Below are 227,647 nucleotides of genomic sequence, written 5' to 3'. Positions count from 1 at the left end.
GCCCCGAGGATTCCCGGGACACCATGTCGTTGCTCACGATGAGCTGCATCACCCCTCGGCATCAGCTTCCTCTAGTAGGAGGCGTTTCGCGCTTCGGCGTGACGTCAATACGGCCTTCTTAGTGCTGATATCCCCCGGATGGGCTACTGGCGCCCACGTCAGGTCAACCGTAACTGACCGTGACGACCAGTAACGGGCCCCAGGTCACCCGATCGAAAGTGGCGGCGACACAATACCTGATAACGCACAGTAGCGTTTTCGGCCTCAAAACCCGCCAAAGCTGAAGATTCAACTACGGATTGTTCGGTATCTGCCACCACAACGGTGTCACCCTCGCGCACGACTTCGCCGTCGAGCACCCGCGCGTTGAACCGTCCCGGCAGCCCGCACCAGCACAGCACCTCCACCTGAACCGGCTGCAGCTCGTCCGCCAGTTCGAACAGACGAGCGGCACCTGGGAACAACCGGCTCCGGAAGTCCGTCGCGATCCCGAAGCAGTACACGTCGATCTCCACCTCGTCGGCCAGCTCCGCCAGCTGGTCGACCTGCCCGGGGGAGAGGAACTGCGCCTCGTCCACCACCACGTAGTCCACGTGCTGCCCGCGCGCCCACTCCTGCCGCACCAGGTCCCGCACGTCGGTGTCCTCGCCGACCTCCACCGCCTGCCGGCTCAACCCGATCCGGCTCGAGATCTGCGGCGCGCCCGAGCGGTCGTGGCGCACCAGCACCAGGCCACGCCGGCCCTGCCGCGCGTGGTTGTGGTCGATCTGCAGCGCCAGGGTCGACTTCCCGCAGTCCATCGGCCCGTAGCAGAACTTCAGCCTGCCCACCGGCGGCGTCCCGCGGCGCGAACCGGCCGCGGGAACCGACGAGAGGGCATCGGTCGGGTCGTTCAACAAGGTCACGACAGTCGACCCTATCGGTGTCTGGACACTCGTCCAGGGACGCCCCCGCGTGACAGCCGAACAGACCACGTCACAGACTCACAGCACCTCCGGCGGGGTGTTGCCCGCCGCCACGATCGCCCGCCGCACCGGCACCAGCCAGACCAGCACCAAACCCACCGCGAAGAAGATCACCAACGCCACGATGGCCAGCCGGAACGACCCCGTCGCCTGCCCGACCCCGGCGAACACCAGCGGCCCCAGCCACGACGTCCCGCGCTCACCCACGACGTAGAGCGAGTAGTACTGCGCGTCCTTGCCCGCCGGGATCATCTGGCTGAACAACGACCGCGACAACGCGTTCGTCCCACCCAGCACCAGCCCGATCCCCACCGCCACCGCCAGGAACTGCAGCATCTGCTTCGGCTGCACGAAGTACGCCCCCGCCAGCACCACCACCCACAGCACCAGGCTGCCCAGGATCGTCCGCTTCGCCCCGATCCGCCGCGCCACCAGCCCGTGCAGCGTCCCACCCAGGTACGCCACGAACTGGATCACCAGGATCGTCACGATCAGCACACTGTTGCCGAAACCCAGCTCGTCCTTGCCGTACTGCGCCGACACCGTCACCACCGTGTTGATCCCGTCGGTGAAGACCAGGTAGCTGCCCAGGAACGCCAGCGTCAACGGAAACGCCTTCGCCGCCCTCACCGTCTGCCACAGCTCCGCGAACCCCGCCCGCAGCACCGACGACCCCGCCACGACGTCGACCGGCGTGTGCCGGCGGGGGAGCGCCCGCACCGCCGGGATCGTGAACGCCGCCCACCACAGCCCCGAGGTCAGGAAGCAGATCTGCACCGCCATGCCCTCGCTCACGCCGAACGCGTCGTGCCCGAGGTAGAACCCCAGCTGCAACGCCAGCGCCAGCCCGCCACCCAGGTACCCGAACGCCCAGCCCTTCGCCGAGATGTCGTCCCGCTCGTCCGGCCCCCCGATGTCCACCAGGAACGAGTAGTAGACCACCAGCGAACCGCCGTACCCGATGTTCGCGAGCACGAACAGCACCACACCCAGCTGCCAGTCCGACCCCGCGAGGAAGAACATCGCCGCCGCGGCCGCCGCCCCCAGGAACGCGAACCCACCCAGGATCCGCCGCTTGTTGTGGCTCCGGTCCGCCACCGCACCCGCGATCGGCAGCACCAGCACCTGCACCACCGTCGCCACCGACAGCAGGTAACCCCACACCGACCCGGCCGGGAAGTGCAGCCCGAACAACGTCACGTCGCAGTTGTGCAGCGTGTCCGCCCTGCCCGCCGCGTCGAGGCACGCGCGGTCCCCATTAAGGGTGAAGTTCGTCTTCGCGTCCGCCGCCGCGATCCCGCTCATCGACAGCGCGCCGAACACCGTCGTCGACGACGAATAGAACGGCGAATTCGCCCAGTCGTAGAAATACCAGCCCCAGCGCTCGCGCTTCGTCGAGCGCGTCCCGGCCAGCGTCATCCACGGCTCCTCATGCTCAAGAACGTCCAGGTCAGCGCGGAGACTACTGGTACTTCGCAACGCGAAGGACCGCGCCCGACCAAACCGTGTCCGCTTTGTCGCTTCGCGCTCATCCGCCACTTCCGGGGCAATCACGGTCCACCCCACCCCGCGTGTCGCGAACCGATGTGAACGGTGTTTCATGTGAGACTGAGGCGCGCAGTGTGTCCCTTGTGGTCAGTGGGACACACTCCTACTGTGCACGCATGATCCAGAACCGGAGACGCACCACCGCGAGAGTCCTGCTCCTCGCCATCGCCGCTTTGGGTCTGCAGCTCACCGTCCCCGCCGTCGCCTCCGCGGACCCCGCGTCGAGCGCCTGGGCCAAGCTGCGCATGTGCGAATCCAGCGGCCGCTACGCCACCAACACCGGCAACGGCTACTACGGCGCCTACCAGTTCGACCTGCCCACCTGGCGCAGCGTCGGCGGCACCGGCCGCCCCGACCAGGCCGCCCCCGCCGAACAGGACTACCGCGCCCTCTACCTCTACCGCATGCGCGGCTGGCAACCCTGGCAGTGCGCCGGCATGCTCAAACTCGCCGGCGACGCCGACGCCCGCAGCAAACGCGTCCCCACCTACGCCGAAGCCGCCTACATCGGCGGGGGAGGACTGCCCGCCCCCGTCCCCGGACCCGGCGGACCCAAGCCCGCCTGGCCCGGCGTCGTCTACCAATACGGCGACTGCGCCACCCCGCTCAAGGCCTTCCAGCTCCGCATGAACGCCTTCGGCTACGGCTTCACCGGCACCGGCTGCTACTACGAAAAGACCCGCACCGCCGTCCTCGACCTCCAACGCGCCAACGGCATCAAGGACAGCGGCCTGCTCGGCCCCAAAACCTGGGACGCCGCCTGGAACGGCAAAGCACCCCGCTGACTCACGGCTCCTGCGACCGCTGCCACGCACCCCGCTCGACCAACACCTCGCGCAACAGATCCGGCCGGTCCGTCACGATCCCGTGCACCCCCAGGTCCAGCAACATCCGCATCTCCGCCGGATCGTCGATGGTCCACGTGTGCACCTCGATACCCGACCGCCCCGCGATCGACACGAACGCCTTGTCCACCACCCGCAGCGCACCCTGCCGCACCGGCACCTGCGCCATCGCCCCCAGCACCAACCGGCCCAGGGGGAGCAGCGGCAGCTTCCCCCGCGCCCACAACGCGAACGCCGACCGCGGCCCCATCGCCGTCACCAGCTTCGGCCCCGCCAGCTTCCGCAACCGCACCAGCCGCGCGTCCGAAAACGCCGCCGCCGCCACCCGGTCGTGCGCCCCCGTCCGCTCCAGCACCGCCACGAACGGCTCCACCGCCCGATCGACCTTCACATCGACGTTGAACCGCGCGTTCGGCAGCTCCTCCAGCACGTCCTCCAACCGCGACAGCGGAGCCTTCCCCCCGACCTTCACACCCTTCAGCTGCGCCCACGTCTGCGCCGCGATCGGCCCCGACCCGTCCGTCGTCCGATCCAGGTTCGCGTCGTGGTGCACCACGACCACCCCGTCCGCCGTCGCGTGCACATCCGTCTCCAGGTACCGGTACCCCTCTTCACACGCCCGCCGGAACGCCGGCAGCGAGTTCTCCAGCCCCTCGAGCTCGCCGAGGTGCCACCCCCGGTGGGCGAACGCACGGGGGATCGGATCGGCCAGGTACGGAAACGACGCCTGCATCCCCCAAGTGTGCCCTTCCGCCATGACCCCGGCATGAGCAACCGGTGGCCAGCTAGGGTCTCCCGGGTGAGGGAAGCCGCCGAACTGACCCAGCTCGAACCCGTCCCCGCCCGCCGCGGCGCCCCGAAGCACTGCGGCTGGTGCGGCCGCCGCCTGCCCGAAGCCGGCAACGTCGGCCGCCGCCGCCGCTACTGCGGCCAGTCCTGCCGCCAACGCGCCTACGAACGCCGCACCGCACTCCAGCGAAGCGGCCTGCCCGAAGACGCCGTCGTCCTCTCCGACACCGAGATCGCGGCCCTGCAGGACCGCCTCTTCCAGCTCAGGTGCGCGGCCGAAGACATCGTCACCGCCGCCGACGACGGCGCCGACCCCCGCGAACTCAGGGGACTGGCCGCCGAGATCGCCCGAGCCGCCAAGGACCTCGAACAACTCCGCTGACCCCGGCCGGTGTGTCGCGACCTCACCCCAACCCATCCAGGGCCCGGTACGTCCGGTTGCTCGCCGCCGCCGCACGCTGCTCACGACCCGTCGCCTCGATGTAGTTCTGGCTCGTCGCCAAGCTCGCGTGCCCCAGCAACGCCATGATCTCCGAAGCCGACGCGCCATCCTCCGCCAACCTCGTCGCGAACGTGTGCCGCAACGCGTGCAGATTCGCCCCCACCGGCACCCGATCGTGCAACCCCGCACCCCGATAACACGACTTCACCAGGTACTCCAGCGCACCCCGCCCGATCGGCTCACCCGACCGATCCAGCAGCAACGGCGAACCAGGGGAGGACCGCGCACTCGGGAACCGCACCCGGCACGACTCCCGGTACCGCTCGATCAGCTCCGCCAGCACCGGCTGCACCGGGATCGACCGATCCCGGCTGCCCTTCCCCTTCACGTGCAACCGCAGCTCACCCGCACGCCCCACCAGCGACCGCCCCGTCAACGCCCGCATCTCCGCCGCCCGCAACCCCGCCACCAGCCCCAGCGCGATCACCAGCACGTCCCGCTCCGGCCACGGATCCCGCGCGCGCCGCGAACCGGCGGCCGCCGCCGACAGCAGCTGCTCCGGGGTTTCCTCACCCCGCAACGGTTTCGGCGTCAACGCCGGCGTCCGCGGCCGCGCCACCGCACCCATCGGATTGCCCTCCAGGAGCCCGTCCGCCACGCAGAACGTCAGGAACTGGTTCCACGTCGACCACGCGCGCAGCACCGAGCTCTTCGCGTGCCCGTCGGCGAAGACGCCGAACACCGCCCGCAGCGCCGGCCCGGTCAGGTCGGCGACGTCGAGGTCCTCGGCCGGGCGGCCGTGCTCGGAAACCAGGAGAGTGGTGATCCCGGCGAGGTCCCGGCGGTAGGCGTCGGTGGTGTGCGGAGAGTCCTTGCGGGGCCGGCGGGCCGCGAAGAAGGCTTGCTGGGCCTCGGAAACCTTCATGTGGATCTTGTACCGCACACCATCGACAGTTTCGGGCGCCGGGTCACTCTCCCGGTTTCATGCATAATGGCAATTATGCATGAAATGTCGGTTTAGCCCGGAACGGCTTCCCGGGGGATCTCAGGGGCCCTCGAAGACGATTTCGACCCCTGAACCGCCCCTCGGCACGCACGGCGGGGATGCGCACATATGTTCGAGAGGCTGTCGGCTGCCTCAGGGGGCCGAGCCGTCCAGGGAGATCGACTGAGTCCGCCGCGTCAGCGTCGCCGACCCCGAGCGGTCCGGCCGGAAACCTGAGGAGAAGCCGTCCTGGCGAACCGAACGCGTCTGCCGGGATTCCCGCCTTCGGCACCCCTCCCGGCTCGTCGCCGCAGCGTGTCCCTAAGTGCCGATAATGTACATTATGTCAAGTAGCCTCAGTGCCAGTCGCTGATCATCACGTCCCGCGGTGCCGGGGCGCCCTCCCCGGTCTCCAGCAGCTGCTTGAGGCTCATCAGGTAGCTGGCCCACTTCGTGCTGCAGTGGTGCATGAACTCGCCGGCCTCGCGCCAGTCTTCGTGCTTGAACAAGACGATCGTGTGATCCGCGCGCTGGTCGATGTCCCAGCGGATCGTCGTGCCGATCCATTCGGGCGGGCCGTCGACGACCTCCCAGCGGACGAGCCGACCCGGGTCGAGCTCGGTGACCTTCATGTCGAACCCGCCGGGGATGAAACGGAACGCGATGACGCCGCCGAGTTCGGTGTCCCCCACGGTTTTCTCGGTCCACCAGGCGGAGAGGCCGTCGAGGGTGGTGAGTGCTTCGTAGACCTTCTCGGGTGAGGACTTTTCGATGCCGATGCGGTGCAGGATGTCCATTTTCTAGTTCTTCTTCCGTTCGATGGTTTCGGCGATGCGCTTGATGCGCTGGAGGCGGGCGTCCCAGGTCTTGCCGACGTCGGCGAGCTGGGCGGCGGCGCGGGCGAGCTGGGTTTCGTCGACGTGGAACTGTTTTTCGCGTCCTTCGGGCCGGGCGTGGACGAGGCCGGCGCGGTCGAGGACGGCGAGGTGCTTGGCGACGGCTTGGCGGGTGACCGGGAGGTGTTCGCTGAGGCTGGTGGCCGTTCCCCCGCCTTCGCTGAGGAGCAGGTCGAGCATGCGGCGGCGGGTGGGGTCGCCGATGGCGGACCAGAGGTCGTCGTCGACGGCGGTGGTCACCGGGTGGCTCCCGCCTTGGCGGCGGTGGCGGGGATGCGGGGCAGGAAGTGGTCCCAGCCGCTGACGTGGTCGGCGTATTCGGCGGCGATCTTGGCTTCGTCCCAGCCGCGTTCGCGGAAGCCGGTTTCGGTCATGCGCAGGCGGGTGCCGGTGGCGGTGGGTTCGAGTTCGAAGACGACGAGGAAGGAGTTGCCTTCGGTGGCGGTCTCCCCCTCGGCGTGGGTCCAGCGGAAGGAGAAGAGTTTGGGTGGGATGGCGTCGACGACGGTGAAGCCGACTCGGGCGTCGCCGAAGCTGATGTGGCCCGCTCCCCCGGGTTCGACGGGGTAGTCGGCTTCGTCGGGCCACCAGTCGCGGACGTGTTCGGGGTTGCTGACGACGTTGAAGACGGTGTCGGGGGTGGCGTCGATGTGGATTTCGCGTTCGAGTGTTCCGTGGTCCATGGTGCTCCTCGTGCAACGTTTGGTTGCTTGTTACGGTAGCCGGAGCGGCGGCGATGCGCAACCATCGGTTGCTTGTAGGTCTTTCTGCACCCAGGCGACGTCGCGCCACGCGCCGTGTTTCCAGCCGACGCGGCGGTAGACGCCGGCGGGCTCGAAGCCGAGTGCGCGGTGCAGGCCGGCGCTGGCGTCGTTCGGGAGGGTCATGCCGGCGAAGGCGCGGCAGAATCCCTTGTGTCGCAGGCGTTCGAACAGGGTTTCGTAGAGGGCGCGGCCGCCGCCGGTGCGGTGGCGGCCGCGTTCGAGGTAGATGCTGGTTTCGCAGGACCACTGGTAGGCGGCGCGTTCGGCGAAGGGGTGGGCGTAGGCGAAGCCGGCGACGTGGCCGTCGTCTTCGAGGACGATCCAGGCGTGCGCGTGGGCGATGCGGCGGGCCATCTCGGCGGCGGAGGGTGGTTCGGTTTCGAAGGAGATGACGGTGTCGGTGACGTAGGGCGCGTAGACGGCGGCGCACGCGGCGGCGTCGGTGGGGAGGGCGTCTCGAATCATGGCTCAGATGGTAGCCAGATTGGGTCGTATAGTATCCAGGTTTATGACCGATCCCCTGACTCTGCGCTTGGCTGCCACTGTTCACGCGGCTCGGACGTCCCGAGGTCTGTCGGTGGCGGTGCTCGCGGAGCAGTCCGGTGTTTCGCGCGCGATGATCGGCAAGATCGAGCGGGGTGACGTGCAGCCGACGGCCGCGTTGCTGGCGAAGCTGTCGGCCGCGCTGGGCCTGACGTTGTCGGAGCTGATCGCGCGGGCGGAGGGCGACGAGCGGCGGCTGGTGCGGGCGGCGGAGCAGCCGGTGTGGGTGGACCCGGATTCGGGGTACCGGCGGCGGGCGGTCTCCCCCGCGGGCGGGCGTCCGCTGGAGCTGGTGGAGGTCGAGCTGCCGCCGGGTGCGGAGGTGCCGTTGGCGGCGGGGACGTATGCGTTCCTGCACCAGCAGATCTGGGTGCTGGCGGGGCACCTGCGGTTCCACGAGGACGCGGTGGTGCACGAGCTGGCCGCCGGGGACTGCCTGCAGCTGGGGCCGGCGGCGGACTGCGTGTTCGCGAACCCGGGGCCGCTCCCCTGCCGGTACCTGGTGGCGCTGGTGAAGCGGTGATCCGGAGTGTTCAGGGCGACGCTGCAGTAGCGAGAATGGCCGGCGTGGAGCGGGTGCTGGTGCTGGGCTGCGGCGGTTCGGGGAAGTCGGTGTTCGCGCGGCGGCTGGGGGTGCGGACGGGGTTGCCGGTGGTGGAGCTGGACGCGGTGTTCTGGGAGCCGGGCTTGGCGGGGCTGTCGCGGCCGGAGTGGGTGGCGCGGCAGCGGGAGCTGGTCGTGGGTCCGAAGTGGATCCTGGACGGTGACCTCGGGCCGTACGACGCGCTCGAGGTGCGCTTGGCGGCGGCGGACACCGTGGTGTTGCTGAACCTGTCGCCGGTGCGGTGTGCGTGGCGGGCATGGCGGCGGGGCCGGGAGCGGTGGGACTTCTGGTGGTGGGTGCTGACCTACCGGTGGCGGCACCTGCCGAGGGTGCGGCGGGCGTTGACGGAGTCCGGTGTGGAGGTTGTCGAGCTGCGGTCGCCGCGGGCGGTGCGCGAGTTTCTCAGCGCAGCTTGAGCGCGGCGACGGACGAGTCGAGCCACGCCTCCAGGAACCGTTCCGGCTTCAGGTCTCCCGGGGTGTGGCCGATGAGCACGTCGAGGATCGGGTAGTACGTCAACGACGCGACCAGGACCGCGGCGGTCGCCTCGGGGTCGGGCACCGCCGCTCGTCCGGAGTCGCGCAGGGTGGTGATCCACTCCGTCCCCCGCCGGGACGCGGAGGGCCTCGCGGGGGTCCTCCGGCAAGCGGGCGTCGGCGGTTTCGGCGGTGCGGGCGGTCAGGCGCGCGAGGTTGTCGTGCACGGCCGCTTCCAGGACCGCCGCTGTGGGATCCGGGTGGCGCGGCGGATCGCGTTCGGGTTCGCCGCTCCCCTGCGGCCGCTGCTCGAACCGCTGCTGCGGCGGAAGCTGCCGGCCGACGTCGAGGCCGAGGTCCGGGGCGCGAAGCGGCTGCTGGAGCGTTGACTGAAGCAATGAATCAGTGCTTCACTTCTTGACGTGCCCTACCGCCGCACCCCGAAGGTGCAGGAACGCCTCGACGCCCAGCGCGCGACGATCGTCGCCGCCGCGACCGAACAGCTGGCCGAACACGGCTACGGCGGCTGCTCCGTCGCCGCGGTGGCCGAGCGCGCCGGCGTCGCCGTCGGGAGCGTCTACCGGCACTTCCCCACCAAAGCCGACCTGGTCGTGCACGTGTTCCGGCAGGTCGTGACGCGGGAAGTCGACGCGGTCCGGGCGGTGTCCGCGCAGCCCGGCGAGCCCGCCGAGCGGGTGCTGGCGGTGTTCGAGACCTTCGCCCAGCGCGCGCTTAAGGCCCCGAGGCAGGCCTACGCCCTGCTCGCCGAGCCGGTCGACGCGCTGATCGACGCCGAGCGGCTGGAGTTCCGGCGCGCGTTCACCGAGGTCGTCGCCGAGCACGTCGCGGCCGGTGTCCGGGACGGCTCGCTGCCGCCGCAGGACGGCCGGCTCACCGCCGCCGCGCTGGTCGGCGCGGCCGCCGAAGTTCTCATCGGCCCGTTGACCAGCGGCAACGCCGGTGACGTCGCCGAGCTCCGCACGTTCGTCGTCCGCGCTCTAGGAGGTTCCGATGCCCGCCACGCATGAGGTCACCAACCAGGTCCCGCCGCTGGCCGGCCACGACGTCGCCGACGACCCGGCGCTGGTGGCCGGGCTGGAGCGCGCCGGGGCCGGCTGGGCGGCGGAGGAGCTGCACGAGCTGGGCCGGCTGGCCGGGAGCGAGCGGGCCCAGGAGTGGGGCCGGCTGGTCAACGAGAACGAGCCGGTGCTGCGCACCCACGACCGGTACGGCAACCGGATCGACGAGGTGGAGTTCCACCCGCACTGGCACGACCTGATGACCGTCGCGGTGTCGCACGGGCTGCACGGGACGGCGTGGCAGGACCCGCGCGAGGGCGTGCACGCGGCGCGCGCGGCGAAGTTCTACGTGTGGGGGCAGGTCGAGGCGGGGCACAGCTGCCCGATTTCGATGACTTACGCGGCGGTCCCGGCGCTGCGGGCCAACGCGGAGCTGGCCGCGCGGTACGAGCCGCTGCTGGCGGCGACCGTGTACGACTTCGGGCTGCGCGAGCCGAGCACCAAGCGTGGCCTGATCGCAGGCATGTCGATGACGGAGAAGCAGGGCGGGTCCGACGTCCGGGCCAACACGACCACCGCGACGCCGAACGCGGACGGCAGCCATTCCCTCGTCGGGCACAAGTGGTTCACCTCGGCGCCGATGTCGGACATGTTCCTGACGCTGGCCCAGGCGCCCGGCGGGCTCTCGTGCTTCCTGCTCCCCCGCGTCCTGCCCGACGGCTCGCGCAACCCGATCCGGCTGCAGCGGCTGAAGGACAAGCTGGGCAACCGGTCGAACGCGTCGTCGGAGATCGAGTACGACCACGCGGTGGGCTGGCTGGTCGGCGAGGAGGGCCGCGGGGTCCGCACGATCATCGAGATGGTCAACAACACCCGGCTGGACTGCACGCTCGGCAGCGCGTCCGGGATGCGGCTGGGCGCGGTCCGCGCGGTCCACCACGCGACGCACCGGTACGCGTTCGGCAAGGCGCTGGTCGACCAGCCGCTGATGGCGAACGTGCTCGCGGATCTCGTGGTCGAGTCCGAAGCGGCGACGACGGTGGCGATGCGGCTGGCCGCGGCGGGCGACCGGCGCGGCGACGCGCAGGAGCAGGCGTTCCGGCGGCTCGGCCTGGCGGTGTCGAAGTACTGGGTGTGCAAGCGGGCGCCGATGCACGCGGCCGAAGCGCTGGAGTGCTTCGGTGGCAACGGGTACGTCGAGGAGTCGGGGATGCCGCGGCTCTACCGCGAGGCGCCGCTGTCGTCGATCTGGGAGGGATCGGGCAACGTCGCGGCGCTGGACGCGTTGCGGGCCATGGGCAAGCAGCCGGAGTCGGTCGCGGCGTTCTTCGCCGAGGTCGAGCAGGCGGCCGGCGGGGACGCGCGGCTGGACGACGCCGTGGACCGCGTCCGCAAGGAGCTGACCGACCTCGACGGCATCGAGTACCGGGCGCGGCGGGTGGTCGAGGCGATGGCGCTGGTGCTGCAGGGGTCGCTGCTGGTGCGCCACGGCCACCCGGCGGTCGCGGACGCGTTCTGCGCGACGCGGTTCGGCGGCGACTGGGGCCTCGCGTTCGGCACGCTGCCGGCCGGGGTGGACACGGCCGCGATCATCGAGCGCGCCGCGGTGCGTTAGCGGCCGAGCGCGTCCAGGGCTCCGGCGACCGCGGCGGCCCGCAGGTCCTCGACCGGGGCGTCGGGGAACTGCATGCAGACGTCCTGCAAGCCGCCCAGCGCGAGGACCGCGCGGGCGGCCTGCTCGAGCGTGGGCTCCGGGCCGCAGATGAGGTCGGTGAGCCGTTTGCGCCAGCCCAGCACGCGGTCGATCAGGCCGAGGTCGGCCAGCGTCGGCATCTCGGCCAGCAGCATGATGACCGGCGCGCGGTGGCGGTAGTTGAAGTCGAAGAACCCCTCGATCAGCTCCCGCACCGGAAGGTCGCCGCGGGCCTCGACGTCGAGGAGGAACTTCTCGCCGTCGTCGAGCAGTGGCTGGATGATGCTGCGGACGAGGTCGTCGCGGGACGGGAAGTGGTAGTAGAGCGCGGGTTTGGTGATGCCCAGCCGGTCGGCGATGTCCTGGAGGCTGGTGCGCTGGACGCCTTGGGTCGCGAAGAGGTCGCGGGCGGCGTCGAGGATGCGCTGTTTGGTGTCGGAGGTTTTCGGCACGGGTCACAGCATAACTGACTTAACGATAGGTAAGGAGCTGTGGTACACCTTACCTACCGTTAAGTCAGGGAGGTTTCTCGTGGGGATTCTCGTCTCGGGGGCCAGCATCGCGGGTCCGGTGCTGGCGTACTGGCTCACCCGCCACGGCTTCGACGTCACCGTCGTCGAGCGCGCCCCGGTGCTGCGCAAGACCGGCGGCCACGCCGTCGACCTGTTCCGGCCGGCCGTGGAGATCACCGAAAAGATGGGCGTACTGGGGCGCGTCGAAGCCCTCAAGACCGGCACCACCCGCATGACGCTGCACCGGGAAGGCACCCGCCGGCCGGCCCGGGTGGACCTGGCGAAGATCTACCGCGCCACCTCCGACCGGCACGTCGAGGTCATGCGCGACGACCTCAGCGAGATCTACTACGACGCCGGCCGCGACGACGTCGAGTACCTCTTCGGCGACTCGATCACCGCCATCTCCCCCGACGGCGAGGTCACCTTCGAACACGCCGCGCCGCGGAAGTTCGACCTCGTCGTCGGCGCCGACGGGCTGCACTCCCACGTCCGGCGGCTGACCTTCGGCGAAGAGGCCGGGCTGACGAAGTTCATCGGCGCCTACCTGGCCGTGCTGTCCCTGCCCGACACGCTCGGCCTCGGCGACGGCGAGACCGTCATCCACCTCGGTGCCGGACGCACCGCCGGGTTCTACAGCGCCCGCCACCTCGACGAAGCTCGCGCGGTGTTCCTGTTCCGCCGCGACGAACAGCTCGACTACCACCACCGGGACGTCCCGCGGCAGAAGGAACTCCTGAGTCAGGCCTACGCCGGGATGCACCCGCAGGTCGACGGCTGGCTGGCCGAACTCGACGGCCCGGGCCCGTTCTACTTCGACTCCATCACCCAGCTGCAGCTGCGGACGTGGTCACGCGGGCGCGTCACGCTCGTCGGCGACGCCGGCTACTGCCCGGGCCCGGCGGTCGGCGGCAGCACCAGCCTCGCGGTCCTCGGCGCCTACGTCCTGGCCGGCGAGCTGGCCGCGGCCGGCGGCGACCACACCCGTGCCTTTCCCGCCTACGAACGGGAAATGGGCGAGCTGGTCGACAAGAGCCGCGCGTTCGCCGTCGGCGCCGCGAAGAGCCTGATCCCCGCCACCCGCGCGGGGGTGTGGGCCCTGGCCCGCGGCGGCCAGCTGATCTCCGCGCTGCCGGCCCGCGTGACGACGGCGCTGGCGAAGCTCAACACCGGCGGCGTCCGGATGCACGACTCGATGCGGGTCAAGGACTACGCGGTCACGCCCGTGGGCTGAGCCCGTCGGCGAGGATCTCGATCATCCGCTGGTTGTAGGCCAGGTCCTCGCCGCGCACCGGCTGGCAGAGCAGGGCCACGGCGTGCAGGAGGTCTTTCGCGCTGACGTCGGCGCGCACCTCCCCCGCCGCGGCCGCCGCGGCGAGCAGGGCGGCCAGCACCGGCTCCATCCGTTCCATGAAGTAGCCCGGCAGGGCGTCGAAGGCCGGGTCGCCCGAGTGCAGTGCCGTGGCCAGCCCGCGCTTGGCGCCGACCAGCTCGGTGTAGCGCCGCAGCCACTCCCGCAGCGCCGCCCCGGGCGCGTGCGCGGCGCCGAGCACCGGCCCCGCGTCGGCCAGCACGTCGATCTCGCGCTGCAGCACGGCCGCGACCAGGTCCGCGCGCTGCGGGAAGTGCCGGTAGAGCGTGCCGACACCGAGCCCGGCCAGGTCGGTGATCTCCTTCGCCGGCGCGTCCACGCCCGAGGTGGCGAACACGCGTTTCGCCGCCTCGAGCAGCGCATCGACGTTGCGTTGCGCGTCGGCCCGCCGCCGGCGCGGCGTGCTGCTCTCGGTCACTGTCTCCTCCGGGTAGCTAAGCGGAAAGGGTTTCCGTATAGTTGCGGAAAAGCTTTCCGCTTAGCTACGAGCGTACTCCCGAGGAGTCCCCATGCAGTACCGCACCCTGGGCCGGACCGGCATCCAGGTCAGCCCCTACGCCCTGGGCACCCTGATGTTCGCCACCTCCATCGGCAACGCCGACCCCACCGACTCCGCCCGCGTCCTGCACAAAGCCCTCGACGCCGGCATCAACTTCGTCGACACCGCCGACGCCTACGGCGACTCCGAGGAAATCGTCGGCAAGGCACTGGAAGGCCGCCGCGACGACGTCGTGCTCGCCACCAAGTTCGGCCGCCCGACCGGGCAGGACCCCAACCACCAGGGCGCGTCCCGGCGCTGGATCGTCACCGCCGTGGAGCACTCCCTGCGCCGCCTGCGCACCGACCACATCGACCTCTACCAGCTGCACCGCCCCGACCCCGCCACCCCCGTCGACGAAACGCTCGCCGCGCTGACCGACCTCCTGCACAGCGGGAAGGTCCGCGCGATCGGCGCGTCCGGGACCCCCGCCGCCGGCATCGTCGAAGCCCAGTGGGCCGCGGCCCGGCACGGCCTGACCGCCTTCCACACCGAGCAGCCGGTCTACTCCCTGCTCAACCGCGGCATCGAACGCGAGCTCCTGCCCGCCACCCAGCACTACGGGATGGGCACCCTCGTCTGGGGCCCGCTCGGCCAGGGACTGCTCACCGGCCGCCCGCACGACCAGCTGCGCCGCGCCGGCCTGGTGCGCCACCTCGAGGACGAGAACCGGCTCGCCGCCGCCGGGAAGTTCGCCGCCCTCGCCGCGGAAGCCGGCCTGCCCCCGACCCACCTCGCGATGGCGTTCACCATCGCCCACCCCGGCGTGACGAGCGCGCTCCTGGGTGCCCGCACGATGGCCCACCTCGACGACCTGCTGGCCGGCGTGGACGTCACCCTCTCCGACGACTTGCTCGACCGGATCGACGAGATCGTCCCGCCCGGCACCGACATCGGCGTCCTCGACCAGACCTTCCAGCCCCCGGCACTGCGGCGCCCGGACCTGCGCCGCCGGCCGCTCGGCGACCGCGCGGCCGCGTGAACCGCTAGGAGCGGAACGGCTCGGCCGCCTGCCGGATCCGCCCCACGTACCGCTCCCACCACGCCGCGTCGCCGATGTCGTCGTGGTCGCCGCCGCCGCGGCCGTCGATCAGCTCCCGGACGATGTCGGCGTGACCGGCGTGGTGGGCCGTCTCCGCGGTCGTGCGCACCAGCAGCGAACCGAACGTCGTCTCCCGGCGGTCCGCCGGCCACCACGGCACCGACGCCGGCGCGTCCAGCGGCAGCAGCTCGAGCGTCTCGTCGGTGTGCCGCCACGCCGTGCGGTACAGCCCGACCAGCTCCTCGCGGGACTCCTCCGCCGTGGCCCACATGTCGGCGCCGTCCCAGATCGAGCCGTCCTCGACCCACGGCAGCCGGACCGGGGCCGGGCGGCCCACGCAGTCGCCGAGCGTGCCCAGCTCGATCCCGGCCAGGTGCTTGACCAGGCCCAGCAGGTTGGTCCCCGTCGGCGTCACCGGACGGCGGATGTCGTACTCGCTCAACCCGGACAACGACGCGAGCACGTTCTCGCGGTTTTCCTGGAGGTAGCGGTGCAGATCGGCGGCAAGGGCGTCCATGCGCGCACGCTAGCGCCGGGCACCGACGGAAACCGGGCGGGCGCGCGGGAAGGCGGCCCCGCGCGCCCGCACCCCCAGTGGGCCCCGGCGGAAAGCCCGCCGTAGCGGACAGGAGACAACGAGGATCACGCTGGATACCGCGTAACCCCACGAAAATCCCTGGCTTGACGCGGGCTCGATCCGTGAAGAAGCGTCAGCCGATCAGCAGCCCCGGATCGGCTTCCGGCGGACCCGAAGGCCACCACTCGCCGTCCTCGCGCCGGTACGGGTGCCAGCGGCCCGCCCGGTCCAGGCGCAGCTGCACCTCCCCGGCCGTGCACCGGTTGCGCTCGAACACCGGCTCCTCGTCGACGAGCGCCGCCCGGGCCGCCGCGAGCGCCGCCTTCGGCGGGTTCCACGCCGAATCCAGGACTTCGAGACCGGCCCGTCCGCCGTGCGTCCAGGCCGCCACCGCCCGCTCGAACTCACGCCCCTCGCCCAGCCGCGAAGCCGCCGACGGGAACCGCGCGGCCAGCCGGACGGTGTCCAGCCGCCGTCCCGGCCAGGGCTCGCCCGCCAGCACCGCCCGGGCCTGCGCGGAGGCGTGCGCGGCCAGCAACGCGAACGCCTCCGCGGGCACGCCCGGCGCGGCCGGGATCGACGGCGCCCCCGACGGGGCGAACTCCGCCAGGTCCGGCAGCACCCCCGGCGTCCGGTCCCCGACGACCAGCTCCGCCCGTGGCGCCGTGCGGCTCTCCAGCTCTTCCCGGATCTCCCGTTCGCCCTTGCCCCGCATCAGCAGCAACACGAACGGGTCCGCGTCCAGCAGCCACGACGCCTGGAACGACAAGGCCGCCGCGTGCCGGCACGGCAGCTCCCAGCCGGGGCAGTCGCACTCCGGATCCAGGTCCCCGATGTCCGGCAGCAGGTGGACCCCGGCGTCGTCGGCCGCCGTCACCAGGTCGCGGGGCATGTCCCGGTCCAGCAGCGCCGCCAGGTGCCCGGCACGGGAGGCCACCCGGTCCAGGAACCGCGTCCAGTCCGCTTCCGACAGCACCGCCAGCCGCAGCTCGGTGCGGAACGGGCCGCCGTCGGCGTCGTCGACCACCGCCGCGATCCGGCCCGGGCTCACCGTGATCGGCCCGACCAGCCCGGCCGCGGCGTACTTGCGCCCGGCCTTGAGCTGACGCAGGTCCAGGGCGGTGTCCTCCATCGCGCGCACCCACGCCCGCCCCCACCACGTCCGGGCCAGCCGGCCGCCCGCGCCGAACGCCGGGAAACCGCGTACGTCGTCGCTCATCCGCGGCTCCTCAGCTCGACGAGCTCCGCGAGCTCGGTGTCGGTCAGTTCCGTCAACGCCGCCTCACCGCCGGCCAGCACCGCCTCGGCCAGCGCCCGCTTCTCCCGCAGCATCGCCGCGATCCGGTCCTCCACGGTGCCCTCGGCCACCAGCCGGTGCACCTGGACCGGGCGCGTCTGCCCGATCCGGTAGGCCCGGTCGGTCGCCTGGTCCTCGACCGCCGGGTTCCACCAGCGGTCGAAGTGCACGACGTGGTCGGCGCGCGTCAGGTTCAGCCCCGTCCCGGCCGCCTTGAGCGACAACAGGAACACCGGCACCGCGCCGTCCTGGAACCGCTGGACGAGTTCGTCGCGACGGGCGACCGGGGTGCCGCCGTGCAGCAGCTGCGTCCCGATCCCGCGCGCGGCCAGGTGCTGCTCCAGCAGCCGGGCCATGGCGACGTACTGGGTGAACACCAGCACCGCGCCGCCCTCGGCGAGGATCGTCTCGAGGAGCTCGTCGAGCAGTTCGAGCTTGCCCGACCGGCCGCCGGGCTCCTTGAGGTACTGCGCCGGGTGGTTGCAGATCTGCTTGAGCGCGGTCAGCAGCTTGACGATCCGGCCGCGCCGGGCCATGCCGTCGCTCGCGGCGATATCGGCCATCATCTCCCGCACCACCGCCTCGTAGAGCGCCACCTGCTCCGCGCTCAGCGCCACCGGCCGGTCGGTCTCGGTCTTCGCCGGCAGCTCCGGCGCGATCCCGGGGTCGGATTTGCGGCGCCGCAACAGGAACGGCCGCAGCAGCCGCGACAGCCGCTCGGCCGCGGCCGGGTCCCCGGCTTCGATCGGTTTCGCCCAGCGCGCCCGGAATTCCGACAGCGATCCCAGCAGGCCCGGCGCGGACCAGTCGAGGACCGCCCACAGCTCCGAGAGCGTGTTCTCCACCGGCGTGCCGGTCAGCGCCACCCGCGCGGCCGCGGGCACCAGCCGCAGCGCCTTCGCCGTCTCCGACCGGTGGTTCTTGACGTGCTGGGCCTCGTCGGCGACCAGCAGCCCCCACGAGATCCCGGCCAGTGGCGCGGGATCGGCGCGCAGCGTGCCGTAGGTCGTGAGCACGAACCCGTCGACGTCCTCGAGCGAGCGGGCGGTGCCGTGGAAGCGCCGCACCGGCACGCCCGGGGCGAACCGGCGGATCTCGCGTTCCCAGTTGCCCAGCAGCGACGCCGGGCACACCACCAGCGTCGCCCCCGATGCCCGGTGCAGGTGCAGCGCGATCAGCGTGACCGTCTTGCCCAGCCCCATGTCGTCGGCGAGGCAGCCGCCGAGACCCAGGCCGGTGACGGTGGCCAGCCACTGCAGCCCGCGCAGCTGGTAGTCCCGCAGTGTCGCGGCCAGCCCGGCCGGCGGCACCTGGGGCTCCGGCGGCGCCGAGAGCCGGTCGCGCAACCGCGCCAGCCAGCCCTCGGTGACGACCTCGACGTGCTCGCCGTCGACCTCCGTCGTCCCGGTCAGCACCGCACCGAGCGCGTCGACCGGTGTCAGCGGCTTGAGCGTCCGGTCCCGCGCCTTCGCCGCCAACGCCGGGTCGACCAGCACCCAGCGGTCCCGCAGCCGCACCACCGGGCGGCGGGCCTCGGCGAGCGCGTCGAGTTCCGCCTCGGTCAGCACCTCCCCACCCAGCGCGAGCTGCCAGTCGAAGGCCAGCGCCCGGCCGCCGCCGAAGAACGACGGCAAGTCGCCCGGGGTGTCCCCGGCGGTGACCACCGCTCGCGCGGTCAGCGAGCCGGCGAGCTCGGCCGGCCAGTGCACGTCGATGCCGACCGCCGCCAGCCGCGGCGCCGCGGTCGCGACCAGCTCGGTCACGTCGTCCCCGCCCAGCACCAGCTCATCGGGCACGGCCGAGGTCAGCAACGGGCTCAACGCCGGCCACACCTGCGCGCCGCGCCGCAGCGCCAGCACGACGTCGATGCGGGCCCGCGGCCCGAACCGGCCCGTCTCCCACAGCCGCGCCGCGTCGGCGACCTCGCCCGGTTCGGCCAGGCTGTGCACCTGCACGACGGCGTGGAAGCGGCCGGTGTCGAACCCGTCCGGCGCCTCGACGCGCAGCGACACCCGGATGCCCGAGTCGAGCCCGGCCGCCAGCTCGTCCGCCCAGTCCCGCAAGGACTCCGCCCGCTGTGGGGCGATGGCGGCGAACAACCGTGTCCCGGCCGCCTTCGCCGCGGCCGGCGTGCGGGGCAGGGTGTCGGCGACGGCGTCGAGGAACGCCCGCAGCAGCGGTCCCGGCGCGCGTTCGTCCACCGGCATCGCGGCCGCGAGGTCCCGCAGCCAGGCCGCTTCCGCCGGCTCCAGGGGGCCGACGCGCCAGGCGTCGTGCCCCGCGTCGGTCACCCCCGGCAGCAGCCGCCCGGCGGCGACCAGCCGCAGCGCCGCTTTCGCCGCGGTCGCCCAGAACAGCACGGACGGATCGGGGTCCGCGGTGGCGAGCAGTTCCCGCAGACCGTCCGCAATGGACAGTTCCCGGTCGTCGAGCACCAGGCGACCCGCTCGCGGCGGTTCACCCGGCAGGAAATCGGCGTTCAGTTCCCCAGCCTCCCGTATCGGCGGACCGACAGCGGCACGAACACCGCGAGCAGCACCAGCGGCCACGCCACCGCCATCAGCACCGCATGCGTGCTCACCCAGGACGTCCCGGCCGCGCCCGGGTTGCCGAACAGCACCCGCGCCGCCGTCACCGTGGAAGACAACGGGTTCCACTCGGCCACGGTTCCCAGCCACACCGGCATGGTCGCGGTCGCCACGAACGCGCTGGAGAGGAACCCGAACGGGAACTCCAGCGTCTGCGCAAGCGTCACCATCGCCGGATCGGTGGTCAGCAGGCCCAGGTAGACGCCGGCCCACACCAGGGCCGTGCGCAGCAGGAGCAGCAACCCGAACGCCGCGAACGTCTCGGCCAGGCTGCCGTGGGGCTGCCAGCCGACGGCGAACCCGCAGCCCAGCAGCACCGCCAGGGCGAGCACCGCGTTCACCAGGTCCGCCGCGACCCGGCCGGTGAGGACCGCCGAGGGCGCCATCGGCAGCGACCGGAACCGGTCGGTGACGCCCTTGGTGGCGTCGTCGAGCACGGCGATCATCGTCCCCGACAGGCCGAAGGCCATGGTCATCGCGAACATCCCCGGCATCAGGAACTCGCGGTAGGAGCCACCGCCGGGCACGGTCATCCCGCCGCCGAGCAGGTAGGCGAAGATCAGCACCATCAAGATCGGGAACGCCACCACCGTGGCCAGCCGCGCCGGGCGCCGGGCCAGCTGCGCGAGGTAGCGGCCGGTCAGCGTCCAGCCGTCTTCGAGGGCCCACCTCATCGCGTCACCTTTCCGGTCAGCTCCAGGAACACTTCGTCGAGCGTCGGGTGCCGCAGCGCGACGTCGGCGACCGCCAGTTCGGTCGCCGCCAGCTCGCGCACGAGGTCGGTCAGCATCGCCGGTTCCGCCGGTGCGCTGACCCGCAGCTCCTCGGTGACCGGCTCGGCGCCGGTGACCCGGGCCAGCAACGCCGTCGCGGCGTCCACTTTGTCCGGATCGGTGAGGGTCAGCTCGATCCGGGTCGCGCCGAGGGAGCCCTTCAGCTCGGCGGGGGTGCCTTCGGCGATCACGCGGCCGTGTTCGACCAGCGAGATGCGGTCGGCCAGCCGGTCGGCCTCCTCCAGGTACTGCGTGGTGAGCAGCACGGTGGTGCCGTCGGCGACCAGGGACCGCACCGCGCGCCAGACCTCGGTGCGGCTGCGCGGGTCCAGCCCGGTCGTCGGCTCGTCGAGGAACAGCACCCGCGGGGCGGCCAGCAGCGACGCGGCCAGGTCGAGGCGTCGCCGCATCCCGCCGGAGTACGCCGACACCGGCTTCGCGCCGGTGCCGGCCAGGTCGAAGCGCTCGAGCAGGTCGTCCGCGCGGCGCCTGGCCTCGCGACGGCCGAGGTGGTGCAGCCGGCCGAACAGGATCAGGTTCTGGCGTCCGGACAGGATCTCGTCGACCGCGGCCTGCTGGCCGACCAGCCCGATCGAGGCGCGCACTCGCGCCGATTCGGTGGCGACGTCGAAGCCGGCCACGCGCGCGGTGCCCCCGTCGTGACGCAGCAGGGTGGACAGCACGCGCACGGCCGTGGTCTTGCCGGCGCCGTTGGGTCCCAGCAGGCCGTGCAGCGACCCGGCCGGGACGGAGAGATCGAACCCATCGAGGGCGTACGCATCGCCGTAGCGCCTGCGAAGTCCCTCGGCGTGGATCTGCGGAGTCATCGAGCCCCTTAACTCTGTACCATGTACGAAGAAAAGCGTAGCACAACTCTGTACGGCGTACGAGAATCCGGTGGGCAGAATGAGCGGCGTGAGCACCGAGGACAACGGAGACGGCGACCCGCGACGGGCGATCGAGCTGCTCTGGGGCGTGCCGGGACCCCCGCGCCGCGGCCCGAAACCCAAGCTGACCACGGCCGACGTCGTCGGGGCGGCCATCGCGCTGGCCGACGCCGACACCATCGACGCCGTCACCATCCGCCGCGTCGCCGAGCAGCTCGGCGTCTCCCCCATGTCCCTCTACACCTACGTGCCGGGCCGCGCCGAGCTGCTGGACCTGATGATCGACCACGCCCACGGCGAGCTGCCCGTCCCCGACCCCGCGCTCGGCTGGCGCGCCGCGCTGACCGCGATCGCCGAGGACCAGTGGGCGCTGTTCCACCGCCACCCGTGGCTGCTGCAGGTCACCACCAGCCGCTCGGCGCTGGGCCCGCACAGCTTCGCCAAGTACGAACGCGAACTGCGCGCGGTCGAGGGCATCGGCCTCGACGACGTCGAGATGGACGCCGCCGTCGCCCTCGTCACCGGCCTGGTGCGGACCACCGCGCGCAGCTCGCTCGACGCCGCCCGCCTGGTCCGCACCAGCGGCCTGACCGACGCTCAGTGGTGGGAGCGCGCCGCGCCGGTGCTGGCCGGCATCCCGGCGGCCGCCGCCGAGCACTACCCCCTGGCCTCGCGCGTCGGCCAGGCCGCGGGCGAAGCCCACAACGCCGCCGAAGACCCCGCTTACACCTTCCGCTTCGGCCTCGCCCGCGTCCTCGACGGCATCGAAACGCTGATCACCGCCCGGTCGCAGCGCGCGTCAGAGCGTCAGGAGTAACTTCGCGGGCCGCCACGTCCCGCCGTCCGGCGCCCGCGGCACGTCACCGGCCAGGGCCAGATCCGGGAACCGCCGGAACAGTGCCGAAAGCGCCACCTCCGTCTCCACCCGCGCGATCGACGCGCCCAGGCAGAAGTGCGGGCCGTGGGAGAACCCGAGCTGAGCCGGCCCGGAGCGCGTCACGTCCAGGCGGTCCGCGTCGGCGAACACCCGCGGGTCGCGATCGGCACCCACCATCGCCGCGGTCACCCGCTCGCCTTCGCGGATCAGCTGCCCGTCGATCTCGACGTCTTCCCGGGCGAACCGCGGCGTGGTCAGCAGCTGCGGGCTGCAGAAGCGCATCAGCTCCTCGACCGCGCCCGGCCACCACCCGGGGTCCGCGCGCAGCAGGTCCAGCTGGTCCGGGTGCCGCAGCAGCGCTTCGACGGCGTTGGCGATCAGGTTCACCGGCGTCTGCCCGGCCAGCACGAGGTGCCAGACGAGCGTGACCAGCTCGGTGTCGGTGAGCCGGTCGCCGTCCTGGGCGTGGACGAGGTCGCCGATGAGGTCGTCACCCGGTTCCGCCCGGCTGCGCGCCACCGCCTCCTTCGCGCCCTCGATGATCGCCGGGATCGCGGCCGCGAAGTCCGGACCGGCCCCGCCCGCGACCGCGGCGCCGTACTCCCGCCAGCGCGGCCGGTCGACCTCGGCGATCCCCGCCATTTCGCAGATGACGTCCATCGGCAATGGCCGGGCGAAGTGCGGGATCAGGTCGACGACGCCGTCCTCGGCGTGCCCGGGCAGCTCGTCGAGCAGCCGCTCGGTGAGCGCCGCCAGCCGCGGGCGCAGCTGCGCCGCGCGCTTCGGGGTGAATGCCGGCGCGACCAGCCGGCGCAGCCTCAGGTGCTCGGGCCCGTCCTGCTCGGCCATGGTCCGCATGTACTCGAGGCAGTGCTCGGGGATGCCCGGCGGGCGCATGAAGCTCTCGGAACGGACCTCGAAGCGCGGGTCGGCCAGCATCGCGCGGGCCTCGCGGTAGCGGGTCAGGGCCCAGAACGGCCCGAAGCCGGGGATGACGAGCCGGGCCAGTGCACTCACTTCGCGGGCCTGGTCGTAGGCGGTGAACGGGTCAGTCAGGACCTTGAAGTCGGTCAGGTCGATCTCGGGGGTCATCCACCACTCCAGATGTTGATATCAGATGTTCTAATCATCTCAGTGGTCACGGTATCTTGGCTCGCGACGCCACGGCAAGGAGGACGATGGTCAGGCTCAGCAGGGCGGAGACCCAGGAACGCAACCGCGCGAAGGTCCTCGCCGCCGCCCGCGACGAGTTCGCCCGGCGCGGCTTCCGCGAGGCGAAGATCGACGTCATCGCCGACCGCGCCGAGCTCACCCGCGGCGCGGTCTACTCCAACTTCCCCGGCAAACGGGCCCTGTACTTCGCCGTCCTGGCCGACCTCGCCGAACGCGCACCCCGGCCCGCCACCCCACCGGCCGAACCCACCGCCGCCGACGCCCTCGCCGCGTTCTCCCGCGCGTGGGTCGCCCGCCTGCCCCTGGCCACCGACGCCGACAGCGGCGACGCCCGCCTCGGCCGCGACCTGGTGCCCGAAATCCTCGCCGACGAGCACACCCGCCGGCCGTTCGCGCAGCTCATGCGCGTCGACGCGATCCTGCTCGGGCTCGCCCTGGAACGGCTCCGCCCGGGCCGGCGGCTCGTGCGCGTCGCTGAAGCCGCGTTGACCACGCTGCACGGCGCGACCCAGCTCGCCGCGGCCGCACCCGGCTTCGGCGAGCCGTTCCACATCGTCACCGCCTGCACCGCGCTGCTCGACCTGGACCTCGACGACGACTGGCCGGCGACCCCGCCCATCACCCCCCAGGCCCGGCCCGCCGACGAGCCCTGGACCCCGCCGGCCGCGACCGACCTGCTGACCGGCGAGGTGTTCCGACCCGGCGACGGCGTCGTCACGGTCCTGGGCCTGCACCGCGCCGCCGCCTTCGAAGAAGCCGTCCGCACCGGCGCCGACGTCACCGCCGTGCTCGTCACCAGCGACCCCGCCGAGCTCGCGCCCCTGGCCCGGCTCGCCGTCGCCGACCTGCGCGGCTGCCTCGACCAGGCCGTCGCGCCCCCGGCCCGGCCCCGCCTGCGGCTGGTTTGCGACGCGGCGGGCGAACTGGCCGCGGCCGCGGGCGTCACCGCGGTCAGCGACGCCACAGAAACCGCGGTCCGAGTCGAGAGCGGCCGCATCGTCGCGCGCGCCGAAGGTTTCGGCGCCTGCCACGCCGCGGCGGTCGGTTCCGGACCCGGCCGTTCGTCGGGTGGGTGACCCGGCGCGAAGGAGGCACGGTGGACGTCGAGACCGCGCTCGCGGAAGCGTTCCGCGAGGAGTGGGGCCAGGTCGTGGCCACGCTCATCCGGATCACCGGCGACTGGGACCTCGCCGAAGAGTGCGCGCAGGACGCGTTCGCCCTCGCCCTGCGGACCTGGCCCCGCGACGGCGCCCCGGACCGGCCCGGCGCGTGGCTGACCACCGCCGCCCGCAACCGCGCCACCGACCGGCTGCGCCGCGACACCGTCGGCGCCGCCAAGCTGCGGGAGGCCGCCCTCATGCATGTCCCTGACGAGCCGGACCCGGATGACTCCGGCGTCACCGACGACCGGCTGCGGCTGATCTTCACCTGCTGCCACCCGGCGCTGGCCACCGAAGCCCAGGTCGCCCTCGCCCTGCGCACGCTGGCCGGCCTCTCCACCGCCGAGATCGCCCGCGCGTTCCTCGTCCCCGAAGCCACCATGTCCCAGCGGCTCGTGCGGGTGAAACGCAAGATTCGCAACGCCGGGATCCCCTACCGCGTCCCGCCCGCGCACCTGCTGCCCGAACGCACCGCCGCCGTCCTCAGCGTGCTGTACCTGACGTTCAACGAGGGCTACTCCGCCAGCGCCGGCCCCGACCTGCTGCGCCCCGACCTCGCCGCCGAGGCCGTCCGACTCGCCCGCGTCCTGGCCGGGCTGATGCCCGACGAACCCGAGGTCCTCGGCTTGCTCGCGCTGATGCTGCTGCAGCACGCCCGCCGCGCCACCCGCGCCGGCGCCGACGGCGAGCTCGTCCCGCTCGAGGAACAGGACCGCACCCGCTGGGACACCGGCGAAATCACCGAAGGCACCCGGCTGCTGGAGACCGCGCTGCGCCGGCGGCAACCCGGGCCGTACCAGGTCCAGGCCGCCATCGCCGCCTGCCACGCCACCGCCGCCCGGCCCGCCGACACCGACTGGGCCCAGATCGCGGGCCTCTACGGCGAACTGCGCAAGTTCGTCCCCAGCGCCGTCGTCGAGCTCAACCGGGCCGTCGCGGTCGGCATGGCCGACGGCCCGCTCGCCGGGCTCGCCCTGCTCGACGAGCTCGACCTGGCCGGCTACCACCTGCTGCCCGCCACCCGCGCCGATTTCCTCCGCCGCCTGGGCCGGACCGCCGAAGCCGCCGAGTGGTACGCGAAAGCCCGCGACCTCGCGCCCACCGACGCCGAACGCGCCTACCTCACACGACGGATTTCGGAGGTGGTGTCGGTCCCGGGCGAGCCCGTTCGTCGGTCGGGCGAACCACGATCTCCGGAGGAACGCCCATGACCACCCTCGCCGCCCCCGGCGCCACGCTCACCTACGACGTCACCGGCCGCGGACCGGTGCTGCTGCTGGTCCCCGGCGGCCCCGCCGACGCCGCGGTGTTCACCGCGATCCGGCCGCAGCTGGCCGAAGACCACACCGTCGTCACGTTCGACCCGCGCGGCCTCGGCCGCAGCCCGCTCGACGGCGAACCCACCGGTGACACGATCCGCGAACACGCCGAGGACGTGCACCGCCTGCTCACCGAAGTCGGGCCCGCGGACGTGTTCGCCAACAGCGGCGGCGCCATCACCATGCTCGACCACGTCGTGCGCCACCCCGGCGACGTCCGCACGGTCGTCCTGCACGAACCGCCCGTCACCCGTTACGCGCCCGCCGGTGCCCTCGACGGACCCGACATCCCCGCGCTGTTCCGCGACCAGGGCCTCGCCCCGGCCTTCGCCGCGTTCATGACCACCCTCGGCATCGACCCCGCACCGCCGCTCGACCCACGCGCCGAAGGCAACTTCGCCTACTTCTTCGGCCGGCTGATGCCCGCCACCGGCGCCTACGACCCCGACCTCGACGCGCTGCGGGCGACGTCCGCGCGGCTCGTCGTCGCCGTCGGCGAGAAGTCCGGCGGGCAGCTCGCCCACGAAACCGGCCTCGGGCTGGCCGCCGACCTCGACCTGAAGCCGGAACTGTTCCCGGGCGACCACGGCGGCTTCATCGCCGAACCGGACGCCTTCGCCGCGCGGCTGCGCGAAGTACTGGAAGGACGCTGAAGTGCGGTACCTGCTCCTGATCGCCGGCGACGAAACCGCCGAAGAACACCAGTACGACGGGTGCGACGGCTGGGGCGAAGACCTCGCCCGCCGCGGCAAGATCCACGGCGGCGGCGGCCTGCGCCCACCGTCGGAGGCCACCACGATCCGCGTCCGTGACGGGGAAGTGCTGCTCACCGACGGCCCCTTCGCCGAAGCCAAGGAACAGATCGGCGGCTACGTCGTCCTCGAGTGCGACGACCTCGACGAAGCCCTGGAGATCGCGGCGAAGCACCCGGCAGCGACCTACGGCAGTATCGAGGTCCGACCCGTTTTCGTCCCGGAGGAGCCCTGATGCCGTCCATAGTGGACCGGCCGGCCCAGTCCTACGTCGCCGAGCGCGCCACCCTCGGCCTCGAGGAGTTCCCGCGCATCGCCGACCGGCTGCCACCCCTGATCGGCACCCTCGCCGGACACGGGATCGTCCCGGCCGGGGCGCCGTTCTTCCGCTACCGCGTCCTGCACCCCGGCATGCGGTTCACCGTCGAGGCCGGCGTCCCGATCGAGGGCGGCTTCACCCCCGAGGAGCCGGCGTTCCTCGGGGAGGTCCTGGCCGGGAAGTACGTCCTGGACACCTACGTCGGCGCCCCCGACGGCCTGGTGGCCGCGACCGAAGCGGTCCTGACCTGGGGCGCCGCCGAGGGCGTCACGTGGGACGTCACCGAAGGACCCGACGGGCAGGAGTGGGGCGGGCGGCTGGAAGTGCTGCGCACCAACCCCCTCGAAGTGCCCGACCCCACCCAGTGGGTCACCGACCTGCTCTTCCGCCTGGCGGACTGATCAGCGGCGGGTGAGCACGGCCGCGACCAGGCAGCCGAAGCCGGCCGTGCTCACCACCGCCCGCAGCACGTTCCAGCGCACCCACACCGCCTCGAAGTTCGCGCGCACCGCCGCGTAGTCGTCGCCACCGGACTCCAGCGCGTTGTTCAGCGGGATGTTCACCACCGCGGTGATCACGATCATCGCCACCAGGCACGCGAACCCGGCGATCACCCACGGCCGCGGCCCGGGATTGAGGAAGATCGCCACCCCCGCCAGCAGCGGGGCGCCCAGGAACGTCAGCATGAAGACCGGGTTGACGATCGCGACGTTGATCCCGCGCATCGCCTCCACGAACGTCTTGTCGTCGCCGCGCCCGATCCCCGGCAGCACCGAGCACGCGTAGGCGTAGAACAGCCCCGCGATCAACCCGGCCGCGACCAGCGCGGCCACCAGCACCACTGTGGACATCGGCCTCTCCTTCCCCGTCACCGGGCCCAGACCCCGGTCGCCGCCGCGTCCCGCGCGAAATCCGTGAAGTCCGTCGCCGGCCGCCCCAGCACCCGCTCGACGTCCGAGGTCACCGACTCGTTGCGGCCGTCGAGCACCCGCGCGAACAGTTCGGTCAGCGCCCCGGCTTCTTCTTCCGGGACGCCGTACTCGACCGCCGCGGCCGCGTACTCCTCGGCGGAAACCGGAACATAGCGGACATCCCGCCCCGACGCGGCCGCGATTTCCGAGGCCGCGTCGGCGAAGCTCAGCAGCCGCGGCCCGGTCAGCTCGTACAGCTGTCCCGTGTGGCCGGGTTCGGTCAGCACCTTCACCGCGACGTCGGCGATGTCGCGGACGTCCACGAACGGCTCGGTCACCGTACCCGCCGGCAACGCGATCTCGCCGCCGCGCACCGCGTCGAGCAGGAAGTGCTCACTGAAGTTCTGCGCGAACCAGCTGCACCGCAGGACCGTCCAGCCGGTCCCCGCCCCGGCCACGATCCGCTCGCACGCCTCGGCCTCCGGTTCGCCGCGGCCCGACAGCAGCACCAGGTGCCCGACGCCGTGCGCCACGGCCAGTTCGGCGAACGCCCGGATGTCGGCGGCCGCCTCGGGCACCACCAGGTCGGGGTAGTAGGTCAGGTAGACGGCGTCGACGTCCTTCAGCGCCGCCACCCAGGTCTCGCGATCGCTCCAGTCGAACGGCGGGGCCCCGCGCCGCGACGTGATCCGCACGCCCGCGCCGCGCTCCCGCAGCCGGTCCGCCACGCGGCGCCCGGTCTTGCCGGTGCCGCCCACCACCAGGAAGTTCGTTGTCATGTCCCTGAGTCAACCGGGCCGTGGTGAGACTCTCCATAGTTCACAGGCTCGATCGCATGTTCCAGCGTCTACACTGGCCGCCATGGATCCGCTCGCCGCACTCCTGGACGGCCCGCGCGCGCACGGCGCGTTCCTGCTCCGCTCGGTGCTGACCCCGCCGTGGTCGCTGCGCATCGAGGACCGGGCGCCGCTGACGGTGGTGTCGGTCGTGCGCGGCGAGGCGTGGATCGTCCCGGACGCCGGCGAGGCCGTCCTGCTGGGCGAAGGCGACGTCGCGATCGCCCGCGGCCCGGACCCGTACCTGGTCGCCGACCAGCCGTCGACACCGCCGCAGGCGCTGATCCTGCCCGGCCAGGAGTGCCGCACCCCCGACGGCGGCCACCTCACCGACTACGCCGACCTGGGCGTGCGCACGTGGGGCACCGGCGGGCCGGTCGTGCTGCTCACCGGCACCTACGGGATGGCCGGGGAGATCAGCAAGAAGCTGCTGGCCGCGTTGCCGGCGCTGATCGTCCTGCGGGCCGCGGACTGGCCGACGCCGCTGGTCGGGCTGCTGGCCGGGGAGATCGGCCGGGACGTGCCCGGGCAGGAAGCCGTCCTGGACCGGCTGCTCGACGTGCTGCTGATCGCGGCGCTGCGCGCGTGGTTCGACCGGCCCGACACGAGCGCGCCCGCCTGGTACCGCGCCCACGACGACCCGGTCGTCGGGCAGGCACTGCGGCTGCTGCAGCACCAGCCGACCGAGCCGTGGACGGTCGCGAAGCTCGCCGCGAACACCGGCGTGTCCCGGGCCGCGCTGGCCCGCCGCTTCGCCACGACGGTCGGGGAGACCCCGATGGCCTACCTGACAGGCTGGCGCCTGGCGTTGGCGGCGGATCTGCTGCGCCAGCAACCGGAGTCGACGATCGCCTCGGTCGCCCGCCAGGTCGGCTACGGCAGCGCGTTCACGTTGAGCGCGGCGTTCAAGCGCGAGTTCGGCGTCAGCCCGCAGGGGTACCGGACGGCGTGAGCGGCACGGAACTGTGCTCGTGGACGATCTTCCAGCCGTCCTCGCCGCGGCGAAAACCGATGGTGGCACGCACGGCCATGTCCACCTCGGTGCCGTCGGTCATCGTGCCGCGCACCTGGAACACGAAGTGCGCGAACCCGGCATCGCCGCCGGCGACCACTTCGAGATCCCGGATCCGCAGGTCGATCGCGGTCCGGTAGCCGCCGAACCACGCGCGCAGCCGGTTCCGTTCGACGTCCCGGCCGGTGTCGCGCAGCGGGCCGAGCGCGTCGAACAGCGTGACGTCCTCGGCGTACTGGGCCACCAGCGTCTCGACGTCCTTCGCCGCCACCGCGGCGACCCGGGATTCGACGAGCGCCGTGAGTGCCGCGGTCATCGCAGAGCCTCGCCCAGCCGGTCGAGCCAGTCGCCGGTGCCCTGCTCGCGCCAGGCCGGTTCTTCGGCGCCGTCGAGGAACGTGCCCTGCTCGGTGAGGACCAGCCGGGCGCCCTCGCCGTCTTCGGCGAGCTCGACCGTCGTGATCGAGACCGTGGCCAGGGCCTTGCCGCCGCTGAGCGTCGTCGAATAGACGATGCGCTGTTCCGGCACGATGTCGTGGTAGGTCGAGGTGACGGCCAGGGCGGTGCCGTCCGGGCCGGTGGCGCCGACGGTCTCGACCCCGCCGACGCGGAAGTCCAGCTCGTGGGTTCCGTCGGGGACGAACCAGCGCGCCTTCGCGGCCGCGTCCGCCCACGCGGCGAACACGCGGGACGGCGGGACGGGGTAGGTGCGTTCCAGCGTGAAGGTGGCGTGCGTGACGGTCATGTCGTGCTCCCTTCCGAGGGGTCCGAGGGCTCGGCGAGGAAGTCGCCGAGCCGGTCGAGCCTGCTCTCCCACGTCGTGCGCTGACGTCCCAGCCAGTGCTCGCCGGCGCGCAGCATCTCCGGTTCGATCCGGCAGGTCCGGACGCGGCCGGCCTTCTCCGACCGCACGATCCCGGCGGCTTCGAGCACCTGCAGGTGCTGCACCACGGCGGCGAGCGACATGGTCAGCGGCTCGGCGAGCTCGCTGACCGATGCCGGCCCGCGCACGAGCCGCTCCACCAGCGCCCGCCGCGTCCGGTCGCCCAGGGCGCGGAACACCAGGTCCAGCTCATGGTCAAGCATGTACTTAAGTTACGACCGTGCAAGGCCAATAGTCAAGTAACTACTTGAGCATTACCGTGACGTCCTCGGGCAGCTCCAGTCCCGGTGTCTCGCGCAGCACGGCCAACGCCCTGGTCAACGCACGTTCCGCGGTGTCGGCCCGCCCGGCGGTGACGCGCAGTTCGGCGCCGAGGTTCGTGGTGGTCTCGTGCATCGACCGGACGGTCTGCTCGTGCGCGGCCTGCAGTTCGGCCAGACGCTCGTCGAACCGGGCGCGCAGACCCTCGGCCGCCATGCGCGCCTGGTCCTGGGCGGCCGCGTGGGCAGTAGCTGCCTTGGTCAGCTCTTCGTGCGCCGTGTCGAGCCGCGCGGTGGCGGCGTCCGCACGCGACTCGGCCGCCTCGAGCCGGCCCGCCATCGTCTCGGCGCGGCTCTCCGCGGCCCGGCCGCGGCCGCGTTCCTCGTCCAGAGCGGTCCGGGTGGCCGCGAGTTCGGCGGTCACCGTCGCGATCGTCCCGGCGCGCTCGCCGGCCAGCTCGACGGCGGCGTCGGCCCGCTCGGTGACCCGCGCCAGTTCGTCCCGCACGGCGGACAGCTGCCCCTCGGCGCGCTGCTGTTCGTGGAGCGCTTCGCGCTGGGCGCCGCGGGCCGCGTCGCGCTCTCGGATGGCCGCGGACTTCTCCTTCTCGGCCGCCGTTGCGGCAGCGGAGGCTTCCTGTGCGATCTCGCGGGCCTGCGCGGCGTCAGCTTCGGCGAGCCCGCGCTGACGGCGGTGCTCGTCGGCCTCGGTCAAGGCGGCGTCGCGTTCGGCGAGGGCGGTCGCGGTGGTGGCCTCCAGCTGGTGGCGCAGGGTCGTGAGTGTCTCGACGAGGCCGCGGGCGGGGTCGAGGACCCGGTCGACCTGCCCGGCGAGCGCGGTGACGGCGGTGTCGTCCAGCTCGGTGTCGCTCTCCCGCAGGGACTCGGCGTCGGACAGGACCGCCTCGGCGTCCCGGCAGGACAGGTTCCGCCTGCCCCAGGTCTTCCCGTCCTGGCAGAACCGCGCCCGGCTCCCCCGCCCCACCGCCGGCGGCAGCGGCGCCCCGCAGCGCCGGTACTCGCAAATCCGCAGCTGACCTGCCTCTTCCGTCATGATCGGGAGCATATCAAACCTTCTAATCAGGACTAGATTGAGCTGTTTCGAAACAGAAGATTGCCGAGTGACCATCTGGGTTTGGATAAGGTCACATATCCGAACCCAGACGAGCGGATCGAGCGGAAGCCGGATCTGGTAGTAACGGAGGCCCCGTTCTCGACGAGTCAGGAACCGATGAGCGCACAGGAGTTCGGCGACGACGACTTGGTTCCGCTCCAGACGATCGACGGCGTCTCCTACGCCGTCGCGCTGACCGAACAACCGTGGGATCTCCCGGTCGACGCGCTGGCGATCTCCGTGGGGGCCGGCTACGGCAGCCTCGGCGACGCAGTGCAGGACGCGTTCCCCGGCGCCGGCTGGGAGCTGGTCGACCTGGACTCGGTCACCCCCGCACAACCCATCACGATGGACCTGCCCGCCCGCACCGGTCGCCCGCGGCTGCGCCTGGCTGTTCTCGCCACCCCCCACGACAAGGGCAGGCGCAACGACCCGACGCCGAGCGCGATCACGACCGCAACGACGACCGCCATCACGGCCGCGGCCGGCGTGGGCGCGACGGCCATCGCCGTCCCGCTGTTCGCCACCGGGCGCCTCGGAGTGCCTGCGTCCGTCGCCGCTCGCGCGGTCATCGAGGGTGCGCTGGCCGCGAAGTCCGGCATCCGCGAGGTCGTCTTCTTCTCCGACTACTCCCTCAACGTCGACGCGATCCGGAAGCAGTGGGCCGCCGATGTCCCGGGAGCCGCAGCTTTCCCGGCGCCGGGAACCACCGCACCCGAGCCGGCCCCGGTCCCCCGCGTGCCGGTGTTCTCGGAGAAGGAGCTGGCCGGCGGCGTCGCCCGGGACTTGGTCGACCCGAACGAAAGCATCGCGCTGACCGAGGACCACCTCGGCGTCAGCCCGTACGTCTCCATGCTGGCCACCGTCATCGCCGCCAAGGACACGCCGCTTCCGTTGTCGATCGGCGTCTTCGGCGAGTGGGGTTCCGGCAAGAGCTTCTTCATGGGCATGCTGCGCGGCCAGGTCAAATCCCTCGAGGGCACGCCGGGCCACTGCGCGAAGATCGCCCAGGTCGGGTTCAACGCCTGGCACTACGCCGACGCTAACCTCTGGGCCAGTCTCGGCGACGAGATCTTCCGCCAGCTCGCCGAACCCGCCCGCCGCCCCGGCGAACGGGACGAAGAGCACGAGGCCCGGCTGCGCGAAGGCGCCCGGCTGCGCGAGCAGCTCGCCGCCGAGCTGGAACAGCGCAAGCAGCTGACCGCGGTGACCGAGCGCGCCCAGGCCGAAGCCGCCGCGCTGAAACACCGGATCGGCGAAGCCGAACACGCCCGCAAGGTCCGGGCCGGCGACCTGCTGCGCGCGCTGCGGAAGTCACGCACCTTCCACGAGGAGTACGACGGGCTGTGGCGCAAGCTCGGCGTCGGCGACCTGGCCGACCAGGGCAAGCTCCTGGCCGACGAGATGCGCGGCGCGCACGGCGAAACCGAGGCGCTGGCCCGGATCGCCCGCTACCGCCACGGCCGTGCCGCACTGGTCACCGCCGCGGTCGTCCTGGCGGCGGGTGCGGCGATCACGGCCTTCGTGCCCGATGTGAAGGCGTGGCTGACCGGCGTCGGCGTCGTGTTCGCCGGCCTGGCCGCGACCGGGCTGGCACTGGTGGGCGCGGCCCGCGCCGGGCTGCGCCGGCTGCGGGTGCTCGCCGAAGACCTGCGCGGCGGGCTGGACGAAGGTGCCCAGCAGGAGCTTCTCGCGCTGCGCAAGGCCGACGCCGAGCAGCAGATCGCCGAACAGCAACTGGCGGAGGTCGTCACCCGGATCGGGGAGCTGGGCCGTCAGCTCACCGAACTGACCCCGGGACGGCGGCTGTACGCCTTCCTCGCCGAGCGGTCCCGCGGCGAGGACTACCGGGGCAACCTCGGCCTGATCTCCACCATCCGCAAGGACTTCGAAAAGCTCGTCGCGCTGATGACCGCGCCGGTGGCCGAAGGCGAGGAGGCCACCCGGCCGCTGGACCGGATCGTGCTCTACATCGACGACCTCGACCGGTGCAGCCCGCAGCAGGTCGTCGACGTGCTGCAGGCGGTGCACCTGCTGCTCGCGTTCGACCTGTTCGTGGTGGTCGTCGGGGTCGACCCGCGGTGGCTGCTGCGCTCGCTGAGCACGCACTACGACCGGCTGATCGAAGCCGATGCCGTCGTGCGCGCGGACGGCTGGCACGTGACGCCCGAGGACTACCTGGAGAAGATCCTCAACATCCCGCTGGTGCTGCCGCGGATGCCGGCGGGCAGCCTGCAGCGGCTGCTGTGGTCGATGACCGACACCCCGGCCGCCGCCGACCCCGGAGAGCGCAAGCCGGCCGAGCCGGCACACGACGTCGAGACCGGCGTCGTGGCCAATGCTCCGGTGCCGGCCATCCCGGTCGAGCCCGGCTCGCAGGTGGCCGCGCAGCTGGCCCCGGGACGGCCCGCCGAGGTCCCGCGGCCGCTGACCGATCCGGAGATCACCCTGCTGTCGAAGCTGGACCGGCTGGTCGACACGCCCCGGGACGCGAAGCGCCTGATCAACCTCTACCGCATGCTCCGCGCCACGCGCGATCTCTCCGACGCCTCGACGTTCCTCGCCGGCGAATACGAGGCCGTGGTCGTGCTGCTGGGAACGTGCACCGCGCACGGCCGCCTGCTCGGCCGCTTCGCCGACGCGCTGCTGCGGGCCGCGCCGGAAACGCCGTGGAGCGACTTCGTCGGCCGGCTGCGGCCGGTGGAGCGCGAGGAGCGCTGGGTGAGCGAGGCCGTGGGCCGGATCCCCACCGACGAGGCCGCGCAGTGGGAGCACCTGCACGGCAGCCTGGACGAGCTGACCACCGCTGTCACGCTGCCCGACGTCCGCGTGTTCCAGAGGTGGGTGCCGCGGGTCCGCCGGTTCTCCTACGTGCTTTCACCGGGCGCCCGCTGAGGCTCGCTTCCGTTCCAGCAGCGCCCGCTCGGCGGCGTTGCCGGTCAGCTCGATCGCCTGGGTGTAGGCCGCGATCGCCTGGTCGTGGCGGCCCAGCCGGTCCAGCAGGTCCGCGCGGATGGCGTGGAACAGCGGGAACCGCGCCAGGTCCAGCTCGTCCACCAGGGCCAGCGCCGGGGCGGGACCGTCGACCTCGGCGACCGCCACCGCGCGGTTCAACGCCACCACCGGCGTCGGTGTGAGCGCCAGCAGCTGGTCGTAGAGCGCCTTGACCTGGGACCAGTCCGTCGGCGCGTCGCTGTGGACGGCTTGGATGGCCGCCTGGATCTGGTACGGGCCCGGTTGGTCGCGGCGCAGGCACCGGCGGACGATCCCCTGGCCCTCGGCGATCAGGTCGCCGTCCCAGCGGGACCGGTCCTGATCGGCCAGCAGGACCACCTCACCGGACGCGGTCGTGCGCGTCGCGCGGCGGGCGTCGATCAGCAGCATCAGCGCGAGCAGGCCCCAGGCCTCCGGCTCGTCGGGCATCAGGCCGGCCAGGACGCGGGCGAGGCGGATCGCCTCGCGGCACAGGTCGTCGCGGACCAGGTCCGGCCCCGCGCTGGCCGTGTAACCCTCGTTGAAGATCAGGTACAGCACGGCGAGCACCGCCGACAGCCGCGCGGGCAGGTCGGCGTCCTGCGGGACGCGGTAGGGGATGCCGGCGTCGCGGATCTTGTTCTTCGCCCGGACGATCCGCTGGGCCATCGTGGGTTCGGCGACCAGGAACGCGCCGGCGATCTCGGCGGTGGTCAGGCCGCCGAGCAGCCGCAGGGTCAGCGCGACCTGGGTGGGGCGGGCGAGCGCGGGGTGGCAGCAGGTGAAGATCAACCGGAGCCGGTCGTCGGGCACGGCGCCCTCCTCGACGGGCTCGGCTGTGTCGTCCGAAAGAGTGGCGTGCAAGAGGGCGGCTTGGGCGTGTTTGTCGTCCCGCGCGGCCTCGCGGCGCAGCCGGTCGATGGCGCGGTTGCGGGCGGTGGTGATGATCCAGCCCGCCGGGCTGGGCGGGACTCCGGCGTCCGGCCATCGCCGGACGGCCTCGGCGAAGGCGTCCTGCACGGCTTCCTCGGCGATGTCGATGCTCCCGAAAACCCGCACGAGCACCGACACGGCACGGCCGTATTCCGCGGCGAAGACGTCCTCGACGCTCATCCGGCGAACGGCCGCACCTCGACCGGCAGCGGCGCGACGGCGTCGGCGAGCCGGCTGCCCCAGGCGAGCGCCGCGTCCAGGTCGGGCGCGGTGATGATCGTGAAGCCGCCGAGGTGTTCCTTGCCTTCGGTGAAGGGGCCGTCGGTGATGAGGGTGTCACCGTCGCCGGCGCGCAGCACGGTGGCGCTGGACGGCGGGTGCAGCCCGCCGGCGAACACCCAGGCCCCCGCGGCCTTGAGGTCGGCGTTCAGAGCATCGAGCTTCTTGACGACGCCGTCGAGGACGTCGGGGGGCGGGGTGGGGCCGTCGGGTTGGTAGATGCTGAGCAGGTACTGCTTCACGTCGGCTTCCTTTCGCGGTTTTGCCCTTCATACGAACGCCGCGCGGCCGGATCGACAACGTTCGCGAAGAATGATCCCGTAACCTCGGCGCGTGCCCGAGCTGGAACCGGTGACCGCCGCCCTGAGTCCGCAGGACCGGCTCGCGCTGCTCGATCAGGCCGCCGCGCGGCACGTCGATGAGCAGCGGCCGCCCAACACGCTCAAGGCCTACGCCCAGGACTGGCAGGTCTGGCAGGACTACACCGCCGAGGCCGGGATTCCGCCGCTGTCGGCGTCGATCGGCGCGCTCACCGGGTTCGTCGTCTGGCTCGAACGCGGGCGGACGCTGCGGCCGGCCGAACGCGCCGTGCCCGAGGTGGCGGAGCTGGCCGCCCCGGCGGCGCCGTCGACGATCGAACGGCGGCTCACCGGTGCGCTCGCCGGGCTGCGTCACCACAAAGTCGTCGTCGACCCCGAAGCGAGCCGCGCCGCGTGGCGGGCGCTGAAGGGCTACCGGCAGCGGCTGGCCCGCGAAGGCATCCAGCGCGGCCGCGGCAAGGCCACCATGGTCACCCTCACCGACCTGCGGGCGATGTCGCGGGCCTGCCCGGACACCCTGGCCGGCGCCCGCGACCGGGCGATGCTGCTGATCGGGTTCCCGATCGCCGCCCGGTGCTCGGACCTGGCGAACCTGCTGGTCACCGACGTCGAGCCGGTCGAGGGCCGGGGGCTGGCGGTGACCGTGCGGCACGGCAAGAGCACCGGCGACATGGTCGTCCCGCGGCGCGAGAGCCCCGACACCGATCCGGTGCGGGCGTGGCACGCGTGGCGCTCGGGCGCCGGGATCGCCGACGGCCCCGCGTTCCGCCGGGTCGACCGGCACGGCAACGTCGGCCTGCCGGCGCTGAGCACCACCGGCGTCAACCAGATCCTCACCCGGGCGGGCGTCCGCGCGGGCCTGCCGTACCCGGTGACCGGGCACTCGCTGCGGTCCGGGTTCGCCACCGAGGCGCGCCGGGCCGGCGCCGACGACCTCGCGATCGCCGACCAGGGCCGGTGGGTGCGCGGCAGCCGCGCGCTGTACGAGTACATCCGCCGCGTCGACCAGTGGGACGACAACGCCGCGGGCGTGCTCGACCTCTGAGTCACGGCGTCCGCGTCGCGCCGACGACCTCGCCGTCGAGGCGGGCGAGCCAGCTGCCGCAGACGCAGCGCACGTAGTCGAGCCGGTGGGTGGCGGGCCGGGCCGCGGTCGCCGGCAGTTCGGCGAGCGGCCAGCCGCAGCGGGGGCAACGGTTTCCGTCCATGCCCCGATCGTGCTGTAATGGCTTTGTGCACTTCAACCCTTACGGCGGCCCGGCCGCGCTCGTGGCCGCCGACCTGGTGAACGCGGGGTCCGCGAGCGAGCTGCTGGACGGGATGGTCCGCAACGGCATGGCCATCCGGGCGCTCACCGACGACGAGGCGACGCGGATCGCGGGGTGGGCCGGCCGGCTGCGGCCGGTGTTCGCCGCGGTCGCGGAAGACCGCCCGGAGCTGGTCAACGACCTGCTGGCCGAAGCGGCGTGCCGCCCGTACATCACCACCCACGACGGCAAGCCACCCCACCTGCACTACTCGGCCGCGGACGCCGGTCCGGTGGGCCGGGTCCGCGCGTACACCGCGGGCGGGTTGGCGCACCTGGTGTGCGAAGCCCCGGACCGCTTGGGCATCTGCGGGCGAGAGGGGTGTGAAACGGCGTATGTCGACACCTCCCGCAACGGCCGGCGGCGGTTTTGCTCGACCCGCTGCGCGACCCGGGTGCACGTCGCCGATCACCGGGCCCGGCAGGTCAGCGCCTGACGGCCCGCCAGCCCAGGACGGTCGGCGTGGGCGAGCCGCCCTCGGCGAACCGCTCGAACACCAGCCCCGCGTCGAGGACGGCGTGGAGCAGCGCGGGCAGCGGCCGGTGGGTGGCGCCGACCTTGTCCCGCAGACCGCGATCGGTCCAGGACTTCGTGGTCCGGCCGGTCTCCCGGTAGCCGGGCCGCAGGACGACGGCCCGCTCGTCGGCGCGGTCGGCGAACCCGCCGCAGAAGCACGGATGCACTCCGATGTGGACGAACACCCCGCCTGGTGCCAGCACGCGCGCCGCCTCACGCAGCACCGCCGGGTAGTCGGGCATATCGGTGTGCACCATGACCGACACGACGGTGGGCAGCGATCCAGTGGCGATCGGGAGAGCTTCGGCGTCGCCGCGCACGACCGGCAGCCGGGGCGACGCGTGGCGCAGCATGCCGGCGGAAAGGTCGACGCCGAGCGGCGTCCGGCCGAGGTCCCGGATCCGGCCGGCGTGGGCGCCGGTGCCGCAGCCCAGCTCGAGGCACGGCCCGGAGCCGGGCCCGAGGAGGTCCCGCAGCACGAGGCCGATCTCCAGAGGATCGTCGCGCCAGCCGGGGAGGAACGTCGTCTCGTACCAGTCGGCGATCGCGTCGTAGCCCGTCACCTTTCCCGTCTACCGGCCGCGGCCGGCGGGGCGCCAGGGATTCCGCCCCGGGCGGAAAGCGCGCCACAGGCGCCCGCTTAGACTGCGGACATGAGCAAGCGCTTAGTGGCCATGGGGGACTCGTTCACCGAAGGCGTCGGAGACGACGACCCGGCCGCCCCCAACGGAGTCCGCGGCTGGGCCGACCGCGTCGCCGAGCAGCTCGCCGCGCGCGAGCCCGATTTCCGGTACGCCAACCTCGCCATCCGGGGCAAGCTGCTCCCGCAGGTGCTCGCCGAACAGCTCGAAGCGGGGCTCGCCATGGACCCCGACCTCGTCTCCCTCTACGCCGGCGGCAACGACCTCATGCGCCCCAAGGTCGACATCGACGCCCTGCTCGTCGGCTACGAGACCGCCATCGCCCGGGTTCGCGCCACCGGCGCGCGGCTGATCCTGTTCACCGGGGTCGACGGCGTCGAGGACCCGCTGTTCCGCGCGATCCGCGGCCGCGTGGCGATCTACAACGAGCTCGTCCGCGGCATCGCCGCCCGGCACGGCGCCCTGCTGGTCGACCTCTGGTCGATGCGGCAGCTGTGTGACCGCCGCTTCTGGGCGCCGGACCGGCTGCACCTCAACGCGCTCGGCCACACCGAGGTCGCGATCGAGGTTCTGCGCGTGCTCGGCGTCGAACACCCGCTGGTCAACCCCGAGCTCGCGCCGCGTGAGGTGCTCAGCCCGGCCGCGCGCCGCAGCCAGAACCTGCAGTGGGCGAAGGAGCACGCGCTGCCGTGGGTGCGGCGACGCGTGCGAGGCGAGTCGTCCGGGGACACCATGGCCCCCAAGCGACCGGCGCTGGAGCCGGTCGGCTCAGCGCCGCTCCCCCGCTGACGGGCGGAGGCCGTCGAAGAGGATCGTCACGGCCCGGTCGCGCAGCCGCGCGTCCGGGCCCGCGTACTCGGCGGCCTTCGCCACGCCGATGATGATCGTGATCAGCTCCCCGGTGACCAGGTCTTCGCGGACCGCGCCCGCGGCCTGCGCCCGCGACAGCAGCACCCCGAGGGCGCCGAGCAGCCGGCCGCCGATCCCGGACTTCTCCTTCGGCACGGTGACCCCGGCGGCGGTGAGGGCCTCGAAGTAGGCGTTCTTCGCGCTGGACATCTCGATCCAGCCGGCGAGGAAGGTGAAGAACGCCGCCCCCGGGTCGGCGGAGTCGGCCGCCACGACGGCTTCGGCCTCGTCGGCGAAGCGGTGCAGGCGGGCGATCAGCACGGCCTCGAGGAGGGCTTCCTTCGTCGGGAAGTGCCGGAACACCGTGCCGATGCCGACGCCGGCCGCGCGGGCGACCTCTTCGGTGGGCGCCCCGGTGCCCTTGGCGGCGAAGACGCTCTCGGCCGCTTCCAGCACGCGCGCCCGGTTGCGCCGGGCGTCGGCGCGCAGCGGTTTCGACTCGGTCGGCTCAGCGGCGGCGGGGGTCACCACCCGATCGTACTGCGCAGTTTGTCACCGATCCGACTACAGCTACGGCCGATGACTTTCGCGGTAACGGCTCCGTATTGCTCGGCGGGCGGCCTACTTCCGGTCGGATCGGTGACGGGTGTCGTCGTCGAGGGTGTCCAGCAACCGGGCCAGCGCGCGCGGCACGTGCGAACGCCAGCCGCCACCCATGATGCGGCGGGAGACGCGCTGGAACTCGTCGTCGGGGTCGAAGCCTTCGTGGCTCAGGAAGAGCCGGGTGCCGGTGCCCTCCGGTTCCAGCCGCCAGGTGACCGTCCACTGCGGACCCCAGCGGATGCTCAGCTTGCGCTCGGGCTCGACCTCCAGCACCTCGCACGCCACCGGCCCGCCGGCGAACCCGGCCGCCGGCACCGGCTCGGCCAAGAGCTGGAATTTGTGGCCCACCAACGGTTTGATGTCGTTGGGCATGTTGATCCAGCGCTCCAGCAGGTCCGGTTCGGTGAGCGCGCGCCAGACCTTGCGGGCGGGGTGGGCGAGGAACTGGTCGACGTGGATCGCGGTCGGGTCGTCGCCGGTCACAGGTCCTCCTCGTCGAGCAGGTCGCGCAGGTTCGTGAGCTTGCTCCGCCAGAAGCGCTCGTAGGGCGTGAGCCAGTCGGCGACTTCTTCGAGCGGGGCCGCGTCCAGCCGGTAGACGCGGTTGCGGCCCTGCCGCTGCTCGCTGACCAGGCCCGCCTCCCGAAGCACCCGAAGGTGTTCCGAGAGGCTGGGCCGGGCCATGTCGAACCGCTCGGCGATCGACCCCGCGGCCATCGGGCCGTCCAGCAGCAGCCGCAGGACCTCCCGCCGCGCCGGGCTGGCCAGCGCGGCGAAGACGTCGTCGTTGACCGGCATCAGTTCGGGACGTTGCCGAAGTCCGACGGCTGGAGCAGGCCGAGCGTGTGCCCGTCGAGGTCCGTGAACGACGTCGCCCGCCCCCACGGCCGCTCCTGCGGGTCGTCGACCTCGACACCGGCCGCCCGCAACGCGGCGACGTCGGCGTCGAGGCCGGTGGTCTGCAGCTGGAAGTGCCGCGGACCCGGCTCGATCCCGGTGACCTGCTGGTCGGTCAGCACCACGCCCGTCTGCGCGCCCTTCGGGGCGACCATCACGAACCGGCCGCCTTCGGGCGTGCGGCGGTCGACGAGCGCGTCGAAGCCGAGCTTGCCGACGTAGAAGTCGCGCGCGCGGGCGTGGTCGGCGACGGGCAGGGTCAGGAACTGCACGTGGGTGATCGTCATGGCGCCGACAATACGTAGGAGATCTCCTACATGTCAACGGCGGCGCCGAACCACCGCTCGAGCGCCGCCCGCAACGCCTTCCGCTCGGCGTCATCGGGCTCCGCGGAACCCGACGCCCAGGCGACGTAGCCGTCGGGCCGGATCAGCAACGCGGTCGCGTCCACCTCGGCCTGGCCGCTGACGAGGTCGACGCGCTCGGTCCAGCCGCGCAGCTCCTCGCCGAGCGAGCCGGTGAAGTCCAGCAGCAGTGGCCGGGCGGTCCGGGTCAGCTCGGCCAGCCGGGTGCCGTCGGCCAGGACGAGGTCCGGGGCCCACCGGCCGTCGAGCGGGTGGTCGGTGCCCGGTTCGTAGCGGACGTCGGCGCCGGACATCAGGTCGGCGACGTGCTGGACCGTGCTCGGCAGCCGCAGCAGTTCGCCGAACAGTTCCCGCAGCGCCGTGACGTCGCGGCCGGGCGCGATCAGCGCGGACTGGGCCTGGGTGTGCATGACGACGCGCTCGGCGACCGGGCGGCGTTCGCTCTCGTAGGTGTCGAGCAGGCCGGCGGGTGCCCAGCCGTGCAGTTCGGCGGCGAGCTTCCAGCCGAGGCCGACGGCGTCCTGCAGGCCGAGGTTCAGGCCGGGCCCGCCGATGGCGGAGTGGACGTGCGCGGCGTCGCCGACCAGCAGCACGCGGCCGTCGCGGAACCGGTCGGCCAGCCGTGTGTTGCGCCCGCGCAGCCGCCGCAGCAGGTGCGGCCCGTCGCCCTCCGGCGGCCCGATCGGCAGCGCGAAGCCGAGCACGCGCTCGATGCTCGCGCGCTGGTCCTCGAGCGTCATCGCGGGCTCGTCGGCGGGTTCTTCGGCGTCGGTCCACTCCACCGTCGTCACGAGCGGCCCGGTCGGGAACGGCGCGTAGACGAAGAGCCCGGTTTCGGTGCGGTAGTGGAAGAACGGCGGGATGACGCCGTGACCAGGCACCTTCAGCCCACCGGACGCGGGGTCGACGAACTCGGCGGGAACGGTCGCGTTCGCGGTGAGCGACAGTGTGCGGTCCTCGGTGACGCCGGGGAAGCCGATGCCGGCCAGCTTGCGGGTGATGCTGCGCCCGCCGTCGGCACCGACGACGTAGCGGGTGGTGAGCCGGCCCGGACCGTCCGGACCGGTGAGGTCGAGCGTGACGGCGTCGGCGTCCTGGACCAGGCCGGTCACCTCGTGGCCGCGGCGGATTTCGACGCCCAGTTCGGCGGCGCGGTCGGCGAGCATCGCCGCGACGCGCCGCTGCGGCACGCCGAGGATGTGCAGCGAGTTGCGTTCGGGCAGCGTCAGGTCCAGGCGCATCGCCCCGAAGACGAACGCGGGGGCGGGCGGCCCGATCGGGCCGGCGAGGCGGTCGTGCAGGCCGCGGCGGTCGAGCAGGCGCACGACCTGGCCGACCAGGCCGTTGGCCCGGTTCTCCTCGGTCGGCTCGGGCAGCCGTTCCAGCACGAGCGGGCGGATGCCGGCGAGGGCCAGTTCGCAGGCGAGCATCAGGCCGTTGGGCCCGGCGCCCGCGATGACGACGTCTTCCATGGCGGAACTCCTTGCGGTGAAAGGGCATGACGAAGAAACCCGGCGACCCTGCCGGGTGTGGAGCGGTGGGGATCAGCGCGGTTCGGGCAGGCCGGCGGCGAGCCGGCCGAAGACGTCGCGCAGGAGCTCTTCCATCGACTGCGGCCGGCCGGACAGGAGCCACTGCTGCGTGACGGTGTTGAGCGCGGCGCCGACGACGCCCGCGACGAGCCGCGGGTAGACGTCCTTGGCCGCGTCGGTGCCGGTGCGTTCGGCGACGACGAGCGCGATTTCGGTTTCGGCCGCCGCGCCCGCCTTCTGGAACTCGCCCTGCAGTGCGGGTTCCGCGACCATCAGCCGCAGGCCTTCGACCCACGACCGCTCCGGCGGCCGCCCTTCGGTCACCGGCTCGCCGAGCGCGAACCCGGTGAGCGCGGCTTCGGTGATGGCCGTCCAGATCGGCTCGCCGCCGGGACGCTGCCGCAGCGCCTCGGCGATGGCGCGCGCCCGGTCGTGGTGCCGGGCGACGATGGCTTCGCCCTTGCTGCCGAAGTAGTTGCTGAACGTCCGGGTGGAAACCCCGGCCTCGGCGGCGATGTCTTCGATCCGGACGTTGTCGAAGCCGCGTTCCACCGTGAGCCGGATGGCCGCCCAGCTCAGCGCGATGCGCGTCTCCTGCTTCTTGCGCTCACGCAGGCCTTTGGCGTCCATGGGTTCAGCGTAGCGGAACTTGCCGAATCTGCAAAGTTGCAGATTCGGCAAGCAGTGGTGCCGTTCATCGCCGACCGGACGAAGTAGCGGTCATCGATCGCCGAAACCGTCGACGGGCGTCACACTGTTGTGTGACATCAGTCACCGGAGGTGTTGCGAGATGGTCTTGGGCGACAACGGAGTCACTCACAAGGTGGAACCGGACAGCAAGTCCGGGAAGGTGCAGGTACGGCGTGCGGCGCTCGCGAGCGCGATCGGCACGACCATCGAGTGGTACGACTTCTTCCTCTACAACACCGCGGCGGCGCTGGTCTTCCCGCACCTGTTCTTCCCCGCGTCGAGTGCCTACGCGGGCGCCATGCAGTCCTTCGCGACCTACGCGGTCGGGTTCGCCGCCCGCCCGGTCGGCGCCGCGATCTTCGGGCACTGGGGCGACCGGATCGGCCGCAAGGCCACGCTGATCGTCACGCTGCTGCTGATGGGCATCTCCTCCGGCATCGTCGGGATGCTGCCCGGGACCTCGGCCATCGGGTTCGCCGCGCCGCTGCTGCTGGTGCTGCTGCGGCTGATCCAGGGCATCGCGATCGGCGGCGAGTGGAGCGGGTCGGTGCTGCTCGCGATGGAGTGGGGCGACCAGAAGAAACGCGGGCTGCTGGGCAGTTTCGCGCAGATCGGCGTCCCGGTCGGGCTGGTGCTCGGCACGGGCGGGATGACGCTGCTGTCGGCGACCCTCTCCCCCGCCGCGTTCGACTCCTGGGGCTGGCGGATCCCGTTCCTGCTCAGCCTGGTGCTCGTCGCGGTCGGGCTGGTGATCCGGCTGAAGATCCTCGAGACGCCGATGTTCGCGAAGCTGATCGAGAACCGGCAAACCGCGCGGACGCCGGTGCTCGACGCGATCCGCCACCACTGGCGCGAAATCCTGCTCTCGGCGGGCGTGCGTTTCAGCGAGCAGATGCCGTTCTACCTGTTCACCAGCTACGTGCTGGTCTACGTCGTGTCGCGGCACGAGTTCAGCAAGACGTTCGTGCTCAACGCGGTCCTCGTCGGCGCCGCGTGCGAACTCGCGTTGATCCCGTTCTTTTCGGCGCTGTCCGACCGCGTCGGCCGCAAGCGGGTGTACCTGGCGGGTGCGGTGTTCACCGGCGTGATCGCGTTCCCGTACTTCACGATCCTGGCGCACGGCAACCACGCGCTGGTGTTCGTGGCGGTCGTCGTGTCGTTCATCCCGCACGCGCTGCAGTACGGGCCGCAGGCGGCGTTGATCGGCGAGAGCTTCCCGACGCACCTGCGTTACGGCGGCGCGGGGCTGGGCTACCAGCTGGCATCGGTGTTCGCGGGCGGGCCGGCGCCGCTGCTGGCGACGTGGCTGCTGCACACGACCGGCACGCCGTACTCGATCTCGGGCTACATCATCCTGTCGGCGGTCGTCACGATCGTGTGCGTGATCTTCCTGCGGGACCGCTCGAAGGCCGACATCGACGACGTGACCGTCTACCAGCGCTGATCGCTCCTCGTTGGCCACCGGCCAGCGCCCCAATGTGGCCTTCGGTGCGTCAGACACAACCAAGGCCACATTGGGGCGCTCTCGACGCGTGAGCAAAAGCGGCGCTGAACGCGGTGAAGGCCTCCTTGCCGGGCGAAAACGCCGGTAAGGAGGCCTTCACGTACTGCGTCAGCGGCGCGGGCCGCCGAACGGGGGCTGCTGCGGGAACGGGCCGCTGCCCGGGTTCTGCGGGCCGCCGAACTGGCCCGGCGGCGGGGACTGCGGCGGTGGGCCCTGGTACTGGCCGCCCTGGGGCGGTCCGGCCGGCTGCTGCGGCTGCGGGAGCGGCTGGCCGCTCTGCGGGGTCGGCGGGTTCTGCAGCGGCTGCGGCTGCTGCGGGGCCGGCGCGACCTCGGTACCGCGGTCCTCGTCCGCCTCGAGTTCGGGCTGCTGCTGCACCGGGCGCGGGATCGACGGCCGCGCGGGCGGGGCCGACGGCGTCCCGAGGGCCGGGACCTCCTGGCGCGCCACGGCTTCCGCGGCCGCGACGGCTTCGGCGACCTTCGGGTCGCTCTTCGTCTCGAACCAGCTGGCGACCTCTTCGTCCTCGAGGTCGACCTTGTCCGGCACGGTGTCGTCCTTGGGCGGCTCGTAGCGGAACACGCCGTCGTCGCCGGGGGCGCCGAGCGCGCGGGCGAAGCCTTCGAGGGCCTTGCCGTAGTCGCTCGGGATCATCCACACCTTGTTCGCGTCGCCCTGCGCCATCTGCGGCAGCGTCTGCAGGTACTGGTAGGCCAGCACCTCCGGCGTCGGGCGGCCGGCCTTGATCGCGGCGAACACCTTCTCGATCGCCTTCGCCTGGCCCTGCGCCTGCAGGTACCGCGCGGCGCGCTCACCCTGGGCCCGCAGGATCCGGGACTGCCGCTCGGCCTCGGCCGCGAGGATGGTGGCCTGGCGAGCACCTTCGGCCGACAGGATCTGGCTCTGCTTCTGGCCTTCCGCGGTCTTGATCGCGGACTCCCGCTGACCTTCCGCGGTGAGGATCATGGCGCGCTTCTCACGATCGGCGCGCATCTGCTTCTCCATCGAATCCTGGATGGAGGGCGGCGGGTCGATCGCCTTGAGCTCGACGCGGCCGACGCGGATGCCCCAGCGGCCGGTCGCCTCGTCGAGCACGCCGCGCAGCTGCGTGTTGATCGAGTCGCGCGAGGTCAGCGTCTGCTCGAGGCTCATGCCACCGACCACGTTGCGCAGCGTGGTGGTGGTCAGCTGCTCGACACCGACGATGTAGTTGGAGATCTCGTACACCGCGGCGCGGGAGTCGGTGACCTGGAAGTACACGACGGTGTCGATCGACACCGTCAGGTTGTCCTCGGTGATCACCGGCTGCGGCGGGAACGAGACGACCTGCTCGCGCAGGTCGATCCGGGCGCGCACCTTGTCCAGGAACGGCACCAGGAAGGTCAGGCCGGGCGAGGCCACCGTGCGGAACCGGCCCAGCCGCTCGATGACCGCCGACTGCGCCTGCGGCACGACCATGATCGCCTTGGCTACCGTGATGATCACGAAGAGAGCCAGTAAGACGACCACGACGATCGCTACTGTGGTGGTCAAGAGATCTTCCCCTTACCTAGTACCATTCTTGCGCGGTTGACGGTGGTCCGGGCGCCGCGGGCGGGCTCACCTCGAGCTTGAGCTCCTTCGCGGCGATGCCCCAGCGGCCGGTGGTGTCGTGCAGGACCGTCCACACTGTACGGTGCAGGTCCCCCGGTGCGGTGATGGCGCGCTCGCCGGTGGTCAGGCTCGCCTCCTGCCGCAACGCGGTGGTGGTCAGCTGTTCGATCGCGAACGCCGGGTTGCCGATTTCGTAGGTCGCCAGCCGCGGGTCGGTGACGGCGAAGACGACTTCGAAGCCGATGAGGATTTCGCGGCCGTCGCCGGTTTCGACCGGTCGCGGCGGCGCCGAAAGGATCTGGTCGCCGAGGTCGACGCGGGCGCGGACCCGGTCGGCGAACGGCACGACGAAGTGGCGGCCGGGGCCGAGCACGGTGCGGAAGCGCCCACCGCGTTCGATCACCGCGGCCCGGCCTTCGGGGACGGTGACGAGGCCGAGGCTCACGGCTCGGCCGACACGACGGCGGTGGCGCCGGCGATCTCGACGACGGTGACCGCCGTGCCGGGCTGGATCGGCGGGTGGTGCTCGGAGAGGCTGCGGGCCGACCAGACGTCGCCGGCCAGCTTCACCTGCCCGGCCTCGTAGTCCACTGTGGACACGACGACCGCGCGGGCGCCGATCAGGGCCTCGATGCCGGTGCGGTGCCCGGTGCCGGCCAGGAAGCGCCGCTTGAGCGCGGGACGGACCAGCACGAGCATGCCGACGGAGGCGACGGCGAACACGGCGACGTCGATGAAGATGTTCCCGGTGAGCACGTCGGCTCCGGCGCCGAACAGCGCGCCGACGCCCAGCATGATCAGCACGAAGTCGCCGGAGAGGACTTCCGCGATCATCAGGGCGATGCCGACGACCAACCAGACCACTGCCCATGCCATGGCTTCATGCTCTCAGATCGCGCCGGTTCGCACCGGGACAGTGACGGGACGTGACCTTCGCGTGACCTTGGACAATTCGGACATTCAGCCCTCTTCCGTCGGCTCGGTGACGAAGTCGATGAGCCGTTCCACGGCCCCGATGAGCGGGGTCTCGAGGTCGCGGAAACTGCTCACTCCGCTCAGGACACGTTGCCAGCCCTCGTAAGGTTGCCCCCAGCCGAGCGCGTCGCAGATCCCCTGCTTCCACTCGGTGCCGCGCGGGATCTTCGGCCACGCCCTGATCCCGACGGCGGCGGGCCGCACGGCTTCCCAGACGTCGATGTAGGGGTGGCCGGTGACCAGCACGTTCTCGTCGTGGACGGCTTCGACGAGCCGGGACTCCTTGCTGCCGGGGACGAGGTGGTCGACGAGGACGCCGAGGCGGCGGCCGGGTCCGGTGCCGAACTCGGCGATCCGGTCGGCCAGGACGTCGACGCCGTCGAGGGGTTCCACGACGACACCCTCGACGCGCAGGTCGTGGCCCCAGACGCGTTCGACCAGCTCGGCGTCGTGCTTGCCCTCCACCCAGATGCGCGAGTCGCGGGCGACGCGGGCCTTCAGGCCTTGGACGCGGACCGAGCCCGACGCCGAGACCTGCCGGGCCGGCGCCTTGTCCGGGGCCCTGAACGGCACCAGCGTGACCGGCTTGCCCTCCAGCAGGAACCCGGCGGGGGCGAGCGGGAAGACGCGGTGGCGGCCCTTGGCGTCCTCGAGCACGACGTTCCCGTACTCGATCTTCACCACCGCGCCGCAGTAGCCGCTGGCCGGGTCCTCGACGACCAGGCCGGGTTCGGCCGGGACTTCGGGCACCTTCTTGCGGCGCGGGCCGGCGAGCACGTCGTCATACGAGTGGGAGCGCACGACCAGGCAACCTAGTGGTGATCGGTACCCGGACGGGTCATGCCACGCCGGTCAGCGCGCCATCTCCAGCAGGGCATCGGTGAACGGCGTGTGCTCGCGACGGCGCAGCGGCGGGTGGGCGGCCAGCGGTGCCAGGGCGGCGCACCACGCCAGGGCTCGTTCGCTGTCGAGGCCGGGCAGGTGCGGGCGGAGTGCCTCGATGCCGTCCTCGAGCGTGCCGCCGGCGGCCAAGGGCAGGTAGAGCCAGTCCGCGAGGTCGAAGGCGGGGTCGCCGACACTCGGGCGCGGGTCGATCGCGACCGCGCCACGGCCGGGGCCGGCGTCGAGGACGTTGCCCGGGTGCAGATCGCCGTGCACGACCGCGACCGGCCCCGCCGAGGCCAGGGCGAGGGCCCGGCTCCGGGCCCTCGCGAGAAGCTCGGGAGTCAGGTGCTCCTCGGCCGGCGAACCCGGGACGGTGCGCTCGGTGATGTCGTACATGAACGTCACGCGCTCGGTCAGCGGCGGCAGGTCGGACGGGGGTGCGACCGCGTGCAGCTCGGTGAGCAGCGCACCGAGCTCCGGCCACGGAACCGGGCGGCCGCGCAGTTCGGTGCCGGGCACCAGGCCTTCGAGCAGGATCGCGCCGGCTTCGAGGTCGGTGCCGAGGACCTGCACCGCCCGTCGGCAGCCGGCCCAGGCCCGCAAACCGGCGAACTCCAGCCGGGCCACCTCCGGGTCCGGGGTCAGCTTCAAAACCCGCAGGTCGCCGCCGGGGCCGGTGCACAGCAGCGTGCGGCCGGTGTTGCCCGGCCGGGCCTCGCGGACGGTCAGCTGCCACTTCGCGCTCAGCCGGGCGACCAGGTCCGGCAGGGCGTCGCACCACGGTTCGGCCAGCTCGGCGCCGAAGCGGTCGGTCAGCCGCGCGCGGGTGGCGTCGTCGACTAGAACAGCGGCCACGGGATGGCGCGCCAGTCGTCACCGGGCTCGGGGAAGATGCCTTCGGCGAGCAGCAGGTCGGTGCGCTCGGCCAGGGCCCGGACCTCGAACTTGGTGATGTGCTCCGAGAGCGTCTTGCCGAGGCCGCCGTCGAGTTCCGAGCGCAGCTTGCGCAGCTTCTCGACGGTGTCCGGCGGCACCGGCTCGCCGATCCAGCCCCACAGGACGGTCCGCAGCTTCGGGTCGGTGTGCAGGCAGATGCCGTGGTCGACGCCGTAGACGCGGCCGTCGACGCCGGGCAGCAGGTGCCCGCCCTTGCGGTCGGTGTTGTTGACGACGATGTCGAGCACGGCGAGGTCGCGCAGCCCGGGGTGGTCGGCGTGGACCAGCACCGCGGGCTCGCCGAGCCGGTCGTGGGCGTGCAGGACCGGGCGCCAGCCGTCGGGGACTTCGTCGGGCGGGAGGACTTCGACGAGGTCGTCCTCGGTCGTCTCGATCCACAGCTGGACCATGCCGGGGCCGAACGGGCCGTCGCGCAGCACGGTCGGCGGGATCGCGCCGATGCCGGCGGTGTCGCTGATGATCGCGGTCGCGACCTCGCGCCCGGCCAGGGTGCCGTCGGGGAAGTCCCACAGCGGCCGCTCCCCCGACACCGGCTTGTACACGACCCGGCCGGTGACGCCGTCGAGCTCGATGGCGCAGAAGAGCGTGACGTTGGAGGCGTCGACCAGTCGGCCTTCGACGTCGATGCGGCCGTGGGTGACCAGCTCGCGGGACGCCGGGTCGGCCGGATCGGGGGTCGTGGCCATGGTCAGTCTTCGTCCGCCTCGGTCTCGCGCCGGTAGCCGTTCTGCCGGGGGCAGATGTGCCCGTTCGGGTCGAGCGGCTCCCCGCACAGCGGGCAGGGCTTGCGGCCGGCGTTGACGACGCGGTCGGCTCGCTCGGCGAAGGCGCGGGCGGCGGCCGGGCTGAGGAAGACGCGGACGGCGTCCGGGCCCTCCTCGGTGTCGTCCAGCACGACCGTTTCGTCGACCTCGCCCTCGGTGATGGCGAGCAACTCGATGACGACGGCGCTGCTGTCGGCGTCCCAGCCCAGGCCCATGGTGCCGACGCGGAACTCCTCCTCGACCGGCACGGTGAGGGGGTCGAGGTCGACGAGGTCGTCCGGGGCGTCGTCGGGGACGTCGGCACCGAAGCGGCTGGCGACCTCTTCCAGCAGCGAGCCGAGGCGCTCCGCGAGGACGACGACCTGCTGCTTTTCGATGGTGACGCTGATGGTGCGCACGTCCTCGGAAGCCTGGAGGTAGAACGTGCGATCGCCGGGCTCGCCGACGGTGCCGGCGACGAACCGATCCGGCTGGCGGAAGACGTGGATTACGCGAGACATAGCACTGTCGACCCTAGGCCACGGCCGCATGATCGGCATCCGCCGCCCCACCTTCGCGGGCCGCTAGCCTCTGGGGGTGTCTCGGATCTCGCCGTACGGAACCTGGTCCTCGCCCATCACCGCCGCCGAGGTGGCCGCCGCCGGTGGCGGCCCGCAGTGGCTCGACGTCGTCGGGGACGAGGTGTGGTGGGCCGAGGCGCGGCCCGGTGAGCAGGGGCGGGTCGCCCTGGTGAAGGCCGGTCCGGGCGGCACGGAAGATGTGCTGCCGGCGCCGTGGAACGTGCGCAACCGGCTGCACGAGTACGGCGGGCGGCCGTGGGTGGTCGCCGGCGGTGTGGTGGTCTTCACGCACTGGGCCGATCAGCGCGTTTACGCCGTGGGCGAAACCGGTGTCGTGCCGGTCACGCCGGAGCCCGCGGAGCCCCAGGGAGTGCGTTACGGCGACCTCGTGGCCGGGCGGCCCGGCGAGGTGTGGGCGGTGCGGGAGCGCGCTGTGGGGCCGCGTCCGACCGACATCGCGCGGGAGCTGGTGGCGATCGCCGTCGACGGCGGCGGGGAACGGGTGCTGGCCGCGAGCCACCACTTCCTGACCGCGCCGAAGCTCGCGCCGGACGGGCGGCACGCGGCGTGGTTCGGCTGGGACCACCCGGCGATGCCGTGGGACGGGACCGAGCTGTGCGTGGCACCCGTGGCCGAGGACGGGTCCTTCGGGCCGCACCGCGTGCTGGCCGGCGGTCCGGACGTCTCGGTGTGCCAGGTCGAGTGGGAGACGCCGTCGACGGTGCTGGCGCTGCTGGACCCGGACGGCTGGTGGAACCTGCACCGCGTCGGCCTCGACGGCTCGGTGGTGAACCTGGCGCCGGTGGAGCGCGAGGTCGGCGGACCGCTGTGGAAGACGGGGTCGCGCTGGTTCGCGCCGCTCGGCGGCGGCCGGCACGCGGTGCTGGTGTCGGGGCGCCTCGCCGTCCTCGACGAGGCGGACGGTTCGGTGACCCCGGTCGCGGAGGAGCTGACGGCGTGGTCGTCGACGAGCCTCGCGGCGCTCGGCGACGCGGTCGCCGGGGTGGCGGGCGGCCCGGTCCGGGAGCCGGCGGTGGTGCGGGTGGCCCTCGACGGCCGCGTCACCGACCTGACGCCGCAGCCGGAGCTGCCCTCGGCCTACCTGCCGGTGCCGCAGGAGCGGGTGTTCACGACCGCCGACGGGGAGGCCGTGCCGGTGGTGCTGTACCTGCCGGCGAACCCGGACTTCGAGGCGCCGTCGGGCGAGCGGCCGCCGCTTCTGGTGCACGTCCACGGCGGGCCGACCGGGCAGTTCCTGCCGGCGCTGGACCTGGAGCCGGCGTACTTCACCAGCCGGGGCATCGCGGTGGCGGCGGTGAACTACGGCGGGTCGACCGGTTTCGGGCGCGCCTACCGGGAGCGGCTGCGGGAGCAGTGGGGCGTGGTCGACGTCGCCGACTGCGCCGCGGTGGCCGAGGCGCTGGTGGCGGCCGGGCTGGCCGACGGCGACCGGCTGGCGATCCGCGGCGGCAGCGCGGGCGGGTTCACCGCGGCGGCGTCGCTCACGACGACGAAGACCTACCGGGCGGGCACGGTGATGTTCCCGGTGCTGGACCTGGCGGGCTGGACCGGTACCGAGGGCGACACGCACGACTTCGAGTCGCGGTACCTCGACGGGCTCGTCGGGCCGCTGCCGGCGGCGCGGCAGCGGTACGTCGAGCGGTCGCCGCTGGCGAACTCGGCGTCGCTGGCCGGGCCGGTGCTGTTCCAGCAGGGGCTGGAGGACCGGATCTGCCCGCCGGAGCAGGCGGACCGGTTCGTCGCCGGGCTGGAAGGACGCGGGATCCCGTACGCCTACCAGCGGTTCCCCGGGGAGCAGCACGGGTTCCGGCAGGCCGCGACGATCGTGGCGGCGCTGGAGGCGGAGCTGTCGTTCTACGGCCAGGTGCTCGGCTTCGAGACGCCGGGTGTCGCGAAGCTGGAGCTGTCGCGATGAGGCCGCCACGGTTGCGGGCCGGTGACACGGTGGCGCTGGTGGCGCCGGCCGGGCCGGTGCCGGCGGACCTGCTGGAGAAGGCGATCCCGGTGCTGCGCGGCTGGGGTGTCGAGCTGCGCATCGGGCCGTGTGTGCGTGCCGCGCCCGGATCGCCGCCCTATCTGTCCGGTTCGGACGCCGCGCGGGCGGCGGAGTTCACCGAGGCGTGGCTGGACCCGGGCGTGCGCTGCGTGCTGGCCGCGCGCGGTGGCTACGGCGTGCAGCGGATGCTGGACCTGGTCGACTGGGCCGCGTTGGGAGAGGCGGGCCCGAAGGTGCTGGCCGGGTCGTCGGACGTCACGGCGTTGCACCGGGCGGTGAACGTCCATTTGGGACTGTCCACTTTGTTCTCCCCGATGCCGGCGAGCGTGCTGTTCGACGACTTCGCGGTCGAGCACCTGCGGCGGTCGCTGTTCGAGCCCGAGCTGAACGTGGTGGTGCGCGGCGGTGCGGCGCTGGTGCCGGGCCGGGCGTCGGGGGTGCTGACGGGCGGGAACCTGTCGCTGCTGGCTGGGGGGATCGGGACGCCGGAGCAGGGCTCGGCGCGGGACGCGGTGGTGCTGCTGGAGGACGTCACGGAGAGCGTGTACCGGTTGGACCGGATGCTGACGCAGCTGCTGCGCGCCGGCTGGTTCGAAGGCGTCCGCGGGATCGTGCTGGGGTCGTGGGCGGCGTGCGGGGATCCGGCGGAGGTGCGGGCGTTGCTGCTGGACCGGCTGGGGCCGTTGGGGGTGCCGGTGGTGGAGGAGTTCGGGTTCGGGCACGTGGCGTCGTCGCCGACGTTGCCGCTGGGGGTGCCGGTGACGCTGGACGCGGACCTGGGGACGTTGACGTTCGACTCCCCCGCGCTGACGTGACTCCGGACGAGGCGCGTTCCCGGTTCGCGGCGGCGCGGGTGGCCCGGCTGGCGACGGTGTCGGCGGCCGGGGTGCCGCACCTGGTGCCGGTGACGTTCGCGGTGCGGGGTGATCAGGTGGTGTTCGCGGTGGACCACAAGCCGAAGTCGTCCGTGGCGCTGCGACGGCTGGCGAACATCGCGGAGAACCCGGCGGTGTGCTTCCTGGCCGACGGGTACGCCGAGGACTGGTCGCGGCTGTGGTGGACGCGGGCGGACGGCACGGCTCGGGTGCTGGCGCCGGGTGCCGAGCCGGTGTCGTGGCTGGTGGAGAAGTACGCGCAGTACCGGAAGCGGCCGCCGGAGCACGCGGTCGTGGTGACGCGAGTGCACAAGTGGAGCGGCTGGACGGGTTCCTAGTCGCGGAGGAACTTCTCCGGGCGGCGCCACGCGTCGATGATGCCCAGCGGGTCCGGGCGCAGCAGGGACGCCGCCGAGTACAGGCTCGCCACCACGACCAGGGCGATGAACCACCAGTCGTACAGGGCCTGCTCGCCCGTCGGGTAGTACACCAGCGTCACGAACACCGACACCGCCACCACCAGCGCGAGGTGCCGCGGCTGCCACTTGAACGCCGACAGGAGCACGAAACCCCAGGTCAGGTACCACGGCAGGGTCGGCGGCATGAGGATCGCGACCGCCAGCAGGGAGATGCCGGCGCGGTAGACCGCCTCGGTGCCGCCGCCGCGGGCGAGCCACCACTGGCGGACGCCGAAGACGATCAGGACCAGCATGCCCGCCGCGCGGGCGACCGTCACGAACGGGGACACCTGGACGTCCACGACGATGTGGACCAGGTTGTAGAACACCTCGCCGATGCCGGTGGGGATGTTCAGCCAGTTCGCGATCAGCTGCGGGGCTTTGAGGCCGGACCACCAGCCCATGTTCAGCGAGCCCAGCGAGATCCACGTGCCCGCGACGAACACCGGCAGGAACAGGCCCACCGAGGCCGCGCCGGCGCGCAGGAAGTTGCGGACCTTCGATTCGCCTTCGAGGTGGTTGGCCCACATCCAGACGATGAACGGCAGCGCGATCGCCGCCGTCGGCTTGATCAGCATGCCGATCGTGACCAGGACGACCGCGACGACGTGCCTGCGTTCCAGGGCGGCCAGGACGCCGATGGTGAGGAACGCGAGCATCATCAGGTCGTTGTGCGGGCCGCCGAAGAGGTGGATCACCATCATCGGGCTGGCCACCGCGAGCCACAGCGCGACCGGGAGCTTGCCGCCGAGGTGCTTGACCAGCCGCGGGAGCGCCCACAGCGTCCCGGCCAGGCCCACCAGCAGCACGACGCGCATGAGGATGACGCCGAGGATCATGTTGTCGCCGGTGGTCGCGACGACGCCCTTGGAGATGAGCAGGAACAGCGGCCCGTACGGCGCGGGCGTGGTCTGCCAGAGCGGGTGGACGTTCTGCACGACGTTCGGCAGGACGTCGAGCTCGGCGGGTCCGTTGGCGTACGGGTCGAGCCCGTAGAGCAGCTGGGCGCCCTGGCCGAGGTAGGAGAAGACGTCGCGGGTGAACAGCGGCGGCGAGATGAGCAGCGGCGCCATCCAGCACCCGGCGGCGACCAGGATGGGGCGGCTGCCGATGCGCCCGGCCAGCACGTAGCGGCCGAGGCGGACCCAGGCCCACACGACGAGGCCGAAGCCGACGTAAAGGACGGCGTTGGCGAGCATGCGCCCGTGGCCGTAGCGGATCCACGACAGCGGGCCGTGGCCGAGCACGGGGTCCTTGATCAGGATGCCGCCGGCGCCGAACGCGGCCAGCATGAGCAGGGTGCTGCCGACCGTGCCCATGGCGATCGTGCGGTACGGGAATCGCGAGGGCACGCGCAGCCGCTCGGCCAGCCCGGCCGAGGGCGTCTGGGTGGGGTCGGTGGTGGTCGCCATTTCCGTTCGGAGATTACACACCGCGCTCGCGCGGAGTTCCCGCAGTGTCAGGTTTCGCCGGTCCGCTCCCGGCGCCGGGTGTCTTGAACGACTCATTCAGGTCTTCGGAGGTCCTGAATGAGTCATTCAAGACCTCGGCACTAGCCAACCCTGGCCGCCAAGCCGAGCGGAGCCGGCCCAGTCGAGCCGGGCCGAACGTCATGAACGAGTCGTTTATGAGGCCAGGCGTCATGAACGACTCGTTCATGACGTCGCCGTCGCCCCTGGACGTCCGCGGCAGGGGCTGGGTCAGGTTTCGACGGTGCGGCGCTGGGCGGTGCCGCCGGGGAGGGCGGCCAGCAGGGACTTCGTGTACTCGTGCTGCGGGTCGAGCAGGACCTGTTCCACCGTCCCGGTTTCGACGAGCTCGCCGCGGTACATCACGGCGACGCGGTCGGCGATGTTCCAGGCCAGGCCCAGGTCGTGGGTGATCACCAGGGCCGCGAGGCCGAGTTCGCGCCGCAGCCGCAGCAGCAGCCCGAGGATCTCCCCGCGCACGGACGCGTCCAGCGACGCGACCGGCTCGTCGGCCACCACCACCGATGGCTCCAGGGCCAGGGCGCCGGCGATGACGACGCGCTGGCGCTGGCCGCCGGAGAGCTGGTGCGGGAGCCGGTCGGCGTACTTCTCCGCCGGCCGCAGCTCCGCGGCCTCCAGGGCCCGGTGGACGACCGCGCGCTCGTCGGCGAGCTTGTGGATCCGCGGCCCCTCGGCGACGGCTTCGTACACCGTGTGGGCCGGGTTCAGCGCGCTCGTCGGGTCCTGCAGCACGAGCTGGACCTGACGGCGGTAGGCCTTGAGCCCGGCGCCGCCGGAGGGGACCGGCTTGCCGTCGTAGCGGACCACGCCGGAGTCGGGTTGCTGCAGGCCGAGCAGCGTGCGGGCCAGCGTCGTCTTGCCGGAGCCGGACTGGCCGACCAGGGCGACGATCTCGTCGCGCGACACCGTGAGGTCGACGCCGGCGACGGCGTTGATCCGCTTGCCGGTGCGGTCGCGGAAGGACACGCGCAGGTTCTCCGCCGCCAGCAGCGGCTCCCCCGCCACCCGTTCCGCGGGCTCCGGAGGCAGCGGGTTGCTGGTGGCCGGGGCGAAGCGCGACACCGGGTCGCCGACCGTCGGGAACGCCGCGGCCAGCGCGCGGGTGTGTTCGTGCTGCGGGGAGCCCATCACCTCGGCGCTGGGGCCTTCCTCGACGATCCGCCCGTCGTACATCACCGCGATGCGCCGGCAGGTGGCGGCGAGGACGGACAGGTCGTGGCTGATCATGATCAGCCCGATGTCCTGCTCGGCGACCAGCCGCGACAGCAGGTCGAGGACCTGGGCCTGGACGATGACGTCCAGCGCCGTGGTGGGCTCGTCGGCGATGATCAGCCGGGGCGAGCAGGCCAGGGCCATGGCGATCATGACGCGCTGCTTCTGCCCGCCGGACAGTTCGTGGGGGTAGGCGCCGGCGCGGCTCGTGGGCAGGTCGACCTGGGTGAGCAGCTCGGCGACGCGGGCGTCGACCTGGGCGTCGGTGAGCGCCTTCCCGTCCGCGGGCGGGTGCAGCCGCAGTGGCTCGGCGATTTGCTCGCCGATCCTGCGGACCGGGTTGAGCGCGTGCATGGCGCCCTGGAAGACCACCGACGCCTCGGCCCAGCGGACCGCGCGCAGGCGGCCCCACTTCATGGCGGTGACGTCTTCACCGTCGAGGACGATCTCGCCGGTGATCTTGGCCGTGCGCGGCAGCAGGCGCAGCACGCTCATCGCGACGGTGGACTTGCCCGAGCCGGATTCGCCGGCGACGCCGAGGGTGCCGCCGGGGTCGAGGGTGAGGTCGACGCCGCGGACGGCGGGCACGTCCTGCTCGCCCACCGCGTAGGTGACGTTGAGGTCCTTGAGCTGCAGCAGCGGGGTGGTCACTTCTTCAACCTCGGGTTGAACACGGTCTCCAGGCCCCGGCCGACCAGGGTGAAGAAGAGGACGACGAGCACGATCGCGATGCCCGGCGGGAGCACGTTCCACCAGGCGCCGCGGCTGATGGCGCCGTTGTTGAGCGCGCTCTCGAGCACCAGGCCCCAGGTGACGGAGTTGGGGTCGCCGACGCCGAGGAACGACAGGGTCGCGTCGGCGATGACGGCGTTGCCGACCACCAGCGTCGTGTTGGCCAGCACCAGCGGCATCACGCCGGGCAGGACGTGCTTGCCGATGACGTGCAGGTGACCGCCGCCGAGGGCGTGGGCGCGCTCGATGTAGGGGCGGCTTTCGATGGTGAGGGTCTGGGCGCGGACCAGCCGGGCGGTGCTGGGCCACGCGGTGAAGCCGATCGCGATGATGATCGTGCCGATGCCCTTGGGCAGCACCGCCGAGAGCGCGATCGCGAGGATCAGCGACGGCAGGACCAGGAAGAAGTCGGTGAACCGCAGCAGCGTCGCCGACACCCAGCCGCCGAAGTGCGCGGCGGCGATGCCGATCAGGGTGCCGATGACGACCGACAGCAGCGCCGCGGAGAACCCGACGAGCAGGGAGATCCGGGTGCCCCAGACGGTCATCAGCAGCACCGAGCGGCCGAAGTTGTCGGTGCCGAGCCAGAAGTCGCCGGTGGGCGGGCTGAGCGGCTCGCCGGTGGCCTTGGTGACGTCGAGGCCGCTCTGGTCGCTGATCAGCGGCAGCAGCAGGGCGACGACGACGGTGGCGCCGAGCAGGATCAGGCCGGCGAGCGCGGCGCGCTGGGCGGCGAACTCGCGCCAGGTCCGGGCGAGGGACGCGCGCCGGCGGTGCCAGGCGATCTGCCGGGGTGTCTCGGCGGTGGTCATGACGTACGCACCCTCGGGTCGAGCACGCGGTAGAGCAGTTCCGCGAGCAGGTTCATCAGCACCACGGCGCTGGCCAGCACGGTGAACACGCCCTGGAGCACCGGCAGGTCGGGGCCGTGGAGGGCGTCGTAGGTCAGCTGGCCGAGCCCGGGCCAGCTGAACACGGCCTCGACGGTGACCGCGCCGGCGACGACCTGGCCGAACTGCATGAACACCAGCGTCGTGGTGGGCAGCAGGGCGTTGGGGACGGCGTGGCGCTTGCGGACGAGGTCGTCGCGCAGGCCCTTGGCGCGGGCGGTGGTGAGGTAGTCGGCGTTCATCTCCCCGAGCAGCGACGAGCGCATGATGAGCATGTACTGGGCGTAGAACACCGCCAGCAGCGTCACGCACGGCAGCACCAGGTGGTGCAGCACGTCGAGGGTCTGGGACAGGACGTCGGGCGCGGCGTCCGGGGAGTGCATGCCGCGGCTGGGGAACAGGCCGTTGGTGACGACCAGCAGCATCAGGCCGAGCCAGAACTGCGGGACCGACCAGAGGGTCAGCGCGATCCCGGTCTGGGCGCGGTCGAAGAAGCTGTCGCGGCGCCAGGCGGCGCGGATGCCCAGCCACAGGCCGATGATCACGGCCAGCACGGTGGCGCTGCCGACGAGCAGGATGGTCGGCCAGAGCCGTTCGCCGATCATGTCGGCGACCGGGCGGCCGTTGTTGAGCAGCCGGGATTCGCCGAGGTCGCCGTGCAGCAGGTTCCAGAAGTAGGTGCCGAACTGGACGAGGACGGGCTTGTCGACGCCCATCTTCTCGCGCAGCTCGGCGATCTGCTGGGGGCTGGTGACGCGGTCGCGGGTCATCGCCGCGACCGGGTCGCCCGGCAGCATCCGGAACAGGAAGAAGAACAGCACGATCACCAGCAGCACGCTGATGACGGCTTCGATCACCTTACGCAGCACGAACCGGGCGGTGCCGGTCCCGCCGCGGTGCTCGTCGGGGTCGACGAGCACCGCGGCTTGTTCAGGGGCGGTCATGCTTACTCGCGGTCCTCGGAGGTCTTGTTGCGGCGGCTGATGATCACACCGCCGACGACGATGATCACCACGACGATCGCGCCGACGACGATCCACACGACGGTCCCGCTGCTGCCGGAGTCGGCTGTGGCGGTGTCACTGCCGGCGGGGGTGGCGCCGTAGACGCCCCAGTAGCCGGTCTGCTCGAGGATCGCGCCCTTGGGCTGCGGCTGGGTGGTGAAGGCGGAGAACTTGTCGGAGCGGTAGGCCTCGAGCGCGTTCTGGTAGTCCAGCACGATCGTCGGGAACTGGCTGTAGAGCCGGGCCTGGGCCTGCTTGACGTAGTCCGCGCGCTTGGCGTCGTCGGTCTCGGTCAGCTGCTTCTTGTACAGCTCGTCGTACTGCGGGTCGCAGAAGAACGTGTCGGTGCTGCCGCCCTTGCCGTCCGGCGCCGGCCGCGCACCGCAGGTGTGCAGCGAGAGCGCGTAGTCCGGGTCGGGGTTGGTGCCGTAGCCGCCGATGGCGAGGTCGTACTTGCCGACGGCGGTGCGGTCGGACAGCTCGTCGTCGGAGACGAGGTCCTGCTTGACGGTGATGCCGATGTCCTTGAGCCAGCCGGTGACGTATTGGGCGACGCCCTGGTCGTAGCTGCGGTTGGAGTGGCCGGTCAGGCGCAGTTCCAGCTTGGCGCCGCCGGGGGCGGTGCGGACGCCGTCGGGGCCCTTCTTGTAACCGGCCTGCTCGAGGGTGTTGTTGGCGGCGGCGAGGTCGAACTTGACCTTCTCGCTGTCGCTGGGGTCCCAGTGGTAGTCGGCGTAGACGGCGGGCACGACGCCGCCGCCGACCTGGCCGAGGCCCTTGAGGACCTTGTCGACGATCGCCTGGGTGTCCACCGCCTGGGTGATGGCCTTGCGGACGTTGATGTCCTTGAGGACCGGGTTGCCGTCACCGATCGGGTTGTTCGCGTTGTCGGTGACGCCGAAGTTGAGCGACAGCTCGTCGTAGCGGCGGCCGGGCGCGGCGTTGGTGGTGATGCCGTCCTGGCCCTGCAGCGCGGCGAACTGGTTGGGGTTGAGCCGGTTGATGACGTCGACTTCGCCCTGCTTGAGCGCGTTGACCGCGGCCTCGGTGTCCTTGAACTGCAGCAGCTGCAGTTCGTCGATCTTCGGGGCGCCGCGCCAGTAGTCCTTGTTGGCCTTGAGCTTGACGTACTCGTTGGGCTTGAACTCGGTGACCTGGAACGGGCCGTCGGAGACGCCGGCGATCTTGAGGTCGTCGGTCTCGGCGGCCTTGAGGTCCTTGACCGGCTCCCAGATGTGCTGCGGCACGATCGGGACGTCGAGCAGGTTCATGTTGACCTGCACGGTCTTGGTCTTGACGACCAGGGTGGTGTCGTCGGGCGCGGTGACCGTCTCGAAGTTGGCGACGTAGTTGCCGTTGGCGGTGCGGGCGTTCTCGTCGGTGAGCATCCGGTTGAACGTGTAGGCCGCGTCCTTGGCGGTCACCGGCTGCCCGTCGCTCCACTTGACGCCGCTGCGGATCTTGAACGTCCAGGTCAGCTTGTCCGGCGACGGCGTCCAGGACTCCGCGAGCGCGGGCGAGGCCTCGGCCTTCGCGGCGTCGGGGACGGTGAGGAACTCGTAGGTGAACCGGCCGATCTGCGTGGACGCGGCGAGCACGGCGGTGAACGGGTTCAGGTGGTCGATGCCGGTGGTCAGCGCGACCCGCAGCACCTTGCCCTGCTGGGCCTGGGCGGGCACGGCGAGCGGGATGCCCGCCAGTGCCGCGGCCGCGACGACCGCGCCGACGCGGCCGAACCGGCCGATTCTGCGTGGGAAATGCACCAAAAACCACCCCATCGTTCTCGCTGTGAGCCTCCCCAAGGACGAGAAGTAACCACATACCGCCACAACCGCGCAATATGTTGCCGCTGCGGCAGGTGTCCGATCGTTATCGATCGCTTTCGGTGACACGGTGTGATCGGGGAGCCGCGTCCGGGGCCGGGGCGGCCTGGCTAGAGTGCCGGGCATGCGCATCCTGATCTCGGCGGACATGGAGGGCGCCACCGGCGTCACCTGGACCGACGACGTCGTGCCCGGTTCGCCGCAGTGGGACCGCTTCCGGCGGCTGTTCACCGGCGACGTCAACGCCGTGCTGGCCGGGCTGTTCGAGGCCGGGGCCGCGGACGTACTGGTCAACGAGGCGCACTCGGCGCAGCGGAACCTGCTGCTGGAGGACCTCGATCCACGGGCGCGGATGCTGACCGGGCGGCACAAGCCGCTGTCGATGATGCAGGGGATCGATTCCGGTGTGGACGGTGTGGCGTTCCTGGGCTACCACGCCGGTGCCGGGTTCGACGGGGTGCTCTCCCACACCTACCTGGAGAACCAGATCACCGGGGTGTGGCTGGACGACGTCCCGGCGAGCGAGGGCCGGCTGAACGCGGCGATGGCCGCGGAGTACGGCGTCCCTGTCCTGCTCGTTTCGGGTGACGACGAAACGTGTGACGACGCCCGTGATTACGCTCCGGAGGCGGAGCTGGTCCAGGTGAAGGAGTGCGTGAGCCGGTACGCGGCGATCTGCCTGCCGCCCGCGCGCACGGCGGACCTGCTGACCGGCGCGGCGGCCGACGCGATGGCGCGCGCCGGGCGTGAAGAGCGGCGGGTCGGGGCGCACCGGATCGAGGTGGAGTTCGACGCGAGCCACCTGGCGCAGGCGACGGCGGTGATCCCGACGGTGGAGCAGATCGGGACGCGGCGGGTCGGGTTCGACGCGCCGGACATGACCGAGGCGATGAAGTGCTTCAAGGTCGTCACGGCGATCGCGGCGGGGGCGGTGCAGGGCATCTATGGCTGACGTCGTCGAGCTGTGCGCGGACCTGATCCGGTTCGACACGACCAACCGCGGGAACAACGACGCCAACCCGGAGCGGCCGGCCGCCGAGTACGTGGCCGCGTTCCTGGACGGCCTCGGCATCCCGTCGCGGATCCTGGAGGCAGCACCCGGACGGGCTTCGGTGATCGCGCGGGTGCCGGGGACCGACCCGTCGCTGCCGGCGCTGCTGGTGCAGGGGCACCTGGACGTCGTCCCGGCGGACGCGGCGGACTGGTCGGTGGACCCGTTCGCCGGCGAGGTCCGCGACGGCTGCCTGTGGGGCCGCGGCGCGACCGACATGAAGGACTTCGTGGCGATGGTGCTCGCGGCGCTGGCCGGCGGGGTGCGGCCGCGGCGTGAGCTGGTGCTGGCGTTCGTGGCCGACGAGGAGGACCGCGGCGAGTGGGGCGCGCACTGGCTGGTGGCCCACCATCCTTCGTTGTTCGAAGGCTGCGTGGCGGCGATCAGCGAGTCGGGCGGCTACACCTACCACGTCCCGGCGGCCGACGGCCGTGACGTGCACCTGTACCCGGTCGGGACGGCCGAGCGCGGCACGGCGCACCTGCGCCTGACCGCCCGCGGCCGCGCGGGGCACGGATCGCGGCCCAACGACGAGAACGCCGTCACCCGGTTGGTGGGGGCGTTGCACCGGATCGCGGCGCACCGCTGGCCGGTGTCGCTGACCCCGGCGGTGCGGGCGTTCCTGGAACGGACCGGCGACGCGCTGGGCGTACCGGTGGATCTGTCCACTTCGGACGGAGTGGACGCGGCGGTGGCGGCGCTCGGGCCGGCGGGGTCGCTGGTGCTGCCGACGGTCCGCAACAGCACGACCCCGACGATGCTGGACGCGGGCTACAAGGTGAACGTGATCCCGTCGACGGCTTCGGCGCAGGTGGACGTGCGTGTGCTGCCGGGGACCGAGGAGTCGTTGTTCCTTGCTTTGGACGAGCTGCTCGGCGAGGGGGTGACGCGGGAGTTCGTGGCACACCAGCCGCCGGTGCAGGCGCCGGTGGATTCGCCGTGGTTCTCGGCGATGGCTTCGGCGTTGCGGGCGGAGGATCCCGAGGCCGTGGTGGTGCCGTACTGCCTCGGGGGCGGCACGGACGCGAAGGCGTTCGCGCAGCTGGGGATCGCGAACTACGGGTTCGCACCGCTGTGGCTGCCGAAGGGCTTCCCGTACCGCGCGATGGCGCACGGGGTGGATGAGCGGGTCCCGGTGGAGGGCCTGCACTTCGGGACGCGGGTGCTGTCCCGGTTCCTGGCTACCGCGTGAACTCGGCCCAGTAACGGGCCCCGTCGCGAATCGTCTCCAGGCTCAGCAGCTTCACGCCGTCCTGGGCCACCGACTCGATCTCCGCTCGGCTGAACGGCCACGGCGGGCTCACCCACGTCGCCATGTCGAAGTGCTCCTCCGCCACCTCCGAGACCAGCATCGTCCCCTCCGGTGCCAGAAAGCCCGCCAGGGACGTCAGCGCCGCCGAGCGGAAGGTGCGGGGCATCGCCTGGACGTTCATGATCTCCACCACCAGGTCGAACGCCTGATGCCACTCCCCCGGCGGCTTCAGCAGGTCCGCCACCACGTACTCCACCGCCGACTCCGGGAAGCGCGCGCGGGCAGCCTCGACCGCCGTCGGGGCGACGTCGAAGCCCGTCACCGCCCAACCCTGCGAGGCCAGCAGCTCCGAGTCGTCGCCCAGGGCGCTGCCCACCACCAGAGCCCGGCGGCCCTCGCCGGGCTCCACCCAGTCGGCCAGGTCGGCGTTGGGCGCGCCGCGGGTCCACGGGACCTCGGCCTCGCCGCGGGCGGCGGCGGTGTAGAGCTCGTCGAACCAGCGGGTCGGGCTGCCCTCGGCGAGGGAAGCGCGGGAGAGCACACGGTCGGCGGGTTCCGGCGTCGTCATGGTCGCGACCTTAGCGGCGGCGCCGGACCCGCGTGACCGCTTTACCGCGCTACCGGGCCCGGGATCGCGTACAGGTACTCGCCGGCCCAGTGGACGACGTCCCGGACCGGCGAGGCGGGCGGTGCCGGGCGGAAGTTGGCGGCGTCGTCGACGCTGCCGGTGCCGTCGTAGACCGCTCGCCGCGGGTAGGCGAACACCGGCCGTGTCCGGGTGACGTTCCCGTCGGCGTCCCGGCCGGTCGCGGTCACCACCGTGGGTGTGGTGCCGCGTTCGACCCAGGCGACCAGCTGCTGGAGCGGGTCGAACTCGGTCAGCGTGGTGCCGCCGCCGCAGTGGTAGAGCGACGGGACCATGAACAGCCGGACCCAGTCCTGGGCGTGGCCGCCGGTGAGCCGCTGGTAGTAGTCGAGCGTGCCGGCCGGCGGGATGGCCTCGTCGGCCCAGCCGTGCCACAGCACGAGCTTGCCGCCGCGCCGGTGGAACGCCGACAGGTCGAGGCTCAGCGCGTCGTAGCGGACGCCGACCGGGGTGAGCCGGTCGAATTCGCGCCGGGTGAAGGCGAAGGTGTCCACCGTCGAGGCCGGCGCGCCGATCGGGTAACCGAGGTAGCGCAGGTAGTTGTCGGCGAGGCTGCGGGCGAAGGCGAACCCGCCGGTCTCGGGTGTCGCGATGATCCAGCCGGCCCAGGACAGCTCGGAGCCGGGCTGCTGGCCGCCGGGGTAGAGCAGCGTCCCGTGGGCGTCGGTCGGCGGCGAGTACAGCTTGCGGACGACGGCGACCTGGGCCGGGGTGAGGCAGGACGGCGTGTCGGCGCCGGCGCAGGTCAGCGTCGCCGGGTCGAAGCGGCAGGCACGCGGGTCGTCGAGCTGGCCGTCGGTGAGCCCGTCGAGCCGGTCGCAGGCGGCGAGCACCGCGTTGTGCAGCGCGGGCAGCTTGGCGGCGGTGAGGACGGGGCTGCCGTCGGCGGCGGTGTTGGCTCGCGCGAGCCACGTCTGGTACTCCCCGAGCAGCGGTCCCCAGTAGTTCGCGGGGGCTCCGGCGTCGATGCCGTCGAAGTCCGCCGGGTAGCGCTGGGCCAGCAGCAGGCCTTCGCGGCCGCCGTCGGAGCAGCCGGTGAAGTAGGACTTGCGCGGCGGGGAGCCGTAGAACGCCTGGATGATCGCCTTCGACGCGCGGGAGACGACGTGGGGTGCGCGGAACTCGAAGTCGTCGCGCGCGGCCTGGTCGTGCGCGCCCCAGCTGCCGTCGTCGACGACGGTGGGGGTCGTGCCGACGTGCCCGCCGTCGGTGGCCGCGACGGCGACGTCGCCGCCGTGGGGCAGGCCGCAGTCGGCGAAGGCGGGCGGGGTGATCACGCCGCAGAAGCCGCCGCAGCCGTACTGCAGGTAGCGCCCGGCGTAGGTCTTGGTGGGCAGCCGCAGTTCGAACCGCACGGCCGGTTCGACGTATCCCCGCACGCCGCAGTATTCGGGGTCGGTGGCGGTCGCGGGGACGACGGCGGCCGACGTGACGTGCGTGGTGGCGCCCGGGAGGGCGAACCCGCGGACGAGGTCGCCGCAGGCGGTGATCGGCCGGACGGGTGATTCCGGCTCGGGGTTGGCCGCGGCCACCGCGGCGCACCCGGTGGTAGCGAGCAGGAGAGTCGTGAGTGCGGTGAAGATCCGGACTGGTCTCATGGGTTCGGTGTCCCCTCGGTTGTCCAGTTCTGGCCAGGTTTGCCGACCGGTCTTGACATCGATGTCACCCGCGCGTTTCGCTCTCTGGGCGCCGCCGGTCCCCGTCCGTCGGTCCCCAGTTCACCCTCCAGAGCTTGGAGCAACGATGCCCCGAAGCGCCAGACCGCCGGTCGCTTTCCTGGTGACCGCCGCCGTGGTCGCCGCCGGCCTGGTCGCCCTCCCCGCCACGGCGTCCGCCGCCGAAGAAGCCCTTCCCGCGGATTTCTCGTCCTCCTTCGAGCCCGGTGACGTCCAGCCGACCTGGACCGACACCGTGGACACCGACGCGGCGGGCAAGCCGCGGGCGTCCGGTGTGAACGGCGCGAACGGCACCGCGATCCCGGGCGACATCCGCGGCAAGGTCACCGAGACCAGCGCCAGCAGCGAGAACACCGACGGCGGCGAGGTCGTCGCGAACCTCGTCGACGGCACCACCGACACGAAGTGGCTGTCCTGGGACCCCACGGCGTGGGCGCAGCTGAACCTGTCCGAGGCCACCTCGATCACGCACTACGCGATCTCTTCGGCCAACGACTTCGACGAGCGCGACCCCAAGGACTGGACGCTGCAGGGCTCGAACGACGCGAGCTCGTGGACCGACCTGGACAAGCAGACCGACCAGGCGTTCACCGCGCGGTTCCAGCAGAAGGACTATAAGCTGGCCGCGCCGAGCGCGGCGTACAAGTACTACCGGCTCGACGTCACGCGCAACAACGGCGGCCCGATCCTGCAGCTGTCGGAGCTGCTGCTGGCCAACGACGACCCGGCACCGCCGCCGCTGCCGAACATGCGCAGCTTCACCGACTCCGGTCCGACCAGCGGGTACACGAACAAGAACCGCGTCGGCTTCACCGGGCTCAAGGCGTTCCGCTACTCCGGCACGCAGACCGCCGCGCACGGCTGGTCGTACAACAAGATCTTCGACGTGAACGTGCCGGTCGTGGCCTCGACCGAGCTGTCCTACAAGGTCCAGCCGCAGTTCATCACCGGCGACCTGAAGTACCCGAGCACCAACGTCGCGATCGACCTGGCCTTCACCGACGGCACGTACCTGCGCGACCTGGGTGCGACCGACCAGTACGGCTTCCCGCTGACGCCGGAGGGCCAGGGCGCCTCGAAGGTGCTCTACGCCAACCAGTGGAACCTGGTGCGCTCGGCGATCGGGCAGGTCGCCAAGGGCAAGACGATCGACCGGATCCTGGTCGGCTACGACAACCCGAACGGCGCGGGCTCGCTGCAGGGCTGGCTGGACGACGTGAAGGTGTCGGCGACCCCGACCCCGCCCGCGAGCACCCGCCCGAGTGACAACGTGGTCACGACCCGGGGCACGATGGCCAACAGCACCTTCTCCCGCGGCAACAACTTCCCGGCCACGGCGGTGCCGCACGGGTTCAACTTCTGGACCCCGGTCACCGACGCCGGGTCGGGCAGCTGGCTCTACAACTACAGCACCCAGAACAACGCGCAGAACCTCCCGCAGCTGCAGGCGTTCAGCGTGAGCCACGAGCCGAGCCCGTGGATGGGTGACCGGCAGGCGTTCCAGGTGATGCCGTCCGCGGCCGCCGGGGTGCCCGACGCCAACCGCGACAAGCGCGCGCTGCCGTTCAAGCACAGCGACGAGGTCGCGCGGGCGCACTACTACGGCGTCCAGTTCGAGAACGGGATCAAGACCGAGATCGCGCCGACCGACCACGCGGCGATGATGAAGTTCTCCTTCCCGGGCGCGGACTCGAGCCTGATCTTCGACAGCGTCAACAACTCCGCCGGGCTCACGCTCGACACCGCGGCGGGCACGCTCTCGGGCTACACCGAGACCAACGTGTACGCCGGCGCGGGCCGGATGTTCGTCTACGCGACGTTCGACAAGCCGGTCACCGCGGGCGGCAAGCTCACCGGGCAGGGCCGCGACAACGTCACCGGCTACCTGCGGTTCGACGCCGGCGCCGACAAGACCGTGAACATGCGGATCGCGACGTCGCTGATCAGCGTCGACCAGGCGAAGAAGAACCTCGCGCAGGAAATCGCCCCCGCCGCGACGTTCGACACCGTGCGCGACGCCGCCCAGAAGGCGTGGGACGACCAGCTCAAGGTGATCGAGGTCGAGGGCGCGTCGAAGGACCAGCTCACGACGCTCTACTCGAACCTCTACCGGCTGTTCCTCTACCCGAACACCCAGGCGGAGAACACCGGCACCGCCGACAAGCCCGCGTACAAGTACGCGAGCCCCGTGTCGCCGAAGACCGGCGCGGACACCGCGACCCAGACCGGGTCGAAGGTGGTCGACGGCCAGATGTACGTCAACAACGGCTTCTGGGACACCTACCGCACGACCTGGCCGGCGTACTCGCTGCTCACCCCCGACATGGCCGGGAAGATGGTCGACGGGTTCGTGCAGCAGTACCGCGACGGCGGCTGGATCGCGCGCTGGTCCTCCCCCGGCTACGCGGACCTGATGACCGGCACCAGTTCCGACGTCGCGTTCGCCGACGCCTACCTCAAGGGCGTCCGCAACTTCGACGTCAAGTCGGCCTACGACGCGGCGATCAAGAACGCCACGGTCACGCCGCCGAACTCGGCGGTCGGGCGCAAGGGCCTGGACCAGGGCATCTTCCTCGGCTACACGCCCAACACCGCCAGCGAGGGCTTCTCGTGGGCGATCGAGGGTTACGTCAACGACTTCGGCATCGCGAACCTGTCGAAGAAGCTGGCCGAGGAAGCCGCGCCGAACGACCCGCGCAAGGCGGAGTACCAGGAGAACTACGAGTACTTCACCAGCCGCGCCCAGCAGTACGTGAACCTGTTCGACCCGAGCGTCGGGTTCTTCCAGGGCAAGGACGCGAACGGCAAGTTCACCAAGACCAAGGACCAGTACGACCCGCGCTCGTGGGGCGGCGACTACACCGAGACCGACGGCTGGGGCATGGCGTTCACCGTGCCGCAGGACGGCAAGGGCCTGGCTAACCTCTACGGCGGGCAGGCGGGTCTGGCGAACAAGCTGGACCAGTTCTTCGCCGACCAGGAGACCGCCACCTTCCCCGGTTCCTACGGGGGCGTGATCCACGAGATGCGGGAGGCGCGGGACGTGCGGATGGGCCAGTACGGCCATTCCAACCAGCCGGCGCACCACCTGCTCTACATGTACGACTACGCGGGTCAGCCGTCGAAGACGCAGGCGAAGGTCCGTGAAGCCCTCTCGCGGCTCTACAACGGCGCCGAGATCGGCCAGGGCTACGCGGGCGACGAGGACAACGGCGAGATGTCCGCGTGGTACATCTTCAGCGCGCTGGGCTTCTACCCGCTGCAGATGGGCAGCCCGAACTACGCGATCGGGTCGCCGCTGTTCAAGAAGGCCACCATCCACCTGGCCGGCGGCAAGAACCTGGTGATCAACGCGCCGAAGAACAGCGCGAAGAACGTCTACGTCCAGGGCGTGAAGGTCAACGGCAAGGCGTACTCCTCGACGTCGCTGCCGCAGGACCTGATCGCGCGCGGCGGGACGATCGACTTCGACATGGGCCCGAACCCCTCCAAGTGGGGCACCGGCCCGAACGACGCGCCGAAGTCGATCACCACGGGTGACGCGGTGGCCACGCCGCTGCACGACGAGACCGGCGCGGGCAAGGGCACGCTGTCCACTTCGGACGGTTCGAACGGCTCGGCGCTGCTCGACAACACCTCGCGTACCCAGGCCGCCGTCACCGGGGCCCTGCAGTACCAGCTGAACAACACCGACGAGGCCGTCACGCACTACACGCTGACGTCCCAGACCGGTGCGGGTGACCCGAAGAGCTGGACGCTGAAGGGCTCCTACGACGGCAAGACCTGGGCGGTGGCCGACCAGCAGACGAACCAGGCGTTCAGCTGGCGGCAGCAGACCCGCGCGTTCAAGGTGGCCAACCCGGCGCACTACGCCTACTACAAGCTCGAAGTCACCGCGACCAGCACCGGCGCCCCGGCGCAGGTGGCCGAGTTCGAGCTGCTGGGCAAGCCGGACGCCTCCTGCACTCGCACCATCACGGGTACTTCGAACGGCCCGCTCACGGTCTCGTCCGGCACGGTGTGCCTGCAGGACGCGACGGTGTCGGGTCCGGTGACGGTTGCCCCGGGCGCGTCGCTGGTGGTGCGCGGCGGTTCGGTCAACGGCCCGCTGTCGGCGACCGGCGCCGGCCAGGTCGTGCTGAACCGCACGAAGATCGGCGGACCGGTGGCGATCACCGGGACGACCGGCACGGTGTCGATCGAGCTGACGACCGTCGGTGGCCCGGTCGCGCTGACCGGCAACCACGGGCCGGTGCTCACCGCGAGCACGATCGGCGGCCCGCTGGCGTGCGCGGCCAACTCGCCGGTGCCGACGGACTACGACCTGCCGAACACCGTCCGCGGCCCGGCCGCGGGGCAGTGCGCGAAGATCTAGTCCCGTAGTGCCCTGGATGCCCTCCCCGCCGGTCCGGTGGGGAGGGCATCCTCGCGTCATGGAGTTCTTCTGCTACCACCGCGACCGGCCGGGCTCGGCGGCCCTGCGCCGGGAGCTGCTCGAGGAGCACTGGTCCTACATGGACCGGTTCCCGGGGATGATCGCGCGCGGCCCGACGTTCGACGGTGACCGGCCGACGGGCAGTGTGCACGTGCTCGAGTTGCCGGACCCGGCGGCCGCGCGGGCGTTCGCGTTCGAGGAGCCCGGCTACCAGGCCGGGGTGTACCGGGACGTGCTGCTGCGCCGGTGGCGCGACGAACTGGGGCGGACGATGTGGGAGTTCCCGGGTGGCCGGGAAGGTGGGGAGCGGTGGCTGGTGCTCGGGTTCGGGTCGGGCTCGCCGGTCGAGGTCGAGGGGGCGCGGGACGAGCTGATCGCGTGCGGGCCGCTGCTGTCGGACGACGGTGAGGCTTGGCTGGGGACGGCGGTGCTGTTGCGGGCGCCGGACGCGGTGGCCGCGCGGGAGGTGCTTGCGCCGGGGAGGTATGCCGGGGTCGAGGTGCATCGCTGGCAGTTCGGCGGGCGGCCGGACTGAGCGGTCACGGGTTCGCGTGGTCCCCGAGGGGCGGCACTTTCACGTGAAAGTGCCGCCCCTCGGACGCGGTCAGCCGGCGCGGGTTGGCGTGGCGAGGGCCTGCGGTGCTGCAGGCGGCAGCTCGGCCCCAGCCGGTGGCCGTGGTTCGGCCGGCTGCGCTCGGCCCCGGCCCGAGCGCGGTGAGCCGGCGCGGGTTGGCGTCGCCGGGGATGTGGTGCTGCGGCGCCAGCCCGGCCGTCGCGCTCGGCCCCAGCCTCGGCCCGAGCGCGGTCAGCCAGCGCGGATTGGTGTGGTCGAGGTGACCGCGGTTCGGCCTGCCGCCCGAGCGCAGCCGGCCGTCGCGAGTTGCCGTAGTGGGGTGTGCGGCGGTTCTGGCTGCCGCCCGGCCTCGACCCCGGCGCAGTCAGCCGGCGCGGGTTGCCATGGTCGAGGCGTGCGGCGCGGGTTCTCGTGACCAGATCCGACCGACCGGCCGCTCGCAGCCGTGCCGAGTGCGACCCGGTCCCGTGCTCAGAACCGCCGCAGCCGGGCCAGCGTTGTGCACAGCGCCGGGGCGAAGGCATCCACATCCGACTCGAACCCGCGGTGTCCCCCCGGGAACCGCGCGTACCGGCACGCCAAATGCTCCGCCTGGATCCGCGCCGACCGCTCCAGGCACGTGTCCCTGCTGGCCTCGCCCGCCGCCGTGACCACCGGGATTCCCGTGCGGCGGACCGCGTCGAGGTCCGGGGTGTGCAGGACCACCGCCGGGAACTCGCGCGCCAGGAACGCCGCCGCCGAGGGTCGGTCCGGGAACTCGGCCGACGTCAGCCCCGCCAACGCCAGCGCCGCCTCCAGCCCGATCCGCTCGTGCGCCTCGCGGACCTCGCGGGCCAGCGCCAGCCACTTCGGCGCGTCCGGGAGCAACGTGATCGCCGGGGCCTCGTGGACCACCAGCTCGGTCACCGCGTCCGGGAGCTGGGCCGCCAGCTCGAACGCCACCGAACCGCCGCCGCCCTGGCCGAACACCGCCGCTCGCGGGGCCGCCGCGTGGATCACCGCCGCCGCGTCGCGGGCCTGCTGGCCCAGGTCGAAGTCGGCGTCCGGGCCGCGACGGTCGTAGGTGAGCACCGCGTACGTGCCGGCCAGCCGCCGCGCGAGTGCCGCGTAGCGGGCGCCGGAGCCGCCGCGGCCGGGGATCAGCAGCAGGAGCGGCCCGTCGCCCCGCAGCTCGTAGCGCAGCTCGGCGCCCTCGTTCCGGACGGTGTGCGTGCTCACCGTGGCCTCCTCCCCCGCGTCGAGCACACGCTACGCCGTTCGGCCGATACGGTGGGCGCATGCCCGACGCCGTGTTCTTCTCGTCCTTCGAAACCGGTGATCCGCAGCCGGCGGACGCCGCTCTGACGGTCGACAGCGGACCGGACCGCTCCCCCACGGCCAAGCCCGGCGTCGGCTTCACCGGGGTCAGGGCCCTGCGCTACACCGCACGCCCCCGCAGCGTCCTGTTCGAGCTCGACGCGCCCGTCACCGAGCGCACCGAGCTGTCCTATGTGGTCTTCCCCCGCTCCGATGGCGACATCCCGGCATACCACGCCACCCGGGTCAGCCTCGACGTCGAATTCGCCGACGGCACCACCGCCGGGTTCGACCCGGTCGACGACAAGACGCTGTGGGTGGACCAGTGGAACGCCGTCCGCCGTCCGCTCGGGGCGTTCGCCGGGCGCCGGCTCACCCGGATCGTGCTGCGCACCGACGCGCCCGGGGAGATCACCGGCTGGCTCGACGACGTCCGCGTCGCCGAGCCAGCCGATCCGCCGCGCGATCCCGTCGACTGCGTCCGCACGACCCGCGGTACGCACTCCAGCGGCGAGTTCTCCCGCGGCAACAACTTCCCGGCCACGGCGGTGCCGCACGGGTTCAACTTCTGGACCCCGGTGACCGACGCGGGTGTCACCAACTGGATCTACTCATACCACCGCCACAACGACGAGGAGAACCGCCCGGCACTGCAGGCGTTCGCGCTGTCGCACCAGCCGAGCCCGTGGATGGGCGACCGGCACACCTTCCACGTCATGCCGGGCACCGGCCCGGTCGAACGCGATCGCCGCAAGCGCGCGCTGGCGTTCTCCCACGACGACGAGACCGACTCACCGCACCACTACGGCGTCCGGTTCGCCAACGGCATGACCGCCGACCTGGCGCCGACGTCGCACGCGGCGATCCTGCGGTTCACGTTCCCGGACAAGCACGGCTGGCTGCTGTTCGACAACGTCCGCAACCGCGGCCGCCTGCGGATCGACGCCGACACCGGCGAGATCAGCGGGTACACCCGGGTCCGCAGCCGCCTCTCGGCCGGCGCGCGCCGGATGTTCGTCTACGGCGTCACCGACGCCCCGGCGACGCGCGGGGCGAAGGTCCGCGTGCCTCCGTGGCGGCGGGTGTCGGGCTACTTCGAGTTCGACGGTCCCGACGCGACGCTGCGGATCGCGACGTCGCTGATCAGCCTGGCCCAGGCCAAGCGCAACCTCGAGCTGGAGATCCCGGCCGGGACGACGTTCGAGCAGGTCCGCGACCAGGCGCGGGCGCGGTGGCAGGAGCAGCTGGGCCGGGTCGAGGTCGAAGGCGCCACCGAGGACCAGCGCACCACGCTCTACTCCAACCTCTACCGGCTGTTCCTCTACCCGAACGCCGCGCACGAGAACACCCCGAAGGGCGTCCGGCACGCGAGCCCTGTGGTGCGGCGGCGGTGGCCGAGCACCCGGCGGCGCACCGGCGCGAAGGTCGTCGACGGCGAAATGTACGTCAACAACGGCTTCTGGGACACCTACCGCACCACCTGGCCCGCGTACGCGCTGTTCACCCCGGAGCACTGCGGCCGGATGGTGGACGGGTTCGTCCAGCAGTACCGCGAAGGCGGCTGGATCTCCCGCTGGTCCTCGCCGGGTTACGCGGACCTGATGACCGGCACCAGTTCGGACGTCGCGTTCGCCGACGCCTACCTCAAGGGCGTCCGCAACTTCGACGTCGAGGCCGCCTACGACGCCGCGCTGAAGAACGCCACCGTCACCGCGCCGCACCGCTCGGTCGGCCGCAAGGGTCTCGAGGAGTCGATCTTCCTCGGGTACACGCCGGTGTCCGTCCACGAAGGACTGTCCTGGGCCCTGGAAGGGTGCATCAACGACTTCGGCCTCGCCAACCTCGCCGCGGAGCTTTCACGTGAAAGCTCCGGAGAGCGGGCGCGGATGTACGCCGAACACGCCGCCTACTTCCGCGAGCGCGCCAAGCACTACGTCCACCACTTCGACCCGGTGATCGGCTTCTTCCAGGGCCGCCACCGCGACGGCCGCCGCAAGTTCGGTCCCGAAGGCTACGACCCGGCCGCGTGGGGCGGCGACTTCGTCGAGACCAACGCCTGGAACACCGCCTTCACCGCGCCCCACGACGGCCCCGGCCTCGCCGCGCTGCACGGCGGCAACGCCGGCCTCGAAGCGAAGCTCGACGAAGTCTCCGCGACCCCCGAGACCGGCCGCCGCCCCGGCGCGTACGGCGGCCTCATCCACGAGATGACCGAGGCCCGCGACGTCCGCCTGGGCCAGTACGGTCACTCCAACCAGCCCTCGCACCACATCCCCTACCTCTACAACCTCGCCGGCGCGCCCGCGAAGGCCCAGCGCGTCGTGCGGGAAGTGCTGCGCCGGCTCTACCTGGGCAGCGAGATCGGCCAGGGCTACCCCGGCGACGAGGACAACGGCGAGATGTCCGCCTGGTGGGTGTTCAGCGCCCTCGGCTTCTACCCCCTGGCCGTCGGCAGCCCGCGCTACGCGATCGGCTCGCCGCTGTTCGAGAAGGCGACCGTGCACCTGGGCGAAGGCCGCAAGCTCGTCGTCCACGCCCCCGGCAACACCGACGACACCGTCTACGTCCGCGGCCTGACCGTCGACGGCGAACCGCACGACACGACGTCCATCGCCCACGCCACCCTCGCCGCCGGCGCCGAACTCGTCTTCGACCTCACGACCGAACCCACCGGCTGGGGTGCCCCGCCGCCCCCCGCCGACCCCCCGGCCCCGATCTCCGACGTTACCGGCACCGCCACCAGCGAGGACGCCAAGAACCTCGGCGCGCTCTTCGACGACACCACCCGCACCCAGGTCACCTTCTCGAGCGCCACGCCGTCGGTCGAGTTCACCGTCACCGGCGAACCCCGGGAGGTCACGATGTACACGCTCACCTCCGGCACCCGCCGCGGCGACCCCAGCGCGTGGATCCTCGAAGGCTCCGACGACGGCACCCACTGGACCACCCTGGACGAACGCACCGGCGAACTGTTCCGCTGGCGCCGCCAGACCCGCCCGTTCACCCTCGCCGCCCCGGCGGCCTGCCCGCACTACCGGCTGCGGATCACCGCCACCCGCGGCGGCCGCACCACCCTCGCCCAGTGGGAGCTGCTCGCCCGATGAACCACTTCCGCACCGCCGCGCTCGACCGGCTGGCCGCGGCCGACCCCGGCCTGGTCCGGCTGCGGCTGGCCGGCTCCGCCGTCCTCGGCATCGTCCTGGCCGTGGCCGCGCTGCTGCCCACGCACGTCCCGCTCACCGTGATGCTGGTCGGCGCCATCGCGGCGATGATGACGGCGTTCACCGTCAACGACGCCACCCCCGGCGGCCAGGCCGTCACCCTGGTGCTGGCGTTCCTCACCGGGGCCGCGTCGATCACCGTCGCCAGCCTCAGCTCCGCGCTGCCGCCGATGGACAGCGTCGTGTTCGTCCTGCTGATCTTCGTCGCGGTCTACGCCCAGCGCTTCGGCGCCCGCGGCACCGCGCTCGGGTCGATCGGGTTCTTCCTGTTCTTCTTCCCGATGTTCCTGCAGGCCCACCTCGCCCAGGTGCCACAGCTGCTGATGGCCCTCGCCGTCGGCGTCCTCGCCAACGCCGTCGTCCGGTTCGTCCTGCTGCGCCACAACGCCGAAGCGGAGTTCCTGCGCGTGCGCCGCGCCTTCCGCGCCCGCCTCGCCGCGGTCGTGCGCGCCACCGAGGCGCACCTCGCCGTCAACGGCAGCGAGCGCACCCGCAAACAGCTCCGCCACGCACTGGCCCGGCTCCACGAGTGCGTCCTGCTCATCGAGGACGCCGCCCCCGACGTCGTCGACGCCCGTGCCGCCGACCGGCTGCGCCGCCGCGCCATCGAAGTCGAGCTCGCCGTCCAGTGGCTCGCCATCACCGTCCAGCGCACCTGCTCCGACGAACTCACCACCGACGTCCGCGACGACCTCATCGCCCGCCTCGCCCGCTTCCGCGCCCTGATGGAACGCGACCCGCGCGAACTCCCGCTGATCAGCCAGACCGGCGAATACAGCCGGATGCTCGTCGAAGGCAGCCGCATCGACTCTCACGCCGCCCCCGGCGACGGCGTCCGCAAAGCACTGGCCGAGCTCGCCCTGGCCGACGACCGCGCCCAGCGCGCCGCGGCACCCGAGTCCACAGTGGACCCGCTCGACGACGAAGACGACGACGAGCCGACCCCGGCCTTTGCCTACGACAACCGCACCCGCAGCGCCATCCAGGCCGTCGTCGGCGGCGGCCTCGCCGTGCTCGGCGGCGAACTCGTCTCCCACCAGCGCTGGTACTGGGCCGTGCTCACCGTCTTCGTCGTGTTCATCGGCGCCTCCAGCGCCGGCGCCACCTTCGTCAAGGGCGTCCGCCGCCTCGGCGGCACCCTCATCGGCATCGTCGGCGGCGTCCTGCTCGCGCTGCTGGTCGGCGGCAACACCCCGGCCACGCTCTCGCTGATCCTGGTCTGCGTCTTCGGGATGGTCTACACCGCCCGCGTCTCCCAGGTCGTGATGGCCTTCTTCATCACCAGCATGCTCGGCCTGCTCTACAGCCTGCTCGGCACGTTCAGCCTCGCCGTGCTCTGGATCCGCGTCGCCGAAACCGCGGTCGGCGCCGCCGCCGGCATCCTCGCCGCCGTCGTCATCGTCCCCGTCCGCACCCGCGCGGTCATGCTCGACGACATCGTCGCCGTCCTCGACGAACTGGCGGAGTTCCTCGAGCACAGCCGCGACCTGCTCGCCGGCGAAGAGAACGTCAACATCATCGAACTCTCCCGCGACCTCGACCGCGCCGTCGAACAGGTCCGCACCACCGTCGAACCGCTCACCCACCCGGTCAACCTCCGCAGCGCCCGCCGCGACTACGGCTGGCACGTCCTCACCACCCTGGAAACCATCGCCTTCCGCGCCCGCCACGTCGCCGCCCGCGCCCAGCCCGGAATGCTCGCCGGCCCCGACACCGACCGCCTCCGCCAGTTCACCGGCCGGCTCCTGGCCAACATCGACGTCCTGCGCAAAGCACTCGACGCGCCGGGTGGCCCCACACCCGGCACGCTCGTGCGCGACGACGGCACCCCGGTCTCCGACCGCGTCGAGCAGGCCGAAACCCGCGCCGTCCTCTCCAGCCTCAGCCACCTCGACGAAGCACTCGTCTCCCTCGGCCGCGTCTTCGACCTCCAGGCCACCGACCCCCGCGCCCCCGCGAAGAAGTGACCACCGGGGCGGCGCGGGTGCGCGCCGCCCCGGTTCACCGCGATCAGGTCACGGGCACTGCAGCCACGCGAAGTGGTACACCGTGGTGATGCTGCCGTCGGTCGAGTCCATCGTGACGTAGCTCGTCGTCTTCTTCGGATCCGACGTCCCGGCCGCGGCCCGCAATTCCGTGTTGATGTTCAAATTGCGTTCCTCACCACACGGCTTGAACACGATCGCGCCGACTTCCGTCGAATCGGTGAAATGCCAGTCGTCTTCGAACGGCCCCGCCAGCGGATGCTGGATGTACGCCGTCGGCGAATTGCCCTGGAAATAGTAGTTGGCTCTTTCCAGACCGGTCGCGCCGCGTTCCAGGTGGGCGAATCCGCGGTAGTCGGCCTGCGCGATTCCGTAGGTGAACCCCTGCGGGACGTGCACGCGCAGGCCGATCTGGCAGTTCTTCCGCGCGTCCAGCGGGCCGGCACCGACCCCGACCAGCGCCGTGTAAGCGCTGTAGGTCACGGTGAACGCCGTGTTGTCCTGCGAAACCGCCACCGCCGACGTGTTCGGCGGACAGCCCGTGCCGATGGCGTTCACGACGTCGATGACGATTTTGTCAGGCGGCGGAGGAGTGTTCCACGAATGCGGGGTGACCACAGAGGACAGCGCCACAACGGCAGCAACTACCGCAGAAAGCATCGGAATCCTTCCCAATACATTCTAATTGGGGACGGGGGCGCCGACCATGGTAGCGAATGGATCATGGTCCGAAACCCCGCTGAACGGAGCAACACGCAGTAGCCGTCCCGCCACGCGGTATACCGATAATTTCGAGCCGTCATTTAGCGGGCCACGGATAAAAGGGACCGGAAAACGATTTCGCGCCTCCGGACCGCCGCCCGCCGTCCGCGATCACCCCGCGACGTCCGGGCTTGATCGTTTCACTCCGCGAGCAGGCCCCCGACCCGCCCCAGCGTCGCGACGTCCGCCGCCCGCCACGGCCCGGCTGTGATCACGACCGCGTGCCCGATCCCCCACTCCGCGAACTCCGCGCACCGCCGCGCGAACGACTCCGCGGACTCCCCCGGCGCCAGGCGCGTGCTGATCGTCTTCTCGATCTCCCCGTACGGCCGCCCGGCCGCCTCGCAGTGTCGCGCGAGGACAGCCAGCTTGTGCCGCACGGTCTTCCCGCCGTCCGGGATGTCGAACACGTTGCACGCGTCGGCGTACTCCGCCACGAGCCGCAGGGTCTTGCGCTCACCCGCCCCGCCGATCAGCACCCGCGGGCGCCGCACCGGCCGCGGGTTCCCGATCGGACGGTCGAGGCGGTAGTGCCTGCCCTCGAACGCCGAGGAGTCGCCGTCCCACATCCGCCGCGCCAGCCGGAGTGTTTCCTCCATCCGCTCGAAGCGCTCGCCCACCGGCGGGAACGGCAGGCCCATCGCCCGCGCCTCGCCGTCGTGGTGCCCGGTCCCGATGCCGAACCGGGCCCGTCCGCCGGAGAGGACGTCGAGGGTCGTGACCGCCTTGATCAGCAGCGCCGGCGGCCGGAACGTCACCGCCGACACCATCGTGCCCAGCCCGATCCGGCTGGTGCGCGCGGCCAGGAACCCCAGCGTCGTGTACGCCTCCAGCATCGCCGAATCCGGCGTGCTGTTCGGGTCGGCCTGCAGCAGGTGGTCGGGCACCCACAGCGTGTCGAGCCCGGCGTCTTCGGCGGCCACCGCGACACCCGCCAGCTCTTCGGTCGGTTTGTCCGGCCACGAGAAGTCCGTGACCCCGATGCTCAGCCGCACGGCTACCCCCTCGTCAGCAGTTCCAGGTTGTGGCCGTCCGGGTCTTCGAAGTAGACGCCGCGGCCGCCGTTCAGGGTGTTGAGCTCACCGGCCCGCTCGTGGAACGGGTCCGCCCAATACGCGACGCCGGCCCGCTCGATCCGCGCCAGCGCGGCGTCGAAGTCGTCGTCACCGACCAGGAACGCGTAGTGCTGGCTCGTCACGCGCTCCACCCGCAGGTAGTCCAGCGTGACGCCGTTCGCGAGCCGGACCGGCACGAACGGCCCGGCGACCGGCTCGGTGCGCAGGCCCAGAATCCCGGCGAGGAACTCCGCCGACTTCTCCCGGTCGGTGGCACACACGATCGTGTGGTTCAGTTCGACGCTCATCGGTCGCCCCGTTCCGGCGTGAACGGCGGCGGGCCGCCGATCGGGCTGAGGTGGATGCCAGCCAGGCGCCACCGGTCGCTCTCGCGGACCAGGACGTGGGTGGCGCGGAACCTGCCGTTCGCCGGGTTGCCCTGGTGGGTCGCGAGCTGCTCGTGGACGCCGATCGCGACGGCGGTACCGCCGAAGTCGCGGACCTCGACGTCGGTCCAGGTCAGCTTTTCGGTGACCAGCCCGCCGCCGCGGTAGCGCCCCAGCCACCGGTCGCGGTCCAGGACGAAGCCGAGCGGGCCGACCAGGCGGAAGCCGTCGGTGACCAGGCCGGCCAGGACCTCGGTGTCCCCGCGCTCTTCCGCGGCCGCCCAGACCCGGCCGAACTCGCGGATCTCCTCTTCGGTGCTCATCGGGTTCCCCTTCCGGTTCGATGAGCGCAACGTTAGATGTCTAATGATTAGATGTCAAACGCTTAGACTTCTGCGGTAAGGTGCCCACCGTGCCAGCACCAGCCACCACCCCCATCGGCGTCGTCCTCGCCCGCACCGCCAAAACCGCCGGCCGCGCCTTCGACCAGGCCCTCGCCACCGCCGGCGGCTCCCAGCCCGTCTGGCAGATCCTCATCTCCCTCAAGACCAGACCGGTCGCCAACCAGCGCGAACTCGCCGACGCCGTCGGCATCCAAGGCGCCACCCTCACCCACCACCTCAACGGCATGGAAACCGCCGGCCTCGTCACCCGCCGCCGCGACCCGGAAAACCGCCGCGTCCACCTGGTCACCCTCACCCCGGAAGGCGAACAGCTCTTCCTGCGACTCGCCACCGCCTCCATCGCCCACGACGAACGCATGCGAAAAGGCCTCTCCGACACCGAGATCACCCAGCTCGCCGACCTCCTGCACCGGCTCGCCGCCAACGTCTCCGATACCTGATCGATCCAGCGAGAGTGACTGGACGCACCCGACCGGCGACCACGAGGAGGGATAGGCTCCAAGGCACTAGCCAAAGTCGTCTCAAGCTGGAGTACCGCAATGACCCAAGCCCCTGTCAACGTGACCGTCACCGGCGCCGCCGGCCAGATCGGCTACGCGCTGCTCTTCCGCATCGCGTCCGGTCAGCTCCTCGGCCAGGACGTCCCGGTGAAGCTGCGGCTCCTCGAGATCCCGCAGGCGGTCAAGGCGGCCGAGGGCACCGCCATGGAGCTCGACGACGGCGCCTTCCCGCTCCTGTCCGGCATCGACATCTTCGACGACCCCAAGCAGGCCTTCGAAGGCACCAACATCGCCCTCCTCGTCGGCGCCCGCCCCCGCAGCAAGGGCATGGAGCGCGGCGACCTCCTCGAAGCCAACGGCGGCATCTTCAAGCCCCAGGGCGAAGCCATCAACGCCGGCGCCGCCGACGACATCAAGGTCCTCGTCGTCGGCAACCCCGCCAACACCAACGCCCTCATCGCGAAGTCGCACGCCCCCGACGTGCCCGCCGACCGCTTCACCGCGATGACCCGCCTCGACCACAACCGCGCCCTCGCCCAGCTCTCCAAGAAGCTCGGCGTCCCCGTCACCGAACTCAAGAAGCTCGCCATCTGGGGCAACCACTCCGCCACCCAGTACCCCTCGGTCCAGCACGCCGAGGTCGGCGGCAAGGCCGTCGAGGTCGACCAGGCCTGGCTCGAGAGCGACTTCATCCCCACCGTCGCCAAGCGCGGCGCCGCCATCATCGAAGCCCGCGGCCTCTCCTCCGCCGCCTCGGCCGCCTCCGCCGCCATCGACCACGTCTACACCTGGGTCAACGGCACCCCCGCCGGCGACTGGACCTCCGCCGGCGTCGTCTCCGACGGCTCCTACGGCGTCGCCGAAGGCATCATCTCCTCCTTCCCGGTCACCGCGAAGAACGGCAAGTACGAAATCGTCCAGGGCCTCGAGATCGACGACTTCTCCCGCGCCCGCATCGACGCCTCCGTCGCCGAGCTCGTCGAAGAGCGCGACACCGTGCAGAAGCTCGGCCTCATCTGAGCCACACCACGACCAAGGGCCGCCGTCCACACCGGACGGCGGCCCTTTCGCGTGATCGCCCGCAGCGAACTCCGCACGCTCACAGCGAAACCCCCACCGCCGACCCACCCCACGGCCCTACCGTCAGCCCCATGACCCTTCTCGCCGCACCCGACATGCAGGCCCCGAGCACCGCCCCCGAAGACTCGGTCTACCAGCAGCTCCTGCGCGACCGCATCGTCTTCCTCGGCTCCGAGGTCAACGACGACGTCGCCAACCGCATCATCGCCCAGCTCCTCCTGCTCGCCGCCGACGACCCGGCGAAGGACATCACCTTCTACATCAACTCCCCCGGCGGCTCGGTCTCCGCCGGCATGGCCATCTACGACACCATGCAGCTCGTCAAACCCGACGTCGCCACCTACGGCCTCGGCTTCGTCGCCTCCATGGGCCAGTTCCTGCTCTCCTCCGGCACCCCCGGAAAGCGCTACCTCCTGCCCAACACCCGCATCGTCATGCACCAGCCCTCCGCCGGCATCAGCGGCGCCGCCACCGACATCGCCATCCAGGCCGAAGTCTTCGGCAAGATGAAGCGCCGCATCGCCGAAATCACCGCCCGCCAGACCGGCCAGAGCGTCGAACGCATCACCACCGACGCCGACCGCGACCGCTGGTTCGACGCCGACGAAGCCCTTTCCTACGGCTTCGTCGACCACATCGTCGCCGCCGGCTGACACGCCCCTGGCGGGGGATGCCAGCCCGCTGTGCGTTCCCCGCCAGCCGCCCCCGCCACCCTCGACCGCATGACGATCACCTTGAAACCCCACAGCACCGTGCTCTTCGCCGGCGACTCCATCACCACCCTCTGGCGACCGGAAGGCGAAGACCGCTGCGGCTACCCCCTGCTCGTCGCCGGCGAATGGTGCTTCCGCCACCCCGATCGCCCCATCACCTGGATCGACACCGCCGACGCCGGCCACACCGTGACCGACCTCGAAGCCCGCTGGCGGACCGACGTCCTCGACGCCCACCCCGACGTCGTCTCGATCCTCGTCGGCGTCAACGACAACGGACGCCACACCTTCGACCCACACCGCAGCGAAGTCTCCACGGACGAGTTCGCGGCGGGCTACGACCGCCTGCTCGCACCCCTCGCCGAAGCCGGCGCGGAGCTGATCCTCATCGAACCGTTCCTCCTGCCGGTCGAAGGGGTCACCGAAGCCGGGGACATCCGCATCGACGCCGACGTGCGCCGCGACTGGCGAGCCGGCCTCGACCCCAAGATCCAGGTCGTCCGGCACCTCGCGGCCGAATACGGCGCCCACCTGATCACCGCCGACCGCATGTTCGCCGAACTCTCCGCGGAAACCGGACCGGAACACTGGTCCGCGGACGGCGTGCATCCGACCCCGGCCGGCCACTGCGCCCTCGCGGAAGCCTGGCTCGGCCTGGTCTCCTAGCCGCAGCGGGACTCGCCCCGGGTGCCCGCGCGGGCACCCGGGGCGAGCGATCAGCAGTGACTCGTCAGCCGCATGCTCTGGATCCGGTCGAACCACGCCGGGTCGAACGACCCTGCGTCGAACCACCACGTCCACTGGTTCTTCACCGTGCCCCGCACGAACTTCGGGTCACCCCCGTGCGTGATCGGGCCCAGCACGAAACCGTTCACATCCGTGGCGACCGGCCACATCAGCCACGCGTCGTCGCTGTCGCTGCTGATGATCACCGCCTCGAACGACGCACTGCCGTTCCGGTTCAACGTCCACTTGGCCTGGTCCATCGTGCAGTCGCCCGCCGTGATGCGACCCCAGGTGAACCAGCAGGAACCGGCGCCGGTGCAGGTCGCCTCCGTGGTCGCCGCCGTCTGCGTCCCGGCCGAAGCCTGCCCCACGAACAGGCTGCTCAACGCCAGCACGAACAAGGCCACGACGACCGAAACCCGACGTGATCCGTTCATCGAATCTCCCTCCCCGAGAATTGCCGAAGCCCCAAGTTAGCTCCGCGCTGCTGGCGGGAGAGGTCACGGACGTGCGGTCCCGGGGGAAGCCGATCCCGTCCGTCCTAGCGTGTTTTCGGGCGGACGGAACGACTGCGGCCCGATCTTTTCCAAGATCGGGCCGCAGTATAGGTCGTTATACAGCTAGAAGGATCAGACTCCGGTGAGGCCGCGGCGGGTCAGGAGCGGGTCGATCTCGGGGTCGCGGCCGCGGAAGGCCCGGAAGGCGTCCATCGGGTCGATGCTGCCGCCTCGGCCCAGGAGGGTGCGGCGGAAGTGGTCGCCGTTCTCACGGGTCAGTCCCCCGCTCTCCCGGAACCACTGGACGGTGTCGGCGTCGAGGACTTCGCTCCAGATGTAGGAGTAGTACCCGGCGCTGTAGCCGCCGCTGAAGATGTGGGCGAAGTACGTGGTGCGGTAGCGCGGCGGGATGGCGTCGACCGCGACGCCCGCCTTGACGAGGGCGTCGGTCTCGAACCGCTGGACCTCCGCCACGCGGTCGTCGACGCCGAGGCGGTGCCAGGCCTGGTCGAGCAGGGACGCCGCCAGGTATTCGGTGGTGGAGAAGCCTTCGCCGTACTGCTGGGAAGCGAGGAGCTTGTCGACCTGCTCCTGAGGCAGGGCCTCCCCCGTCTCGTGGTGCTTGGCGTAGTGGGCCAGCACCTCCGGCCACAGCATCCACATCTCGTTGACCTGGGACGGGTATTCGACGAAGTCGCGGGGCACGTTGGTGCCGGAGAACGTCGGGTAGCGGACCGCCGAGACGAGGGCGTGCAGCGCGTGGCCGAACTCGTGGAACGCCGTGACGACCTCGTCGAAGGTGAGCAGGGTCGGCTCCCCCGCCGGCGGCTTGCCGACGTTGAGGACGTTGACCACGACCGTCTTGCGGTCCAGCAGCTGCGACTGGTCGACGAAGGTGTTCATCCACGCGCCGCCCCGCTTGGCGTCGCGGGCGTAGAGGTCGAGCAGGTACAGGCCGAGCGGCGTGCCGTCGGCGTCGAACACCTCGAAGGTCCGGACCTCCGGGTGGTACTTCGGCAGGTCGGTCCGCTCGGTGAAGGTGAGCCCGTAGAGCTTGGTGGCGGCGAAGAAGACGCCGTCGAGGTAGACGCGGTCGGCCTCGAAGTACGGGCGCAGCGCCTCGGTGTCGACGTCGAAGCGTTCGCGGCGGACCTGGGCGGCGTAATACGGCCAGTCCGACGGACGCAGCGTCGCGCCCGGGACGTCGGACTCCAGCAGCCGCTGCAGTTCCGCGGCTTCGGTGCGGGCGTTCGCGACGGCGGCGGGCGCGAGCCGCTCCAGCAGGCCGGCCGCGGCCTCGGCGGTTTTGGCCGTTTCGTCGGCGATGACGTACGCCGCGTGGTTCGGGTAGCCGAGCAGCACGGCCCGTTCCGCCCGCAGGTGCGCGATCTCCGCGACGAGCGCATTGTTGTCGAAGTCGTTGCCGCGGTTGCCCCGCGCCATCGACGCCGCGTGGATCCGCGCGCGGACGTCGCGGTCGCTCAGGGTCTCCAGCGGCGACGCCTGGCTCGTCGGCAGCGTCAGCGGGATGACGTACTTGCCGTCCTCACCGCGGGCGGAGGCCGCTTCGGCCGCGGTGGCGATCGCGCCGTCGCCGAACCCGGCCAGCTCGGCGCGGTCGTCGATGACGACGGCCAGTTCGTTGGTGTCCTTGAGCAGGTTCTGCTGGAACTTCGTCTGCAGCGTGGACAGCTGCGCGTTCAGCTCGCGCAGGCGGGCCTGCTCGGCCTCGCCCAGCCCGGCGCCCGCGCGGCTGAAGTCGAGGTGCCGGCGTTCGAGCAGCCGCCGCGACTCCCCGTCCAGGCCGAGCTCGTCGCGCTTCGCGTGCAGGGCGTCGATGCGGGCGAACAGCTTCGGGTTCAGGTGGATCGCGTCGTGGTGGGCGGCCAGCTTCGGCGCGAACTCCGCCTGGGTCGCCTGGATCTCGTCGGTGCTGTTGGAGCCGGAAAGGTTGTAGAACACGCTCGCCACGCGGCTCAGCAGCTCACCGGCGCGCTCGAGGGCGACGACGGTGTTCTCGAACGTCGGCTCGGCGTCCTGCGCCGCGATCTGCTCGATCTCCGCCGCATGCTCGGCCAGGCCCGCCTCGAACGCCGGCCGGTAGTGCTCGTCGGCGATCCGGTCGAAGGGCGGCAGGGCGTAGGGCAGCTCACTGGGTGCGGCGAACGGGTTGTCCGGCGAAATCATCGGGGCAGGCTCCTGGTGGGGGTACAACACTCGGTCCCGCCACCCTACGTGGTCCGCCGGTGCCGATGTCAGCGCTTTCCGGAGGTGGCCAAGCTCACCGGCCGGTGGTACCGCCCACGACGGCGTCGCTGCCCGAAGCGGCCTTCTTGCCCCGCTTCGGCTTCGGCTCGGGCGGCACGATCCCGCGCAGGTCGCCGCCGTGGTCGTTGACCCGCGTGACGAACGGCCGCGTCTCGGTGTAGCGCACCACCGAGATCGACGCCGGGTCGACGACGATCCGCTGGAAGGCGTCGAGGTGCTGGCCGAGGGCGTCGGCGAGGATGGACTTGATCACGTCGCCGTGGCTGCACAGCAGCCAGACGGCGTGGTCCCCGTGCTCGGCGGCGATCCGCCGGTCGTGCGCGCGGACCGCGGCGACCGACCGCGCCTGCATCGCCGCGAGCCCTTCGCCACCGGGGAAGACCGCGGCGGAGGCGTGCGCCTGCACGACCCGCCAGAGCGGCTCCTTGGCGAGGTGCTTGAGCTCCTTGCCGGTCCAGTCGCCGTAGTCCACTTCGGACAGCCCGGGCTCGACGACCTTGTCCAGACCGCGCGCGGCGGCCAGCGGGCCGACGGTCTGCTTGCACCGCAGCATGGGCGAGACGACGAGCCCCGAAAGGGGCACGCCGTCCAGCCGCTCGACCAGCTTTTCCGCCTGGGCGCGGCCGGTGTCGTCGAGGTTCACCTTGGGCGAACGCCCGGCGAGGATGCCGGACCCGTTGGCCGTCGACTTGCCGTGCCTCAGCAGAATGACCGTACTCACGACGCCCAGCCTACGTGGCCGCGATCAATGGCCGACCGGGCCCGCGTTCGGGTCCAGCACGCCGGTGAAGATCAGCACGAACAGCAGCACGCCGAGGACCAGCCGGTAGATCACGAACGGCACGAAGCTGCGCTTCTTGATGTAGGCCATCAGCCACGCGATCACCGCGTAGCCGACGCCGAACGCGACCAGCGTCGCCAGGATCGTCGGGCCCCACTGGGCCGGGACTTCGCCCGAGCCGATGTCCTTGAGCTTGTACACGCCCGACCCGAACACCGCCGGCAGCGCCAGCAGGAACGAGTACTCCGCGGCCTCCGCGCGGGTGTAGCCCAGCAGCAGGCCCGCGCTGGTCGTGCCGCCCGAGCGGGAGACGCCCGGGATCAGCGCCAGCGCCTGCGCGAAACCGAAGCCGAGGCCGTGCGGCACCGTCAGGTGGTCCAGCGTCCGCTCCTGCTTCCCGACGCGGTCGGCGTAGAGCAGGATCAGGCCGAACACGATGAGCACGGTCGCGGTGATCCGCAGGTCGCGGAACGCGCTGTCGATCTGGTCCTGCAGCAGCAGGCCGAGCACCACGATCGGCAGCGACCCGACGATGATCAGCCAGCCGAGCCGGGCGTCCGGGTCGCGGCGCCAGTCCGGCTTGTACAGCGAGAAGAACCAGGCGCGCAGGATCTTCCCGATCTTCGGGCCGAAGTAGATGATCACCGCCAGCTCGGTGCCGATCTGGGTGACGGCGGTGAACGCCGCGCCCGGGTCGTCCCAGCCGACGAGCGCCGCGACGATCCGCAGGTGCGCGCTCGAAGAGATCGGCAGGAACTCGGTCAGGCCCTGGACCAGGCCCAGGACCAAGGCTTCGAACCAGCCCACGTCAGGCCACCCCCGCCAGCTCGAGTGCCTCGACGGCGGTGGTCAGCGCGCCGGCCGGGTCGGGGGTGAACGGCGACACCGACAGGGTCGTCACGCCGGCCTCGGCGAATTCGGTCATCTTCTCCGCGATCCGTTCCTTCGGGCCCAGCAGCGACGTCGCGTCGAGGAACTCCAGCGGCACCGCCGCCATCGCCCCGGCGCGGTCGCCGGCCAGGTATTTCTCCTGCACGTCGGCGGCTTCGGCTTCGAAGCCCATCCGGGCCGCCAGCCGGTTGTAGAAGTTCTTCTCCCGGCTGCCCATGCCGCCGAGGTAGAGCGCCGCGTACCCGCGGACGGCGTCCGCGCACACCTTCCAGTCCTCGCCCGGGACGAGCGGCACGGTGGGGACGACGTCGAAACCGTCGAGCGTCCGGCCGGCCCGCTCGGCGCCGGCCCGCAGCTGAGCCAGCTGCTCCCCCGCGTGCGCCGGCGAGAAGAACACCGGCAGCCAGCCGTCGGCGATCTCCCCGGTCAGCTCCAGGTTCTTCGGGCCGATCGCGGCCAGGTAGAGCGGGATGTGCTTGCGCGCGGGCCGGACGGTCAGCCGCAGCGCCTTGCCGGGGCCGTCCGGCAGCGGCAGCGTGAAGTGCTCGCCCTCGAACTTCAGCCGTTCACGCCGCAACGCCGAACGCACGATCGACGCGTACTCGCGGGTGCGGCCCAGCGGCGAAGCGAACCGCACGCCGTGCCAGCCCTCGGACACCTGCGGGCCGGACACGCCCAGGCCGAGCCGGAACCGGCCGCCCGAGAGCGTGTCGAGGGTCGCGGCGGTCATCGCGGTCATCGCCGGCGTCCGGGCCGGGATCTGCAGCACGGCGGCACCGACGTCGATCCGCGTGGTCTGAGCGGCGATCCAGGTCAGCACGGTCACGGCGTCCGAGCCGTACGCCTCCGCCGCCCACACGACGGCGTAGCCCAGTTCGTCCGCTTGTTTCGCCAGGGCCAGGTTCGCGGGGTCGTTCCCCGCTCCCCAGTAGCCGAGATTCAGTCCGAGTCGCACGGGGCCAGACCCTAACGGGGGCCCTCGGGCGCGACACGACTCACCTTGGTCATGTTCGGACCAGGCTGCCCACTAGGCTCGGCGGTCGTGGAAAAGCGACTGCTCGGCCGGTCGGGACTGCGCGTCTCGCGGATGGCGCTCGGCACCATGACCTGGGGTGGCGACACCGACGCGGAAGAGGCCGCCAGCCAGCTGGTCACCTTCGTGGACGCCGGCGGCACCCTGGTGGACACGGCCGACATCTACGGCGAGGGCGAGAGCGAGCGGGTGCTCGGCTCACTGCTCGGCGACCTCGTGCCCCGCGACGACGTCGTCCTCGCGACGAAGGCGGTCGCCCGGCGCACCGACGGCCCCTTCGGCGGCGGCGCCTCCCGCGGCGCCCTGCTCAGCGCGCTCGAAGGCTCGCTCAAGCGGCTCGGCACCGACCACATCGACCTCTGGCAGCTGCACGCCTGGGACACCTGCGTGCCGATCGCCGAGACCCTCGCCGCCCTCGAGTACGCCGTGACCAGCGGCAAGGCCCGGTACGTCGGCGTCTCGAACTACGCGGGCTGGCAGCTCGCGACGGCCGCCGCCGGCGCCGCCGCGGTCGCCCCGATCGTCTCCACCCAGGTCGAGTACTCGCTCCTGGAACGCGGGGTGGACCGCGAGGTCGTCCCCGCCGCCGAGCACCACGGCATCGGGCTGCTGCCCTGGGCGCCCCTGGGCCGCGGCGTGCTGACCGGCAAGTACCGCACCGGCACGCCCGCCGACTCGCGCGGCGCGAACAGCGCGTACGCCGGTTACGTCGAGCACCACCGCACCGACCGGGCCGCCCGGATCGTGCAGGCGGTGGCCACCGCGGCCGACGGGCTCGGCACGTCGCCGCTGGCCGTGGCGCTGGCCTGGGTCCGCGACCGGCCCGGCGTCGTCGCCCCGGTCGTCGGCGCCCGGGACACCGGCCAGCTCACCGGCTCGCTGACGGCGGAGGACATCACCCTCCCACCCGCGATCCGCTCGGCGCTCGACGACGTCAGCGCCATCGAGGCCGGCTACCCGGAGCGCTGGCCGCATTAGGTGTCTGTTGGGTGACATGCGCGTGACGGCAAGACGATCGTGGAGGATGCTGGTGTTGACCGCCCGTCGAGGGACACCTGGAGGCAGCAACGTGCGTCGGTTCGCCGCCGTGTCGTGGATCACGATCCCGCTCGCCGGTGCCCTGGTGCTCTCCGGCTGCTCGTCGGCCAAGACCGACAACAGCGACGAGCTGCAGATCGTCGCGAACCCCGTGGCGGCCAAGCCGGCGGTCTCCCCCGCCGTGACCGTGAAGCCCGCCGGTCAGGTGCTCGCTTCCGGAGCGGTGTCGGCGCTGGCCGTCGCCGAGGGAACCCTCGTCGTCGCTCTCGCTCAACCGCCGTCTTTGCAGCTGTACGACCTGAACGCGCTCGCGTCCGCCCCGGTGAATATGCCGTTATACGGCAAAGCGGAGAAGCTGACCGTGGCGCCGGGGCGGGTCGAGATCGCGGAGCCGGCGCAGGGGGTGGTGCAGCAGCTGTCGCTGCCGGACCGGAAGCTCACGGAGACGAAGACGGGCGGGCAGCCGGCGTCGAGCATCGTCTACGGCGCCGACCGGCTGGTCGCAATGGGGGCGGCGAAGGACATCCAGGTGCTGCCGGCGACGGGACCGGCGCGGACGATCGGCGGGCAGCTCTACAGCGCCGACGACGTCGTGGACACCGGCAAGGGGGTCGTGGTGCTGGACCGGCTGCGGACCGCGGTGTTCTCGGTCGACGTCGCCGCCGGAACGGTCGGCGAGGGTCTGCGCGCGGGCGACGGCGCCGCGAACGCGGTGGCGGACTCCTACGGGCGGGTGCTGGTGACGGACGCGCGCGCGGGCGCGTTGATCGCGTTCACCGCTTCGCCGTTGATCATGCGGCAGCGCTACCCGGTGCCGGGCGGCGTGTACGGGATCGCCTACGACGCGCAGCGGAGCCTGGCCTGGGTGACGCTCACCGAACGCAACGAGGTGGTGGGGTTCGACGTCCGCGGCGGCGAGCCCGTCGAGAAGTACCGGTTCCCCACCGTGCGCCAGCCGGACTCGGTCGGGGTGGACGAAAAGAGCGGCCGGGTGGTCATCGGCTCGGCCGCCGGAGAAGGGACCCAGGTGATCCAGCCATGACGACGGTCAGCGAGGCGGTGGTCGAAGGGGATTGGGAGTATCGCCGCCTGCACCTCCCCCCGGGCGTGTCCCGGCGCGCGGCGGCGATCCAGCTCTCCATCCACGCGGAGTTCGCGGGCTGGGAACTGCGCACGGTCCGGCTCTACGCCGACGGCACGCGCAGGGTCTGGTTGCGCCGCAAGAAGACGAAGGAAAGCCTCCCGGGCGCGCTCCCGACCTAGTCGAAGACGCGGGTCAGCCAGTCGCTCCAGGTCTTCTCCTCGGTCTCGGCGTCCGCGCCCGGGGTGAAGACGTGGTGGGACGCGACCAGCGGGCCGTGGAAGCCCTTGATGAACCGGAGCATCGCGTCCGCCGTCCGGATGCCGACCGTCTGGTCGTTGGCCGCGTAGACGACGCCGTCGAGGGCGCGGTCGCCCTCGGCGGGCCGTGACGACAGCCCCAGCGCCGTGCCGAGCCGGGCCCAGGCGGCGGGCCAGTCCCCCACCGGCGGCCCGAACGCCGTCACCGGGACCGCCGCGCGCCCGGCGAAGTGCGTCACGTACTCGACGAGCGTGCGGAAGAACAGCTCGTTGCCCGTGGTCATCGCCTCGAACTCGTCCTCCCAGTCGTCGCCGGGCAGGAAGCCGCTGGTGACGCAGCGGAGCACCGTGCTCCCGCCGGCCCGGCCCTCGATGAGGAACTCATACGCGATCTTCCGCCCGTCCGGCGCGGGATCGCTGCCGTAGACGAGCTTTTCCAGGGGGTCCCACTCCCGGATCCGGTACTCCGGCTTGTACCCGCCGAACGCGCCGCGGACCACGCCGCCGGTGCCGCCCTCGACCTCGTTGCGGCCCATGAACCACGAGTCGATGCCCGGGCCGGTCGCGATGGCGTCCCACACCTGCTCCGGCGTCGCGTCGACCTCGGCGACGTCGGTCGCTTCGAACTCATGCCCCACTGGCGGTCTCCTCCGGGACGCTCGGGTGGACGGCGACGACCACCCGGTGCGGGCGGCCCTTTTCGGCCGTTTCGTCGTGGTACTTGCCGACCAGGGTCGTGACGGCGGTGGCGAGCTCCTCGGCGAACGCCGCGCGGTCGGCCGCGGAGGCGAACCGGACCTCGCCGTCGAGCGCGAAGGTCGCGACGCGCCGCTCGGCCTTGGCCGCGCCGGTGATCAGCACGCCGACGTCACGCACCAGCCGGCCGGCGACGGCGAGCAGCCACCGGGCCGAAAGCCGGTCCGGCGACTGGGCCGGATCCGGCTGCACGGCGGCCAAGGCGGCCGGCGAGATCACGTACGACGACGCCGTCGCCCGCATCATCCGCTCGGTGACGTTGCCCTTGCGCCGCTCTTCGACCAGCTCCACCAGCCCGTGCGCTTCCAGCGCCCGCAGGTGGTAGTTGACCTTCTGACGCGGCAGGTCGACACGCGCGGCCAGCATCGTCGCCGACGCCGGCTCCGCCAGTTCGGCCAGCAGCCGGGCGCGGATCGGGTCCAGCGACACCTCGGCCGCGGCCGGGTCTTCGATCACCGCCACGGAGAACATACGCCCAGCATCCAGCCGAACAAAGAACTTGTCAAGAACTCTCGTCTTGTCGGTAACCGGCGTTGACCAGCGCGACCACCCGCGGCAGCACCTGCGCCGCGGCCTCCAGCGGCACGACGTGGCCGACGCCGGGCAGCACCACCGCCGTCCCGTCGTCGAGGCCGCCGACCCACTCCTCGACGTCGGACGCGCGGACGATCCGGTCCCGCTCCCCCACGATCGCCGTCACCGGCAGGCCGCTGACCTGGGCCAACGCCGCGTCCCGGGCGTAGGCGTCCAGCGCCGGGCGGAACAGCGACACGGTGTGCGGCCAGTTGCCGCGGATCATCTTCACGGTCAGCTCGACCAGCTCCGGGTCCGGGTCGTCGCCGAAGAGCCACCACCGCAGGCCCGCGCTGACCGCCCGGCTCGTGTGCTCACGCACCACCCCGAACAGCTTCGAGCCGAGCACCGCTTCGAGGTCGCGGGCCAGCTTGCCCAGCGCGTTCGGCCAGGCCGCCGAGACCTCGGTGGCGAGCGTCCCCGACGACGTCGCCAGCAGCACCAGCCCTGACACGCGCGCTTCGAACAACGCCGGGTGCCGCTGGGACAGCGACATGATCGCCAGGCCGCCCATGTCGTGCCCCACCAGGACCACCCGGCCCGCCGGGACTTCGCGCTCGAGGAGCTCCGCGAGGTCGTCGCCGAGCTGCGCCATCGTCGCGGTACCGCGCCGCGCCCGCCCCGACCCGCCGTGGCCGCGCTGGTCGTAGGTCACCACGGCCACCGGCCCCTCGGCGGCGTCCGGCACCAGCGGCGCGACCCGGCCCCAGCTGCACTGGTCGAGCGCGTAGCCGTGGACGAACACCACGGTGACCGGCGCGGCCGGGTCGCCCCTGCGCACCACCTGCAGGGACGTGCCGTCGGCGAGTGCGAACGCGGTCATCAGCTGGTGCGCAGGAACCGGTCCAGCACGCGGGTGCCGAACTTCAGCGCCTCGACCGGGACGCGCTCGTCGACGCCGTGGAACAGCGCCGAGAAGTCGAGGTCGGCCGGCAGCTTGAGCGGCGCGAAGCCGAAGTTGCGGATGCCCAGTTCCTGGAAGGACTTCGCGTCCGTACCGCCGGAAAGCATGTACGGCAACGTCTTCGCACCCGGGTCCTCGGCGAGCACCGCGGCGGTCATGGCGTCGACGAGAGCGCCGTCGAACGTCGTCTCGACCGGCGGGAGCTCCATCCACTCCTTCTCGATGTCCGGCCCGAGCAGCTCGTCGAGCTCGCGGTCGAACGCCTCCAGACGACCCGGCAGGATCCGGCAGTCCACGGCGGCTTCGGCGACCGACGGGATGACGTTCGACTTGTACCCGGCGGTGAGCATCGTCGGGTTCGCGGTGTCGCGCAGGGTCGCGCCGATCATCCGGGAGATGTTGCCCAGCTTGGCGACCGAGCCCTCGAGGTCGTCCTCGGGGAAGTCCCAGCCGGTGATCTCGGTGACGCCGGCGAGGAACTCCTTCACGGAGTCGGTGAGCACCAGCGGGAAGCGGTGGTTGCCGAGCTTGGCGACGGCCTCGGACAGCTTCGTCACGGCGTTGTCGCGGTGGATCATCGAGCCGTGGCCCGCCGTGCCGCGCACGCGCAGCTTCATCCAGCGGATGCCCTTTTCGGCCGTCTCGATCAGGTACGCGCGGACGTCGTCCTTGAGCGTGATCGAGAACCCGCCGACCTCGCTGATCGCCTCGGTGACACCCTCGAACAGCTCGGGGCGGTGCTCGACGAGCCACTGGGCGCCGTACTTGCCGCCGGCCTCTTCGTCGGCGAGGAAGGCGAAGACGAGGTCACGCGGCGGCACGACGTTGTTCAGCTTGTAATGCCGGGCCAGCGCGAGCGCCATGCCGCACATGTCCTTCATGTCGACCGCGCCGCGACCCCAGACGTAGTCGTCCTGGACCGCGCCGGAGAAGGGGTGGACCGACCACTCCGAAGCGTCGGCGGGGACAGCGTCGAGGTGGCCGTGGATGAGCAGCCCGCCCCGGGACCGGTCGGCGCCTTCCAGCCGCACGATGACGTTGTGCCGGTTCTTCCCACCCGACTCGACGTAGGTGATCTCGTAGCCGGCGTCGGTCAGCTTCTCCGCCACGTACTCCGCCGCCGCCCGCTCGCCGACCAGCGTGTCGGGATCGCCGGTGTTGGTCGTGTCGATGCGGATGAGCTCGCTGGTCAGCGTGACGGCCTCGGCCGCGGCGGCTTCGATCAGGTTCGGTTCGGTCACCGGCCATTCCTATCATTCGCGGGGCCGATACCGCTGGCCGCGCGCCTGGTGGGGCCGGCGCCGGTCACACCGCCAGTTCGAAGTCGCTCACGTACCAGGCGCCGTCCTTTTTCGTGAGTTTCAAGGTCAGCCGGAACGAGCTGGTGTCCCCGGACGAGCCGACGAGCTCGAGCTCGCGCAGCGACTTGCCGCCGATCTTGATCGAGGTGTCCGGCGCGGTCGCGGTGTCCCCGGTCACCTCGACACGCTCGGTTTCCACCGCCGCGCCGGTGTCGACGCCCGGCTTCGCCCAGGCCTCGTGCAGCTTCCCGAGCGTCTTCACGGCCTTGCCGTCGCTCGCGCACAGCTTTTCCGGATCCGGCGTGCCCGCCGCGCTCGATCGGCAGGCCGCGGCGTAGTCCTCCTTCAGGATCTGCGTGACCCAGCCGGTCACCGCCGCTTCCGGGGTCCGTGCGGCACTCGCGGCGACCTCACCGGCCGACGTGACCGCCGACGAGAGCGCCGCGGGAGCCGGCACCCCGGTCCCCACGGTTTCCGCGGTGCAGGCGGCCGGGCCCAGCAGCAGCGTCGCGCTCGCCGCGGCGAGCAGTCCCGTGCGGGCCACGCGCCCCGCACCTGCGGTTCTCCGGGTTCCCACGCGCGCGCTCCTGTCCGCCGTCGATGCGCGGACAGGCTAGTACCCCGGCGGGATCAGCCGCGGTCGAGGGCCGAGACCACTTCGGACACCGGACGCAGGTGCTGGTTGAGGATCCGCAGCGCCTCCTCGGCGTCGTGCGCGTCCAGGGCCGCCACCAGGGCGCGGTGCTCGGCGTCGATCACCGGCAGCCGCTCGGGCCGGGCCTCCAGGGCCCGCACCGCGACCCGCTGCTGGCGCGAGCGCAGCGTGTCGTACAGCTCGGTCAGCACCGAATTGCCCGCCGCCCGCACGATCGCTCGGTGGAACGAACGGTCCAGGCCGGACACCGCGAACCAGTCGCGGGCCTTCCCGGCGCGGTCCATCTCCTCGATCAGCCCGGCCATCTCCGCGGGCGCGCCCGCCCGGGCCGCGCAGACCTCGCCGATCGCGTGCCCCTCGATCAGCCGGCGGCTCTGGTAGACCTCCGCCAGCTCGCGCGCGGTGACCGTGCGGACCTGCGCGCCCTTGCGGGGCAGCAGGCTGATGAAGCGCTCGGCCTCCAGGCGGTGGAACGCCTCGCGGACCGGTGTCCGGGACACCCCGACCACGCCGGACACCCACTGCTCGTCCAGGAACCGGCCGCCTTCGAGATCGCCCGCGATGATCCCGTCGCGCAGCCAGGCGTACACGCGGTCCCGCGCCGGCCCGGCCGGTGCACTGGTCGTCATGCGTCTCCCCTCGTAGGCCGCCAGCTTAGCGTCTGGACCGACAGATATCCATCGTGTATACACGGTGCACACAACGACCGGAGCTACCGTCGTGAGTGCGCAGGAGGTTCCCCGATGTCCTCAGTCCCCGCCGACCGGCGCTACGCCGTCTGGCTCTCCGATCCCTCGCATCCCGCGGCCGAGATCGCCCGCGGGATCGGCTACGGCGCCGCCGTCCTCGACATCGAGCACGGCGCGTTCGACCTGGCCGACCTCGAGCGGTTCGTCCCGTTCCTGCGCGCCCTCGGCCTGGAGGTGCTCGCCAAGGTCCTCGGCCCGGAGCGCGGCCCGATCCAGCAGGCCCTCGACTTCGGCGCCGACGCCGTGGTCATCCCGCACGTCGAGAACGCGGCGCACGCCAAGGCCGTCACGGCGTTCGCGAAGTTCCCGCCGCTGGGCGACCGCAGCTTCGCCGGCGGGCGCACCACCGGCTACCGCGGCTTCACCGACGAGTGGGTCACCGCCCAGGACCGCGGCACCCGCTGCCTGCCGATGATCGAGGACGCCGGCGCGCTCGAGGACGTCGCCGAGATCCTCGCACTGGACACAGTGGACGGTGTCTTCGTCGGGCCGTCCGATCTCTCGCTGCGCCGCGAACGCGGGGCGTACACGCGGGAAGAAGGCGACTTCGCCGATCTGAAGCGCGTCGCCGACGCGGCCCGGGCAGCCGGGAAGCCGTGGGTGCTGCCCGCGTGGAGCCGCGAGGAGAAGGAGTTCGCGCTCACCCACGGCGCCGGCCAGCTCGCGCTGACCATGCAGCACGGCGCGCTCATCGCCGGCCTGACCGCGGCCTTCGAGGAGACCACGTCCCTCGCGAAGCAGGCGCGATGACGACCGCGGAGAAGACGAAGACCCGCACCGCGGGCCGGACCCGGTGGACAATCGCCGGCGTGCTCGGTGTCGGGTCGTTCGTCAACTACGTCGACCGCGTCAACCTGTCCATCGCCGGGCCCGAGATGATGCGGGAGTTCCACCTCAGCGCGGCCCAGCTCGGTGTCGTCGCCTCGGCGTTCCTCTGGACGTACGCGGTGCTGCAGCTGCCGATCGGCGCGATCCTCGACCGGATCGGCGTCCGCTGGGTCAACCGCGCGGCCGCCGCCCTGTGGGCGATCGCGTCGTTCCTGACGGCGTCGGCGGGCGGGCTCGGCCTGCTCCTGGTCTCGCGGCTGGTGCTCGGTTTCGGTGAGGCACCCACGATCCCGGCGGGCTGGAAGGCGATCGGCCAGTGGTTCCCGCGCTCCGAGCGCGGCCGCGCGACCGCGGTCTTCGACGGCTGCGCCAAGATCTCCAACGTCCTCGGCATCCCGGTGATGGCGTTCCTCGTGACGGTGTTCAGCTGGCACGCGGCCTTCGTCTTCACCGGCATCCTCAGCCTCGGCTACCTGCTCGTGTGGTGGCTGCTCTACCTGACGCCGAAGCAGGCCCTCGAACGCGGCCGGCTGTCGCCCGAGGAGTTCGCGTACCTGCGCGAGGGCGGCGCGGACGACGAAGACGCGCCCAGGCCCAGTTCCCTCGCCGGCCTCGGCCACCTGCTGCGCCGCCGCAAGACGTGGGGCCTCGCGCTCGGGTACGCGTCCTACACCTACGCCTACTACGTGCTGCTGACCTGGCTCCCGGGCTACCTGGAGAAGCAGTTCGGCGTGAAGCTGCTGGCCGGCGGCTTCTACACGATGATCCCGTGGCTGGTCGCGGTGCTCGCGCAGTTCCTCGTCGGCGGCATCGTGCTGGACCGGCTGATCGCCCGCAGCGGCGACGAGACCAAGGCACGGCGGATCGTGCTGGTCGTCAGCATGCTGGTCTCGCTGTCGGTCGCCGGCGCCGCCTACGCCGGATCCGTCGCGGTGGCCCTGGTGTTCCTGTCGATCGGCGCCGCCGGGCTCGCCGTGTCGGTGCCCGCCGGGTCCAGCATCGTCGCGGTCATCGCGCCGGAGGGCTGCTCCGGCACCCTCGGCGGGCTGGTCAACTTCGTCGCCAACATGATCGGCATCGCCGCGCCGATCGTGACGGGCGCCGTCGTCGACGTCACCGGCTCGTTCGCCGGCGCGTTCCTGGTCACCGGCGTGGTGCTGCTCGCCGGGATCTTCTGCTACACGGTCGTGCTCGGCAAGCTCGACCGCATGCCCGCCGCTCCCCGGAAGGAAACCGCATGACGCACGTGGCACTGGCGCAGTACGCGCCCGGCGACGACAAAGCCGCCAACCTGACGCTGATCACGAAACTGGTCGGCGACGCGGCCGACCGCGGCGCGCGGGTGGTCGTGCTGCCCGAGTACGCGATGTTCACCGTCCCGGCGATGGACCGGCGGTTCGTCGACTCCGCCGAGGCGCTCGACGGCGAGTTCGTGACGGGCCTGCTCTCGCTGGCCGCCGCCCGGGGCGTCACGATCGTCGGCGGCATGAACGAACGCCTCGACGGATCGCGGATCTCCAACACGCTCGTCGCGGCCGGTCCGGACGGGGTGGCCGCGCGCTACCGCAAGATCCACCTCTACGACGCGTTCGGCTTCCGCGAGTCCGACGTCGTCCGCGCGGGCGAGCTCACCGACCCGGAGACGTTCGAGGTCGACGGCCTCCGGTTCGGGCTGCAGACCTGTTACGACCTGCGCTTTCCCGAGGTCACGCGGCGGCTGGCGGACGCGGGCGCCGACGTCGTGCTCCTGCCGGCCGAGTGGGTGCCCGGGCCGCTGAAGGAGTACCACTGGAGCACGCTGATCCGCGCCCGCGCGATCGAGAACACGCTGTACGTCGCCGCGGCGGGCCAGGCCGCGCCGACGGGATCGGGCACCAGCATGCTCGTGGACCCGATGGGCGTGGTCGTCACGTCGCTCGGCGAGCAGACGGGAGTCGCCGTCGGCGAGGTGTCCGCCGAGCGGATCGCCGAGGTGCGGGCGAAGAACCCGGCGCTGGAGCTGCGGCGGTTCTCGGTGGTGCCGCGCTGACGGTCAGGCGACGGTCGCGATCGTCTCGCCCGGCACCGGCGGGCACGGCAGCAAGCGGTGCGGCGGCTCCCCCGTCCCCGGCTCGACCAGGGACGCCAGCAGCCGCACCGCCGCGCGGCCCAGCGCCCGCCTCGGCACCTCGAACCCGCTGACCACCGGCCCCGGCGCTCCGCCCGGCGGCCGTCCCAGCACCGCCAGCGAGATGTCCCCCGGTACGGAAATCCCCGCCGCGCGCAAAGCCCGGTGAGCCGCGTCGAACACCGCGAACGTGTCGGTCTCCTCCACCACCAGCGCCGTGACGCCGTCGGCCAGCCAGCCCGCGATCGTCGCCGGGGCGAGGTCCGTACCGTCGGTGCGGGTCACGGCCAGGGACACTCCCGCGTCGGCCGCCGCACCCCGCACCCCGCGTTCGCGGTCGCCCGACGAAGGGGCCTCGTCCGGCTCGCGCAGGTACCGGACGCGGCGGTGCCCCGCCCGCGCCAGCCGCGTGATCACCTCCGCCGACGCCGACACGTAGTCCGCGCCCACGTGCGGGATGCGGCCGCCCATCTCGGTCCGCCGTCCGATGTAGACGATCGGGAAACCCGCGTGCAGCAGGCCGGCGAGCGCGTCCACCGGGACGTGCCGGCCGAGGAACAGGCAGCCGTCGGCGAGGCGGGTGCGGCGGATCCGGTCGGGTGCCGCGCTCGACGCCGTGAACATGATCAGGTCCTTGCCGAGCGCGGCCGCCTCGGCCTCGACGCCGGCCAGGATCGGGTAGTACCCGTCGGCGACGTCCGGGAACGCGGGCGTGAACGCGTACACGCCGAGCAGGTCGTTGCGCGCGGAGGTCAACCGCGAAGACACCGGGTCGGGCAGGTACCCCAGCCGCTCGGCCGCCTCCAGCACGCGCAGCCGCGTCCGCTCCGAGAGCCGGACCCCGGCGCGGTTGCCGCCCAGCACCACCGACACCGTCGCCTGCGAAACCCCCGCCACGCGCGCGATGTCGGCCTGCCGGACCTTGCCCATCGCCACCTCGCTCGGAGTCTGCCGATCCGATCCAGCCTGCGACCGCCCTCGGCGGGGAGTCAACGGTTTTGCCCGAAACTGCAGCAAACCTGTCCCGACCGTACTAATACGTATTACTCCCTTGCTCCGGCCCGTCCGGCCGTGACACCGTCGCCGCCACACCGGACCCCGAAGGAGCGGTCATGACCCTCACCCGACGCGGCCTGCTGGCCGGCGCCGCCGCGCTCGGCGCGGGCGCACTGCTGCCCACGACCGCCACCGCGGCCCCCGCCGGCTTCCCGGACTACCGCTACCAGCGGCTCGCCCTCGTCAAGAGCAAGCTGCGCTACAACCCGACCGGCGAGCTGATCTTCCCCTGCGTCCGCGGCACGAAGGGCCGCATCCCGAACGCGCTCGCCGCGTACTACCTCTACTACGCGCCCCACGACGCCCCGGGCGGGATCTGCCTGGCGTACGCGAACTCCCTCGACGAGGAGTTCACCGAGTACGCGGGCAACCCGATCATCAAGAACTCCTGGCCCGGCGAGTACTCCGTCAGCCACGTCTCCTCGCCGCACGCTCTGTGGAACGACGACGTCAACCGGATCTACCTCTACTTCCACGGCGAGAACACCGTCACCCGGCTGGCCAGCTCCGCCGACGGCATCCACTTCACCTACGAAAAGGAAGTCCTCTCGACGCGGCTGCAGCCCGCCGGCACCACCGAGACGTCCTACGCCCGGGTCTTCCGCCAGGACCTGCCGGCGAAGAACGCCCGGTACGTCATGGTGTTCATGCTCAACAACACGACCAACCACCGCGACATCGGCTGGGGCTGGTCGCCCGACGCGCTGAACTGGACGTTCTCGCAGACGCCGCTCGTGCGCCACACCGACGTCGGCGCGAACGACATCGGCGGCCCGCACCTGCTGTACCGCAACAACAGCACTTACGTCGTCTACAACACCGACATCGCACACGGCGGGAAGCTGATGATCACCGAGGTCGGCAACGACTTCTCGAAGCGCAACCACCTCGGCGTCTTCCACACGCCGCTCGCAGGCGCGCCGGACAACGGGCGGTCCGCGGCGCCCAGCTTCGGCACCTACCAGGGCCGCGAGTACATGATCTACGAGGCCGGCGAGCGGCTCGCCGGGAACATCGCGATCGCCCGGGCGGTCTGACCCGGGTGGCAGGATGCGGCCATGCGCTCCCTGCCCCTCGACGGCGTCACCGTCGTGTCCTGCGAACAGGCCGTCGCCGCGCCCCTGGCCACCCGGCACCTCGCCGACCTCGGGGCCCGGGTGGTCAAGGTCGAGCGGCCGGGCACGGGCGACTTCGCCCGCGCCTATGACGAAACCGTGCACGGCCAGTCCAGCCACTTCGTCTGGCTGAACCGGTCCAAGGAGAGCGTCACGCTCGACCTCAAGAGCGACGCCGCGGCGCCGGTGATGGCGGCCTTGCTCGACCGCGCCGACGTGTTCGTGCAGAACTTCGCCCCCGGCGTCACGGACCGGCTCGGGCTCGGGGCGGCGGCGATCCGCGCGTCGCGGCCCCGGCTGATCACGTGCTCGGTGTCGGGCTACGGCTCGAGCGGGCCGTACCGTGACGCGAAGGCGTACGACCTGCTCATCCAGTCCGAAGCCGGCCTGGTGTCGGTGACGGGGACGGAGAGCGAGCCGGCCAAGAGCGGCATCCCGGCCGCGGACATCGGCGCCGGGATGTACGCGTTCTCCGGCATCCTGTCCGCGCTCTACGACCGGGAACGCACCGGTCGGGGCACCGAGCTGGAGATCAGCCTGTTCGACTCGCTGGTCGAGTGGATGGGCTTCCCGCTCTACTACGCCGGCTACGGCGGCACGCCCCCGCCGCGCACCGGGACGAGCCACCCGGCGATCGCGCCCTACGGCACCTTCGCCGCGGGCGACGGGACCGAAGTCGTGCTGGCGGTGCAGAACGAACGCGAGTGGGCGGCGTTCTGCGAGCACGCCGTCGAACGGCCGGCATGGGTCACCGACGAGCGGTACGCCACCGGCAGCGCCCGCGTCGCCCACCGGCCGGAGCTGGAACGCGAGATCGACGCGATCTTCGCGCGGCTGACCGGCGCTGAACTGGAGGCGCGGCTGCGCCGGGGCCGGATCGCGCACGCGCGCCGCCGCGACCTGCCGGACGTCCTGGCGCACCCGCAGCTCACCGCGCGCGACCGGTTCGCCGAGGTGGCGACGCCGGGCGGGCCGGTCCGGGCCACGCTGCCGCCGATCACCGTCGCGGGCCGGGCGCCGCGGATGGATCCGGTGCCGGCGCTGGGCGAGCACACCGACGCGGTGCTCGCGGAATGCGGGTTCGACGCGGCGGAACTGCGCCGCCGGGGGGTCGTGTAAATCGGGTGATCTTGCCGGCGGCGTTCTGCGAGAATGGCCGGCATGACCGCCTTTCCCTTGGCGCCCAAGCCGATCCACGTGCCCGGCACGGTCCTCGACGACCTGCGCGCCCGGCTCGCGCTCACCCGCGCGCCGGTGGACGAGGGCAACGAGGACTGGTCCTACGGCGTCCCGGCCGGCTACCTCGGCGAGCTGGTCGCCTACTGGCGTGACGGCTTCGACTGGCGCAAAGCCGAGGCCGCCATCAACGCCTACGAGCACCACGAAGTGACCGTCGACGGGGTCCCGGTGCACTTCCTGCGCAAGCCCGGCCGCGGCCCGCGTCCCATCCCGCTGATCCTGACCCACGGCTGGCCGTGGACGTTCTGGCACTGGTCGAAGGTGATCGACCCCCTGGCCGACCCGGCCGCGTCCGGCGGCGACCCCGCCGACGCGTTCGACGTCATCGTGCCGTCGCTGCCCGGGTTCGGGTTCCCCGGCCCGCTGACCGGCTTCCCGGACGTCAACTTCTGGAAGGTGTCCGACCTCTGGCACACGCTGATGACCGAGACGCTGGGCTACGCGAAGTACGCGGCCGCGGGCTGCGACATCGGCGGGATCGTCACCAGCCAGCTCGGCCACAAGTACGCCGGCGAGCTGTACGGCATCCACATCGGCTCGGGGCTGCCGCTCGACTTCTTCACCGGTCCCCGGGCCTGGAGCTTCACCCGCAACCGGCCCCTCACCGACGACCAGCCCGCCGACGTCCGCGCCCGGATCGTCGAGCTGGACCACCGGTCGGCGGCCCACCTCACGGTGCACATGCTCGACGGCGCCACCCTGGCGCACGGGCTCAGCGACTCCCCCGCCGGCCTGCTCGCGTGGCTGCTGGAGCGCTGGACGGCGTGGAGCGACAACGGCGGTGACGTCGAGTCCGTCTTCACGAAGGACGACCTGCTCACCCACGCCACGATCTACTGGGCGACCAACTCGATCGCCACGTCGATGCGCTACTACGCCAACGCCAACCGCTACCCGTGGACGCCGTCCCACGACCGCACGCCGCGGGTGGAAGCGCCGACGGGCCTCACGTTCGTCACGTACGAGAACCCGCCCGGCATCCACACGGCCGACGAGCGGGTCCGGGCGTTCGAGAACGGCCCGCAGGCGGCGTGGTTCAACCACGTCAACGTCACCGCGCACGACCGCGGCGGGCACTTCATCCCGTGGGAGAACCCGAACGCCTGGGTGGACGACTTGCGCCGCACCTTCGGCGGCCGACGCCCCTAGGACGCCCCGGCCTCGAGGCCCGTCAGGTCGCACAGGTGGATGCGGGCACCGCGGAACCGGTGCTTTCCGGACCTGCCTCAGTCCCCGAGGATCCGGCGGGCGCGGGCGAGCACCGGCTTGTCCACCATGGACCCGTCCACAGTGGACACCGACTCCCCCGCCGTCACGACCCGGCGAGCCCACTCCAGTTCGGCCTCCGTCGGCGCGAACCCGGCCCGGACCGGCTCGACTTGACGCGGGTGGATGCACAACTTCCCGCCGAAGCCCAGCCGGCGGGCGTACCGGACGTCGGCCGCGAGCCGCTCGTCGTCGCGCAAGTCGGTCGTGACGCCGTCCACCGGTGGGGCCAGCCCGGCCGCCGCCGACGCGATCACCAGCCGCGAACGCGCGTAGGCGAACGGCTCCGGGTCCTCGGGGGCGACGCCGAGCTCCGCGGCCAGGTCGACGCTGCCGAACGCCAGCCGCGTCACCGACGGGACGGCGGCCAGCTCTCCCGCGCTCTCGACGCCCCGCGCGGTCTCGACGAGCGCCACGACCTCGCGGAAGCCGGCGAGCACGCCGGGCGCTTCGGCTTTCGGCACGACCACCGGGACGCCGCGCGCGGTCACCAGGGTGGCGTCGGCCTCGAACCACGGCGTGCCGGGGGCGTTGATCCGGACCGCCGCCCGGCCGGTCTCCAGCCAGGACGCGACCGCCGCGCGGGCGGTGTCCTTGTCCGCCGGGGCGACGGCGTCTTCGAGGTCCAGGATCACCACGTCGGCGCCGCTCGCCACGGCCTTGCCGAAGCGGTCGGGCCGGTCACCGGGCACGAAGAGGTAAGTGGTCGCGGGCACGCACCTCAGCCTAATAAGGGATCGCCGCGCCGCGGAGTGCGCGTTCACCCCATGCGGCGACGGTCCCCTCAGGACGAACGTGGAGTCCATCGGAAGACCTACGTGAGGAAGCGACCATGCGCGGCGACTGGATCTACGACTGGGTACGGGTGGAAATGGAGTACCGGGCCGGGCCGCCCCAGCCCGTCCGGCGGCGGCGCGAAGCACCTCGCCACTGGACGGCGCTGTGGGCGGGCCTGTTCTCGCCCCGGCGGGTGGAGGTGCGCCACAGCTCCGCGGCGAACTGCTAGGCGTGCGCGGCGAGGAACCGCTTCAGCGCCGGGTTGACCGCCTCGGCGTGCGTGTAGCTCAGGAAGTGGGCACCGCCGTCGACGACGACCAGGGGCTCGGCCGCGGGCAGCGCGTCCGCCAGTTCCGCCGCCCGCTCGACCGGGTAGGCGAGGTCGGCCGAGCCGTGCAGCACCAGCGCCGGGCACGCGATCTCCCCGGCCCGCGAGAGCACCTCGTCGCGGTCCACGAGCGCGCCCATCGTCAGCGTCAGCTGCGCCGGAGGCACCGACGCCCACCGCTTCTCGTCCGCCGAGGCGTCGAAGTCGCCGAAACAGATCCGGGCAACGCCGGACAGCACCTCCGGCGGCGCTCCTCCGCTGACCCACGCGTCGAGCACCGCGCGGTACCCGGCGGCGACGGCGGGGTCCTCCGCGGCCGCCGACGTGCCGAGCACCGCGATCGCGGACACCCGCGACGGCGCCAGCAGCGCCATCCGCAGCGCGACGAACCCGCCCTGGCTGGTCCCGACCACCGCCGCGCGCTCGACGCCGAGGTGGTCCAGCACACCGAGGACGTCGCGGGCGACGTCCCCGTAGTCGAACGGCCCGGTGGCGGGCGTGCCGCCGTGGCCGCGCTCGTCGACCGTGACGCAGCGGAAGCCGTCGAGGGCCGCGAGCTGCGGGGCGAACATGCCGCCGTCCATGAGGAAGCTGTGCAGCAGCACGACCACCGGCCCGGCACCGCCGTGATCGGTGTGAGCGGGAAGCGTCATCGATCCTCCGAGAGTCTCAGCCGGCGAACCGGCCCACCGCCACGAACGCCGCCAGCACCAGCAGCACGACGTTCATCGGCAGCGCCTTGGTCTCCTTGCGCCGTGCGTGCACGATGATCGCACCGATCTGGATCACCGCCAGTCCGGTGGCGGCCAGCGGCGTCAGCACCGGGGCGATGCCGAGCGCCCACGGCAGGATCAACCCGAGCGCGCCGAGGATCTCGACGGCGCCGATCGCCTTCACGCCCGCGTTGGAGAAGTCCGCAGTCCAGCCCATGTTCGGGTTTTCCAGCAGCTTCTCCCGTGGCGTCGCGAGCTTCATGCCGCCGGCGGCGAGGTACAGGGCGGCGAGCAGACCCGCCACGACCCACAGGACGACGTTCACGGTGAACCTCCGGTCCGAAGAAAGTGATTGAACACTACATCAGTTTCCGGAGGTTACGCCTCAACTTGGCTGGACCGTGACCGACTGCCCCGGCCGCAGGGTGATCGCGCGGCGCCAGGAACCGGCCCGCACCTCCGTCCGGGTCCCGCCGACACTGCGGACCACGGCCCGCGTCACCTTCCCGTCGCGCCACGCCAGGTCGACTTCGAAGCCGCCGCGGGCGCCGATGCCGGTCACCCGGCCCGACCGCGCCCACGCCGACGGCAGCGCCGGCAGCAGCTCCAGCACGCCCGGCCGCGAGTAGACGAGCATCTCGGCCATCGCCGCCGGCGCGCCGAGGTTCGCGTCGATCTGGAAGATCGTGTAGCTGCCCTGGCTGTACATGTCGAAGAAGTTCGGCGCGGTGCCGTTGCCGTTGGCGACCGACGGCCGCAGGACCGTGAGCAGCAGCTGGTACGCCTTGTCGGCGTCCTTGAGCCGCGCCCAGCACGCCGAGCGCCACGCGGTCGCCCAGCCGTAGCTGTCCATCCCGCGCGCGACCAGCAGCGCGCGGACGCCGTCGAGCAGTTCCGGCGGCGCCGTGTCGGCGGCGATCCGGTCGCCGGGGAAGAAGCCGATCAGCGGGGACAGGTGGCGGTGCGTCGTCTCGCCGAGGTTGTCCGGCGACATCCACTCTTCCAGCCAGCCGGTCGTCGGGCTCACCTTCGGCAGGTAGAGCTTCTTCTGCAGTCCCGCGATCCGGTCGCCGTACGCGCGGTCGCGCCCGAGGACCACGACGGCTTCGCGGTAGTGCTCGAACAGGTCCCAGACGATCTCCTGCGAGTAGGTGTTGCCGCGGGTGTCCTGCGGGCCGTGTTCGGGCGACCAGTCGTGGTCGTCGACGAGCACCTCGCGGCCGTCGACGGTCATCGGGACCAGGCGCGCTTCCCAGAACTCGGCCGCGCCCTTGAGCAGCGGGTAGATCCGCGCGAGGTAGGCCTTGTCCTGCGTGAACGCGTAGTGGTCCCACAGCGAGTTGCACAGCCACGCGTTGCCGCCGGGGTGCCACCACCAGCCGGAGCCGCCGTAGATGTTCGTCGAGAACGCGATCGCCCAGCCGGCGATCCTGCCGCTGGTGTTGCGGAACCGGTTGCGCGGGTCGTTGAACAGCCGTTTCGTGCTGTCCGTCCACACGGGAAGCTGCGCGAGGCAGTAGTCGGCCAGGGCAGTGAAGCTCCCGGGCAGCGCCGCGCGGTCGGCCAGCCAGTAGTTCATCTGCAGGTTGATGTCGGTGTGGTAGTCGCTCATCCAGTCGGGCGTGTTGTTGTTCTGCCACAACCCCTGCAGGCCCATCGGCAGCCCGTCGCGCGAGCCGGTGATCGTGAGGTACCGCCCGAACTGCAGGTAGCTCGCTTCCAGCTCGGGGTCCGGGGTCGCCGGGTCGTCGTGCCGGGCCAGCAGCCGCGACCACGTGTCGAGCGCGCGCTTCGCCGGCGGCGACTGCCCGAGGTCGACGGTCATCCGGTCGTAGAGCCGCCGGTAGTCGGCGACGTGGGTGGCCAGCAGCGCGCCGCCGCCGGCGCGCTGGGCCTTCGACGCCTTCTGCTTCGCGAGCGCCAGCGGGTCGAGGGACGCGTCGAGGAACTCGCGTGCCGCGTCGGGCACGTAGTTGGTGCCGCCGCTGAAGACGATGACCACGTCCCGGCTGCCGCTGAACGTGGTGCCGCCGGCCACCGTGCACCCGTACTTCAAGCCGTTGGCGAAGGTGCCGGTGAACGCGGCCGGGCCGGCCGTGGTTTCGCCGCGGGTGGGCTCCAGCGTGACCGAGCCGGTGACGGGCCCGCCGCTGAGCCGGATCACCACGACGTCGTCCGGGTGGCTCGCGAAGTACTCGCGGCGGTACCGCACGCCCTGGTGCCGGTAGGTGATCACGACGACGCCGTTGCTGAGGTCGAGCGTGCGGCGGTAGTCCGTGACGCCGGTGTGCGCGGGGACCGAGATCCGCAGCTTCGCCAGCAGACCGAGGGTGCCGAACTTCTCGCGTTCGTAGGGGAACTGGCCGTCGTCTTCGAGGACGTCGTTGGCGCCGCCGGTCCACAGCGACGCGTCGGCGAGGTAGAGGAAGTCGGCGGCCGGGTCACCGCCAACGAGGGCACCGATCCGACCATTGCCGATCGGCAGGCCCTGCTCGATGATCTTGTCCTCGGCTGCCGGAGCCGGGTACCACAACGTCGTCGCCCGCGTGTCCGGCACGAGGTCGGCGGCGGCCGGGCGCAGGACCTCAGCACTGGCGGCAAAAGCAGGAACGCCACTGAAGGCGAGCCCGGCGCCGACCGCGCCACCGAGCTTGAAGAAGGTACGGCGAGAGGGAGGGTTCGACATGTCGGATCCGTTCGGCGTTGAAGGCGGGACCGGCGTGCAGCCCGCCAAACATATGACCTATCCGGATCCGAGGTCAAGATTCTTCGTAATTAATCCGATTACATATGAGCGAGGTACTCCGCGAAGGTGATCTTGCCGTCACGGTGTTCCGGCGCCAGGTGACCGCCGTCGGCGTAGGCCCGGAACGTCTCCCCCGGCACCGTCAGCGGAACGATCCGGCGGAACCGCCCGCTCGCCTCACCGACCGCCTGGGCCAGCTCCGTCGCCGTCAGGATCTCCGGCCCGCCGAAGTCGGACACCCGGCCGGCCGGGTCCTCCTGGGCCAGCGACGCCAGCCGGCGGGCGACGTCCCGGACGTCCACCGGCTGGAACGAGATCCGCGGCACGGGCACCACCGGCAGCCGGGTCGCGCCCGCGAGGAGCTTCCGGACCAGGCCGTGGAACTGCGTCGCCCGCTGGAGCGTGTACGGCAGGCCCGAAGACGCGATGAGCTCTTCGGCCTCGTGCTTGGCCTGGTAGTAGCCGAGCGGCACGCGGTCGACGCCGACGATCGAGACGTAGACCAGGTGCTCGACACCCGCCCAGCGCGCCGCTTCGACCAGCGTGGCGGCCAGCGCCGCCTCGCGCCCGAAGTAGTCGGTGGCGCAGTGGACCACGACGTCGACGCCGGCCACGGCGCTGTCGATGCCGCGTCCGGTGCGCAGGTCACCCCGCACGACGTCCGGTCCGGCCCGCCTGCTCAGCACCCGGACCTCCTCGCCCGCCGCCCGCAGCCGCGCCACGACCGCCGACCCGAGCTGCCCGGTGCCACCGGTGACCAGGATCCGCACGTCGACCACCTCCGGCGTCATCCTGACACGGCGGTGCCCGCCGGGAAACGCCTTCCCGGCGGGCACCTGTGCTCCCCCGCTAGTTGCGGACGATGGTGAAGGTGGACGTCGTGTTGCGGATGTCCTGGTCGTTGTCGCTCAGCGTCAGCCCGGTGAAGGTCGCCGAGCCGACGGCCGGGCCCTGGCCCGGTTCCGGCAGCTCGTTGGCCCAGATCCCGATCCCCGACTTGGCGTCGAACTGGTCACCGCTGCGGTGGGCGCCGGTGATCGACACGTTCGTCAGCACGGTGTCCTCGACCGGGTGCTCCGGCGTGGTGCCGTCGTACTTGGTCTGGAACATGATGCCGCTGTAGGTCGGGCTCTGGATATCCACATCGGACACCCGGATGCCGCGGAACTCCTTGGACGCGGAGAACATCCAGATCGCCGGGAACGTCTGCTGGCCCCAGAAGTGGCCGCCGTCCCGGACGAGCGAGGCGTTCTGGACCGTCGTCGGCTGCGGCCCGAACCCGAGGAACGGGTAGCCGAAGTCGAGCGAGCTGATCGTGATCGCCGAGTACGTCAGCGTGTCCGCGATGTAGAGGTTCCGGAAGGTGTTGTTGTACCCGCCGTAGACCGCCAGCCCGGCCGCGCGCCACGGAGTGAGCGAAGTCAGGTTCTCGAACACGTTGTCGTACTGGTTGCCCTGGTTGATGTCCGTGGCGGTGAACAGCGCGAAGCTGTCGTCACCGGTGGACCGGGCCTCGTTGTTGGTGACGTGGTTGCCGGTGCTCCCGTTCGTGAGGTTGACGCCGTCGGCGAAGGTGTCGCGGATCCGGGAGTTCTTGATCGTGGTGTTGTCCACGTTCGTGCCCCAGACCATGACCACCTGGTGCTCGACCCAGATGTTGTCGATCGTCAGGTTCGAGACGTTCGTCAGGTTGAACACCTTGCCGGGCCCGTCGATGCGCGAGGTGTAGTTGCCGAACACGGCGAACCCGCTGAACGTCGACCCGTTCGCGCTCGACTGCACGTCGATGCCGATGTCGCTGTTCTCCTGGCCCGAAGGCGCGGAGAACTTCGTGAACCACGGCCCGGCGCCGGTGACCGTGACGGCCTTGCCGTAGACGTTCAGCTTGCTCGACAGCGCGTAGTTCCCGGCCGGCAGGTAGACGCCGGTGAGCGTCGTGTCCTGGCGGACCTTGTCGAGGGCGCTCTGCACGTCCTGCTGCGTGAACCCGGTGGGCACCGCGAAGTGCGCCGGGTCGGGGTTCGCGACCGCGGTGGCCTGCTCGAAGTTCACGAAGTCGATCGCGTAGTTCGTGCTGTTGGCCGCGTCCTTCTGCAGCTTGATCTTGTGCCCGGCAGGCACGGTCGTGCCGAGCATCATGCTGGCCTCGTCGTAGATGTGGCGCGGCCCGGCGCCCGGCGAGTTGCCCGGACCGGTTTCGGCGCCGTAGAGCCACGCGTAGTGCGAGGTCAGGTCGATGGCCTTGAGGAACGTGCCGTCGACGTAGACGTTCAGCGTGGAGTTGATCCCGCCGCCACCGGCCGAGTCCGGGATGGAGAACCGGGTGACGAGCGTGTTGGTGGACGCGCGGGTGGTGAACTCCACCGACGAGCCGGTCGAGTTCAGTGTCACGGCCTTGCGGCCCGACGCCTCGCCCGCGAGGTCGCCGATCGTGCGGTTCGGCCCGACCACGGACGCGCCGCCGGCGACGACACCGTCTTCGGCTTCGTACATGTCGTAGGGCATGTTCGCGCCGCGGCCGACGAACAGCGCCTGCGTGCTGGTGTTGTTGGCCTGCTTCACCGGCAGCTCGTTGGGGTCGTTCGCGACGACCGTCTTGACGGTGTACTTGCCGTTGGCCGCGGTCCAGGTGCCGACGGTCACCGGTGCGGCGGTGGCTCCGGCGGCGAGGGCGCCCGTGTAGGTGCCGCTGAGCGTCTTGACGACGGTGCCGTTCTGGTCGGCGATCGTCACGGTGATGCCGTGGGCTCCCGCGGCCGAGGCCACCGTGCCCTGGTTGCGCAGGGTCGTGGTGAACGTGACCGTGTTGCCCGCGGACGGGTTGCCCGGCGACCACGCCGTGGCCGCGACGAGGTCGGAGCTCTGCACCGGGCTGACGACCAGGGCCGTCGAGCTCGTGTAGGAGTTGTTGGCCTCGTTCTGCTCGATGACGGCGTTGGCCTCGTCGACCTTGGCGGTCAGCTGGTAGCTGCCCGCGTCGCGGGTGCCGATGTTCGCCGACACGGTCGTCGAAGCGCCGGCGGCGAGCGCGCCGACGTTCGCGGTGCCGACCTTGGTGGTGCCCAGGTAGAGGTTGACGTTCGTCGCGCCCGAGGCCGCGGTCCCGGCGTTGCGAACGGTCGCCGACGCGGTGATCGCGTCGGTCTCGACGGGGTTCTGCGGCGACCAGGACACGCCCGAGACGGTCAGATCGGGGTTCGGCGCGGGGACGCCGAAGACCTGGAACTCCGCGGCCTGCCCGCCGCCGGCACCCGAGTTCGCGGTGACGCGCAGGCGGACGTCGGCGGCCCGGCCGCTCAGCGGGATGGTCACGGTGTTCCCGGTGGCCGGGCTGAAGCTGTAGGTCTGCGCGGCCGACAGCGTCGTGAACGCGGTGCCGCTCTGGTCACGGCCTTCGACCGCGATCGTCTGGGTGCGCGGCCCCCAGGAAGCGTCGGGGTTGAGCTTGACGACCACCTGGTTCAGGTCGGCGTTGGAGCCGAGTGCGACGGTCAGCAGGTTCGGGTAGGTGCCCCCGCCGCCTTCCCAGTAGGTGCTGGTCGAGTTGTCGTTGGCGTTGGCCGCGACGAAGGTGAACTCCGTCGAGGACGCCGTGATCGGCTTGCCCACCGCGAGGTTCGTCCCGGCCTGGGTGCCGGTGCGGGTCACGGTGTTGCTGTTCCCCGACTGGTTGCCGGCGGCGTCCTTCGCCCGCACGTAGTACGCGACGGTCGTCCCGTCCGGCTGGTTGTCGGTGTAGGTCAGGACGTTCCCGCCGACGCTGCCGCGGAGCTGGCCGTTGGCGTAGACGTCGTAGCCGGCGACCCCGGTGTTGTCGGTCGAGGCCGACCAGGTCAGCCGGATCTGGCCGCTCGCCGGTTGCGTGTAGGCGAGGTTGCCCGGCGCGGACGGCGGCTGGGTGTCCCCGCCGGCCGGGCCGTGCACCTCGAACTCCGACAGCTGTGCGGCGGGCCAGCCGGTGTTGGCCGTGACGTTCAGCCGGACGTACCGGGTGCTGCCGGTGACGTCCACGGTGACCGTGTTGCCGGTGGCGGGGTCGAAGCGGTAGCCGGCCGAGGCCTTCAGGTCGCTGAAGCTGGTGCCGTTCGTGCTGCCTTGGACGCTGAAGGTCTCGGTGCGGGCCTCCCAGTTCGACGGCAGCTTCAGCACCAGCTGGGCGACGTTGGTGGTCGCGCCGAGGTCGGCCTGGACCCACTGCGGGAGCTGGTTGTTCGTGCTTTCCCAGTAGGAGGCCTGGTTGCCGTCGCCGACGTTGGACACGGGGTAGCCGGCGAGCTGACTGCTCGCGGTGTAGGTCGCGGAGGCCGCCTCGGCGGCGACAGCGGCGGGCGCGGGCGCCGCGGCCGGGGCGGCGCTCGCGGCCACCGCGGGGGTGGCGAGCAGGAGGGACAGGGCGGCGTAGGTCGCCGCGCGCGACAGAAGTCGCTTCGTTCTCATGGGTTTCCTCTGATCCGGGGAGGAGGGAGACACGTCGAGCACGCACATCCCGGCGCGGGGACGTGCGGGAACCGGGGAACGGGGGCACGCGCGGACCGGGGTCCGGGGGCGCGCGCGGGCAGCACGGAACAGCCGTCATGGGCACCTCTTCGTCGAGGGCTGGGCGGAATCTTCCTGACGTCTGCTGTGATTTCTCGTGCTGTTGTCAGGTTCTTGCACTGATTCGTTCAAGAGTTACCGTGACGGGGGTCTCAAGTCAACGCCCGCCCACGAAAAAGGCCTCCTCGCGGGGGATGCGAGGAGGCCTTGGTGGCGTCGATCAGGAGTGGACGGCGCCCAGCCGGATCGCGTGCGTGCCCGAAGCGTTGACCGGCTCGCCGCAGTGCGCGCAGACGGTCGCCGGTGCCAGCACCTCGCCGCACGCGTGGCGCCAGAGCGTGGGCGGTTCGCCCTGGTGGACGTACTTGTCACCCCAGGCCATCAGGCCGAGCAGGATCGGCTGCAGCGCCCGGCCGGCCTCCGTCGGGTAGTACTCGAAGCGCGGCGGGTGGTCCTCGTACCGGCGCTTTTCCAGCACGCCGGCGTCGACGAGCTTGCGCAGCCGCGCGGCCAGGATGTCGCGGCTGGCGCCGGTGTTCTCGGCGATCCGGTTGAACCGCCGCTCCCCCAGCATGATCTCCCGCAGCGCGAGCAGGCTCCACCGTTCGCCGACGACCTCGAGGGCCTCGGCCACCGAGCATTCGCGGCCACGCCGGGTCATGCCACCTCCCTGGGGTTGAAAATCCAACCTAGCACTTCAGTCGCGTGTGACTTGAAGTACAGGTGAGTTGTGTAATCCAACTTACTCGGCGTATACCGAAACCATCCCCGATCTGCGAGGAGGCAGACACGATGACGGACGCGGTGATCGTCGACGCGGTACGGACCCCCATCGGCAAGGGCAAGCCGAACGGAACCCTCGCCGGGGTGCACCCGGTCGACCTGCACGCCCACGCACTCCGCTCGCTGGTCGAGCGCACCGGCGTCGACCCGGCCCGGATCGACGACGTGATCAGCGGCGCCGTCGGCCAGATCGGCGAGCAGAGCATGAACACCGCCCGCTGGGCCGCGCTCGCCGCGGGCCTGCCCGAGTCGGTCCCGGCGGTCACCGTCGACCGCCAGTGCGGCAGCAGCCAGCAGGCCGTCCACTTCGCCGCCCAAGGTGTCATCGCCGGCGCGTACGACGTCGTGATCGCCTCCGGCGTCGAGTCGATGAGCCGGGTGCCGATGGGCAGCCAGGTGGCCGGGCGCGACCCGTTCGGGACGCAGGTCGCCGCCCGCTACCCCGACGGCCTGGTGCCGCAGGGCATCAGCGCGGAGCTGATCGCCGCGAAGTGGGGCTTCAGCCGGGCCCAGCTGGACGAGTTCTCCGCGGAAAGCCACCAGCGGGCCGCTCGCGCCTGGGCGGACGGGAAGTTCGCCGGCGAGGTCGCGCCGCTCAAGGCACCCGGGCCGGACGGCGTGCTGCTCGACGTCACGACCGACGAAACCGTGCGGCCGTCGACGACGCCGGAGATCCTGGCCGGGCTGAAGCCGGCGTTCCGCGCCGACGTCTGGGAGCAGCGGTTCCCGGACCTCGGCTGGCACGTCACGGCCGGGAACTCGTCGCCGATCAACGACGGCGCCGCCGGTCTGCTGCTGACCAGCGCCGAGACGGCGAAGGCGCTCGGGCTGCGGCCGCGGGCGCGGATCCACAGCTTCGCGGTCGCCGGCGACGACCCGCTGTACATGCTCACCGGCGTCATCCCGGCGACGCGCAAGGTGCTCGCCCGGGCCGGGCTTTCGGTGGGCGACATCGACGCGTTCGAGGTCAACGAGGCGTTCGCCAGCGTGGTGCTCGCCTGGCAGGCCGAGCTCGGGGCGGACCTGGCGAAGGTCAACGTCAACGGCGGCGCGATCGCCCTCGGCCACCCGCTCGGCGGCAGCGGCGCCCGGCTGATGACGACGCTGCTGTCGGTCCTGGAGCAGACCGGCGGCCGCTACGGCCTGCAGACGATGTGCGAGGCGGGCGGCCTCGCCAACGCGACGATCATCGAGCGCCTGGACTGACGGGCCAGGTACGCCCGCAGCGCCGCCACGGCTCCCCCGGGATCCGCGGCGGCGACCGGGAACACCTCGTCGTAGCCGAGCGCCAGCAGTTCCGCGCGCGAGCCCCGGAAGCGGCCGCCGAGCACCACCGGCAGGCCGGCGAGCGCGGGGTCCGCGCGCACGCGGCGAAGCACGTCCGCCCCCGACGCGCCGAGCACAGTGGACAGCACCAGGCAGTCCGGGCGCTCCCGGCGGCAGGCGTCGAGCACCTCCGCCGCCACGCGCACCGTGTGGCCTTCGCGTTCGAGGACCACCTGCAACGCGACGAGGCTCCACGCGTCCGCGTCCAAACCCGACAGCACGACTTTCACCCCGGGCAGAGCCGCGAGCCCGCCCGGGAAATACGTCAGTCGGGTTCGGGCGGTTCCTCGACACCGTCGCGGTCGGCCCACTCCAGCAGCGGGTCCAGGGAAAACACGGCCTTGTCGATGTCGGCGTGGAGGTCGCCGAGCTCGGCGAACCGCGCGGGGACCGTGGCGATGGTGAAGTCGCCCGGCTCGGCGTCGTCGACCTCGTCCCAGCGGATCGGCGTCGACACCGTGCCTTCCGGGTTGCCGCGGACCGAGTAGGCGCTGGCGATCGTGTGGTCGCGGGCGTTCTGGTTGTAGTCGACGAAGAGCGTGCGCGGGTCGCGGTCCTTGCGCCACCAGGTGGTGGTGACGTCGTCGGGTGCCCGGCGTTCGACCTCGCGGGCGAAGGCCAGCGCCGCGCGGCGGACGTCGGAGAAGCCCCACCGGGGTTCGATGCGGACGTAGACGTGCAGGCCGCGGCCGCCGGAGGTCTTGGGCCAGCCGACCGCGCCGAGCTCGTCGAGGACCTCGTGCGCGACGTGCGCGACCCGCCGGACGCGGTCGTAGCCGCAGTCGGGCATCGGGTCGAGGTCGATGCGCCACTCGTCCGGCTTTTCGGTGTCGGCGCGCCGGGAGTTCCACGGGTGGAACTCCACTGTGGACATCTGCACCGCCCAGGCGACGTGCGCCAGCTCGGTGACGCACAGCTCGTCGGCGTGCCGGTTGTAGCGCGGGAAGGTCACCCGGACGGTCTCCAGCCACGGCGGCGCGCCGTTCGGGACACGCTTCTGGTGGACCTTCTCCCCCGCCACACCGGACGGGAAGCGGTGCAGCATGCACGGCCGTTCGCGCAGGGCGTTGACGATGCCGTCGCCCACCGAGAGGTAGTAGTTGACCAGGTCGAGCTTGGTCTCGCCGCGGGCCGGGAAGTAGACCCGGTCCGGGTTCGAGACGCGGACCGTGTGCGGCCCGACTTCCAGCTCGATCGCCGCCGACTTCTGCGCCATACCGAGACGCTAGCCCAAAACCGCCGTTACCGTGGGCCCATGAGCCTGCCGCCCGACGGTCACGTGCACACCGAATGGTCGTGGGACACGGTCACCGGGTCGATGGCCGGGTCGTGCGAGCGGGCGCTGGAGCTGGGGCTGCCGTCGGTGGCGTTCACCGAGCACGCGGACCTGACGCCGTGGCTGATCCCCGAGCCGGTCCGGCCGCTGCTGCCGGACCACTTCCGGGTCCGGCTGCGGCCCGACGGCGTGCTCGAGCCGCCGGACCTCGACGTCGCGGGTTACCTGGCGAGCGTCGAGGAGTGCCGGTCGCGGTTTCCTTCGCTGCGGATCCTCTCCGGGGTGGAGCTGAGCGAGCCGCACTGGCACCGCCCGCGCGCCGACGCGCTGCTGGCCGCCCACGACTTCGACCGGGTGCTGGGCTCGGTGCACTCCCTGCCCGGACAGCACGGTCACCACCAAGAGGTCACGGTGTTGTCCGACCGGCCGCCGGGCAACCTCTTGCGGGCCTACTTGACGGAGGTGCTCGGCCTGGTCGAGTCGACGGCGGACTTCGCGGTGCTCGCGCACATCGACTACGCGCTGAGGTCTTGGCCGGCCGAAGGTCCACCGTTCGCGGCGGCGGAGTTCGAAGAGGAGTTCCGGGTGGTGCTGCGCGCGCTGGCCTCGAGCGGGCGCGCGCTGGAGGTCAACACGAAGGTGCCGCTGCCGGGCGAGGTGGTGCGCTGGTGGTTCGAGGAGGGCGGCGAGGCGGTCGCCTTCGGCAGCGACGCGCACGAACCGGGCCTGGTCGGCCACGGCTTCGCGAAGGCGGCGGCCCTGGTGGAGGCGTGCGGCTTCCGCCCGGGCCGCACCCCGCACGACTTCTGGCGCCGCTGAACGTCACGGCCGCAGCTTTCACGTGAAAGCTACGCCTAGCGCGGCGGTGGTCACGCCAGGGCGTGCCGGCCGTGGGCGCGGGACTCCGCGCTCTGGTCCAGCAACCTCGCCGCGACCCGGCCGATCGCCGCGTCCAGCTCCGCCCGGTTGCCCGTTCCCCAGTCGCCGAGGCGGTCGGCCAGCCAGTCGTGCCACGCTCCGGCCACCTTCGCGAACTCCGCGCGGCCCGCCGGGGTCAGCTCCCAGCCGTCGCGGGCGTAACGCAGGTGGCCGGTCAGCTCCAGCCGGTTGAACGCCGGTTCCAGCACCGGCGCCGGCACGCCGAAGTACTCGCCGATCGCGCGCAACGTCGCCGGCTCGCCGCGGCGTTCGCGCAGGTGGACCTGCAGGAGACACCAGATGCCGCCCTCGTCGAGCTCGGTTCCGGCCCGCGAAACGATCGCCGGGGCGACCTTGCGGCGCTCGCGGAAGAACAGCGTCGCGACCGCGCGCTCCAGCTCGCGGTCGTCCGTGCGGGCCTCCGGCATCGCGAAGCCGTCGCCGAGGTCCGGGGCCGCCGCGCGGGCCGTGTCGCGCAGCGGGACCTCCTTGAGGAAGAACGCCAGTACGAACGCCACCAGCCCGACCGGCGCCGCCGCGAGGAACACCACGTGCAGGGAGTCGCTGTAGGCCTTGATCACCGGCGCGGACACCGCGTCCGGCAACGCGTGCAACGCGGTGGGCACCTGGATCGCCCGGGGATCGACGCCCGGCGGCAACGAGGCGACCGCCCCGGCCAGGTTCGGGGTCAGCTGGTTCGCGTACACCGTGCCGAAGATCGCCGCGCCGAACGAGCTGCCGATCGAGCGCAGGAACGTCACCCCGGACGTCGCGACGCCCAGGTCCGCGTAGTCGACGGTGTTCTGCACCGCGATCGTCAGCACCTGCATGCCGAGCCCGATCCCCAGCCCGAGCACCGCCATGTACGCCGACGCCTCCCAGAAGCCGGTGTCGGTGTCGAGCCGCGAAAGCAAGTACAGCCCGATCGTCATGCCCGCGGCGCCGGCCAGCGGGAAGATCTTGTACCGGCCGGTCCGGCTCACGGCGTTGCCCGCGGCGATCGACGCGACGAGCAGCGCCAGCACCATCGGCAGCAGCCGGACCCCGGACGTCGTCGCCGACGTGCCCTGGACGTACTGCATGTACGTGGGCAGGTAGGACAAAGCACCCAGCATCGCGAACCCGACGACGAAGCTCATGATCCCGCCTACGGTGAACACCGGGTTGCGGAACAGCCGCATCGGCAGCATCGGTTCCTTCGCCCGCAGCTCCACGAAGACGAACGCGGCCAGCAGCACCACCGACCCGATCGCCATCCCGATGATCGTCGGCGAGCCCCACGCGTACTGCGTGCCACCCCAGCTCGTGACGAGCGTGAGCCCGGTGGCGGCGAGGCCGATGAGCAGGATGCCCGCGTAGTCGATCACCGGCTTGACCGCCGCGCGCGCGTTCGGCATCGCCGACGACGCCACGACCAGCACGACGACGACCAGCGGGATGTTCACGTAGAACGCCCAGCGCCACGACAGGTGGTCGACGAAGAACCCGCCCAGCATCGGGCCCGCCACGGTCACCACGCCGAACACCGAGCCGAGCACGCCCTGGTACTTGCCGCGCTCGCGCAGCGGGACGACGTCGGCGATCAACGCCGTCGCGGTGACCATCAGCCCGCCGCCGCCGAGGCCCTGCACCGCGCGCCAGACGATCAGCCAGACCATGCTGTCGGCGAACCCGGCGCAGAACGACCCGATGCCGAACACGATCACCGACAGCTGGAACATCAGCTTGCGGCCGAACAGGTCGCCGAGCTTGCCGACGACGACGGTCATGATCGTCTCGGCCAGCAGGTAGGACGTCACCACCCAGGACAGGTGCCCGGCGCCGCCCAGGTCGCCGACGATGGTGGGCAGCGCGGTGCCGACGATGGTCTGGTCCAGCGCGGCCAGCAGCATGCCCAGCAGCACGGCGCCGAACACGGCGTTGACCCGGGCTTTGCTCAGCGGCGCGGGTCCCGGCTCGTGGGCGACCTCCGCGGTGGCCGTCATCTCCCACCCTCCTCGCTCGGCCTCCGAGGCTAGTGCGAGCCGTCCACTGTGGATAGCCACCCGTTCCGGTGGTTCCGGCCGGTCAAAGGGTCCAGCGGTCCCGCGGCGGCGATTCGAGGACGAGCTCGCCGGCGACCGCCGCGGCGATCTCCTCCGGCGTCCAGACGTCCTGGTGCAGCACCGGACGGATGATCGCGGGCTGGCGGACGGCGTGCAGGTGCCCGTCCGCCAGCCGCAGCACCTGCCCGGTGACGCCGGCGGAGAGGTCGCTGAGCAGGTAGGTGACCAGCGGCGCCACCCGTTCGGGCGGGTGCGCGTCCGGGTTCCCGTTCGGGTCGGCGGCCATCAGCCGGGTCCAGGCGATCGGGCTGACGGCGTTGACGCGCACCCCGCGGCCGGCCAGGTCGGCCGCCCACGAGTACGTCATCGACGCGACCGCGCCCTTCGACGCCGAGTACGCGGCGGCCCCGCGCTGCCCGATCATGGATCCGGACGTCACGTTGACGATGACACCGTTGCCCTGGGCAACCATCACCCCGGCGGCCGCCGTGCCGCAGTGGAGCGGGCCGAGGACGTTGGTCTCGACCAGCGCCCGGGTCCGCTCGGCGTCGTCGTCCTCCCAGGGCCGCGCGTGGTAGCCGACGGCGGCGTTGTTGACGAGCCCGTCGACCTTCCCGAACCGGTTGTGGCACAGGCTGATCAGCGCGCGGGCGTAGCCGGCGTCGGCCACCGAGCCGACACTGGCGACGGCCGTGCCGCCGTCCCCCTCGATCGCGGCGACGGTCTCGTGCGCCGGTTCCGCGTCGATGTCGTTGACCACGACGGCGGCCCCCGCCCCGGCGGCGTGCCGGGCGAACGCCCGTCCGAGTCCACGCCCGGCCCCGGTGATCACGACCGCGCGTCCGTCCAGGATGCCCATGCTCCTCAGTGTGGCCCAGCCGCCCGGCTCACGCCTCCCTGGCGAGCCGCACTTCGAACGGCCGGAAACCCTGCGCCCGGTAGAAAGCCAGCGCGCCTTCGTTCGCCGCGTACGCCTGCACGGCCAGTTCGTTCGCGCCGCGTTTCCGGGCCCACGACACGAATGCGGAAACCAGTGCCTCCCCCACGCCCCGGCGCCGGCATTCCGCCGCGACCCGCATGCTTTCCAGCACCGCCCGCACCGCGTCCGGGCGCAACGGGCTGACCGGGAGCAGCCGCCCGATCAGGTGGCCCGCGGCCACGCCGTCCGCGTGGGCCAGCAGGCACAGCGCCTCGTCGTCCGCGACGAGGTCCTGGTAGTAGGGCGCGCCTTCACGGTCCGGCCAGCCGAGGTCCATGCGCGGGTCGTGGCTCCCGGCGTCTTCGGCGAACAACGCGGCGGCCGAGGCGACGAGAGCGGGAACGTCTTCGGTGACATCGACGGAAACAGTCATACCCAGCACGGTAACCGCGTGTTTTTTCAGAGTAAATGACAATCTTCAGGGCTGTAAATGGGCCAGGCTTTCCAGCGCGAGCTGTTCCAGATGCCCCGCCGCGGCGGCGCTTCCGCCCGCGGCGTGGAAGGACGCCGCCACCGTCTCCGCCGCCCGCCGGTACGCGGGCTCGGTGAGCACCTCCCCGACCGCCGCCGCGACGCGCCCGGCGTCGGCGCGGCCGAACCGCAGCCGGACGCCCGCGCCCGCGGTCACCACCTGGGCGGCCACGATGGGCTGGTCGTCGCGGATCGGGGCGACCACCAGCGGCAGGCCGTGCCACAACGCTTCGCACACGGTGTTGTGGCCCGCGTGGCAGAGCACCGCGTCCACCCTCGACAGCAGTGCCAGCTGCGGAACCCGGGGCAGCACGAGGACGTTCGGCGGCACCGGTCCGAGCACCTCGCCGGGATCGACGAGCACCGCCCGCGCGTCGAGGCCGGCGAACGCCTCCGCCGCGGTCGCCAGGAACCGGCCGCCCGCTTCGGTGTTCGCCGTGCCCAGCGAGACCAGCACCGTCTGGCGGAGCGGGTCGAGCCACTCCCACGGGAAGTCCGTTGTGGACGGACGCTCCCCGAGCGCCGGCCCGACGAGCCGGACCCGCGGCGGGAGCGTGGCCGCGCCGAGCAGCTCGCGGGTGGTGAACGCGAGGACGCCGTGCGGGGAGAACCGCGGGTCGGCCGAACCGCGGCCGCCGGCGATCCGCGACCGCAGTTCGCGCAGCAGCGAACCGACCCAGTCGGCGACCTTCGGCATGCCCGCGAGGGGATCGACCAGTTCGGCCGACGTCGTCGCCGAGGTCACCCACGGCAGGCCGCGGGCGTCGGCCAGCAGCCCGCCGGCCAGTGCCTGCTGGTCGGCGACCACGACGTGCGGGGCGAACGCGTCGATCGCCGCGGCGACGCCGGGGGCCATCGCGTCGGCCAGCGGGACGAGGAAGTCCTCCCAGAGGAACCGCAGCGCGGCCGGGCCCTTGAGCTCCGCCGGGCGCGCGGGGGCCCCGGCGGGCAGGCCGCAGGAGAAGACGAGCGCAGCCGGGCCGGCCAGCTGCCAGAGCAGCTCCTCGTGCCCGGCCCAGGCGACCTCGTGCCCGCGCGCGGCGAGCTCGGCCGCGACGCCGGCGGCCGGGTTGACGTGCCCGACGAGCGGCGGGACGACGAACAGGAACCGGGCCACTACCGCGTCCGCGCCGGAACGCGCGAGGTGTCGCGGACCCAGCCGAAGATCAGCTCGATCACTTCGGCGGTGCGCTCGACCAGCACCGAGTGGCCCTGATCGGGCAGCACGACGCAGCGGCAGCGGTCCAGGTGCGTCTCGAAGTGCGGCACCTGCTCGGAGAGGCCGGAGTCGCCGCCGAAAATGGCGAACACGGGGCAGCGCACGGCCGAGAGGTCGGCGGCGATCGTCGCGCTGCGCGGGATGTCCTCGGCGATCGTGGTGGTCTGGAGGATCTTGTTCGCCGCCTTGGACAGCCGCGCGGTGTGCGCGCCGTGGTTGTCGGCGATCCAGCCGATCACCTCGTCGATCGCCAGCCGGGTCTTCGCGTCGGCGAGGCCGTCGGCCATGTGCCGCGTCCACTCTTCCGTCGGCGGTTCGCCTTCGAGGACGACGACGCTCGCCACCCGGTCCGGCCGGGCCGCGGCCAGCCCGAACGCGACCGACGCGCCGAAGGAGTTGCCGACGACGTGCACCGGCCGCGTCACCTCGCACGCGTCGAGGACCGCGACGAGGTCGCCGACGAACTCCTCCAGACGGTAACCGGACTTCGGCCGGGTCGTCCGGCCGTGCCCGCGCAGGTCGTACATCAGCACGTCCAGGCCGCGCTCGGCGAACGCCGGGCCGAGCGTGAAGTAGTAGCTGGCGAGGCTGTCGGTGAGCAGGCCGTGCACGCACACCACCAGCGGTGCGTCGCCGTCCAGCGGCACCTCGGGGCCGAGCCGCTGGACGTGGACGTCCAGCTCGCCGGCGCGGACCTTGCTCACGCCGTCGCCCGCAGCGAAGCGACGATGTGGCGGACGAGCTCGCCGACGGTCAGCGCGATGATCTCGTCGAGGTCGCGCTCGGCGATGAAGGTCGCGAAGTTGACGCGCTCGCCGTAGTGCTCGCGCAGCTGCCCGGACAACGCCACCAGGTCGACGCTCTCCAGCTCGAGGTCGTCGTGGAACGTCGTGTCCATCGTGATTTCCGCGTCGTCCAAGCCGTACTCTTCCAGCAGCTCTCGCAGCATGCCGGCCAGCCGGGTGAGCACGGTGGCCTCGTCGGTGCCCGTGGTCTCGATGCTCATTCCGCGGTCTCCTTCGTCTCTTCGGTCCAGGCCACGACGTAGCGGCGCGGCGGGTGCACGACGTCGGCGCAGCGCACGAGGTGGTGGCGCCCGGCGGCCCGCACCGTGAGCTCGTCCGGCTCGGCGGCGATGACCTCGAAGTCGCGGGGCTCGCCACGCAGGCCGGTGCCAAGCAGCTTCGCGACGGCCTCCTTCGCGGTCCAGAAGCGGGCGAACCAGCGCTCGGGATCACCGGGCAGGCTCGCGAACAACGCCAGCTCGCCCGTGCCGAGTGCGGCGTCCACAGTGGACTCGCGACGCGCGCCGACCTCTTCGACGTCGATGCCGCACGGGCCGGGCCGGGCGATCGCCACGCCGGCTTCCGCGCGGTGGGCCACGGAGATCGTCAGTGGCGGCAGCTCCCGGCCGTAGGCGCCGGTCACGTGCGGACGGCCGCCCTCGTCGTTGAAGATCCGCAGCTCGGCCGGGAACATCTCGCGTTCGCCGCGGGCCCAGAGGAACTGCCGGACGGCGTCCTTCGCCGCGATCCGGCCGAGCAGCCACTGGCGGCGCCCGCGCGGCGGGCGGCTCTCGTAGGCGTCGCGCTCGGCACCGGCGAGGTAGTTGCGCATGATCAGCTCACGCGTGGCGAGGTCCGGCCACTCTTCGCGGACGAAGGCCCAGCCACCCGGCTGCTCGATCGACAACGTCGAGCGCTCCGGGGTCCGGTCGGCCTGGCGGATGTGCGGGGTGCTGTCGAACCGGCGGTCGCGCCAGCCGGTGAACTCGGCCCAGACCTGTCCCTTGTGGACGAGCTGCATGTCGGCGTCGAGGAACTCCCCGGTCAGCCCGGTGATCTTGACCAGGCAGTCCAGGCGCTCCCCCGGCGCCGGGTGCGGGCCGTGGAACCGGATCTCGCGCATGCCGACCGGGAAGACGGTGGTCCGCTCGCGCAACCGGGACATGATCCAGTAGCCGAGGACCTGGCCGACGTTGTCCAGCAGCGCGCCGGGCGCGGCGGGGGTCGTCAGGACGGCCCGGACGTGCCGCTCGCCGACGGCCGTCAGCTCGGAGACGCCCTGGAAGCGCGGGCCGTGGAACATCCAGCGTTCGTCGTACAGCTGCGCCGCCTTCGTTTCCGGTTCCTGCTCGTCCGACGCCGGGAACGTCCAGGGTGCGGGTGCGTTCGCCGGGTACTCCGGGGCGAGTTCGACGGTGGCCTGGGAATAGCCGTCGAAGGCCGCGAGCACGCGGTCGGGACCGAGCGGGCGGACGCGCACGCCGACGGTGACCGCCGGCACGGCCGTGATCCACTGCGTCAACCGGACGTCGTGCACCGCGACCGCCCGGCGGCCGGGCGCGGCCTGCTCGGCGAAGCCCATCAGGTGGTCGATCACGGTGGTCGCCGGCACGACCGGCCAGCGGTCCCCCGGCTCGGCTTGCGGCGGCTGCTTGAAGAAGCAGTGGTCGAGCAGGTACGGCATCGCCTCGACCGACACGGTGAGCGTGGTGTCCAGCTCGGCCGGTGGCGGAGCTTTCACGTGAAAGCTCCGCCCTGGGACGGCACTTTCACGTGAAAGTGCCGTCTCGGGGCGGCCGGCGAGCAGCGTGGACGCGAGGTCGGCGGTGTCGGCGAGCAGAGCCGCGAACTCCGCGGCCAGCGGGCCCTTGCCGGCGAGGTCGTCCACAATGGACTTGTGCGCCGCCGGCAGCACGATCCGGGCGCGGGCGGCGCCGTCCAGGGAGATCAGCCGGCCACCGAGGTCCAGTTTGACGGCCTTGTGCGGGGCCTGGCGGTCGCCGGGCAGCCGCGCGAAGTCGAGGTCGAGACCGTCGGCCCACAACGCCGTCGCGACGCGGCGCAGCTGGGCGAGCCCGGGCCGGTGCGCGGAATGCGCGGCCACGACCAGGTGCTCCTCGCCGTGCAGGGTATCGCCGACCAGCGAGCCGAGCTGGCCCGCGCCGACCTGCACGAACGCCCGGACCCCGGCCGCGTGCAGTGCGCGCACGAGCGGCCGGAACCGGACCGGCTCCAGCAGGTGCCGCACGAACAGCTCGCGGATCCCCGCCTCGGTGGCCGGGTACTCCGACACCGTGGTCGCCGACCACAGCGGCACCCGCGGCGGGTGCAGGGTGAACCGCGCCGCCGCCTCGCGGATCGGGCCGAGGTAGGGGCGCAGCATCGGCGTGTGGAACCCGGACCGGAACGGCAGCACCTGGGCCACGATCCCGGCGTCGCGGAACCGCGTCACGAGGGTTTCGACCGCCGCCGCGGGGCCGCAGATCATGGCCTGGTTGGGCGAGTTGTCGTGGGAGAGCATGACGTCGGCGCGTCCGGCCAGCTCCTCCAGCACGCGCGGCGCGGGCGCGCCGATCGCGGCGAACGCGAGGCCGGGGACGACGAGCGCGTCCGGGTCGAATCCGGCCAAGAACGCGTCGACCTCTTCTTCGGCGTACACGCCGGCGACGGCCATCGCCGTCCACTCGCCCAGGCTGTGGCCGGCGACGGCGTCCGGGGTGACGCCCAGCCGGCCGAGCGCGGAGCCCAGCAGCCGGCCCAGCTCGAACACCGCGGTGCCCTGGCGCCCGACGTCACCGACTTCGACGTCGTCGTGGTCCCACGGCAGGCCGAAGTGCCGAGCGACGTCGCCGCAGTTCAGCGCCAGTTCCGACTCCAGGCCGGGGAAGACGAAGGCCAGCTTGCCGCCGCCCGGCCCGAGCAGCGGGCGGTCGGCGAACCAGACGTCGTTGCGGCCGCGCCACGGCTTCCCGCGGCCGACCGCCTTGCGGGCCAGCGCCAGGCGCTTTTCGGTCGGGTCGACGACGCCGAGCCGGACCGGCCCGTCGCAGGTCCCCCGCGTTCCGGACCGGTCCAGCAGGTCGCGCAGTTCGTCGACGCTGCGGGCCGCGAGCCGCAGCACGCGTTCGGGCTCCCGGACGACGACCGGTGTGGCGCGCCCGGGTGCCTGTTCGAGGACGACGTGGGCGTTGATCCCGCCGAACCCGAACGCGTTGACCGCGGCCCGGCGCACCGGCGCGGTCCAGTCCCTCGCTGTGTCCAAAGTGGAGAAGCGGGTCCGGGCGAGCGCGGGGTGCGGGTCGTCGCAGTGCAGCGTGGGCAGCAGGACGCCGTGGTGCACGGCCAGCGCCGCCTTGACCAGCCCGGCGATCCCGGCGGCGGGCATCGTGTGCCCGATCATCGACTTGACCGAGCCGAGGACCGCCGCCCCCTCGGGGCCGAAAACCTCGGCCAGGGTGGCGAGTTCGGCCGCGTCGCCGGCCGGGGTCGCGGTCCCGTGGGCCTCCAGGAGCCCCACCGAGTCCGGTTCGGCAGGGTCGAGCCCGGCCGCGGCCCACGCCTGGCGGACCGCGCGGACCTGGCCGCCGGAGTCCGGGTTGGCCAAGCTGGCGGTCCGGCCGTCGGAGGCGACGCCGGTGCCGCTGATCACGGCGTACACGCGGTCGCCGTCACGCTCGGCGTCGGCCAGGCGCTTGAGCACGACGACACCGGTGCCCTCGCCGATGAGCACGCCGTCGGCGTCGCGGTGGAACGGCCGGATGCGCTCGGACGGCGAGAGCGCGCCGAGCTGGGTGAACACGCTCCAGAACGTGATGTCGTGGCAGTGGTGCACCCCGCCGGCGAGCACGGCGTCGCAGCGGCCGGACGCGAGTTCGCGCACCGCGTGGTCGACGGCGATGAGCGAGGACGCGCAGGCGGCGTCCACTGTGTACGCCGGACCGCGCAGGTCGAGGCGGTTGGCCAGCCGGGACGCCGCGAGGTTGGGCACGAGCCCGATCGCGGACTCCGGCGCCTCCGGGCCGAGCTGGTCGGTGAAGGCCTGGCGGACCGCATCGAGCCGGTCTTCGCCGAGTTCCGGCAGGAGTTCGCCGAGCGTGCGGACGAGCTGGCTCGCGGTCCGGACGCGCTGGTCGAGCCGGACGAGCCCGGGTGTCAGGTAGCCGCCGCGGCCGAGGACGACCCCGATCTTCGCGCGGTCCGCCGGCAGCCGGTCCGGGCCGCCGGCGTCCGCGACCGCCTGCGCCGCGACCCGCAGCGCGATCAGCTGGTCGGGTTCGGTGGCGGGCACCGAGTTCGGCATGATCCCGAAGCCGGCGACGTCCACTTCGGCCAGTTCGTCGACGAACCCGCCGCGGCGGCAGTAGACGCGGTCGGCGCGGCGCTCGTCCGGTGCATAGTGCAGGCTGTCCCACTTCTGGGGCGGGACTTCGGTGATCGCGTCGACGCCGCCGACGAGGTTGCGCCAGTACGTCGCGAGGTCCGGGGCGCCGGGCAGCAGCACCGACATCCCGACGATGGCGACGCGCACGTCCGTCACCACCCCGAGGCGGTGTGGACGACGGCGGCGACGTCCTGGCGGCCCCAGGCGAGCTCGCGCAGCAGGCCGAGGGTGCCTTCCTCGGGGTCGATCAGCTCGATGCCGCGGCGGGCGTAGTCGCGCATCAGCTCGGGGGTCACCATGCCGTCGTGGTCGCCGGTCGGCGCCCACGGTCCCCAGTGGACGGTCACGGCCCGCCCGGCGGGCCACCGTCGGCCGAGGGCTTCGAGGGCGTCGTTGGCGGCCGCGTAGTCCGATTGGCCGCGGTTGCCGAGCGTCGCGGCGATGCTGCCGAAGAGCACGACGAACTTGGGTTCGTCGGGCAGGTCGGCGGTGGCGTCGAGGAGGGTCCGGGCACCGTCCACTTTGGTGCCGTAGACGCGGGCGAACGATTCGGCTGTCTTGTCGGCGACGAGCTTGTCTTCGATGACGCCGGCGGCGTAGACGATGCCGTCGAGGCGGCCGTACTCGGCGTGGATCTCCTTGACGGCGCGGTGCACGGCTTCGGCGTCGAGCATGTCGACGGACTGGTAGCGCACCGCGCTGCCACGTTCCGCCAGTTGTTTCAGGGTCGTGCGGACTTCGCGTTCGCTCTCGATGCGGCGGATCTCCCCTTCGATCTCGCGCGGGTTGCGCATGCCGCTCTCGATCAGGGCCGCGCGGAGATCCGCGACTCCGGCGAAGGCATCTTCGCCGGCCGGGACGGGGGTCCGGCCGAGGAGTTCGACGCGGCAGCGGGTCGCGTCGGCGAGGGTGGTGGCGAAACGGGCGGTGATGCCCTTGGCGCCGCCGACGAGCAGGACGACGGAGCCGGCGTCCAGTCCGATGGCGGCCGCTTCGGCCGCGCCGTCGCCGGCCGGGCCCGCGCCGCTGCTGCCGAGGAGGCCGAGGGTCTGTTCGGTGGGTTCGAGTCCGCGCCGCGTTCCGTTCCTGAGGACCACCGGCTCGCGGTCCACGGTGGACAGCTCGGCGACGAGCTGTGCGGGGTCGGCGTGTTCGACGACCCGGGCGAGGGTGCCGGGGTACTCGCGCGAGACGCTGCGGTAGAAGCCGCGCAGCCCTTCGGCGGGGCCGGCGGTGAGCAGCCAGCGAGGATTTTCGCCGAGGATCGCTTGGTAGAGGGGGAAGGCGGCGGGCAAGACGGGATCACCGTCGGGAAGGTGGAGGTAGCCGTCGAAGCCGGGCAGGACATCGCGGCCGACTTCGGCTTCGGCGCCGTGGGCGGTGAGTTCGGCGCGGACGGCTTCGGCCCGGGACCCGGAGCCGAGCACGAGGAACCGGCTCCCGGCGATGTCGAGGGTGGTCGCGGGAGCGAGGTCCACCTCGGTCATGAGGTACCGCTTCGGCGCGACGATCACCGGCTGCGGTCCGGAGTCGCTCACCAGCGGCTCACCAGCCTCCGCGGCTTCGAACATCTCCGCGATCGCCGCGGCCGTGCGTGCCTTGGCGAGTTCCTCCACGTCACCCGCGCCAAGGCGAACCGTCAGCTCACCGGCGATCTCGGCCCGCTTGATCGAGTCGATGCTCAGGTCGGCTTCCAAGTCGAGGTCCGGCTCGATCATCTCGACCGGATAACCGGTCCGGTTCTCGATCACCTCGACCACGGTCTCCAAGACCGAGCGCCCCAATGTGGCCTTCGGTGCGTCAGACGCACCCAATGTGGCCTTCGGTGCGTCTGACGCAACCAAGGCCACATTGGGGCGCTGGGCGGCGACCAGGTCCGCGATCGCCGCCGCCGTGCGGGCCTTGGCGAACTCCTCGACGTCGCCGCCGGTCAAGCCCAGCCGGGACGCCAGTTCGCCCGCGATCTCCGCGCGCTTGATCGAGTCCACGCTCAGGTCGGCCTCCAGGTCGAGGTCCGGCTCGATCATCTCCACCGGGTACCCCGTCCGCTCCCCGATCACCGCGACGATCGTCTCCAGCACCGGCCGCTCGGCGAGCACCGGCACCGCCTCGATGACCGGCACTGGCGCCGACACGACAGCCGGCGCCTCACTGCCGAAGTACCCGAGCAGCACGTCCCGTTGAGCCGCGATCATCTCCCGGCTCGTCCGCAGGAAGTCGGCGACCATGTCTTCCGAAGGGGAGACAGCCGAAGACCCGAGCGAAACACGCGAAGCCGGACGCAGCGCCCCCGCCGGAATGACACCGTCGGCCGTGCGCAGGAGATGGCCGTCGACCGTCCACCCGGGACGCTTCGGGCGCGGCACGGAAGCCGCGTCCACCGCGTCGCGGCCGCGGAACAGCCAGTCCGTCTCGACGCCGGCCCCGGCCACCGCCAGCTGCGCCAACGCGCCCAGGAAGCCCGGCAGGCCACGGCGGCCCGGCTGTTCGAACCCGACCGTCCGGTGGGGCCGGTCGCCGAGGATCGCCTCGACCTGCCCGGCCAGCACCACACCCGGCCCGGCCTCGACGAACACCCGTGCGCCGGCCGCGTACATCGCCTCGATCTGCTCGACGAACCGGACCGGCGACCCCACCTGCGCGGCCAGCTCGCCCCGGATCTCGTCCGGGGAGTCCGGGTACGGTTCCGCGGTCCGATTCGCATACACCGGGACGGCCGGCCGCACGACGCCGATCGCGTCGAGGTCGCGCCCGAACGTCTCGCCCGCCGCCGCCACCAGCGGGCTGTGGAACGCGCACGCGACCGGAAGCCGTTTGGCGCTGAACCCCGCCGCGCGCAGCTGTGCGACCGCGGCTTCGACCTCCGCTGTGGCGCCGGAGATGACCGTCTGCGAAGGCGAATTGTGGTTGGCCAGCACGACATTGGACCCGGCGAGCACCGAGTCCACAGAGGACGCCGGCGCCGATACGGCCGCCATCGCGCCCGGGTCGTCCGCCGGGATGGCGGCGAGGATGGCCGCCGCCCGGGTATGGCTGGCGTTCAGCAGCGCCTCCGGCGTCAACGCGCCCGCCGCGGCCAGCGCCGTCAGTTCGCCGTAGCTGTGGCCGCCGAGCATCGCGGGCCGGATCCCGGCGCGGGTGAGCAGCCGGAACGCGGCCAGCCCGGTGAGGCCGAGCGCGGGCTGGGCGACGCGCGTGTCGGTGACGCGGTCGGCGAAGGCCTGCCGCGCCGGCTCGCCGAACACCGCCGGGCCGAACACGACATCGGCGGTCGGCGGGTCCAGCCGCAGGTACCGTTGCAGCTCGGGGAACGCGACGAACAACTCGGCGAACATGCCCGGCCGCTGGCTGCCCTGGCCGGGGAACAGGACCGCAACCTCGCCGGGTTCGCCGGAGCCGGCGCGGTACACGCCCGGGACGTCCTGACCCGCGAGCGCGGACCGCAGCAGCCCGGTCAGCTCGTCCACAGTGGACGCCACGACCGCGAGCCGGACCGGCCGGCCCTGGGCCCGCAGCGTCGCGGACAACGCGAGGTCCCGCAGCCGCCACGGCTGCGCTCCCGCCGGGACGTCCGAAGCGAGCGCCAGCAGGTCGCGGGCCGCCGCGTCCGTACCGAACACGAACAGCTCGGCCGGCCACTCGTCCGCCGACAGCGCGGGCGGGACGCTGTCGTGGGCGCCGAGCACGACGTGGAAGTTGGTGCCGCCGAAGCCGAACGCGCTCACCCCGGCGAGCCGCTCGGCGGGTGGCGCGGCCCACGGCTGCGCGGCCGTCTGGAACACGAACGGGCTGGTCGAGGCGTCCCACGCGGGGTTCGGCGCGGACAGGTGCAGCGTCGGCGGCTTGACGCCGGTGTGCAGGGCCAGCGCGGTCTTGATCAGCCCGGCCAGCCCGGCCGCGCACTTGGTGTGCCCGATCTGCGACTTCACCGACCCGATCGTGCAGCCGCCCGGCGCGGCGCCGGCCTCGGTGAACACCTTCGTCAGCGTGCCGAGTTCGGTCCGGTCGCCGACGACGGTCCCGGTGCCGTGCGCCTCGACCAGCCCGACGCGCGCGGGCGACACGCCGGCGTTGCGGTACGCCCGGGTCAGCGCCGTGTGCTGGCCTTCCGGCCGGGGTGCGGTGAGCCCGAGGGCGCGGCCGTCGGACGCGGCCCCGACGCCCTTGATCACGGCGTAGACGCGGTCGCCGTCGCGTTCGGCGTCGGCGAGCCGTTTCAGCGCGACGCATGCGACGCCTTCGCCGAGCGCGATGCCGTCGGCGGCGCTGTCGAACGTCGCCGAGCGCCCGGTCGGCGAGAGGGCGTGCGCCGAGGCGAACAGCAGGTAGTCGTTGATGCCGTTGTGCAGGTCCGCGCCGCCGCACAGCACGAGGTCGCTCGTGCCGGCCGTCAGCTCCTTGCAGGCGACGTCGACGGCGGTCAGCGAGGACGCGCACGCGGCGTCCACGGTGTAGTTCGCGCCGCCGAGGTCGAGCCGGTTGGCGATCCGGCCGGCGATGACGTTGGCCAGCACGCCCGGGAAGGAGTCCTCGGTGATCCGCGGGAGCTGATCGTCCAAAGCGGACGGCAGTTCGCCCACATAGGACGGCAGGACCGTCCGCAGCGACATCGCGTTCGACAGGTCGCTGCCCGCCTCGGCGCCGAACACGACCGACGTCCGGGCCCGGTCGAACGGGCGGTCCTCGTAGCCGGCGTCCACGAGCGCGCGGTGCGCGGCCTCCAGGGCCAGCAGCTGCACGGGTTCGATGCTGGCCAGCGATGACGGCGGGATGCCGTACTTCAGCGGGTCGAAGCCGATCTCGGGCAGGAACCCGCCCCAGCGCGACGGCGTCCGCTCGCCCTGGCCCTCGGGGTCGTAGTAGAGCGAGGTGTCCCAGCGCTGCGGCGGGACCTCGGTGACCGCGTCCGCGCCGGCCAGGACGTTCGCCCAGAACGCCGCCAGGTCCGGGGCCTGCGGGAACATGCAGGCCATCCCGACGATCGCGATGTCGAGCGGCGCGGGCGCCGGGGGTTCCGGCGTCTCGACGGCGAAGGCGGCCGCTCGCTCGCGCAGGACGGCGTTCGCGCCTTCGCCGACCGCGTGGTGCAGGTCGGCGATCGTCGTGACGGCCGAGCGCAGCACGGCGACCTCGCCCGCCATGAACATGCCTTCGGCGAGCTGCCGGTCCTCGCCGACGTCCCGCAGTTCGGTGCCGACGCGCTCGATGCCCTTGCTGGCCAGGCGAAGCCGGCCGACGTTGAGCTGCTCCAGCCGTTCCCAGGCGTCCCGGCTCGGCACGCCCCGCTCGGCGAGCCCGGCCTTGATTGCCGCGTACTCCTCGGTGAACGGGCTGCGGACGCAGCGGGTGGCGTGGCCCGGCGCGGTCTCCAGGAGGTCGGTGTGCTCGGCGCGGAGCAGGCTGCGCTGGAACAGCGGGAGCACGGCGCCGGCGTCGACGGCCTCGCGGGTGAAGAGGTAGGCGGTGCCCATCAGCACGCCGACTGCCGCACCGCGGGCGGCCACCGGCGCGGCGAGGGCGGCGACCATCGCGGCCGAGCGCTCGTCGTGGATCCCGCCCGCGAAGAGCAGTTGCAGTTCGCCGGCCGCGGCGAAGTCCGCGAGCACGCCGAGCTGCGTCTCCCACAGCGGGAAGCTGGTGCGGGGCCCGACGTGACCCCCGCACTCCGAGCCTTCGAAGACGAACTTGCGTGCCCCCGCTTCGAGGAACTGCTTCAGCAAGCCTGGCGACGGCACGTGGAGGAACGTCGAGATCCCGGCCTCTTCCAAAGCCGCGGCCTGCGCGGGGCGGCCGCCGGCGATGATGGCGTGCGTGGGCCGCAGCTCGCGGATCACTTCGAGCTGCGCGGCTTTGACGTCTTCGGCGGCGAAGCCGAGGACGCCGACGCCCCAGGGCGCGGCACCGACGGCTTCGCGCGTCCGTTCCAGGACCTCGCGGGTCTGGTCCGGACCGGACAACGCCAGCGCGATGAACGGCAAGGCCCCGCCGGCGGCGACCGCGGCGGCGAACGCGGGCTGGTCGCTGACGCGGGTCATCGGTCCCTGCGCGACCGGCAGCGCCGTGCCGAACGCGCGGCTGCCCGCGCTGCCGGGTCCGAGCACCGGGACCTCGGCGCGCAAGGCGTCGCCGATGGCGCCGGCCAGGCCGCGCACGGCCGCGGTCACGGTGCCCCACCGGTCGCGGAACCGGGTGGCGAGGAAGACGTCCTGGCCGGCTTCGACCGGCTCGGCGCCGTGCCGCGCGAGGCGGCGGACGCCGTCGACGAGCGTGGTCTCGGAACCGTCCAAGCCGGTGAGCGCACGGGTGAGCGCCGACGGCAGTTCGGCCTCGGGCAGGAGCGCGAGCTGCGTGTCGACGACGACTCCGGCGGCACCACCCGCGATCGCCGCGGCCGCGGTGTGCGGGCCGATCCCGCCCGCCGCCCAGACGGGCGCGTCGAAGCTCACGATGAGGGCTTGGAGCAGCACGAACGTGCTCAGCTCGCCGGTCCGGCCACCGCATTCGTGGCCGCGCGCGATCAGGCCGTGGGCCCCGCCCTCGACGGCTCGGGCGGCCGACGCGCGGCTGGTCACCTCGGCCAGCACCCGGCGGCCCGGGAAGTCCCGCGCGGTGTCCGGGGAGTCTTCGGTCAGCAGCACGGTGGTCGCGGCTTCGGGCAGTTCGGCGACCGGGCCGGTCAGCCGGACGCCGTAATCCGGGACGCCCCACTCGGTCAGCAGCGCGAGTTCGTCCGCGGCGGCCGCGCCGCCGGTCAGGTCGAGGACGCCGAGCCCGCCGCCACGCGCGGCGGCGGCGACCGCGCGTGCCGACGGCCACCGCACGGGAGACACGGCGACGATCAGGTCGGCCGATCCGCGGTCGGCTTTCGGGACACGCATGGGAACTCCCGCTCAGCACGAAAGGGTGATGGCAACGGGGAGTACTTAAGCGGGTTCGCACCGCCGCCGTCAACAACCCACCGCGATTTCGTCGTGCTGGTTCAGAAAATTCGGGATGGACCAGCCGGAAGTCGCAAGAATTTAACGCCGCCGTCACGTTCCGCGGCCCGACCTGCGGACCGCCTGCCACACACCACCAGATGGGGCAAGCGTTCTCACCCGGCGGACGCAATGCGACTGACCACACCGGACCACGACGTCCGGCGGTCCTGCCGAATTCCGGTCAGCGCAGAAAGCTTCGTGTCGGTAAAAACCGCCACGACGAACGAACCGTACCGCAATCCGGAATCCACGGAATTCCGTATTGACCGGCCGCTATTCTCCCGGCATTTTTACCCACAGCCGAAAGCAGTGCCCATCCCCGGCGCGATTCGCGTCGCCGGAACCGGGAGTCCACTGTGGATCCCCGGATGTCCCGGGTTCGTCGTGCTCACGCGACCTCGCTCGCGCCGGGCGCGTGCCGGCCGCACCGGCCCCGACCAGCACGACTCCGGGTATTCGGCCGGACACCATCGGTACCTTCACTCCTCCGCTCCGCACCTCTCGACAAGAATTTTCCACTCTCCGGTGACAGATTTTCCTTGAAGAAAGCTGAAAGCGTTTCGCATACTCATGAGTAACGGTGGACGGATCGTCTATACTTGGACGCACTGTCAAGCATGGAGGTGGTCGTGGAGCACTGGTACACCGACGAACGATCGGGGACGCGCTACCCGGCCGACCCGCGGCGGTGGCGCGGGGACGACGGCGCGCCCCTGACCGTCGCCCCGCTGCCCGGCCTCACCCCCGGCGACGTCGATGGGAGCGTCCGGTCGCTCTGGCGGTACCGGGCCGCGCTGCCCGGTGACCTGCGTCCGGTCTCCCTCGGCGAAGGCTGCACGCCGCTGGTCCCGCGGCCGTGGGGCGACGGTGACCTGCGGTTCAAGCTCGAGTGGTTCAGCCCGACCGGCAGCTTCAAGGACCGTGGGTCCAGCGTGATGATCTCGGCGCTCGCCGGCGCCGGGGTCACGGAACTGCTGGAGGACAGCTCCGGCAACGGCGGCTCGTCGGTCGCGGCCTACAGCGCCGCCGCCGGGATCGCGGCCACCGTGCTCGCCCCCGAAGGGACGTCGGCGGCGAAGGTCCTGCAGACCCGCGCATACGGCGCCGGCGTCGAACTGGTCCCCGGCACGCGCGACGACACCGCGGCCGAGGCCGTCCGCCGCTCCGCGCACACCACCTACGCCAGCCACAACTGGCACCCCTTCTTCCTGCAGGGCATCAAGACGCTGGCGTACGAACTGTGGGAGGACCTGGGCTTCCGCGCGCCGGACGCCGTCGTGACGGTGGCCGGCGCCGGCAGCATCGTGCTGGGCTGCGACCTGGGCTTCGGGGAGCTGCTCGCCGCCGGGTCGATCACCCGCCGGCCGCGCCTGCTGGTCGCCCAGCCGCAGAACTGCTCCCCGATCGACGCCGCCTTCCACGACCGGCAGCCGCCGCCGTTCGCCCCGACCGTCGCCGAGGGGACCGCCATCCGGCAGCCGGTTCGCCTCCCGGAGGTCGTCGCGGCGATCCGCCGGTCGGGCGGGGACACGGTCGCGATCGGGGAGGACGGCATCGCCGCCGCGGCGCGCAGGCTGGCGTCCCTGGGCCTCTACGCGGAACCGACCAGCGCGACCGCCGCCGCGGCCGTCGACGTCTTCCGCGAACGCGGCGCCATCCGGCCCGGCGAGACGACCGTCGTCGTCCTCACCGGGTCCGGGCTGAAGGCGCCCGCCGCGCTGCGGGAGCTGATCGGATGACCGAGGACGAGCTGCTGCTGCGCGAGGCCGAGAAGATCGCCCAGGCCGTGGGCCGGATGTTCCCGGGGCTGTGCGAGGTCGTGCTGCACGACCTGCGCGACCCGGCCCACGCCGTGCGCGCGATCGAGGGCGGCCTGTCCGGGCGGGCGGTCGGCGACCCGGCGACCGAACTCGGCCTGGCCCGGATCGCCGACGCCGCTTTCCCGGACGTGCTGCAGAACTACCCGAACCGCTTCCCCGACGGGCGGCCGGCGAAGAGCACGTCGATCGGCATCCGCAACTCGGGCGGGGAGTACGTCGCGGCGTTGTGCCTCAACCTCGACGTCTCCCTGCTCGGTTCCGCGGCCCGCGCCCTGACGCGGCTGGCCCGCACCGACGAGCCGGCCCCGCTGACCGAGTCGCTGCGGGCCCGCACCGGCGACGAGCTGCGCGCCCTGGTCGAGGACTACGCGACCGAACGCGGCCACACCCCGCGCAGCCTGCCGGCGACCGCGAAGAAGGACCTCGTCCGGACGCTGAAAGAACGCGGGTTCCTCGAGCTGAAGAACGCGGTGCCGGCGCTGACCGACCTGCTCGGGATCTCCCGGGCCAGCGTCTACAACTACTTGCGCTGAGCGGCGGGTTCGCGCCGCTTCGACACGAACCACCAGCCCACCGCGAGGACCACGGCCAGCACCGGGATCGAGTAGAACGCGATCTTCTCCGCGCCGTCGGAGAAGCCCATCAGGACGACCACCAGCACCAGGAACGCCAGCGTCGCCCAGCCCGAGTACGGCGCCCACGGCATCCGGTACGACGGGCGTTCCAGCTCACCGCGCAGCGCGGCCTGGCGCAGGCGCAGCTGGCAGAACACGAGCGTCGCCCACGTCGTGATCACGCCGAGGGAGGCGATCGCGATGGCGATGTCGAAGGCGTCCTTGGGCACCAGGTAGTTCAGCACCACGCCGAGCAGGTAGGCGACCGAGGTGAACAGGATGCCGCCGTAGGGCACGTGGCGGCTGCTCATCCGGCTGACAAACGAGGGCGCCTCGCCCTTCTCGGCCAGCGAACGCAGGATCCGGCCGGTCGAGTAGAGCCCGGAGTTGACGCTGGACAGGGCCGCGGTCAGCACGACGGCGTTCATGACGTCGCCGATGCCCGGGATGCCGAGGCGGCTGAACACCGTCACGAACGGGCTCTCGTCGCCGTTGTAGAACGGCCAGGGCAGCAGCATCGCCAGCATCAGCACCGAGCCGACGTAGAACACGCCGATCCGCCACACCACGCCGTTGATCGCCTTCGGCAGCACCTTGCGGGCGTCCTTGGTCTCCCCGGCCGCGATGCCGACGACCTCGATCGCTGAGTAGGCGAAGATGACCGCCTGCAGCGTCATCAGCGCGATGCCGATGCCCGCCGGGAAGAATCCACTGTGGTCGGTCAGGTTGTGCACGCCGGCCGGGGTGCCGCCGATGTCCGCGCTGGTGAAGACGAGGCCGAGCGCGGTGATCAGGAAGACGACGATGGCCAGCACCTTGACCACCGAGAACCAGAACTCCAGCTCCCCGAACAGCTTGACGCTCAACAGGTTCACCGCGAGCAGCACGCCGAGGGCGATCAGCGCGGTGATCCACTGCGGCACGTCCGGCAGCCACTTGTGGACGTAGATCGCGACCGCCGTGATCTCCGCGATCCCGGTCATCGCCCAGTTCACCCAGTACATCCAGCCCGACACGAACCCGGCCCACGGGCCGATGAACTTGCGCGCGTAGGTGACGAAGCTGCCGGAGCTTGGCTCGTGCAGGACGAGCTCGCCGAGCGCGCGCATCACGAAGTAGGCGGCCACCCCGCAGATCGCGTAGGACAGGACCAGCGACGGGCCGACCTGGTGCAGCTTGCCGCCGGCGCCGAGGAAGAGCCCGACGCCGATCGCGCCGCCGATGGCGATCATCTGCACTTGGCGGTTGCCCAGTGCTTTCGAGTAGCTTTCACCTTTTTCGGTGAGGAGCGAGGAATCCATGGTTGCCAAACGCTAGAGGTTGTGCGGCAAGTCACCAAGCAGGCTAAGGAAGACTTAAGGTGTGCCGGAGATCACCGCCCACTTTCGTTGGTGGTGACCAGTTTCGATTTGACAGGGCCGGTGTTCGGCACGCCGGGCGCGGCTTCTAAGCTGCGGGCCGTGGACCTCGCGGCGCTGCTGGACCGGATCGCCGGCGACGTCGCGCCCGAGGTCGGCCGCGGCGCCGTCGCGGACTACATCCCCGCCCTGGCGCGGATCGAGCCGCGCACGTTCGGCATGGCAGTGGCCGAAGTGGACGGTTCCCTGCACGGCACCGGTGACTGGCGGCGGCCGTTCTCGGTGCAGAGCATGTCCAAGGTGTTCACCCTCGCCCTGGTCCTGTCCCGCGGTGACAGCGTGTGGACGCGGGTCGGGCGCGAGCCGTCCGGCGACCCGTTCAACTCGCTGGTGCAGCTGGAACACGAGGACGGCATCCCGCGCAACCCGTTCATCAACGCGGGCGCGCTCGTGGTGACCGACGAGCTGGCCCGCCACGGCGACGCGGCCGGCGCGCTGCTCGCCTTCCTGCGCGAGGAGAGCGGACGGCCGGACATCGACGTCGACCCGGAAGTGGCCGCGTCGGAGGCCGGGCACGCCGACCGCAACCGCGCGCTCTCCTACTTCATGGCGTCCTACGGCAACATGCGCCACCCGGTGCCGTCGGTGCTCGACCAGTACGTCCGGCAGTGTTCGATCGCGATGAGCTGCGCGGACGTCGCGCGCTCGGCGCTGTTCCTCGCCCGGCACGGCATCCGCAACGACGGCACGCGGCTGCTGGACCTGAGCGCGGCGAAGCGGATCAACGCGGTGATGCTGACGTGCGGCACCTACGACGCGGCGGGCGAGTTCGCCTACCGGGTCGGGCTGCCGGGCAAGAGCGGGGTCGGCGGCGGCATCCTGGCGATCGTCCCGGGCCGGTGCGCGGTCTGCGTGTGGAGCCCCGGCCTGGACGCGCGCGGCAACTCGGTGGCGGGCGTGTCCGCGCTGGACCGTTTCACCACGCTGACCGGCTGGTCGATCTTCTAGCGCCCCGCCCCGGCGGGCATACTCGACGGATGTCCACGAGCAGCACGGAACCCCGGCGGGTGACGATCCACGACGTCGCCCGCTCGGCCGGGGTGTCGCGGCAGACCGTGTCGCGCGCGCTGAACGACAAGGCCGAGATCGACGGCTCGACCAAGCAGCGCGTCCTCGACGCCGCCCGCGAGCTGGGGTACCGGCCGAGCCGGTTCGCCCGCGGCCTGGTCCGGCCGGACACCACCACCATCGGCCTGGTCGTGCCGGACCTGCTCAACCCCTTCTTCACCGAGGTCGCCTCCGGGGCGCTGGCGGCCGCCCGGGCGCGCGGCCGGCACGTCGTCGTCTACGACACCGCCGGCGACGCCGAGCAGGAGCTCGCGACCCTGCGGGTCATCGGCAGCCAGGTCGACGCCGTGGTCGGCTACTTCAGCCGGTCCGAGGACGACCTCGACCGGTTCACCCCCGGCGTCCCGGTGGTGCTGATCGGCCGCGAGCCGCGCCTGCCGCGGTTCAGCGGCATCTCGATCGACGGCGAGGACGGCGTCCGCGAGGCCGTCGCCCACCTCGCCGGCCGCGGGCACCGGCGGATCGCGATGCTCGACGACGACGGTCCCGGACCCAGCGTCCGGCAGCTGTGGTTCCGGCGGGCCGCCGCCGAGCACGGCATCGCGATCGCACCCGGGTGGATAGCGTCTGCCGCCCAGACCGTCGATGGCGGCGGCGCGGCGCTGGCCGGCCTGCTGGCCGCCCACCCCGACGTCACCGCGGTGTTCGCCTTCAACGACGTGATCGCCATCGGTGCCCTGCGCGAAGCCCGCCGGTTCGGCCTGCGCGTCCCGGCCGACCTCGCGGTGATCGGCTTCGACGGGCTCGCCCTGGGCACCCTCGTCGACCCGGAGCTCTCCAGCGTCGCCCTCGACACGCGCGCGCTCGGCGCGCTGGCCGTCGACCAGGCGTCGCGGCTCGTGACCGGTACCGCGCCGCTGGAGCCCGGCGAACTGGTCGTCCGCGCCCGGCTCCACCTGCGGGAATCCGCCTGATCGCTTGACACGCCGGTCCGGCGGTCCGCACACTTCGACCGTTCCCGTGAACGTTCACGGGAACGCTCACGGGAGGTGTCATGGCGTACGTCGAAGACCCGGGACCGGGCTACGGCTCAGTGGCTCCGCGCGCGGCCTTCGGCTCCGACGCGCCGGCGCTGTCGTTGACCGGCGCTTGGCGGTTCCGGCTGTCGCCGAGCCTCGCCGCCGCTCCCCCGGACGTCGCCGATCCCGACTTCGACGACTCCGGGTGGGACGAGCTGCCGGTGCCGTCGCTGTGGCAGCTGCACGGGCACGGCCGGCCCGCCTACACGAACGTGCACTACCCGTTCCCGGTCGACCCGCCGCACGTGCCGTCGGAGAACCCGACCGGCGACCACCGGCTGCGGTTCGACCTGCCCGCCGCCTGGCCGGCCGGCTCGGCCCTGCTGCGCTTCGACGGGATCGACTCCTGCGGCCGGATCTGGCTGAACGGCACCGAGCTCGGCGTCACGAAGGGCAGCCGGCTGCCGGCGGAGTTCGAGGTCGGGCCGCTGCTGCGGCCGGACGGCAACGTCCTCGTGGTGCGCGTGCACCAGTGGTCGGCCGGCAGCTACCTCGAAGACCAGGACATGTGGTGGCTGTCCGGGATCTTCCGGGCCGTGACGTTGCTGGCGCGACCGGCCGGCGGCATCGGCGACTACTGGCTCCACGCGGACTACGACCACACGACCGGACTGGGCACCGTCCGGGTCGAAACCGGCCCGGACGTCCTGCTGGACATCCCGTCGCTGGGCGTCGCCGGGCACCCGGCCGGGGAGCCCCTGGACCTGCCCGTCGAGCCGTGGAGCGCCGAGACACCCCGCCTCTACGACGGCACGCTGTCCACTGTGGCCGAACGCGTGCCCGTCCGGATCGGGTTCCGGACCGTGACGATCGAAGACGGGCAGCTCAAGGTCAACGGGCGGCGCCTCCTGCTGCGCGGGGTGAACCGGCACGAGCACGACCCGCGCACCGGGCGGGCCGTGTCGCGGGAGACCGCGCTGGCCGACGTCCTGCTCATGAAGCGCCACCACGTCAACGCCGTCCGGACCAGCCACTACCCGCCCGATCCCGCGTTCCTCGAGCTGTGCGACGAGTACGGCCTGTGGGTCATCGACGAATGCGACCTGGAGACGCACGGTTTCGGGCCGCTCGGCTGGGACCGCAATCCGAGTTCCGAGCCGATGTGGATGGACGCCTACCTCGACCGGATGCGCCGCACGGTGGAGCGGGACAAGAACCGGCCCAGCGTGATCCTCTGGTCGCTGGGCAACGAAAGCCACACCGGCGACAACCTGGCACGGATGGCGGACTGGGTGCGCGAACGCGATCCGGGCCGGCCGGTGCACTACGAAGGCGACCACGACTGCTCCTATGTGGACGTCCACAGCCGCATGTACGCGACACCGTCCGAAGTGGAGCGGATCGGGCTTGGCGAGGATGACGACCAGCGTCGCCGCGTTCTGCCGTTCATCCTGTGCGAGTACGCGCACGCGATGGGCAACGGTCCGGGCGGGCTGCTCGAATACCGCGAGCTGTTCGAGCGGTACCCGAACTGCCAGGGCGGGTTCGTGTGGGAGTGGATCGACCACGGCCTGGCCGCGCCGGGCCACTTCGCCTACGGCGGCGACTTCGGCGAGACCATCCACGACGGCAACTTCGTCATCGACGGCCTGCTCTTCCCGGACCGGACGCCGTCGCCGGGGCTGACGGAGTTCGCGAAGATCATCGAGCCCGTCCGGATCGACCCCGGTCCGGACGGCATCCGGGTTGCCAACCACTACGACTTCGTGGACACCGGGCACCTGACGTTCACGTGGGTCCTGGAAGACGAGGGAATCGCCGTCGCCCAAGGTGTTCTCGACGTGCCTGTAGTCCATTCCGGACAGAGCGTCTCGGTTCCGCTGCCGTCGTGGCCGCCGACTCGCGGCGAGTCCTGGCTGACGGTCTCGGCGTCGCTGTCCTCCGGAACGTCTTGGGCGCCCGCCGGGCACGTCGTCGGCTGGGGCCAGCTGCCGGTTTCGCCCGCGCCGGCCCGGCCCGCTCCGGTCGTGCGGGGTCCGGTGTTCCGCACGACCGGCCGGCTCATCCTCGGTGCCGGCGAGTTCGATGCGGTAACGGGCACACTGACGACGCTCGGCGATCACCCGGTGCGGGGGCCGCGGCTGGACGTCTGGCGCGCCACGACGGACAACGACCGCGGTTCGTCGCCCGGGCCGTCCGAAGCGTCGCAGTGGCGGGCGGCGGGCCTGCACCGGATGCAGCACCGGGTGATCGAGGTGGACGCCGACGGCGACGAACTGCTGGTGCGCACCCGCGTCGCGCCGCCGGCCCAGCCGTTCGGCCTGTTCGCGGACTACACGTGGACGGCGTTCGACGGCGGCCTGCAGCTGCGCGTCGACGTGACCCCCGACGGCGAATTCCCGGGCACGCTCCCCCGCCTCGGCCTGACGATGGCGGTCCCGGGCACGTTCGGCTCGGCCGAGTGGTTCGGCGGCGGCCCCGGCGAGGCCTACCCGGACAGCCGCCAGGCGGTGCGCATCGGGCGGTTCTCGAGCAGTGTCGACGGCCTGCAAACGCCGTACGTGTACCCGCAGGAGAACGGCAACCGGACGGACGTGCGCTGGGCCCGCCTGACGAACCCGGCCGGAACCGGCATCCGCGTCGACGGCGACCCGGCGTTCGACTTCACGGCCCGCCGCTGGACGGCGGCGGCGTTGGAGACGGCCCGGCACACCGACGAGCTGGAGTCGGGGTCGCTGGTGCACGTGACGCTGGACGCGGCCCAGCACGGCCTCGGCACGGCGGCCTGCGGGCCCGGCGTGCTGCCGGCGTACCGGCTGGTGCCGCGGAAGACGTCGTTCACGCTGCTTTTCCGGCCCGTGGCGAGTGGTGTCGCAAATTGAGACCCCGGGACGCTCCCGGATGCGGTGTCGTTGAGGTTCGACCGCCGACAGGAGCGTCCCGGATGACCCCTTCCACGACGACCCCCACCAGCGCCCGGCAGCTCGCGACCCCGGGTGCGCTGGGGCTGGCCGATCTCGTCGCGCTCTTCGACGACCTGCAGTTCACCCTCGAGTGCTGCGAACGGCTCGTCGCCGAGCTGGCCCGGCCGCGCGTCGACGCGGTGCTCGTCGAGGCGCTCTGGGTGTCCGCGCTCAACTCCTACGCCCGCTGCTTCCGCACCGGGGACCGCGGTCTGCACCTGACGGTGGACGACGTCAAGGCCACCGGCGTGCCGGGCGAGGTCGCCGAGTGGCACGCGCTGCTGGGCCGGATCCGCGACTTCTCGATCGACGGGCCGGTCAACCCGCGCGAGGCCTACTCGGTCGGCGTCTCACAATCCTCGTCCGGTGAGGCTTCGGGGGTGGTCATCACGTCGGCCGCGCGGCCGCTGGTGGACGACGTCACGGTGAAGCAGACCGGCCGGCTGGCTTTCGAGCTGAGCCGGCTGGTGGACGAGCGGATCAAGGAACACCAGCAGACGGTGTTCGCGGCGGCGTCGAAGCTGACGTCGGCCCAGCTTGCGGCTCTGCCGGCGATCGCGGTCACGTCTCAATAAGTCTCACTAATCTGCGTCTCATTATTCCGCGCCCGGCAGGTGCCGGTAGATCGTCGCCCGGGAGACGCCGAGCGCCGTCGCGATGTCGGCCGGGGCGTGGCCCGCGTCGTAGAGGCGGCGGGCCGCTTCGATCGTCTCCGGGCTCATCACCGGCGGCCGGCCGCGGCGGCCGCGCGGCCTCGCCTCGGGCTCCGCCACCGCGTACAGCCGGTCGACGCCGTCGAGGACCGCCGCGCGCAGTTCGTCCGCCGGCGCGTCGGCGAACAGCACCACCGGGTCGCTGAGCATCGCGATCGCCTGCGCCGCGCGGACCCGGCCCGGCAGGTCCGCGTCCGGGCCCGCCACCAGGTAGTTCGCCTTGAGCATGCCGTCACGGAAGCGGTCGAACACCGCCTTCGACGCGGTGAGCCCCAGGTCGCGCAGGTTCATCCGGAGCAGGTAGCGGTGGCTCAGCCACACGTCGAGGACCCCCTCGATCGCGGCGGCGCGCGGGTCCGCGGCGTCGGCGGCCTTGGTCATGGCCGTTTCGAGGTCGTCCAGCAGCGGCTCGGCCAGCGCCGTCACGATGTCGGCCTTGCCCGGGAAGTGGTACAGCACCGCGGTTTTCGTGACGCCGACGCGTTCGGCCAGCTCCCGCACCGACACCGCGTGGAAGCCGCGCTCGGAGAACTCCTCGAGCGCGGCGCGCAGGATCCGGGCGCGGGTGTCGTCGGTCATCGCCCGAGCCTAGCGGCTTGCCTGACCGTTGGACAGGAGCGTACGGTCGTAACTGACCGATGGTCAGGACTTCGATGGGGGTTTCACCATGACCGAGCAGACCGCACTGATTTCCGGCGCGGGTGTCGCCGGGCCGACGCTGGCGTACTGGCTGGCCCGAGCCGGCTTCCGGCCGACCGTCGTCGAACGCGCCGCCGGGCTGCGCTCCAGCGGCAGCCCCGTGGACGTGCGCGGGCCGGCCGCGCGCGTCGCCGACCGGATGGGCATCACCGCGAAGCTGCGCGAGGCGAGCACCGCCGTGACGTCGCTGAAGTTCGTCGACGACGCCGGGCGCCGGACGGGCCGCGTCGCGATGGGTGGCGACGCCGGCATCGAGCTGCCGCGCACCGATCTCGCGGCGATCCTGCACGAAGCCGCGCGCGAGGACGCGGAGTTCGTCTTCCACGACTCGATCACCGAGCTGAGCCAGGACGAGGGCGGCGTCGACGTCACGTTCGAGCGCGGCGCTCCCCGGCGTTTCGACCTGGTGATCGGCGCGGACGGCCTGCACTCGGGCGTGCGGCGGCTGGCGTTCGGGCCGGAGCACGCGTTCGTCGAGCACATGGGCGTCTACGTCGCGACGCTCCCGCTGGCCGAGCCGCCCGCCGACCGCACCGAGCTGGTGATGTACAACTCGCCGGGCCGGGCGGTGGCGGTCCACCCGTCGCGCGGCCGCGGGATCGCCGCCTTCATGTTCCGCGGCGCCGCCATGCCGGGGTTCGACCACCGGGACGCGGCGCTGCACAAGCGGATGCTCGCCGAGGCGTACGCCGGCGCCGGCTGGCGCGTGCCGGAGCTGCTGGAGCGCGTGCGCGAGGCCGATGACCTGTACCTGGACTCGGTGAGCCGGGTGCGGATGGCCGAATGGTCGTCCGGGCGGATCGCGCTGGCGGGGGACGCGGCGTCGTGCGTGTCGTTGTTCGGCGACGGCTCGACACTGGCGATGGCCGGCGCGTACACCCTGGCGGAGGAGCTGGGCCGGACTCCGGGCGCCGCGGCCGCGGCGTTCGGCCGGTACGAGGCGGCGCACCGGAAGCTGGTGGAACCCAAGCAGCGCAACGTCTCCACGGCGGCGGCGCTGCTGATCCCGGCCACCCGGGGCGGGTTGGCGGTCCGCAACTTCGGCACGCGCCTGCTGCCGCTCGTCCGGCGGCTGACGCCTGCTTGACAGCGGGTTTGCCTAACCGCTATCTATTGAGCCGTGCAAGACGTGGTGCTGGCACTGCTGGCCAAGGAGCCGTCGCACGGTTACGACCTGCGGCGGCGGCTGGTGTCGGCGCTCGGACCGGTGGGGGAATCGCTGAACGTGGGGCAGATCTACGTGACGCTCGCCCGGCTCGAGAAGGCCGGCTTGGTCGTCCAGGAGCGCGAGGACGTGCCGGTCCGCGGCCCGCGGCGCAAGGTGTACGCGCTGACCGCGGCCGGGCAGGAGCGGGTCGTCGCGTGGATGGCCGAAGGCGCCGGACCCAAGGCGGACGTCACGGAGTTCCACCTGAAGCTGGTGGCCGCGGCGGAGTCGGGGCTGGCGGATCCGGTGGCCCTGGTGGACGCCCGCCGGCGCGAGCTGATGCGCAGCTTGGCCGACGCGCAACAAGAGGCGCTCGCCCAGGAAGCGGACTCGGAAGCCGGGCTGCTCCTGGAGGGCATCACGTTGCGGTGGCAGGCCGAGCTGCGCTGGCTGGAAGCGTGCGAGCGGACGTGGTCCGCCCGCGGGAAAGGCGGGAAGGCATGACGGGAGACGGCCGGCGGCTCGGGGACTCGCGGCGACGACGAACGATCGGGACACCGCGGTCGCCGGCCGAAAAGCCCGTGCTGCAGGCGATCGGGCTCTCCCGGACCTACGGCCGCGGCGAAACCCTCGTCCGCGCGGTCGACGGCATCGACCTCGACGTCTCCGCCGGGCAAACCCTCGCCGTCACCGGGCCGAGCGGCTGCGGGAAGTCGACGCTGCTCCAGCTGCTCGGCGGGCTCGACCGGCCCACCCGCGGCCAGGTCCGCCTCGGCGGCCGCCGGATCGACGACCTCGGGGAACGGTCGCTCGCCCGGCTGCGGCGGCGGGCCACCGGGTTCGTCTTCCAGGACTTCCAGCTCATGGACGAACTGACCGCCGCGGAGAACGTCGAGCTGCCCGCCCTGCTCGCCGGCGCCTCGCCGCGCACCGCCCGGGCCCGGGCCACCGCGCTGCTGGACCGGGTCGGGCTCGACGGCCGCGGCCGCCACCTGCCGTCGGAACTCTCCGGGGGCCAGCGGCAGCGGGTGGCCGTCGCCCGGGCGCTGGTCAACGAGCCCCTCGTCGTGCTGGCCGACGAGCCCACCGGGAACCTCGACAGCGCCGCGACCCGCGACATCCTCCGCCTCTTCGACGAGCTTCGCGCCGCCGGTCAGACCTTGGTCGTGGTCACCCACGACGAGCGCGTCGCCGCCACCGCCGACCGCGTCGTCTCGCTGCGCGACGGATCGCTCGTCGACGACACGCGGCTCGACGGCGCGACGGCCCCGCTCGGCGCGCTGCTGAGCTGGGAAGGCTGACCCCGTGGGACGTCTGCTGCTCGTGTGGCGCCTGGCCGCGCGCGACCTGCGCCGCCGGCCCGGCGAGGCCGCGCTGTTCCTGGTCGCCGTCACCGCCGCCACCGGCGCGCTCACCCTCGGCCTGGCCGCCGGCACCGCCGTGACGACCGGGTACGAGAACACCCGCGCGGCCACCGCCGGTCCCGACATCACCGCCATCACGACGGCCGCCGATCCGTCCGTCGTCGCCCGGCGGATCGCGGCCACCCCCGGCGTCGCCGCGCAAGCCGATCCGGTGTTCGCCTTCGACGCCGTCGTCCGGATCCACGGACGCGACGCGCACACCTCCATCGAGGGCCGGGAGAACCAGCCCTCCACTGTGGACCGTCCACTCGTGACCGACGGCTCCTGGGTGCGCCCCGGCGGCGCGGTGATCGAACGCGGCTTCGCGGACGTCTACGGCGTGCACGTCGGCGACAGCATCACCTTCCGCGACCACGCCTACCCGGTGGTCGGCGTCGCGATCAGCGCCGCGACCCCCGTCTACCCGTGGAGCGACTGGGCGCAAGGAGCCGGGCCGACCGATCGGGGCGGCCGCCTCTGGCTCACCACCGCCGACGCCCACGCCGCGGTGGGCGACGCGGAAGCCGTCCACCTCATCCACCTCAAGCTCACCGACCCGGACCGCACCGTCGACTGGCGCGAAACCGACTTCACCGACCGAGGGGCCGCCTGGGTCAACACGCACGACTGGCAGACCGTGCTGCAGGGCGACCGGAACATGATCAAGGACACCCAGCCCACCCTGGTCATCGGCGGCTGGCTGCTGGCCGCGGCCGCGATCGTCACCCTCGCCGCGCTCGCCGCCGTGCGCGCCGGGCGCGACCGGCGGCGGGCCGGGTTGCTCAAGGCCGTCGGGGCCGGCCCGCGGACCGTCGCGACCGCGCTGCTGGTGCAGTACCTGCTGCCGACCACCATCGCCACCGCGCTCGGGCTGACCGCCGGGACGCTCGCCGCCCCCGCGCTGGCCAATCCCAGCGCCGGGCTGCTGGTGACGACCCGGCCGCCGAGCGCCGGCACCGTCGTCGCCGTGCTCCTCCTCGGCGCGCTGGTGGTCCTGACCGGGACACTCGGGCCCGTCCTGCGGGCCGCCCGCACGAGCACGGTGCAGGCCCTGGCCGAGCCGGTCACGCACCACCCGCGGCTGACCGCGGTGACGGCGTACCTGCCGACGTCGCTCCTGCTCGGCGTCCGGCTGATCGCCCGCCGGCCCGGCCGCGCCGCCCTGACCGCGCTCGGCACGACCGCCATCAGCGTGACGGTCTCCGCGCTGCTCGCCTTCCGCACCACCGTCGCCCACGGCACGAGCACCGGCCTGACCGATCCCGCCATGGCGGTGATCAACGCCCGGATCGGCCAGGTCGCCCTCGGCGTCACCTTCGCGCTGGCCGCGCTTTCCACGCTCAACGCGGTGTTCGTCGGCTGGAGCAGCGCGGTCCAGGCCCGCCGGGCGCTGGCCGTCAGCCGCACCCTCGGCGCCACGCCCGGTCAGGTCGTCGCCGCGCTGTGCACCGCCCAGCTCCTGCCCGCCGTCCTCGCGGTGCTCACGGGAATCTGGGGCGGGACCGCGCTGTACGGCTTCCTCAACCCCAAGTTCGTCGCTCCCCCGGTGTCGTGGCAGCTGCTCGCCGCCCTCGGCGTGCTGCTGGCGGTCGGTCTGCTCACCGCGTTGCCTGCTTGGATCCACACCCGCCGCCCGGCCGGGCGCGCCCTCGGCTGAGCGTCACGCGCGCAGCATCGGCGGGTACAGCAGCTCCGCCTTCCCCCGCCGGTACAGCTGGGCCGGCCGGCCGCCGTCCCGCGTGGTGGTGCGGCCGGTCGGCTCCAGCAGCCCCTCGGCGCCGGTGACCTTGCGGTGGAAGTTGCGCGGGTCCAGCCGCGTGTCCCAGACCAGTTCGTACACCCGCCGCAGCTCCGCGACCGTGAACTCCGGCGCGCAGAACGCCGTGGCCAGCGGTGAATACTCCAGCTTCGCGCGGGCGCGCTCGACCCCGTCGGCCAGGATCCGGTCGTGGTCGAACGCCAGCCTCTCGCGGGTCAACGTCCGCACCGGCGTCCAGCGTGCTTCCGCCGCGTCCGTGCCCGCGCTCGGTGTCGGCAGGTCCGGCGCCAATGCCAGGTAAGCGACGGTGACCACGCGCATCCGCGGGTCCCGGTCCGGGGCGCCGTAGCCGGCGAGCTGTTCGATGTGGACGGTCCCCGGCGCCAGCCCCGTCTCCTCCGCCAGCTCGCGGCGCGCCGCGTCCGACAGGTCCTCGTCCTCGCGGACGAACCCGCCGGGCAGCGCCCACTCCCCCTGGTACGGCTCGATGCCCCGGCGCACCACCAGGGCGCACAGCTCGTCCTCGGTCAGGGTGAGCACGACGAGATCCACGGTGACGGCGAACGGCGGGTGACCCATGCCACGACTCTAATCGTCATCTTGACGATTAGCCACCCGGCCGCATATCGTCACCTCGACGATAAGAGGAGGGCTCATGGCCGACATCGACCGCCGCTTCGGGTTCCGCCACCTGCGCGGCGCCCCGACCGTCCACATCCGCCACTACCGCCGCGGCAAGCTCGCGCACGACGGCGTCGGGCTGTCGTTCTGGTACCGGCCGCTGACGGCGGTCGTCTCGGAGGTCCCCGTCGACGACCGCGAGCTGCCGCTGCTGTTCCACGCCCGCACTGCCGACTTCCAGGACGTCACCGTCCAGCTCGCGCTGACCTTCCGGATCGAGAACCCCGAGCTGGCAGCGCAGCGCATCGACTTCTCCATCGACCCCGACACCGGGCGCTGGAGAAGCGACCCCTTGGCGCAGATCAGCGGGCTGCTCACCGAGAACGTCCAGCAGTACGCCGTGGAGGTGCTGACCCGCATCGACCTGACGACCGCGCTGGCCGACGGCGTCCAAGCGGTCCGCGACCGGATCCGCGCCGGGCTCGCCGAGGAGGACACCCGGCTCGCGCAGACCGGCTCGGCCGTCGTCGACGTCCGCGTCGTCGCCATCCGGGCCGAGCCGGAGGTCGAAAAGGCCCTGCAGACGACCGCGCGGGAGAAGGTCCAGCAGGAAGCCGACCGGGCGACCTTCGAACGCCGGGCGCTCGCCGTCGAACGCGAACGCGCGATCAGCGAAAACGAGCTGCAGAACCAGATCGAGCTGGCTCGTCGCGAGGAGCAGCTGCTGACCCAGCGTGGCGCGAACGCCCGTCGCCAGGCCGAAGAGGCCGCGGCGGCGAGCCGGATCGAGACCGAGGCGCAGGCCTCGCGCAAGGAGCGCCTGACGCTCGTGGAAGCCGACGGCAAGCGCGCGCTGGGCGAGGCGGAAGCGGCCGGGGAAGCCGCGCGGCTGGCCGCGTACCGCGATCTGCCCGAGGCCGTCCTGACCGGGCTGGCGCTGAAGGAGCTGGCGGGCAACCTGCCGCAGATCGACAGCCTGACGATCACGCCGGACCTGCTCGCGCCGCTGCTGACGAAGCTGGGCGTGCGGTCGTGAGCCTCGCCCCGCGCGTGGTGCTGGTGCACCGGCGCACCGAGCTGGCCGAACTCCTCGCCCGGCACGGCACGCGCGGCCAGGCCGAGTTCTTCCTGCGCACGCGCGGGCGCGACCTGGCCGAGGTGACCGAGGCGGACGCCGCCGTGCGCGCGGCGCTCGCCGCGGCGTCGGCGGCGATCCCGCTGGACTGGCGCCGCGGCGAGGTCGAACGGGCGGACCTCGACCGGTTCCTGTTCACCCCGGAGGACGTCGTCGTGGTGGTCGGCCAGGACGGGCTCGTCGCGAACGTGGCCAAGTACCTCGACGGCCAGCCGGTGATCGGGATCGCGCCGGGCGCGCCCGGGGTGCTGGTGCGGCACCCGCCGGCGGCGGTCGCGGACCTGGTGCGCTCCACCGGCGACGTCGAGCACCGCACGATGGCCGAGCTCACCGCCGACGACGGCCAGCGGCTGCTCGCGCTCAACGAGATCTACCTGGGGCACGCCGGGCACCAGACGGCCCGCTACCGGCTGGGGGTCGGTGGCGGGCCGGCGGAACGCCAGGCGTCGTCGGGCATCCTCGTCGGGACGGGCACCGGCGCGACCGGCTGGTGCGGGTCGGTCTGGCGCGAACGCGGGAGCGCGCTGCACCTGCCCGCACCCGGCGAGGCCCGGCTCGTCTGGTTCGTGCGCGAGGCCTGGCCGTCGCCGACGACCGGAACCACGTGCACCGAAGGGGAATTGACGCGGGCGCCGCTGACGGTCGAAGTCGAATCCGACCGCCTGGTCGCGTTCGGCGACGGCCTCGAAACCGACGCCGTCGCCCTCACCCGCGGCCAGACGGCGACCTTCGTCCCGGCGGCGAAGACCGTCCGCCTGGTGCGGTGACCGCCGGTCCGGCACACCGAGGGGGCGTGCCGGGCCGGCCGGTCGATCAGGTGCCGTAGCGGGTCTTGACGATCGACGGCGTGTCGAGGTTGTGGCCCGCGTCCATGCTCTGCGCGAGCCGCAGGTACTGGCCCTCGGCCCACATCAGCGGACCCGCGCTGCCCGTCGGGCGGCCCAGGCCGAAGCAGCCGGCGTCGGCGCGGTCCCAGACCTGCTCGGGCACGAAGTACCCGTCGTTGGCCGAGTCCGCCATGGACTTCAGGTAGACCGCGGCCGAGCGGCCGTTGGCCAGTTCGTACTGCCCCCGCTCCCCCGACAGCACCGGCCAGAGCCGGCCGAACCGCTGACTACCTCCCGCGGGCCAGCCGGTGCAGTTCGCGGTGCTCTCGCCGTAGTTGTCGTGCGGGTAGCGGTGGAAGTAGACGTCCCCGTTCGGCAGCCTCACCTGCATCGGCGAGTTGCCGTCGGACGCGGCGGCCGTCGGCGCGACCGAGTTCGCGATCGTCGCGTCGCCCGCCGGGCGGATGCCGAGCCGCACGAGGTCGAGGAACCCGAAGTCGGTGACGTCGTGCTCGTAGAAGCACCCTTCGTCGAAGCAGATCGTCGCACCGTCGTCGGGGTTCCCGGCGCGGTCGAGGCGTTCGTAGTACGTGTGCCCGCCCCAGTAGCCCGACGTCGTGACCGTCCAGCCGGCCAGGGAGTTGCGCCACGAGTCCGCTGTGGACTCCCACGTGGTCGCGCTCGCCGTGTCGCCGTTGGCCCGCGCGATCGCACCCGCCGCGACGAGCCCCGCGATCTCGGCGGCCACCGACGACGGTGACTTGCCGTACTGCTCCTCCCACCGCTCGGTCGTGTCCGGGCCGGTCGAGACGATGTGGTTCGCCGTGGTCTTGACCTTGGCGTAGGTCGAGGCGTCGGTCACGCCCGTCAGCCAGGCGAGCAGGATCGCGTCGGCGTCCTGGTCGAGCTGTTCGCAGCAGCCGAGCTGTTGCGCGCTCGCGCCGCTCACCCCGGACACCGGGCTGTAGCGGGGAAACGATCCCGCCGGGTACGTCGTGCCGTCGCCCGCCGTGGGGCTGCCGATCCACTGGGAGTTCCAGAGGAACTGGGCCATCCGCTTCGCCTGGGCGTTGTCGCCGGCGGCGAGGAGACCCGTTGCCTGCTGGTAGAGGTCGCGGCCCCAGACCCGGTGGTAGCCGTCGTTGATGTGGTCGCCGTTCGTGTAGTCGCCCCAGGGGGTGGCCAGGCCCGCGACGCTCGCGCCGGGGTGCTGCTTGTCTTCCGCCGTCTTCAGGGCCATTGCCGCCACGTAGTAGGCGCGCCGCCGTTGCGTGTCGCCGGAGACGCTGGCCGGGGCGGGTTTCAGGCTGTTCACATAGGAGTTCCAGCCGCTGCGGTAGGAGGTCGAGATGGCGGTGAAGCCGGTGCCCAGGGAGCCACTCGCGTTGGACGTCGCCGATGCCGTCGTGCTGCCGTAGCCGAGGGCGACCGTGAACGTCGTGTCCGTTCCGACCGGAATCTGTCCACACTGGACCACGTTGCCCGCGCCGGAGATGTTGTCGTACTGGTTGTTCAGGGACTTGTCCGCGCGCAGGTCGGTCAGGCAGTCGCTCGCCGCGCCCGTGTAACCGTTGTCGTGCGCGGTGAACCCTGTCGAGACTCGCAGGGCTTGTACGACCGCCGTCGCTGTGCCGCCGAACAGGGTTTCGGTTCCGCTTGCGACGAGCCCGGTGCCGTCCCACCACGCGTTGTCGTTCGACCCTCCGCCCGCCATCGACGGGTTGGCCAGGAGGTACAGCCGGTAGCTCCCGCCGTCCAGGGATTGGAAACGCGTATTCGTGACCAGTGTGGCTCGGGCCGGGTCGGTTACGTAGTCCGTGGTGATCCGGTACTTTCCGCTCTTCGCGGTGTTCGTGACCGTGTACTGGAGGGCCTTCTCGTCGGGCATCGTCACCACGTGGTTCGTCGCGTCCCGCTCGAGGTCCACGAATGTGCTGCCGTCGGTGACGATGTACTGCATGTCCTGCATGTTCGGGACGTCGGCTCGGGGGTAGAACACCTCGGACGTCACTCCGTTGGCCACTGTGAACCACACCGGGCTGGCCGTCGTCGTTGCCGTCCCCAACGCCGACTTGTTGCCCGTTGCCCAGGATGCCCCTCCGCCGCAGCAGTCCGTTGCCGTGCCCGTTGCCTGGGCTGTTCCAGGGGATGTGCCGGTGAGCAGGATTGCTGCTGCTGCGCAGGCCAGGGCCGGTTTCCACCTGATCATTCGGGGCCTCCGACGGCTTTGTCGTGGATATGTTGTGGGCGGCAACATATTGGGTCACGCCGGAGTGACAAGCAATGTCCGATGGGACTGGATCGATGCAGCCCTGCTGCGGATGGAGTAGCTTTTTGCGGACCGCTGTCGCGGTCTTTGCTCCGCAACCCCGAAGCGCCATTGTGACTACGGCCGGCAACACCGCGTCAAGGCGGGAAAGATGCCTTGACCCGGTGCTGCCGGCCGTGTTCTGGCTTCGGATCGGGGTTGCCGGGGGGCCTGGGTTTCGATGGTGCCCGGGTTCTCGACTGGCCCTCGCCTTAGGCGTTCGCTATGCGGTCCAGCCATTCCGCCATCAGCACTCGTTCTGCCTGGGTCAGCGCTTCCGCGCCGTCCAGACCTGCTCGGAGGGCTATTGCTCGCTCTGGCAGGCCTGAGCCTGGCGACTCCTCTGTGCCCGTCAGGATTCGGGCCATTACCGTCTCTCGGGCCGTTGGTGACAGCTCTTCGTCGCGTTCTTGCTCCGGCGTTGCGATCAACGACAGCACCACGCCCATTCCCGTTGCGTGCACCAGTCTTGCCGCTCGCTCGACGCTCACCCTCAGCCTGCCCGCCGTCGCCACTCGCTCGACTATTCCTCGCAGCATTGCCTCTGCCTCGCGCGCTGCCGGAGACGTTCGGCCTGGGCGGGCGTCTCCGTACATCAGCACGTAGAACTCCGGCCTCGACAGCCCGAACTCGATGTGCAAGTCCCAACCACGGCGGAGGTCCTCGACCGCGTCGCCCGTTGACCCCAAGGCTCGCTTGCTCGTCAGGTACTCGTCGAACCCGTACGCCGCCACCGCGTCCAGCAGGCCGTCCTTGTCCCCGAACAACCGGTACAGCGCCGGTGGCTGGACGCCCGCCGCCGCGCTCACCGCGCGCGTCGACAGACCGTCGCGCCCCTCGGCCACCAGCAAAGCCGCTGCCGCTTCGAGGATGCGCTCCCTCGTGTCCGCCGCCGTCTTCGTTGCCATGGTTACGATGGTAACAACTTTTCAGTATCGGTTGTTCACGTGGTCTACGGCGATGCGGTGGGCGAGGCGGCGCAGCATGGGTGCCGCCTCCGCCATGCACCGCGCCGGGTCGGGTTCCAGGTCCGTCAGCGCGTACGCCGCCGAGATGCCCGCCGCGTGCAACTGCGGCGATGGCAGCCGGCAGCGTCCGGACACCGCGATGCACGGGATGCCCTTCGCCGCCGCCGCTCTCGCCACCCCGGCCGGGGCCTTGCCGGACAGTGTCTGCTCGTCCAGGGACCCTTCTCCGGTGATCACCAGCGACGCACCGGTCAACGCCGCGTCGAAGCCGAGCAGGTCCAGCAGCAGCTCGATGCCCGGCCTCATCGTGGCGCCGAGTACCGCCATCGCGGCGAAACCCACTCCCCCGGCCGCGCCCGCGCCGGGCCGGGACGCGAAGTCCGGGCCGGCGATCGACGCCCAGTGCCGCAACGCCGCGTCCAGCGTCTCGACGTCCTCGGAGGACGCTCCTTTCTGGGGCCCGTAGACGAAAGCCGCTCCGCGCGGGCCGTAGAGCGGATTGTCCACGTCGCTCGCCAGCTCGATGTCCACTTCGAACAGCTCCGCCCGGTCCAGCAGAGCGAGGCCCGCAAGCGCCGCGCCGCCGAACGGGAGGTCACGCCCGGCGCGGTCGAAGAGCCGGGCTCCCAGCGCGGTCAGCATGCCCGCGCCGCCGTCCGTGCAGGCGCTGCCGCCCACCCCCAGCACGATGCGCCGGCACCCCGCCCGGACGGCCGCCGCGATGACGTCGCCGGTGCCCGCGCTCGTCGCCGTCAGCGGGGCCGGGGCGCCCGGCAGGCGGTGCAGCCCGGACGCCTCGGCCAGCTCCACCACCGCCGTGTCGCCGCGGACCGCGTACGACGCCGTCACCGGCGCTCCCGTCGGGCCGCGCGCCGGGACCCGCACGCGCTCGTACCCGGCGGCGACGGCCGCGTCGACCGTGCCGTCGCCGCCGTCGGCCACCGGCAGCTGCTGCACCGCCACGCCGGGGTGGACGTCGGCGAGGCCGGAAGCCACCGCCGACGCCACCTCGGCCGCGGTCAGCGACCCCTTGAACTTGTCCGGCGCGACCAGGATCTTCACGCGCTCGCCTTGTACGCCCGCCAGTCGCCGACCTCGGTGATGTCGCGCAGGGCGACGTGCGAGGTGTACGGCCGCCGCAGCAGCATCGCGAACGCCGAACTGCCGTCCGTCAGCTCCACCACCCCCAGCTCCAGCTCGTGCGGCTCGGACGGCAGCACCTTGTCCCGCAGGTCGTCCAGCGAGACGTCGTAGACCTCACCGGTCACCTCGGCACCGCCGTGCGAGACCGGGTACAGCGCCGGGCACTGGTCGCCGACGGCGTAGAACCGGTACTTCGGGGCCGTGCGCGCGGCGCCCACGAACGGCGAGCCGTCGAGGAGGTGGTGCAGCGGTTCGCCGCGCATGGCGCCGCCGTTGAAGAACATCAGGGCCACGGGATTCTCCTTAGCGGAAGAGGGCTTCGACGCCGTCGACGGCGAAGTACACCGCGAACACCAGCGCCAGCAGGGACAGCAGCCAGCCGGCCTCGCGCCACTTGCCGCGGCCGATCTTGATCAGCACGAACGCGATCAGGCCGGCGCCGACGCCGTTGGTGATCGAATACGTGAACGGGATCAGGGCCGCGGTGAGGAACACCGGGATCGTGTAGTCCGGGTCGTTCCACGGGATGTGGCGGCACTGCGCCACCATCATGCCGCCGATGACCACCAGCGCGGGCGCCGCCGCCTGGGCCGGGACGACCCCGGCGAGAGGCGTGAACAACAGCGTCCCGGCGAACAGCAGCCCGGTGACGACGCTCGCCAGCCCGGTCCGGGCACCTTCGCCGACGCCGGCCGCGGACTCCAGGAACACCGTGTTCGGCGACGAGCCGGTGACGCCGCCCGCGATCGCGCCCGCGCCGTCGACCAGCAGGATCCGGCCCATCCGCGGGACCTTGCCGTTCTTCGACAGCCCGGCCTCGTCCGAGACGCTGGTGATCGTGCCCATCGCGTCGAAGAACCCGGACAGCACCAGCGTGAACAGGAAGACCGTGGCCGCGAGCGCGCCCGCCGAAGCGAACCCGCCGAACAGGTCGATGTGGCCGAAGAGCCCGAAGTCCGGGGCGGCGACCACGTGGTCGGGCAGGGCCGGGGTGGTCAGGCCCCAGCCGCCGACGCCGAACGCTTCGTGCAGCACGACCGCGAGCACCGTCGCCACGCCGATGCTGATCAGCACCGCGCCCGGGACCTTGCGGGCCATCAGCACGATCATCAGCAGCAGCCCGAAGCAGAACACGACGATCGGCCAGCCGTGCAGGTGCCCGGCCGCCCCGAGGCGCACCGGGACCGTGGTCTGCGCCGAGTCCGGCATCCGGGTCACGAACCCGGCACTCACCAGTCCGACCAGGGCGATGTAGAGCCCGATCCCGACGGTGATCGCCATCTTGAGCGGCCGCGGGATCGCGTTCATGATCCGCTCGCGGACACCGCTCACGGCCATCAGCACGATGCAGACACCTTCGAGCACGACCAGCCCGAACGCCTGCGCCCACGTCATCGACGGGGCCATCTGGAACGCGACGATGCCGTTGATGCCGAGCCCGGCGGCCAGCGCGAGGGGCGCGTTGCCGACGAGTCCCATGAGGACGGTCATCACGGCGGCCGCCAGCGCCGTCGCGGTGGTCACCTGCGCCGCGGAGAGCCGGGCGCCGGTGATGTCGGCGGAAGCGCCGAGGATGAGCGGGTTGAGCAGCACGATGTAGGCCATCGCGACGAACGTCGTGACGCCGCCGCGGACTTCACGGCCGACCGTGCTCTGCCGGGTCCGCAGCTCGAACAGCTTGTCGAGCAGCGATCGGCGTTGTTCGGGTACTTCTTCGACTACTGGGGTGGGAACTTCGGTCTGGGTCATGCGTCCTGCCCTTGCCGGTGGGTGTGCTCGGCCAGGCCAAGGCACCACACCGTGCCTGGGCGAGCGGGACGTTCGATTCGGTTTGCTCCGGTCAGCTGGCCTTGTGGGTCAGTAGTCGGTGCGGTCGGCCTTGTCGAGCCAAGCCGCGAAGGGGGCGAAACCGTCCTTTGCGGACAGTCGCGTCACGGGGACCGTCCAGGTGTCGCGCGGGCGGTCGAACAGTTCGTAGAAGGCGCGGTCGTCGAAGCCGGCCTTGGCGGCGTCGTCGCGGTCGGCGGCGAAGAGGACCTTGTCCACCCGCGCCCACAGCGCCGAGGACAAGCACATCGGGCACGGCTCGCAGCTGGAGACGAGCACGCACCCGTCGAGCTTGAACGTGCCGAGCGCCTGACACGCCGCGCGGATGGCGACGACTTCGGCGTGCGCGGTCGGGTCGAGGTTCGCGGTGACGCGGTTGACGCCGGTCGCGATGATCTCGCCGTCCTTGACGATCAGCGCGCCGAACGGGCCGCCGCCGTTCGCGACGTTGGTCTCCGCGATGCGGACAGCTTCGTCGAGCCAGTCTCGCTCGACGGAAATCGACGTGGTCATCTCAGACTCCAGTGATGTGCTCGGGGCGGATCGGGACGCGCGGCAGCTCGAGGCCGGTGGCCGCGCGGATGGCGTTGGCGACCGCCGGGGTCGCCGAGATCGTGGGTGGTTCGCCGACGCCGCGGACGCCATAGGGCGCGTGCGGGTCGGGCCGCTCGATGACGTCGACCTGCATCGGCGGCATGTCGAGGATGGTCGGGATGAGGTAGTCCGTGAACGACGGGTTCCGGACTTTTCCGTCCTTGACCAGGATCTCCTCCATCACGGCGAGGCCGAGGCCCTGTGCCGAGCCGCCCTGGATCTGGGCGACGACGGCGTCGGGGTTCATGGCCTTGCCGACGTCCTGGGCGCAGTCCAGCTGGACGACCTTGACCAGGCCGAGGTCGAGGTCGACGTCGACCACCGCGCGGTGGGCGGAGAAGCCGTACTGGACGTGGGCGTCGCCCTGGCCGGTCTCCGGGTCCAGGGGGTAGGTCGGCCGGTGGTGGAACTCGCGGGTCTCCTCGATCGCGGTGTCCCCCAGCAGTTCGGCCAGGTCCGCGACGACTTCGCCGTCGGCCGCGACGACCTTCCCGCCCACCAGGGACATGCCCTCGGCGGGCACCCCGAGCCGGGCGTAGACGGCCTCGGCGACCGCGCGGCAGGCGTTGCGGACCGCGCCGCCGGTGACGTAGGTCTGGCGCGACGCCGAGCTGGAGCCGGCGTCGCCGACGCTCGTGTCGGCCGGGTGCACGCTCACCCGGGTCAGGCCCAGTTCGGTGCGGGCGATCTGCTGCTGCAGGGTGACGAGTCCCTGGCCGACCTCGGCCGCCGCGGTGTGCACCATCGCCACCGCCTCGCCGCCGAGCACCTCCAGGCGCACGCGAGCGGTCGAATAATCGTCGAGGCCCTCCGCATAGGAGATGTTCTTGATCGTGACGCCGTAGCCGACGCCGCGGACAACGCCCTCGCCGTGGGTGGTGTTGGACGCGCCACCCGGCAGCTCACGGATGTCGCGTTCGCCCGCCGGCTCGGGCGGCAGCGGCAGGTCGCGGACCCGCTGGACCAGCTCGGCCACGGGTGCCGGGAAGTCGACGACCTGCCCGGTGACCACAGTGGACCCTTCGCTGAGCGCGTTGCGGATCCGCAGTTCCGCCGGGTCCATGCCCAGCGCGGCCGCGAGTTTGTCCATTTGGGACTCGTAGGCGTAGGTCGGCTGGACCGCGCCCAGGCCGCGCATCGCACCGCAGGTCGGGTTGTTGGTGTAGACGCCCCAGCCCTCGATGTGCGCGTTCGGCACGTCGTAGGGGCCGACGCTGAGCGTGGTGCCGTTGCCGACCACGACCGGGGTCTTCGACGCGTACGCGCCGCCATCGAAGTACATCCGCGCCTTGACGTACACGAGTTTGCCGTCGCGGGTCGCGCCGTGCTCGTAGTACATCTTCGCCGGGTGGCGGTGGACGTGCCCGAAGAACGACTCCAGCCGGTTGTAGCTCATCTTCACCGGGCGGCCGGTGCGCAGCGCGAGCATGCACGAGTGGATCTGCATCGACAGGTCCTCGCGGCCGCCGAACGCGCCGCCGACGCCGGACAGCGTCAGCCGCACCTTCTCCAACGGCAGCCCCAGAGCTTTCGCGGTCTGACGCTGGTCGACGTGCAGCCACTGGGTGGCCAGGTAGAGGTCGACGCCGCCGTCCTCGGCCGGCACCGCGAGCCCGGATTCGGGCCCGAGGAACGCCTGGTCCTGCATGCCGATCTCGTAGACGCCCGACACGACGACGTCCGCGGTCGCCGCCGGGTCGCCCTTGACGATCCGCTGGTGGCGGACCAGGTTCCCGTCCGCGTGCAGCTTCGGCAGCGTGTCGTCGTGCGCGGCCCGCTCGGGGTCGGTGATCGGCTCGAGGACGTCGTACTCGACGACGATCTCCTTGAGCGCCTGCCGCGCGATCTCCGGGTGGTCGGCGGCCAGGATGGCGATCGGCTCGCCCTGGTAGCGGACCAGGTCCGCGGCCAGCGCCGGCGTGTCCTGGTACTTGAGGCCGTAGACGTTCTCGCCGGGGACGTCCTCGTGCGTGAGCACCGCGTGCACACCCGGCTGGGCCAGCGCGCGGGAGACGTCGAGGCGGACGATCCGGGCGTGCGGGTGCGGGCTGCGCAGCGTGGCGCCCCACAGCATGTCCTCGTGCCACAGGTCCGACGAGTAGGCGAACTCGCCGCGCACCTTGAGCGTCCCGTCCGGGCGCAGCGGGCTCTCGCCGATGCCGCCGGCGATCGTGTCGTGCAGCTCCTGCGGCGAGCGGGCCGGGGCGCTCATCGGACGGCCTTCTTCGCGGCCGCGTCACGGACCGCGTCGAGGATCTTCTCGTAGCCGGTGCACCGGCAGAGGTTCCCCGCCAGGGCCTCGCGGATCTCGACGTCGCTGGGATCCGGGACGCGCTCGATCAGGTCGTGCGCCGCGACCAGCAGACCGGGCGTGCAGAACCCGCACTGGACGGCGCCGCGCTCGACGAACGACTCCTGCACCGGGTCCAGATCGTCTCCGGAAGCGAGTCCTTCGACCGTGACGACCTCGCGGCCCTCGGCCTGCCCGGCCGCGACCAGGCACGCACAGGCCGGGACGCCGTCGAGGTAGACCGTGCACGAGCCGCATTCGCCCTGCTCGCAGGCGTTCTTCGAGCCCGGCAGGCCGAGCCGCTCGCGCAGCACGTAGAGCAGGCTTTCGCCTTCCCAGACGTTGTCCGCCCGGCGGTGCTCGCCGTTGACGGTGACGTTCACGCGCACTTCGCGCTCCCTCCGCAGTAGTCGGTCCAGGCCCAGGTCAGCGTCCTTCGCGCCATGACCCCCAGGGCATGGCGCCGGTAGGCGGCGCTGCCCCGGACGTCGTCGATCGGCGCGGCGGCCGCGGCGACCAGGTCACCGAAACGGCGCTTCACCGAGTCGGTCACCGGCCGGCGCGACTCCCAGTCCAGCTCGCCGGCCAGGAACTCCTCGGCGTCCAGCGCACGGCGAGGCGTGGGCGCGGCCGAGCCGACGCCGGTGCCGACACGCCGCTGCTCCGGGTGCAGCGCGAGGCCGAAGGCGGCGACCGCGATGACCATGGCGTTGCGGGTGCCGATCTTGCTGAACTGCTGCGGCCCGGTGGCCGGCGCCAGCAGCACGGCCGTGATCAGCTCGTCCGGCTCCAGGACGTTCCGCTTGACCCCGGTGTAGAAGTCCTTCGCCGCCACGATCCGCGTGCCGCGCACCGACGCGATTTCGACCTCCGCGTCCGCCGCGAGCAACGCCGGGTGCGAATCGCCCGCAGGCGAAGCTGCGCCCAAATTGCCCCCCACGGAACCGCGGTTGCGGATCTGCGGGGACCCCACGGTCCGCGCGGCCATCGCGAGGCCGGGCAACCGTGTGCCCAGTTCGGCGATGATCCGGGTGTAGGGCACGGCCGCGCCGATCCGGATCCGGCCGCCGTCGGTGCCGTGCTCGTGGAGCTCGGCGACGCGGCCGAGGTCGAGCAGGGACTCCGGACGGCGGTGGTCGAAGTTGATCTCGACCATCACGTCCGTGCCGCCGGCGATCGGGACCGCACCGGGGTTCGCGGCACGCGCGGCGAGCGCGTCGGCCAGCGAGGCGGGTCGGAGGAATTCCACTGTGGACGTCCTTTCGGGGCTGCTTCGTGAAGAAGTACACACGCTCGGGTGTGGCCGGGACCACGGCAAAACCCCTGAAAGACGGGTGAATTTACGGCCGTCGTTTGTACTTTCCGACAACAGCTCGATCCAGGGCGTGGAAAGGCCGCCGTGCGAGGTCAGGGGCTCGCACGGCGGCCTGGGTCACGCGGGTACTACGCGGGTTCGAACTCCTTGACGGCGTCGAGCGCGGCACCCATGGCGGCGTTGCCCTCGCGTTCGATCATGATCTCCACCAGGACCGGCCGGCTGGTGCGCTCGGCCTCCTTGCGGGCCCATTCGAGGGACGTCCGGATCTCCCCGGGTTCGAGCACGCGGGTGCCCGAACAGCCGTAGGCCTCCATGATCTTGACGTTGTCCGTGCCGTTCGAGTCGTAGTGGATGTCGACCTCGAAGTTCATGTCGTACCCGGTCTCGGCCTGGCGGATCAGGCCGAGGTACTCGTTGTTGAGCATGATCAGCACGAACCCGACGTCGTACTGGGCGGCGACCGCCAGCTCCTCGACGAGGAACTGGAACGAGTAGTCGCCGACCACGCCGACGACTTCGGCTTCGGGCCGCGCCTTCTTGACCCCGATCGCGGCCGGGATCTCCCAGCCGAGCGGGCCGGCCTGGCCGCACACCTGGTAGTGGCGCGGCTTGTGCGCCTTCTGGAACTGGCCCGACCAGATCTGGTAGAGCCCGATCGCCGTGACGAAGTACGTGTCCTCGCCGAAGGTTTCGTTGATCTCCTTGAAGACGCGGGGCGCCTTGATCGGCAGGGTGTCGAAGTCCTCCTTGCGGGGAAGCGCTTCCTTCAGCTCCGCGATCCGGCCGACCCACTCACGCCGCTGCTCCGGCGAGCGCCGCTCCAGCGCCGCCAGCAGCGCGTCGAGGAACTCCCGCGTGTCGGAGACGATCCCGAGGTCGGGCCCGAACACCTTGCCCAGCTGCGTCGGTTCGATGTCGACGTGGATGAACTTGCGGTCGCCGCGGTAGACCGACAGCTCGCCGGTGTGCCGGTCGCCGAAGCGCGCGCCCAGCGCCAGCACCAGGTCGGCCTCCAGGAAGGCCGCGTTCGCCCAGCGCTGCGACGTCTGGATGCCGGCCATCCCGGCGAACAGCTCGTGGTCCTCGGGAAAGGATCCCTTGCCCATCAACGTCACCTGGACCGGGACGTCGAGGCGTTCGGCCGCGGCCCGGAGCTGCTCGCTCGCCTCGCCGAGGACCACGCCACCACCGGCCAGGATCAGCGGGCGCTCGGCGGCCAGCAGCATGTCGAGGGCCCGCTCGACCCGCGCGGACGCGGGCTTCACGGCCGTCACCGGCAGCGGCGAATCGATCGACGAGTCCCATTCGATGTCCTGCTTCTGGACGTCGATCGGGAGGTCGATGAGCACCGGGCCCGGGCGGCCCGAGCGGGCGATCCGGAAGGCCTCGCGGAAGATCCACGGCAGCTGCGCGGCTTCCTTGACCTGCACGGCCCACTTCGTCACGGGCTTGGCGATCTCGACGATGTCGACGGCCTGGAACGCTTCCTGGTGCAGCTTGGTCGTGGCCGCCTGGCCGGTGATGCAGATCATCGGGATCGAGTCCGCGTGCGCGGTGTAGAGCCCGGTGATCATGTTGGTCCCGGCCGGACCGGACGTGCCGATGGCGACGCCGACGTTGCCGTTCGTCCTCGCCCAGCCGTCGGCCATGTGTGTCGCGCCCTCTTCGTGGCGGACGATCAGGTGCTGGATCGCCCGGCCTTGTAGGGCGTTATACAGCGGGAGGATCGCGGCGCCGGGGCAGCCGAAGACGGTGTCGACGCCTTCGCTCTCCAGGACGTCGACGACCGCCTGCATCGCGGGGATTCTGGGCATGTCACACCTCCGCCGGGACGCGGCCCGACAACTGTTCGGCGACCTTCAGCAAGGCCGAGTGGTCCAGGGAGCCGTACCCCATGGCGCGGCCGGCGGCGACGAGCTGGGCGACCAGCCCGGTCAGCGGCAGCGCGACGTCGGCCTGCCGGGCGGCGGCCAGCGCGATCCCCATGTCCTTGTGGTGCAGGTCGATCCGGAAGCCGGGCGCGAACTCCCGCTCCACCATGGACTTGCGCTTGAGCTCGAGGATCCGGCTGCCGGCGAGGCCGCCGGCGAGCACGTCCAGGCCGACGGCGGCGTCCACACCGGACGCTTCGAGCAGCACGATCGCCTCGGCGACCAGGCCGTAGATGCCGCCCACGACGAGCTGGTTGGCGGCCTTCACGACCTGCCCGGCCCCGTGCGGGCCGACGTGCACGACGGTCTTGCCGAGCGCGTCGAACACCGGCTTCGCGGCCTCGAAGTCCTCTTCGGACCCACCGACCATGATGGACAGCGACGCCTGCTCGGCGCCGGCCTGCCCACCCGACACGGGTGCGTCGAGGACGCGGATCTTCTTGTCCCGCGCGGCTTCGGCGACGGCGATCGACGTCTCGGGCCGGATGGTGCTCATGTCGATCAGGAGCGCGCCGGGCTCGGCGGCGTCCAGGACCCCGCCCGCGGCCAGCACGACCTCCTCGACCTGCGGGTGGTTCGGCAGCATCGTGATGACGACGTCCGCCCCGGCCACCGCGTCGGCGACCCCCGACGCGGCGCGCCCGCCGGCGGCCTGGAGCTTCTCGCCTGCCGCCGCGTGGACGTCGTAGCCGCTGACGTCGTGCCCGGCCGCGACCAGGTGCGCGGCCATCGGGGCGCCCATCACGCCCAGTCCGATGAATCCCAGTTTCATGCTCGTCCCCTTCGGGTTTTCGGCAGCCAGGCCAGCGACGTGGAGGTGTCGGGTTCCGGGACGTACTCGATCCCGACGAACCCGTCGTAACCCGCGTTCTGCAGCCTCGCGAGGTGTCCTTCGATGTCCAGCTCGCCCGTGCCGGGCTGGTGGCGGCCGGGTGCGTCGGCGATCTGCACGTGCCCGATCCGGGAGAGGTGCTTCGCGGCCAGCGCGTCCAGGTCATCGCCGTTGACTGCCAGGTGGTACAGGTCGGCCAGCAGCCGCACGTTGCCGCGCCCGAGGTCGTCGAGCACGGCCACGGCGTCCGCGGCGGTCTTGAGCGGGTAGCGGTCCGCGCCGGAGAGCGGTTCGAGGACCAGCTGCGCGCCGATCTTCGCGGCGGCCTCGGCGGCGTTCGCGAGGTTGACCAGCGCCAGGTCGTCCTGCTTGGCGGGGTCTTCGCCGTCGAGCCGGTTGCCGTAGAGCGCGTTGAAGCTGCGGCAGCCAGTGCGTTCGGCGATCCCGAGGGCGACGACGAGGCTGTCGGCGAACTCGGTCTCGCGGCCGATCCACGACACCAGGCCGCGCTCCCCCGCCGCCATGTCGCCGGCGTAGAAGTTCAGCCCGCGCAACCGGACGCCGTCCAGGCTCTCGACGAACGCGTCGACCTCGTCGCGCCCGGGGACCGCGGAGTCGAACGGCCACCAGTACTCGACGTCGGTGAACCCGGCCTCCCGCGCGGCGGCGGCCCGCTCGAGCAGCGGTACCTCCTTGAACAGGATCGACAGGTTGGCGGCGTACGGCAGGGAGTGCCCCTCTTCTGGCATCGCGACCTCGAATTTCGCTATCCGGAATTTTTCTTTCGCATATCGAGAATAGCTGCTGACCTGCGCCGAGGTCAACGGCTCACGCCGGCCCCGCTCGTTACGCTCCTTCCGGACCACAGGGGGAAGACCATGACCGGAGCACGCGCCCGGATCGTCGAGAAGCTCGATCGCGCCGCCGCCGACCCGCGGCTGCGCGACTTGTTCGGCGCCGGCCACCACCGCTTCCGGCTGAACCCGGCCCTGCCGGCGGACGAAATCGCGACCTTCGAGGCGGAGCACGACATCCGCCTGCCCGAGAGCTACCGCACGTTCCTGCTCGAGGTCGGCGACGGCGGCGCGGGCCCGGGTTACGGACTGCTCCGGCTCGCCGACGCTTACGCGGAAGTGTCCGACTCGTTCCGCGGCCACCTCCGCACCCCGAGCCCGTTCAGCCCGGGCCAGTGGTACGAGAACGACTGGTGGGACGGCTTCTGGGGCCCTGGTGACGAACCCGACCCGGTCCAGGGCACGCTCGCGGTCGTCCACCACGGCTGCACCGGTTACACGCACCTCGTCGTGTCCGGCCCTGGCCGCGGGCGGCTGGTCAGGCTCGACCTCAACGGCGTTCCCGCCCCCTACGTCCTGGAGGACGAGGACTTCCTCGCCTGGTACCACCGCTGGCTCGACGAGCTGCTCGCCGGGTGTTCCGTGACGGAGTTCGGATACAAGATTCCCGGTGACGAAAGCACTTTGCTCGCCGTGCTCAGCGGCGACCCGGACCCGCGACGGAGGGCCAAGGCCGCGCATTCGGTCGCGTACCTGCCCTCGACCGGCCGCGAGACCGCCGTGGCGTTCGCCGCCGCGGCCGCCGACCCGGACGGCCGGGTCCGCGCGGCGGCGCTCGCGGCCGCGAGGGCCGCGAAGGTGGCGGTGGCCCCGGCGGCCCGCGTGGCCCTGACCGACCACGAACCCACCGTCCGCGCCGAGGCGATCGGCGTACTCGCCGCCCTCGGCACCCCGGATCTCGCGGACCGCGCCCGCGAGCTGCTCGCCGACCCCGATCGCGAGGTGCTCTGGCAGACGATGCGCGCCTTGACCGCCTCCGGGAAACTGCTCGGCGCGGACCTGGCGCCCCTGCTCACCCGGCCCGATCCGAACACCCGCACGTCCGCCGTCTGGCACCTCATCGAAGCCGGCGGCGAGGTGACCCCGCTCCTGGAGTCGGCGCTCGACGACGAGGACTCCCGGGTCCGGATCCACGCCGTCCAGGCCGCCCATCGCCGGGACGAACGTTCACTGCTGCGGGCGTTGCGCGGCCGCAAGGCCGTCGAGGAGCACCCCACCGTGCTCGTCAACCTCGACCGCGTGATCGCGGCGTGGTCCTAGCGGTTCTGGACGTGCTGCCAGCCGAAGCGGCCCTTGATGCAGAGGTTCCCGTGGGTGACCGAGCTGTCGTGCGGTGAGGTCACCTTGACGATCTCGTTGTCCTGGACGTGCAGCGTCAGATTGCAGCCCACCCCGCAGAACGTGCACACCGTCGTCGTCTCGGTCTGGCGGGACTCGTCCCACGTGCCGTCCTCGCGCTTGTCGTGCTCGCGCTTGAAGCTGAGCGCCCCGGTCGGGCAGACCTCGACGCAGTTGCCGCAGTACACGCACGCGCTGTCGGGCAACGGGTTCGAGAACTCCGTCGAGATCCGGGCGTCGAACCCCCGGCCGGCCACGCTGATCGCGAACGAGTTCTGCCACTGGTCGCCGCACGCGTCGACGCACTTGTAGCAGAGGATGCACTTCTCGTAGTCGCGGACGTACAGCTCATTGTCCACAATGGCCGGTTGGGCGACCGTCGCCGCGTCCGGGCCGAACCGCGACGGGTCGGCGCCGGCCTCGGCGATCCACTCGGCGACCTTCGGAGTGGTCGACAGGTCCGTCGCCGACGCCAGGAGCTCCAGGACCACCTTGCGGCTCGTGCGCGTCCGCTCCGAATCGGTGTGCACCACCATCCCCGGCTCGGCCTTGCGGGAGCACGACGGCACCAGCGTCCGGGAGCCCTCGACCTCCACCATGCAGACGCGGCAGGCGTTCGCCGGTTCCAGGGTGTCGCCGTAGCACAGCGTCGGGATCTCCTTGCCCGCCGCCGTGCACGCGTCGAGGATCGTCGAGCCTTCGGGCACACGAACCGTCGAGCCGTCCACGGTGAACTCGACCAGTCGACGAGGGATCCCGATGTCCACTGTGGTCATGGCTCCTCCACTGGGAAGCGTGTGTCGTCGCTGGTCACTGCAGTGCTCCCAACCGGTCGATGGCGGACTCGATGGCGTTCCAGGCGGTCTGACCGAGCCCGCAGATCGACGAGTCGCGCATGACCCCGCCCACCTCGCGCAGCAACGGCCGCTCCTCCGAACCGGCCGCCAGCACGCGCCGGATCGCCTCCTCCTGCCGCACGGTCCCGATCCGGCACGGGACGCACTGCCCGCACGACTCGTCGCGGAAGAACTCCGCGATCCGCAGCAGGAACCCGCCGAGGTCGGCCAGGTCGTCCAGCACCAGGACGACCCCGGACCCCAGCGTCGTCTTCGCCGCCCGCGCGTCTTCGAAGGTCAGCGGCAGGTCCAGCTCGTCCGGCCGGACGAACCCGCCGGCCGCGCCGCCCAGCAGGATCGCCCGCAGCGAGCGGCCCTCGGGTACTCCCCCGGCCAGCGCGAGCAACTCGCGCAATGACGTACCGAACGGCACCTCGTAGACGCCCGGCCGTTCGACGTTGCCGGACAGGCAGAACAGCTTCGGTCCGGCCGAGGCCTCCGTGCCGAGGGAGCGGTAGGCGACCGCGCCCTCGGTGAGGATCAGCGGCACGTTCACCAAGGTCTCGACGTTGTTCACCACCGTCGGCTTGCCGAACAGCCCCTGCTCGACCGGGAACGGCGGCTTCGTGCGGGGCTCGCCGCGGAAGCCCTCGATCGAGTTGAAGATCGCGGTTTCCTCGCCGCAGATGTACGCGCCCGCGCCGCGCCGGATCTCGATGTCGAACGAGAACCCCTCGTGGCCCATGATGTCCACGCCGAGGAAGCCGCGCTCACGAGCCACGTCGATCGCGTTGCGCAGCAACCGCAACGCGCGCGGGTACTCCCCGCGCAGGTAGACGTACCCCTGCCGGGCGCCGATGGCGAACGCGGCGATCGTCATGGACTCGACCAGCGCGAACGGGTCGCCTTCGAGCAGCACGCGGTCCTTGAACGTGCCGGGCTCGCTCTCGTCGGCGTTGCAGACGAGGTAGTGCGGGCCGGCGGGCTGCGCGGCCGTCGCCGCCCACTTGCGCCCGGTCGGGAACGCCGCGCCACCGCGGCCGAGCAGGCCGGAGTCGGTGACCTCGCGGATCACCGCCGCCTGGCCCATGCGCAGGGCGTTGCGCAGTGCGGCGTAGCCACCGGCCGCGCGGTAGCCGTCCAAACTGGACGGATCGACCACGCCGACCCGGCGCAGCAGCCGCAGTCCGTCCCGCTGGTGGATCACCGGCGGCGCACCGTCCGAAGCGGACGGTGCACGCTGGGCGGCCAGCACCGCCGAGGCGCCGGTCGCCGGGGCGAGCAGCTCGGTGGTGGCCGGGTCGCCGGCCTGGAACGTCAGCGCCGCGGGGGCTCGTTCGCAGACGCCGAGGCACGGGCTGCGCAGCCACGTGACCCCGCCGCGCGCCTTCCCCGCGGCGCCGACGTGCTCGGTGAGGACGTCGCACACCGTGTCCGCGCCCTTGAGCCGGCACGCCAGGTCGGTGCACACGTGCACGACGCGTTCCGGCCGCTCCTCCAGCGCGAACAGCGAGTAGAAGCTGGCCACGCCGTAGGCCTCGGCCGGGGGCACGTGCAGTGCCTCGCAGATGAGGTTGAGGGCGCCCTGGCTGATCCAGCCGATCCGGTCGTTGACCGCGTGCAGCGCGGGCAGCAGCTGGTCGCGGCCGCCGCCCTCGAAGCCGGCGACCGCCGCCCGTTCTTCACGCGACGCGACGGCGTCGAGGAGCTTGAGGTCCACTTCAGACCTCCGCCGTGAGCTTCTCGACGCGGATGGCCGCGGCCTTGTACTCGGCGGTCCCGGCGATCGGGCAGGTCGCTTCGATGGTGATGACGTTGACGTCGACCTCGTCCGGGAAGTGGAAGGTCATGAACGCCAGCCCCGGCTTCAGCCCGGTGTCGAGCCGCACCGGCGCGACGATTTCGCCGCGCCGGGACGTGATGCGAACGAGGTCGTCCGGGGCGACGCCGAGCGACCGCGCGTCCTCCGGGCAGAGGTCGAGTGTCTCGCCCTGCCGCAGCGGCGACGGGAACCCGCCGGACTGGACGCCGGTGTTGTAGGAGTCCAGGCGCCGGCCGGTGGTGAGCCGGATGGGGAACTCTTCGGTGAGCAGGTCGACCGGCGGGCTGTGCTCGATCACCGTGAACGGCGCCGGGCGGCCGCGCTCGGCCGGGTCCTCGGCCCACAGGCGGCCGTGCAGGAACGTCGGTTCGAGCGTGTCCTCGGTGTAGCACGGCCACTGGATGCCGCCGAGCTCTTCCAGCCGCGCGTATGACATCCCGGCGTGCATCGGGGACAGCGACCGCAGCTCGTCCCAGACCTCCTGGCCGCCGGTGTAGTGCCAGTCGTGGCCGAGCCGGCGGGCCAGCTCCGACAGCAGCTCGATGTCGTCGCGCGCGCCGTCGGGCGGTTCGAGGGCGCGGCGGACGCGCTGGACGCGGCGTTCGGAGTTGGTGAACGTGCCGTCGCTCTCGCACCAGGCCGCCGACGCGGGCAGCACGACGTCGGCCAGCTGCGCGGTCTTGGTGAGGAAGATGTCCTGCACCACCAGGTGGTCCACGTTGGACAGGCGTTTGACCGTGTGCTCGCAGTCCGCTTCGGACTGGACCGGGTTCTCGCCGATGATGTACACGCAGGTCAGGTCGCCGCGTTCCATCGCGTCGAGCATCTGGGTGAGGTTGAGGCCCTTGTGCGGCGGGATCGACGAGCCCCACGCGGTGTCGAACTTCGCCCGGACGCCCGCGTCGAGGATGTCCTGGAAGCCCGGCATCCGGTCCGGGATGGCGCCCATGTCGCCGCCGCCCTGGACGTTGTTCTGCCCGCGCAACGGGTTCAGACCGGCGCCGTAGCGGCCGACCTGCCCCGCCAGCAGCGCGAGGTTGATCAGCGCGAGGACGTTGTCGGTGCCGTTGTGGTGCTCGGTGATGCCGAGGGTCCACGACAGCTGGCCGCGGTCGGCGCGGGCATACGTGTGGGCGAGCTCCTTGATCAGCTCGGCCGGCACACCGGTCGTCTTCTCGGCGACCTCCAGGGTCCACGGCTCGACCGACGCGGCGAATTCCGCGAAGCCCTCGGTGGCGCGCTCGATGAACGTCGTGTTGGCGAGTCCGGAGTGGATGATCTCGCGGGCGATCGCGTGGGCCAGCGGGATGTCGGTGCCGACTTCGAGCTGCAACTGCCGGTGCGCCCACCGGGCGGTGCTCGTCTGCCGCGGGTCGACGACGAAGAGCTTCGCTCCCTTGTGGACGGCCTTGAGCACGTGCTGGAAGAAGATCGGGTGCGCCTCACGGGGGTTGCCGCCCCAGATGACGATGACGTCGGCGTCCTCGATCTCCGCGTACGACGACGTCCCGCCGCCGCTGTCGAACACCCGCGCCAGCCCGGCGACGCTCGGCGCGTGGCAGGTGCGGTTGCACGAGTCGACGTTGTTCGTGCCGATCACCGCGCGGGTGAACTTCTGGGCGACGAAGTTCATCTCGTTGGTCGCGCGGGCGCACGAGAACATCCCGAACGCCTCGGGCCCCTTGCTCTCGAGGGTCCGGCGGATCCCGGCGGCGGCCCGGTCGAGGGCCTCTTCCCAAGTCGCCGGGCGCAGCACGCCGGAGTCGCGCACCAGGGGCTGGGTGAGCCGGACGTACGGCTCGGTGTTCCTGCGCTTCACGGGCACCTCCGGTTCAGTGCGCCCCGACGGGGACGGGCGGGTTGCTGGTGTGGTCGAGCAGCGAGATGGCGGCGTGGACGTGCCGCAGCGCCGGCGCGGGCACGCCGGTGAGGCCGGCCAGCTCCACGACCGCGCCGATGATCGCGTCGATCTCCAGGGGCTTGCCGGCTTCGAGGTCCTGCAGCATCGACGTCTTGTGGTGCCCGACGCGCCAGGCGCCGTCGATGCGCTTCTCGACCGAGACGCCCGGGTCGCTGCCCGCCGCGCGGGCGATCTCCAGGGTCTCGGTCATCATCGTGGCGACGAGCGCGCGCGTGTCGTCGTGCTCGCACATCTGGGCCATGGTCGCCCGGGTCAGCGCCGAAAGCGGGTTGAAGGCGACGTTGCCCATCAGCTTGATCCAGATGTCGTCGCGCAGCCGGGGTTCGACCGGGGCCTTGAGCCCGCCGGCGATCATCGCCGCGCTGAGCACCTTGCAGCGCGCCGAGATCTCGCCGTCCGGCTCGCCGAGGGAGAACCGCGTGCCTTCCAGGTGCCGGATCACGCCCGGTTCCTCGATGACCGTGGAGCAGTAGACGACGCAGCCGATCGCGCGCCGCAGCTCGAGCACGGCGGTCACCGAGCCACCCGGGTCGACGGTCTCGACCCGGTGGTCTTCGAGCGGGTGTCCCTGCAGGCCGTGGAAGTACCACCACGGGATGCCGTTCTGCGCCGCCACGACCGCGGTGTCCGGTCCGAGCAGCGGGGCGAGCAGCGGGGCGCACGAAGCGTAGGAGTTGGCTTTGAGTCCCAGGAACACGAAGTCGACGGGACCGACTTCGGCCGGGTCGTCCGTGACGTGCGGGTGGGCGGTGAAGTCGCCGCGGGGGCTGAGCACGCGGACGCCGTGCTCGCGCATCGCGGCGAGGTGGGCGCGCCGGGCGATCAGGTGCACCTCGGTCCCGCCGCGGTGCAGCGCGGCCCCGACGTAGGCACCGATCGCCCCGGCCCCGAGAACAGCCACCTTCATGATGTGCCTCCGAGTTCGGTCCAGCGCGTGATTGCATACAGTATCCTGGATCCGGTCTGGAAACCAGGTTTTCGAGGCCGGAGCCGCCGTGAATCTCCCGACAGGGTGAGGTTCTGGGATTTTGCATACCAAAACCTGTATCCTGAGCTCAGATCGTCGCGTTCCTCTCCCTATCGAGGTGTCCCGTGAGCCAGCCCGCTTCTCCCCTCCCCGACCGCGGCCCGACCGGTCGCCGCACGGCCAAGGGCTCGCTCAGCTCGACCGCCGCCAAGCGCGTCGAACGGCCCGCGCCGCTGCGGCAGGTCGTCTACGAGGCCCTCGCCGAGCTGATCATCAACCGCACCCTCGAACCCGGGCAGCACCTGGTCGAAGCCGATCTGGCCGAGTACCTCGGCGTGAGCCGGCAGCCGGTGCGCGAAGCCCTGCAGCGCCTGCAGAGCGAAGGCTGGGTCGACCTCCGGCCCGCCCAGGGCGCGTTCGTGCACCTGCCGACCGACGAGGAGGCCGACCAGCTGCTGAGCGTCCGCAGCGTGCTGGAGACGCATTCGGCGAAGCTCGCCGCCGGCAACGCGACGGCCGACGACGTCGTACGGCTCTGGGAGCTGCAGAAGGCGGGCATCACGGCCCTGCGGGCCGAGGACACCGAGGGCCTGGTCGCGGCCAACGCCGCCCTCCACGCGTTTATCACGCAGCTGTCGGGGAACGCCGTGCTGGCGGAGCTGATCGGCCTCGTCGACCGCCGGGTCCGCTGGTACTACACGCCGATCGCCCGCCCGCGCGGGAAGGACGCGTGGAACGAGCACGACGAGCTGATCAATGCGATTTCGCGCGGGAACGCCGAAGCCGCGGAAGAGATCATGGCCAGGCACACCGAACGGACCCGCCAGGCCTACCACGAACGTCCGGAGGCTCCCCGATCCTGATGGCAGCAGGACCGGGGAGCGGGTAACCGGACTAGCCGCCCGCCGCGGCGGAAGGCCGCGCCACCAGCTCGGTTTCGGCGAGCTGGTGGCGTGTCCGGCCGGGCTGGCGCAGGAACAGCGTCAGCACCGCGGACAGGAGCGCGATGCACCCGGCGAGGATGTACGCGCCGGTGTAGCCCCACGCGCTGATGACGCCCGCGGCGAGCCCGCCGCCGCCGACGCCACCGACCAGTTTCGCGCTGTAGACCAGGCCGTAGTTCGACGCGTTGTTGTTCTCGCCGAAGTAGTCCGGCACGAGCGCGGCGAACAGCGGGTAGAACGCACCGCCGCCGAACCCGGTCAGGAACGCGAACACCATGAACAGCACCAGGTTGTGCGTGTTCCCGGCGTACAGCACGCCGAACTGCGCACCGGCCGCGATCACCAGCACCAGGGTCAGCGTCTGCTTGCGCCCGATCTTGTCCGACGCCCAGCCGACGACCGCGCGGCCGGTGCCGTTCACGATGGCCAGCACACCGGCCGAGGAAGCCGCGACGAACGCGCCGAAGTGGCTCTCCTTGGCGAACGGCACCTGGAAGTTGATGCCGAACAGCGACACCCCGCCGATGATCACCAGGCACACCCACATCAGCGGGAGCATGCCGGTGCGGATCGCCTCCATCGGCGTGAACTGCCGGACTGCCGGCGGGTTCTTGGCGAGCGTCTTCACGCCGACCTTGCCCTTGGCCCAGGTCAGCGGGTCGACCTCCTTCGGCCACCAGCTCTTCGGCGGGTCCTTGAACAGGAACCCGCAGACGCCGACGACGATCAGCATGTACAGGCCGATGCCGTCGAGCACCCCGGTGACGTTCTCGTGGCCGAGGAACGCGCTGAAGAGGTAGATGAACGGCACCGAGCCGTAGGCGAAGCCGCCGTTCACGAACCCGGTCCGCGCGCCGCGCTTCTCCGGGTACCACTTGCCGACCATGTTGATGCAGGTCGCGTACACGAGCCCGGCGCCGGTGCCGCCGAGGACGGAGTACCCGATGAACGCCAGCGTCAGGTTCCCGCTGTGCGCGATGGTGAAGTAGCCGATACCGCTGCAGACGGCACCGATCAGCATCGCCGTCTTGGCCGAGACGAGGTTCTTCTCCCTCAGCCGGCCCGCCGGGAAGGCCACCCCGGCCTGGAACACCGCCCAGATGCTCGCCAGCCAGAACGCGTCCGAGAGCGTCCAGCCGTACTTCTCTTCGAGGGTGCCTTCGACGGCGCCCCAGCCGTACTCGAACACGCTGACCGCCATCATGGCGATCCAGGGCAGCCAGACCATCCAGCTGCGTGAGCGCCCCATGATGTCCTGCGGCGACTCGCCTACCCGGTAAACTCTCCCGTTCTCGTCAGTGATCTCCTGGTATGTGGCTGCGGTCATGAAAGTTCTCCTTCGTCACCGTTGACTCAGGTTCGGCAGCAGGTTCGCGGCTCGCGCCCAGCGGTACTTCGCACCGAGCACCGCCACGGGCTTCTCGGTGGTGTAGGGGTACGCGACGACGCCGCGGTCGTACAAGTAGTCGCTCGCCTCCTCGACTTCGACGTCGCCGGACAGCGACGCGACAACAGGCTTGTGGATCCCTTTCGCGCGGTATTCCTCTACCACCTCCGCGACCAGTTCGGCGAACACCATCGGCGGGGTGACGATGGTGTGCCAGTAGCCCAGGATCAGGGCGTGGACGCGGTCGTCCTCGAGGCCCAGCGCGATCGTGTTGCGGTAGGTCGAGGGCGGCTCGCCGCCGGTGATGTCGACGGGGTTGCCGGCCGCGCCGAACGGCGGGATGAACGCCCGGAAGGCCGTGTCGAGGTCCGGCGGGATCTCCATCAGGCTCAGCCCGTTGTCGACGCAGGCGTCCGACAGCAGCACGCCGGACCCGCCGGCGCCGGTGATGATGACGACGTTCTCGCCCTTCGGCGTCGGCAGCAGCGGGATGCCGCGGGCGTACTCGAGCATGTCGTTCAGCCCGGGCGCCCGGATCACCCCGCTCTGGCGGAGGATGTCGTCGTAGACCTTGTCGTCGCCGGCCAGCGCGCCGGTGTGCGAGCTGGCCGCCTTGGCACCCTGCGACGTCCGGCCGGCCTTCAGGACCACCACCGGCTTGTGCTGCGAGACCCGCTTCGCCGTTTCCGCGAACGACCGGCCGTCCTTGAGGTCTTCGAGGTGCATCGCGACGAGCTGGGTGTTGTCGTCCTGCTCGAAGAAGGTGAGCAGGTCGTCCTCGTCGATGTCGGCCTTGTTGCCCACGCCGACGATCGAGGACACGCCCATCCTCGCCGAGCGGCTGAACCCGAGGATCGCCATCCCGATGCCGCCGCTCTGCGACGACAGAGCCACCCCGCCTTTGACGTCGTACGGCGTGCAGAACGTCGCCGAAAGGTTCTCCGGCGTGTAGTAGTAGCCGTAGATGTTCGGCCCGAGGATGCGGACGCCGTGCTTGCGCGCGATCGCCACGACCTCGTCCTGCAGCTCGATGTTGCCGGTCTCGCCGAAGCCGGAGGGAATGAGGATGGCGCCGGCCACGCCCTTCCGGCCGACCTCCTCCAGCGCCGCGGGGACGAACTTCGCCGGGATGGCGAAGACCGCGACGTCGACGTCGCCGGGAACGTCGGTGATGCTCGCGTAGGCCTTGCGGTCGAGGATCTCGGCGGCCTTCGGGTTGATCGGGTGGATCTCCCCCGCGTACCCGCCGTTGACCAGGTTCTTCATCACCGAGTTGCCGATCTTGCCGGCCTCGGCCGACGCGCCGATCACCGCGATCGACGCCGGCTTCATGATCCGGTTCATCGAGGCGAGGATCTCCTCCTGGGTGAACCGGACCGGCTCCTTCGCCGCGTCGGGGTCGACCAGGATCCGCACGTCGACCGCGGTGGCCCCGTGCGGGGTCGCGAGCACCGGGTTCAGGTCCACTTCGGACAGCTGGGGGAAGTCGGCGACGAGCTCCCCCAGCCCGGTGATCACGGCCGCCAGGGCGTCCCGGTCGACCGGGTCCGCGCCGCGGACCCCGCGCAGGATCTCGGCGGCCTGGATGCCGTCGATCATGGAGAGCGCTTCCCCGGTCGACGTCGGCGCGAGCCGGAAGGTGACGTCCTTGAGCACCTCCACCAGGACACCGCCCAGCCCGAACGCGACGACCTTGCCGAAGGTCCGATCGGTGACCGAGCCGATGATCACTTCCTGCCCTTCGGTGAGCATCTGCTGCACCTGGACACCGACGATCCGCGCGTCGGCGTGGTACGCCTTCGCGTTCTCGACGATCTTCGCGAAGCCCGCCCGCACCGCTTCGGCGTCCCGCAGGCCGACGAGCACGCCACCGGCCTCGGTCTTGTGCAGGATGTCCGGTGACACGATCTTGAGCACCACCGGCAGCCCGATGGCTTCCGCGTGCGTCACGGCTTCTTCGGCCGTGGTCGCCAGCCGCTCGGCGGGTGTCGGGATGCCGTAGGCCTCGCAGACCGCACGCCCCTCGGGCGCGGTCAGCGAGGACCGTCCTTCGGCCGCCGCCTCGGCGAGGACCTTTTCGACCGCCGCGCGATCCCCCACTCAGATCACCCCCGCGGCGCGGAACTTGTCCAGCTCGGCCTCGCTGTAGCCGAGTTCGGCCAGCACCTCGTCGTTGTGCTCGCCCAGCAGCGGCGAGCGTTCGATCTCGACCGGCGAGTCCGACAGCTTCAGCGGGCAGCCGACGGTCTTGAAGCTGCCGCGTTCCGGGTGCGCCACCTCGACGACCGAGCCGAGGTCGGCCAGCGTCTCGTCCTCGATCAGTTCCTTCGTGGACAGGATCGGGCCGCACGGGATGTTGTGGGCGTTCAGCTTCTCCATCACCTCCCACTTCGTGTGCTTCTCGGTCCACTCCTCGACGAGGGCGAACATCTTGTCCAGTTTGGACAACCGGACTTCCGGCGTGGCCCAGGCCGGGTCCTCGGCCAGCTCCTCCTTGCCGATCAGCCGCGCGAGCGGCGCCCACCCGGGTGGCTGGACGATCACGTAGATGAAGTCGTTCGGCCCGCCGGGCGCGCACTTGACCGCCCAGCCGGGCTGGCCGCCGCCGGAAGCGTTGCCCGAGCGCGGGACCTCGTCGCCGAACTGGTCGTTCGGGTATTCGCCGAGCGGCCCGTGCGCCAGGCGCTGCTGGTCGCGCAGCTTGACCCGGCAGAGGTTGAGCACGGCGTCCTGCATGGCGACCTGGACGCGCTGGCCGCGGCCGGTGGAGGTCCGCTGGAACAGCGCGGCGAGGATGGCGGCCACCAGGTGGATGCCGGTGCCCGAGTCGCCGATCTGCGCGCCGGTCGCGGTCGGCGGTCCCTCTTCGAAGCCGGTGGTGCTCATCGCGCCGCCCATGGCCTGCGCGATCACCTCGTAGGCCTTGAAGTCGGCGTAGCGGCCGGGCCCGAACCCCTTGATGGAGGCGTAGATCAGCCGCGGGTTCAGCGCCGAGAGCTTCTCCCACGGGTAGCCGAAGCGGTCGACGACGCCCGGGCCGAAGTTCTCGACCAGGATGTCCACTCCGGACACGAGCCGTTCGAAGACTTCCTTGCCTTCGTCGCTCTTCATGTTGAGCGTGATGCTGCGCTTGTTGGAGTTCAGCATCGTGAAGTAGAGGCTGTCGACGCCGGGGAGGTCACGCAGCTGCCCGCGCGTGATGTCGCCCCGGCCGGGGGTCTCCAGCTTGATGACGTCCGCGCCGAGCCAGGCGAGCAGCTGCGTCGACGACGGACCGGACTGCACGTGCGTCATGTCGAGGACGCGGACGCCCTCCAGTGCCTTACCCATGCCTTGGCCTCCGCTCACTTGTACATGGTCTGGTTCATGGTTCCGGGGGCGTACACGTCGGGGTCGACCCAGACGTTGATCAGCGACGGCTTGCCGGACTCCCGGGCCCGCAGCAGCGCCGGCCCGATGTCGGCCGGGTCGCGGACCTCTTCGCCGTACCCGCCGAGCATCCGCGCGAACTCGTCGTAGCGGACGTCGCCGAGGGTGTTGCCGATGCGCTCGCGCGGCAGGCCGTACTTCGCCGCCTGGCCGTAGCGGATCTGGTTCATCGAGGAGTTGTTGCCGACGATCCCCACGAACGGCAGGTCGAACCGCACCAGCGTCTCGAAGTCCCAGCCGGTGAGGCTGAAGGCGCCGTCGCCGAAGAGCGCGACGACTTCCTTGTCCGGACGCGCGTGCTTGGCGGCCATGACGAACGGGATGCCGACGCCGAGTGTCCCGAGTGGACCCGGGTCCATCCAGTGCCCGGGCGACTTGGGCTGCACGACCTGGCCGGAGAAGGTGACGATGTCGCCGCCGTCGCCGATGTAGATCGAGTCCTCGGTGAGGAACTCGTTGATCTCGTGGACCAGCCGGTACGGGTGGATCGGGCTCGCGTCGGAGTGCTGCAGCGGCAGCCGCTTCTGCTTCGCCTTCTCCTCCACGGCCTGGAGTTCTTCCAGCCAGGCCTTGCGGCCGACGGCCCCGTTGTCGGTGCGGCCGGACGCGGCCTCGGCGACGGCGGCCAGGACCTGGCCGGCGTCGCCGACGATGCCGAGGTCGACGTCGCGGTTCTTGCCGACCGTGCGGTAGTCGAGGTCGATCTGGACGACGGTGGCGTCCTTCGACAGCCGCTTGCCGTAGCCCATCCGGAAGTCGAACGGGGTGCCGACGATGACGATGACGTCGGCGTTGTCGAAGGCGTAGCGGCGCGAGAGCTGGAAGTGGTGCGGGTCGCCCGGCGGCAGCGTGCCGCGGCCGGCGCCGTTCATGTACGCCGGGATGTTGAGCGTGCGCACCAGGTCGACGGCCGGCTCGGTGGCCCGCGTGGTCCAGACCTGGCTGCCGAGCAGGATGGCCGGCTTCTTCGCGTGCACCAGCAGGTCGGCGAGCTTCTCGACGTCGGCGGGGTCGCCGGCGTTCCTCGTGGACGCGCGGTAGCGGCCGGCTTCGGGGATGCGGGCCTGCTCCAGGGGTACGCGCGCGTCGAGGACGTCGCGCGGGATCTCCAGGAACGACGGACCGGGCGCGCCCGCGTACGCCTCGCGGAACGCCATCGAGACGAGGTCGGCGACGCGCGCGGTGTGCGGCACGGTGGCGGCGAACTTGGTGATCGGCGTCATCATGTCCACGTGCGGGAGGTCCTGCAGGGACCCCATCTTGTGCTGGGTCAGCGCACCCTGGCCGCCGATGAGCAGCATCGGGCTTTCCGCGCGCAACGCGTTCGCGACCCCGGTGACGGCGTCGGTGGTGCCGGGTCCGGCGGTGACCACCGCGCAGCCGGGCTTGCCGGTGATCCGCGCGTAGCCGTCGGCCGCGTGCGCGGCGACCTGCTCGTGCCGGACGTCGATGACCTGGATGCCTTCGTCGACGCAGCCGTCATAGATGTCGATGATGTGGCCGCCGCAGAGGGTGAAGATCGTGTCGACCCCTTCGGCCTTCAGCGCCTTCGCCACGAGGTGGCCGCCCGAGATTTCGGCGGGCGCGGGCTCGGCGCCGTTCGTCGCCGCGGCACTCTCCCCCGCGGTGGTGCCGGTCATTGTCAGCGCCATTGCTCAACTCCTCTGGTCCGCCGCCGGATCTCTCTTGTCCGGCGGTGCGTACTCCCGTCCGCTCGTCGCCGTTCCCGGCGTCCGTCGAGGTCAGCGACCTCTTCGCGGCAGACTGTAGATTGCATACCGTATGGGGTAGGCATATAGTCACTCCTCAAGCAGCCCGTGTCCAGGGCCATCCGCAGGGTTTTTCCCGGGCCTCGATCCCGCCCCCGCGGAGCACCACTCCACGCCCTTCGCCCTGCCCCGCCGCGGAAAGGACGCCCCCGCATGGACCTCTTCGAACACGAAGCACGCGATCTCTTCGAGAAGCACGGTGTGCCCGTCCCCCGCGGCCGGGTCGCCGCCGACCCCGCGTCGGCCCGCTCCGCCGCGGCGGACCTCGGCGGCCCGGTCGTGATCAAGGCCCAGGTGAAGACCGGCGGCCGCGGCAAAGCGGGCGGTGTCCGCGTGGTGCGGACGGCCGACGACGCCGAGCAGGCTGCCGACGACATCCTCGGCATGGACATCAAGGGCCACACCGTGCACCGGGTCCTGGTGACCGAAGCCAGCGAGATCGCCGAGGAGTACTACCTGTCCTTCCTGCTCGACCGCGCCGGGCGCACGTTCCTCGCGATGGCGTCGACCGAAGGCGGCATGGAGATCGAGGAGGTCGCGGCGACCCGGCCGGACGCCCTCGTCCGCGTTCCGGTCGACCCCCTGGCCGGGGTGGACGCGGTGGCCGTCGCCGCCGCGTTCCCCGCCGACGTCCGCGGCGAGGTCGCCGGCGTCGTCGAGAAGCTGTGGGACGTGTTCGTCGCCGAAGACTGCACGTTGGTCGAGGTGAATCCCCTGGCCAGCACGTCGACCGGGATCGTCGCGCTGGACGGCAAGATCACACTCGACGACAACGCGTTCTTCCGCCGTTCCGCGGCGTTCGACGACACCGCGGACGGCGACCCCCTGGAACGGGAAGCCCGGTCGAAGGGCCTCAACTACGTCAAGCTCGACGGCGACATCGGCGTGATCGGCAACGGCGCCGGCCTGGTCATGTCCACTTTGGACGTCGTGGCGGCGGCCGCCGCGGAAGCCGGCGCGCGCGGCCCGGCGAACTTCCTCGACATCGGCGGCGGCGCGTCGGCGCAGGTGATGGTCGACGGGCTGACCGTGATCCTCGGCGACCCCCAGGTGAGCAGCGTGTTCGTCAACGTCTTCGGCGGCATCACCGCGTGCGACGCCGTCGCGACCGGGATCGTGCGGTCACTGGAGGTCCTGGGTGCCCGCGCCACCAAGCCCCTGGTGGTCCGGCTCGACGGCAACAACGTCACCGAAGGCCGGCGGATCCTCGCCGACGCCGCCCACCCCCTGGTCACCGTGGTGGCCACCATGGACGACGCCGCCCGCGAGGCGGCGAAGCTCGCGATCGCGGAGGTCTGAGCCGTGGCCATCTTCCTGGACGAGAACAGCCGGATCGTCGTCTCCGGCATCACCGGTTCCGAAGGCGCCAAGCACACGCGCCGGATGCTGGCGGCCGGCACGAACGTCGTCGGCGGCGTCAACCCGCGCAAAGCCGGGCAGCAGGTGGAGATCGCCGGTCGTTCGCTGCCGGTGTTCGACAGTGTCGCGGAGTCGATGGCGGCCACCGGCGCGGATGTCTGCGTGTTGTTCGTGCCCCCGCCGTTCGTCGCCGACGCGGTGATCGAAGCCGTCGACGCGGGCATCGGGCTGGCGGTGGTGATCACCGAGGGCGTCCCGGTGCACGACACCGCGCGGCTGTGGTCCCACGCCGTCGCCGCGGGTGGGCGCACCCGGATCATCGGGCCGAACTGCCCGGGCATCATCTCCCCCGGCAAGTCCAACGCGGGCATCATCCCGGCCGACATCACCGGCCCGGGGCGGATCGGGCTGGTGTCCAAGTCCGGCACGCTGACCTACCAGCTCATGCACGAGCTGCGCGACATCGGGTTCTCCACCTGCGTCGGCATCGGCGGCGACCCGATCATCGGCACCACGCACATCGACGCCGTCGAAGCGTTCGAAAAGGACCCGGAGACGGATCTGATCGTGCTGATCGGCGAAATCGGCGGCGACGCGGAGGAGCGGGCCGCCGAGTTCGTGAAGGCGAACGTGTCCAAGCCGGTCGTCGGATACGTCGCCGGCTTCACGGCCCCGGAGGGCAAGACGATGGGCCACGCGGGCGCGATCGTCTCCGGCTCGGCGGGCACGGCGTCGGCGAAGAAGGAAGCCCTCGAAGCGGCGGGCATCCGCGTCGGGCGCACCCCGAGCGAGACGGCGGCGCTGGTCCGCGAGGTACTCGGATGACCTCGGCGGTCGCGCGGCGGCTGCGGGCGTCCCCGTTCCCGCGGCACACCGGCGAGGTGCCGTGATGGAGCTGCGGCAGCTGGCGGTGGTGGTGGCGGTCGCGGAGGAAGGCGGGTTCACCGCCGCCGCGCACCGGCTGCGGACGGTCCAGTCGACGGTGTCCACAGTGGTCCGCGCACTCGAGCGCGACCTGGGGGCACCGTTGTTCCACCGCACGACGCACCGGGTGGAGCTGACGCCCGCCGGCGAGGCGTTCCTGCCCGCCGCGCGGGCGGCCCTGGAAGCGGCCGCCCGCGCGCGGGCGGCCGTGTCCCCGGTGAACGGACAAGTGCGGCTGGGGGTTTGCCCGGGGTTGCTGGCGGACTGGCACCGGGTCCTGGCCACGTTGCGGCACGTGCACCCGGGGCTGGCGGTGGAGGTCCGGCAGGTCGCCGCCTGCGATGGACCGGGGGCGGTCGCGGAGTCTACTGTGGACGCGGTGCTGACGGCGGACGCGGACGGGGCTCTGGATACGGCGGCCCGCCCGAGCGATCCGGCGCCGAACAGCTTCGCAGCCGCCGGATCGGCCACGCCCGGCCTCGCCGAGGCGGATCCCGCAGCCATCTCCGGCTTCGCTTCGTGCGCCGGCCCTTTCGCGCCGGGGCTGGCCGTCACCCCGCTGCCCGGCGAAGAACTCGTCCTCGCCACCGCGCCCGGCGGGTCTCCCTCGGCGCCCGCCGATCTGTCCGAACTGTCCCTCGTGGACTTCCCGGCCGGCTGGGCGATCCGCGAGGCCGTCGACCGCGCCTTCCCCCGCCGCCGGCTCTCCCTAGAGGTCGACGACCTCGCCGTGGCCGCCGGGTTGCTGCGGGCCGGGCTCGCCGCCTGCGTGCTGCCCGCCTCGGCCGCCGCGCGGTTCCCCGATCTCACCGTCCGGCGGTTCGACCGGCCGCCGGCGTGGCAGCTCGGTGTCGTGCACCGCGGCGACGTCTCCCCCGCCGTCGCCGCGTTGCTCGCTCAGCTAGGCTGAAGGCCCAGCCGGTCGGGTCGCGTGTAGACGTTCATCGACGTGCCCCGCAGGAACCCCACCAGGGTCAGTCCCAGCTCGGCCGCCAGGTCCACCGCCAGCGACGACGGCGCGGACACCGCCGCCAGCAACGGGATCCCGGCCATCACCGCCTTCTGCACCAGCTCGAACGACGCCCGCCCGCTGACCATCAGGGCCGTCCCCGACAGCGGCAGCCTGCCGTCGCGGGTCGCCCAGCCGACCACCTTGTCCACCGCGTTGTGCCGGCCGACGTCCTCGCGCAGGCACAGCAGCTTGCCGTCGGCGTCGAACAGCCCCGCCGCGTGCAGCCCGCCGGTGCGGTCGAAGACCCGTTGCGCCGCACGGAGCTCGTCCGGCAGCCCGGCCAGCGTCGCCGGATCGGTGCCGAACGGGTCCTCGGCCACCGGCCACGTCACCGTGGTCCGGACCGCGTCCAAGCTCGCCTTGCCGCACAGCCCGCACGAGGACGTCGTGTAGAAGTTGCGCTCCACCGACGCGTCCGGTGGCGCGACGCCCGGGGCCAGCACGACGTCCAGGATGTTGTACGTGTTGCTTCCGTCGGCCGTGGCGCCCGCGCAGTAGCGGATCGAGTGGATGTCCGCCGCGTCGCGCACCACACCTTCGCCGACCAGGAAGCCGGCGGCGAGGTCGAAGTCGTCACCGGGCGTGCGCATGGTGATGGACAGCGCTTTCCCGGCCACCCGGATCTCGAGGGGTTCTTCGACGGTCAGCGTGTCCGGCCGCGTGGTGTGCACGCCGTCGTGGACGCGCAGCACGCGGCGCCGGCTCGTCATCCGCCCCACGTCAGGCCGCCGGCAGCAGCGACTTGGGCCGGCCCGGCTGGGTCAGCCGCCCGGAGAGCACCGCGCCGGCCAGGCTCAGCACGCCCGCCGCGGCGAAGGCGGCGAGGAACCCGTGCGACGTCACGACGAGCGCGGCGAGCCCGATCCCGACCACCGCCCCGACGGCCTTGGCCGAGTACAGGATCCCGAAGTTCTGCGCGGCCGACTCCTCGCCGAAGTACTCGCGCACGAGGCCGACCAGCAGCGTGTAGCAGCAGCCGTTGCCGAGCCCGGCGAGCGCGACGCCCAGCAGCAGCCCGACGGCGTGCCGGTGTTCGCCCGAATAGAAGAGGACGAACTGGGCGACACCGCCGGCGAGCAGCGCGAACCGGAGGATCCGGTGCCGGCCGAGCCGGTCGGCGAGCCGGCCGATGAGCACCCGGCCGCTGCCGGTCGCCGCGGCGAGCAGCGCGAGCGCGGCCGCGGCGAGGCCGGGTCCGCTGCGCTCGGCGACGAACGTCGCGAGGTAGGCGAGGTCGAACAGCAGCACCGCGGCCGCGAGCACGACGACCAGGTACAGCGCGAGGGTCGTCCCGCACCGGAACAGCTCCGCGGGCCGGTAGTGCCGGACGGCGGGGCGCCGGTTGTGGGCCCGGTCGAGGGCCCACGTGCGCGGTTCGGGTGTCGCGGGCCACCAGTGCCGCGGCGGGTACCGCAGCAGCAGGGCGCAGCCGGCGATCACGACGAAGACGACGGCCGCGGTGCCGTCGAGCAGCGCCGGCCGCGCCGCCGGCAGGGCGGCGGCGAGCACGACGAAGGGGACGCTGCCGTAGGCGAACGCGCCGCTCACGACACCCGCGCTGGGGCCGGTGCGGTCCGGGAACCAGGCCAGCACCGCGCCGACGCAGGTCGCGTAGACCACGCCGGTGCCGAGGCCGCCGAGGACGGAGTAGCCGAGGAAGACGGTGAGCAGGCTGGTCGCGTGGCCGAGCGTCACCAGCCCGGCGGCGCACAGCACGGCGCCGGCGGCCATCGCCGCAGGCGCGGGGAGCAGGCCGCGTTCGCGCAGCCACGCGGTCGGGAAAGCGGCCCCGGCCTGGCAGATCGCCCACACCGCGAGCGAGAGCACGATGGCGCCGAACGTCCAGCCGTGCGTCCCGGCCAGCACGGGGACGAGCGCGCCGAAGCCGTACTGCTGCACCCCGGCGGCCAGCATCGCCGCGGCGGCCAGCCAGGTGACCCACGTCCGCGGCCGGCCGAGCAGCTCGCGGTCGGACTCGCCGACGCGGTACCGCCGTCCGTAGACGTCCTGGAGCTCGCGGACCTCGGCCATGGTGACCGCCTCCTCGGAACCCTCGACTGAAGATTGTATGCAGTATGGAGTAGTCTGAGTGTGCGCTTGCCGGAGTCGAATGTCCAGGGGAAAGCGCTTCGCGGCGAGAGGGGCCGGGCGCAAGGCGGCCCGGTGGCCATCGAGGGAGGAGGCGGCCACCGGGCCGTGCTCCGGCGCGGTACCGGCCGCGCGCGGAGCACTGACAGTCTGGCGATCGGAGCCACCCTCCGACAAGCGTTACCGGCCGGGAAATGTCCGCGTGCCGCGGCTTTTTAGCGCCGGGGCAACGGCGCGTGACCTCCGGCTACCGAGTGGTCCGGGTTCCTGTGGAGATCCACACGCGACAAAGGGAGGCCGACGCGCCGGGCGGACCGGCTACGAGGGCTGCGGGCGAGGGTCGAACCACCTCGGCCCGCGTGGGAAATACGGTTGGCGCAGCAGCGCGGGCAACATGATCGGCACCGCACAGGCGGCTGAGTGGAAAGCACGGTCGACACCAGCGGCGGCCGCGCGGGAACAATGTCGGCGCCGCAGCAGCGCGGGCAACACGGTCAGCACCGCACCGGCGGCTCGACGGGAAACACGGTCAGCGCCAGCGGCGGCCGCACGGGAACACCGTCGGCGCCGCAGCAGCGCGGGCAACACGGCCAGCACCACACCGTCAACGGGGCAAAAACCCCGCAGCCTCCGACCCAGCTCGCGCGCCGGAGCTCCCCCTGCTCCGGGCGCGCGAAACCGACCTGTCGAACCTCCCCCGGCCCGCCCGCCTTCACGACCGCGGCGAAACCGTGAGGACTTTCCTTGTCCGGCAAGCGATCCCGGCGTCAGGCCTTCTTGCGCGCCGCGCGCTTGCGGGCCGGCTTGGTCTCCACCGGCTCCGCCTCCGCGGCCTGCTCGGCCTCGAAGCCCGCGATGATCTCGCTCGACAGGCGGCCGCGCTCGGCGACCTCGTAGCCGTTCGCCTGCGCCCACTCGCGGATCTGGCGGTTGCGCTCGCGGTCCGTCCCCGAGCCCGCCGAGCCCGACAGCGACTGGCCGGTCGCGAGGCGCACCTTGCGGCCGCCGGTGCGCCGCGCCGCGCCGACGTAACGGGCGAGTTCGTCACGGAGCGCGGAAGCGTTGTCCTCGGACAGGTCGATCTCGTACGTCACCCCGTCGAGGCTGAAGGGGACGGTCTGCGAAGCTTCGCTCCCGTCGAGGTCGTCCACCATCTCGACGTGCACCCGTTGCGCCATGGTTCGTCGTTCCTCATCTTCTCCAGAACACGGTCGGACAGACCCTAACCTGTCGAATCCCGTCCGGCACGCGCGACACCCGTGAAGCGTCCACAATGGCCGCCGGGGCGACCGCGTCGCCCTCGTCCAGGGTGACCGCAACCGAGCCGAAATGCGCGTGATCTTGTCGAAGATTTGTTTTTGTGATATGCTTGGAATCAAATCGGTACCGTGGACGCATGACCACCGCCGACTTTCCCGGTATTGCTCCCCGCGTCAGCCGCACCGCCTTCACCGCGGCCGCCGCGCGCGCGGCACATTTGCTCGTCGACGCCGAGCCCGTCATCTTCTCCGACACCCTGGCCGCGACGCTCCTCGGCGACCACGCCGACGAACTCCTGGCCTATCACCACGTCCACGGCACGCATCCCGTCCTGGCCGGCGCCCGCGCCCAAGCGGTGTGCCGCGCCCGGTTCACCGAAGACCGGCTCACCCGCGGCAATTCCGGTATAGACCAGTATGTGATTCTCGGCGCCGGGCTGGATTCGTTCGCCTATCGCAGCGTACCCGGACGATTCCGGGTGTTCGAGGTCGACCGGGCGGCGACCCAGGCCGTCAAACGGGAACTGCTCGAACGCGCCGGCGTCACCGTGCCCGCTTCGGTCACCTTCGTCCCGGTCGACTTCGAAGCCGATCCGCTCCGGGAACGGCTCGTCCAGAGTGGACTCGACCCGTTTCGCCCCGTGTTCGTCAGCTGGCTCGGTGTCACCGTGTACCTGACCCGGAAGGCGATTCTCGCCACATTGACGGATCTCGGCGGTTTCGCCCCGGGATCGGAAATCGCGACCGATCACCTGCTTCCCCCGGAACTGCGGGACGCGGCCGGAAACGCCTACGCCGAAGCCGTCGCCCCGGTCGCCGCGGAACAGGGCGAGCCGTGGCGCACGTTCCTCTCCCCCGCCGAGATGGCCGATCTCCTGCGCCAGGCCGGTTTCGAAGCCGTCGAACTGGCCGGTCAGCGCGAGAGCGTGGCGCCGGAGCTGTGGAACCGCACCGACGCGCTGCGCCCCGCCGCGCTTTCCGCGCTGGCCCACGGCCGCATTCGCTGATCCGTCCGGAAAGGCCGCCGCCGGGAGCTGACGGGATTCCCGCCGTCAATCCGGCAGCAGTGGCACTTCGAGGTCGTCCGGGCGGCCGAGCAGGATCGCCCGGGTGACCGCCGCCTTGCCGAAGCGGTCACGGACCGCGTCCAGCGCGGTGTCGAGCTGCGTGGCCCGCTGGCGCTCGAACGGCAGCGCCAGCTGGAACGGGTCCTCGTCAGCCAGGTTGGACAGCGCGGCCCCGAGCAGCGTGAGGCCGCGGTCGGCGATCATCGGCAACGCGGCCACGAGCAGTTCCCGCGCCGCGGCGAGCAGCACGCCGGTGCCCGCCGTCGGGTCGGTGAGCGTGTGCGAGCGGGTCACCCGCGTGAAATCGGCGAAGCGCAGGCGGATCGTCACCGTCCGGCAGACGCGGCGGGCGGCGCGCAGCCGGCGGGCGATGCGGTCGATCAGCGCCACGAGCACGACGTCGAGCTCCGCCGGGGTCCGTCGGCCGCGCCCGAGGGCCCGCTGGGCGCCGATCGACCGGCGCCGCCGGCCGATCTCGACGCGGCGCGGATCCCGGTTGTGCGCCAGGTCGTGCAGGTGCCCGCCGGCCGCCCGGCCAAGCATGCTCACCAGGTCGACGGGTTCCGACGCGGCCAGCTGACCGACCGTCGTGATGCCCCGCGCGCGCAGCTTCTCGGTGGTGACCTTGCCGACGCCCCACAGCGCGCCGACCGGCAGCGGGTGCAGGAACTCCAGCTCCGCGTCGTGCGGGACGACGAGCAGGCCGTCCGGCTTGGCGACCCGGCTGGCGACCTTGGCGAGGAACTTCGTCCGCGCAACCCCTACCGTGATCGGCAGCCCGGCGCGCTCGGCGACGGAAGCGCGCAGCCGTTCGGCGATGTCACGGGGCCGTCCGCCGATCCTCGTCAACCCCCCGACGTCGAGGAAGGCTTCGTCGATCGAGAGGCCTTCGACCCACGGCGTGGTGTCGTGGAAGACGTCGAAGACGACCTTGCTCGCGGCCGAATACGCCGACATCCGCGGCGGCACGACGACGGCGTGCGGGCACAGCCGCCGGGCCTGCGCGCCCCCCATCGCGGTGCGCACGCCGTAGGCCTTGGCCTCGTAACTCGCGGCCAGGACGACCCCGCCGCCGACGATGACCGGGCGACCCTTCAGCGCCGGGTCGTCGCGCTGTTCCACCGACGCGTAGAACGAGTCGAGGTCGGCGTGCAGGATCGGCCCCTCGGCGACGGTCATAGAACATATGTTCGCATAAAGCGGGGCCAAAGTCCGCACGTCCGCCCGCCGCGGAACCCCTGCCGCCGGGCGAAACTGAGCGTTTTCCCGGTTGTCGCCGCTCTGTTGCCCCGGTCACACTCGACGGATCGATTCACCCGACCTCTGGGGGCGACATGTCCGAGAAGTGCCGATGCGGCGACCACCACGCGTGGGCCAGCCCGAATCCCGACGACCGTCCGTCCGCGGCGCGCCAGCCGCTGCTGGCGTCGACGCTGGTGGGCGAGGACCGCGACGAAGACGCCGGCCGCCTCGACCCGACCGACCGCGTGACGTGCCGCACGCACCGCCGCTGGCTGCACGACTGCGTCGCCTCCCCGGTGCACACGAACCCGGCGATCGGCTACCGCTGGTGCCGCCGCTGCGACCACCAGGCGCTGGTCGCGGTGGACGAGCTGACCGGCGAGGTGACGATCCACTGCGGGCTCTGCGGCCGCAGCCCGCGCAGCCGCGCGAACCTGGAGCTGGTCGAGCTGTGCCGGCGGAGCTTGGCGCTGGCCCGCTCGGGACGGTTCCGGGAGTCCGCCGCCGCGTGACGGCGGTGGCCGGTTCCCGAAGACCACCCCGCCCGGCTGCCATGATGCGGAGGTGCCCGAAACCGGAACCACCGCACTGGTGATCCTGCTGCCCGCCGCCGAACCCGCGCTCGCCGCCGCCCGGCGGATCGACCCCGGCTTGGTACGGCCCGGCCTGCCGGCTCACGTGACCGCGCTGTACCCGTTCCTTCCCGATGCCTCGCTGAACGACGAGGTCCTCGCGGCAGTCCGGTCGCTGGCCGCCGGAGTTTCGCCGGTGTCCGTCGAGCTGTCCGAGATCCTGGTCGCACCCGGGTTCTCAGCCCTTCCGGCTCCGTCGCTCCAGGGGATCACCGATGCGGTCTGCGCCCGGTGGCCGGACGTTCCGCCCTACCGCGGGCGCTTCGGGCACCGACCGCCGGCCCACGTCACGGTGGCGATGGGCGGCGACGACGAGACCCTCGCGAGGGTGGCCGACGAAGTCCGGCCGCTGCTGCCGGTGACCGGCCGGGCCGAAGCCCTGCAGCTGGTCGCGTTGACCGAACACGGCTGGGAGCCGCGGCTGGAAGCGCCCTTCGGCGGCTGAGCGGCTGAGCGGCTGAGCGGTCACCCCACGGCACCGTCCAGCTTCCGGTACGCCCCGGCGATCGCCCGCAACCGCGCGACGTCGGCGGCGAACGGCTCGGCCTGCGCGGCCGGCGGTTCCTCCTCCCCCGGCTCGTCCGGGAGGTCACGCACCAGCCGCGCCGCCGCCGGGGCCGGCAGCTCCGGCGTCACGCCCGCCAGGATCAGCCCGTCGTTCGTCTCGCTCATCGCCGTCAGCAGCCGCTCGCGGCGGGACGGCCCGCCCGGGTCGATGCGGACGATCTCCGGGAACCGCCGGGTCAAATGCGCCCGCAACGGCCGAAGCAGGCGAAGCGTCTTCGTGTCGCGGCGGCCGGCCACCAGGCCCGGCACCGACGGGATCGTCAGCCCGACGACGATCAGCAGCACCGAGACCGCCGGGAAGCCCACGTCGAGCGTGCACGGCAGCGTCGAGAACGGGCCGCGGCACAACGCCTTCACCGGGTGGTCGGCCTGCAGGGCCCCGATCGTCGCGACGACCTTGCCCGCGAGGTAGGCGACCGCGAACGCCGACGCCAGCAGCAACAGCGTGAGCCCGGCGCGCAGCGCGCCGCCGCTCGCGCGGATCGTCACCGCCGACACCACACCGATGTCGATGACCGCAAAGCCGAGGTAGACCGTGTACACGAAGACGTACACGACCAGCGTCGGGTGCGTGCGGTACAGCTCGTCGAACACGCCGATGCCGCGCGGCAGATCCGGCGTGCTGAAGAACATGACGGTCAGCAGGACGAGCGCGACGCCCAGCGCGACCAGCCGGAGCCGGGCGCCGCGGTCGCGGGTTCCGCTGATCTCCGCGACCGTCAGCCCGATGCCGTAGGCCGCGACCATCGTCGCGAGGTTCGACAGCAGCCGGCCGAGGCTCGGGTAGAGCTCGCTTTCGAAGAGCTGAGCCCGGTTGGAGAGGAAGCAGAACGCCGCGCCCAGCGCGATGAGCGAGACGGCCAGCCCGGTTCCCGCGCCGGTGCGCCGGGCGCGGATCGCGCGCCAGATCCCGACCGCCAACGCGAAGAGCCCGACCCCGACGAACAGAATGTCGATCACGAGACGGCACTATCCCAGGAGTGCCGCCAGCCGCCTAGCCTGCTCCGCCGCGCGGCCGGACGCGCCCGGCTGGACGGCGGGCGGCTCGCTCGTCGCGGCGCTCAGCACCAGCACCGCGATCAGCTCGGCTTCGTACTCGTCGGTGCCGGTCGTCACGCGCGTGAGCAGGTGGGACAACGCCTGCGGCGCCAGGTCCGGGGCCAGCCGCGCCGCTTCGGACTCCGACATCTGGCAGGTCCCCGTGTGCGCGCACAGCATGTGGGCGAGCTCGTGGGCGATGATGTGGTCCTGGTGCAGCGCCGAGGTGTGCTCGACGTACGCGATCAGGTCGTAGCCCGGGCGGGCCTGCCACGCGCCGGACGGGCGGCCGGGCCGGTACTCGACCGGGACGAGGTCGATCTCGCGACCGCGCCAGGTCTCGAGGCGGTCGACCCACGCGTTCATCGACCACGGCCGCGGCACCGGAACGGCGGTGAGCAGCGTGCGCACCCGTTCGCGGGCGCCGGCCCGCAGGACGGTCAAGCCGCGCTCGTCGATGGGTCCTCCCCGGTCACCGGGCGCCAGCCGGGTGCACCGGGGCGCGATCACGGACGAGGTCATCGTAGCCGACCGCGCGCGGTCACTCCGGCTTCCGGCGCCGGCCCTCGCGGTGCCGGGTTTCGTCGTAGCCGGCCAGCTGGTCGAGCAGCGCCGTCACGGTTTCGCGGTCGCGCGGCGAGAGCCGCATGGCGCGCTGCGCCAGGTTGCGCGCCTCGCTGTCGCGCCACGCGACGACGTCCTCGACCTGGCGGTCGACCTGACCGGCGACCTCGTCGTCGAAGAAGTACGTCACCGGCACGCCGAAGAACTGGGCGAGGGCCTGGATGTGCGACCGCTTGGGGTCCTTGCGCGCGCCGACGGCGAGCTGCTGGACGTGGGTCGCCGACATCGTCACGCCGGTCTGCTCGGCGACGCCGTGCGCGATCTCCCGGTAGGAGTACGGCTTGCGGTCCGGCGGGTGCACGGTCGCGATCAAGTGCGCCAGCCGTTCCGCGAAACTGCGCTCGTCGCTCACCACACACCACCTTCGGCCAGGAAACGTGACAACCATCAGCCTAGCTGTCCTGAAAACTTGACACAGACTGTCCCGTAAAGACTACGATACCCCTGTTCGGTGTTTCGAAAACAGGACATCGGATCCCGGGGTGGCACGGCGGCCGCGGGGTGCCGTCACGTGGTCGCTGGGGGTGGCCACGCGCCCCACCCTGTCCCGCCGCGCCACCCTGCTCGGTTCACGCCCATGGCCGTCGCCAGTTTCGCCAGGTCTTCGCGCAGCGCGGGCACGGCGTCGCCGGTGACGCAGCCGGTGGAGAACTCAGCCGCGCCTCGACGGCGCCCGCCTGCGGGAGCGGGCCCACCAGCTTGAGGTGGAGGTCGGCGGCGCCGGGTCCGGGCCGAGGGCGAGGTCGTTGATCCGGTCGCAGGGCCATTCGGTGAAGTCGCGGGCGGCGCCCGGCAGCAGCGCGAAGCCCGACAACCCCGCGGTGAGCCGGGTGATCGCCGCCGACGTCGGTCCGGGCGGGAAGGGACCGCGGTCCAGGGACTGGTCGAGCAGCTGCAGCCCGAACCAGGTCCCGAAGAACAGCCATACCCCGAGCGCGAAGGCGAGGAATCCGCCGCCGGCGCCGAGGCGCGGCGCGGCGGGATCGACGCCGTACCGGACTTCGAGGTCGGGGACCTTGTCGCGCACGACGGCGAGGAAGGTCTCGGCGGATCGGTAGTCGCGCCAGCGGGTGCGCACGCGGCCTTGGCCGGCGCGGAACTCGACGACCTCGCGATCGAAGTCACCGGACGGCCGAAGCGCGACGATCAGCCCGACCACCGGCGACGTCGGGATCCAGAAGGCGAGCCAGAACGGCTTGGCCGACACGGCCCCGCGCCGGACGTCGGTGATCTCGCGGTAGTCGATCCACGGCCGGCCAGGCACGGCCGAGCAGCCAGGCGATGACGGCGACGAGGACGTCGAGCGCCACGCCGATCCAGAAGTAGGGCCGCTCGGGTGCGACGGTGATGCCGTAGCCGTGCCAGCCGGCGAAGGCGAGCGCGACGACGACGAGCACCCACGTCCAGCGCCGGGCGCGGGAGAGCGGGACCACCCGGGTCGTCGTGTCCACCATGGCCGGAGCGTAGGGGACGGCTGAACGGGCGCGGTTCGGCGAAAGTACCGCCGCAGCAAGGAGTCCGGCCGATGACGGTCGCGGCGCGCGTTGGGTCCGCGGGTCCGCGGGTCCGCGGGCGAAGAGATCGCGCACCTGGCTCGCCCGACGGTCTCAGGCTCGTGGGGCGGCTCCTTTCCGCTCCCCCGCCAGCAGCCGCCGCAGGGCGGCCGGGGTCGCTCCCGTGTGTTCACGCACTGTCCGCGTCAGATGGGCTTGGTCCGCGAAGCCCAGCTCCACCGCGAGCGCCGCCAGCTCCCGCTCCCCCGCCTCCAACCGATCCAGCGCGCGACCGACGCGGAGCCGGTTGCGGTAGCGCGTCAGCGAAACGCCGACCGCACGCGGGAAAGCCCGGCTCAGCCGGTACGGCGACACCTCCAGCAGTTCCGCCAGCGGAAACAGCCCCACGGCCGCGGGCACGTCCGCGGCGAGCGCCTCCCGGGCGCGCGTCACCAGCGCGGCGTCGTCGCCCCGGCCGCCGGAGGCGGGCGTCGGACCCTCGGCCGCCTGGGTGATCGCGCGGCCCACCAGCTCCACCATCGCCTCCGCCAGCGCGTAGTCCGGGTCGGCCGCCGACGCCACCACCCGGCGGTGGGCCAGGTCGAGCCGCGCGTCGACGTACACCGCCGGCCGGGCCGGCCCGGAGCCCGCCAGCTCGTGCCAGCGGCGCGCGCCGAACGTCACCGAGGTGCACACGTCTCCGCCCGCCGGGTGGGCGAACCGCTCCTCGTCCCCCGGCGCGGCGAGGTACCCCACCGCCGCGTCGGAGTCCGCCACGACTCCGCGCGCGTGACGGCGGAACCGGCCGCGCCGGACGAGCACCATCCGGTGGCCGTCCGCCACCTCCGGCGGGGACCAGCCCGGGTGGTCCTCCGCGCACTTCACGACGCTCACCGCGTACCCCGGGCGGGCCGCGACTTCCACTGCCTCCAGCACGATGCGGACGCTACGCCGGGGGTCCGACAGTTTCCGCAAGGATCTTCAAGACCGGCGACGCCTCACCCGGAAAGGTGACGGCAGAACGAAAGGAGTCGGGAAATGCCCGCGGAACTCACCACGATCGTCCTCGACTGCGCCGACCCGGCCGCGCTCGCCGCCTTCTACGCCAAGGCCCTCGGCCTCGAGGTGACCTACTCCGGCGACGACACCGTCCAGCTCGGGATCCTCGGTTTCCAGCGCGTCGCCGGCTACCGGGGCCCGTCCTGGCCGGACGACGCCAAGCACGCCCACCTCGACCTCCGCGTCGGCGACCTCGCGAGCGCCGTCACGGAGTTCGAGGCGCTCGGCGCCACCAAGCCGGAGTTCCAGCCCGGTGGCGCCGACTGGGTCGTGCTCGCCGACCCCGAAGGTCACCTCTTCTGCCTGATCCCGGGGTGACTCACCGGCGGTAGACGCCGAACTCGTAGAGCGAGTAGCCGTACGCGGTGCCGCGCTGGGTCGCCGACACCCGGACGTACCGGGCGGTGCCGGCGATCGCGAGGTCGTCGGCGCCGCCGTCGCCCGACGTCGTCGAGTACACCGGCCGCCAGTTCGCCGCGTCGTCGCTGACCTGGATCTCGTAGGCCTTCCCGAACGCGGACTCCCAGATCAGCTGGACGTGGTCGAACGCCTGCCGGATGCCCAGATCCACCTGCAGCCACTGCGGATCGGCCCACGCGCTCGCCCAGCGCGTCGCGGAGTTGCCGTCCGTCGCGGCTTGCGGCGGGTAGGGCGCGCCGGGGCCGTCGGCCTGGTAGGTCGACGCCGTGGTCGCCTTGCCGAGGGCCAGGTTCGTGCCCGGCACCGGCGGGGCGACCACGCGCAGCGAGCGCGTCTCGATGCCGACGTTGCCGTGGCCGTCCCGGGCGTAGAGGTAGATCTTCCAGACGCCCAGCTGCTGCGGCGCGGTGACGGTGAACGTGCCGCTCCCGGTGAACTGCGCGGGGATGAGGCCGGCGGCGTTGTTGATGTACTTGCTGTTGTAGCCCATGGTGTAGGTGATCGGGTCGCCGTCCGGATCGGACACGTTCGCCGTGAGGGTGAACGTCGAGCCGGCCGGGACGTCGGTGACGCGGCTGAGGTTCATCGACGAGATCACCGGCGGCTGGTTGCCACTCGTCTGTCCACTGTAGAGCTTGCGGACGGCGTACCAGGAGAGCCGCTTCTCGTTGCCCGTGGTGATGTTGAACCAGACGCCGCCGAAGTCGCCTTCGGTGCCGTAGTGGAACAGCGTCGCGCCGAGCGCCACGCCGGGGTGGCCGAGCACGCAGTTCCAGGCGTTGACGTACCCGTCGCGCTTCTGCTGGTCGGTCGGTTCCGCGGGCACGCCGTTGACGTCGTTCGGCACCTCCCACTCGCCGGCCGGGCCGGTTTCGGTGATGATGTACGGCTTCGTGTAGCCGCCCGCGAGCCAGTCCTGCTTCACCTGGCAGACCTGGGCGTAGGAGTTGACGGAGTAGAGGTCGAGGCTCGGCGCGTACGCCTTGTAGTACGGCCACGCGCCGGTCCAGGCGTCGGTCGAGGTGACCGGGTGGTTCGCGTCGATGGCGTGGATCGCCTGTGCGGTTTGGTCGACGAAGCGCGTGTAGGCGATCCGGTTCTGCTCCAGCTGCGTGCCGGAGTAGCAGTTCTGCATCCCGAGGATCGACTCGTTGCCGACGTTCCACATCAGCACGCCGGGGTTCGCCTTGTAGGCGGTCACCCACTTCTGGATCTCGGCGAGCATCGTGTTCTTGTAGTTCGTGTCGGTGGTGTAGTCGACGCAGCCGCCGCTGCCCGGGCCGCCGCCGGGTTGCAGCCAGAAGCCGGCGACGACCTTGATGCCGTTGGCCGCGGCGGCGTCGAACAGCGGCTGGCTGCTGCCGTCCGTGCCCCAGGTGCGGACGGTGTTGACGCCGATCGAGTGCAGTTCCGGCATCCGCGTGCCCGCTTCGCTCACCGGCGGGCCCCACGTCAGCCCCTTCACGGTCCACGGCGCGCCGTCGACGCTCAGCTGCCAGTTGCCTTGACCGCCGGTCACCTTCGTGACCCCGGGGCCGCCCGGCGTCGAGGTGCCCGGGGTGCCGCTGACCTGGAACTCCCACAGCGAGTAGCCGTAGCCGCCGACGCGGTGGGTGCCGTGGAAGCGCACGTACCGGCCGTGGCCGGTGACGGCGAGGTTCTGGGTGCCGCCGGTCGCCGTCGTCGTGCTGTAAACGGTCCGCCAGCTGCCGGCGTCGTCCGAAACCTGGATCTCGTAGGCGGTCGCGTAGGCGGCTTCCCAGTTCAGCGTCACCTGGCTGATGTCCGCGGGCGCGCCGAGGTCGACCTGCAGCCACTGCGGGTCGCTCCAGGCGCTCGCCCAGCGGGTGCCGGTGTCGCCGTCGACGGCCGCGGACGCCGGGGTTCCCGCGCCTTCGCTGCTCGACGCGGTCGCGGGTCTGCCCTGGGAAAGCAGGGTGGCCGCGTGGGCCGGGGACGGGCCGGCGAGCAGGCCCAGCACGAGCAGGGCCACCAGCGCCGGGACGGCACGGAGGAGCGACGGTCGGTCCACGATGACTCCCGTACGACAAGGGGAACGGAGAGGGAGAGCGCTCTCCGGCGCGATCGATGGTTCGGCACGAGCCCCCGCGTTGTCAAGATTCGCCTGCGAACTCGACAATGACTGTCCGGCGGCCGATCCGGGTGCTCCTTGACAGGGCCGTGGCCTGGTGCGCATGCTGTGGGAGAGCGCTCTCCCATCCTTGGCACCTCACCGTGGAGGACCCTTGGCACCGAAAATCGCGCTCCTCGCCTGCACCGCCGCCACCGTGCTGGCAGGCGCCTTCCTGACCACGGCCACCTGGTCGCCCGCCGGAGCGGACGACCTGGTGACCCACCACGAGTTCCAGGTCAACTGCTCCCCCAGCCACCACCAGCCGGACGACCCGATCGTCTTCCCCGGGCTGCCCGGCGCGTCGCACGACCACACGTTCCTCGGCAACAAGACCACCAACGCCGCCACGACCCTGCAATCGCTGCAGAACGCGGGCGTCGGCAACACCACGTGCCTCGCGCCGGACGACCTCTCGGCGTACTGGTTCCCGACGGTCTACAACGGGAACCAGGTGGTGCTGCCGAACTTCGCGCAGGTCGTCTACTACAAGTCCGGCATCCTCGACTACACGAAGGTCGTGCCGTTCCCGCCCGGCCTGCGGTACGTCGCCGGCAGCGTCACCGCGACGCAGGACGAGTTCCAGCACGCACCCGGCGCGATCGAGGGCTGGGAGTGCGGGGACAGCTTCCACAACTGGGACGTCCCCGTGCACTGCGTCGAGGGCAGCCAGCTCAACATCCGCTACCAGGCGCCGAGCTGCTGGGACGGCGTCCACCTGGACTCGGCCGACCACAAGAGCCACATGGCGTACCCGGACCGGGCGACGCTGACGTGCCCGGGCGACCACCCGGTGCCGGTGCCGATGCTCGAGTTCAAGATGGCGTTCCCGGTCAGCGGCGACATGTCCGGCGTGCACCTGGCCAGCGGACGCGGGTACTCGTGGCACTACGACTTCTTCAACGCGTGGGACCCGCCGACGCTGGACGCCCTGGTGAAGCACTGCATCAACGGCGGCCTGCAGTGCGACCCGCGCGGGTTCGACCTCTACAAGCCGGACCGCGGCACGGTGCTCGGGCCGAACTACCGGCTGCCCGGCCGTCCGTGAGACGGCCGCTCCTGGGGGCGGCGGTGGTGGCGCTGATCATGGGCGGTTGCGCCACCACCGGCCCGGGTCCCGCCCCCGCCGCCTCGCCCTTCAACCCGACCGACGTGGCGTGGCTGCAGCTGGTCGTGCCGATGACCGAGAACGCGCTGGCGGCCGCCCGGCTGGCGCCCGGTCACGCGGCGAGCCCGGCGGTGCGCGCGGCCGCGGACGCGGTCGCCGCGCCGGCGGAACGGCTGTTGACGCGGTTGAAGTCGACGCGCGACCGGGCCGGGCTCCCGGCAGCAGATGTCCACAGTGGACACAAGATGCCGGGGATGGTCACGGCGGCGGATCTGGTGGCGTTGCGCACCGGGAGCGGTGCGGAATTCGACCGGCGGCTCGTCGCGTTGCTGCGGGCGCACGCGGCGCAGCTCGTCGTGCTGGCGAAGGGTGAGCAGACCTCGGGTGGGGATGCGGGAACCCGGGAACTCGCCGGTGAGGTCGGCGCCGAAGGGGCGCGGCAGGAGCAGGCGTTGACCGGTCTCGGGTGACCGGAGACGAAGCAACGGCCCGGGCCGCGCGTCGCCATGAGCGCGGCCCGGGCCGTGGAGGTCACTCAGCCCACAGGGTGACCGAGCCGGGCGCCGTCGAGGCCACCACCCCACGTGGTGGCCTCGACGGCCATACCGGCTCCGCCCGCCGGCAGTCTCAGTAGGTCACGGTCACCGGCCCGTGCCCGCCGTGGGCCGTGACGGTCAACGTCTGCGTCGCCGCGTCCCACTTCCAGCTCTGCGACGGCGCCCAGCCCGCGCCGACCCGGACCCGCGACGGCGCGGACGGCACCCCGAGGAACTTCACCGTCCACTCCCGCGAAGCGACCTGGGACCGGCCCCGCGTCGGCTCGACCGTCACCGTGTGGGTGCCGCGCCGCTCCGAGTACGTGATCCGGGTCGTCGAGCTGTGCTTCGACGAACTCCCGTCGTCCTCGTACAGCGAGAACGACCCCGGCGCACCGGGCGCCACCGTGACCGTCGCGCGGTTCAGCGGGTTCTGGACGTCGTTGGTCACGTCCGCCGTGCGGGTCACCGTGATGCCGCCCGCCCGGACGAACACCGGCATCGTCCCGAGGTCGGACGTCACCTGCTGGGTCGAGCCGCCCTGGTAGACCTTGCCGCTGAAGTAGTCCGTCCACTGCCCCGGCGGGAACCAGACCGGGGTCGTCGCCGACGTCCCCGGGTTGGTCACCGGCGCCACCAGCATGTCCGGCCCGTAGAAGTACTCGCTCGACGCCGCCGCGTACGCCGCCGGGTCGTCCGGGTACTCCACGTACGTCGGGCGCACCACCGGGACGCCGGTCGTCGCCGCCTGCTGGGCCAGCGTGTAGGTGTACGGAACCAAGTTCTCGCGCAGGTTCAGGAACTTCGTCGCCGACGCCTTCGCCGCGTCGCCGTACTGCCACGGCAGCCGGTCGCTGTGGTTGCTGTGCAGCCGGTCGATCGGCTGGAACGTGCCGAGCTGGACCCACCGCGCGTACAGGTCGTCGGGCAGCTTGACCGTCTGGTGCTGCTGCCCGCCCGAGGTGTAGGTCTCGCTGCCGCGCAACCCGGTCGTGTCGTTGTGGCCGCCGATGTCGTGGCTGATCGGCGAAAGGCCCGTCGCGGCCGACTCGGCCGGGGTGATCCCGACCTCCATCCGCAGCGTGCCCCACGTCGAGGACGTGTCCCCGGTGAAGTGGACGGTGCTGCGCTTGTCGGCCCACGGTCCCGTCGACAGCCCGACCGGGCCGCCGTACCCGCCGGCCTGCAGCGAGCCGTACGCCCGCGAAGTCGCGAAGCCCCGCTCGATCGCCGGTGCGGACAGGTCGGCGTACTTCTGGTTGATGAACGAGTCCGGCGTGACCCCCTGCAGGCTGGACTTCGACGCGTCGCAGCACCAGTCGAGCCACCAGAAGTCGTTGCCCTGGTTCATCATCTGGCCGTGCAGGTCCAGGTACGCCTTCAGCTGGTCGGGGTCGCCCCAGTCGAAGACGTAGCAGTCCGTGCCGCAGTTCGACTTCGCCAGCTTGCCCTTCGCCGTCGCCTGCGCGCGGGCGAACTGCGGGTCCGAACCCATGATGCTCGGGTGGATGTTCAGCGTGTTGTGCAGGCCCTGCGAGTGCGCCCAGGCGAAGAACGCCGTGGGGTCCGGGAACTTGGCCGTGTCGAACTGCCAGCCGTTCCACGTGTCCGGCGCCTTGAAGTCGGTGTCGGTCACCAGGACGTCCAGCGGGACGCCTTCGCTGCGGAAGCGCGGCAGGATCCGGTCGCGGTAGTCGGCCGCGGTGCGGTCGATGTACTCGGAGTACCAGACGCCGTAGGCCCAGCGCGGCAGCAGCTCCGACGGCCCGGTCAGGGTCGCCAGGTCCCGCAGCCCCGCCTTGTAGTCGTGGCCGAAGGTGAAGGCGTAGCCGTCCTGGTACGGGTTCCCGCCGTGCGATGGCCGTTGCGTCACCTTCTCGGTGGCGGTGTCGTACAGCGCGGACGGGCTGTCGTCGAGCAGGTACCAGCCGTCCTGGTGCAGCAGGCCTTCGGTGAGCGACGGCGTGCCGTTGTCGCCGTTGACGCCGTCGAGGCCGCGCCGGTAGCCGCCGAGGGTGAGGTGCGGCTGCGGGACCGCGGCCCCGGTGCGCGTCACCGCGACGGTGTCGACGTTGACGTGGCAGCTCGCGTCGTCGGGACAGGCGACGACGACGTCGTTCGTGCCCGCACGCAGGTCGACCGGGACCGAGGCGGTGCCCCAGGTGTCCCAGTTCGCGGTGGCCGGCATCGACAGCGTGCGCGTCACGCCGGCCGAACCGACGGTCGCGGTCCGCGTCTGGTGCAGGCCGTCGCCGCCGGTGCCGTTGGCGTACCGGACGTCCAGCTGGTATGTGCCGGCGGCGGGGACCTCGACAACGCGGTGGGTCAGCGACGAACCGCGGTTCAGCTCGGCGACGAACCCGCGTCCGGCGTACCCGGCGTGGTCGGTCGCGACGACGGCCGAGCCGGTGCGGAGGCCGGATTCGGCTTCGCAGCTGACATCCAGGGCACAGCCGGTGAACGCGCGGGCCGTCGACGGCGGGAAGGGCGCCCCGGCGGACAGCACCGCGATGGCGTCGACGTTGACGTTGCCGGAGTCGCTCGCGGTCCGCTCGAGGCGGACGCTGTGGCGGCCGGCGGCGAGGGTGACCGGTACCGACGCGGTGGCCCAGCTGTTCCAGTCGGCCGTCGTCGGGAGGGTGAGCTTCTGCGGCGCCCCGCCGTCGACGGACACGCTCAGGGTGCGCGTGACGTGCTGGCCGTCCCCGCCGGAGCCGTTGGCGTAGCGGGCGGTCAGGTTGTACGTCCCGGCCGCGGCGGCCGAGACGTCGGCGGTGGCCGACGTGCCAGTGCTTTCGAAGCCGGCGAGGAAACCCTCGCCGGTGTAGCCGGTGTGGTCGGTGGCGACGCCCAGCCCGTCGGCCGTCAGGTCTTCGGCCTCGCAGAGCGCGCCGGTCGCGCAGGTCAGGTGGTGCCACGGCGCCGCGGTCACCGGGGTCCCCGCCGTGGTCTTGAGCTGGAGGTTGCCGGAGTCGAACGGGCCGGAGTTCAGCTTGTAGGTCAGCGTCGTCGCGCTCGTGCGGATGGTCAGCACGCCGTTCGCGGTCGTCGAGGTGAACTGCGGAGGCGTGAACGAGCCGCGGCCGACGGCGTTGAAGGTGGCGGAGTCGGTGAACCGGCCGTCGCCGGCGTACTCCGTGCGGATCAGGGTCGGGGACAGGACCTGGAAGCGCGCGTTCCCGGCGGCGACGGTCCCGCGCGCGGCGGGTCCGGCATCGGCGGGCGCCGCGACGGTGACGACCGCGGCGGCGACCGCCAGGACGCTCACCAGGTGGAGGGATCTGACTGCTCTCGGCCGCACGGCGGAACTCCGTTCCGGTCAGGGGACCAGTTTTACAACGTTGGAAAGGCGATTCGATCTGAGCACAGCGGGCGGGCGGCTGTCCAGCCCGGTGAGCGGAACTGTCCGGACAGGCCGGAGCCGCTGCCCGGCAGGCCAAGCGGGCGGAGCATCGGGGCGAACCGGTGGCGCGATTGGTATTGCGGCCAGTCCTCCGGCCGGCCCCTTGGGCACGAGCGAGGCGGGGCGGCCGGGCCCACCCAGCGAGGCCTGGAGGTCGCGAAAGTCGCATTCGGGACCTCCGACGCCCCGAATGCGACATTCGCGGCACCGGGCCGCCGCTCAAGCCGAGTCGCGGATCACCAGCTCCGGGTCGAAGATCACCGACTCCGCGCGCCGCTGCGGGTCGGCCATGCGCTCCAGGACCATCCGGGCCATCGCCGCGCCCATTTCCTCCACCGGCTGGCGGACCGTCGTCAGGCGGGGGCGGCAGCTCAGCGCCACCCGGCTGTCGTCGAAGCCGATCACCGCCACGTCGTCCGGGACGCGCCGCCCCGCTTCGCGCAGCACCGTCAACGCCCCGTACGCCATCAGGTCGTTGGCCACGAACAGCCCGTCCAGCGCCGGTTCCTCGGCCAGCAGCCGCTCCATCGCGCGCTCGCCGCCGTGCTCGGTGAAGTCGCCCTCGGCCACCGCCACGTACGCGTGGCCGTGGCGGGCCATCGCGTCGCGGAAGCCGGCCAGCCGGTCCTGGCCCGCCGGCGTCCCCGCCGCGCCCGCGATCGTCGCGACCCGGTGGCAGCCGCGCGCCACCAGGCGGTCCGCGGCCAGCCGGGCGCCGTCCTGGTGGGCGACGTCGACGTAGCTCACCGGCGCCGGACGGCCGGGCCGCGCGAACAGCGCCGTCGGGACCCCCGCGTCGGTCAGCATCCGCGGCAGCGGGTCCGCCGCCGGGTGCAGCGAGATCAGCAGCACCCCGCTCACCTGCTCCTGCCGCAGCTTCGGCACCAGCTTCTCGCGCTCTTCGTCGCTGTCGACGAGCATCAGCAGCGGGTGCAGCCCCTGCGGGCGCAGGTGCGCGATCACCCCTTCGACCACCCGGCCGAAGAACGGGTCGCCGAACACGCCACCGAAGGCTTCGATGTGCCGTTCCGGCTCGGACACCACCAGCGCCACCCCGCCCGTGCGGCGGGTGACCAGCGAGCGGGCCGCACGGTTGGGCACGTACCCGGTGGCGGCGATCGCGCGTTCGACCGTCTCGCGCAGCTTCGGGTCGACGTTGCGCACGCTGTTCACCACGCGGGACACCGTGGCCCGCGAGACGCCGGCGACCCGCGCGACGTCCTCCAGGGTCGGCGGCGCCGAGGGCGGGTGCGTCGTCACCCCTTCTTTGTAGCACGCTGTGAGAGCGCTCTCCCAGTCGCACCGATGACAAATGTCATCGGGAGCCGCTGAGGGCCGGCACTGCCCTCGACCCCACCCGCGGGACGAGCATTTCCGGCATGACCACCACCCTTCGCACCGAGACCGGCGTCCGGCCCGTCCTCCTGCTCACCGGCGCCTACGCCGTCCTCAGCGTCCTCACGCTCGTCGCGATCGTGCTCTTCCGGAACAACCACACGATGGTGACCGACGCGGTCTGGGTACGCGCCACCCTCGTCGTCGCCAGTTCGCTGCTGACCTTCGCCTTCGCCCGCAGCGCGGCCCGCGGGTCGCGAAAAGGGCTCCTGAGACTGCGGATCGTCGCCGCGGTGATGCTCGTGGCGATCGTCGTCATCGTCGCCCTGCCCGGCTTGTTCCCGATGTGGCTGCGGATCGAACAGGCCGTCTGCGGGCTGCTGCTGCTCGGCGTCACGGTCCTGGTCAACGGCCGGCGCGCGCGGGCCCGGTAGCGTGCCGGGAGTGGACAGGACGGAACCGGCCGACGTGCAGCGCTGGGTGCGCGGCTGGCGGGTGCTGGTGCTCGACGCGGGCATGCTCGTCTACCCGGCCGTGACCGTCCCCGGCGTGCTGCAGCACTCGACGGGCCACGCGGCGATCGCCGGTTGCGTGCTCGTCGCCGTCTTCGCCGGCTGCTACATCCTGGCCGCGCGTGCCGCGGCACGGCGGGCAGCGCGCCGGTTCTGGCTGCTCCTGGGGGTTTCGGCCGTCCTGTTCGTCGCCACCCTCCCCTTCGCCCACGCCGAGACGTTCTTCCTCGCCATCGTCGTCGTTTCCCTGGCCGTCCCCCGGCTTCCGCGCCACTCGGGCGCGCTCGTGGTCGTCGCGGCGATGGCGGCACTGGTCGTCCCGTGGGTCGTCTGGGGCACCGCGGGGTGGACGCAGGCGGTCGCGCTCGTCTTCACCGTGCTCGTGGTCTACGCGTTCGCCGAGGCGGTCCGGGCCAACGCCGCCCTCCTCGAGGCCCGCGCCGAGGTCGCGCGGCTGGCGTCGGAGGCCGAACGCACCCGCATCGCCCGGGACCTGCACGACCTGCTCGGCCACTCGCTCACCGCGATCACCGTCAAGAGCACCCTGGCCCGGCGGCTCGTGGACGCCGACACCACTCGCGCGGGCGAGGAGATGACCGCCGTCGAAACCCTCGCCCGGCAGGCGCTGACCGACGTCCGCGCCGCGGTGTCCGGCTACCGCGAGGTCACCCTCGCCGGCGAACTCGCGCGCGGCCGCGAACTGCTGCGCGCGTGCGGTGTCGCCGCCGACCTCCCGACCGCGACCGACGTCGTGGGTCCGGCACACCAGGAACTGTTCGGCTGGGTCGTCCGGGAGGGCCTGACCAACGTGGCCCGGCACGCCCGCGCGACCCGCTGCACGGTCACCGTCACGGAGTCCACAGTGGAGGTCGTGGACGACGGCGTGGGCGGCTCCGCCGACGAAGGCTCCGGGCTGGCCGGGCTCCGCGAACGCGTCCGCGCCGCCGGCGGGCGGTTCGGGGCGGGGCCGGTGCTCCCGCGTGGCTGGCGGCTGCGGGTGACGCTGTGATCCGCCTGCTGCTCGCCGACGACCAGGAGCTGGTCCGCCAAGCGCTGTGCGCGTTGCTCGCGCTCGAGGACGACTTCGAGGTGGTCGCGTCCGTGGGTCGCGGTGACGAAGTCGTCGACGCCGCGCGCGAGCACCGGCCCGACGTGGCGCTGCTGGATATCGAGATGCCGGGCCTGGACGGGCTCGCCGCCGCGGCGGTGCTGGCCGCGCGGGTGCCGGACTGCCGCGTCGTCATGCTCACGACGTTCGGCCGCGCGGGGTACCTGCGCCGGGCGATGGACGCGGGCGCGGCCGGGTTCGTGGTCAAGGACGCCCCGGCCGACGTCCTCGCCGACGCGATCCGTCGCGTGCGGGCCGGCGAGCGCGTCGTGGACCCGGCGCTGGCGGTGGCCACGCTCGCCGCGGGCGAGTCGCCGCTGACCGCGCGGGAACGGGACGTGCTGATCACCGCCCGGACCGGCGCCACGGTCGCCGAGATCGCGTCCCGGCTGTACCTGTCCGAGGGCACGGTGCGCAACTACGTCTCGGCGGCGATCACCAAGACGGGCGCACGCAACCGAGTCGAGGCGGTGCGCATCGCCGACGAGCGCGGCTGGCTCTGATTGGCCCGGTCCGGTGTTCCGGAATTGGATCTTCTGCCGGGCCGATCGCCGCCTTAGGTTGGGCAGGTGAAAACCGTTGACCTGTGGTTCGACCCGGTGTGCCCGTGGGCGTGGATCGCCTCCCGGTGGCTGCTGGAGGTGGAGGCCGTCCGCGAGGTGCGGACGCGGTTCCACGTGTTCAGCCTGTCCCTGCACAACGAAGGGCGGGAGGTGGACGACTGGTACCGCGGCTGGCTCGACGAGCGCTGGGGCCCGGCGCGCGTGGCGCTGGCCGCCGAGCGGGCGCACGGCAACGAGGTGCTGCGCGACCTCTACACCGCGCTCGGCACGCGCATCCACCGCGACAAGGAGCCGGTCTCGCGCGAGACGATCGTCGCCGCACTGGCGTCGGTGGACCTGCCCGCGTCGCTGGCGGACGCCGCGGAGTCACCGGACCTCGACGCGGACCTGCGCGCCGGCAACCGCGCGGCACTCGACCCGATCGGCGAGGACCTCGGCGTCCCGGCGTTGCACGTGGACGGGAACGCGTTCTTCGGCCCGGTCGTCAGCCCGGTCCCGCGCGGCGAGGACGCCGGGCGGCTGTGGGACGGCGTGCTGCTCGTGACCGGCACACCCGGGTTCTTCGAGCTGAAGAGGGGCCGCGGCCGTCCGGTGACGAGCTAGGCCGTCTCACCGAACGGGCGCAGGCGGGCCTCCGCCGCGTCCCAGTCGCCGACTCCCGAGGGCTCGTACCGCCGGACCTCCTGGGTCTCCCGCACCAGCGCCCGCATCGACGCCAGGTCCGGCAGGTCCTCCCCCAGCGCCCGGGCCTGGACCAGCACGTTCCCCAGGGCGGCCGCTTCGACCGGGCCCGCCAGGACCGGGACTCCGCACGCGTCCGCCGTCAGCCGGCACAGCAGTTCGTTGCGCGCGCCGCCGCCGACGATGTGGACCACGTCGATCGTGCGGCCCGTGATCGACGCCGCCGCCCGGAGCGTGCGCCGGTAGGCCAGGGCCAGGCTGTCCAGGATGGACCGGACCAGCGCACCTCGCGACGACGGCGGCCGCTGACCCGTCGCCTCGCAAGCGGCGGCCAGCCGGGCCGGCATGTCGCCCGGTGGCAGGAACTCCGGGGCGTCGATGTCCACCACCGCCGCCAACGCGGGCGCCGCGGCCGCCGCCGCGAGCAGCCCCGGCAGGTCCGAAGTGGACCACGTCCGCAGCGTCTCGGACAGCACCCACAGGCCCATCACGTTGCGCAGGAAGCGAATGGTGCCGTCGACACCGCCCTCGTTCGTGAAGTTCGCGGCCAATGCCGCGTCGCTCAACTCCGGCGCGGGCAGCTCCAGGCCCGCCAGCGACCACGTCCCCGAAGAGATGTAAGCGAAGTTCGTCTCCGGCGACGCGGGCACGGCGACCACCGCGGACGCCGTGTCGTGCGAGCCCACCGCGATCACGGGCAGCCCGGACAGCTCCGCCGCCTTGCCGACCACCGTGCCCGGGTCCCGCAACGGCGGCAGCAGCCGGGGCGGGATCCCCACCCGGGCAGCCAGCGACGCTGCCCAGGTCCGCGCGCGCACGTCGTAGAGCTGCGTGGTCGACGCGTTCGTGCGTTCCGCCCCGATTTCCCCCGTCAGCCAGTAGTTCAGCAGATCCGGAATGAGCAGCATCGTCGCCGCCGCGTCGAGCCGACCGCCTTCGGCCACCAGCTGGTACAGCGTGTTGAACGGCAGCTGCTGCAACCCGGTGACGTCGTAGAGCTCCCGGTCGGGCACCGGCACGGTGATCCCGTCGGTCCGCGAGTCCCGGTAGCAGACGGGATTGCCGAGCAGCGCGCCCCGCTCGTCCAGCAAGCCGTAGTCGACCGCCCACGAGTCGATGCCGACACCGTCGAGCGCGCCGGCCTCCCGGATCCCGGCCAGGGTCTCGCGGTAGAGCCCCAGGACGTCCCAGTACAGCACCGGCCCCGCCCGGACCCCGCCGTTCGGGAACCGCCGCACCTCCTCGACGGCCAGCACCGACGGTCCGGCGGTCCCGGCCATCACGCGCCCGCTGGACGCGCCCAGGTCGACGGCCGCCACCCGCTTCACGGGTTCACCACGGTCAGCTCCAAGCCGAGCAGGTCCGCGACGGCCGTCAGCTCGCCCACGCGGTGGCCGGTGCCGAGCGCCCAGTGGTGCGCGATGCCACTGGCCGACCAGGCGTCGGTCCACTCCCCCGGGTCGCAGCCGAAGTCCACGCGGGACGTCGTGTTGCCGATCCGCAGCAGCGGCCCGGGCACGACCGTGCCTTCGGAGGCGATGAGCGTGAACGTCCCGTCGCGGCGCTGCCCGAGCCCGCACAGCGTCACCGGCCCGTGCTTGACGTCGAACTCGACCGACACGCCCCAGCCGCGTTTGCCGTGGTAGACACCGAGTCCGCGCAGCAGCGGCTTGCGGGCGCTGATGCCGAGGTGCGCCGGGCCGTCGTGACCCATCTCGACCACGTCGTCCCGGAAGTTCAGCGCCTGCAGCTCGGTGAACGAGCCGCCCGCGCCGAGCCGGTCCATGACCAGCATCGCCAGGGACGTCCGCAGCTCGTACTCGCCGACCGCCGGGATGCCGCGGGCGGTGAGCAGGGACGCGCCGAGGATGAACCCGGCGCCGACGCGTTCGTGCGTCTCGCCGTCGAGACCGCGGTGGTAGTAGGCCAGGGAGTCGAGCGAGAAGTCTTCGACCAACCGGTCGAGGGCCACCGAAACCTTTGCGCCCCAGGCGAAGTCTTCGTCCACCACGGACTCGTCCACAGTGAACACTTCGCGGGCCAGCTCCATCCGCGCCGCCGCGTCGGAGTCGGACACCTTTTCCACCCGCACGCGCAGGTCGTCGACCTCCAGGATCTCGACGTGGCCGCCGAGCTGCCCGGACACCAGCGTCGGGTCGGTGGAGACGTCCATCATGCCCGGGTAGAGGTGCCCGAGCAGGCCGTGACGTCCGTGCCGTAACGCCGCCCGCACGCCGGCGGCCTTGATCCACCGCTCGATCTTCGTCCACGCGCGGGCGTCCTCGAGGTAGCCGGACACCGAGCGGAACTCGACGCCGACGCGGCGGAACGCGTTGGCCATCTCCGGAAGCGGGCACGCGCCGCAGTAGGCCAGCCACGCGCCGGTGTCGAAGGACTCGTGGTCCATCGCCTCGGTCGGCTGCAGGTTCAGCAGCAGCACCGGCGCGCCCGAGCGCTGCGCGACCGGCGTCATCATGCTGGACGTCAAGTACGTCGTGAGGAACCCGACGATCAGGTCGCACCCCGCGACCCGGAGCTTCTCCGCCGCGGCCGCGCCCTCCTGCGCGTCCGAGACGAACCCGGCGTCCACGACCTCGCAGTCCAGTTCGGACAGTCGCGAAGCGACGCGCCGCGCCGAGGCCTCCAGCTGGGGCAGCAGCGCGAGGAACTGCGGCCAGTACGCGCCGAGCCCGCCGGAGACGAGCCCGACGCGGGTCTTGCGCGGCGTGATCCGGTCGAGGGTCATCGAACCTCCTTAACGCAGGAACGCGGCGGCCACCCCGGCGTCCACCGGCACGTGCAGGCCGGTGGTGTGGGTGAGGTCGCCGCCGGTCAGGGCGAACACGGCGGCCGCGACGTGCTCGGGCAGCACCTCGCGCTTGAGGATGGTCCGCTGGGCGTAGAACTCGCCGAGCTTCGCCTCCTCGACGCCGTAGACCGCGGCGCGCTGGGCGCCCCAGCCGCCGGCGAAGATGCCGGAGCCCTGGACGACCCCGTCGGGGTTGACGCCGTTGACACGGATGCCGTGCCCGCCCAGTTCGGCGGCCAGCAGCCGGACCTGGTGGGCCTGGTCGGCCTTCGCGGCGCCGTAGGCCACGTTGTTCGGGCCGGCGAACACCGAGTTCTTGGACGAGATGTAGACGATGTCACCGCCGGTGCCCTGGTCGATCATCGCCTTCGCCGCCGCGCGGGCGACCAGGAACGAGCCCTTGGCCATGACGTCGTGCTGCAGGTCCCAGTCCCGTTCGGTCGTCTCCAGCAGCGGCTTCGAGATGGACAACCCCGCGTTGTTGACGACCAGGTCAACCCCGCCGAACGCCAAGGCGGTCGCGTCGATCGCGGCCTGGACCGCGTCGGCGTCGGTGACGTCGGCGGTGACCGCGATGGCCTTGTCGGCGTTCCCGATTTCCGCCGCTGTCTCCGAAGCGGCCGAGGCGTTGAGGTCGGCGATCGCCACGCACGCGCCTTCCGCGGCGAGCCGCTGGGCGATGGCCTTGCCGATGCCCGACCCCGCGCCGGTGACCAGCGCGATCCGCCCGGCCAAGGGCTTCGGCTTCGGCATCCGCCGCAGCTTCGCCTCTTCGAGCGCCCAGTACTCGATCCGGAATTTCTCGCTCTCGTCGATCGGCGCATACGTCGAGACGGCCTCGGCGCCCCGCATCACGTTGATCGCGTTGACGTAGAACTCGCCCGCCACGCGCGCGGTCTGCTTGTCCTTGCCGAAAGAGAACATTCCGACACCGGGAACCAGCACGATCGCCGGGTCGGCGCCGCGCATCGCGGGCGAATCGGCGACGGCGTGCCGCTCGTAGTAGGCGCGGTACTCGTCGCGGTATTCGCCGTGCAGTTCCTTCAGCCGTGCGACGACGTCCTCGAGCGGCGCCGACGAGGGCAGGTCCACGACCAGCGGGCGGACCTTCGTGCGCAGGAAGTGGTCCGGGCAGGACGTGCCCAGCGCTGCCAATCCCGCGAGCTTCTCCCGCGAGAGGAACTCCAGCACGACGTCGCTGTCGGTGTAGTGGCCGACCTGCCGCTGGTCGGTCGAGGCCAGCCCGCGGATCACCGGCGCCAGCGCGGCCGCCCGCGCGTGCCGCTCGGTTTCGGGGAGCGCCTCAAAGCCCGGCACGACCGGCCCGAACGGCTCGGCGACCCCACGCGAGGCGAGGAACTCCTCGGCCGTGCGGATGATGTCGAGCGAGTTGCGCTCGCACTCTTCCGAGGTCGCGCCCCACGCCGTGATGCCGTGGCCACCGAGGATCACGCCGATCGCCTGCGGGTTGGCCGCCTTGACCGCGGCGATGTCCAGGCCGAGCTGGAACCCGGGCCGCCGCCAGTCCACCCACGCGACGCGGTCGCCGAAGCACTCCTTCGTCAGTGCGGCGCCGTCGGCCGCGGTGGCCAGGGCGATGCCGGAGTCCGGGTGCAGGTGATCGACGTGCGGGGCCTCGACGAGACCGTGCATCGCCGTGTCGATCGACGGCGCCGCACCACCCCGGCCATGCAGGCAGTAGTCGAACGCGGCGACCATCTCGTCCTCGCGCTCGACGCCCGGGTAGACGTCCACCAGGGACCGGAGCCGGTCCAGCCGCAGCACGGCGAGCCCGGACTCCTTCAGCGTGCCGAGGTCGCCGCCGGAGCCCTTGACCCACAGGACGTCGGTGGGCGAGCCGGTGACCGGGTCGGTCACCGAACCCTTCGCGGAGGTGTTCCCGCCGGCGTAGTTGGTGTTGCGCGGGTCGGCTCCGAGCGCGTTGCTGCGCGCGATGAGCTGCTCCGGCACCGTCATGCTCATGCTCCCCATCCGGCCTGCGTGCCGCCGGCGCGCTCGGCCACGATCTTCTCCTGGTACCCGCTGCGGTGGTAGGCGGCGATCGGGTCCGGGTCGAGCCCGGAGTCCGCGCGCAGCTCGGCCAGCAGCGGCCGGACGTCGGTGTTGTAGGCGTCCATCAGCACGGCGTTCGCGCCGAGGACGTCACCCGCCTGCTGCGCGGTGCGCAGCGCGGGCCGGTCGACGAGCAGGGCCTTCGCCGTGGCCTCCTGGACGTTCATCACCGACCGGATGATCGCCGGGATCTTGGCCTCGATGTTGTGGCACTGGTCGAGCATGAACGCGATGCCGTAGGCCGGGTCGAGGGCGTCGCCGCGGACGATCTCGTACATGATCCGGAACAGCTGGAACGGGTCCGCCGCCCCGACCATCAGGTCGTCGTCGGCGTAGAAGCGGGAGTTGAAGTCGAACGCGCCCAGCTTTCCCGCGCGCAGCAGGAAAGCGACGATGAACTCGATGTTCGTGCCCGGGGCGTGGTGGCCGGTGTCGATGCAGACGGTCGCCCGCTCCCCCAGCTCGACGCAGTGCGCGTAGGACGTGCCCCAGTCCGGGACGTCGGTGGCGTAGAACGCGGGCTCGAACAGCTTGTACTCCAGCAGCATCCGCTGGTTCTCCCCGAGCCGGTCGTACGTTTCGCGAAGCGCCGCGGCCAGCCGGTCCTGGCGGTCGCGGATGTCGTCCTGGCCCGGGTAGTTGATGCCGTCGGAGAACCACAGCTTGAGGTCGCGCGAGCCGGTGGCGTCCATGATGGAGATGGCTTCGAGCAGGTGGTCGGTGGCCTTGCGGCGGATGCCGGCGTCGGGGTTGGTGACCGAGCCGAGCTTGTAGTCCTCGTCCTGGAAGACGTTGGTGTTGATCGCGCCGATCTCGACACCCTGGTCGTGCGCGTACGCGGTCAGGGCGCCGTAGTCGTCGACCTTGTCCCACGGGATGTGCAGCGCCACGCTCGGCGCGACACCGGTGAAGCGGTGCACGGTCGCGGCGTCGGCGATCTTTTCCTCGGCTGTCCGCGGGACACCGGGTTGCGGGAACACCTTGAACCGGGTGCCCGAGTTCGCGTACGCCCACGACGGCGTTTCGATTCGCTGGGCTCGCAATGCCGCTTTGACGGCTGTCAAATCACCCATGGCGATCACTGTCCTTCCGCGACGGTGGGGGGTTCGAGGTGGAAGACCTCGGCCAGGAGCCGGAAGCCTTCGTCGGGCGGGCCACCGTCGAGTCCGGTGAAGAACTCCGCCATCTCCGCCTGCCAGCGGGCGTTCACCTCGGTTTCGGCCATGGCGGCCTGCGCGGCGGCGAGGTCGTCCGCCTCGACGTAGCCGATCAGGAGGCCGTCTTCCCGCAGGAAGAGCGAGTAGTTGCGCCAGCCGGTGTCGAGCAGGGCCTGCCGCATCTCCGGCCACACGCTGCGGTGGTGCTCGGCGTACTCGGCCGCTCGGTCGGGCTTCACCTGCAGGCAGAAGCAGTAACGGGGCACTGTCCGTCCTTAGTGGACTCCGTGGCCGGGCCGGGCGGCGATCGGCCCGGCCACGGAAAACCGTCAGAAGTTGAACTTGTCGATGTTGTTCGCGTCGAACGTCGTCGGCGGGCCGAGGACGATCTCGCCGCTCGCGCCGACCTTGTAGTCGCCGAGCTTGCCCGCCTTGAACGTCTCGCCCTCCTTGCCGGTGATCTGGCCGGACTTGAGCGCGACACCCGCGTAGGCGGCGAGGTAGCCGATGTCGGCCGGGTTCCACAGCGCGAACTGCTTGACCGTGCCGTCCTTGACGAAGGCGCGCATCTGGTTCGGCGTGCCCAGCCCGGTCACCGCGACCTTGCCCTTGTAGCTCGACGTGCTGACGTACCGCGCGGCGGCCGCGATGCCGACCGTCGTCGGCGAGACGATCACCTTGAGGTTCGGGAACGACTGCAGCAGGCCCTGGGCCTCCTGGAACGACTTCTGGTCGTCGTCGTTGCCGTAGGCGATCTTGTCCAGCTTGATGTTCGCGTACTCCGGCTTGGCCAGTTCCTTCTTCAGGACGTCGATCCAGGCGTTCTGGTTGGTGGCGTTGGGCGTCGCGGACAGCACCGCGATCTCGCCGGAGCCGCCGGAGAGGTCCTTGGCCTGCTTGGCCAGCGCCTCGCCGATGCCCTGGGTGGTGGCCTGGTTGATGAAGACGTCGCGGCAGTCCTTGGCGGCGTCGGAGTCGAACGCGACGACCTTGATGCCGGCGCTGCGGGCCTGGTTGAGCGACGGGCACACGGCGTTCGGGTCGTTCGCGGCGATGCCGATGACGTCCTGCTGCTGCTGGATCAGCGTGTTGATGTAGCTGACCTGCGAGGAGGCACTGGCGTCGTTCGGCCCGACCAGCTTGTACTCGCCCTTCAGCTCGGCCAGCGCGTCCTTGCCGCCGCTGACCTCGATGTCGCTGTAGGGGTTGTTGAGCTGCTTGGGCAGGAAGGCCATCTTGACGCCGGTCGCGGCGGCGGCGTTCGGGTTCGCCGTGGCCGTGGACTGCTGGGCGCCGGAGCTCCCGCTGTCGTTCTTGGTGGTGCCGCCGCAGGCGGCCAGCACGAGCACCAGCCCGGCCGACACTGCGCCGGTGAGGAACCGTCGGGACATCTTCGTCACCTTTCTGGGGATACCGGAGCAGTCGCTCGGTGCCGGCGCCGGAGAGCCGTGCGGGCCGAGGACACGATGTTGGGCAGCAGGACCGACACGATGAGCAGCACGCCGGTCACGATGTTGAGCGCCTCGTTCGAGACGTCCTGCAGGCGCAGGGCGTTCTGCAGCGTCGCCAGCAGGACCACCCCGGCGAGCACGCCGGGCAGCGTGCCCTTGCCGCCGAAGATGGACACGCCGCCGAGGAGCACGGCGGCCACGACGGCGAGCTCGAGGCCGAAGCCGTTGTCGGCGCGGGCGCTGGAGTAGCGCAGGGTCCACAGGACCCCGGCCAGCCCGGCGACCGCCCCGGCCACGACGTACAGCCAGAACTTGAGCCGTCCGGTGCGGATCCCGGCGAACCGGGCCGCCTGCTCGCCCGCGCCGGCCGCGAACACGCCGCGGCCGATCGGCGTCGCGTGCAGCACGACGCCGAAGATCAGGGCCACGACGGCCAGCGGGACCAGGACGTTCGGGATCGGGCCGTCGCCGATGGTCCCGGTGACCCAGCTCGTGTAGTCGCGCGGGAAGTCGGCCACGGCGCCGTCTCCCAGCACCACGAAGGCCAGCCCGCGGTACAGCGCGAGGGTGCCGATCGTGACGGCGAGCGACGGCAGCTTGAGCACGGTGACGAAGAAGCCGTTCAACGCGCCGAGGACCGCGCCGAGCACGATGCAGAGCGGGATGATCGTCTCGATCGACAGGCCCGCGTCCCACAGCGAGCCCATCACCGCGGACGTCAGCCCGAGCGTGCTCGCCACCGAGAGGTCGATCTCGCCGGTGACGATGATGAACGTCATCGGCAGCGCGACCAGCGCGATCGGGAGCAGGTCGAGCAGCAGGAAGGTGAAGTTGCGGCTGGTGCCGAAGTTCTCGACGGCACCCGAGGCGACGATCAGCACGATCACCGTCACGAGCACGACGGCGGCGTCCCAGCTGAGCAGCCGCCCGAGCGGGTTCGGTCGGTCAGACATGGGCGTCCCTCTTCTTCAGTGCCTTGGCGACGCGCACAGCCACCAGCCGGTCGGCGCCGATGGCCAGCAGGATCAGCGCGCCGACGATCGCCTGCTGCCAGAACTGGTTGATGTCGAGCACGGCCAGGGCGCTGCCGATGACGGTCAGCAGCAGCGCGCCGAGGCCCGCGCCCCAGACCGAGCCGCTGCCGCCGAACACCGCGACCCCGCCGACGACGGCCGCGGCGACGACGTTCAGCTCGTAGCCGGTGCCGGCGGCCGCGTCCACGGTGCCGAACCGGGCGGCGAACAGGACCCCCGCCAGGCCGGCGAGCGCGCCGCTGACCAGGAACGCCGCGGTGGTGTTGCGCCCGACCCGGATGCCGGCCAGCTGCGCGGCCTGCGGGCTCGAGCCCATCGCGTACAGCTCGCGCCCGGCCGGGTAGCTGCGGAGCACGATCCCCGCGATCACCAGGACGAGCACCGCGATCAGGACGAGCCACGGCACGCCGAGCACCGACGCCGTCCCGAAGTCCAAAAAGGACGCGGGCAGCTTGTCGGCGTTGATCTGCTGCCCGCCGGCCCAGAAGTAGCTGACACCGCGGTAGGCGTAGAGCGTGCCGAGCGTGACGACCAGCGCGGGCACCTGGCCGAACCGGACGAGCGCGCCGTTGAGCAGCCCGCAGACCGCGCCGACGCCGAGGCCGACCAGGACGGCGACGATCACCGGCAGGCCGGGGTTGTCGCGCATCAGCGAGCCGACGGCGAAGGCGGCGAGGCCGAGCACCGACCCGACCGAGAGGTCGATGTTGCGGGTGATCATCACGATCGCCTGGCCGACGGCGAGCACCGCCAGGATGGCCGTGCCGAGCAGGATGTCGCGGATGCTCTGCCCGGACAGGAACCGGGAGTTCTGCGTCGCGGTGAACGCGACCAGGACGATCAGGGCGAGGACGATGCCGGATTCGCGGGCCTTGAACACGTTCGCGGTCCACGAGCGTCCGGAGCGGACGGCCGGTTCGCCGGTCACGGGGGCCTCCTTCGTGACGGTCATGCGGCGGCTCCCTGCCCCATCGCGGCGTACATGACGGCGTCTTCGGTCGCGTCGGCGCGGGAAAGCTCGGCGACGAGCCGGCCTTCGCGCATCACGAGCACGCGGTCGGCCATGCCGAGCACCTCGGGCAGTTCCGAAGAGACCATGACGATCGCGACGCCTTCGGCGGCCAGGGCCGACATCAGCCGGTGCACCTCGGCTTTCGTGCCGACGTCGATGCCGCGGGTCGGCTCGTCCACGATGAGCACCTTCGGCGCCATCGCGAGCCACTTGGCCAGCACGACCTTCTGCTGGTTGCCGCCGGAGAGCGTGCCGACGGGGTCGGCGAGGCGGCGGTACTTGGTGCGCAGGCGCTCGGTCCAGTGCCGGGCTTCCTGCCGTTCGCTCGCGCCGGTGAGGAAGCCGAGCTTGGAGAGCGCGCGCGACCGCGGCAGCGTCACGTTCCGCTCGATCGAGAGGTCCATGATCAGGCCCTGCTGACGCCGGTCTTCCGGCACGAGCGCCATCCCGGCGGCCATCGCGGCCCGCGACGAATGCGCTTTCAGCTTCCTGCCGCCGATCTTGACGACGCCGGCGTCCCGTTCGTCCACTCCGAAGACGGCTTGGACGACTTCGGAACGTCCCGACCCGACCAGGCCGGCGAACGCGACGATCTCCCCCGCGCGCACCGAGAAGGAGATGTCGCGGAAGACGCCTTCGCGCGCCAGGCCTTCGACTTCGAGCACGACCGCGCCGGGCGTGACGTCCTGCTTCGGGAACAGGGCGTCGAGGTCGCGGCCGACCATCCGCTTGACCATGTCGTCGACCGTGACGTCGGCGAGGAGGTCGGTGGAGACGTGCTTGCCGTCGCGCATGATCGTCACGCGCTGGCAGAGCTCGGTGATCTCCTCGAAGCGGTGGGAGATGAACATGATCGCCGCGCCTTCTTCGCGCAACGCCCGTGCGACGCCGAAGAGCCGGTCGACCTCGACGCGGCTCAGCGCGGCGGTCGGCTCGTCCATCACGAGCACGCGGGCGTCGGCGCTGAGGGCCTTGGCGATCTCGACGATCTGCTGGTCGGCGATCGACAGCCCGCGCGCGGGGCGGGCGGGGTCGATGCGGACGCCGAGGCGGGTGAAGAGCCGCTCGGCCTCTTCGCGGATCGCCGTCCGGTCGATCCGGCCCATGCTCTTGCGGGGGTGCCGGCCCATCACGATGTTCTCCGCGACCGAAAGGTCCGGGAACAGCGTGGGTTCCTGGTAGATCACGGCGATGCCGGCGGCCTTGGCGTCGGCGGGCGAGCCGAACTCCACGGGCCGCCCGTCCAGCAGCAGCGTGCCGTCGTCGGGTTTGTGCACCCCGGCGAGCATCTTCACGATCGTGGACTTGCCGGCGCCGTTCTCCCCGACCAGCGCGTGGGCTTCCCCCGCGTGCAGGCCGAAGCTCACGCCGGCGACGGCGGCGACCGCGCCGAACGACTTCGTCACGCCGCGCACCTCCAGCAGAGGAGCCCGGCCCGGGTCCTGCCGCGTCATCGCGACCTCCGGATTGAAAGGTTTCACAAACCTGGCGCGGTGACGCTACTATGCGGTCGGAGAACAAGTCAATGAATCCGCCGAACCGTGGCCAAACGGCTTCTGGACCGGGCAGTTCGTGATGATGTTACGTTTCAAAGGGGAGCGCACATGACGGTCCAGGAGTCCGGTGCCGAGCCGAGAACGGCGGGCATGAAGGACGTCGCCGCGGCCGCCGGCGTCTCCCTCGGCACGGTGTCCAACGTGCTCAACCGGCCCGACCGGGTCAGCCCCGCGACCCGCGCGAAGGTCGAGACCGCGATGGCCGAGCTCCGGTTCGTCCGCAACGAGTCCGCGCGGCAGCTGCGGGCCGGGCGCAGCCGCGTGCTGGCGTACGTGATGCTCGACGGCAGCAACCCGTTCTTCACCGACGTCGCCGCCGGGATGGAAGACGCCGCCGACGCCGGTGACCTCTCGCTCTTCCTCTGCAACAGCGCGCACCAGCCGTCGCGGGAGGCGGCCTACCTCGGCCGGCTCGAACAGCAGCGGGTGCAGGGCATCCTCATCACGCCGGTCGACCCGGACGCCCCGCTGCTGGGCGAGATCGCGCACCGCGGCACGCCGGTGGTGGTCGTCGACCGCACCCCGGGCGGCACGACGCACTGCTCGGTCGCCGTCGACGACGTCTACGGCGGCGAAATCGCCGTGCGGCACCTGGTCGAGCAGGGGCACGACCGGATCGCGTTCATCGGCAACCACACCACGGTCGGGCAGGTCCGCGACCGGCGGCTGGGCGCGCTGCGCGCGTTGAAGGCGGCCGGGCTCGGCCCCGATCGCCTCGTCGACCTGACCACGACGGCGCTGACCGTGGCCGACGGCCGCGGCGCGGGCGAGCGGCTGGCGGGGCTGCCGGCGGCCGTCCGCCCGACCGCCGCGTTCTGCGCCAACGACCTGGTCGCCCTCGGCCTGCTCCAGACGTGCGCGAACCTGCGCATGCGCGTCCCGGAGGACCTGGCGATCGTCGGGTACGACGACATCGAGTTCGCCGCAGCGGCGGCCGTCCCGCTGACGTCGGTCCGCCAGCCCCGCCGCCGCCTCGGCCGCACGGCCGCCGAGCTGCTGCTGGCGGAGGCCGAGCCGGGGCACGAACACCGGCAGGTCGTCTTCACCCCCGAGCTGGTGGTGCGCGCCTCGACCCTGCGCTGAGCAACCCTTTGATCGTTTGTGACGTCTTACCCGGCACAAGCGATAACACCAGGGAGCCCGAGCACGGAGGTCGTGGATGGCCGACTCGCACCCGCGGCCGACCCGGCGCGGGTTCCTGGCCGCGAGCGGGGCGGCGCTGCTCGGCGCCGTCGTCGCCGGCTCGGCCGGGCACGCGGCGCCGCGGCCGGACACCGCACGGCTGGGCGATTTCTGGCTGTTCGGGCGGTACGACGACGGCTGCACGGAACTCGGCTTCGACGAGATCGACCTCTCGCCGGTGCAGCTGCCCCACTGCGTGACGCCGTTGTCGTGGACCGGCTGGGACCCGGCGTCCTGGCAGGACCGGTGGATCTACCGCAAGCACTTCACGGTGAACGCGGCCGAACGCCACGTCGCCCGCTTCGACGGCGTCATGACGAACGCGTCGGTGTTCCTCAACGGCGCCCTCGTCGCCACCCACGAAGGCGGCTACCTCCCCTTCGAGGTCGGACTGCCCGGCGTGGTGCCGGGCGACAACGTCGTCGCGGTGGTCGTCGACGGGCGGTGGGCGCTGGACGTCCCGCCCAACCTGCCGCGCGGCGGCGGGCCGTCGGTGATCGACTTCTACCAGCCGGCCGGGATCTACCGCCCGGCCGCGATCGGCCCGGTGCCGCGGATCCGGCTGACCGACGTCTTCGCCCGGCCCGTCGACGTCCTCTCCCCCGGCCGGTCGCTGCACGTCACCTGCACGCTCGACGCCCCCGTCGTGGCCGAGGTGACCGCGTCGGTCCGGCAGGCGGGCCGCGAACTCGCCCACGGCACCGCGCCGGTGGCCGGCACCACCGCCGAGTTCGACGTGGGCGGGCTCGGCGCGGTCCGGCTCTGGGACGTCGACGATCCGGCGTTGTGCGACGTCGTGGTCACCGTCCGGTCGGGGCCGGTGCTGCTCGACCAGCGGACGGTGCGGATCGGGTTCCGTGAAGCGGAGTTCACTCCCGGCGGCTTCTTCCTCAACGGCCGCCGCCTCAAGCTGACCGGCCTCAACCGGCACCAGTGGTACCCCTTCGCGGGCGGTGCCATGCCCGACCGCGTCCAGCGGCGCGACGCCGAGATCCTGCGCCGCGAGCTCAACTGCACCATGGTCCGGTGCTCGCACTACCCGCAGTCGAGCGCGTTCCTCGACGCCTGCGACGAGCTGGGCCTGCTGGTCTGGGAGGAGATCCCCGGCTGGGGCCGGATCGGCGACGCGGCCTGGCAGGAACAGAACTTCCGGGACGTGTCGGGCATGATCACGCGCGACCGCAACCACCCCAGCATCATCGTGTGGGGCACCCGGGTGAACGAGGCCAACGGCACGACGGCGATGTACGGCCGGACCGGACGGCTCGCGCGGCGGCTCGACCCCTCGCGGCCGACGAGCGGCGCGCTGGCCAGTTCGACGGGCGCGCGGTTCGCCGGCAGCGACGTCGAAGTCCTCGCCTACAACGACTACACCGCCCGCCGCGGCGCGCCCTTCCAGCTGCGCCCGCCCCGCGCGGGAGTCCCCTACCTGGTCACCGAGACGATCGGCACCATCTCCGGCGCCCGCGCCTACCGCCGGACGGACCCGGCCGCGACCCAGCAGCTGCAGGCCGAGCTGCACGCGAAGGCCCACGACCTGGCCGCGGCGGACGACCGCTACTGCGGGCTGCTGGCCTGGTGCGCGTTCGACTACCCGTCGGGCTGGCAGCGGTCGGTCGGCGGGTCGAAGTACGCCGGGGTGTCGGACTTCTTCCGGATTCCGAAGCCGGCGGCGGCGTTCTACGCCTCACAGGGCCACCCGCTGGTGCGACCGGTCGTCGAGCCGGGGTTCGCGTGGGACTTCACGGCCTCGCCGGGCGGGCCGGGGCGGGACGTGACGATCTGGTCCAACTGCGACCGGCTCCAGCTGTTCCTCGACGACCGTCCGATCGGGGCGGCGCGCAGCCGCCGGACGGACTTCCCGCACCTGCGGTACCCGCCGTTCGCGGTGGACCTGGTCGTGCCGCGCGGGCAGCGTCCCCAGCTGCGGATCGACGGCTACGCGGGCGAGAAGCTGGTGGTCTCCCGGCGCTTCAGCGGCGACCGGAGCCGGGACGTGCTGGGCTGCGTCCCGGACGACACGCGGCTGCGCGCGGACGGCGCGGACGCGACCCGGGTCGTCGTGTCGGCGCTGGACCGGTTCGGGACGCTGCGCGCGGGGACGACCGGCAAGGTGACACTCGCGCTGACCGGCCCGGGCGAACTGGTCGGGGACCCGGTGCTGGACCTCGGGGCGACCGGCGGCGCGGCGGCGGTGTGGCTGCGGCCGTTCGCGGGCCCGCCGGGGGTGCTGACGCTGACCGCGCGGCACGACTCGCTGGGCACGGCCACCGCGACGGTGACGACGAGCGCCAGTGGCTCGGCCGACGGGTCGCGGTCGTGAGGTCAGCCGGTGAGCAGTTCGGCGAGCACCGCGGCCTGGCTGATCGCCGGCGACCCGCTCGCGGTCAGCAGCGTGACCGGCCCGCCCGCCGCGAGCTCGCGCAACCGGTCGAGGGCCGCCAGCCGATCGGGCTCCCGCAGCTCCGCGCGGTAGCGCTCGGCGAACTCCGCGAACCGCTCGGGATCGTGGCCGTACCAGGTGCGCAGCTCGTCCGACGGGGCCAGCCCGCGGTACCAGCCGTCCAGGACGACGGCGGTGCGGGCCGTGCCGCGCGGCCACAGCCGTTCGACGAGCACGCGGACGCCGTCGGCGGGCCCGGCCGGGTCGGCCAGGCGCGCCACCCGGACGACCGTCGGCTGCATGCGCGCATTCTGCGGTGCGCCCGCGCGCCCCGCCACCGGAGAACGCGGGGGTGCCGGTGCGCAACCGCGTGACCCCGGCCGGCGAGATCGTCGACATCCCGCTGCGCGGCGCGTGGACCGGCAACCGGGGCGTGCTGCACCGCGGCCACGAGATCGTCCGCTTCCACGGCGGCGACCTCTGGATCACCTGCGCGCTGACGTTCAAGGACCGGTGGCGCGAGCAGTGGTTGCCCCACCGCTACACCCACCTGTACTTCCACGACGAGGCTGTCTCCTTCGCCGCGGGGCACCGGCCTTGCGGGGAGTGCCGCCGTCCCGCGTACACCGCTTACCGCGACGCGTGGCCGGGGAGCCCGTCGGCCGGCGAGATGAACCGGCGGCTGCACGCCGAACGGCTGGTCCGGGGTAGCCACACCCGGCGTCTCCACGAACTGAGCTGGGCCGAGCTCCCGGACGGCGTCTTCGTGCTCCGCGACGACCACCCCGAGCTCAAGGTCGACGGCCACCTCACCGAGTGGACGACCGCGGGTTACGGCCGGAAACAGCAGCTGCCCCGGGCCGGGACCGTCCCGGTCCTCACGCCGCCGGCCACGATCGCCGTGCTGCGCGCCGGGTACCCCGTGCAGATCGACGACCGCGCCCGCTGAAGGCGGTTGCGCACCGCTCGCTCCCGGCCGAGACTGCCGGGATGGATCAGCACCTCGTCGACCGCGCCCGGCAGCACTCCCTCGGCGACCTGCTGCGCCGCACCGCCCTGCGGCTGCCGGACAAGCTCGCCGTCGTCGACGGCACCACCAAGCTCACCTTCGCCGAGTTCGAAGCCGCCGCCAACCGGTGCGCCCACGCCCTCGCCGCCCGCGGCCTGCGCAAGGGCGACCGGCTCGCGTTGCTGAGCCACAACTCCTGGCAGTACGGCGCGCTCGCCTTCGCCACCGCGAAGCTCGGCGTGCTGCTCGTGCCGGTCAACTTCATGCTCGGTGCCGACGAGGTCGCCTACATCCTGCGCCACGCCGAGGTCAAAGCCTTCCTCGCCGAAGACGCCCTCGAGCCGACCGCCGCCAAGGCCCTCGAACTGGCCGGGCTCGGCGCCGTCGTGCGCGGCCGGATCCCGAAGAGCGGCGGCGGCGAGTGGGAGGACGTCGGCACCTGGCTGTCCGAAGGGGACGCCGAGGCACCCGACGTCCTCGTCGGCGACGACGACCCGCTGCGGATCATGTACACCTCCGGCACCGAGTCGCGGCCCAAAGGTGTGCTGCTGTCGAGCCGGTCGCTCATCGCGCAGTACGTCTCGTGCGTGGTCGACGGCGGCATGAGCGCCGACGACGTCGAGGTGCACTCGCTGCCGCTCTACCACTGCGCCCAGCTGGACTGCTTCTTCTCCGTCGACGTCTACCTCGGCGCGACGAGCGTGCTCCTGCCCGGCCCGGACCCGGCCGCGCTGCTCGCCGCCGTCGAACGGGAGCGCGCGACGAAGCTCTTCGCGCCGCCGACGGTGTGGATCTCCTTGCTGCGCCACGAAAACTTCGACCGGACCGACCTGTCGAGCCTGCGGAAGGGCTACTACGGCGCGTCGGCGATGCCGGTCGAGGTGCTGCGCGAGCTGCGGCGGCGCCTGCCCGACGTCGAGCTGTGGAACTTCTACGGCCAGACGGAGATGGCACCGCTCGCGACGATCCTGCGCCCGCACGAACAGCTGGCGCGCGCCGGGTCGGCCGGGCGGGCGTCGCTGAACGTCGAGACGCGGATCGTCGACGACGAAGACCACCCCGTGGCCCCGGGCGAGATCGGCGAGATCGTGCACCGGAGCCCGCACGCCACCCTCGGCTACTACCGCGACGAGGCCAAGACCGCCGAAGCGTTCCGCGCCGGCTGGTTCCACTCCGGCGACCTCGGCGTCATCGACGAGGACGGTTATCTGTCCGTCGTGGACCGCAAGAAGGACATGATCAAGACCGGCGGCGAGAACGTCGCCAGCCGGGAGGTCGAAGAGGCGCTGTACCTGCTCGACGGCGTGGCCGAGGTCGCCGTGTTCGGGATCGGCCATCCACACTGGATCGAAGCGGTGACGGCGGTCGTGGTGCCGCGCGACGGCGTGGATCTCGACGCTGTGCAAGTGATCGACCACGCAAAGACACACCTCGCCGGTTACAAATGTCCCAAGTACGTCGTGTTCGCGGACCGGCTTCCCAAGAATCCCAGCGGAAAGATCGTCAAGCGCGAATTGCGGGAACGGCACAAAGGACTCGCGACCGAGGGCTGAGCCACCGAAAACTCCTTGCGCGGCACGGAAGACGGCGGATACCGTCGGTTGCCTGCCACCCCTTTCCGAGGAACGCGGGACGTCTGTCCCACCAGGGCCGACCGGCCCGGGAACGAGATGTCCGAAAGCCATGGCGCGCGGCGTCCGTCGGGTCTAGTAATGAGGCCGTTCCCCGTTCCCGAACCGCGAAAGGAATCTCCCGTGTCCGTCTTTCTCGCCGTCCTGCTCGCCCTGGGCGCCGGGCTGTTCGTCGGCAGCCGTGTCCACAGCGCCCGCGAGGCCCGCTCCAACTACTCCGCCTACCGGGCCCGGACCGCGAAGGGCTTCGGGGAGATGATCCGCTCCGGCGTGTCGGCCGTGCTCGCGGTCGCCGGGGCCCTCGTCCTGCTCTTCATCCTCCTGAACGTGCTCCAGCAGGCCTGACGCGGAACCCGACTCATGGCGGGTTGTTGCCGCCCCGGCGGCAGCGCACGCTTTCTCCTGGCTCCGACGGGCGGGGCCGGGAAAGGACTCCCCCATGAGATCGAGGGTGCTTTCTGCTGCGCTCGGTGTGGCCGCGGGCCTGCTGGGCACAGTCGTCGTCGCCGCGCCGGCCCAGGCCGCCGCGGTCTGCGGTGACCAGGTCGTCGGCAACGGCGGGTTCGAGAGCGGTACCGCGCCGTGGACCCAGACCAGTGGCGTGATCTCCGCCGCCACCACGGCGGAGCCCGCGCACGGCGGGGCGATGGACGCCTGGCTGGACGGCTACGGCAGCACGCACACCGACACCCTGTCCCAATCGCTGACGCTGCCCGCCGGCTGCGCGTCGGCGTCGCTGTCCTGGTGGGCGCACGTCGACACCAAGGAGACGACGACCTCCACCGCCTACGACAAGCTGACGGTGCAGGCCGGGACGGACACCCTCGCGAGCTACTCCAACCTCGACAAGAACACCGGGTACGTCCAGCGCACGGTCGACGTGTCGCGCTACCTGGGCCAGACCGTCACGCTCAAGGTCACCGGCACCGAGGACTCGAGCCTGGCGACGAACTTCCTCCTCGACGACTTCTCGCTCACCACCACCGGCTCGCAGAACCCCCAGTCGCCGGTCGTGACCTCGCCGGGCGCCCAGTCCAGTGCCGTCGGCCAGGCCGTCTCCGTGCAGGTCCAGGCGAGCGACCCGCAGGGCGACGCGCTCACCTACACCGCGGCCGGGCTGCCCGCCGGCCTCGCCATCGGCGCGAGCACGGGCAAGATCACCGGCACGCCGACCACGGCCGGGACGTCGTCGGTGACCGTCACGGCCAAGGACCCGGCCGGCAACAGCGGCAGCGCGACCTTCGCCTGGACGATCACCGCGGCGCCCGCGGACTCCACCCGCACCCCGATCAACCCGGCGTACACGGTCAACCTGACGTCGAACACCGCGGGCGACACCTGGAACGGCCACCAGAGCGTCAGCTTCACCAACGGCTCCGCGACCGCGCTGCCCGAGGTCTACCTGCGGCTCTGGGACAACTACCACGGCGCCTGCCCGACCACGCCGATCACGGTCACGAACGTCACCGGCGGCACGGCCTCCGCGCTGAGCGTGAACTGCACGGCCATGAAGATCACGCTGCCCACGCCGCTGGCACAGGGCCAGTCGGCCACCATCGGCTTCGACCTGAAGATCGTCGTGCCCAGCGGCGCCGACCGGTTCGGCCACGACGGCGCGTTCAACATGATCGGCAACGCGCTGCCGGTGCTCGCGGTCCGCGACGGCGCGGGCTGGCACCTGGACCCCTACACCAACAACGGCGAGTCGTTCTACACGGTGATCAGCGACTTCGACGTCACGCTGGTGCACCCGACGTCGTTGCTGACCCCGGCCACCGGCACGTCGACCGAGACGACCAGCGGCACCACGACGACCACGCACGCGGTGGCGGCGAAGGTCCGCGACTTCGCCTGGGCGGCCGGTCCGTTCGCGAAGATCAGCACGACGTCCGGCAAGGGCGTGCGCGTGAACGTCTACTCGGTCAGCGGGATCTCCACCAGCAGCGCCAACCAGATGCTCTCACTCGCGGCCGACTCCATCGACGTCCACTCGGGCCGCTTCGGCGACTACCCGTACGGCGAGGTGGACGTGGTGCTGGACAACAACTTCTGGTTCGGCGGCATGGAGTACCCGGGCTTCGTGATGGACCTCGTGTCGACCACGGCGCTCCCCCACGAGCTGGCGCACCAGTGGTTCTACGGGATCGTCGGCGACGACGAGTACAACTCGCCGTGGCTCGACGAGAGCTTCACCGACTACGCCACCGACCTCTACCGCGGGATCACCGGCAGCGGCTGCGGCATCACCTGGCAGTCGAGCGCGGAGAAGCTGACCAACTCGATGGCCTACTGGGACGCGCATTCGTCCCGCTACTCGACGGTCGTCTACAACTACGGCAAGTGCACCCTGCACGACCTGCGCCGGACGATCGGGGACACGGCGATGGCGAACCTGCTGAAGTCCTACGCGCAGTCGCACTGGTACGGCGTGTCGACCACGGCGGAGTTCAAGGCCGCGGCGCAGGCGGCGGCCGGGTCGACCGACCTGACCTCGTTCTGGGCCTCGCACCGCGTGGAGGGCTGAGAAACCGGTTGGAGTTCCCCGTCCGTGTCCGCCACTCTGGGGGCATGGACGGGGAACGGCTCTTCTGCGGCACCGCGCTCGCCGCACGCATCGAGCGCGCCGAAGCGCGGTTGATCGCCGAAAGCAGCGACGCCGCCCGCGCGCGGCGCGGGGACTCCGTCGGGTTCGCGCGCCCGCTCGCCGGCGGCGTCGCCAGCTTCGCGGAGGCGGATTCGCCGTTCAACAAGATCGCCGGGCTCGGCTTCGACGGCCTGCCCGACGCGCTCGACGAGGTCGAGCAGGCTTTCGCCGAACTCGGCGCGCCGGTGCAGGTCGAGCTGGCACAGCTCGCCGACCCCGCCGTGGGCGCGTTCTTCACCGGGCGCGGCTACCACCTGGAATCGTTCGAGAACGTGCTCGGGCGGCGGGTCGGCGAGGGTGTCCCGGCCGAGGACGTACGGCTCGCCCGCGACGACGAACTGGAGACGTGGCTGGCCGAGGTCGCCGACGCGTTCGCCGTCGCCGACACCGAGGGCGTGCCGTCGCACGAGGACTTCCCGCGGCAGACGGTGATCGACGCGATGCGGGACATGGCCGGGGTGCGGCGGTACGTCGCCGAGCGCGAAGGCGAGTTCGCCGGCGGGGCGAGTTTCCGCGTCACCGACGGGATCGCGCAGTTCACCGGCGCCGCGACCGTGCCGCGGTTCCGCCGTCGCGGGGTCCAGACGGCCCTGCTGCGGGCGCGGCTGGCGGCGGCCGCCGAGGCCGGCTGCGACGTCGCCGTCGTCACGACGCAGCCGGGGTCGAAGTCGCAGGAGAACGTCCAGCGGCAGGGGTTCGACCTGCTCTACGCGCGGGCGATCCTGGTGAAGGGCGTCTCCTCGACGAGCTCTTCGGGCGCCGACAGCCGCCAGGCTTCGTAGACCAGCTCGCCCAGCTCGTCGACGTCGATCTCGTCCAGGTACACCACGACCCAGCCGAAGCCGCCGGCCGTGAACTGGACCTCGAACACCTCCGGGCGCTCGGCCACCAAGGCCAGCTGCTCGGAGATCGTCTGCTTCAACCCGACCGTGCGCGTGCGCGGCCAGAAGTAGCCGAAGCGCTTGCCGCGCACGCTGAACGACGAATAGTCGCGCGCCTCCGACCGCTGGACCTCCGCCAGCGTCGTCAGCACCCGTTCGAACTGCTGGACCCGCACCGTCACCGTCGCACCCTCCGGCGCACACCGTAGCGCGCCGGTACCGTGCGGGACATGAGCGACGTCTTCGTCAAGCGGGGACACGCCCCCGGCGCGACCGCCGCGGAGGCCGCCGGCCTGCGTTGGCTCGCGTCGGCGGGCGCGGTCGCGGTGCCGGAGGTGCGCAGCCAGGACGACGAGACGCTCGTCATCGACCGCGTCCCGAACGGCCAGCCGACCACGGACGCGGCGGAGCGCTTCGGCCGCGGACTGGCCCGGCTGCACGCGGCCGGGGCACCGGCGTTCGGCTCTCCTCCCCCGGACGGGCCGGCCGACGCGTGGATCGGGCTCGCGCCGATGTCGAACGTCCCGGCCGAGGACTGGGCGTCGTGGTACGCGTCGGACCGCGTGCTGCCCTACGTCCGGCGAGCGGTCGACGCGGGGACGTTCGACGCCGCGGAGGCGGCGGTGTTCGAGCGCGCGTGCACCCGGATCCCGGCGTCGGCCGAGCCGCCGGCGCGGCTGCACGGCGACCTGTGGACCGGCAACGTCCTGTGGGACGGCCGGGAGGTGTGGCTGATCGACCCGGCCGCGCACGGCGGGCACCGCGAGACGGACCTGGCGATGCTGCACCTGTTCGGCTGCCCCCACCTCGACCGGATCGTCGCCGCGTACGACGAGGCCGCGCCCCTGGCCGGCGGTTGGCGCGACCGGATCGGGCTGCACCAGCTGTTCCCGCTGCTGGTCCACACGGTCCTGTTCGGACGGTCGTACGCCGGCCAGGCGCTCGCGGCGGCGCGCTCGTGCTAGCAGTGCTGCAGCATGCTCTCCAGGGCGGTCTTCTCCGGGACGGTGATCGTCAGGCCGTAGTTGCTCTTGACCACGATCCAGTCCGTGGCGTAGGTGCACCAGTACGAGACGAGCGGCGGCTTCCACTGGTCGGGGGCCTTGTCGCTCTTCTGCTCGTTGAGGTTGTCGGTGACGGCGTGCAGCTGCGGGCGGGTCAGGTCGTTCGCGAACTGCTCGCGGCGTTCCTGGGTCCACTTCTT

At 72.0% G+C, this 227,647-nt stretch carries 210 protein-coding genes (1 of these 210 running past the window's edge); 81 read left to right on the top strand and 129 right to left on the bottom strand.

Translation table 11 applies throughout. From position 1 onward, the window contains the following. Positions 1-158: 158 nt before the first annotated feature. Both BLV96_RS05810 and BLV96_RS05805 read right to left on the bottom strand, forming a co-directional pair. Complete coding sequence (locus tag BLV96_RS05810) at positions 159-905, bottom strand: thymidine kinase (protein WP_167379535.1); 747 nt, start codon at positions 903-905, stop codon at positions 159-161. 78 nt (positions 906-983) lie between these two features. Then, complete coding sequence (locus BLV96_RS05805) at positions 984-2,384, bottom strand: MFS transporter (RefSeq protein WP_086670663.1); 1,401 nt, start codon at positions 2,382-2,384, stop codon at positions 984-986. 245 nt (positions 2,385-2,629) lie between these two features. Here BLV96_RS05805 and BLV96_RS05800 point away from each other — a divergent pair, with 245 nt between their 5' ends. Then, positions 2,630-3,298, top strand: coding sequence for a transglycosylase family protein (locus BLV96_RS05800; RefSeq protein WP_086670661.1), 669 nt, complete (start codon positions 2,630-2,632; stop codon positions 3,296-3,298). A 1-nt stretch (position 3,299) separates the two neighbouring features. Here the strand turns inward: BLV96_RS05800 and BLV96_RS05795 are convergent, their stop codons facing one another. Next, complete coding sequence (locus BLV96_RS05795; RefSeq protein WP_086670659.1) at positions 3,300-4,091, bottom strand: glycerophosphodiester phosphodiesterase family protein; 792 nt, start codon at positions 4,089-4,091, stop codon at positions 3,300-3,302. Positions 4,092-4,157: 66 nt separating this feature from the next. Between BLV96_RS05795 and BLV96_RS05790 the strand changes: the two genes are divergently transcribed. Further along, positions 4,158-4,529 carry a hypothetical protein gene (locus tag BLV96_RS05790; protein WP_086670657.1) on the top strand — a complete coding sequence of 124 codons (372 nt, stop codon included), beginning with the start codon at positions 4,158-4,160 and terminating at the stop codon, positions 4,527-4,529. Between the two features lie 22 nt (positions 4,530-4,551). Here the strand turns inward: BLV96_RS05790 and BLV96_RS05785 are convergent, their stop codons facing one another. The 5 genes from BLV96_RS05785 to BLV96_RS05765 all read right to left on the bottom strand — a co-directional run bounded on the left by BLV96_RS05785 (position 4,552) and on the right by BLV96_RS05765 (position 7,699). Further along, on the bottom strand, positions 4,552-5,532 hold the full coding sequence (locus BLV96_RS05785) for a tyrosine-type recombinase/integrase (protein ID WP_091388817.1): 981 nt from the start codon (positions 5,530-5,532) through the stop codon (positions 4,552-4,554). A gap of 398 nt (positions 5,533-5,930) precedes the next feature. Continuing rightward, a complete protein-coding gene (locus tag BLV96_RS05780; protein WP_086685137.1) occupies positions 5,931-6,371 on the bottom strand; it encodes an SRPBCC family protein in 441 nt (146 codons plus the stop codon). 3 nt (positions 6,372-6,374) lie between these two features. Continuing rightward, on the bottom strand, positions 6,375-6,710 hold the full coding sequence (locus BLV96_RS05775; RefSeq protein ID WP_086685134.1) for an ArsR/SmtB family transcription factor: 336 nt from the start codon (positions 6,708-6,710) through the stop codon (positions 6,375-6,377). Beyond that, entirely contained in the window at positions 6,707-7,153 is a 447-nt protein-coding gene (locus BLV96_RS05770; protein WP_086685131.1) for an SRPBCC domain-containing protein, read from the bottom strand. The genes BLV96_RS05775 and BLV96_RS05770 overlap by 4 nt, the downstream gene beginning before the upstream one ends. Positions 7,154-7,183: 30 nt before the next feature. Then, a complete protein-coding gene (locus BLV96_RS05765; protein WP_086685128.1) occupies positions 7,184-7,699 on the bottom strand; it encodes a GNAT family N-acetyltransferase in 516 nt (171 codons plus the stop codon). Between the two features lie 43 nt (positions 7,700-7,742). Between BLV96_RS05765 and BLV96_RS05760 the strand changes: the two genes are divergently transcribed. Both BLV96_RS05760 and BLV96_RS05755 read left to right on the top strand, forming a co-directional pair. Next, entirely contained in the window at positions 7,743-8,300 is a 558-nt protein-coding gene (locus tag BLV96_RS05760) for a helix-turn-helix domain-containing protein (protein ID WP_086685125.1), read from the top strand. Between the two features lie 35 nt (positions 8,301-8,335). After that, positions 8,336-8,797 (top strand): P-loop NTPase family protein, encoded by a 462-nt coding sequence (locus BLV96_RS05755; RefSeq protein WP_086685122.1) that lies wholly within the window; start codon positions 8,336-8,338, stop codon positions 8,795-8,797. On the opposite strand, the gene BLV96_RS05750 is transcribed toward BLV96_RS05755, so the two are convergent. Next, positions 8,784-8,942 (bottom strand): hypothetical protein, encoded by a 159-nt coding sequence (locus BLV96_RS05750; RefSeq protein WP_244180056.1) that lies wholly within the window; start codon positions 8,940-8,942, stop codon positions 8,784-8,786. The genes BLV96_RS05755 and BLV96_RS05750 overlap by 14 nt on opposite strands. 25 nt (positions 8,943-8,967) lie before the next feature. On the opposite strand from BLV96_RS05750, the gene BLV96_RS50255 reads away from it, so the two are divergent. From BLV96_RS50255 to BLV96_RS05735, 3 genes are read left to right on the top strand one after another with little or no spacing between them, the layout of a single operon-like run. Beyond that, the gene (locus BLV96_RS50255) at positions 8,968-9,246 is read left to right on the top strand and encodes a hypothetical protein (RefSeq protein ID WP_086685116.1); all 279 of its coding nucleotides are present in this window, start codon (positions 8,968-8,970) and stop codon (positions 9,244-9,246) included. A gap of 33 nt (positions 9,247-9,279) precedes the next feature. Next, on the top strand, positions 9,280-9,885 hold the full coding sequence (locus tag BLV96_RS05740) for a TetR/AcrR family transcriptional regulator (protein WP_086685113.1): 606 nt from the start codon (positions 9,280-9,282) through the stop codon (positions 9,883-9,885). Next, positions 9,869-11,491 (top strand): acyl-CoA dehydrogenase family protein, encoded by a 1,623-nt coding sequence (locus tag BLV96_RS05735; RefSeq protein WP_086685109.1) that lies wholly within the window; start codon positions 9,869-9,871, stop codon positions 11,489-11,491. Before BLV96_RS05740 ends, BLV96_RS05735 begins: the two co-directional genes overlap by 17 nt. Here the strand turns inward: BLV96_RS05735 and BLV96_RS05730 are convergent. After that, complete coding sequence (locus BLV96_RS05730) at positions 11,488-12,021, bottom strand: TetR/AcrR family transcriptional regulator (RefSeq protein WP_086685106.1); 534 nt, start codon at positions 12,019-12,021, stop codon at positions 11,488-11,490. The two genes, BLV96_RS05735 and BLV96_RS05730, sit on opposite strands and share 4 nt — an antisense overlap. A gap of 79 nt (positions 12,022-12,100) precedes the next feature. Here BLV96_RS05730 and BLV96_RS05725 point away from each other — a divergent pair, with 79 nt between their 5' ends. After that, the gene (locus BLV96_RS05725; RefSeq protein ID WP_086685103.1) at positions 12,101-13,315 is read left to right on the top strand and encodes an FAD-dependent monooxygenase; all 1,215 of its coding nucleotides are present in this window, start codon (positions 12,101-12,103) and stop codon (positions 13,313-13,315) included. Here BLV96_RS05725 and BLV96_RS05720 read toward each other — a convergent pair. Next, the gene (locus BLV96_RS05720) at positions 13,299-13,871 is read right to left on the bottom strand and encodes a TetR/AcrR family transcriptional regulator (RefSeq protein ID WP_086685100.1); all 573 of its coding nucleotides are present in this window, start codon (positions 13,869-13,871) and stop codon (positions 13,299-13,301) included. The two genes, BLV96_RS05725 and BLV96_RS05720, sit on opposite strands and share 17 nt — an antisense overlap. Positions 13,872-13,962: 91 nt before the next feature. On the opposite strand from BLV96_RS05720, the gene BLV96_RS05715 reads away from it, so the two are divergent. Next, positions 13,963-14,973 (top strand): aldo/keto reductase, encoded by a 1,011-nt coding sequence (locus BLV96_RS05715; protein WP_086685097.1) that lies wholly within the window; start codon positions 13,963-13,965, stop codon positions 14,971-14,973. A 4-nt stretch (positions 14,974-14,977) separates the two neighbouring features. On the opposite strand, the gene BLV96_RS05710 is transcribed toward BLV96_RS05715, so the two are convergent. From BLV96_RS05710 to BLV96_RS05690, 5 genes are all read right to left on the bottom strand, one after another. Next, positions 14,978-15,550 carry a DinB family protein gene (locus BLV96_RS05710; protein ID WP_091388814.1) on the bottom strand — a complete coding sequence of 191 codons (573 nt, stop codon included), beginning with the start codon at positions 15,548-15,550 and terminating at the stop codon, positions 14,978-14,980. A 193-nt stretch (positions 15,551-15,743) separates the two neighbouring features. Continuing rightward, on the bottom strand, positions 15,744-16,829 hold the full coding sequence (locus tag BLV96_RS05705) for an SWIM zinc finger family protein (protein WP_086682921.1): 1,086 nt from the start codon (positions 16,827-16,829) through the stop codon (positions 15,744-15,746). Beyond that, the gene (locus BLV96_RS05700; RefSeq protein ID WP_086682918.1) at positions 16,826-19,342 is read right to left on the bottom strand and encodes a DEAD/DEAH box helicase; all 2,517 of its coding nucleotides are present in this window, start codon (positions 19,340-19,342) and stop codon (positions 16,826-16,828) included. The genes BLV96_RS05705 and BLV96_RS05700 overlap by 4 nt, the downstream gene beginning before the upstream one ends. A 44-nt stretch (positions 19,343-19,386) precedes the next feature. Further along, positions 19,387-20,169, bottom strand: coding sequence for an ABC transporter permease (locus tag BLV96_RS05695; protein WP_086682915.1), 783 nt, complete (start codon positions 20,167-20,169; stop codon positions 19,387-19,389). Next, positions 20,166-21,095 (bottom strand): ATP-binding cassette domain-containing protein, encoded by a 930-nt coding sequence (locus tag BLV96_RS05690; RefSeq protein ID WP_086682912.1) that lies wholly within the window; start codon positions 21,093-21,095, stop codon positions 20,166-20,168. The genes BLV96_RS05695 and BLV96_RS05690 overlap by 4 nt, the downstream gene beginning before the upstream one ends. 79 nt (positions 21,096-21,174) lie before the next feature. On the opposite strand from BLV96_RS05690, the gene BLV96_RS05685 reads away from it, so the two are divergent. Continuing rightward, on the top strand, positions 21,175-21,972 hold the full coding sequence (locus BLV96_RS05685; protein ID WP_086682909.1) for a TetR/AcrR family transcriptional regulator C-terminal domain-containing protein: 798 nt from the start codon (positions 21,175-21,177) through the stop codon (positions 21,970-21,972). Here the strand turns inward: BLV96_RS05685 and BLV96_RS05680 are convergent. Continuing rightward, entirely contained in the window at positions 21,955-23,124 is a 1,170-nt protein-coding gene (locus BLV96_RS05680; RefSeq protein ID WP_086682906.1) for a cytochrome P450 family protein, read from the bottom strand. The two genes, BLV96_RS05685 and BLV96_RS05680, sit on opposite strands and share 18 nt — an antisense overlap. 86 nt (positions 23,125-23,210) lie before the next feature. On the opposite strand from BLV96_RS05680, the gene BLV96_RS05675 reads away from it, so the two are divergent. The 5 genes from BLV96_RS05675 to BLV96_RS05655 are packed head-to-tail and all read left to right on the top strand — an operon-like array spanning position 23,211 to position 27,156. Next, the gene (locus tag BLV96_RS05675; protein ID WP_091388811.1) at positions 23,211-24,281 is read left to right on the top strand and encodes a TetR/AcrR family transcriptional regulator; all 1,071 of its coding nucleotides are present in this window, start codon (positions 23,211-23,213) and stop codon (positions 24,279-24,281) included. Between the two features lie 20 nt (positions 24,282-24,301). Continuing rightward, the gene (locus BLV96_RS05670; RefSeq protein ID WP_091388806.1) at positions 24,302-25,576 is read left to right on the top strand and encodes an RNA polymerase sigma factor; all 1,275 of its coding nucleotides are present in this window, start codon (positions 24,302-24,304) and stop codon (positions 25,574-25,576) included. Continuing rightward, positions 25,573-26,337 carry an alpha/beta fold hydrolase gene (locus BLV96_RS05665; RefSeq protein WP_086678879.1) on the top strand — a complete coding sequence of 255 codons (765 nt, stop codon included), beginning with the start codon at positions 25,573-25,575 and terminating at the stop codon, positions 26,335-26,337. The genes BLV96_RS05670 and BLV96_RS05665 overlap by 4 nt, the downstream gene beginning before the upstream one ends. Position 26,338: 1 nt before the next feature. Beyond that, positions 26,339-26,671, top strand: coding sequence for a YciI family protein (locus BLV96_RS05660; protein WP_086678880.1), 333 nt, complete (start codon positions 26,339-26,341; stop codon positions 26,669-26,671). Continuing rightward, the gene (locus tag BLV96_RS05655) at positions 26,671-27,156 is read left to right on the top strand and encodes a GyrI-like domain-containing protein (RefSeq protein ID WP_086678881.1); all 486 of its coding nucleotides are present in this window, start codon (positions 26,671-26,673) and stop codon (positions 27,154-27,156) included. The genes BLV96_RS05660 and BLV96_RS05655 overlap by 1 nt, the downstream gene beginning before the upstream one ends. Here BLV96_RS05655 and BLV96_RS05650 read toward each other — a convergent pair whose 3' ends face one another. After that, entirely contained in the window at positions 27,157-27,606 is a 450-nt protein-coding gene (locus BLV96_RS05650; protein WP_086678882.1) for an anthrone oxygenase family protein, read from the bottom strand. It abuts the gene before it with no gap. A 17-nt stretch (positions 27,607-27,623) separates the two neighbouring features. Next, entirely contained in the window at positions 27,624-28,445 is an 822-nt protein-coding gene (locus tag BLV96_RS05645) for a Rossmann-fold NAD(P)-binding domain-containing protein (protein ID WP_086678883.1), read from the bottom strand. Between the two features lie 82 nt (positions 28,446-28,527). Here BLV96_RS05645 and BLV96_RS05640 point away from each other — a divergent pair, with 82 nt between their 5' ends. After that, positions 28,528-29,454 carry an AraC family transcriptional regulator gene (locus BLV96_RS05640; RefSeq protein WP_086678884.1) on the top strand — a complete coding sequence of 309 codons (927 nt, stop codon included), beginning with the start codon at positions 28,528-28,530 and terminating at the stop codon, positions 29,452-29,454. Here BLV96_RS05640 and BLV96_RS05635 read toward each other — a convergent pair. Genes BLV96_RS05635 through BLV96_RS05620 form a run of 4 tightly spaced genes read right to left on the bottom strand, consistent with a single transcriptional unit; the run spans position 29,426 to position 31,710 of the window. Further along, positions 29,426-29,830 carry a YybH family protein gene (locus BLV96_RS05635; RefSeq protein ID WP_086678885.1) on the bottom strand — a complete coding sequence of 135 codons (405 nt, stop codon included), beginning with the start codon at positions 29,828-29,830 and terminating at the stop codon, positions 29,426-29,428. The genes BLV96_RS05640 and BLV96_RS05635 overlap by 29 nt on opposite strands. After that, positions 29,827-30,258 (bottom strand): SRPBCC domain-containing protein, encoded by a 432-nt coding sequence (locus BLV96_RS05630; RefSeq protein WP_086678886.1) that lies wholly within the window; start codon positions 30,256-30,258, stop codon positions 29,827-29,829. Before BLV96_RS05630 ends, BLV96_RS05635 begins: the two co-directional genes overlap by 4 nt. Continuing rightward, positions 30,255-30,599, bottom strand: a complete 345-nt coding sequence (locus BLV96_RS05625) for an ArsR/SmtB family transcription factor (protein WP_086678887.1) — start codon at positions 30,597-30,599, stop codon at positions 30,255-30,257. The genes BLV96_RS05630 and BLV96_RS05625 overlap by 4 nt, the downstream gene beginning before the upstream one ends. A gap of 40 nt (positions 30,600-30,639) precedes the next feature. Next, on the bottom strand, positions 30,640-31,710 hold the full coding sequence (locus tag BLV96_RS05620; protein WP_244180055.1) for a coiled-coil domain-containing protein: 1,071 nt from the start codon (positions 31,708-31,710) through the stop codon (positions 30,640-30,642). 177 nt (positions 31,711-31,887) lie between these two features. Here BLV96_RS05620 and BLV96_RS05615 point away from each other — a divergent pair, with 177 nt between their 5' ends. Next, entirely contained in the window at positions 31,888-34,665 is a 2,778-nt protein-coding gene (locus tag BLV96_RS05615; protein WP_086678888.1) for a P-loop NTPase fold protein, read from the top strand. On the opposite strand, the gene BLV96_RS05610 is transcribed toward BLV96_RS05615, so the two are convergent. Both BLV96_RS05610 and BLV96_RS05605 read right to left on the bottom strand, forming a co-directional pair. Further along, positions 34,648-35,856 (bottom strand): RNA polymerase sigma factor, encoded by a 1,209-nt coding sequence (locus BLV96_RS05610; RefSeq protein ID WP_086678889.1) that lies wholly within the window; start codon positions 35,854-35,856, stop codon positions 34,648-34,650. The two genes, BLV96_RS05615 and BLV96_RS05610, sit on opposite strands and share 18 nt — an antisense overlap. Continuing rightward, on the bottom strand, positions 35,853-36,197 hold the full coding sequence (locus BLV96_RS05605) for a YciI family protein (protein ID WP_086678890.1): 345 nt from the start codon (positions 36,195-36,197) through the stop codon (positions 35,853-35,855). Before BLV96_RS05605 ends, BLV96_RS05610 begins: the two co-directional genes overlap by 4 nt. A gap of 91 nt (positions 36,198-36,288) precedes the next feature. On the opposite strand from BLV96_RS05605, the gene BLV96_RS05600 reads away from it, so the two are divergent. Next, a complete protein-coding gene (locus tag BLV96_RS05600; RefSeq protein ID WP_086683338.1) occupies positions 36,289-37,320 on the top strand; it encodes a site-specific integrase in 1,032 nt (343 codons plus the stop codon). 1 nt (position 37,321) lies between these two features. Here BLV96_RS05600 and BLV96_RS49690 read toward each other — a convergent pair whose 3' ends face one another. Then, positions 37,322-37,483 (bottom strand): hypothetical protein, encoded by a 162-nt coding sequence (locus BLV96_RS49690; protein ID WP_167379534.1) that lies wholly within the window; start codon positions 37,481-37,483, stop codon positions 37,322-37,324. Between the two features lie 25 nt (positions 37,484-37,508). Here BLV96_RS49690 and BLV96_RS05595 point away from each other — a divergent pair, with 25 nt between their 5' ends. Next, on the top strand, positions 37,509-38,018 hold the full coding sequence (locus BLV96_RS05595; protein WP_086683340.1) for a CGNR zinc finger domain-containing protein: 510 nt from the start codon (positions 37,509-37,511) through the stop codon (positions 38,016-38,018). On the opposite strand, the gene BLV96_RS05590 is transcribed toward BLV96_RS05595, so the two are convergent. Further along, positions 38,008-38,661 carry a class I SAM-dependent methyltransferase gene (locus tag BLV96_RS05590; protein WP_086683343.1) on the bottom strand — a complete coding sequence of 218 codons (654 nt, stop codon included), beginning with the start codon at positions 38,659-38,661 and terminating at the stop codon, positions 38,008-38,010. The two genes, BLV96_RS05595 and BLV96_RS05590, sit on opposite strands and share 11 nt — an antisense overlap. A 90-nt stretch (positions 38,662-38,751) precedes the next feature. Between BLV96_RS05590 and BLV96_RS05585 the strand changes: the two genes are divergently transcribed. Continuing rightward, entirely contained in the window at positions 38,752-39,528 is a 777-nt protein-coding gene (locus BLV96_RS05585) for an SGNH/GDSL hydrolase family protein (RefSeq protein WP_208608139.1), read from the top strand. On the opposite strand, the gene BLV96_RS05580 is transcribed toward BLV96_RS05585, so the two are convergent. From BLV96_RS05580 to BLV96_RS05555, 6 genes are all read right to left on the bottom strand, one after another. Further along, positions 39,508-40,116: a TetR/AcrR family transcriptional regulator gene (locus BLV96_RS05580; protein ID WP_086683349.1), complete on the bottom strand. Its 609-nt coding sequence runs from the start codon at positions 40,114-40,116 to the stop codon at positions 39,508-39,510. The genes BLV96_RS05585 and BLV96_RS05580 overlap by 21 nt on opposite strands. Positions 40,117-40,209: 93 nt before the next feature. Beyond that, the gene (locus BLV96_RS05575) at positions 40,210-40,674 is read right to left on the bottom strand and encodes an SRPBCC family protein (RefSeq protein ID WP_086683352.1); all 465 of its coding nucleotides are present in this window, start codon (positions 40,672-40,674) and stop codon (positions 40,210-40,212) included. Continuing rightward, a complete protein-coding gene (locus tag BLV96_RS05570) occupies positions 40,671-40,988 on the bottom strand; it encodes a metalloregulator ArsR/SmtB family transcription factor (RefSeq protein ID WP_086683355.1) in 318 nt (105 codons plus the stop codon). The genes BLV96_RS05575 and BLV96_RS05570 overlap by 4 nt, the downstream gene beginning before the upstream one ends. After that, positions 40,988-41,374, bottom strand: coding sequence for a VOC family protein (locus BLV96_RS05565; protein WP_091388803.1), 387 nt, complete (start codon positions 41,372-41,374; stop codon positions 40,988-40,990). The genes BLV96_RS05570 and BLV96_RS05565 overlap by 1 nt, the downstream gene beginning before the upstream one ends. A gap of 26 nt (positions 41,375-41,400) precedes the next feature. Continuing rightward, on the bottom strand, positions 41,401-42,924 hold the full coding sequence (locus BLV96_RS05560; RefSeq protein ID WP_091388800.1) for an FAD-dependent monooxygenase: 1,524 nt from the start codon (positions 42,922-42,924) through the stop codon (positions 41,401-41,403). A gap of 72 nt (positions 42,925-42,996) precedes the next feature. Further along, entirely contained in the window at positions 42,997-43,614 is a 618-nt protein-coding gene (locus BLV96_RS05555; protein ID WP_091388797.1) for an acyl-CoA-like ligand-binding transcription factor, read from the bottom strand. A gap of 160 nt (positions 43,615-43,774) precedes the next feature. Between BLV96_RS05555 and BLV96_RS05550 the strand changes: the two genes are divergently transcribed. Further along, on the top strand, positions 43,775-45,118 hold the full coding sequence (locus BLV96_RS05550) for an MFS transporter (protein ID WP_091388794.1): 1,344 nt from the start codon (positions 43,775-43,777) through the stop codon (positions 45,116-45,118). A gap of 168 nt (positions 45,119-45,286) precedes the next feature. Here the strand turns inward: BLV96_RS05550 and BLV96_RS05545 are convergent, their stop codons facing one another. From BLV96_RS05545 to BLV96_RS05515, 7 genes are all read right to left on the bottom strand, one after another. Further along, positions 45,287-46,636: an SPFH domain-containing protein gene (locus BLV96_RS05545; protein ID WP_244180084.1), complete on the bottom strand. Its 1,350-nt coding sequence runs from the start codon at positions 46,634-46,636 to the stop codon at positions 45,287-45,289. Between the two features lie 91 nt (positions 46,637-46,727). Next, on the bottom strand, positions 46,728-47,216 hold the full coding sequence (locus tag BLV96_RS05540; RefSeq protein ID WP_086679163.1) for an SPFH domain-containing protein: 489 nt from the start codon (positions 47,214-47,216) through the stop codon (positions 46,728-46,730). Continuing rightward, positions 47,213-47,647 (bottom strand): NfeD family protein, encoded by a 435-nt coding sequence (locus tag BLV96_RS05535; protein WP_086679164.1) that lies wholly within the window; start codon positions 47,645-47,647, stop codon positions 47,213-47,215. The genes BLV96_RS05540 and BLV96_RS05535 overlap by 4 nt, the downstream gene beginning before the upstream one ends. A gap of 84 nt (positions 47,648-47,731) precedes the next feature. After that, positions 47,732-48,547 (bottom strand): DUF3097 domain-containing protein, encoded by an 816-nt coding sequence (locus BLV96_RS05530; protein WP_086679165.1) that lies wholly within the window; start codon positions 48,545-48,547, stop codon positions 47,732-47,734. Between the two features lie 51 nt (positions 48,548-48,598). Beyond that, positions 48,599-49,486 carry an aminoglycoside phosphotransferase family protein gene (locus tag BLV96_RS05525; RefSeq protein ID WP_086679166.1) on the bottom strand — a complete coding sequence of 296 codons (888 nt, stop codon included), beginning with the start codon at positions 49,484-49,486 and terminating at the stop codon, positions 48,599-48,601. Beyond that, a complete protein-coding gene (locus BLV96_RS05520) occupies positions 49,471-50,274 on the bottom strand; it encodes an SCO1664 family protein (RefSeq protein WP_086679167.1) in 804 nt (267 codons plus the stop codon). The genes BLV96_RS05525 and BLV96_RS05520 overlap by 16 nt, the downstream gene beginning before the upstream one ends. A gap of 2 nt (positions 50,275-50,276) precedes the next feature. Next, positions 50,277-50,852, bottom strand: coding sequence for a DUF3090 domain-containing protein (locus BLV96_RS05515; RefSeq protein ID WP_086679168.1), 576 nt, complete (start codon positions 50,850-50,852; stop codon positions 50,277-50,279). Positions 50,853-50,928: 76 nt separating this feature from the next. Here BLV96_RS05515 and BLV96_RS05510 point away from each other — a divergent pair, with 76 nt between their 5' ends. The 3 genes from BLV96_RS05510 to BLV96_RS05500 are packed head-to-tail and all read left to right on the top strand — an operon-like array spanning position 50,929 to position 54,142. Continuing rightward, entirely contained in the window at positions 50,929-52,848 is a 1,920-nt protein-coding gene (locus BLV96_RS05510; RefSeq protein WP_086679169.1) for a prolyl oligopeptidase family serine peptidase, read from the top strand. After that, entirely contained in the window at positions 52,845-53,744 is a 900-nt protein-coding gene (locus BLV96_RS05505) for a S66 peptidase family protein (protein ID WP_086679170.1), read from the top strand. Before BLV96_RS05510 ends, BLV96_RS05505 begins: the two co-directional genes overlap by 4 nt. Next, the gene (locus BLV96_RS05500; RefSeq protein ID WP_086679171.1) at positions 53,741-54,142 is read left to right on the top strand and encodes a TIGR03668 family PPOX class F420-dependent oxidoreductase; all 402 of its coding nucleotides are present in this window, start codon (positions 53,741-53,743) and stop codon (positions 54,140-54,142) included. The genes BLV96_RS05505 and BLV96_RS05500 overlap by 4 nt, the downstream gene beginning before the upstream one ends. Here BLV96_RS05500 and mptB read toward each other — a convergent pair. From mptB to BLV96_RS05475, 5 genes are all read right to left on the bottom strand, one after another. Beyond that, positions 54,139-55,674: a polyprenol phosphomannose-dependent alpha 1,6 mannosyltransferase MptB gene (mptB, locus tag BLV96_RS05495; protein ID WP_086679172.1), complete on the bottom strand. Its 1,536-nt coding sequence runs from the start codon at positions 55,672-55,674 to the stop codon at positions 54,139-54,141. The two genes, BLV96_RS05500 and mptB, sit on opposite strands and share 4 nt — an antisense overlap. A gap of 288 nt (positions 55,675-55,962) precedes the next feature. Further along, positions 55,963-57,615 carry a nickel ABC transporter ATP-binding protein NikE gene (gene nikE, locus BLV96_RS05490; protein ID WP_086679173.1) on the bottom strand — a complete coding sequence of 551 codons (1,653 nt, stop codon included), beginning with the start codon at positions 57,613-57,615 and terminating at the stop codon, positions 55,963-55,965. Next, on the bottom strand, positions 57,612-58,508 hold the full coding sequence (locus BLV96_RS05485; RefSeq protein ID WP_086679174.1) for an ABC transporter permease: 897 nt from the start codon (positions 58,506-58,508) through the stop codon (positions 57,612-57,614). The genes nikE and BLV96_RS05485 overlap by 4 nt, the downstream gene beginning before the upstream one ends. Then, the gene (locus BLV96_RS05480; protein ID WP_086679175.1) at positions 58,505-59,530 is read right to left on the bottom strand and encodes an ABC transporter permease; all 1,026 of its coding nucleotides are present in this window, start codon (positions 59,528-59,530) and stop codon (positions 58,505-58,507) included. The genes BLV96_RS05485 and BLV96_RS05480 overlap by 4 nt, the downstream gene beginning before the upstream one ends. A gap of 2 nt (positions 59,531-59,532) precedes the next feature. Beyond that, entirely contained in the window at positions 59,533-61,368 is a 1,836-nt protein-coding gene (locus BLV96_RS05475) for an ABC transporter substrate-binding protein (protein ID WP_086679176.1), read from the bottom strand. Positions 61,369-61,537: 169 nt separating this feature from the next. On the opposite strand from BLV96_RS05475, the gene BLV96_RS05470 reads away from it, so the two are divergent. Next, positions 61,538-62,365 carry a M55 family metallopeptidase gene (locus BLV96_RS05470; RefSeq protein WP_086679193.1) on the top strand — a complete coding sequence of 276 codons (828 nt, stop codon included), beginning with the start codon at positions 61,538-61,540 and terminating at the stop codon, positions 62,363-62,365. Beyond that, on the top strand, positions 62,358-63,656 hold the full coding sequence (locus BLV96_RS05465) for a M20/M25/M40 family metallo-hydrolase (protein ID WP_086679177.1): 1,299 nt from the start codon (positions 62,358-62,360) through the stop codon (positions 63,654-63,656). The genes BLV96_RS05470 and BLV96_RS05465 overlap by 8 nt, the downstream gene beginning before the upstream one ends. On the opposite strand, the gene BLV96_RS05460 is transcribed toward BLV96_RS05465, so the two are convergent. Both BLV96_RS05460 and BLV96_RS05455 read right to left on the bottom strand, forming a co-directional pair. Further along, a complete protein-coding gene (locus tag BLV96_RS05460) occupies positions 63,646-64,284 on the bottom strand; it encodes a class I SAM-dependent methyltransferase (protein ID WP_086679178.1) in 639 nt (212 codons plus the stop codon). The genes BLV96_RS05465 and BLV96_RS05460 overlap by 11 nt on opposite strands. Positions 64,285-64,325: 41 nt before the next feature. Beyond that, positions 64,326-65,960, bottom strand: a complete 1,635-nt coding sequence (locus BLV96_RS05455; protein ID WP_086679179.1) for a tannase/feruloyl esterase family alpha/beta hydrolase — start codon at positions 65,958-65,960, stop codon at positions 64,326-64,328. A gap of 145 nt (positions 65,961-66,105) precedes the next feature. Here BLV96_RS05455 and BLV96_RS05450 point away from each other — a divergent pair, with 145 nt between their 5' ends. Both BLV96_RS05450 and BLV96_RS05445 read left to right on the top strand, forming a co-directional pair. Then, on the top strand, positions 66,106-70,413 hold the full coding sequence (locus BLV96_RS05450) for a GH92 family glycosyl hydrolase (RefSeq protein WP_086679180.1): 4,308 nt from the start codon (positions 66,106-66,108) through the stop codon (positions 70,411-70,413). 58 nt (positions 70,414-70,471) lie between these two features. Next, a complete protein-coding gene (locus BLV96_RS05445; protein WP_086679181.1) occupies positions 70,472-71,008 on the top strand; it encodes a YciI family protein in 537 nt (178 codons plus the stop codon). 510 nt (positions 71,009-71,518) lie between these two features. Here BLV96_RS05445 and BLV96_RS05440 read toward each other — a convergent pair. Further along, positions 71,519-72,265: an alpha/beta fold hydrolase gene (locus BLV96_RS05440; RefSeq protein ID WP_158104194.1), complete on the bottom strand. Its 747-nt coding sequence runs from the start codon at positions 72,263-72,265 to the stop codon at positions 71,519-71,521. A 59-nt stretch (positions 72,266-72,324) separates the two neighbouring features. On the opposite strand from BLV96_RS05440, the gene BLV96_RS05435 reads away from it, so the two are divergent. Together BLV96_RS05435 and BLV96_RS05430 are read left to right on the top strand one after the other, a co-directional pair. After that, complete coding sequence (locus BLV96_RS05435) at positions 72,325-75,447, top strand: GH92 family glycosyl hydrolase (protein WP_091388791.1); 3,123 nt, start codon at positions 72,325-72,327, stop codon at positions 75,445-75,447. Then, positions 75,444-77,531: an FUSC family protein gene (locus tag BLV96_RS05430; protein ID WP_086679184.1), complete on the top strand. Its 2,088-nt coding sequence runs from the start codon at positions 75,444-75,446 to the stop codon at positions 77,529-77,531. The genes BLV96_RS05435 and BLV96_RS05430 overlap by 4 nt, the downstream gene beginning before the upstream one ends. Before the next feature lie 48 nt (positions 77,532-77,579). On the opposite strand, the gene BLV96_RS05425 is transcribed toward BLV96_RS05430, so the two are convergent. From BLV96_RS05425 to BLV96_RS05410, 4 genes are all read right to left on the bottom strand, one after another. Next, positions 77,580-78,209 (bottom strand): DUF4360 domain-containing protein, encoded by a 630-nt coding sequence (locus BLV96_RS05425; protein ID WP_167379533.1) that lies wholly within the window; start codon positions 78,207-78,209, stop codon positions 77,580-77,582. Positions 78,210-78,451: 242 nt separating this feature from the next. After that, positions 78,452-79,306, bottom strand: a complete 855-nt coding sequence (locus BLV96_RS05420) for an LLM class F420-dependent oxidoreductase (RefSeq protein WP_086679186.1) — start codon at positions 79,304-79,306, stop codon at positions 78,452-78,454. Between the two features lie 2 nt (positions 79,307-79,308). After that, positions 79,309-79,674: a VOC family protein gene (locus tag BLV96_RS05415; protein WP_086679187.1), complete on the bottom strand. Its 366-nt coding sequence runs from the start codon at positions 79,672-79,674 to the stop codon at positions 79,309-79,311. Beyond that, entirely contained in the window at positions 79,671-80,075 is a 405-nt protein-coding gene (locus tag BLV96_RS05410) for a nuclear transport factor 2 family protein (RefSeq protein WP_086679188.1), read from the bottom strand. The genes BLV96_RS05415 and BLV96_RS05410 overlap by 4 nt, the downstream gene beginning before the upstream one ends. 89 nt (positions 80,076-80,164) lie before the next feature. On the opposite strand from BLV96_RS05410, the gene BLV96_RS05405 reads away from it, so the two are divergent. The 4 genes from BLV96_RS05405 to BLV96_RS05390 all read left to right on the top strand — a co-directional run bounded on the left by BLV96_RS05405 (position 80,165) and on the right by BLV96_RS05390 (position 83,115). Beyond that, positions 80,165-80,596 carry a MarR family winged helix-turn-helix transcriptional regulator gene (locus BLV96_RS05405; RefSeq protein ID WP_086679189.1) on the top strand — a complete coding sequence of 144 codons (432 nt, stop codon included), beginning with the start codon at positions 80,165-80,167 and terminating at the stop codon, positions 80,594-80,596. 99 nt (positions 80,597-80,695) lie between these two features. Further along, on the top strand, positions 80,696-81,676 hold the full coding sequence (locus tag BLV96_RS05400) for a malate dehydrogenase (protein WP_086679190.1): 981 nt from the start codon (positions 80,696-80,698) through the stop codon (positions 81,674-81,676). Between the two features lie 131 nt (positions 81,677-81,807). Further along, complete coding sequence (locus BLV96_RS05395; RefSeq protein ID WP_086679191.1) at positions 81,808-82,389, top strand: ClpP family protease; 582 nt, start codon at positions 81,808-81,810, stop codon at positions 82,387-82,389. Positions 82,390-82,458: 69 nt separating this feature from the next. Further along, positions 82,459-83,115: an SGNH/GDSL hydrolase family protein gene (locus tag BLV96_RS05390; RefSeq protein WP_086679192.1), complete on the top strand. Its 657-nt coding sequence runs from the start codon at positions 82,459-82,461 to the stop codon at positions 83,113-83,115. Between the two features lie 50 nt (positions 83,116-83,165). Here BLV96_RS05390 and BLV96_RS05385 read toward each other — a convergent pair whose 3' ends face one another. From BLV96_RS05385 to BLV96_RS05365, 5 genes are all read right to left on the bottom strand, one after another. Then, positions 83,166-83,612, bottom strand: a complete 447-nt coding sequence (locus tag BLV96_RS05385) for a DUF6294 family protein (RefSeq protein WP_086678069.1) — start codon at positions 83,610-83,612, stop codon at positions 83,166-83,168. Between the two features lie 192 nt (positions 83,613-83,804). Next, complete coding sequence (locus BLV96_RS05380) at positions 83,805-85,859, bottom strand: M3 family metallopeptidase (protein ID WP_086678071.1); 2,055 nt, start codon at positions 85,857-85,859, stop codon at positions 83,805-83,807. A 94-nt stretch (positions 85,860-85,953) separates the two neighbouring features. Beyond that, positions 85,954-86,661, bottom strand: coding sequence for a histidine phosphatase family protein (locus tag BLV96_RS05375; RefSeq protein WP_086678073.1), 708 nt, complete (start codon positions 86,659-86,661; stop codon positions 85,954-85,956). 24 nt (positions 86,662-86,685) lie between these two features. Next, positions 86,686-87,528 carry an undecaprenyl-diphosphate phosphatase gene (locus tag BLV96_RS05370; protein ID WP_086678075.1) on the bottom strand — a complete coding sequence of 281 codons (843 nt, stop codon included), beginning with the start codon at positions 87,526-87,528 and terminating at the stop codon, positions 86,686-86,688. A 1-nt stretch (position 87,529) separates the two neighbouring features. Then, on the bottom strand, positions 87,530-88,567 hold the full coding sequence (locus BLV96_RS05365) for an LLM class F420-dependent oxidoreductase (protein ID WP_086678077.1): 1,038 nt from the start codon (positions 88,565-88,567) through the stop codon (positions 87,530-87,532). A gap of 87 nt (positions 88,568-88,654) precedes the next feature. Here BLV96_RS05365 and BLV96_RS05360 point away from each other — a divergent pair, with 87 nt between their 5' ends. From BLV96_RS05360 to BLV96_RS05350, 3 genes are all read left to right on the top strand, one after another. Continuing rightward, a complete protein-coding gene (locus BLV96_RS05360) occupies positions 88,655-89,623 on the top strand; it encodes an aldo/keto reductase (RefSeq protein WP_167379532.1) in 969 nt (322 codons plus the stop codon). A gap of 91 nt (positions 89,624-89,714) precedes the next feature. Continuing rightward, a complete protein-coding gene (locus BLV96_RS05355; protein ID WP_086678079.1) occupies positions 89,715-90,725 on the top strand; it encodes a YncE family protein in 1,011 nt (336 codons plus the stop codon). Continuing rightward, positions 90,722-90,946: a DUF5703 family protein gene (locus BLV96_RS05350; protein WP_086678081.1), complete on the top strand. Its 225-nt coding sequence runs from the start codon at positions 90,722-90,724 to the stop codon at positions 90,944-90,946. The genes BLV96_RS05355 and BLV96_RS05350 overlap by 4 nt, the downstream gene beginning before the upstream one ends. Here the strand turns inward: BLV96_RS05350 and BLV96_RS05345 are convergent. The 6 genes from BLV96_RS05345 to BLV96_RS05320 all read right to left on the bottom strand — a co-directional run bounded on the left by BLV96_RS05345 (position 90,943) and on the right by BLV96_RS05320 (position 95,842). Continuing rightward, positions 90,943-91,662, bottom strand: coding sequence for an SRPBCC family protein (locus BLV96_RS05345; protein ID WP_086678083.1), 720 nt, complete (start codon positions 91,660-91,662; stop codon positions 90,943-90,945). The two genes, BLV96_RS05350 and BLV96_RS05345, sit on opposite strands and share 4 nt — an antisense overlap. Continuing rightward, positions 91,652-92,251 carry an ArsR/SmtB family transcription factor gene (locus tag BLV96_RS05340; RefSeq protein WP_208608138.1) on the bottom strand — a complete coding sequence of 200 codons (600 nt, stop codon included), beginning with the start codon at positions 92,249-92,251 and terminating at the stop codon, positions 91,652-91,654. Before BLV96_RS05340 ends, BLV96_RS05345 begins: the two co-directional genes overlap by 11 nt. 31 nt (positions 92,252-92,282) lie before the next feature. Further along, entirely contained in the window at positions 92,283-93,176 is an 894-nt protein-coding gene (locus BLV96_RS05335) for an alpha/beta fold hydrolase (protein WP_086678085.1), read from the bottom strand. Next, the gene (locus BLV96_RS05330; protein ID WP_086678087.1) at positions 93,176-94,498 is read right to left on the bottom strand and encodes a M20/M25/M40 family metallo-hydrolase; all 1,323 of its coding nucleotides are present in this window, start codon (positions 94,496-94,498) and stop codon (positions 93,176-93,178) included. The genes BLV96_RS05335 and BLV96_RS05330 overlap by 1 nt, the downstream gene beginning before the upstream one ends. A 64-nt stretch (positions 94,499-94,562) precedes the next feature. Continuing rightward, positions 94,563-95,102, bottom strand: a complete 540-nt coding sequence (locus BLV96_RS50495) for a hypothetical protein (protein ID WP_244180054.1) — start codon at positions 95,100-95,102, stop codon at positions 94,563-94,565. A gap of 86 nt (positions 95,103-95,188) precedes the next feature. Beyond that, the gene (locus tag BLV96_RS05320) at positions 95,189-95,842 is read right to left on the bottom strand and encodes a GntR family transcriptional regulator (RefSeq protein ID WP_086678089.1); all 654 of its coding nucleotides are present in this window, start codon (positions 95,840-95,842) and stop codon (positions 95,189-95,191) included. Positions 95,843-95,956: 114 nt separating this feature from the next. On the opposite strand from BLV96_RS05320, the gene BLV96_RS05315 reads away from it, so the two are divergent. The 3 genes from BLV96_RS05315 to BLV96_RS05305 are packed head-to-tail and all read left to right on the top strand — an operon-like array spanning position 95,957 to position 98,819. Beyond that, positions 95,957-96,712 carry an HpcH/HpaI aldolase family protein gene (locus BLV96_RS05315; RefSeq protein WP_086678091.1) on the top strand — a complete coding sequence of 252 codons (756 nt, stop codon included), beginning with the start codon at positions 95,957-95,959 and terminating at the stop codon, positions 96,710-96,712. After that, on the top strand, positions 96,709-98,031 hold the full coding sequence (locus BLV96_RS05310; RefSeq protein WP_086678093.1) for an MFS transporter: 1,323 nt from the start codon (positions 96,709-96,711) through the stop codon (positions 98,029-98,031). The genes BLV96_RS05315 and BLV96_RS05310 overlap by 4 nt, the downstream gene beginning before the upstream one ends. Further along, positions 98,028-98,819: a carbon-nitrogen hydrolase family protein gene (locus BLV96_RS05305; RefSeq protein WP_086678094.1), complete on the top strand. Its 792-nt coding sequence runs from the start codon at positions 98,028-98,030 to the stop codon at positions 98,817-98,819. The genes BLV96_RS05310 and BLV96_RS05305 overlap by 4 nt, the downstream gene beginning before the upstream one ends. Before the next feature lie 3 nt (positions 98,820-98,822). Here BLV96_RS05305 and BLV96_RS05300 read toward each other — a convergent pair whose 3' ends face one another. After that, positions 98,823-99,827 (bottom strand): LacI family DNA-binding transcriptional regulator, encoded by a 1,005-nt coding sequence (locus BLV96_RS05300; protein ID WP_086678096.1) that lies wholly within the window; start codon positions 99,825-99,827, stop codon positions 98,823-98,825. Between the two features lie 182 nt (positions 99,828-100,009). Here BLV96_RS05300 and BLV96_RS05295 point away from each other — a divergent pair, with 182 nt between their 5' ends. The 3 genes from BLV96_RS05295 to BLV96_RS05285 are packed head-to-tail and all read left to right on the top strand — an operon-like array spanning position 100,010 to position 103,456. After that, a complete protein-coding gene (locus tag BLV96_RS05295) occupies positions 100,010-100,990 on the top strand; it encodes a glycoside hydrolase family protein (protein ID WP_086678098.1) in 981 nt (326 codons plus the stop codon). A 21-nt stretch (positions 100,991-101,011) separates the two neighbouring features. Beyond that, a complete protein-coding gene (locus BLV96_RS05290; protein WP_086678100.1) occupies positions 101,012-102,187 on the top strand; it encodes a CaiB/BaiF CoA transferase family protein in 1,176 nt (391 codons plus the stop codon). A gap of 42 nt (positions 102,188-102,229) precedes the next feature. Continuing rightward, positions 102,230-103,456 carry an epoxide hydrolase family protein gene (locus BLV96_RS05285; RefSeq protein ID WP_208608137.1) on the top strand — a complete coding sequence of 409 codons (1,227 nt, stop codon included), beginning with the start codon at positions 102,230-102,232 and terminating at the stop codon, positions 103,454-103,456. Positions 103,457-103,533: 77 nt separating this feature from the next. On the opposite strand, the gene BLV96_RS05280 is transcribed toward BLV96_RS05285, so the two are convergent. Next, positions 103,534-104,289, bottom strand: a complete 756-nt coding sequence (locus BLV96_RS05280) for an HpcH/HpaI aldolase/citrate lyase family protein (RefSeq protein WP_244180053.1) — start codon at positions 104,287-104,289, stop codon at positions 103,534-103,536. 116 nt (positions 104,290-104,405) lie between these two features. Between BLV96_RS05280 and BLV96_RS49685 the strand changes: the two genes are divergently transcribed. Continuing rightward, positions 104,406-104,579 carry a hypothetical protein gene (locus BLV96_RS49685; protein WP_167379531.1) on the top strand — a complete coding sequence of 58 codons (174 nt, stop codon included), beginning with the start codon at positions 104,406-104,408 and terminating at the stop codon, positions 104,577-104,579. Here the strand turns inward: BLV96_RS49685 and BLV96_RS05275 are convergent. The 6 genes from BLV96_RS05275 to BLV96_RS05250 all read right to left on the bottom strand — a co-directional run bounded on the left by BLV96_RS05275 (position 104,576) and on the right by BLV96_RS05250 (position 113,334). Then, positions 104,576-105,331, bottom strand: a complete 756-nt coding sequence (locus tag BLV96_RS05275) for an alpha/beta fold hydrolase (protein WP_086678105.1) — start codon at positions 105,329-105,331, stop codon at positions 104,576-104,578. The two genes, BLV96_RS49685 and BLV96_RS05275, sit on opposite strands and share 4 nt — an antisense overlap. Positions 105,332-105,347: 16 nt before the next feature. After that, positions 105,348-105,716, bottom strand: coding sequence for a DoxX family protein (locus BLV96_RS05270; protein WP_086678107.1), 369 nt, complete (start codon positions 105,714-105,716; stop codon positions 105,348-105,350). A 60-nt stretch (positions 105,717-105,776) separates the two neighbouring features. Continuing rightward, on the bottom strand, positions 105,777-108,077 hold the full coding sequence (locus BLV96_RS05265) for a glycosyl hydrolase family 95 catalytic domain-containing protein (RefSeq protein WP_086678109.1): 2,301 nt from the start codon (positions 108,075-108,077) through the stop codon (positions 105,777-105,779). A 98-nt stretch (positions 108,078-108,175) separates the two neighbouring features. Continuing rightward, complete coding sequence (locus BLV96_RS05260) at positions 108,176-108,928, bottom strand: SDR family oxidoreductase (RefSeq protein ID WP_208608136.1); 753 nt, start codon at positions 108,926-108,928, stop codon at positions 108,176-108,178. 58 nt (positions 108,929-108,986) lie between these two features. Next, the gene (locus tag BLV96_RS05255) at positions 108,987-112,574 is read right to left on the bottom strand and encodes a discoidin domain-containing protein (protein ID WP_086678111.1); all 3,588 of its coding nucleotides are present in this window, start codon (positions 112,572-112,574) and stop codon (positions 108,987-108,989) included. Positions 112,575-112,893: 319 nt separating this feature from the next. Then, positions 112,894-113,334 carry a winged helix-turn-helix transcriptional regulator gene (locus tag BLV96_RS05250; protein WP_086678113.1) on the bottom strand — a complete coding sequence of 147 codons (441 nt, stop codon included), beginning with the start codon at positions 113,332-113,334 and terminating at the stop codon, positions 112,894-112,896. Between the two features lie 131 nt (positions 113,335-113,465). Between BLV96_RS05250 and BLV96_RS05245 the strand changes: the two genes are divergently transcribed. Beyond that, positions 113,466-114,662, top strand: a complete 1,197-nt coding sequence (locus BLV96_RS05245; protein ID WP_086678115.1) for a thiolase family protein — start codon at positions 113,466-113,468, stop codon at positions 114,660-114,662. On the opposite strand, the gene BLV96_RS05240 is transcribed toward BLV96_RS05245, so the two are convergent. After that, positions 114,593-115,003 (bottom strand): response regulator, encoded by a 411-nt coding sequence (locus BLV96_RS05240; protein WP_208608135.1) that lies wholly within the window; start codon positions 115,001-115,003, stop codon positions 114,593-114,595. The two genes, BLV96_RS05245 and BLV96_RS05240, sit on opposite strands and share 70 nt — an antisense overlap. A 44-nt stretch (positions 115,004-115,047) precedes the next feature. Next, positions 115,048-115,998 (bottom strand): non-homologous end-joining DNA ligase, encoded by a 951-nt coding sequence (gene ligD, locus BLV96_RS05235; RefSeq protein ID WP_086678119.1) that lies wholly within the window; start codon positions 115,996-115,998, stop codon positions 115,048-115,050. A 39-nt stretch (positions 115,999-116,037) separates the two neighbouring features. On the opposite strand from ligD, the gene BLV96_RS05230 reads away from it, so the two are divergent. Then, positions 116,038-116,877, top strand: a complete 840-nt coding sequence (locus BLV96_RS05230; RefSeq protein ID WP_086678121.1) for a PHP domain-containing protein — start codon at positions 116,038-116,040, stop codon at positions 116,875-116,877. A 50-nt stretch (positions 116,878-116,927) separates the two neighbouring features. On the opposite strand, the gene BLV96_RS05225 is transcribed toward BLV96_RS05230, so the two are convergent. The 8 genes from BLV96_RS05225 to BLV96_RS05190 all read right to left on the bottom strand — a co-directional run bounded on the left by BLV96_RS05225 (position 116,928) and on the right by BLV96_RS05190 (position 133,734). Then, positions 116,928-118,961 (bottom strand): MDR family MFS transporter, encoded by a 2,034-nt coding sequence (locus tag BLV96_RS05225; RefSeq protein ID WP_086678123.1) that lies wholly within the window; start codon positions 118,959-118,961, stop codon positions 116,928-116,930. Positions 118,962-119,043: 82 nt separating this feature from the next. Then, positions 119,044-119,880 (bottom strand): SDR family NAD(P)-dependent oxidoreductase, encoded by an 837-nt coding sequence (locus BLV96_RS05220; RefSeq protein WP_086678125.1) that lies wholly within the window; start codon positions 119,878-119,880, stop codon positions 119,044-119,046. 28 nt (positions 119,881-119,908) lie between these two features. Continuing rightward, a complete protein-coding gene (locus tag BLV96_RS05215; protein ID WP_086678127.1) occupies positions 119,909-120,373 on the bottom strand; it encodes a GNAT family N-acetyltransferase in 465 nt (154 codons plus the stop codon). A 45-nt stretch (positions 120,374-120,418) separates the two neighbouring features. Beyond that, positions 120,419-121,588: a glycosyltransferase gene (locus tag BLV96_RS05210; protein ID WP_086678129.1), complete on the bottom strand. Its 1,170-nt coding sequence runs from the start codon at positions 121,586-121,588 to the stop codon at positions 120,419-120,421. Further along, positions 121,588-122,394, bottom strand: a complete 807-nt coding sequence (locus BLV96_RS05205; protein ID WP_086678131.1) for an alpha/beta fold hydrolase — start codon at positions 122,392-122,394, stop codon at positions 121,588-121,590. Before BLV96_RS05205 ends, BLV96_RS05210 begins: the two co-directional genes overlap by 1 nt. After that, positions 122,391-122,696: an acyl carrier protein gene (locus BLV96_RS05200; protein ID WP_086678133.1), complete on the bottom strand. Its 306-nt coding sequence runs from the start codon at positions 122,694-122,696 to the stop codon at positions 122,391-122,393. The genes BLV96_RS05205 and BLV96_RS05200 overlap by 4 nt, the downstream gene beginning before the upstream one ends. After that, positions 122,693-127,012 (bottom strand): beta-ketoacyl synthase N-terminal-like domain-containing protein, encoded by a 4,320-nt coding sequence (locus BLV96_RS05195; protein ID WP_167379530.1) that lies wholly within the window; start codon positions 127,010-127,012, stop codon positions 122,693-122,695. The genes BLV96_RS05200 and BLV96_RS05195 overlap by 4 nt, the downstream gene beginning before the upstream one ends. Beyond that, the gene (locus tag BLV96_RS05190; RefSeq protein WP_091388787.1) at positions 127,009-133,734 is read right to left on the bottom strand and encodes a type I polyketide synthase; all 6,726 of its coding nucleotides are present in this window, start codon (positions 133,732-133,734) and stop codon (positions 127,009-127,011) included. The genes BLV96_RS05195 and BLV96_RS05190 overlap by 4 nt, the downstream gene beginning before the upstream one ends. Before the next feature lie 701 nt (positions 133,735-134,435). On the opposite strand from BLV96_RS05190, the gene BLV96_RS05185 reads away from it, so the two are divergent. Together BLV96_RS05185 and BLV96_RS05180 are read left to right on the top strand one after the other, a co-directional pair. Then, positions 134,436-135,575: a threonine synthase gene (locus tag BLV96_RS05185; protein WP_244180052.1), complete on the top strand. Its 1,140-nt coding sequence runs from the start codon at positions 134,436-134,438 to the stop codon at positions 135,573-135,575. Next, entirely contained in the window at positions 135,572-136,189 is a 618-nt protein-coding gene (locus BLV96_RS05180; protein WP_086683597.1) for a helix-turn-helix transcriptional regulator, read from the top strand. The genes BLV96_RS05185 and BLV96_RS05180 overlap by 4 nt, the downstream gene beginning before the upstream one ends. Here the strand turns inward: BLV96_RS05180 and BLV96_RS05175 are convergent. Further along, positions 136,177-137,571: an amino acid permease gene (locus BLV96_RS05175; protein WP_086683594.1), complete on the bottom strand. Its 1,395-nt coding sequence runs from the start codon at positions 137,569-137,571 to the stop codon at positions 136,177-136,179. The genes BLV96_RS05180 and BLV96_RS05175 overlap by 13 nt on opposite strands. A 159-nt stretch (positions 137,572-137,730) precedes the next feature. On the opposite strand from BLV96_RS05175, the gene BLV96_RS05170 reads away from it, so the two are divergent. The 4 genes from BLV96_RS05170 (at position 137,731) to BLV96_RS05155 (ending at position 143,253) form a co-directional block, all read left to right on the top strand. Further along, positions 137,731-138,636 carry a glutaminase gene (locus BLV96_RS05170; RefSeq protein WP_086683602.1) on the top strand — a complete coding sequence of 302 codons (906 nt, stop codon included), beginning with the start codon at positions 137,731-137,733 and terminating at the stop codon, positions 138,634-138,636. 29 nt (positions 138,637-138,665) lie between these two features. Next, a complete protein-coding gene (locus BLV96_RS05165; protein WP_167379529.1) occupies positions 138,666-139,670 on the top strand; it encodes a LacI family DNA-binding transcriptional regulator in 1,005 nt (334 codons plus the stop codon). 80 nt (positions 139,671-139,750) lie between these two features. After that, positions 139,751-142,597, top strand: a complete 2,847-nt coding sequence (locus BLV96_RS05160) for a glycoside hydrolase family 2 TIM barrel-domain containing protein (RefSeq protein WP_086683588.1) — start codon at positions 139,751-139,753, stop codon at positions 142,595-142,597. A 62-nt stretch (positions 142,598-142,659) separates the two neighbouring features. Next, the gene (locus BLV96_RS05155) at positions 142,660-143,253 is read left to right on the top strand and encodes a hypothetical protein (protein WP_086683585.1); all 594 of its coding nucleotides are present in this window, start codon (positions 142,660-142,662) and stop codon (positions 143,251-143,253) included. 21 nt (positions 143,254-143,274) lie between these two features. Here the strand turns inward: BLV96_RS05155 and BLV96_RS05150 are convergent, their stop codons facing one another. Continuing rightward, positions 143,275-143,970, bottom strand: coding sequence for a TetR family transcriptional regulator (locus tag BLV96_RS05150; protein ID WP_086683582.1), 696 nt, complete (start codon positions 143,968-143,970; stop codon positions 143,275-143,277). Positions 143,971-144,058: 88 nt separating this feature from the next. Between BLV96_RS05150 and BLV96_RS05145 the strand changes: the two genes are divergently transcribed. The 4 genes from BLV96_RS05145 to BLV96_RS05130 are packed head-to-tail and all read left to right on the top strand — an operon-like array spanning position 144,059 to position 148,297. Beyond that, positions 144,059-145,177 carry an FAD-dependent monooxygenase gene (locus BLV96_RS05145; RefSeq protein WP_086683579.1) on the top strand — a complete coding sequence of 373 codons (1,119 nt, stop codon included), beginning with the start codon at positions 144,059-144,061 and terminating at the stop codon, positions 145,175-145,177. Positions 145,178-145,210: 33 nt separating this feature from the next. After that, complete coding sequence (locus BLV96_RS05140) at positions 145,211-145,741, top strand: PadR family transcriptional regulator (protein WP_086683575.1); 531 nt, start codon at positions 145,211-145,213, stop codon at positions 145,739-145,741. Next, positions 145,738-146,538: an ABC transporter ATP-binding protein gene (locus BLV96_RS05135; protein WP_086683573.1), complete on the top strand. Its 801-nt coding sequence runs from the start codon at positions 145,738-145,740 to the stop codon at positions 146,536-146,538. The genes BLV96_RS05140 and BLV96_RS05135 overlap by 4 nt, the downstream gene beginning before the upstream one ends. Before the next feature lie 4 nt (positions 146,539-146,542). Continuing rightward, positions 146,543-148,297 carry an FtsX-like permease family protein gene (locus BLV96_RS05130; RefSeq protein ID WP_086683570.1) on the top strand — a complete coding sequence of 585 codons (1,755 nt, stop codon included), beginning with the start codon at positions 146,543-146,545 and terminating at the stop codon, positions 148,295-148,297. A 3-nt stretch (positions 148,298-148,300) separates the two neighbouring features. Here the strand turns inward: BLV96_RS05130 and BLV96_RS05125 are convergent, their stop codons facing one another. Further along, the gene (locus tag BLV96_RS05125; protein WP_086683567.1) at positions 148,301-148,978 is read right to left on the bottom strand and encodes an NUDIX hydrolase; all 678 of its coding nucleotides are present in this window, start codon (positions 148,976-148,978) and stop codon (positions 148,301-148,303) included. A gap of 76 nt (positions 148,979-149,054) precedes the next feature. On the opposite strand from BLV96_RS05125, the gene BLV96_RS05120 reads away from it, so the two are divergent. After that, positions 149,055-150,056: an SPFH domain-containing protein gene (locus BLV96_RS05120; RefSeq protein ID WP_091388784.1), complete on the top strand. Its 1,002-nt coding sequence runs from the start codon at positions 149,055-149,057 to the stop codon at positions 150,054-150,056. Continuing rightward, on the top strand, positions 150,053-150,922 hold the full coding sequence (locus tag BLV96_RS05115) for an NAD(+)/NADH kinase (RefSeq protein ID WP_086680854.1): 870 nt from the start codon (positions 150,053-150,055) through the stop codon (positions 150,920-150,922). Before BLV96_RS05120 ends, BLV96_RS05115 begins: the two co-directional genes overlap by 4 nt. Before the next feature lie 46 nt (positions 150,923-150,968). Here the strand turns inward: BLV96_RS05115 and BLV96_RS05110 are convergent, their stop codons facing one another. From BLV96_RS05110 to BLV96_RS05055, 12 genes are all read right to left on the bottom strand, one after another. After that, entirely contained in the window at positions 150,969-153,191 is a 2,223-nt protein-coding gene (locus tag BLV96_RS05110) for a glycoside hydrolase family 15 protein (RefSeq protein ID WP_086680856.1), read from the bottom strand. Positions 153,192-153,502: 311 nt separating this feature from the next. Beyond that, positions 153,503-154,198 carry a TetR/AcrR family transcriptional regulator gene (locus tag BLV96_RS05105; protein ID WP_086680858.1) on the bottom strand — a complete coding sequence of 232 codons (696 nt, stop codon included), beginning with the start codon at positions 154,196-154,198 and terminating at the stop codon, positions 153,503-153,505. Between the two features lie 21 nt (positions 154,199-154,219). After that, positions 154,220-155,320, bottom strand: coding sequence for a glycerate kinase (locus BLV96_RS05100; RefSeq protein WP_086680860.1), 1,101 nt, complete (start codon positions 155,318-155,320; stop codon positions 154,220-154,222). Then, the gene (locus tag BLV96_RS05095; RefSeq protein ID WP_086680862.1) at positions 155,317-155,694 is read right to left on the bottom strand and encodes an allophanate hydrolase-related protein; all 378 of its coding nucleotides are present in this window, start codon (positions 155,692-155,694) and stop codon (positions 155,317-155,319) included. Before BLV96_RS05095 ends, BLV96_RS05100 begins: the two co-directional genes overlap by 4 nt. A gap of 10 nt (positions 155,695-155,704) precedes the next feature. Further along, a complete protein-coding gene (locus BLV96_RS05090; protein ID WP_086680864.1) occupies positions 155,705-157,150 on the bottom strand; it encodes an NCS2 family permease in 1,446 nt (481 codons plus the stop codon). Positions 157,151-157,258: 108 nt separating this feature from the next. Further along, positions 157,259-157,741, bottom strand: coding sequence for a nucleoside deaminase (locus BLV96_RS05085; RefSeq protein WP_086680867.1), 483 nt, complete (start codon positions 157,739-157,741; stop codon positions 157,259-157,261). Position 157,742: 1 nt separating this feature from the next. Next, on the bottom strand, positions 157,743-160,034 hold the full coding sequence (pucD, locus tag BLV96_RS05080) for a xanthine dehydrogenase subunit D (protein WP_086680869.1): 2,292 nt from the start codon (positions 160,032-160,034) through the stop codon (positions 157,743-157,745). Next, complete coding sequence (locus BLV96_RS05075) at positions 160,031-160,501, bottom strand: (2Fe-2S)-binding protein (protein WP_086680870.1); 471 nt, start codon at positions 160,499-160,501, stop codon at positions 160,031-160,033. Before BLV96_RS05075 ends, pucD begins: the two co-directional genes overlap by 4 nt. After that, the gene (locus BLV96_RS05070; protein ID WP_086680872.1) at positions 160,492-161,361 is read right to left on the bottom strand and encodes an FAD binding domain-containing protein; all 870 of its coding nucleotides are present in this window, start codon (positions 161,359-161,361) and stop codon (positions 160,492-160,494) included. Before BLV96_RS05070 ends, BLV96_RS05075 begins: the two co-directional genes overlap by 10 nt. Positions 161,362-161,555: 194 nt before the next feature. Then, the gene (gene gcl / locus BLV96_RS05065) at positions 161,556-163,244 is read right to left on the bottom strand and encodes a glyoxylate carboligase (protein ID WP_086680874.1); all 1,689 of its coding nucleotides are present in this window, start codon (positions 163,242-163,244) and stop codon (positions 161,556-161,558) included. A 1-nt stretch (position 163,245) separates the two neighbouring features. After that, on the bottom strand, positions 163,246-164,133 hold the full coding sequence (locus BLV96_RS05060; protein ID WP_086680876.1) for a 2-hydroxy-3-oxopropionate reductase: 888 nt from the start codon (positions 164,131-164,133) through the stop codon (positions 163,246-163,248). Then, positions 164,130-164,942, bottom strand: a complete 813-nt coding sequence (locus tag BLV96_RS05055; protein ID WP_086680878.1) for a hydroxypyruvate isomerase family protein — start codon at positions 164,940-164,942, stop codon at positions 164,130-164,132. The genes BLV96_RS05060 and BLV96_RS05055 overlap by 4 nt, the downstream gene beginning before the upstream one ends. Before the next feature lie 129 nt (positions 164,943-165,071). On the opposite strand from BLV96_RS05055, the gene BLV96_RS05050 reads away from it, so the two are divergent. Beyond that, the gene (locus BLV96_RS05050) at positions 165,072-166,307 is read left to right on the top strand and encodes a HEAT repeat domain-containing protein (protein ID WP_086680879.1); all 1,236 of its coding nucleotides are present in this window, start codon (positions 165,072-165,074) and stop codon (positions 166,305-166,307) included. Here the strand turns inward: BLV96_RS05050 and BLV96_RS05045 are convergent. The 4 genes from BLV96_RS05045 to BLV96_RS05030 are packed head-to-tail and all read right to left on the bottom strand — an operon-like array spanning position 166,304 to position 171,871. Next, positions 166,304-167,161 (bottom strand): 2Fe-2S iron-sulfur cluster-binding protein, encoded by an 858-nt coding sequence (locus BLV96_RS05045; protein WP_086680881.1) that lies wholly within the window; start codon positions 167,159-167,161, stop codon positions 166,304-166,306. The genes BLV96_RS05050 and BLV96_RS05045 overlap by 4 nt on opposite strands. A gap of 34 nt (positions 167,162-167,195) precedes the next feature. Then, complete coding sequence (locus BLV96_RS05040; protein ID WP_086680884.1) at positions 167,196-168,941, bottom strand: NAD(P)H-dependent oxidoreductase subunit E; 1,746 nt, start codon at positions 168,939-168,941, stop codon at positions 167,196-167,198. A gap of 1 nt (position 168,942) precedes the next feature. Then, positions 168,943-170,862: a molybdopterin oxidoreductase family protein gene (locus BLV96_RS05035; protein ID WP_086680886.1), complete on the bottom strand. Its 1,920-nt coding sequence runs from the start codon at positions 170,860-170,862 to the stop codon at positions 168,943-168,945. Positions 170,863-170,875: 13 nt separating this feature from the next. After that, positions 170,876-171,871, bottom strand: coding sequence for a 2-dehydropantoate 2-reductase (locus tag BLV96_RS05030; RefSeq protein ID WP_086680887.1), 996 nt, complete (start codon positions 171,869-171,871; stop codon positions 170,876-170,878). A 185-nt stretch (positions 171,872-172,056) separates the two neighbouring features. On the opposite strand from BLV96_RS05030, the gene BLV96_RS05025 reads away from it, so the two are divergent. After that, positions 172,057-172,794: a GntR family transcriptional regulator gene (locus BLV96_RS05025; RefSeq protein WP_086680890.1), complete on the top strand. Its 738-nt coding sequence runs from the start codon at positions 172,057-172,059 to the stop codon at positions 172,792-172,794. Between the two features lie 31 nt (positions 172,795-172,825). On the opposite strand, the gene BLV96_RS05020 is transcribed toward BLV96_RS05025, so the two are convergent. The 4 genes from BLV96_RS05020 to BLV96_RS05005 are packed head-to-tail and all read right to left on the bottom strand — an operon-like array spanning position 172,826 to position 179,343. Then, the gene (locus tag BLV96_RS05020) at positions 172,826-174,202 is read right to left on the bottom strand and encodes an OFA family MFS transporter (protein ID WP_086680892.1); all 1,377 of its coding nucleotides are present in this window, start codon (positions 174,200-174,202) and stop codon (positions 172,826-172,828) included. 15 nt (positions 174,203-174,217) lie between these two features. Next, a complete protein-coding gene (locus BLV96_RS05015; RefSeq protein ID WP_086680893.1) occupies positions 174,218-176,362 on the bottom strand; it encodes an acetate--CoA ligase family protein in 2,145 nt (714 codons plus the stop codon). Beyond that, entirely contained in the window at positions 176,363-177,592 is a 1,230-nt protein-coding gene (gene frc, locus BLV96_RS05010) for a formyl-CoA transferase (protein ID WP_086680895.1), read from the bottom strand. A 14-nt stretch (positions 177,593-177,606) separates the two neighbouring features. After that, positions 177,607-179,343, bottom strand: a complete 1,737-nt coding sequence (locus tag BLV96_RS05005) for a thiamine pyrophosphate-binding protein (protein WP_208608134.1) — start codon at positions 179,341-179,343, stop codon at positions 177,607-177,609. A 270-nt stretch (positions 179,344-179,613) separates the two neighbouring features. Between BLV96_RS05005 and sucC the strand changes: the two genes are divergently transcribed. The 3 genes from sucC to BLV96_RS04990 all read left to right on the top strand — a co-directional run bounded on the left by sucC (position 179,614) and on the right by BLV96_RS04990 (position 182,653). Then, a complete protein-coding gene (sucC, locus tag BLV96_RS05000; RefSeq protein ID WP_086680897.1) occupies positions 179,614-180,759 on the top strand; it encodes an ADP-forming succinate--CoA ligase subunit beta in 1,146 nt (381 codons plus the stop codon). 3 nt (positions 180,760-180,762) lie between these two features. Continuing rightward, positions 180,763-181,644: a succinate--CoA ligase subunit alpha gene (gene sucD, locus BLV96_RS04995; protein WP_086680899.1), complete on the top strand. Its 882-nt coding sequence runs from the start codon at positions 180,763-180,765 to the stop codon at positions 181,642-181,644. Positions 181,645-181,708: 64 nt separating this feature from the next. Continuing rightward, positions 181,709-182,653 carry a LysR family transcriptional regulator gene (locus tag BLV96_RS04990; RefSeq protein ID WP_086680901.1) on the top strand — a complete coding sequence of 315 codons (945 nt, stop codon included), beginning with the start codon at positions 181,709-181,711 and terminating at the stop codon, positions 182,651-182,653. Here the strand turns inward: BLV96_RS04990 and fdhD are convergent. The 3 genes from fdhD to BLV96_RS04975 form a co-directional block, all read right to left on the bottom strand. Then, positions 182,641-183,474 (bottom strand): formate dehydrogenase accessory sulfurtransferase FdhD, encoded by an 834-nt coding sequence (gene fdhD / locus BLV96_RS04985; protein ID WP_208608133.1) that lies wholly within the window; start codon positions 183,472-183,474, stop codon positions 182,641-182,643. The two genes, BLV96_RS04990 and fdhD, sit on opposite strands and share 13 nt — an antisense overlap. 1 nt (position 183,475) lies before the next feature. Further along, entirely contained in the window at positions 183,476-184,786 is a 1,311-nt protein-coding gene (locus BLV96_RS04980; protein ID WP_086680905.1) for an OFA family MFS transporter, read from the bottom strand. An 824-nt stretch (positions 184,787-185,610) separates the two neighbouring features. Next, complete coding sequence (locus BLV96_RS04975) at positions 185,611-186,021, bottom strand: histone-like nucleoid-structuring protein Lsr2 (protein WP_091388781.1); 411 nt, start codon at positions 186,019-186,021, stop codon at positions 185,611-185,613. A gap of 182 nt (positions 186,022-186,203) precedes the next feature. Here BLV96_RS04975 and BLV96_RS04970 point away from each other — a divergent pair, with 182 nt between their 5' ends. Continuing rightward, complete coding sequence (locus BLV96_RS04970; protein WP_244180051.1) at positions 186,204-187,109, top strand: class I SAM-dependent methyltransferase; 906 nt, start codon at positions 186,204-186,206, stop codon at positions 187,107-187,109. A gap of 45 nt (positions 187,110-187,154) precedes the next feature. Here the strand turns inward: BLV96_RS04970 and dinB are convergent, their stop codons facing one another. Next, the gene (dinB, locus tag BLV96_RS04965) at positions 187,155-188,348 is read right to left on the bottom strand and encodes a DNA polymerase IV (RefSeq protein WP_086677801.1); all 1,194 of its coding nucleotides are present in this window, start codon (positions 188,346-188,348) and stop codon (positions 187,155-187,157) included. 155 nt (positions 188,349-188,503) lie between these two features. Between dinB and BLV96_RS04960 the strand changes: the two genes are divergently transcribed. Both BLV96_RS04960 and BLV96_RS04955 read left to right on the top strand, forming a co-directional pair. Then, on the top strand, positions 188,504-188,923 hold the full coding sequence (locus BLV96_RS04960; protein ID WP_086677800.1) for a hypothetical protein: 420 nt from the start codon (positions 188,504-188,506) through the stop codon (positions 188,921-188,923). Between the two features lie 52 nt (positions 188,924-188,975). Next, a complete protein-coding gene (locus BLV96_RS04955; protein ID WP_244180050.1) occupies positions 188,976-189,488 on the top strand; it encodes a 2'-5' RNA ligase family protein in 513 nt (170 codons plus the stop codon). A 20-nt stretch (positions 189,489-189,508) separates the two neighbouring features. Here BLV96_RS04955 and BLV96_RS04950 read toward each other — a convergent pair whose 3' ends face one another. The 6 genes from BLV96_RS04950 to BLV96_RS04930 form a co-directional block, all read right to left on the bottom strand. Beyond that, the gene (locus tag BLV96_RS04950; RefSeq protein WP_086677799.1) at positions 189,509-190,570 is read right to left on the bottom strand and encodes a hypothetical protein; all 1,062 of its coding nucleotides are present in this window, start codon (positions 190,568-190,570) and stop codon (positions 189,509-189,511) included. A 9-nt stretch (positions 190,571-190,579) separates the two neighbouring features. After that, positions 190,580-191,170, bottom strand: coding sequence for a hypothetical protein (locus BLV96_RS04945; RefSeq protein WP_086677798.1), 591 nt, complete (start codon positions 191,168-191,170; stop codon positions 190,580-190,582). A gap of 19 nt (positions 191,171-191,189) precedes the next feature. Continuing rightward, a complete protein-coding gene (locus BLV96_RS04940; RefSeq protein WP_086677797.1) occupies positions 191,190-191,624 on the bottom strand; it encodes a transcriptional regulator in 435 nt (144 codons plus the stop codon). A 300-nt stretch (positions 191,625-191,924) separates the two neighbouring features. Further along, entirely contained in the window at positions 191,925-192,479 is a 555-nt protein-coding gene (locus tag BLV96_RS04935) for a hypothetical protein (RefSeq protein WP_143050917.1), read from the bottom strand. Next, positions 192,394-192,726: a hypothetical protein gene (locus tag BLV96_RS49015; RefSeq protein ID WP_143050916.1), complete on the bottom strand. Its 333-nt coding sequence runs from the start codon at positions 192,724-192,726 to the stop codon at positions 192,394-192,396. The genes BLV96_RS04935 and BLV96_RS49015 overlap by 86 nt, the downstream gene beginning before the upstream one ends. Before the next feature lie 153 nt (positions 192,727-192,879). After that, positions 192,880-193,731, bottom strand: coding sequence for a helix-turn-helix domain-containing protein (locus tag BLV96_RS04930; RefSeq protein ID WP_086677805.1), 852 nt, complete (start codon positions 193,729-193,731; stop codon positions 192,880-192,882). Between the two features lie 72 nt (positions 193,732-193,803). Here BLV96_RS04930 and BLV96_RS04925 point away from each other — a divergent pair, with 72 nt between their 5' ends. After that, positions 193,804-194,142 carry a VOC family protein gene (locus BLV96_RS04925; RefSeq protein WP_086677795.1) on the top strand — a complete coding sequence of 113 codons (339 nt, stop codon included), beginning with the start codon at positions 193,804-193,806 and terminating at the stop codon, positions 194,140-194,142. 1 nt (position 194,143) lies between these two features. Here BLV96_RS04925 and BLV96_RS04920 read toward each other — a convergent pair whose 3' ends face one another. Continuing rightward, the gene (locus BLV96_RS04920) at positions 194,144-196,276 is read right to left on the bottom strand and encodes a discoidin domain-containing protein (RefSeq protein ID WP_086677794.1); all 2,133 of its coding nucleotides are present in this window, start codon (positions 196,274-196,276) and stop codon (positions 194,144-194,146) included. Positions 196,277-196,490: 214 nt separating this feature from the next. Here BLV96_RS04920 and BLV96_RS04915 point away from each other — a divergent pair, with 214 nt between their 5' ends. Together BLV96_RS04915 and BLV96_RS04910 are read left to right on the top strand one after the other, a co-directional pair. Continuing rightward, positions 196,491-197,423: a DUF1996 domain-containing protein gene (locus tag BLV96_RS04915; RefSeq protein WP_086677793.1), complete on the top strand. Its 933-nt coding sequence runs from the start codon at positions 196,491-196,493 to the stop codon at positions 197,421-197,423. Continuing rightward, positions 197,420-197,953: a DUF305 domain-containing protein gene (locus BLV96_RS04910; RefSeq protein WP_086677792.1), complete on the top strand. Its 534-nt coding sequence runs from the start codon at positions 197,420-197,422 to the stop codon at positions 197,951-197,953. Before BLV96_RS04915 ends, BLV96_RS04910 begins: the two co-directional genes overlap by 4 nt. A 157-nt stretch (positions 197,954-198,110) precedes the next feature. On the opposite strand, the gene BLV96_RS04905 is transcribed toward BLV96_RS04910, so the two are convergent. Further along, positions 198,111-201,287 carry a TIM-barrel domain-containing protein gene (locus tag BLV96_RS04905; protein ID WP_244180049.1) on the bottom strand — a complete coding sequence of 1,059 codons (3,177 nt, stop codon included), beginning with the start codon at positions 201,285-201,287 and terminating at the stop codon, positions 198,111-198,113. A 354-nt stretch (positions 201,288-201,641) separates the two neighbouring features. Beyond that, complete coding sequence (locus tag BLV96_RS04900) at positions 201,642-202,682, bottom strand: LacI family DNA-binding transcriptional regulator (protein WP_086677790.1); 1,041 nt, start codon at positions 202,680-202,682, stop codon at positions 201,642-201,644. A 119-nt stretch (positions 202,683-202,801) separates the two neighbouring features. Here BLV96_RS04900 and BLV96_RS04895 point away from each other — a divergent pair, with 119 nt between their 5' ends. From BLV96_RS04895 to BLV96_RS04880, 4 genes are all read left to right on the top strand, one after another. Next, entirely contained in the window at positions 202,802-203,191 is a 390-nt protein-coding gene (locus BLV96_RS04895; RefSeq protein ID WP_086677789.1) for a hypothetical protein, read from the top strand. 10 nt (positions 203,192-203,201) lie between these two features. Further along, positions 203,202-204,278 carry a sensor histidine kinase gene (locus tag BLV96_RS04890; RefSeq protein ID WP_086677788.1) on the top strand — a complete coding sequence of 359 codons (1,077 nt, stop codon included), beginning with the start codon at positions 203,202-203,204 and terminating at the stop codon, positions 204,276-204,278. Beyond that, the gene (locus tag BLV96_RS04885) at positions 204,275-204,880 is read left to right on the top strand and encodes a response regulator transcription factor (protein WP_086677787.1); all 606 of its coding nucleotides are present in this window, start codon (positions 204,275-204,277) and stop codon (positions 204,878-204,880) included. Before BLV96_RS04890 ends, BLV96_RS04885 begins: the two co-directional genes overlap by 4 nt. A 66-nt stretch (positions 204,881-204,946) precedes the next feature. After that, positions 204,947-205,543 (top strand): mycothiol-dependent nitroreductase Rv2466c family protein, encoded by a 597-nt coding sequence (locus BLV96_RS04880; protein ID WP_086677786.1) that lies wholly within the window; start codon positions 204,947-204,949, stop codon positions 205,541-205,543. Here BLV96_RS04880 and BLV96_RS04875 read toward each other — a convergent pair. From BLV96_RS04875 to BLV96_RS04835, 9 genes are all read right to left on the bottom strand, one after another. Next, positions 205,540-206,940, bottom strand: a complete 1,401-nt coding sequence (locus BLV96_RS04875) for a rhamnulokinase (RefSeq protein ID WP_086677804.1) — start codon at positions 206,938-206,940, stop codon at positions 205,540-205,542. The genes BLV96_RS04880 and BLV96_RS04875 overlap by 4 nt on opposite strands. Before the next feature lie 5 nt (positions 206,941-206,945). Next, positions 206,946-208,367 (bottom strand): L-fucose/L-arabinose isomerase family protein, encoded by a 1,422-nt coding sequence (locus BLV96_RS04870; RefSeq protein WP_086677785.1) that lies wholly within the window; start codon positions 208,365-208,367, stop codon positions 206,946-206,948. 9 nt (positions 208,368-208,376) lie between these two features. Then, positions 208,377-210,407, bottom strand: a complete 2,031-nt coding sequence (locus BLV96_RS04865) for a bifunctional aldolase/short-chain dehydrogenase (protein ID WP_167379527.1) — start codon at positions 210,405-210,407, stop codon at positions 208,377-208,379. A gap of 2 nt (positions 210,408-210,409) precedes the next feature. Further along, entirely contained in the window at positions 210,410-211,576 is a 1,167-nt protein-coding gene (rhaI, locus tag BLV96_RS04860; protein ID WP_208608131.1) for an L-rhamnose isomerase, read from the bottom strand. Positions 211,577-211,581: 5 nt separating this feature from the next. After that, entirely contained in the window at positions 211,582-211,926 is a 345-nt protein-coding gene (locus BLV96_RS04855; protein ID WP_086677782.1) for an L-rhamnose mutarotase, read from the bottom strand. Positions 211,927-211,989: 63 nt separating this feature from the next. Next, a complete protein-coding gene (rhaS, locus tag BLV96_RS04850) occupies positions 211,990-213,051 on the bottom strand; it encodes a rhamnose ABC transporter substrate-binding protein (RefSeq protein WP_086677803.1) in 1,062 nt (353 codons plus the stop codon). A gap of 5 nt (positions 213,052-213,056) precedes the next feature. Then, the gene (locus BLV96_RS04845; protein WP_086677781.1) at positions 213,057-214,064 is read right to left on the bottom strand and encodes an ABC transporter permease; all 1,008 of its coding nucleotides are present in this window, start codon (positions 214,062-214,064) and stop codon (positions 213,057-213,059) included. Then, positions 214,057-215,097, bottom strand: a complete 1,041-nt coding sequence (locus BLV96_RS04840) for an ABC transporter permease (protein WP_086677780.1) — start codon at positions 215,095-215,097, stop codon at positions 214,057-214,059. The genes BLV96_RS04845 and BLV96_RS04840 overlap by 8 nt, the downstream gene beginning before the upstream one ends. Then, the gene (locus BLV96_RS04835) at positions 215,094-216,611 is read right to left on the bottom strand and encodes a sugar ABC transporter ATP-binding protein (protein ID WP_086677779.1); all 1,518 of its coding nucleotides are present in this window, start codon (positions 216,609-216,611) and stop codon (positions 215,094-215,096) included. The genes BLV96_RS04840 and BLV96_RS04835 overlap by 4 nt, the downstream gene beginning before the upstream one ends. Positions 216,612-216,761: 150 nt before the next feature. Here BLV96_RS04835 and BLV96_RS04830 point away from each other — a divergent pair, with 150 nt between their 5' ends. Together BLV96_RS04830 and BLV96_RS04825 are read left to right on the top strand one after the other, a co-directional pair. Further along, positions 216,762-217,796: a LacI family DNA-binding transcriptional regulator gene (locus BLV96_RS04830; protein WP_086677778.1), complete on the top strand. Its 1,035-nt coding sequence runs from the start codon at positions 216,762-216,764 to the stop codon at positions 217,794-217,796. Positions 217,797-217,872: 76 nt separating this feature from the next. Next, the gene (locus BLV96_RS04825) at positions 217,873-220,218 is read left to right on the top strand and encodes a glycoside hydrolase family 2 protein (protein WP_086677777.1); all 2,346 of its coding nucleotides are present in this window, start codon (positions 217,873-217,875) and stop codon (positions 220,216-220,218) included. Positions 220,219-220,220: 2 nt separating this feature from the next. On the opposite strand, the gene BLV96_RS04820 is transcribed toward BLV96_RS04825, so the two are convergent. Next, positions 220,221-220,580, bottom strand: a complete 360-nt coding sequence (locus BLV96_RS04820) for a DUF488 domain-containing protein (RefSeq protein WP_086677776.1) — start codon at positions 220,578-220,580, stop codon at positions 220,221-220,223. A 14-nt stretch (positions 220,581-220,594) separates the two neighbouring features. Here BLV96_RS04820 and BLV96_RS04815 point away from each other — a divergent pair, with 14 nt between their 5' ends. The 5 genes from BLV96_RS04815 to BLV96_RS04795 all read left to right on the top strand — a co-directional run bounded on the left by BLV96_RS04815 (position 220,595) and on the right by BLV96_RS04795 (position 226,344). Further along, positions 220,595-221,227 carry a hypothetical protein gene (locus tag BLV96_RS04815; protein ID WP_208608130.1) on the top strand — a complete coding sequence of 211 codons (633 nt, stop codon included), beginning with the start codon at positions 220,595-220,597 and terminating at the stop codon, positions 221,225-221,227. A gap of 41 nt (positions 221,228-221,268) precedes the next feature. Beyond that, a complete protein-coding gene (locus BLV96_RS04810) occupies positions 221,269-222,840 on the top strand; it encodes an acyl-CoA synthetase (protein ID WP_086677774.1) in 1,572 nt (523 codons plus the stop codon). 201 nt (positions 222,841-223,041) lie between these two features. Further along, complete coding sequence (locus BLV96_RS04805; RefSeq protein ID WP_086677773.1) at positions 223,042-223,263, top strand: hypothetical protein; 222 nt, start codon at positions 223,042-223,044, stop codon at positions 223,261-223,263. 106 nt (positions 223,264-223,369) lie between these two features. Then, the gene (locus tag BLV96_RS04800; protein ID WP_086677772.1) at positions 223,370-225,442 is read left to right on the top strand and encodes a putative Ig domain-containing protein; all 2,073 of its coding nucleotides are present in this window, start codon (positions 223,370-223,372) and stop codon (positions 225,440-225,442) included. Positions 225,443-225,486: 44 nt separating this feature from the next. Then, entirely contained in the window at positions 225,487-226,344 is an 858-nt protein-coding gene (locus BLV96_RS04795) for a GNAT family N-acetyltransferase (RefSeq protein WP_086677771.1), read from the top strand. Here BLV96_RS04795 and BLV96_RS04790 read toward each other — a convergent pair. Further along, positions 226,269-226,625 (bottom strand): MmcQ/YjbR family DNA-binding protein, encoded by a 357-nt coding sequence (locus BLV96_RS04790; protein ID WP_086677770.1) that lies wholly within the window; start codon positions 226,623-226,625, stop codon positions 226,269-226,271. The genes BLV96_RS04795 and BLV96_RS04790 overlap by 76 nt on opposite strands. A gap of 48 nt (positions 226,626-226,673) precedes the next feature. Here BLV96_RS04790 and BLV96_RS04785 point away from each other — a divergent pair, with 48 nt between their 5' ends. Then, positions 226,674-227,408, top strand: coding sequence for a fructosamine kinase family protein (locus BLV96_RS04785; protein WP_086677769.1), 735 nt, complete (start codon positions 226,674-226,676; stop codon positions 227,406-227,408). On the opposite strand, the gene BLV96_RS04780 is transcribed toward BLV96_RS04785, so the two are convergent. Continuing rightward, positions 227,405-227,647 carry the final stretch of an HNH endonuclease family protein gene (locus BLV96_RS04780; RefSeq protein WP_086677768.1) on the bottom strand. It continues 414 nt past the right edge of the window, so only the last 243 of its 657 coding nucleotides appear in the window; its start codon lies beyond the right edge, outside the window — the gene reads right to left on this strand; its stop codon occupies positions 227,405-227,407. The genes BLV96_RS04785 and BLV96_RS04780 overlap by 4 nt on opposite strands.

Source organism: Amycolatopsis pretoriensis (assembly GCF_900107925.1).
Classification (GTDB): Bacteria; Actinomycetota; Actinomycetes; order Mycobacteriales; family Pseudonocardiaceae; genus Amycolatopsis; species Amycolatopsis pretoriensis.
The sequence above is the reverse complement of the archived record's forward strand: the minus strand, read 5'-3'. Positions and strand labels throughout refer to the sequence as shown.

Bases quoted from the DNA above. Each gene is read 5' to 3' on its own strand.
- BLV96_RS05180 (WP_086683597.1), top strand. From the start codon at position 135,572: ATGACCGAGGACGAGCTGCTGCTGCGCGAGGCCGAGAAGATCGCCCAG.
- BLV96_RS05030 (WP_086680887.1), bottom strand. From the start codon at position 171,871: ATGAAGGTGGCTGTTCTCGGGGCCGGGGCGATCGGTGCCTACGTCGGG.
- BLV96_RS05230 (WP_086678121.1), top strand. From the start codon at position 116,038: ATGAGCCTGCCGCCCGACGGTCACGTGCACACCGAATGGTCGTGGGAC.
- gcl (WP_086680874.1), bottom strand. From the start codon at position 163,244: ATGCCCAGAATCCCCGCGATGCAGGCGGTCGTCGACGTCCTGGAGAGC.
- BLV96_RS05255 (WP_086678111.1), bottom strand. From the start codon at position 112,574: ATGAGAACGAAGCGACTTCTGTCGCGCGCGGCGACCTACGCCGCCCTG.
- BLV96_RS05645 (WP_086678883.1), bottom strand. From the start codon at position 28,445: ATGACAACGAACTTCCTGGTGGTGGGCGGCACCGGCAAGACCGGGCGC.
- BLV96_RS05690 (WP_086682912.1), bottom strand. From the start codon at position 21,095: ATGACTCCGCAGATCCACGCCGAGGGACTTCGCAGGCGCTACGGCGAT.
- BLV96_RS05620 (WP_244180055.1), bottom strand. From the start codon at position 31,710: ATGACGGAAGAGGCAGGTCAGCTGCGGATTTGCGAGTACCGGCGCTGC.
- BLV96_RS05650 (WP_086678882.1), bottom strand. From the start codon at position 27,606: ATGTCCACAGTGGTGCTGGTGGCCGCGCTGGTCGCGGCCGGGTTGATC.
- BLV96_RS05685 (WP_086682909.1), top strand. From the start codon at position 21,175: ATGAGCGGCGTGAGCACCGAGGACAACGGAGACGGCGACCCGCGACGG.
- BLV96_RS04925 (WP_086677795.1), top strand. From the start codon at position 193,804: ATGCCCGCGGAACTCACCACGATCGTCCTCGACTGCGCCGACCCGGCC.
- BLV96_RS05755 (WP_086685122.1), top strand. From the start codon at position 8,336: ATGGCCGGCGTGGAGCGGGTGCTGGTGCTGGGCTGCGGCGGTTCGGGG.
- BLV96_RS05695 (WP_086682915.1), bottom strand. From the start codon at position 20,169: ATGAGGTGGGCCCTCGAAGACGGCTGGACGCTGACCGGCCGCTACCTC.
- BLV96_RS05055 (WP_086680878.1), bottom strand. From the start codon at position 164,942: ATGCCAGAAGAGGGGCACTCCCTGCCGTACGCCGCCAACCTGTCGATC.
- BLV96_RS05340 (WP_208608138.1), bottom strand. From the start codon at position 92,251: ATGTTCTCCGTGGCGGTGATCGAAGACCCGGCCGCGGCCGAGGTGTCG.
- BLV96_RS05410 (WP_086679188.1), bottom strand. From the start codon at position 80,075: ATGAGCACCGAAGAGGAGATCCGCGAGTTCGGCCGGGTCTGGGCGGCC.
- BLV96_RS05300 (WP_086678096.1), bottom strand. From the start codon at position 99,827: ATGGGCAAGGTCCGGCAGGCCGACATCGCGCGCGTGGCGGGGGTTTCG.
- mptB (WP_086679172.1), bottom strand. From the start codon at position 55,674: ATGGCGACCACCACCGACCCCACCCAGACGCCCTCGGCCGGGCTGGCC.
- BLV96_RS05435 (WP_091388791.1), top strand. From the start codon at position 72,325: ATGCCCGACGCCGTGTTCTTCTCGTCCTTCGAAACCGGTGATCCGCAG.
- BLV96_RS04840 (WP_086677780.1), bottom strand. From the start codon at position 215,097: ATGACCGTCACGAAGGAGGCCCCCGTGACCGGCGAACCGGCCGTCCGC.
- ligD (WP_086678119.1), bottom strand. From the start codon at position 115,998: ATGGCGCAGAAGTCGGCGGCGATCGAGCTGGAAGTCGGGCCGCACACG.
- BLV96_RS05625 (WP_086678887.1), bottom strand. From the start codon at position 30,599: ATGCTTGACCATGAGCTGGACCTGGTGTTCCGCGCCCTGGGCGACCGG.
- BLV96_RS05020 (WP_086680892.1), bottom strand. From the start codon at position 174,202: ATGACCGCAGCCACATACCAGGAGATCACTGACGAGAACGGGAGAGTT.
- frc (WP_086680895.1), bottom strand. From the start codon at position 177,592: ATGGGTAAGGCACTGGAGGGCGTCCGCGTCCTCGACATGACGCACGTG.
- BLV96_RS05570 (WP_086683355.1), bottom strand. From the start codon at position 40,988: ATGCCGGTCAACGACGACGTCTTCGCCGCGCTGGCCAGCCCGGCGCGG.
- BLV96_RS05780 (WP_086685137.1), bottom strand. From the start codon at position 6,371: ATGGACATCCTGCACCGCATCGGCATCGAAAAGTCCTCACCCGAGAAG.
- BLV96_RS04865 (WP_167379527.1), bottom strand. From the start codon at position 210,407: ATGACGGTGCCGGAGCAGCTCATCGCGCGCAGCAACGCGCTCGGAGCC.
- BLV96_RS05465 (WP_086679177.1), top strand. From the start codon at position 62,358: ATGGCTGACGTCGTCGAGCTGTGCGCGGACCTGATCCGGTTCGACACG.
- BLV96_RS04960 (WP_086677800.1), top strand. From the start codon at position 188,504: ATGTCCGAGAAGTGCCGATGCGGCGACCACCACGCGTGGGCCAGCCCG.
- BLV96_RS05635 (WP_086678885.1), bottom strand. From the start codon at position 29,830: ATGACCGCGGCACTCACGGCGCTCGTCGAATCCCGGGTCGCCGCGGTG.
- BLV96_RS05515 (WP_086679168.1), bottom strand. From the start codon at position 50,852: ATGTCTCGCGTAATCCACGTCTTCCGCCAGCCGGATCGGTTCGTCGCC.
- BLV96_RS05715 (WP_086685097.1), top strand. From the start codon at position 13,963: ATGCAGTACCGCACCCTGGGCCGGACCGGCATCCAGGTCAGCCCCTAC.
- BLV96_RS05050 (WP_086680879.1), top strand. From the start codon at position 165,072: ATGACCGGAGCACGCGCCCGGATCGTCGAGAAGCTCGATCGCGCCGCC.
- BLV96_RS05400 (WP_086679190.1), top strand. From the start codon at position 80,696: ATGACCCAAGCCCCTGTCAACGTGACCGTCACCGGCGCCGCCGGCCAG.
- BLV96_RS05285 (WP_208608137.1), top strand. From the start codon at position 102,230: ATGACCGCCTTTCCCTTGGCGCCCAAGCCGATCCACGTGCCCGGCACG.
- BLV96_RS05430 (WP_086679184.1), top strand. From the start codon at position 75,444: ATGAACCACTTCCGCACCGCCGCGCTCGACCGGCTGGCCGCGGCCGAC.
- BLV96_RS04785 (WP_086677769.1), top strand. From the start codon at position 226,674: ATGAGCGACGTCTTCGTCAAGCGGGGACACGCCCCCGGCGCGACCGCC.
- BLV96_RS05415 (WP_086679187.1), bottom strand. From the start codon at position 79,674: ATGAGCGTCGAACTGAACCACACGATCGTGTGTGCCACCGACCGGGAG.
- BLV96_RS04835 (WP_086677779.1), bottom strand. From the start codon at position 216,611: ATGACGCGGCAGGACCCGGGCCGGGCTCCTCTGCTGGAGGTGCGCGGC.
- BLV96_RS05795 (WP_086670659.1), bottom strand. From the start codon at position 4,091: ATGCAGGCGTCGTTTCCGTACCTGGCCGATCCGATCCCCCGTGCGTTC.
- BLV96_RS04980 (WP_086680905.1), bottom strand. From the start codon at position 184,786: ATGGCCGAGGTCCGCGAGCTCCAGGACGTCTACGGACGGCGGTACCGC.
- BLV96_RS05155 (WP_086683585.1), top strand. From the start codon at position 142,660: ATGACCCCTTCCACGACGACCCCCACCAGCGCCCGGCAGCTCGCGACC.
- BLV96_RS05220 (WP_086678125.1), bottom strand. From the start codon at position 119,880: ATGGGCATCCTGGACGGACGCGCGGTCGTGATCACCGGGGCCGGGCGT.
- BLV96_RS05215 (WP_086678127.1), bottom strand. From the start codon at position 120,373: ATGACTGTTTCCGTCGATGTCACCGAAGACGTTCCCGCTCTCGTCGCC.
- BLV96_RS05480 (WP_086679175.1), bottom strand. From the start codon at position 59,530: ATGACCGCCCCTGAACAAGCCGCGGTGCTCGTCGACCCCGACGAGCAC.
- BLV96_RS05320 (WP_086678089.1), bottom strand. From the start codon at position 95,842: ATGACGACCAGTGCACCGGCCGGGCCGGCGCGGGACCGCGTGTACGCC.
- BLV96_RS05390 (WP_086679192.1), top strand. From the start codon at position 82,459: ATGACGATCACCTTGAAACCCCACAGCACCGTGCTCTTCGCCGGCGAC.
- BLV96_RS04945 (WP_086677798.1), bottom strand. From the start codon at position 191,170: ATGACCTCGTCCGTGATCGCGCCCCGGTGCACCCGGCTGGCGCCCGGT.
- BLV96_RS05800 (WP_086670661.1), top strand. From the start codon at position 2,630: ATGATCCAGAACCGGAGACGCACCACCGCGAGAGTCCTGCTCCTCGCC.
- BLV96_RS04820 (WP_086677776.1), bottom strand. From the start codon at position 220,580: ATGCAGCCGACGGTCGTCCGGGTGGCGCGCCTGGCCGACCCGGCCGGG.
- BLV96_RS05275 (WP_086678105.1), bottom strand. From the start codon at position 105,331: ATGACGCTTCCCGCTCACACCGATCACGGCGGTGCCGGGCCGGTGGTC.
- BLV96_RS05760 (WP_086685125.1), top strand. From the start codon at position 7,743: ATGACCGATCCCCTGACTCTGCGCTTGGCTGCCACTGTTCACGCGGCT.
- rhaS (WP_086677803.1), bottom strand. From the start codon at position 213,051: ATGTCCCGACGGTTCCTCACCGGCGCAGTGTCGGCCGGGCTGGTGCTC.
- BLV96_RS05105 (WP_086680858.1), bottom strand. From the start codon at position 154,198: ATGGCAACGAAGACGGCGGCGGACACGAGGGAGCGCATCCTCGAAGCG.
- BLV96_RS05640 (WP_086678884.1), top strand. From the start codon at position 28,528: ATGGATCCGCTCGCCGCACTCCTGGACGGCCCGCGCGCGCACGGCGCG.
- BLV96_RS05455 (WP_086679179.1), bottom strand. From the start codon at position 65,960: ATGAGACCAGTCCGGATCTTCACCGCACTCACGACTCTCCTGCTCGCT.
- BLV96_RS05485 (WP_086679174.1), bottom strand. From the start codon at position 58,508: ATGACCACCGCCGAGACACCCCGGCAGATCGCCTGGCACCGCCGGCGC.
- BLV96_RS05445 (WP_086679181.1), top strand. From the start codon at position 70,472: ATGGAGTTCTTCTGCTACCACCGCGACCGGCCGGGCTCGGCGGCCCTG.
- BLV96_RS05470 (WP_086679193.1), top strand. From the start codon at position 61,538: ATGCGCATCCTGATCTCGGCGGACATGGAGGGCGCCACCGGCGTCACC.
- BLV96_RS05770 (WP_086685131.1), bottom strand. From the start codon at position 7,153: ATGGACCACGGAACACTCGAACGCGAAATCCACATCGACGCCACCCCC.
- BLV96_RS05680 (WP_086682906.1), bottom strand. From the start codon at position 23,124: ATGACCCCCGAGATCGACCTGACCGACTTCAAGGTCCTGACTGACCCG.
- BLV96_RS05655 (WP_086678881.1), top strand. From the start codon at position 26,671: ATGCCGTCCATAGTGGACCGGCCGGCCCAGTCCTACGTCGCCGAGCGC.
- BLV96_RS05560 (WP_091388800.1), bottom strand. From the start codon at position 42,924: ATGGAAGACGTCGTCATCGCGGGCGCCGGGCCCAACGGCCTGATGCTC.
- BLV96_RS05735 (WP_086685109.1), top strand. From the start codon at position 9,869: ATGCCCGCCACGCATGAGGTCACCAACCAGGTCCCGCCGCTGGCCGGC.
- BLV96_RS05765 (WP_086685128.1), bottom strand. From the start codon at position 7,699: ATGATTCGAGACGCCCTCCCCACCGACGCCGCCGCGTGCGCCGCCGTC.
- BLV96_RS05295 (WP_086678098.1), top strand. From the start codon at position 100,010: ATGACCCTCACCCGACGCGGCCTGCTGGCCGGCGCCGCCGCGCTCGGC.
- BLV96_RS05505 (WP_086679170.1), top strand. From the start codon at position 52,845: ATGAGGCCGCCACGGTTGCGGGCCGGTGACACGGTGGCGCTGGTGGCG.
- BLV96_RS05545 (WP_244180084.1), bottom strand. From the start codon at position 46,636: ATGGTCGTGCCGCAGGCGCAGTCGGCGGTCATCGAGCGGCTGGGCCGG.
- BLV96_RS05125 (WP_086683567.1), bottom strand. From the start codon at position 148,978: ATGGGTCACCCGCCGTTCGCCGTCACCGTGGATCTCGTCGTGCTCACC.
- BLV96_RS05110 (WP_086680856.1), bottom strand. From the start codon at position 153,191: ATGATCAGGTGGAAACCGGCCCTGGCCTGCGCAGCAGCAGCAATCCTG.
- BLV96_RS05005 (WP_208608134.1), bottom strand. From the start codon at position 179,343: ATGGCGCTGACAATGACCGGCACCACCGCGGGGGAGAGTGCCGCGGCG.
- BLV96_RS05265 (WP_086678109.1), bottom strand. From the start codon at position 108,077: ATGTCGAACCCTCCCTCTCGCCGTACCTTCTTCAAGCTCGGTGGCGCG.
- BLV96_RS05085 (WP_086680867.1), bottom strand. From the start codon at position 157,741: ATGACCACGTCGATTTCCGTCGAGCGAGACTGGCTCGACGAAGCTGTC.
- BLV96_RS05225 (WP_086678123.1), bottom strand. From the start codon at position 118,961: ATGACGGCCACCGCGGAGGTCGCCCACGAGCCGGGACCCGCGCCGCTG.
- BLV96_RS05425 (WP_167379533.1), bottom strand. From the start codon at position 78,209: ATGCTTTCTGCGGTAGTTGCTGCCGTTGTGGCGCTGTCCTCTGTGGTC.
- BLV96_RS05165 (WP_167379529.1), top strand. From the start codon at position 138,666: ATGTCCACGAGCAGCACGGAACCCCGGCGGGTGACGATCCACGACGTC.
- rhaI (WP_208608131.1), bottom strand. From the start codon at position 211,576: ATGGGTGATTTGACAGCCGTCAAAGCGGCATTGCGAGCCCAGCGAATC.
- BLV96_RS05315 (WP_086678091.1), top strand. From the start codon at position 95,957: ATGTCCTCAGTCCCCGCCGACCGGCGCTACGCCGTCTGGCTCTCCGAT.
- BLV96_RS05585 (WP_208608139.1), top strand. From the start codon at position 38,752: ATGAGCAAGCGCTTAGTGGCCATGGGGGACTCGTTCACCGAAGGCGTC.
- BLV96_RS05395 (WP_086679191.1), top strand. From the start codon at position 81,808: ATGACCCTTCTCGCCGCACCCGACATGCAGGCCCCGAGCACCGCCCCC.
- BLV96_RS05060 (WP_086680876.1), bottom strand. From the start codon at position 164,133: ATGAAACTGGGATTCATCGGACTGGGCGTGATGGGCGCCCCGATGGCC.
- BLV96_RS05245 (WP_086678115.1), top strand. From the start codon at position 113,466: ATGACGGACGCGGTGATCGTCGACGCGGTACGGACCCCCATCGGCAAG.
- BLV96_RS05260 (WP_208608136.1), bottom strand. From the start codon at position 108,928: ATGACGCCGGAGGTGGTCGACGTGCGGATCCTGGTCACCGGTGGCACC.
- BLV96_RS04845 (WP_086677781.1), bottom strand. From the start codon at position 214,064: ATGTCTGACCGACCGAACCCGCTCGGGCGGCTGCTCAGCTGGGACGCC.
- BLV96_RS05550 (WP_091388794.1), top strand. From the start codon at position 43,775: ATGGTCTTGGGCGACAACGGAGTCACTCACAAGGTGGAACCGGACAGC.
- BLV96_RS05045 (WP_086680881.1), bottom strand. From the start codon at position 167,161: ATGACCACAGTGGACATCGGGATCCCTCGTCGACTGGTCGAGTTCACC.
- BLV96_RS49015 (WP_143050916.1), bottom strand. From the start codon at position 192,726: ATGGTGGACACGACGACCCGGGTGGTCCCGCTCTCCCGCGCCCGGCGC.
- BLV96_RS04825 (WP_086677777.1), top strand. From the start codon at position 217,873: ATGGCCGACTCGCACCCGCGGCCGACCCGGCGCGGGTTCCTGGCCGCG.
- BLV96_RS05535 (WP_086679164.1), bottom strand. From the start codon at position 47,647: ATGGCATGGGCAGTGGTCTGGTTGGTCGTCGGCATCGCCCTGATGATC.
- BLV96_RS05675 (WP_091388811.1), top strand. From the start codon at position 23,211: ATGGTCAGGCTCAGCAGGGCGGAGACCCAGGAACGCAACCGCGCGAAG.
- BLV96_RS05145 (WP_086683579.1), top strand. From the start codon at position 144,059: ATGACCGAGCAGACCGCACTGATTTCCGGCGCGGGTGTCGCCGGGCCG.
- BLV96_RS05615 (WP_086678888.1), top strand. From the start codon at position 31,888: ATGAGCGCACAGGAGTTCGGCGACGACGACTTGGTTCCGCTCCAGACG.
- BLV96_RS05555 (WP_091388797.1), bottom strand. From the start codon at position 43,614: ATGGACGCCAAAGGCCTGCGTGAGCGCAAGAAGCAGGAGACGCGCATC.
- BLV96_RS05350 (WP_086678081.1), top strand. From the start codon at position 90,722: ATGACGACGGTCAGCGAGGCGGTGGTCGAAGGGGATTGGGAGTATCGC.
- BLV96_RS05610 (WP_086678889.1), bottom strand. From the start codon at position 35,856: ATGAGCGTCGAGGACGTCTTCGCCGCGGAATACGGCCGTGCCGTGTCG.
- BLV96_RS05520 (WP_086679167.1), bottom strand. From the start codon at position 50,274: ATGGCCACGACCCCCGATCCGGCCGACCCGGCGTCCCGCGAGCTGGTC.
- sucC (WP_086680897.1), top strand. From the start codon at position 179,614: ATGGACCTCTTCGAACACGAAGCACGCGATCTCTTCGAGAAGCACGGT.
- BLV96_RS05175 (WP_086683594.1), bottom strand. From the start codon at position 137,571: ATGGATTCCTCGCTCCTCACCGAAAAAGGTGAAAGCTACTCGAAAGCA.
- BLV96_RS05705 (WP_086682921.1), bottom strand. From the start codon at position 16,829: ATGAGCGACGACGTACGCGGTTTCCCGGCGTTCGGCGCGGGCGGCCGG.
- BLV96_RS05090 (WP_086680864.1), bottom strand. From the start codon at position 157,150: ATGACCCAGACCGAAGTTCCCACCCCAGTAGTCGAAGAAGTACCCGAA.
- BLV96_RS05805 (WP_086670663.1), bottom strand. From the start codon at position 2,384: ATGACGCTGGCCGGGACGCGCTCGACGAAGCGCGAGCGCTGGGGCTGG.
- BLV96_RS05150 (WP_086683582.1), bottom strand. From the start codon at position 143,970: ATGACCGACGACACCCGCGCCCGGATCCTGCGCGCCGCGCTCGAGGAG.
- BLV96_RS04870 (WP_086677785.1), bottom strand. From the start codon at position 208,367: ATGACCCTCGACCGGATCACGCCGCGCAAGACCCGCGTCGGGCTCGTC.
- BLV96_RS05380 (WP_086678071.1), bottom strand. From the start codon at position 85,859: ATGATTTCGCCGGACAACCCGTTCGCCGCACCCAGTGAGCTGCCCTAC.
- BLV96_RS05305 (WP_086678094.1), top strand. From the start codon at position 98,028: ATGACGCACGTGGCACTGGCGCAGTACGCGCCCGGCGACGACAAAGCC.
- BLV96_RS04795 (WP_086677771.1), top strand. From the start codon at position 225,487: ATGGACGGGGAACGGCTCTTCTGCGGCACCGCGCTCGCCGCACGCATC.
- BLV96_RS05385 (WP_086678069.1), bottom strand. From the start codon at position 83,612: ATGAACGGATCACGTCGGGTTTCGGTCGTCGTGGCCTTGTTCGTGCTG.
- BLV96_RS05290 (WP_086678100.1), top strand. From the start codon at position 101,012: ATGCGCTCCCTGCCCCTCGACGGCGTCACCGTCGTGTCCTGCGAACAG.
- BLV96_RS05460 (WP_086679178.1), bottom strand. From the start codon at position 64,284: ATGACGACGCCGGAACCCGCCGACCGTGTGCTCTCCCGCGCTTCCCTC.
- BLV96_RS05665 (WP_086678879.1), top strand. From the start codon at position 25,573: ATGACCACCCTCGCCGCCCCCGGCGCCACGCTCACCTACGACGTCACC.
- BLV96_RS04895 (WP_086677789.1), top strand. From the start codon at position 202,802: ATGACCACCACCCTTCGCACCGAGACCGGCGTCCGGCCCGTCCTCCTG.
- BLV96_RS05450 (WP_086679180.1), top strand. From the start codon at position 66,106: ATGCCCCGAAGCGCCAGACCGCCGGTCGCTTTCCTGGTGACCGCCGCC.
- BLV96_RS05475 (WP_086679176.1), bottom strand. From the start codon at position 61,368: ATGGGGTGGTTTTTGGTGCATTTCCCACGCAGAATCGGCCGGTTCGGC.
- BLV96_RS05710 (WP_091388814.1), bottom strand. From the start codon at position 15,550: ATGGACGCCCTTGCCGCCGATCTGCACCGCTACCTCCAGGAAAACCGC.
- BLV96_RS05190 (WP_091388787.1), bottom strand. From the start codon at position 133,734: ATGCGTGTCCCGAAAGCCGACCGCGGATCGGCCGACCTGATCGTCGCC.
- BLV96_RS05160 (WP_086683588.1), top strand. From the start codon at position 139,751: ATGGCGTACGTCGAAGACCCGGGACCGGGCTACGGCTCAGTGGCTCCG.
- BLV96_RS49685 (WP_167379531.1), top strand. From the start codon at position 104,406: ATGCGCGGCGACTGGATCTACGACTGGGTACGGGTGGAAATGGAGTAC.
- BLV96_RS05565 (WP_091388803.1), bottom strand. From the start codon at position 41,374: ATGACGATCACCCACGTGCAGTTCCTGACCCTGCCCGTCGCCGACCAC.
- BLV96_RS04975 (WP_091388781.1), bottom strand. From the start codon at position 186,021: ATGGCGCAACGGGTGCACGTCGAGATGGTGGACGACCTCGACGGGAGC.
- BLV96_RS05335 (WP_086678085.1), bottom strand. From the start codon at position 93,176: ATGACCGCGTTCGCACTCGCCGACGGCACGTCCCTGCAGGTGGTGCGC.
- BLV96_RS05200 (WP_086678133.1), bottom strand. From the start codon at position 122,696: ATGAGCATCGAGACCACGGGCACCGACGAGGCCACCGTGCTCACCCGG.
- BLV96_RS05630 (WP_086678886.1), bottom strand. From the start codon at position 30,258: ATGACCGTCACGCACGCCACCTTCACGCTGGAACGCACCTACCCCGTC.
- BLV96_RS04990 (WP_086680901.1), top strand. From the start codon at position 181,709: ATGGAGCTGCGGCAGCTGGCGGTGGTGGTGGCGGTCGCGGAGGAAGGC.
- BLV96_RS04810 (WP_086677774.1), top strand. From the start codon at position 221,269: ATGGATCAGCACCTCGTCGACCGCGCCCGGCAGCACTCCCTCGGCGAC.
- BLV96_RS05250 (WP_086678113.1), bottom strand. From the start codon at position 113,334: ATGACCCGGCGTGGCCGCGAATGCTCGGTGGCCGAGGCCCTCGAGGTC.
- BLV96_RS04830 (WP_086677778.1), top strand. From the start codon at position 216,762: ATGACGGTCCAGGAGTCCGGTGCCGAGCCGAGAACGGCGGGCATGAAG.
- pucD (WP_086680869.1), bottom strand. From the start codon at position 160,034: ATGAGCGCCCCGGCCCGCTCGCCGCAGGAGCTGCACGACACGATCGCC.
- BLV96_RS05310 (WP_086678093.1), top strand. From the start codon at position 96,709: ATGACGACCGCGGAGAAGACGAAGACCCGCACCGCGGGCCGGACCCGG.
- BLV96_RS49690 (WP_167379534.1), bottom strand. From the start codon at position 37,483: ATGGACGGAAACCGTTGCCCCCGCTGCGGCTGGCCGCTCGCCGAACTG.
- BLV96_RS05135 (WP_086683573.1), top strand. From the start codon at position 145,738: ATGACGGGAGACGGCCGGCGGCTCGGGGACTCGCGGCGACGACGAACG.
- dinB (WP_086677801.1), bottom strand. From the start codon at position 188,348: ATGACCGTCGCCGAGGGGCCGATCCTGCACGCCGACCTCGACTCGTTC.
- BLV96_RS05120 (WP_091388784.1), top strand. From the start codon at position 149,055: ATGGCCGACATCGACCGCCGCTTCGGGTTCCGCCACCTGCGCGGCGCC.